Annotated in this window: 198 protein-coding genes, 13 pseudogenes and 1 riboswitch (1 of these 212 cut by a window edge); of the genes and pseudogenes, 106 read left to right on the plus strand and 105 right to left on the minus strand. The window is 67.2% G+C overall.

Annotated features, from left to right (window positions below; all coding sequences use genetic code 11):
- Positions 1-523: 523 nt before the first annotated feature.
- Positions 524-1,027 carry a peptidoglycan-associated lipoprotein Pal gene (gene pal, locus HWX36_RS19250; protein WP_175953709.1) on the plus strand — a complete coding sequence of 168 codons (504 nt, stop codon included), beginning with the start codon at positions 524-526 and terminating at the stop codon, positions 1,025-1,027.
- A 51-nt stretch (positions 1,028-1,078) separates the two neighbouring features.
- Here pal (HWX36_RS19250) and HWX36_RS19255 read toward each other — a convergent pair whose 3' ends face one another.
- The 6 genes from HWX36_RS19255 to HWX36_RS19280 form a co-directional block, all read right to left on the minus strand.
- On the minus strand, positions 1,079-1,333 hold the full coding sequence (locus tag HWX36_RS19255) for a hypothetical protein (RefSeq protein ID WP_175953711.1): 255 nt from the start codon (positions 1,331-1,333) through the stop codon (positions 1,079-1,081).
- Entirely contained in the window at positions 1,317-3,296 is a 1,980-nt protein-coding gene (locus tag HWX36_RS19260) for a chloride channel protein (RefSeq protein WP_175953713.1), read from the minus strand. Before HWX36_RS19260 ends, HWX36_RS19255 begins: the two co-directional genes overlap by 17 nt.
- Positions 3,297-3,327: 31 nt before the next feature.
- On the minus strand, positions 3,328-5,040 hold the full coding sequence (locus tag HWX36_RS19265; RefSeq protein WP_244136453.1) for an APC family permease: 1,713 nt from the start codon (positions 5,038-5,040) through the stop codon (positions 3,328-3,330).
- Positions 5,041-5,063: 23 nt separating this feature from the next.
- Entirely contained in the window at positions 5,064-5,489 is a 426-nt protein-coding gene (locus HWX36_RS19270) for a MarR family transcriptional regulator (protein ID WP_096506098.1), read from the minus strand.
- 137 nt (positions 5,490-5,626) lie between these two features.
- A complete protein-coding gene (locus HWX36_RS19275) occupies positions 5,627-6,607 on the minus strand; it encodes an AAA family ATPase (protein ID WP_244136454.1) in 981 nt (326 codons plus the stop codon).
- A 293-nt stretch (positions 6,608-6,900) separates the two neighbouring features.
- Positions 6,901-8,733, minus strand: a complete 1,833-nt coding sequence (locus tag HWX36_RS19280) for an SgrR family transcriptional regulator (protein WP_175953715.1) — start codon at positions 8,731-8,733, stop codon at positions 6,901-6,903.
- Between the two features lie 129 nt (positions 8,734-8,862).
- Between HWX36_RS19280 and HWX36_RS19285 the strand changes: the two genes are divergently transcribed.
- The 3 genes from HWX36_RS19285 to HWX36_RS19295 all read left to right on the plus strand — a co-directional run bounded on the left by HWX36_RS19285 (position 8,863) and on the right by HWX36_RS19295 (position 11,094).
- Positions 8,863-9,891, plus strand: coding sequence for an NADP-dependent oxidoreductase (locus HWX36_RS19285; protein ID WP_244136473.1), 1,029 nt, complete (start codon positions 8,863-8,865; stop codon positions 9,889-9,891).
- Between the two features lie 159 nt (positions 9,892-10,050).
- Positions 10,051-10,473 carry a hypothetical protein gene (locus tag HWX36_RS37230; RefSeq protein ID WP_244136455.1) on the plus strand — a complete coding sequence of 141 codons (423 nt, stop codon included), beginning with the start codon at positions 10,051-10,053 and terminating at the stop codon, positions 10,471-10,473.
- 42 nt (positions 10,474-10,515) lie between these two features.
- Complete coding sequence (locus HWX36_RS19295; RefSeq protein WP_175953719.1) at positions 10,516-11,094, plus strand: hypothetical protein; 579 nt, start codon at positions 10,516-10,518, stop codon at positions 11,092-11,094.
- Positions 11,095-11,129: 35 nt separating this feature from the next.
- Here HWX36_RS19295 and HWX36_RS37795 read toward each other — a convergent pair.
- A pseudogene (locus HWX36_RS37795) lies at positions 11,130-11,249 on the minus strand (ABC transporter ATP-binding protein); the annotation flags it as partial.
- Positions 11,250-11,517: 268 nt separating this feature from the next.
- Between HWX36_RS37795 and HWX36_RS19300 the strand changes: the two are divergent.
- Together HWX36_RS19300 and pal (HWX36_RS19305) are read left to right on the plus strand one after the other, a co-directional pair.
- Positions 11,518-12,729, plus strand: coding sequence for a porin (locus HWX36_RS19300; RefSeq protein ID WP_175953721.1), 1,212 nt, complete (start codon positions 11,518-11,520; stop codon positions 12,727-12,729).
- A gap of 403 nt (positions 12,730-13,132) precedes the next feature.
- A complete protein-coding gene (gene pal, locus HWX36_RS19305; protein ID WP_175953723.1) occupies positions 13,133-13,624 on the plus strand; it encodes a peptidoglycan-associated lipoprotein Pal in 492 nt (163 codons plus the stop codon).
- Positions 13,625-13,719: 95 nt separating this feature from the next.
- Here the strand turns inward: pal (HWX36_RS19305) and HWX36_RS19310 are convergent, their stop codons facing one another.
- From HWX36_RS19310 to HWX36_RS37235, 4 genes are all read right to left on the minus strand, one after another.
- Positions 13,720-14,979 (minus strand): cytochrome c, encoded by a 1,260-nt coding sequence (locus HWX36_RS19310; RefSeq protein WP_175953725.1) that lies wholly within the window; start codon positions 14,977-14,979, stop codon positions 13,720-13,722.
- Positions 14,976-15,650 (minus strand): (2Fe-2S)-binding protein, encoded by a 675-nt coding sequence (locus HWX36_RS19315; protein ID WP_175953727.1) that lies wholly within the window; start codon positions 15,648-15,650, stop codon positions 14,976-14,978. Before HWX36_RS19315 ends, HWX36_RS19310 begins: the two co-directional genes overlap by 4 nt.
- Positions 15,647-18,523, minus strand: a complete 2,877-nt coding sequence (locus HWX36_RS19320; RefSeq protein WP_175953729.1) for a molybdopterin cofactor-binding domain-containing protein — start codon at positions 18,521-18,523, stop codon at positions 15,647-15,649. The genes HWX36_RS19315 and HWX36_RS19320 overlap by 4 nt, the downstream gene beginning before the upstream one ends.
- A gap of 91 nt (positions 18,524-18,614) precedes the next feature.
- A complete protein-coding gene (locus HWX36_RS37235; protein WP_244136456.1) occupies positions 18,615-18,785 on the minus strand; it encodes a hypothetical protein in 171 nt (56 codons plus the stop codon).
- A 271-nt stretch (positions 18,786-19,056) separates the two neighbouring features.
- Between HWX36_RS37235 and HWX36_RS19330 the strand changes: the two genes are divergently transcribed.
- The 11 genes from HWX36_RS19330 to HWX36_RS19380 all read left to right on the plus strand — a co-directional run bounded on the left by HWX36_RS19330 (position 19,057) and on the right by HWX36_RS19380 (position 30,391).
- Entirely contained in the window at positions 19,057-20,607 is a 1,551-nt protein-coding gene (locus HWX36_RS19330) for a sensor domain-containing diguanylate cyclase (RefSeq protein WP_175953731.1), read from the plus strand.
- Between the two features lie 256 nt (positions 20,608-20,863).
- Positions 20,864-21,139 carry a hypothetical protein gene (locus HWX36_RS19335; protein WP_175953733.1) on the plus strand — a complete coding sequence of 92 codons (276 nt, stop codon included), beginning with the start codon at positions 20,864-20,866 and terminating at the stop codon, positions 21,137-21,139.
- 248 nt (positions 21,140-21,387) lie between these two features.
- Entirely contained in the window at positions 21,388-22,422 is a 1,035-nt protein-coding gene (locus HWX36_RS19340; protein WP_175953735.1) for a succinylglutamate desuccinylase/aspartoacylase family protein, read from the plus strand.
- Positions 22,423-22,530: 108 nt separating this feature from the next.
- Positions 22,531-22,827: a type II toxin-antitoxin system MqsR family toxin gene (locus HWX36_RS19345; protein ID WP_175953737.1), complete on the plus strand. Its 297-nt coding sequence runs from the start codon at positions 22,531-22,533 to the stop codon at positions 22,825-22,827.
- Between the two features lie 2 nt (positions 22,828-22,829).
- Positions 22,830-23,231, plus strand: a complete 402-nt coding sequence (locus HWX36_RS19350; protein WP_175953739.1) for a type II toxin-antitoxin system MqsA family antitoxin — start codon at positions 22,830-22,832, stop codon at positions 23,229-23,231.
- Positions 23,232-23,541: 310 nt separating this feature from the next.
- Positions 23,542-24,102: a GNAT family N-acetyltransferase gene (locus HWX36_RS19355; RefSeq protein WP_175953741.1), complete on the plus strand. Its 561-nt coding sequence runs from the start codon at positions 23,542-23,544 to the stop codon at positions 24,100-24,102.
- 55 nt (positions 24,103-24,157) lie between these two features.
- Positions 24,158-25,105 carry an ABC transporter substrate-binding protein gene (locus HWX36_RS19360; protein ID WP_175953743.1) on the plus strand — a complete coding sequence of 316 codons (948 nt, stop codon included), beginning with the start codon at positions 24,158-24,160 and terminating at the stop codon, positions 25,103-25,105.
- A gap of 48 nt (positions 25,106-25,153) precedes the next feature.
- Positions 25,154-26,203: an LLM class flavin-dependent oxidoreductase gene (locus HWX36_RS19365; protein ID WP_175953746.1), complete on the plus strand. Its 1,050-nt coding sequence runs from the start codon at positions 25,154-25,156 to the stop codon at positions 26,201-26,203.
- 7 nt (positions 26,204-26,210) lie between these two features.
- Positions 26,211-27,563: an LLM class flavin-dependent oxidoreductase gene (locus tag HWX36_RS19370; protein WP_175953747.1), complete on the plus strand. Its 1,353-nt coding sequence runs from the start codon at positions 26,211-26,213 to the stop codon at positions 27,561-27,563.
- 64 nt (positions 27,564-27,627) lie between these two features.
- Entirely contained in the window at positions 27,628-29,418 is a 1,791-nt protein-coding gene (locus HWX36_RS19375) for an amino acid ABC transporter permease/ATP-binding protein (RefSeq protein WP_175953749.1), read from the plus strand.
- Positions 29,419-29,452: 34 nt separating this feature from the next.
- Positions 29,453-30,391, plus strand: a complete 939-nt coding sequence (locus tag HWX36_RS19380) for an ABC transporter substrate-binding protein (protein ID WP_175953752.1) — start codon at positions 29,453-29,455, stop codon at positions 30,389-30,391.
- A gap of 99 nt (positions 30,392-30,490) precedes the next feature.
- On the opposite strand, the gene HWX36_RS19385 is transcribed toward HWX36_RS19380, so the two are convergent.
- On the minus strand, positions 30,491-31,585 hold the full coding sequence (locus HWX36_RS19385) for an LLM class flavin-dependent oxidoreductase (RefSeq protein WP_175953754.1): 1,095 nt from the start codon (positions 31,583-31,585) through the stop codon (positions 30,491-30,493).
- A 52-nt stretch (positions 31,586-31,637) separates the two neighbouring features.
- Positions 31,638-32,603 (minus strand): ABC transporter substrate-binding protein, encoded by a 966-nt coding sequence (locus HWX36_RS19390; RefSeq protein ID WP_175953756.1) that lies wholly within the window; start codon positions 32,601-32,603, stop codon positions 31,638-31,640.
- Between the two features lie 300 nt (positions 32,604-32,903).
- Here HWX36_RS19390 and HWX36_RS19395 point away from each other — a divergent pair, with 300 nt between their 5' ends.
- Both HWX36_RS19395 and HWX36_RS19400 read left to right on the plus strand, forming a co-directional pair.
- Entirely contained in the window at positions 32,904-33,821 is a 918-nt protein-coding gene (locus tag HWX36_RS19395; protein WP_175953758.1) for an alpha/beta hydrolase, read from the plus strand.
- Positions 33,818-34,249: a MarR family transcriptional regulator gene (locus HWX36_RS19400; RefSeq protein ID WP_175953760.1), complete on the plus strand. Its 432-nt coding sequence runs from the start codon at positions 33,818-33,820 to the stop codon at positions 34,247-34,249. The genes HWX36_RS19395 and HWX36_RS19400 overlap by 4 nt, the downstream gene beginning before the upstream one ends.
- 49 nt (positions 34,250-34,298) lie before the next feature.
- Here HWX36_RS19400 and adhP read toward each other — a convergent pair whose 3' ends face one another.
- Positions 34,299-35,327: an alcohol dehydrogenase AdhP gene (gene adhP, locus HWX36_RS19405; RefSeq protein WP_175953762.1), complete on the minus strand. Its 1,029-nt coding sequence runs from the start codon at positions 35,325-35,327 to the stop codon at positions 34,299-34,301.
- Between the two features lie 508 nt (positions 35,328-35,835).
- Here adhP and HWX36_RS19410 point away from each other — a divergent pair.
- The 3 genes from HWX36_RS19410 to otsA all read left to right on the plus strand — a co-directional run bounded on the left by HWX36_RS19410 (position 35,836) and on the right by otsA (position 42,036).
- Positions 35,836-37,914 carry a TonB-dependent receptor gene (locus HWX36_RS19410; protein ID WP_244136457.1) on the plus strand — a complete coding sequence of 693 codons (2,079 nt, stop codon included), beginning with the start codon at positions 35,836-35,838 and terminating at the stop codon, positions 37,912-37,914.
- A gap of 454 nt (positions 37,915-38,368) precedes the next feature.
- Complete coding sequence (locus HWX36_RS19415; protein WP_175953763.1) at positions 38,369-40,003, plus strand: methyl-accepting chemotaxis protein; 1,635 nt, start codon at positions 38,369-38,371, stop codon at positions 40,001-40,003.
- A gap of 626 nt (positions 40,004-40,629) precedes the next feature.
- Positions 40,630-42,036, plus strand: a complete 1,407-nt coding sequence (gene otsA / locus HWX36_RS19420; RefSeq protein ID WP_175953765.1) for an alpha,alpha-trehalose-phosphate synthase (UDP-forming) — start codon at positions 40,630-40,632, stop codon at positions 42,034-42,036.
- A 15-nt stretch (positions 42,037-42,051) separates the two neighbouring features.
- On the opposite strand, the gene HWX36_RS19425 is transcribed toward otsA, so the two are convergent.
- The gene (locus tag HWX36_RS19425; protein ID WP_175953767.1) at positions 42,052-42,519 is read right to left on the minus strand and encodes an OsmC family protein; all 468 of its coding nucleotides are present in this window, start codon (positions 42,517-42,519) and stop codon (positions 42,052-42,054) included.
- An 83-nt stretch (positions 42,520-42,602) separates the two neighbouring features.
- On the minus strand, positions 42,603-44,579 hold the full coding sequence (ftsH, locus tag HWX36_RS19430) for an ATP-dependent zinc metalloprotease FtsH (RefSeq protein ID WP_175953769.1): 1,977 nt from the start codon (positions 44,577-44,579) through the stop codon (positions 42,603-42,605).
- A 462-nt stretch (positions 44,580-45,041) separates the two neighbouring features.
- Here ftsH and HWX36_RS19435 point away from each other — a divergent pair, with 462 nt between their 5' ends.
- Together HWX36_RS19435 and HWX36_RS19440 are read left to right on the plus strand one after the other, a co-directional pair.
- Entirely contained in the window at positions 45,042-46,706 is a 1,665-nt protein-coding gene (locus HWX36_RS19435) for an acid phosphatase (RefSeq protein WP_175953771.1), read from the plus strand.
- A gap of 27 nt (positions 46,707-46,733) precedes the next feature.
- Positions 46,734-46,925, plus strand: a pseudogene (locus HWX36_RS19440) (nucleoside-diphosphate sugar epimerase); the annotation flags it as partial.
- A 96-nt stretch (positions 46,926-47,021) separates the two neighbouring features.
- Here the strand turns inward: HWX36_RS19440 and HWX36_RS19445 are convergent.
- On the minus strand, positions 47,022-48,887 hold the full coding sequence (locus HWX36_RS19445) for a phosphoenolpyruvate carboxykinase (GTP) (protein WP_175953774.1): 1,866 nt from the start codon (positions 48,885-48,887) through the stop codon (positions 47,022-47,024).
- A gap of 524 nt (positions 48,888-49,411) precedes the next feature.
- Positions 49,412-50,188 carry a glucose 1-dehydrogenase gene (locus HWX36_RS19450; RefSeq protein ID WP_175953776.1) on the minus strand — a complete coding sequence of 259 codons (777 nt, stop codon included), beginning with the start codon at positions 50,186-50,188 and terminating at the stop codon, positions 49,412-49,414.
- 179 nt (positions 50,189-50,367) lie between these two features.
- Between HWX36_RS19450 and HWX36_RS37800 the strand changes: the two are divergent.
- Positions 50,368-50,568, plus strand: a pseudogene (locus HWX36_RS37800) (hypothetical protein); the annotation flags it as partial.
- Here HWX36_RS37800 and HWX36_RS19460 read toward each other — a convergent pair.
- From HWX36_RS19460 to HWX36_RS19470, 3 genes are all read right to left on the minus strand, one after another.
- Positions 50,501-50,962: a hypothetical protein gene (locus HWX36_RS19460; protein WP_244136459.1), complete on the minus strand. Its 462-nt coding sequence runs from the start codon at positions 50,960-50,962 to the stop codon at positions 50,501-50,503. The pseudogene HWX36_RS37800 and the gene HWX36_RS19460 sit on opposite strands and share 68 nt — an antisense overlap.
- Positions 50,963-51,104: 142 nt before the next feature.
- Positions 51,105-52,052 (minus strand): alpha/beta fold hydrolase, encoded by a 948-nt coding sequence (locus HWX36_RS19465; protein ID WP_175953777.1) that lies wholly within the window; start codon positions 52,050-52,052, stop codon positions 51,105-51,107.
- 91 nt (positions 52,053-52,143) lie between these two features.
- Positions 52,144-53,016, minus strand: a complete 873-nt coding sequence (locus HWX36_RS19470) for a hypothetical protein (RefSeq protein WP_175953779.1) — start codon at positions 53,014-53,016, stop codon at positions 52,144-52,146.
- 244 nt (positions 53,017-53,260) lie between these two features.
- Between HWX36_RS19470 and HWX36_RS19475 the strand changes: the two genes are divergently transcribed.
- The 4 genes from HWX36_RS19475 (at position 53,261) to HWX36_RS19490 (ending at position 55,867) form a co-directional block, all read left to right on the plus strand.
- Complete coding sequence (locus HWX36_RS19475) at positions 53,261-53,764, plus strand: YbaK/prolyl-tRNA synthetase associated domain-containing protein (RefSeq protein WP_175953781.1); 504 nt, start codon at positions 53,261-53,263, stop codon at positions 53,762-53,764.
- 62 nt (positions 53,765-53,826) lie between these two features.
- Entirely contained in the window at positions 53,827-54,465 is a 639-nt protein-coding gene (locus tag HWX36_RS19480; protein WP_175953783.1) for a helix-turn-helix transcriptional regulator, read from the plus strand.
- A 61-nt stretch (positions 54,466-54,526) separates the two neighbouring features.
- Positions 54,527-55,501 carry a threo-3-hydroxy-L-aspartate ammonia-lyase gene (locus tag HWX36_RS19485; protein WP_175953785.1) on the plus strand — a complete coding sequence of 325 codons (975 nt, stop codon included), beginning with the start codon at positions 54,527-54,529 and terminating at the stop codon, positions 55,499-55,501.
- 117 nt (positions 55,502-55,618) lie between these two features.
- The gene (locus HWX36_RS19490; RefSeq protein WP_175953787.1) at positions 55,619-55,867 is read left to right on the plus strand and encodes a hypothetical protein; all 249 of its coding nucleotides are present in this window, start codon (positions 55,619-55,621) and stop codon (positions 55,865-55,867) included.
- Positions 55,868-55,902: 35 nt separating this feature from the next.
- Here the strand turns inward: HWX36_RS19490 and HWX36_RS19495 are convergent, their stop codons facing one another.
- Entirely contained in the window at positions 55,903-56,574 is a 672-nt protein-coding gene (locus HWX36_RS19495; RefSeq protein ID WP_244136460.1) for an SDR family NAD(P)-dependent oxidoreductase, read from the minus strand.
- A 21-nt stretch (positions 56,575-56,595) separates the two neighbouring features.
- Complete coding sequence (locus tag HWX36_RS19500; RefSeq protein WP_175953789.1) at positions 56,596-57,756, minus strand: alpha/beta fold hydrolase; 1,161 nt, start codon at positions 57,754-57,756, stop codon at positions 56,596-56,598.
- Between the two features lie 168 nt (positions 57,757-57,924).
- Here HWX36_RS19500 and HWX36_RS19505 point away from each other — a divergent pair, with 168 nt between their 5' ends.
- From HWX36_RS19505 to HWX36_RS19515, 3 genes are all read left to right on the plus strand, one after another.
- On the plus strand, positions 57,925-58,863 hold the full coding sequence (locus tag HWX36_RS19505; protein WP_175953791.1) for a LysR family transcriptional regulator: 939 nt from the start codon (positions 57,925-57,927) through the stop codon (positions 58,861-58,863).
- A gap of 143 nt (positions 58,864-59,006) precedes the next feature.
- Positions 59,007-59,200: riboswitch (cobalamin riboswitch) on the plus strand.
- Between the two features lie 88 nt (positions 59,201-59,288).
- Positions 59,289-59,456, plus strand: coding sequence for a hypothetical protein (locus HWX36_RS19510; protein WP_175953793.1), 168 nt, complete (start codon positions 59,289-59,291; stop codon positions 59,454-59,456).
- 83 nt (positions 59,457-59,539) lie between these two features.
- Positions 59,540-61,468: a TonB-dependent receptor gene (locus HWX36_RS19515; RefSeq protein ID WP_175953795.1), complete on the plus strand. Its 1,929-nt coding sequence runs from the start codon at positions 59,540-59,542 to the stop codon at positions 61,466-61,468.
- A gap of 233 nt (positions 61,469-61,701) precedes the next feature.
- On the opposite strand, the gene HWX36_RS19520 is transcribed toward HWX36_RS19515, so the two are convergent.
- The 3 genes and pseudogenes from HWX36_RS19520 to HWX36_RS19530 all read right to left on the minus strand — a co-directional run bounded on the left by HWX36_RS19520 (position 61,702) and on the right by HWX36_RS19530 (position 63,482).
- Entirely contained in the window at positions 61,702-62,418 is a 717-nt protein-coding gene (locus HWX36_RS19520) for a hypothetical protein (protein ID WP_244136461.1), read from the minus strand.
- A 153-nt stretch (positions 62,419-62,571) separates the two neighbouring features.
- A pseudogene (locus HWX36_RS19525) lies at positions 62,572-62,957 on the minus strand (helix-turn-helix domain-containing protein); the annotation flags it as partial.
- Positions 62,958-63,047: 90 nt separating this feature from the next.
- Positions 63,048-63,482, minus strand: coding sequence for a lysozyme inhibitor LprI family protein (locus HWX36_RS19530; RefSeq protein WP_244136462.1), 435 nt, complete (start codon positions 63,480-63,482; stop codon positions 63,048-63,050).
- Positions 63,483-63,930: 448 nt separating this feature from the next.
- Between HWX36_RS19530 and HWX36_RS19535 the strand changes: the two genes are divergently transcribed.
- Both HWX36_RS19535 and HWX36_RS19540 read left to right on the plus strand, forming a co-directional pair.
- Positions 63,931-64,776: a GNAT family N-acetyltransferase gene (locus tag HWX36_RS19535; RefSeq protein ID WP_175954118.1), complete on the plus strand. Its 846-nt coding sequence runs from the start codon at positions 63,931-63,933 to the stop codon at positions 64,774-64,776.
- Between the two features lie 96 nt (positions 64,777-64,872).
- Entirely contained in the window at positions 64,873-65,520 is a 648-nt protein-coding gene (locus HWX36_RS19540; protein WP_175953797.1) for a LysE family translocator, read from the plus strand.
- A 116-nt stretch (positions 65,521-65,636) separates the two neighbouring features.
- Here HWX36_RS19540 and HWX36_RS19545 read toward each other — a convergent pair whose 3' ends face one another.
- Positions 65,637-66,269 (minus strand): LysE family transporter, encoded by a 633-nt coding sequence (locus HWX36_RS19545; protein WP_175953799.1) that lies wholly within the window; start codon positions 66,267-66,269, stop codon positions 65,637-65,639.
- Positions 66,270-66,385: 116 nt separating this feature from the next.
- On the opposite strand from HWX36_RS19545, the gene HWX36_RS19550 reads away from it, so the two are divergent.
- A complete protein-coding gene (locus HWX36_RS19550; protein ID WP_175953801.1) occupies positions 66,386-66,847 on the plus strand; it encodes an Lrp/AsnC family transcriptional regulator in 462 nt (153 codons plus the stop codon).
- A 122-nt stretch (positions 66,848-66,969) separates the two neighbouring features.
- Here the strand turns inward: HWX36_RS19550 and HWX36_RS19555 are convergent, their stop codons facing one another.
- From HWX36_RS19555 to HWX36_RS19570, 4 genes and pseudogenes are all read right to left on the minus strand, one after another.
- The gene (locus HWX36_RS19555) at positions 66,970-68,157 is read right to left on the minus strand and encodes a collagen-like triple helix repeat-containing protein (RefSeq protein ID WP_175953803.1); all 1,188 of its coding nucleotides are present in this window, start codon (positions 68,155-68,157) and stop codon (positions 66,970-66,972) included.
- Positions 68,158-68,560: 403 nt separating this feature from the next.
- A complete protein-coding gene (locus HWX36_RS19560) occupies positions 68,561-68,860 on the minus strand; it encodes a hypothetical protein (protein WP_175953805.1) in 300 nt (99 codons plus the stop codon).
- Between the two features lie 280 nt (positions 68,861-69,140).
- Positions 69,141-69,389: a hypothetical protein gene (locus tag HWX36_RS19565; RefSeq protein ID WP_175953807.1), complete on the minus strand. Its 249-nt coding sequence runs from the start codon at positions 69,387-69,389 to the stop codon at positions 69,141-69,143.
- A 98-nt stretch (positions 69,390-69,487) separates the two neighbouring features.
- Positions 69,488-69,691 (minus strand): annotated as a pseudogene (locus tag HWX36_RS19570) (phenylacetic acid degradation protein PaaY); the annotation flags it as partial.
- Between the two features lie 189 nt (positions 69,692-69,880).
- On the opposite strand from HWX36_RS19570, the gene HWX36_RS19575 reads away from it, so the two are divergent.
- On the plus strand, positions 69,881-70,678 hold the full coding sequence (locus HWX36_RS19575) for an alpha/beta hydrolase (protein WP_175953809.1): 798 nt from the start codon (positions 69,881-69,883) through the stop codon (positions 70,676-70,678).
- Between the two features lie 174 nt (positions 70,679-70,852).
- On the opposite strand, the gene infA is transcribed toward HWX36_RS19575, so the two are convergent.
- From infA to HWX36_RS19595, 4 genes and pseudogenes are all read right to left on the minus strand, one after another.
- On the minus strand, positions 70,853-71,116 hold the full coding sequence (infA, locus tag HWX36_RS19580; protein WP_006751842.1) for a translation initiation factor IF-1: 264 nt from the start codon (positions 71,114-71,116) through the stop codon (positions 70,853-70,855).
- A gap of 469 nt (positions 71,117-71,585) precedes the next feature.
- A complete protein-coding gene (locus HWX36_RS37805; RefSeq protein WP_006483056.1) occupies positions 71,586-71,789 on the minus strand; it encodes a cold-shock protein in 204 nt (67 codons plus the stop codon).
- A 290-nt stretch (positions 71,790-72,079) separates the two neighbouring features.
- Positions 72,080-73,159: a Rieske 2Fe-2S domain-containing protein gene (locus HWX36_RS19590; RefSeq protein ID WP_175953811.1), complete on the minus strand. Its 1,080-nt coding sequence runs from the start codon at positions 73,157-73,159 to the stop codon at positions 72,080-72,082.
- A gap of 67 nt (positions 73,160-73,226) precedes the next feature.
- A pseudogene (locus tag HWX36_RS19595) lies at positions 73,227-73,728 on the minus strand (MMPL family transporter); the annotation flags it as partial.
- Positions 73,729-74,247: 519 nt separating this feature from the next.
- Here HWX36_RS19595 and HWX36_RS19600 point away from each other — a divergent pair.
- On the plus strand, positions 74,248-75,471 hold the full coding sequence (locus HWX36_RS19600) for a trypsin-like serine protease (protein WP_175953813.1): 1,224 nt from the start codon (positions 74,248-74,250) through the stop codon (positions 75,469-75,471).
- Positions 75,472-75,604: 133 nt separating this feature from the next.
- On the opposite strand, the gene HWX36_RS19605 is transcribed toward HWX36_RS19600, so the two are convergent.
- A complete protein-coding gene (locus HWX36_RS19605) occupies positions 75,605-76,036 on the minus strand; it encodes a type II toxin-antitoxin system VapC family toxin (RefSeq protein WP_175954120.1) in 432 nt (143 codons plus the stop codon).
- A gap of 198 nt (positions 76,037-76,234) precedes the next feature.
- On the opposite strand from HWX36_RS19605, the gene HWX36_RS19610 reads away from it, so the two are divergent.
- The 3 genes from HWX36_RS19610 to HWX36_RS19620 are packed head-to-tail and all read left to right on the plus strand — an operon-like array spanning position 76,235 to position 77,180.
- Positions 76,235-76,531, plus strand: coding sequence for a type II toxin-antitoxin system RelE/ParE family toxin (locus HWX36_RS19610; RefSeq protein WP_175953815.1), 297 nt, complete (start codon positions 76,235-76,237; stop codon positions 76,529-76,531).
- Between the two features lie 3 nt (positions 76,532-76,534).
- The gene (locus tag HWX36_RS19615) at positions 76,535-76,819 is read left to right on the plus strand and encodes an addiction module antidote protein (RefSeq protein ID WP_175953817.1); all 285 of its coding nucleotides are present in this window, start codon (positions 76,535-76,537) and stop codon (positions 76,817-76,819) included.
- A 13-nt stretch (positions 76,820-76,832) separates the two neighbouring features.
- Positions 76,833-77,180 (plus strand): hypothetical protein, encoded by a 348-nt coding sequence (locus HWX36_RS19620; RefSeq protein WP_175953819.1) that lies wholly within the window; start codon positions 76,833-76,835, stop codon positions 77,178-77,180.
- A 138-nt stretch (positions 77,181-77,318) separates the two neighbouring features.
- Here the strand turns inward: HWX36_RS19620 and HWX36_RS19625 are convergent, their stop codons facing one another.
- Together HWX36_RS19625 and HWX36_RS19630 are read right to left on the minus strand one after the other, a co-directional pair.
- Positions 77,319-77,555, minus strand: a complete 237-nt coding sequence (locus HWX36_RS19625) for a DNA-binding protein (protein ID WP_014899176.1) — start codon at positions 77,553-77,555, stop codon at positions 77,319-77,321.
- Positions 77,556-77,975: 420 nt separating this feature from the next.
- A pseudogene (locus HWX36_RS19630) lies at positions 77,976-78,221 on the minus strand (fatty acid--CoA ligase); the annotation flags it as partial.
- Between the two features lie 55 nt (positions 78,222-78,276).
- Here HWX36_RS19630 and HWX36_RS37810 point away from each other — a divergent pair.
- A complete protein-coding gene (locus HWX36_RS37810) occupies positions 78,277-78,441 on the plus strand; it encodes a hypothetical protein (protein WP_347879224.1) in 165 nt (54 codons plus the stop codon).
- Positions 78,442-78,492: 51 nt separating this feature from the next.
- On the opposite strand, the gene HWX36_RS19640 is transcribed toward HWX36_RS37810, so the two are convergent.
- Positions 78,493-79,353, minus strand: a complete 861-nt coding sequence (locus tag HWX36_RS19640; RefSeq protein ID WP_175953821.1) for a LysR substrate-binding domain-containing protein — start codon at positions 79,351-79,353, stop codon at positions 78,493-78,495.
- Positions 79,354-79,511: 158 nt separating this feature from the next.
- Here HWX36_RS19640 and HWX36_RS19645 point away from each other — a divergent pair, with 158 nt between their 5' ends.
- Entirely contained in the window at positions 79,512-80,942 is a 1,431-nt protein-coding gene (locus tag HWX36_RS19645) for a DHA2 family efflux MFS transporter permease subunit (protein WP_175953823.1), read from the plus strand.
- Here the strand turns inward: HWX36_RS19645 and HWX36_RS19650 are convergent.
- Positions 80,908-81,288 (minus strand): DUF4377 domain-containing protein, encoded by a 381-nt coding sequence (locus tag HWX36_RS19650; protein WP_175953825.1) that lies wholly within the window; start codon positions 81,286-81,288, stop codon positions 80,908-80,910. The two genes, HWX36_RS19645 and HWX36_RS19650, sit on opposite strands and share 35 nt — an antisense overlap.
- Positions 81,289-81,461: 173 nt before the next feature.
- Here HWX36_RS19650 and HWX36_RS19655 point away from each other — a divergent pair.
- Positions 81,462-81,861: pseudogene (locus HWX36_RS19655) on the plus strand (helix-turn-helix transcriptional regulator); the annotation flags it as partial.
- A 93-nt stretch (positions 81,862-81,954) separates the two neighbouring features.
- On the plus strand, positions 81,955-83,148 hold the full coding sequence (locus HWX36_RS19660) for a tyrosine-type recombinase/integrase (protein WP_175953827.1): 1,194 nt from the start codon (positions 81,955-81,957) through the stop codon (positions 83,146-83,148).
- 52 nt (positions 83,149-83,200) lie between these two features.
- Here HWX36_RS19660 and HWX36_RS19665 read toward each other — a convergent pair whose 3' ends face one another.
- From HWX36_RS19665 to HWX36_RS19700, 8 genes are all read right to left on the minus strand, one after another.
- Entirely contained in the window at positions 83,201-83,599 is a 399-nt protein-coding gene (locus tag HWX36_RS19665; protein WP_175953829.1) for a lysozyme inhibitor LprI family protein, read from the minus strand.
- 163 nt (positions 83,600-83,762) lie between these two features.
- Positions 83,763-83,981: a YXWGXW repeat-containing protein gene (locus HWX36_RS19670; RefSeq protein WP_175954122.1), complete on the minus strand. Its 219-nt coding sequence runs from the start codon at positions 83,979-83,981 to the stop codon at positions 83,763-83,765.
- 62 nt (positions 83,982-84,043) lie between these two features.
- Positions 84,044-85,207 carry a DUF1501 domain-containing protein gene (locus tag HWX36_RS19675; RefSeq protein ID WP_175953831.1) on the minus strand — a complete coding sequence of 388 codons (1,164 nt, stop codon included), beginning with the start codon at positions 85,205-85,207 and terminating at the stop codon, positions 84,044-84,046.
- Complete coding sequence (locus tag HWX36_RS19680) at positions 85,204-86,598, minus strand: DUF1800 domain-containing protein (RefSeq protein WP_175953834.1); 1,395 nt, start codon at positions 86,596-86,598, stop codon at positions 85,204-85,206. Before HWX36_RS19680 ends, HWX36_RS19675 begins: the two co-directional genes overlap by 4 nt.
- A 423-nt stretch (positions 86,599-87,021) precedes the next feature.
- A complete protein-coding gene (locus tag HWX36_RS19685) occupies positions 87,022-87,525 on the minus strand; it encodes a periplasmic heavy metal sensor (RefSeq protein ID WP_175953836.1) in 504 nt (167 codons plus the stop codon).
- The gene (locus HWX36_RS19690; protein WP_175953838.1) at positions 87,522-87,938 is read right to left on the minus strand and encodes a hypothetical protein; all 417 of its coding nucleotides are present in this window, start codon (positions 87,936-87,938) and stop codon (positions 87,522-87,524) included. Before HWX36_RS19690 ends, HWX36_RS19685 begins: the two co-directional genes overlap by 4 nt.
- Complete coding sequence (locus tag HWX36_RS19695; RefSeq protein WP_175953840.1) at positions 87,935-88,699, minus strand: RNA polymerase sigma factor; 765 nt, start codon at positions 88,697-88,699, stop codon at positions 87,935-87,937. The genes HWX36_RS19690 and HWX36_RS19695 overlap by 4 nt, the downstream gene beginning before the upstream one ends.
- A gap of 241 nt (positions 88,700-88,940) precedes the next feature.
- On the minus strand, positions 88,941-89,240 hold the full coding sequence (locus HWX36_RS19700; RefSeq protein ID WP_175953842.1) for a YXWGXW repeat-containing protein: 300 nt from the start codon (positions 89,238-89,240) through the stop codon (positions 88,941-88,943).
- Positions 89,241-89,563: 323 nt separating this feature from the next.
- Between HWX36_RS19700 and HWX36_RS19705 the strand changes: the two genes are divergently transcribed.
- Complete coding sequence (locus HWX36_RS19705) at positions 89,564-91,249, plus strand: metallophosphoesterase family protein (RefSeq protein WP_175953844.1); 1,686 nt, start codon at positions 89,564-89,566, stop codon at positions 91,247-91,249.
- Between the two features lie 66 nt (positions 91,250-91,315).
- On the opposite strand, the gene HWX36_RS19710 is transcribed toward HWX36_RS19705, so the two are convergent.
- A complete protein-coding gene (locus tag HWX36_RS19710; RefSeq protein WP_175953846.1) occupies positions 91,316-91,771 on the minus strand; it encodes a hypothetical protein in 456 nt (151 codons plus the stop codon).
- Positions 91,772-91,893: 122 nt separating this feature from the next.
- On the opposite strand from HWX36_RS19710, the gene yddG reads away from it, so the two are divergent.
- Complete coding sequence (gene yddG, locus HWX36_RS19715) at positions 91,894-92,838, plus strand: aromatic amino acid DMT transporter YddG (RefSeq protein WP_175953848.1); 945 nt, start codon at positions 91,894-91,896, stop codon at positions 92,836-92,838.
- Positions 92,839-92,910: 72 nt separating this feature from the next.
- Here yddG and HWX36_RS19720 read toward each other — a convergent pair whose 3' ends face one another.
- Together HWX36_RS19720 and HWX36_RS19725 are read right to left on the minus strand one after the other, a co-directional pair.
- On the minus strand, positions 92,911-93,543 hold the full coding sequence (locus tag HWX36_RS19720) for a LysE family translocator (RefSeq protein WP_175953850.1): 633 nt from the start codon (positions 93,541-93,543) through the stop codon (positions 92,911-92,913).
- A gap of 123 nt (positions 93,544-93,666) precedes the next feature.
- Positions 93,667-94,563: a LysR family transcriptional regulator gene (locus HWX36_RS19725; protein ID WP_175953852.1), complete on the minus strand. Its 897-nt coding sequence runs from the start codon at positions 94,561-94,563 to the stop codon at positions 93,667-93,669.
- Between the two features lie 325 nt (positions 94,564-94,888).
- Between HWX36_RS19725 and HWX36_RS19730 the strand changes: the two genes are divergently transcribed.
- The gene (locus tag HWX36_RS19730) at positions 94,889-95,734 is read left to right on the plus strand and encodes a sulfite exporter TauE/SafE family protein (protein ID WP_175953854.1); all 846 of its coding nucleotides are present in this window, start codon (positions 94,889-94,891) and stop codon (positions 95,732-95,734) included.
- 348 nt (positions 95,735-96,082) lie between these two features.
- Here HWX36_RS19730 and HWX36_RS19735 read toward each other — a convergent pair whose 3' ends face one another.
- Positions 96,083-97,054, minus strand: coding sequence for a LysR substrate-binding domain-containing protein (locus tag HWX36_RS19735; RefSeq protein ID WP_175953857.1), 972 nt, complete (start codon positions 97,052-97,054; stop codon positions 96,083-96,085).
- A 109-nt stretch (positions 97,055-97,163) separates the two neighbouring features.
- Here HWX36_RS19735 and HWX36_RS19740 point away from each other — a divergent pair, with 109 nt between their 5' ends.
- The 3 genes from HWX36_RS19740 (at position 97,164) to HWX36_RS19750 (ending at position 99,339) form a co-directional block, all read left to right on the plus strand.
- The gene (locus tag HWX36_RS19740) at positions 97,164-98,489 is read left to right on the plus strand and encodes a D-serine ammonia-lyase (RefSeq protein WP_244136464.1); all 1,326 of its coding nucleotides are present in this window, start codon (positions 97,164-97,166) and stop codon (positions 98,487-98,489) included.
- 53 nt (positions 98,490-98,542) lie between these two features.
- A complete protein-coding gene (locus HWX36_RS19745) occupies positions 98,543-98,797 on the plus strand; it encodes a hypothetical protein (protein ID WP_027791787.1) in 255 nt (84 codons plus the stop codon).
- Between the two features lie 242 nt (positions 98,798-99,039).
- Positions 99,040-99,339, plus strand: a complete 300-nt coding sequence (locus HWX36_RS19750; protein WP_175953861.1) for a DUF4148 domain-containing protein — start codon at positions 99,040-99,042, stop codon at positions 99,337-99,339.
- 86 nt (positions 99,340-99,425) lie between these two features.
- Here the strand turns inward: HWX36_RS19750 and HWX36_RS19755 are convergent, their stop codons facing one another.
- The 3 genes from HWX36_RS19755 to HWX36_RS19765 all read right to left on the minus strand — a co-directional run bounded on the left by HWX36_RS19755 (position 99,426) and on the right by HWX36_RS19765 (position 103,223).
- Positions 99,426-101,216: a GGDEF domain-containing protein gene (locus HWX36_RS19755; protein WP_175953863.1), complete on the minus strand. Its 1,791-nt coding sequence runs from the start codon at positions 101,214-101,216 to the stop codon at positions 99,426-99,428.
- Positions 101,213-102,343, minus strand: a complete 1,131-nt coding sequence (locus HWX36_RS19760) for an extracellular solute-binding protein (protein ID WP_175953865.1) — start codon at positions 102,341-102,343, stop codon at positions 101,213-101,215. Before HWX36_RS19760 ends, HWX36_RS19755 begins: the two co-directional genes overlap by 4 nt.
- 157 nt (positions 102,344-102,500) lie before the next feature.
- A complete protein-coding gene (locus tag HWX36_RS19765) occupies positions 102,501-103,223 on the minus strand; it encodes a FadR/GntR family transcriptional regulator (protein ID WP_175953867.1) in 723 nt (240 codons plus the stop codon).
- 268 nt (positions 103,224-103,491) lie between these two features.
- On the opposite strand from HWX36_RS19765, the gene uxuA reads away from it, so the two are divergent.
- The 6 genes from uxuA to HWX36_RS19795 all read left to right on the plus strand — a co-directional run bounded on the left by uxuA (position 103,492) and on the right by HWX36_RS19795 (position 110,399).
- Positions 103,492-104,556, plus strand: a complete 1,065-nt coding sequence (gene uxuA / locus HWX36_RS19770; protein ID WP_175953869.1) for a mannonate dehydratase — start codon at positions 103,492-103,494, stop codon at positions 104,554-104,556.
- A gap of 71 nt (positions 104,557-104,627) precedes the next feature.
- Positions 104,628-105,938, plus strand: a complete 1,311-nt coding sequence (locus HWX36_RS19775; protein ID WP_175953871.1) for an MFS transporter — start codon at positions 104,628-104,630, stop codon at positions 105,936-105,938.
- A 129-nt stretch (positions 105,939-106,067) separates the two neighbouring features.
- The gene (locus HWX36_RS19780) at positions 106,068-107,501 is read left to right on the plus strand and encodes a PLP-dependent aminotransferase family protein (RefSeq protein WP_175953873.1); all 1,434 of its coding nucleotides are present in this window, start codon (positions 106,068-106,070) and stop codon (positions 107,499-107,501) included.
- A 92-nt stretch (positions 107,502-107,593) separates the two neighbouring features.
- Positions 107,594-107,989, plus strand: coding sequence for a hypothetical protein (locus HWX36_RS19785; RefSeq protein ID WP_175953875.1), 396 nt, complete (start codon positions 107,594-107,596; stop codon positions 107,987-107,989).
- A 197-nt stretch (positions 107,990-108,186) separates the two neighbouring features.
- Positions 108,187-109,971, plus strand: coding sequence for a nitrite/sulfite reductase (locus HWX36_RS19790; protein ID WP_175953877.1), 1,785 nt, complete (start codon positions 108,187-108,189; stop codon positions 109,969-109,971).
- A complete protein-coding gene (locus HWX36_RS19795) occupies positions 109,968-110,399 on the plus strand; it encodes a DUF934 domain-containing protein (protein ID WP_175953879.1) in 432 nt (143 codons plus the stop codon). Before HWX36_RS19790 ends, HWX36_RS19795 begins: the two co-directional genes overlap by 4 nt.
- Positions 110,400-110,477: 78 nt before the next feature.
- Here HWX36_RS19795 and HWX36_RS19800 read toward each other — a convergent pair whose 3' ends face one another.
- From HWX36_RS19800 to HWX36_RS19830, 7 genes are all read right to left on the minus strand, one after another.
- Positions 110,478-111,758 carry a virulence factor family protein gene (locus HWX36_RS19800; protein ID WP_175953881.1) on the minus strand — a complete coding sequence of 427 codons (1,281 nt, stop codon included), beginning with the start codon at positions 111,756-111,758 and terminating at the stop codon, positions 110,478-110,480.
- Positions 111,755-114,349 carry a bifunctional lysylphosphatidylglycerol flippase/synthetase MprF gene (mprF, locus tag HWX36_RS19805; protein ID WP_175953883.1) on the minus strand — a complete coding sequence of 865 codons (2,595 nt, stop codon included), beginning with the start codon at positions 114,347-114,349 and terminating at the stop codon, positions 111,755-111,757. Before mprF ends, HWX36_RS19800 begins: the two co-directional genes overlap by 4 nt.
- 645 nt (positions 114,350-114,994) lie before the next feature.
- Complete coding sequence (locus tag HWX36_RS19810) at positions 114,995-115,333, minus strand: small multidrug resistance protein (RefSeq protein WP_175953886.1); 339 nt, start codon at positions 115,331-115,333, stop codon at positions 114,995-114,997.
- Complete coding sequence (locus HWX36_RS19815) at positions 115,330-116,544, minus strand: hypothetical protein (RefSeq protein ID WP_244136465.1); 1,215 nt, start codon at positions 116,542-116,544, stop codon at positions 115,330-115,332. Before HWX36_RS19815 ends, HWX36_RS19810 begins: the two co-directional genes overlap by 4 nt.
- Positions 116,545-116,558: 14 nt before the next feature.
- On the minus strand, positions 116,559-117,998 hold the full coding sequence (locus HWX36_RS19820) for a UbiA family prenyltransferase (RefSeq protein ID WP_175954124.1): 1,440 nt from the start codon (positions 117,996-117,998) through the stop codon (positions 116,559-116,561).
- 503 nt (positions 117,999-118,501) lie between these two features.
- Entirely contained in the window at positions 118,502-118,936 is a 435-nt protein-coding gene (locus HWX36_RS19825; RefSeq protein ID WP_175953888.1) for a hypothetical protein, read from the minus strand.
- A gap of 80 nt (positions 118,937-119,016) precedes the next feature.
- Positions 119,017-119,931 carry a LysR family transcriptional regulator gene (locus HWX36_RS19830; RefSeq protein WP_175954126.1) on the minus strand — a complete coding sequence of 305 codons (915 nt, stop codon included), beginning with the start codon at positions 119,929-119,931 and terminating at the stop codon, positions 119,017-119,019.
- A 98-nt stretch (positions 119,932-120,029) separates the two neighbouring features.
- Here HWX36_RS19830 and HWX36_RS19835 point away from each other — a divergent pair, with 98 nt between their 5' ends.
- On the plus strand, positions 120,030-120,467 hold the full coding sequence (locus tag HWX36_RS19835; protein ID WP_175953890.1) for a heme-binding protein: 438 nt from the start codon (positions 120,030-120,032) through the stop codon (positions 120,465-120,467).
- A 4-nt stretch (positions 120,468-120,471) separates the two neighbouring features.
- Positions 120,472-121,248 (plus strand): SDR family oxidoreductase, encoded by a 777-nt coding sequence (locus HWX36_RS19840; protein WP_175953891.1) that lies wholly within the window; start codon positions 120,472-120,474, stop codon positions 121,246-121,248.
- Positions 121,249-121,291: 43 nt separating this feature from the next.
- Here HWX36_RS19840 and HWX36_RS19845 read toward each other — a convergent pair whose 3' ends face one another.
- The 4 genes from HWX36_RS19845 to HWX36_RS19860 are packed head-to-tail and all read right to left on the minus strand — an operon-like array spanning position 121,292 to position 129,823.
- On the minus strand, positions 121,292-125,476 hold the full coding sequence (locus HWX36_RS19845; protein WP_175953893.1) for a bifunctional nitrate reductase/sulfite reductase flavoprotein subunit alpha: 4,185 nt from the start codon (positions 125,474-125,476) through the stop codon (positions 121,292-121,294).
- A gap of 16 nt (positions 125,477-125,492) precedes the next feature.
- Positions 125,493-125,840, minus strand: a complete 348-nt coding sequence (gene nirD, locus HWX36_RS19850) for a nitrite reductase small subunit NirD (RefSeq protein ID WP_175953895.1) — start codon at positions 125,838-125,840, stop codon at positions 125,493-125,495.
- Between the two features lie 38 nt (positions 125,841-125,878).
- Positions 125,879-128,476, minus strand: a complete 2,598-nt coding sequence (gene nirB / locus HWX36_RS19855; RefSeq protein ID WP_175953897.1) for a nitrite reductase large subunit NirB — start codon at positions 128,474-128,476, stop codon at positions 125,879-125,881.
- Positions 128,477-128,497: 21 nt separating this feature from the next.
- Positions 128,498-129,823: an MFS transporter gene (locus tag HWX36_RS19860; protein WP_175953899.1), complete on the minus strand. Its 1,326-nt coding sequence runs from the start codon at positions 129,821-129,823 to the stop codon at positions 128,498-128,500.
- 662 nt (positions 129,824-130,485) lie between these two features.
- Here HWX36_RS19860 and cobA point away from each other — a divergent pair.
- The 8 genes from cobA (at position 130,486) to HWX36_RS19900 (ending at position 137,654) form a co-directional block, all read left to right on the plus strand.
- Positions 130,486-131,256, plus strand: a complete 771-nt coding sequence (cobA, locus tag HWX36_RS19865) for a uroporphyrinogen-III C-methyltransferase (RefSeq protein ID WP_175953901.1) — start codon at positions 130,486-130,488, stop codon at positions 131,254-131,256.
- 156 nt (positions 131,257-131,412) lie between these two features.
- Positions 131,413-132,009, plus strand: coding sequence for an ANTAR domain-containing protein (locus HWX36_RS19870; protein WP_175953903.1), 597 nt, complete (start codon positions 131,413-131,415; stop codon positions 132,007-132,009).
- Positions 132,010-132,014: 5 nt separating this feature from the next.
- A complete protein-coding gene (locus HWX36_RS19875) occupies positions 132,015-133,067 on the plus strand; it encodes a CmpA/NrtA family ABC transporter substrate-binding protein (protein ID WP_175953905.1) in 1,053 nt (350 codons plus the stop codon).
- 121 nt (positions 133,068-133,188) lie between these two features.
- On the plus strand, positions 133,189-133,851 hold the full coding sequence (locus tag HWX36_RS19880; RefSeq protein ID WP_244136466.1) for a uracil-DNA glycosylase family protein: 663 nt from the start codon (positions 133,189-133,191) through the stop codon (positions 133,849-133,851).
- A complete protein-coding gene (locus tag HWX36_RS19885) occupies positions 133,848-134,633 on the plus strand; it encodes a YkgJ family cysteine cluster protein (RefSeq protein ID WP_175953907.1) in 786 nt (261 codons plus the stop codon). Before HWX36_RS19880 ends, HWX36_RS19885 begins: the two co-directional genes overlap by 4 nt.
- Positions 134,634-134,930: 297 nt before the next feature.
- Positions 134,931-135,674 (plus strand): glucose 1-dehydrogenase, encoded by a 744-nt coding sequence (locus HWX36_RS19890; RefSeq protein ID WP_208457807.1) that lies wholly within the window; start codon positions 134,931-134,933, stop codon positions 135,672-135,674.
- Positions 135,675-135,888: 214 nt separating this feature from the next.
- Positions 135,889-136,830, plus strand: a complete 942-nt coding sequence (locus HWX36_RS19895) for a helix-turn-helix transcriptional regulator (RefSeq protein WP_175953909.1) — start codon at positions 135,889-135,891, stop codon at positions 136,828-136,830.
- A 125-nt stretch (positions 136,831-136,955) separates the two neighbouring features.
- Entirely contained in the window at positions 136,956-137,654 is a 699-nt protein-coding gene (locus tag HWX36_RS19900; RefSeq protein WP_175953911.1) for a fumarylacetoacetate hydrolase family protein, read from the plus strand.
- A gap of 70 nt (positions 137,655-137,724) precedes the next feature.
- On the opposite strand, the gene HWX36_RS19905 is transcribed toward HWX36_RS19900, so the two are convergent.
- The 4 genes from HWX36_RS19905 to HWX36_RS19920 form a co-directional block, all read right to left on the minus strand.
- Positions 137,725-138,264 carry a DUF4303 domain-containing protein gene (locus HWX36_RS19905; RefSeq protein ID WP_175953912.1) on the minus strand — a complete coding sequence of 180 codons (540 nt, stop codon included), beginning with the start codon at positions 138,262-138,264 and terminating at the stop codon, positions 137,725-137,727.
- A 147-nt stretch (positions 138,265-138,411) separates the two neighbouring features.
- On the minus strand, positions 138,412-139,623 hold the full coding sequence (locus HWX36_RS19910) for an MFS transporter (RefSeq protein WP_175953914.1): 1,212 nt from the start codon (positions 139,621-139,623) through the stop codon (positions 138,412-138,414).
- A gap of 226 nt (positions 139,624-139,849) precedes the next feature.
- On the minus strand, positions 139,850-141,433 hold the full coding sequence (locus HWX36_RS19915) for a trypsin-like peptidase domain-containing protein (protein ID WP_175953916.1): 1,584 nt from the start codon (positions 141,431-141,433) through the stop codon (positions 139,850-139,852).
- 354 nt (positions 141,434-141,787) lie between these two features.
- The gene (locus HWX36_RS19920; protein WP_175953917.1) at positions 141,788-143,260 is read right to left on the minus strand and encodes a PLP-dependent aminotransferase family protein; all 1,473 of its coding nucleotides are present in this window, start codon (positions 143,258-143,260) and stop codon (positions 141,788-141,790) included.
- Positions 143,261-143,477: 217 nt separating this feature from the next.
- On the opposite strand from HWX36_RS19920, the gene HWX36_RS19925 reads away from it, so the two are divergent.
- On the plus strand, positions 143,478-144,680 hold the full coding sequence (locus HWX36_RS19925) for a GNAT family N-acetyltransferase (protein ID WP_175953919.1): 1,203 nt from the start codon (positions 143,478-143,480) through the stop codon (positions 144,678-144,680).
- A gap of 24 nt (positions 144,681-144,704) precedes the next feature.
- Here HWX36_RS19925 and HWX36_RS19930 read toward each other — a convergent pair whose 3' ends face one another.
- From HWX36_RS19930 to HWX36_RS19940, 3 genes and pseudogenes are all read right to left on the minus strand, one after another.
- Positions 144,705-145,184: a DUF3331 domain-containing protein gene (locus HWX36_RS19930; protein ID WP_175953921.1), complete on the minus strand. Its 480-nt coding sequence runs from the start codon at positions 145,182-145,184 to the stop codon at positions 144,705-144,707.
- 38 nt (positions 145,185-145,222) lie between these two features.
- Positions 145,223-145,360: a hypothetical protein gene (locus HWX36_RS19935; RefSeq protein ID WP_175953923.1), complete on the minus strand. Its 138-nt coding sequence runs from the start codon at positions 145,358-145,360 to the stop codon at positions 145,223-145,225.
- Positions 145,361-145,407: 47 nt separating this feature from the next.
- Positions 145,408-145,653 (minus strand): annotated as a pseudogene (locus HWX36_RS19940) (MFS transporter); the annotation flags it as partial.
- Between the two features lie 213 nt (positions 145,654-145,866).
- On the opposite strand from HWX36_RS19940, the gene HWX36_RS37245 reads away from it, so the two are divergent.
- From HWX36_RS37245 to HWX36_RS19960, 4 genes are all read left to right on the plus strand, one after another.
- Positions 145,867-146,430 carry a hypothetical protein gene (locus tag HWX36_RS37245; RefSeq protein ID WP_244136468.1) on the plus strand — a complete coding sequence of 188 codons (564 nt, stop codon included), beginning with the start codon at positions 145,867-145,869 and terminating at the stop codon, positions 146,428-146,430.
- 29 nt (positions 146,431-146,459) lie between these two features.
- Positions 146,460-147,524 (plus strand): 2,3-butanediol dehydrogenase, encoded by a 1,065-nt coding sequence (locus HWX36_RS19950; RefSeq protein WP_175953925.1) that lies wholly within the window; start codon positions 146,460-146,462, stop codon positions 147,522-147,524.
- A 356-nt stretch (positions 147,525-147,880) separates the two neighbouring features.
- Positions 147,881-148,537 carry a VC0807 family protein gene (locus tag HWX36_RS19955; protein WP_175953926.1) on the plus strand — a complete coding sequence of 219 codons (657 nt, stop codon included), beginning with the start codon at positions 147,881-147,883 and terminating at the stop codon, positions 148,535-148,537.
- Between the two features lie 80 nt (positions 148,538-148,617).
- On the plus strand, positions 148,618-149,484 hold the full coding sequence (locus HWX36_RS19960) for a CPBP family intramembrane glutamic endopeptidase (protein ID WP_175953929.1): 867 nt from the start codon (positions 148,618-148,620) through the stop codon (positions 149,482-149,484).
- A gap of 20 nt (positions 149,485-149,504) precedes the next feature.
- Here the strand turns inward: HWX36_RS19960 and HWX36_RS19965 are convergent, their stop codons facing one another.
- The 5 genes from HWX36_RS19965 to HWX36_RS19985 all read right to left on the minus strand — a co-directional run bounded on the left by HWX36_RS19965 (position 149,505) and on the right by HWX36_RS19985 (position 155,270).
- Complete coding sequence (locus tag HWX36_RS19965; RefSeq protein WP_175953931.1) at positions 149,505-150,485, minus strand: aldo/keto reductase; 981 nt, start codon at positions 150,483-150,485, stop codon at positions 149,505-149,507.
- 205 nt (positions 150,486-150,690) lie between these two features.
- Positions 150,691-151,362 (minus strand): MarC family protein, encoded by a 672-nt coding sequence (locus tag HWX36_RS19970; protein ID WP_175953933.1) that lies wholly within the window; start codon positions 151,360-151,362, stop codon positions 150,691-150,693.
- Between the two features lie 131 nt (positions 151,363-151,493).
- Positions 151,494-152,294: an enoyl-CoA hydratase-related protein gene (locus HWX36_RS19975; RefSeq protein ID WP_175953935.1), complete on the minus strand. Its 801-nt coding sequence runs from the start codon at positions 152,292-152,294 to the stop codon at positions 151,494-151,496.
- A gap of 38 nt (positions 152,295-152,332) precedes the next feature.
- A complete protein-coding gene (gene paaK / locus HWX36_RS19980) occupies positions 152,333-153,655 on the minus strand; it encodes a phenylacetate--CoA ligase PaaK (RefSeq protein WP_175953937.1) in 1,323 nt (440 codons plus the stop codon).
- 58 nt (positions 153,656-153,713) lie between these two features.
- Complete coding sequence (locus tag HWX36_RS19985) at positions 153,714-155,270, minus strand: 3-hydroxyacyl-CoA dehydrogenase (RefSeq protein ID WP_175953938.1); 1,557 nt, start codon at positions 155,268-155,270, stop codon at positions 153,714-153,716.
- Between the two features lie 542 nt (positions 155,271-155,812).
- Between HWX36_RS19985 and HWX36_RS19990 the strand changes: the two genes are divergently transcribed.
- A complete protein-coding gene (locus HWX36_RS19990) occupies positions 155,813-156,901 on the plus strand; it encodes an ionic transporter y4hA (protein ID WP_175953940.1) in 1,089 nt (362 codons plus the stop codon).
- 94 nt (positions 156,902-156,995) lie between these two features.
- On the opposite strand, the gene HWX36_RS19995 is transcribed toward HWX36_RS19990, so the two are convergent.
- From HWX36_RS19995 to HWX36_RS20005, 3 genes and pseudogenes are all read right to left on the minus strand, one after another.
- Entirely contained in the window at positions 156,996-158,129 is a 1,134-nt protein-coding gene (locus HWX36_RS19995) for a transporter substrate-binding domain-containing protein (RefSeq protein ID WP_175953943.1), read from the minus strand.
- Between the two features lie 20 nt (positions 158,130-158,149).
- Complete coding sequence (locus HWX36_RS20000) at positions 158,150-158,923, minus strand: hypothetical protein (RefSeq protein WP_175953945.1); 774 nt, start codon at positions 158,921-158,923, stop codon at positions 158,150-158,152.
- A gap of 663 nt (positions 158,924-159,586) precedes the next feature.
- A pseudogene (locus HWX36_RS20005) lies at positions 159,587-160,153 on the minus strand (LysR substrate-binding domain-containing protein); the annotation flags it as partial.
- On the opposite strand from HWX36_RS20005, the pseudogene HWX36_RS20010 reads away from it, so the two are divergent.
- Positions 160,151-160,444, plus strand: a pseudogene (locus tag HWX36_RS20010) (MFS transporter); the annotation flags it as partial. The pseudogenes HWX36_RS20005 and HWX36_RS20010 overlap by 3 nt on opposite strands.
- Positions 160,445-160,493: 49 nt before the next feature.
- On the opposite strand, the gene HWX36_RS20015 reads toward HWX36_RS20010, so the two are convergent.
- The gene (locus tag HWX36_RS20015) at positions 160,494-161,462 is read right to left on the minus strand and encodes a LysR family transcriptional regulator (protein WP_175953947.1); all 969 of its coding nucleotides are present in this window, start codon (positions 161,460-161,462) and stop codon (positions 160,494-160,496) included.
- A gap of 363 nt (positions 161,463-161,825) precedes the next feature.
- Between HWX36_RS20015 and HWX36_RS20020 the strand changes: the two genes are divergently transcribed.
- The 4 genes and pseudogenes from HWX36_RS20020 to HWX36_RS20035 all read left to right on the plus strand — a co-directional run bounded on the left by HWX36_RS20020 (position 161,826) and on the right by HWX36_RS20035 (position 164,742).
- Entirely contained in the window at positions 161,826-163,001 is a 1,176-nt protein-coding gene (locus tag HWX36_RS20020; RefSeq protein ID WP_175953949.1) for an HPP family protein, read from the plus strand.
- 131 nt (positions 163,002-163,132) lie between these two features.
- Complete coding sequence (locus HWX36_RS20025) at positions 163,133-163,546, plus strand: helix-turn-helix domain-containing protein (RefSeq protein ID WP_175953951.1); 414 nt, start codon at positions 163,133-163,135, stop codon at positions 163,544-163,546.
- Positions 163,547-163,685: 139 nt separating this feature from the next.
- Positions 163,686-163,925, plus strand: a pseudogene (locus HWX36_RS20030) (CBS domain-containing protein); the annotation flags it as partial.
- A 481-nt stretch (positions 163,926-164,406) separates the two neighbouring features.
- The gene (locus tag HWX36_RS20035) at positions 164,407-164,742 is read left to right on the plus strand and encodes a hypothetical protein (protein ID WP_081436670.1); all 336 of its coding nucleotides are present in this window, start codon (positions 164,407-164,409) and stop codon (positions 164,740-164,742) included.
- A gap of 89 nt (positions 164,743-164,831) precedes the next feature.
- Here HWX36_RS20035 and HWX36_RS20040 read toward each other — a convergent pair whose 3' ends face one another.
- Both HWX36_RS20040 and HWX36_RS20045 read right to left on the minus strand, forming a co-directional pair.
- Complete coding sequence (locus HWX36_RS20040) at positions 164,832-165,152, minus strand: pyrimidine/purine nucleoside phosphorylase (protein ID WP_014899073.1); 321 nt, start codon at positions 165,150-165,152, stop codon at positions 164,832-164,834.
- 209 nt (positions 165,153-165,361) lie between these two features.
- Positions 165,362-166,264 carry a LysR substrate-binding domain-containing protein gene (locus HWX36_RS20045; protein WP_174918575.1) on the minus strand — a complete coding sequence of 301 codons (903 nt, stop codon included), beginning with the start codon at positions 166,262-166,264 and terminating at the stop codon, positions 165,362-165,364.
- A gap of 182 nt (positions 166,265-166,446) precedes the next feature.
- Between HWX36_RS20045 and HWX36_RS20050 the strand changes: the two genes are divergently transcribed.
- The 3 genes from HWX36_RS20050 to HWX36_RS20060 all read left to right on the plus strand — a co-directional run bounded on the left by HWX36_RS20050 (position 166,447) and on the right by HWX36_RS20060 (position 169,767).
- The gene (locus HWX36_RS20050) at positions 166,447-167,631 is read left to right on the plus strand and encodes a M20 aminoacylase family protein (protein WP_175953953.1); all 1,185 of its coding nucleotides are present in this window, start codon (positions 166,447-166,449) and stop codon (positions 167,629-167,631) included.
- A 44-nt stretch (positions 167,632-167,675) separates the two neighbouring features.
- Positions 167,676-168,995, plus strand: coding sequence for an MFS transporter (locus HWX36_RS20055; RefSeq protein ID WP_175953955.1), 1,320 nt, complete (start codon positions 167,676-167,678; stop codon positions 168,993-168,995).
- A 229-nt stretch (positions 168,996-169,224) separates the two neighbouring features.
- Positions 169,225-169,767, plus strand: a complete 543-nt coding sequence (locus HWX36_RS20060; protein ID WP_175953956.1) for a cysteine hydrolase family protein — start codon at positions 169,225-169,227, stop codon at positions 169,765-169,767.
- Between the two features lie 85 nt (positions 169,768-169,852).
- Here the strand turns inward: HWX36_RS20060 and HWX36_RS20065 are convergent, their stop codons facing one another.
- The 5 genes from HWX36_RS20065 to HWX36_RS20085 all read right to left on the minus strand — a co-directional run bounded on the left by HWX36_RS20065 (position 169,853) and on the right by HWX36_RS20085 (position 175,033).
- Positions 169,853-170,959: a porin gene (locus HWX36_RS20065; protein WP_175953958.1), complete on the minus strand. Its 1,107-nt coding sequence runs from the start codon at positions 170,957-170,959 to the stop codon at positions 169,853-169,855.
- A gap of 63 nt (positions 170,960-171,022) precedes the next feature.
- Positions 171,023-171,442, minus strand: coding sequence for a DoxX family protein (locus HWX36_RS20070; RefSeq protein WP_175953959.1), 420 nt, complete (start codon positions 171,440-171,442; stop codon positions 171,023-171,025).
- A gap of 185 nt (positions 171,443-171,627) precedes the next feature.
- A complete protein-coding gene (locus HWX36_RS20075; protein ID WP_175953961.1) occupies positions 171,628-172,905 on the minus strand; it encodes a cytochrome c in 1,278 nt (425 codons plus the stop codon).
- A gap of 2 nt (positions 172,906-172,907) precedes the next feature.
- Positions 172,908-174,527, minus strand: a complete 1,620-nt coding sequence (locus HWX36_RS20080; protein ID WP_175953963.1) for a GMC family oxidoreductase — start codon at positions 174,525-174,527, stop codon at positions 172,908-172,910.
- Positions 174,527-175,033: a sugar dehydrogenase complex small subunit gene (locus HWX36_RS20085; RefSeq protein ID WP_175953965.1), complete on the minus strand. Its 507-nt coding sequence runs from the start codon at positions 175,031-175,033 to the stop codon at positions 174,527-174,529. The genes HWX36_RS20080 and HWX36_RS20085 overlap by 1 nt, the downstream gene beginning before the upstream one ends.
- A 304-nt stretch (positions 175,034-175,337) precedes the next feature.
- Between HWX36_RS20085 and HWX36_RS20090 the strand changes: the two genes are divergently transcribed.
- On the plus strand, positions 175,338-181,385 hold the full coding sequence (locus HWX36_RS20090; RefSeq protein ID WP_175953967.1) for an MG2 domain-containing protein: 6,048 nt from the start codon (positions 175,338-175,340) through the stop codon (positions 181,383-181,385).
- Positions 181,386-181,395: 10 nt separating this feature from the next.
- Positions 181,396-183,639: a penicillin-binding protein 1C gene (gene pbpC / locus HWX36_RS20095; protein WP_175953969.1), complete on the plus strand. Its 2,244-nt coding sequence runs from the start codon at positions 181,396-181,398 to the stop codon at positions 183,637-183,639.
- Between the two features lie 23 nt (positions 183,640-183,662).
- Here pbpC and HWX36_RS20100 read toward each other — a convergent pair whose 3' ends face one another.
- Entirely contained in the window at positions 183,663-184,289 is a 627-nt protein-coding gene (locus tag HWX36_RS20100) for a LemA family protein (protein WP_175953971.1), read from the minus strand.
- 82 nt (positions 184,290-184,371) lie between these two features.
- Positions 184,372-185,790, minus strand: a complete 1,419-nt coding sequence (locus HWX36_RS37250; RefSeq protein ID WP_175953973.1) for a TPM domain-containing protein — start codon at positions 185,788-185,790, stop codon at positions 184,372-184,374.
- A gap of 211 nt (positions 185,791-186,001) precedes the next feature.
- On the opposite strand from HWX36_RS37250, the gene HWX36_RS20110 reads away from it, so the two are divergent.
- On the plus strand, positions 186,002-186,691 hold the full coding sequence (locus HWX36_RS20110; RefSeq protein ID WP_175953975.1) for a hypothetical protein: 690 nt from the start codon (positions 186,002-186,004) through the stop codon (positions 186,689-186,691).
- A 39-nt stretch (positions 186,692-186,730) separates the two neighbouring features.
- Here the strand turns inward: HWX36_RS20110 and HWX36_RS20115 are convergent, their stop codons facing one another.
- Positions 186,731-187,252: a GNAT family protein gene (locus HWX36_RS20115; RefSeq protein WP_175953977.1), complete on the minus strand. Its 522-nt coding sequence runs from the start codon at positions 187,250-187,252 to the stop codon at positions 186,731-186,733.
- A 21-nt stretch (positions 187,253-187,273) separates the two neighbouring features.
- Positions 187,274-188,527, minus strand: a complete 1,254-nt coding sequence (locus HWX36_RS20120) for a multidrug effflux MFS transporter (protein ID WP_175953979.1) — start codon at positions 188,525-188,527, stop codon at positions 187,274-187,276.
- A 302-nt stretch (positions 188,528-188,829) separates the two neighbouring features.
- On the opposite strand from HWX36_RS20120, the gene HWX36_RS20125 reads away from it, so the two are divergent.
- The 3 genes from HWX36_RS20125 (at position 188,830) to HWX36_RS20135 (ending at position 191,354) form a co-directional block, all read left to right on the plus strand.
- Complete coding sequence (locus HWX36_RS20125) at positions 188,830-189,372, plus strand: hypothetical protein (RefSeq protein ID WP_175953981.1); 543 nt, start codon at positions 188,830-188,832, stop codon at positions 189,370-189,372.
- A gap of 362 nt (positions 189,373-189,734) precedes the next feature.
- The gene (locus HWX36_RS20130; protein ID WP_175953983.1) at positions 189,735-190,595 is read left to right on the plus strand and encodes a DUF1989 domain-containing protein; all 861 of its coding nucleotides are present in this window, start codon (positions 189,735-189,737) and stop codon (positions 190,593-190,595) included.
- An 84-nt stretch (positions 190,596-190,679) separates the two neighbouring features.
- A complete protein-coding gene (locus HWX36_RS20135; protein WP_069260171.1) occupies positions 190,680-191,354 on the plus strand; it encodes a GntR family transcriptional regulator in 675 nt (224 codons plus the stop codon).
- 14 nt (positions 191,355-191,368) lie between these two features.
- Here the strand turns inward: HWX36_RS20135 and HWX36_RS20140 are convergent, their stop codons facing one another.
- The 5 genes from HWX36_RS20140 to HWX36_RS20160 form a co-directional block, all read right to left on the minus strand.
- Positions 191,369-191,767, minus strand: coding sequence for an ectoine synthase (locus tag HWX36_RS20140; RefSeq protein ID WP_175953985.1), 399 nt, complete (start codon positions 191,765-191,767; stop codon positions 191,369-191,371).
- Between the two features lie 61 nt (positions 191,768-191,828).
- A complete protein-coding gene (locus HWX36_RS20145) occupies positions 191,829-193,175 on the minus strand; it encodes an amidase family protein (RefSeq protein WP_175953987.1) in 1,347 nt (448 codons plus the stop codon).
- Between the two features lie 23 nt (positions 193,176-193,198).
- Positions 193,199-194,701: an amino acid ABC transporter permease/ATP-binding protein gene (locus tag HWX36_RS20150; RefSeq protein WP_175953989.1), complete on the minus strand. Its 1,503-nt coding sequence runs from the start codon at positions 194,699-194,701 to the stop codon at positions 193,199-193,201.
- A gap of 125 nt (positions 194,702-194,826) precedes the next feature.
- Positions 194,827-195,669, minus strand: a complete 843-nt coding sequence (locus HWX36_RS20155; protein ID WP_175953991.1) for an ABC transporter substrate-binding protein — start codon at positions 195,667-195,669, stop codon at positions 194,827-194,829.
- 470 nt (positions 195,670-196,139) lie between these two features.
- Positions 196,140-197,036 carry a glutamate/aspartate ABC transporter substrate-binding protein gene (locus tag HWX36_RS20160; protein WP_175953993.1) on the minus strand — a complete coding sequence of 299 codons (897 nt, stop codon included), beginning with the start codon at positions 197,034-197,036 and terminating at the stop codon, positions 196,140-196,142.
- A 421-nt stretch (positions 197,037-197,457) separates the two neighbouring features.
- Between HWX36_RS20160 and HWX36_RS20165 the strand changes: the two genes are divergently transcribed.
- The 3 genes from HWX36_RS20165 to HWX36_RS20175 all read left to right on the plus strand — a co-directional run bounded on the left by HWX36_RS20165 (position 197,458) and on the right by HWX36_RS20175 (position 203,401).
- On the plus strand, positions 197,458-199,098 hold the full coding sequence (locus HWX36_RS20165) for a S8 family peptidase (protein WP_175953995.1): 1,641 nt from the start codon (positions 197,458-197,460) through the stop codon (positions 199,096-199,098).
- Between the two features lie 716 nt (positions 199,099-199,814).
- Positions 199,815-202,580 (plus strand): magnesium-translocating P-type ATPase, encoded by a 2,766-nt coding sequence (gene mgtA / locus HWX36_RS20170; RefSeq protein ID WP_175953997.1) that lies wholly within the window; start codon positions 199,815-199,817, stop codon positions 202,578-202,580.
- A gap of 77 nt (positions 202,581-202,657) precedes the next feature.
- Entirely contained in the window at positions 202,658-203,401 is a 744-nt protein-coding gene (locus HWX36_RS20175) for a transporter (RefSeq protein WP_175953999.1), read from the plus strand.
- Between the two features lie 71 nt (positions 203,402-203,472).
- Here the strand turns inward: HWX36_RS20175 and HWX36_RS20180 are convergent, their stop codons facing one another.
- Positions 203,473-203,757, minus strand: a complete 285-nt coding sequence (locus tag HWX36_RS20180) for a transcriptional regulator (protein WP_175954001.1) — start codon at positions 203,755-203,757, stop codon at positions 203,473-203,475.
- A gap of 98 nt (positions 203,758-203,855) precedes the next feature.
- Entirely contained in the window at positions 203,856-204,731 is an 876-nt protein-coding gene (locus tag HWX36_RS20185; RefSeq protein WP_175954003.1) for a LysR substrate-binding domain-containing protein, read from the minus strand.
- A gap of 51 nt (positions 204,732-204,782) precedes the next feature.
- On the opposite strand from HWX36_RS20185, the gene HWX36_RS20190 reads away from it, so the two are divergent.
- From HWX36_RS20190 to HWX36_RS20220, 7 genes are all read left to right on the plus strand, one after another.
- The gene (locus HWX36_RS20190) at positions 204,783-205,100 is read left to right on the plus strand and encodes a hypothetical protein (RefSeq protein ID WP_175954005.1); all 318 of its coding nucleotides are present in this window, start codon (positions 204,783-204,785) and stop codon (positions 205,098-205,100) included.
- Between the two features lie 20 nt (positions 205,101-205,120).
- Positions 205,121-205,627: a hypothetical protein gene (locus HWX36_RS20195; protein WP_175954008.1), complete on the plus strand. Its 507-nt coding sequence runs from the start codon at positions 205,121-205,123 to the stop codon at positions 205,625-205,627.
- Between the two features lie 15 nt (positions 205,628-205,642).
- Complete coding sequence (locus tag HWX36_RS20200; RefSeq protein WP_175954009.1) at positions 205,643-206,737, plus strand: serine hydrolase; 1,095 nt, start codon at positions 205,643-205,645, stop codon at positions 206,735-206,737.
- A 44-nt stretch (positions 206,738-206,781) separates the two neighbouring features.
- Positions 206,782-207,015: a hypothetical protein gene (locus HWX36_RS20205; protein WP_175954011.1), complete on the plus strand. Its 234-nt coding sequence runs from the start codon at positions 206,782-206,784 to the stop codon at positions 207,013-207,015.
- A 72-nt stretch (positions 207,016-207,087) separates the two neighbouring features.
- Positions 207,088-207,543, plus strand: coding sequence for a MarR family transcriptional regulator (locus HWX36_RS20210; RefSeq protein ID WP_175030829.1), 456 nt, complete (start codon positions 207,088-207,090; stop codon positions 207,541-207,543).
- A gap of 67 nt (positions 207,544-207,610) precedes the next feature.
- On the plus strand, positions 207,611-208,174 hold the full coding sequence (locus tag HWX36_RS20215; RefSeq protein ID WP_175954013.1) for an isochorismatase family protein: 564 nt from the start codon (positions 207,611-207,613) through the stop codon (positions 208,172-208,174).
- Positions 208,171-209,625 (plus strand): DHA2 family efflux MFS transporter permease subunit, encoded by a 1,455-nt coding sequence (locus HWX36_RS20220; RefSeq protein WP_175954015.1) that lies wholly within the window; start codon positions 208,171-208,173, stop codon positions 209,623-209,625. Before HWX36_RS20215 ends, HWX36_RS20220 begins: the two co-directional genes overlap by 4 nt.
- A gap of 224 nt (positions 209,626-209,849) precedes the next feature.
- Here the strand turns inward: HWX36_RS20220 and HWX36_RS20225 are convergent, their stop codons facing one another.
- Positions 209,850-211,568, minus strand: coding sequence for a SulP family inorganic anion transporter (locus HWX36_RS20225; protein ID WP_175954017.1), 1,719 nt, complete (start codon positions 211,566-211,568; stop codon positions 209,850-209,852).
- 493 nt (positions 211,569-212,061) lie between these two features.
- Between HWX36_RS20225 and HWX36_RS20230 the strand changes: the two genes are divergently transcribed.
- Positions 212,062-213,303, plus strand: coding sequence for a mechanosensitive ion channel family protein (locus HWX36_RS20230; protein ID WP_175954019.1), 1,242 nt, complete (start codon positions 212,062-212,064; stop codon positions 213,301-213,303).
- Between the two features lie 54 nt (positions 213,304-213,357).
- On the opposite strand, the gene HWX36_RS20235 is transcribed toward HWX36_RS20230, so the two are convergent.
- Complete coding sequence (locus HWX36_RS20235) at positions 213,358-214,779, minus strand: PLP-dependent aminotransferase family protein (protein ID WP_175954022.1); 1,422 nt, start codon at positions 214,777-214,779, stop codon at positions 213,358-213,360.
- 152 nt (positions 214,780-214,931) lie between these two features.
- Here HWX36_RS20235 and HWX36_RS20240 point away from each other — a divergent pair, with 152 nt between their 5' ends.
- Together HWX36_RS20240 and HWX36_RS20245 are read left to right on the plus strand one after the other, a co-directional pair.
- Positions 214,932-217,256, plus strand: coding sequence for an FdhF/YdeP family oxidoreductase (locus HWX36_RS20240; protein ID WP_175954024.1), 2,325 nt, complete (start codon positions 214,932-214,934; stop codon positions 217,254-217,256).
- Between the two features lie 12 nt (positions 217,257-217,268).
- Positions 217,269-218,105, plus strand: a pseudogene (locus tag HWX36_RS20245) (bestrophin family ion channel); the annotation flags it as partial.
- Between the two features lie 94 nt (positions 218,106-218,199).
- Here HWX36_RS20245 and HWX36_RS20250 read toward each other — a convergent pair.
- Both HWX36_RS20250 and HWX36_RS20255 read right to left on the minus strand, forming a co-directional pair.
- Positions 218,200-218,583 (minus strand): type II toxin-antitoxin system death-on-curing family toxin, encoded by a 384-nt coding sequence (locus HWX36_RS20250; RefSeq protein ID WP_124463763.1) that lies wholly within the window; start codon positions 218,581-218,583, stop codon positions 218,200-218,202.
- The gene (locus tag HWX36_RS20255; RefSeq protein ID WP_009889671.1) at positions 218,580-218,807 is read right to left on the minus strand and encodes a transcriptional regulator; all 228 of its coding nucleotides are present in this window, start codon (positions 218,805-218,807) and stop codon (positions 218,580-218,582) included. The genes HWX36_RS20250 and HWX36_RS20255 overlap by 4 nt, the downstream gene beginning before the upstream one ends.
- A 56-nt stretch (positions 218,808-218,863) precedes the next feature.
- On the opposite strand from HWX36_RS20255, the gene HWX36_RS20260 reads away from it, so the two are divergent.
- Both HWX36_RS20260 and HWX36_RS20265 read left to right on the plus strand, forming a co-directional pair.
- Positions 218,864-221,296: a DEAD/DEAH box helicase family protein gene (locus HWX36_RS20260; protein WP_347879223.1), complete on the plus strand. Its 2,433-nt coding sequence runs from the start codon at positions 218,864-218,866 to the stop codon at positions 221,294-221,296.
- Between the two features lie 78 nt (positions 221,297-221,374).
- Positions 221,375-222,574: a hypothetical protein gene (locus HWX36_RS20265; RefSeq protein ID WP_244136469.1), complete on the plus strand. Its 1,200-nt coding sequence runs from the start codon at positions 221,375-221,377 to the stop codon at positions 222,572-222,574.
- Between the two features lie 303 nt (positions 222,575-222,877).
- Here the strand turns inward: HWX36_RS20265 and HWX36_RS20270 are convergent, their stop codons facing one another.
- Complete coding sequence (locus tag HWX36_RS20270; protein WP_175954028.1) at positions 222,878-224,908, minus strand: FUSC family protein; 2,031 nt, start codon at positions 224,906-224,908, stop codon at positions 222,878-222,880.
- A gap of 145 nt (positions 224,909-225,053) precedes the next feature.
- Here HWX36_RS20270 and HWX36_RS20275 point away from each other — a divergent pair, with 145 nt between their 5' ends.
- The 5 genes from HWX36_RS20275 to HWX36_RS20295 form a co-directional block, all read left to right on the plus strand.
- Positions 225,054-225,956, plus strand: coding sequence for a LysR family transcriptional regulator (locus HWX36_RS20275; RefSeq protein ID WP_175954031.1), 903 nt, complete (start codon positions 225,054-225,056; stop codon positions 225,954-225,956).
- 397 nt (positions 225,957-226,353) lie between these two features.
- Positions 226,354-227,913, plus strand: coding sequence for a DHA2 family efflux MFS transporter permease subunit (locus HWX36_RS20280; RefSeq protein WP_175954034.1), 1,560 nt, complete (start codon positions 226,354-226,356; stop codon positions 227,911-227,913).
- A 174-nt stretch (positions 227,914-228,087) separates the two neighbouring features.
- A complete protein-coding gene (locus tag HWX36_RS20285) occupies positions 228,088-228,417 on the plus strand; it encodes a hypothetical protein (RefSeq protein ID WP_175954036.1) in 330 nt (109 codons plus the stop codon).
- 242 nt (positions 228,418-228,659) lie between these two features.
- Positions 228,660-228,995 carry a sugar ABC transporter ATPase gene (locus HWX36_RS20290; protein ID WP_175954038.1) on the plus strand — a complete coding sequence of 112 codons (336 nt, stop codon included), beginning with the start codon at positions 228,660-228,662 and terminating at the stop codon, positions 228,993-228,995.
- A gap of 136 nt (positions 228,996-229,131) precedes the next feature.
- Positions 229,132-230,686, plus strand: partial view of an ABC transporter substrate-binding protein gene (locus tag HWX36_RS20295; RefSeq protein WP_175954039.1) — the 5' portion only. The gene runs 35 nt beyond the window's last position; 1,555 of the gene's 1,590 nt are visible here — the first part of the coding sequence; it begins with the start codon at positions 229,132-229,134; its stop codon lies beyond the right edge, outside the window.

Below are 230,686 nucleotides of genomic sequence, written 5' to 3' on the forward strand. Positions count from 1 at the left end.
CACCGGCATGATCATGAACAGGCCGAGCATGCGCAGCGCGAAGATCGCCGCGAGCGACGCGGTCGCGCGCAATTCGGGCGCAGTCATGCGGGAAGACACGGTGGGCGACTGGGACATCGTTGACGCGATTTACCGAACAGATCCAACAACAGACAAAAAAAACCCAGCTGGGCAGCCGGGTTCAAGAGGCTCGCCCCGGCCTTTCGTACCGGGACGGCCGGACGTCGAGTGACGTGAGCTGAGGAAGCACATCTGAATTCACAATTTCGCAGAATTTCCGCATCGTAACATGGCAACTAGTCACGATGTGACATTTCTCCTACTCTAGTAAAGAGTGGTCATCTTCCCGATCCGCGTGAACCGGAAAATCTTTCGATTCGCCCTTCAGTTCATTTACAAAACTCCGTCGCCCGTCAAAAAGGAACCGCTCGGTTCACTGCGCTTCCCGCAGCGATGCCGCGCCCCGTTCCGTTGATCCGCGACCCATTCCGTTCGATCGAACGCCCTCTTCGGGAGACCCGTGATGAAAGGCTTGATGCGATATGCGGTGGTGTTGGCCCTGGTCCTGTTCGGCGGGTGCCATTCCGCGACGAAGACGTCCAGCACTGCCGGCATGATGAATCAGGAGGCCGCAAATGGTCAGGCGATCGGGACGCCGTCGGCCATGGCCGACGAATTGAACAACCCCAACAGCCCGCTCGCGAAACGCAGTATCTATTTCGATTTCGACAGCTATGAAGTGAAGCCTGAATACCAGTCGCTGCTGCAGGCGCATGCCGATTATCTGCGTCTTCATCCGGCGCGACACGTCCTGATCCAGGGGAATACCGACGAACGCGGCACCAGCGAGTACAACCTCGCGTTGGGCGAGCGCCGGTCGCAGGCCGTGCTTCGCACGCTTGAAACGCTCGGCGTGCCCGATTCGCAGATCGAGGCAGTCAGCTTCGGCAAGGAGAAGCCGGTTGCATTGGGCCACGACGAAGCATCGTGGGCACAGAATCGTCGCGCGGACATCGTTTATCGATGACGCTCCCGCCACGCATTGACCGGCGGAAACGGCTCGGCACCGATATCGCGGTCACAAGCCTATGAAGTACGTCCGGACGTCCATCTCGGCGGACCATGACTGCACATCGGAGCGTTCATCGAACTCGACCGGCTTCCCCCGGTAAAGGCAACAATATCCATTCGCCGTTCTGTAGACGATGACCCACTCGCGATCGTCGCTCGCCTCGTCTTCCAGATTGCCGGCCAGCACTTCCCTCCATTCATCAAGATGCAGGGCCACCGCAAGGCGCCGACGCAGAACGGCCAGCTCAACGCTGAGTTTCATGCTGCCCCTCCTTGCCGGCAGGCGTTTCGGCCCGCGTCGGCGCGTGGCCGTCACGATGCCGTGCCCCTGACCGCCGGCTGCGCTCCGTTTCGCGCCGGTTCTCGGGAAAGATCCTGATGCTGCTCGCCACTGCATCCGCGATGTGCTCCTTGGCAATGACCCCGACCACTTCCATTGCGCCTTCTTCTTCAGGCCGGGTCACGACCACCGCCATGGTCGCGTGCTTCTGTCGCAGCTTGCTGATCACATCGAACGCCGCTTCACCCGGCGCGACCACGATGAAATTGCGTTGAGCGAGCGCACCGAGGGTCACCGAAAGATGATCGTGCGAGATGGCCCGGCGCAATCCGGTGTTGATGCGAAGCACGCCATCGATCCGGCCCGATCGCGTGACAACCACGTGGCGGAACGGGGGGCCGTCCAGATTGCCCAGAATGTCACGGAACAGTACCTCGGCGTCCTGCACGAGCACGTCCGTCTCCATCACTTGCGCCGCGCTCTGGACGAGGAACATGTTGGCATGCAAAGCGTTCGGAATCACGTGACCGCGACGCGCGAGCTTGAGCGTATAGATGCTTTCGCGGCAAAGCAGGCGCCGGGTCGCAAGGCTGACCGCCACGGCGATGATCATGGGCAGCACGATGTCGTAGTCGCGGGTCATCTCGAAGATCATCGCGACCGCCGTCATCGCCGCGCCGGTTCCGCCGCCCACCATCGCCCCCATTCCGACCATCGCGAACGCAGGCGCGCTGACGGGTGCCGCGGGCAGTACCGCCTGGACGAATGCGGCAAACGCCGCCCCCAATGCCGCACCGATGAACAGCGACGGCGAGAACACGCCGCCCGAGGATCCCGAGCCGAGGCTGATCGATGTCGCGAGGGTCTTGCAGAGCGCCAGTGTGATCAGGAACAGGCAGCCGCCGAGTTGTCCGTAAAGCAGCGCCTGAATCGTTGCATATCCCACACCTTCGACGTAGTAATGCCCGGCGAAACGCATCAGCAGGTAGATCGTCACCCCGACGAGCGACATCCCCAGCGCGTGACGCGCATAGCGGCCCGGAATACGCTCGAAGACATCCTCGGCAAAATGCAGTCCATGGGTCAGCAGTGCGGCACCGGTACCCGTGACAATGCCGAGCGCCGCATACAGCAGGAGTGTCAGCACACTGCCCGGACGATCGGGAATCGCGCCCAGCTGGGCCGGCACCAGAAACGCCGGCGCACTGCCGAAGAACAACCGTCCGACGAACGTCGCCGTGCCGGTTGCCAGCGCGACGGGAAGGAACGTGTTCACGCTGATTTCGGGCATCATCAGTTCGGTCGCGAACAGGACACCGCCGATCGGCGTATTGAACGTGGCGGCGATCCCGGCACCCGCGCCCGCGGCCACGAGCGTGATGCGCTGGCCGGCAGTCATCCTGACGGCTTGTCCCAGCGTCGAGCCGAGCGCCGAACCGATCTGGATGATCGGCCCCTCTCTACCGACCGCCGCGCCGGTGCCGATGGCGAACGCGGACGCCAGCGATTTCACGATCGCGACCACCGGGCGAATCACCCCGCGCTTGAAGTAGATCGCGTCCATCACCTCGGGCACGCCGTGCCCCTTCGCCTCCGGCGCAAAGGTGCAGACGAGCCACGTCACGACGAGGCCACCGACCACCGGCACCAGTATGACGAACGCCCCCCATACGGAAGGCGGCGTGAACTCGCTCGCGTTGTACGAGGCAGACAATCGGCCGAGGAAAAAGGCGTTGTGCACGAAGCCGATCAAGCCGCGAAATGCCACGGCGCCGATTCCGGTGACGACGCCGACCACGATCCCCAGGCAACTCAGGCGATACATGCCGATCGGCGACGCGTCGTCTTCCGTTTGTGACGAACGCTGGACGCGACCGGTTTCCACGCGAAGCGATGCGAGTTCGCCCGCCGCGCTGTCCTCTCCTCCTGTCGATCCCGATGTCATGACGCCCGCCTGTGTCGAGTGCGTCGATCCGTCAACTGGTCTCGTTCATGCGCACCATCATCTCCGACGTCTCGCCGGCATCGAGCGCACTGCGCAAGGCCAGCGCAAGCACCACCACGCTCCAGGCGGCGACCAGCAGAATGTCCCAGCCGAATCCGATGACGCCCAGGCCGCCGCCGATACCGCCCAGCCACGACAACAGCCACAGCCCGCCGAACCACGGGAGCAACCACGCGATGTGCTGCCAGCCGAAGTCACGCGCGCTACGGCGCAACACGACGTGATGGTGAAGCGCGTAGAGGACGAAGCCGATCGCCACCAGCGAAAACAGGAAGTTGTTGGTCTTGAAGCCGGTCCAGTAGATGACGAGGTTGCTGCACACGAATGCGAGCGGCGCGATCAACCCGGCCCCGCTCATGCGGAACGGCCGCCGCAGTTCCGGCACGTTGCGTCGCAGGACGAGCAGCGCGACCGGCCCCAGCCCGTACGTGAGCACGGTGATCGACGTGATATAGCTCACCATCTGCTGCCACGCCGGGAACGGCATCAGGAACAGCACGCCGACCGCCCACATGATCAGTACGGCCACCCAGGGAATCTTGTTGGCATTCAACCGCGTCAGCATGCGCGGGCCTGCGTCCAGCTCTCCTGACGCGAAGAGGATGCGCGAGCCGCCGGTGACGTACATCAGGCCGGTGCCCCCTGGCGAGACGTAGGCGTCGATGTAAAGCAGCGTGGCCATCCATCCCATGCCGAGGGTCGTTGCGAGCCCCGCGAACGGTCCCATTTCGCCCTTGAAGCTGAGGTTGTTCCAACCGGCGGCAAGATCGGCCGGCGCAAGCGCGTAGATGAACGCGACCTGCAGCAGGATGTAGATGACGGCGGCCAGCAGTACCGCGCCGATCACGGCCAGCGGGATGTTTCGATGCGGATTGGCGCTTTCGCCGCCCAGGTCGATCGCGGTTCGAAAGCCCAGATAGCTGAAGACGATGCCGGCGGCCGGCAGCGCGGTGAACATGCCGGACACATGGTAGCTGCCAGGCGCCGCCTGCATGACGCCCCAATGCGTACTCGCACCCAGCAGGCCTGCAATCGTCAGAAGCGGCACGAGTATCTTCCACCACGTGATGGCCGAGTTCACGCCCAGCAGCCAGCGGATCACCATCAGGTTCAGCAATGCCATGACGCCGAGCAGGCCCGCGCATGCGACGAAGCCGACGGCCGTCAGCAAGCCTGCGCTTCCGGGCTGGATGAACCAGGGAAGATAGTTGTTCGCGTACGTGACGATCGCTTCCGCCTCGACCGCCGGAACCGGCACGTACGCAAGGAACAGGAGGCCGCACCAGATGCGGCCCAGTCCAACGCCATGACTCGCATGGCTCATGTGCACCAGCGCTCCGCTGCGCGGAAACATCGCCGCGAGCTCGGCGAAACACAGTGCGATCAGCATGATGATGACCGCGCCGAGTACCCAGCTGCCGATGCTCAGCGGGCCGGCGATGCGCGATGCGTGATAGGCGCCGAACAACCAGCCGGAACCGACCATGCTGGTCGTGCTGGCGAACAACAGCCCGATGATTCCGGCGTCACGCCGGAGCTTGCCTTCCAGATCGAGGCTCGAGGTCGTGCTCATGTGCCACTCCTTGCAAACGACCTCCCCCTGCTGCGTGTGTGTTCGTTCTCCCGCCCTGCCCGTTATCGCGGCAACCGACCGGTATGACCGGTATCGGCCGTCCCGGGCCATCCGCGCATGTCGACGCCGCGCGCTCAGTTGATATCGGTGACGTCCTGGAAAGCCCAGCCAAACGACTGGATTTCCGACTTGTGCAAAGCCGCAACCTTGCGCAAGCAATCCGCCCCTTTTTCTGTCAGATGGATCTCCACTTGCCTTCGATCCTGCTCGCTCGTCTGGCGCCGGACGAGCCCGGCTGCTTCACAGCGGGTAACGAGCGCCACCGTGCCATGCGAGGACGCCTGCAACCGCTCGGCAATCTCGCCGACTGTCGCCCACGAGCGGTCCGGGAACGCGCAGGTGTGCAACATCAGCATGTATTGCAACGGCGTCAGCCCCTCGGCACGCAGGATTTCCTCCGAGAAACGCAGAAAACGCCGCAGCCGGTAGCGGAATTCGGATAGCTGTTCGAGGTCGTGTTTCGTGGCGCTTGCGCCGGCCTTTCGATTGCTTGCTGCCATCACGAACTCCTGGAACACCGGGAGTTTTCTGGAATCATGTCATCACGTGACCTAAAATATAGGCGCGCGTGAGGGGTAGTGCAAAGTGCTTTCATCGATCGCTACTCTAGTCCTGGTCGCTGCGTGGATTGACCCCATCAACCTGAATCAGTGAGGAGAAGTGGACGGCATTTCGATACCGCTGCTGGTAGCCCTGGCCGTCGTTCCGCCCGGACTATCGATAAGCTCGCATGCGGGAACGGCCAGCCGCGCCGTTGCTCCGGCGCGGAATAGACTGCACGCGAGCCAACCGCTGGCGTCACCCGGTTTCGTACTGAACGCACGCCACCCGGCGGCAACCGATTCGACGCCCGTGCCGGTCTACATTCCCAGCGTAACGTATCACCCCGACGGCTGGGGCGCGCGCTCCAGGTTGGCCGGGGATCGATTCCGGTGGTGACCAGCAGTTCCAGCACCGGCTGCGGCACCGCCGCCGGAATGCCGCTGCCGGCCAGCAGGCGCGCGCTGGCTTCGCGCACGAGCGCGAGTTCGCTGTCGAAATCGAGAATCGGGAACACGGTTTCGAAATCGAAGCGCCGCTTGAGCGCAGCGCTCATCTCGTTCACGCCACGGTCGCGCGTGTTCGCGGTCGCGATGATGTTGAAGCCCTCGCGCGCATACAGCATCCCGTGTTCGCCGTGCAGTTCGGGCACCGCCATCACGCGGTCCGACAGCATGCCGAGCAGGCAGTCCAGCACCGCCAGCGGCGCACGCGTGATTTCCTCGAAACGAACGATCTTGCCGTCGTGCATGCCCTGGTACAGCGGCGCGGGCACGAGCGCGCGCGGGCTCGGCCCTTCGTTGATCAGCAACGCGTAGTTCCGGCCGTACTTGATCGGGTCTTCGGTGATCGATGCACCGCCCTGGATCGTCAGCGTCGACGTGCCGCCGATCGCGGCCGCCAGCAGCTCGGACAGCATCGATTTCGCGGTACCCGGCTCGCCGACCAGCATCAGCCCGCGGCCGGTGGCAAGCGTGACGAGCATGCGCTCGATGCTCGCAATCAGCGCGACGATCTTCGGCGCAATGCCGAGCGCACGATCGCCGGCAATGAATGCGCGGGCGGCTGTCAGGCTCAACTGCCAGCCCGGCGGACGTGGTTGGCCGCCATCCTGCGCCTTCAACTCGGCGAGCTGGCGGCATACAGGACTTCAGCGGGCGGACGCTGCAATGCATGCGGTTGAGACTGAGCCATGTCTGCTTCTTCTTGTCTTGTATTCGCCGCCGGGCTCGAATGCCCTCGGAGCGCGAATTATATCGCCGCGCGCGAGGCCGCGATTCGGTGAATCGGCTTTTGTCATCTCGCGGCCGGGTCGCGGGAGCAGGCGCCCTTGCAGTATTTGCAGAGCCTGCGCATCGCCCGGCGCACGAATCACCGCACCCACAGCTCGGCGAACGACACGAACCCCAGCGGCGCGGCCTCGGCGCCGGCAACGTGCGATGCCAGCTCGATATGCTGGTGCTCGTGCGAGATCGGAATCAGCCACGCCGCATCGACCAGTTCCTGGCCGATGGCCTCGAACTCCGCCATCCGCGCGCGCGGATCGGCTTGCGCCTGGACCGCATGCAGCCGGCGGTCCAGGTCGAGCGCGGCAGCCTCCGGCATCCATTGCCGGAACGTACTGTCGGCCCCAAACCATTCGAAGCATCCGAAATCCTCGTCGTCGTGCAGGATCTCGCTGCCCAGTACCAGGTCGGCCGAATCCAGCCAGTCGCGCCGGATCAACGCCGCATAGGGCAGCGTCAACACACGCAGCCTGATCCCCGCGTCGCGCAGTCTGGCCTCGATCGCACGGGCCAGGACGCGTTCGTCGTGGGTCTGCCCCGTGACCAGCGTGAGTTCGGTGTATTTCGGCACGAAGGGTTCGGCGGATGGCGTCGCGACGCGATGCCGCCAGGCCGGTAGCAACCCGGCCGCGGGCCGCCTCGCGGGATCGTCGTGACCGAACAAACTGGCGGGCGCGAGCCAATCAGCCAGCGCCAGCCGGTCGGCACGCTCGCGGAACGCTTCGCGCGTGGCATTGCAGACCACGTAGGTGCAGCCCGCCTGCACGCGCACGATGCCCTTGTTCTCCGGTGCATGAGACGCGGAGTAGCCGAATCGGAGATCGAATCCGTCCGCCTGCTCGGTCGATGGAAGGAACCAGAGATCCAGTTCGTCAAGCAGCGCGCGTTCGCGATAGTAATCGCCGAATGCCGACAACGTGATCCGGTAGTCGCTGTGGCGCGTCAGCTTGAACGGCCCCGTGCCGATCGGCATGCGCGCAAAATCGGCGTTCCTGTGACGTGGCACGATCGACGCGTTGGCGGCCGCGAGGCGCTGCGGCCAGAGATGATCAACGTCGCCGAGACGACATACGATCCGCCTGCCCTCACCGATTTCCACGTCGAGCAGATGCCGGTACAGGCGCTGGAAATAGCTCGGCTCGTCGCGCATGCGCAGCAAGGTGTACCGCACATCTTCCGGCTCCAGAAGCCTGCCATCGTGGAAACCGACGTTCGGCCTGAGCCAGAAATGCCAGACCCGCCCAGCCTCTTCCTGCTCCCAGTGATGCGCCAGCGCCGGCACGACGCGCTGCGTGTGCCGGTCGAATTCGGTCAGTCGTGAAAAGATCTGCCGCACCAGATGGGCCTCCAGCCGGCTGATCACCCGGTAGGGATCGAGCTCGTCCACCGCCCGATAGAGGGGAATGCGCAGGCGATGGCCGTGCGAGCCGGCAGGATGGATTCCGAGAAAATCCGGAAGCCGCCTCAACAGTTGCTGGCGCTGCTCGTCCCCGAGGCTCGCAAACACCTGCTCCAGCTCACCGTCCGCCAGCAGGCAGGAAAGGCGATCGAGCACCGCGTGCTGCGGGGCAACCAGCATCGTCAGCCTCGAGAAATGGCCACGGCCACGCGCCACCTCCCACCGCAACCACCCTTGCGCCTCCATCTTGCGCAGCAGGCCTCGCACGTTGCGCTCGGTGCAGTTCAACGCCCGCGCCAGTGCCGGCAACCCGGGCTGGCTGCCCTGCTCGTCGAGAAACTCGCCAAGCCGACGAAACTGGTCGATCAGTCGCATAAAAGAGGAAGCAAAAATTTCTGAATTTGCCGTTTTTATTGTGCTTGCCGTTATGCAGAATGTCCACACAAATAAAGCAAATCGATTCAAATTAACCCGCTCAATGCGGGCATGCATCGTTTTGGTGAATTCATGGATTTGCAAACAATGATCTGACTGACAACGAATTTAATTCCCCGCACTTTCGATTCGATCGCCACCGCATAAATATCGCCGCTTCAACACGGCGCCGCCCCGGACGTTATCAATCATTCTGGATAGTTAATGAGCGAAATGAATTTCGGATATCAACCGTCCCACAATACGCTGGTTCATCAGGTCGAACGGCCGCATGGAGAACCACGCCGAGAGCATTTCCGTTTCGTCCGGCAGCCGCTGGCGCCGTTGGCGCCCGGCGAAGTCCTGGTGAGAAACGTGCATTTCTCGGTCGACCCGTATATGCGCGAATGCATGGACGGCGACTGGGCGCTGCATGCGCCGCTGGAAGGACGAACCATCGGCCAGGTGCTGCACAGCGCCGACACATCGATTCGCCCCGGCGACTGGGTATTCCATCGTCAGGGGTGGCGCACCTACGCCCAGGTGGCGGCGCAAGCGCTGCGGGTAATCCGGCCCGCTGACGGGGTGCCGCTCACCGCCTGGTTGAGCATTCTGGGCGGCACCGGATTGACCGCGTGGGTCGCGCTGACCCGCATCGTCCGCCTGCAACCCGGCGAATCCCTGTATGTGTCGGCCGCCGCTGGCGGCGTCGGCACCGCGGCCGGCCAGTTCGCGCACCTGCTCGGCGCGAGCCGGATCGTCGGAAGCACCGGCAACGAGCGCAAGGCGCGGCAATTGACGAGCGGCCTCGGTTATTCCGATGCGTTCGTTTATCGGCCAGGGCATGTCGGCGCGCAATTGCGCGAACGGATTCCCGAAGGTATCGACGTCTATCTGGACAACGTGGGCGGCGAGCAGCTCGAAGCGGCTATCGCCGTCCTGAAAGACCACGGGCGCGCAGCCCTGATCGGCGCGGTCGCGCAATACAGCGCGCTGCAGCCGCCTGCCGCGCCACGCAATCTGTTCGACGTGGTCGGCAAGAGCCTGACGCTGCAGGGCTTCCTCGTGAAGGACTACGCCAATCTGCAGCAGGAACTCGAAGCATTCGCCATTCCTCACCTCCAGCGCGGCGACATCGTCGCCCCGGAGACGATCACGAAGGGCTTCGACAATATCGTCGAGGCATTTCTCGCGATGCTTTCCGGCGGCAATCTCGGCAAGGCCATCGTCAGTGTCGATACCGACGATGCCGGTGCGTTCTGATTTTTGTGTCCGGGTCGACTGCGGATAATCAGCAAATCAAATAAGAACGATTGCCAACTCCGGTCGAGGCATCTTGATTCGGTCAATTAATGATTTTCCGTTCCGGCAACCAAGCGCCGGCCATATCTTTCGTACTGGATGCAACCAAGGGTGGGAATAATGTCTACGGTTGAAGCGAAACTCAACTACGCCCAAGTGTTCGGCGATGTGCTGGATCAACTCAAATCGACGGATGCCTATCGCCATTTTCTGACTTTCTCACGCAGCGCCGGTCATTTCCCGTTGGCGAATTACCAGGGAAAGACGATCGAAGTGTGGTGCAGCAATGACTACCTGGGCATGGGGCAGCACGAAAAGGTGATTGCGTCGTTCCGGCATGCGCTGGAGCAGTTCGGGGCGGGCTCGGGCGACGCGCAGCCGACACGCGCGATCCAGGACCAGTTCTACGGCGAGCGCTCGGGCAAGATTCGCGACCCGTTCGGTTACGATTGGCTGATCGGGCATGCGATCGAAACGGTCGCCCCCGATGAAATGCAGCGGCGTTATACGGCGCTGCTGTCCGGCGACCCGCAGAAAACCTGACCGGCGCACCGCGCGCGCCGGTCGAGCACCCCGACATTCGCGATGCACTATCACCCCGATGACATCTACCGGCTCTACCGGAGCGTGCCGACGCTGCTGCTCAACCGTCCCGCGCCGGCCGAACGATTCCTGGCCGCCGCCGTCGCGACCGGCGCCGAACTCGGGCACGTGCTGCGCGACTACCCGCAGGTCCGCTATCAGCCGCTCGACTTCCACTACCTGTGCCAGCAAAGCCTGTCCGTGCTGGACGACGCGCTGCTGGCCGACCTCACGTGCGACATGCCCGTTGGCTGGCGTGGCGCGCAATGGGCCGCGCTGTTGATCGCGTTATCGGGCGACGCACGCCATTTGCCGCGCCTCGACGAAGCCAGGCGCCATCGCGGCGTCGAGTGGACGGCCGAGCTTGCCGACGCCGCCGTTCACCCGGAAGCCGCGTCCGCCGGTTCTCGTTGCTGCCGGCTCATCGTCGACCTCCGGACCCAGCTCGCATCGCTGCCGCGCGTCGCCGTGCGCCTGAGAAAGCCGTCGCCGCCGGAAATCGCCGCGGCTACGGCGGCGGCCGTCCGAGCCGCGTATCGCCGCGGCGATGTCGCGACGGCGCTGGCGATCGCCCGCGACTAGACACGCAGCGACCGTCCAGCCGCTTTCATCACGGCTTACTCGACGTTGTCCGACACATCCGTCATGCGGATCATGTACGGCCTCACGCCGTCGTCCATTGTCACCGCCTCCTTCGGATGAATCAGCGCCTCGAGCCGCGCCTTCGTCGCGACGAACGGCCCGAAACGGGACTAACAGGGCTACCAGAGCGGTATCGCGCGATCGGCCGCGAACATCGCGTGCCCGTCGCGGCCAAAGCGTGCCCGAGTACGTCGACGGCCGCCGCGCCCGCCGCCTGAACATCGCCCCCTCCGCCTCGCCGCGATTCCGCGCGATTTCGCAGAGGACCTTTCCTGTGCAACGTCTTAATCGACCCGCGCACGATCTCCAATAATGGCCGCTCGATCCGCCGGCCGCCAGGCCGGGAAAACGATAAAAACTCCTATGCATTCCTACAAGATGAACAAGCACACCAGCACGCGACTCGCGGGGACCGCCATTGCCACCTGCCTGACCGCCCTCGTGTCGGGCGGCGTACACGCACAGAGCAGCGTGACACTGTACGGCCTGATCGACACGTCGATCACCTACGCGACCAATCAGCGCACGCACGGCGCCGGCTCGCCGGGCAGCGGCGCCGTCGCGATGACGAGCGGCGCATTGAACGCGGCGCGCTGGGGGCTGCGCGGCCGCGAGGATCTGGGCGGCGGGACGGCCGCGGTCTTCACGCTCGAAAACGGCTTTTCGGGCACTACCGGCGCGCTGTCGCAGAAAGGCGTCGACATGTTCGGCCGCCAGGCATGGATCGGCCTGAGCTCGAAGACTGCCGGCGCGCTCACGTTCGGCCGCCAGTACGACCTGATCCTCGATTTCGTGACACCGCTCGGCGCGTCCGGCCCCGGCTGGGGCGGCAACCTCGCGGTGCACCCGTACGACAACGACGATTCGAACCGCAACCTGCGCATCAACCACGCGGTGAAGTACACGAGCCCGACGTACCGCGGGCTGAGGTTCGGCGCGATGTACGGGTTCTCGAACACGGCCGGCCAGTTCTCCAACAACGCGGCGTGGAGCGCGGGCGTGTCGTATGAGAACGAGCCGCTGAAGCTCGGCGCCGGCTACCTGAAGATCAGCCGCGACCGCAATGCGCCGAACCCGAATGGCGCACTCGGCACGGCCGACGGCTCGGCGACGATCACCGGCGGCAACCAGCAGATCTGGGCCGCGGCCGGCCGTTATGCATTCGGGCCGCATTCGGTCGGCGTCGCGTGGTCGCACTCGACCACCGACGGCGTGACGGGCGTGCTCCAGGGCGGCAGCATCGCACCGCTGAAGGGTGAATCGCTGGTGTTCGACAACTTCGCGGTCGACGGGCGCTTCTCCGTCACTCGCGCATTGAGCCTCTCGGCCGCATACACGTACACGATGGGCCGCTTCGACACGCGCACCGGCCAGACGCGCCCGAAATGGAACCAGGTCGTGGCGCAAGCCGACTATGTGCTGTCGAAGCGCACCGATGCGTATCTCGAAGGCGTCTACCAGAGCGTGAGCGGCGGCAACGGCAATCCCGCGTTCAACGCGACCGTCTGGACGCTGACGCCGTCGGCGAACAGCAACCAGGTCGTCGTCGCACTGGGGCTGCGGCACAAGTTCTGACGACGCGACGTGGAGCGGCGCAGCACAACGCTGCTGCGCCGACCGCGCAAGGCATGCATTCCCGTACCGCCCGATCGTCGTGCCCCGAGCCGGAAAGGCCGCGCCCGTGCGCGGCCTTTTCGCCGTGGCATCGCCCGCACGGCGGCAAGAATGCCGCCCGGCCTGTCGCGTCGGCGCAAAAAAATGCGGAGAAACTGGTCACGCTGTGACATTTTTCCTAATCTGTTTGCAGCGACGCCGAGATTTGGCGTTTCGGCCGCGACACTCTTTCATATGGCGCACCACCGGCTTACGAACATGATTCACGTCATGGCGCCGGACCTTTCGCGCTGTTGCGGCCGGATACGGACGTGCCGATCGCACGCCCCACGCGTTCAACGCAGTCAACCGCAGGAGACGAACGATGAGCAAAACGAACCGATTTGCGGTCCTGGCAACCGTGGTACTGCTGGCCGGTTGCCACCACGCGGCCAAGACGCCCGAGAATGCCGGCATGGCGCCGACGCCCTCGAGCGAAGCCGTCGCAACGGTGACGGCCGACGAGCTCAACAATCCGAACAGCCCGCTCGCGAAGCGCAGCATCTACTTCGATTTCGACCAGTATTCCGTCAAGCCCGAATACCAGTCGCTACTGCAGGCGCATGCCGACTACCTGCGCAGCCATCCGGCGCGGCACGTGCTGATCCAGGGCAATACCGACGAACGTGGCACGTCCGAATACAACCTCGCGCTCGGCGAACGCCGTTCGCAGGCCGTGATGAGCGCGCTCGAAACGCTCGGCGTGCAAGCCTCGCAACTCGAGGCGGTCAGCCTCGGCAAGGAAAAGCCGGTCGCGCTCGGTCACGACGAGGATTCGTGGGCGCAGAACCGCCGCGCCGATCTCGTCTATCGTTGATCGCGGGCCGCCGCGACGGCGGCCTCCGCTTCAGTATCCGCGCGCGCACCGGAAACCGGCTGAATCGCGCGCGACGCCCCGCCCCGCGGCACGACTTAACGCATGGCCTTCACGTCGGCCGGCGTGACGCTCGCGGGCTGGCCGCCCCACGTCGCACGCAGGTAGTTCGCGAGCTGCGCGAGTTCATCGTCGCTCAGCGTAGGCGCGAACCCGGGCATCGGCTGCAGGTTCTCGAACCCGGCAAACTTCTGCTCGCCGATGCCGTCGAGCATCGCGACCAGCAGGTTGCGCGGGTCACCCTGGCGCACCGTCGAATTGCCGTTCATCGGTACCGCCACGTGCGGCTTGCCTTCTCCGTTGAAGCCGTGGCAGCCCGCGCAGACCGCGAGATACACCGAGCGGCCGGCCGCGAGTTGCGCGGCGTCGGCCGACACCGGCTTCACCGGCTGCGGCGCAGGCGGCGTATCGCCCAGCAGGTACACGGACAGCGCGCGCAGGTCGTCCTTCGTCAGGTACTGCGTGCTCAGGTGCACGACCGGGTACATTTCGCCGAATGCCGAGCCTTGCGGTGCGATGCCGACGCCGAAGAACGTCTGCAGGTCGGCGCCCGTCCAGCCGCGCGCAGCCAGGCCGGCCGGCGTGATGTCGGGCGCGGCCACGCGGCCGAGCGCGGCGCCGGCGAACGGCTTCGCGCTGTCGAGCTGCCCCGTGAACGCGCGCGGCGTATGGCATTCCGCGCAGTGGCCGAGCGCACCCGCCAGATAGCGGCCGCGCTGCCAGTCGGCGGACTGGCCGGCCGAGGCATCGGGCAGGCTGTCCTTCAGGAACACCTTGTCCCAGAAGACCATCCCGAAACGCAGGTTGTACGGGAACTTCAGCTCGTGCTCGCGGTTTTCCTGCGCGACCGGCCTGACGGTCTTCAGGTACGCGTACATCGCGTCGGAATCGGCGCGCGTGAGCTGACGGTACGACGTGTACGGCATCGACGGATACAGGCGCTTGGCCCGAGCCTTGCCGTCATGCAGCGCGGCGTAGAAATCGTCCGCGCTCCAGCTGCCGATCCCGTGATCCTTGTCGGGCGTGATGTTCGAGCCGTAGAACGTGCCGAACGGCGATTCGAGGGGCGCGCCGCCGGCGAACGGTGCGCCGTCCTTCGCGGTGTGGCACGCCGCGCAATCGGCGGCCTTGACGAGATAGCGGCCGCGTGCGATCGGGTCGGCGCCAGGCGCGCCGGACGCCGCGTTCGACGCCGGTGCGTCATGGCCGCCGCACGCGGCGAGCAGCAGCGCGCAAGCCGCGGCGAGCACGGGGCGGCCCGCTGCCCGCGCTGCACGATGAGCGAATGTGCGTTTCATGCGGCGTCCTTCACGAGTCCCGGCGTTGTCAGCACCACGTCCTTGACGGCTTCGTAGTAGCGGACATAGCCCGTGCAGCGGCAGAGGTGCGCGTCGAGCGCCTCGGTGATGGTGTGCTCGACGTCGGCCTTCGCAATCGGCTCGCGCTTCAGGCGTTCGATCAGCACGGTTGCCGCATTGACGAAGCCCGGCGTGCAGTAGCCGCACTGGAAGCTGAAATGCTCGAGGAACTTCTGCTGGATCGGCGACAGCTCGACCACTTCGCCCGCTTCGTTGCGCTTCGCGTGGCCTTCGATCGTGCGGATCGAGCGGCCGTGGAAGAAGTGCGCGCCGGTGATGCAGGTGCGCATTTCCTCGCTCGTGCCGTCCGGCTTGTCGACGATCACGACACACGCGTGGCAGATGCCCTGCCCGCAGCCAAGCCGCGAACCGGTGAGGCCCGCGTATTCGTGCAGGAACTCGATCATCATCAGCCCTTCCGGCACCTGCATCGGGCCGACGGACTTGCCGTTGATATTGATCGACAGCGGCTTCGACTGGAACCGGACGAGCGGACGCTCGACAGCGGCCGGAGCCGATGCCGGTGCGGCCGAAGCCGCGCTCGGCGCCGAAGCGCCGGTCGCGGCGGCGCTGGCGCTCGCGGCCGAAGCCGCGGGTTGGGCGGTCGTCATGCGAGCACCTCCTGGATCTTTTGCGGGGTCACCGGCAGGTCGGTGAAACGATGGCCGATCGCGTGCGCGATGCCGTTCACGATCGCGCCGACGACGGGAATCATCACCACTTCGGCGACGCCCTTCGGCGGATCGGTCTCGGACAGCGGCGGCAACACGTCGCCCGTCTGCGTCCAGACGGCGACGTCGGACGCGCGCGGCAGCTGGTAACGGTTGAAGTTCCACGTGCCGTTGCCGGGGCCGTCTTCATACAGCGGCAGGTATTCGTGCAGCGCATGGCCGATACCCATCGCGAGACCACCCTGCAACTGGCCCGACACGAGCTGCGGCGAAATCTGGTTGCCGCATTCCATGATCGAGTGGTGCGTGAGCAGCTCGACCTTGCCGGTCGCTTCGTGCACGGCCAGTTCGACCAGCGTGCCGACTGCCGTGTAGTACGTGACGGCCGCGTTGTTGCGGCTCGTCGGCGGAATGAACACGCGCTTGCGGTCCAGCACGCGGTAGCCGTTCGCGGTCGGCGCCAGCGTGCCGTGCATCGCGGTCGCGCCGGCCGGTGCGGCGGTGCCGGGCACCGGGCCGTCGTCACCCGTCTTCGGCGCGCCGACGCGCAGCGACAGCCCGTCGATCGGCAAACGCTCGACCGCGCCGCCCACTTCGAACTCGGCGTCGGTCCACTGCCAGCGGTTGAACACGTGCACGACGGCGCCGGTCGGCAAGCCGAGCGCATGCGCCTGCTTCGCGAGCTGCTCGAACGACAGCGGCTCGAGGCCGTCGGCGGTCAGCTTGCCGTCGACCCAGCGCGCGTCCTCGATGCGGATCGTGTACGGCGCCGCCTGCCCGCCGCCGAGGCCGCGCGTCCAGATCGACATCGCGGCCGGCCACAGGCCGTAGCGGAACACCGCGCGCGCGGCTTCGCGCGTGCTGTGCGTGAAGTAATACGCGGAGTTCGTCGCGCTCGACGGCGACGCATAGCTTGGCGACCAGCGCGGGTTCGCGCTCAGGCGATCCTGGTCGGCCTGCGACATGAGGTACGGATCGCCGCTGGTCTCGACCGGCAGGTCCGGCCATTCGGTCAGGGCCACGCGCACGTCCGTTGCCGGGCGGCCCAGCCATTTCGCGACCGCGACGGCCTGCGACGTCGACATCCCGGTGCCGATCTCGGCCGCCGTGTGCTGCAGCGACACCTTGCCGTTCTCGTCGAATTCGACCTTCGCGAACGACGCTTCCGCCCCCGTGCCGAAATCCTTCTGCACGCAGGCGAAGCCGACGCCGTAGCGCTTGCCCGGATTCGCGGCCTCGTAGTCGGCCTTGCGTGCGGCGCGGTGCGTCCACAGCGGATGCTGTTTCGAGCGTTCCAGCACCTCGTCGACGCGCAGCGCGCCGGCGGGAATCGCGCCCTGCGTGTTCTTCATCCCCGATCGCAGCGCGTTGCGCAGGCGGAAATCGATCGGGTCGATGTTCAGTTGCGCGGCGATCTCGTCGACCGCCATCTCGGTCGCCGCCATGCTCTGCAGCGTGCCGTAGCCGCGTGCGGAGCCGGCATCGATCGCGCGCGACGCGATCGCGACCGCGGCCAGGTCGCTTTTCGGGAAGTAATAGATCGATTGCGCGGCCGTCGCGCCCACCATCGCGACCGACGGCGAGAAGTTGCAGCGGCCGCCGCCGTTCGCCTCGAAGTCGCCCTTGAACGACTGCAGCAGGCCCGTGTTGCGGTCCACCGCGATCCGGTAATGCATCTTGAACGCGTGACGCTTCAGCGACGTCTGGAACTGCTCGTAGCGGTCGTTCGCGAAGCGCACCGGGCGGCCGTCCGCGTACAGCGCGCAGACGAGGCCGTAGAACGGCACGTTGAAGTGATCCTTGGAGCCGTAGCCGACCGTGTAGCACGGATGCACGAACAGCTTCTTCACCGGGAAGCGGCACTTCGCGACCATCTCGGCCGCGCTCTGCGCCACTTCGAGCGGCGACTGGGTCGGCACGACGAGGTGCAGCGACTGCGTCTCGGCGTCATACCAGCAGTTCGCGTTGTCCGGCTCGAGCGCGGACGTATCGACCGACTGCGTGCTGTACTCGCGGTCGAACACGAGCCAGTCGGCCGGCGGATGGTCGAGCTCGCCGGCGATCTGCCCGGCCAGGAACATGCCCTGCTCGTCGAGCTTGCCGTGCTCCTTGCCGTCCGGCCATACCGGCAGGTGCTTGCGCATCATGCTCGGGAAGATCGGTGCGTCCTTCAGGCTCGAATAGACGTCGTCGTCATAGGCCGTCTTGCCGCCCACCCGAACGTAGCGGAAGGTGCCCCACGGATCGCGCTCGAGCGGGCCCGTGACCGCGCCGTAGCGGATCACGTCGTCGCGGAACTTGAGCGCGTTCTTCGCAAAGCGGAAGCGCGCGAAGTCGTGGTAGATGAGGATCGCCACCGCATGGCCGAGATACGCGGGCGTCTTGCCGGCCGGCAGCAACATGTCGTCGCCGTAGAACGCCGGGAACGCGACGCCGTCGCGCACGAGATCGTCGGCCGTGACCACGCGGTCCGGCGTCAGGTCGTCGCCGAGCAGCGACAGGTCGAAGCCTTCGTACGTGCGGTCGGCCTGCGTGACGCGCAGGATCAGCGCATGCGACTGCTGCTGCGGCCAGTGCGGCATGTCGGCTGCGCGCACGTCACGGGCGAACACTTTCGAGCCCGTGACCTTCGCGATGCCGTCGATGCGGAACTGGGGGATGCCGGTGACGCTATCCCATTTGACCGGGGTGAGGAGTTTTTCTTCGAAGAGCGCCGCGAATGCGCGGCTGCCAAGGGGCGCGACATACACCGCGACGCCCGCCAGCACGCTGGCTTTCAGAAAACCCCGCCGTGACAGGCCGTGGTTTTTCATTGGGGGGAACCTCCTGAGGCGGCTCGGACGGCGATCGGGTGTCGCGACGTTCGGAGCGGCGCGCATTCTGGCATTGTTTTTGATATATCGCCTATAGTATTTCCCGCATGAAATACTTATTGAATTTCTTATAACGGGATTCATACGGGCTGCGGCGGACGGTCGCGGCGCGCAATGCGTCGGCGATTTGCGCGCGTTTGCCTCCGGTCGCACCGGCTTCGGCCGGCATCGACATCTGCCGACGGGCAAGCGCGCCACGCATCGCGGCCGGTCTCCGGTCGGCCACCGTACATCGTTCCGCTCGCAACGATCCTGCGTCCGCTCCTTCGAATGCGCAACAATTTCGCAGGCGCGGTTGACGACCAGCGGCCGGGTGCTGTCCCGTGTCGATGAGCTGCTCCTGCCATGCTCCCGGGCACCCCGCGCGGCCCGTGTTTCATGGTAATGTCGCGCGTATCCGGCTTGCCGGCGCTTCCGCTACGTGCCGTGCGGGCGCCGCCGGCCATCGCGACATCGTGCCGAGGTCAAAAGCCATGGCAGTCAGGGCATCTCTCCTGCACTCCGTTCTCGCCACTCCTTCCTCCGGCAACCACCGTGTCACGGCGGCGTTGCGCCCGTCGATGCTGGTCACGCTGTTCGAGGATATCCGCCCGATGGCGATGTCCGGGCTCGCGAGCGGCTTCGTCGCGGCCGTCGCGCTGATCCGGCTGCAGCAACTCTGGTGTCTCGTCTGGCTGATCGTCGACATCGGCCTGCTCGCCGCCCGGCTCGCGATCGTGCGCGCCTACACCGTGCGCCGCGACGCCGGCGACGATCGTGCCGAATACTGGGCGAGGCGCTATGCGCCCGTGTCGCTCGCCGCGTGCTACGTGCTCGGCCTCGGCGTGATGGGCTGCGTGGACGCCGTCGACGTCGAGCTCGGCACGCTGTCGGTGATGGTCGCGGGCGGCGTATTCGGCGGGATCGCTTCGCGCAATTCGGCGCTGCCGCGGCTCGCGATGACGCAGGTCGCACTCGGCGTGCTGCCGATCGGCCTCGGCGCCGTGCTGGCGGACCGGCCGGGCGCGTGGCTGCTGCTGCCGCCGCTCGCGATCTATCTTGCGGCCATGCGTACGGTCGTCCAGCGCCATTACCGCGTGCTCGTCGCGCTGATCGCCGCGCGCCAGCGCAACGCCGAACTCGTCGCACACTTCGACGCCGCCCTCACCTACATGCCGCACGGCCTGTGCATGATCGACAGCGAGACGCGCGTGATCGTCGCGAACCGCCGCACCGCGCAGCTGTTTGGCTCGCCGCGCGAGATCATGCTCGATACGCCGCTGGCCGACGTCGTCGCCGCGCTCGGCACGAACGCCATGTGCGATCCCGGCGGCGCCGGTCTCGCCGCGCAGTGCGATGTCTGGCTGACCCGCGACGAACCGGAGCCGTTCGACATCGTGCTCGCCGACGGCCGCCAGCTCGAACTGACGCGCCACCGCGTGCCGGACGGCAACGCGGTGATCATCGTCGAGGACGTCACCGCGCGCCGCCGGACCGAGCAGCACATCCGGCATCTCGCGCGGCACGATTCGCTGACGGGTTTGCCGAACCGCCACGAGCTGCATGCCGAGCTCCAGCGGAGGCTCGCGCGCCGGCCGCGCATGCCGGGCCCCGCGCTCGCCGTCATGTATCTCGACCTCGACGGCTTCAAGGCGATCAACGACCGGTTCGGTCACCAGGCCGGCGACGACGTGCTGACGCAGGTCGCCGAGCGGCTCGGCAAGACGCTGCCGCCCGGCGAGCTGGCCGCGCGAATCGGCGGCGACGAATTCGTCGTCGCGATCGACGACACGACGATGCACGCTTGCTCGCTTCTCGCCGCCCGCATCATCCGGCAGATCTCGGCGCCGTACACGCTGTCGATCGGCGCGACGGTGAGCCTCGGGATCAGCATCGGCATCGCGCTCGACGACGGGCACGGCTCTCCCGACGAGCTGATCCGGCAGGCCGACAGCGCGCTGTACGACGCGAAGTCGGCCGGCAAGGGCATCTACCGCTTCTATTCGAGCGGCAGCAGCCGGGTCACGCCCGTCACCGCGAGCTGACCTGCCGGCGCGCGCCGGCTGCATCTCCCGCTTTCACCCGCCTCCGCATCCTCCCGGCGATTCAATTCCGAAACGCTTTGCGTCGCCGCACGTGGCGTCGCACGTTCGCGTGTCACGTGACGTGTTCCGTAACATCGCCGCTCACCGCCCATCACGTTGGCCGCAGAAGCCGGCACGATCGATGCAGTCCAGGTTTTTTCAACCTGGCACTCTTATTGCTCCCTGTCAGGGAAACAGGTGGTCAGGGAGACCCAACATGAATACCGTCGAAGTCCTCAGCCGCAGCGAAACCATCGACGAACTGGATGTGATCGACGGCGCGTCGCTGATCCGCCGGCTCGTCTCCGAACGCCGCATGCCGGCCGTGCGCGAAGCCCGATGCGTCGACAATCCGCCGCTGACGCTGTACGGCGCATTTCGCCAGGGCATCGCCGATCACGGCGCGCGCCGCGCGAATCCGTATCGCGCCGGCAGCCGTCTCTGGGCACTGTGGGAAGAAGGACGTCTCGAAGCTGAAACATCGGGCCGCTAAGCCGGCTGCACGCGCCGGCCCTGTCGCAGCAAAGGGCCGGCGCGAAACATCAGGCCCGCATGCCGCCGGCCGACCGGCATGCCGTTCATCGCTGCAACATCGCACGGGGTTTCGCGCATCGGCTTTGCAACTCGCCGGTACGCATCGATGCGCTTGCCGGTTGACGGCGTTCGGCGTTCGGCGCGGTGCGCCGCGCAGCGGTCGTTTCCCGATAAGATGGCAGATTCCGTTCCTCGAACGATGCCGCCATGACCGCCTCTTCCTCACACCGCAATCCCATCCACTGCGAAATCGATCTCGACGCACCGGGCAAGCACGCAGGCTACCTGCGGCTGCCGCATTCCGTGCACCGCTCGGCGTACGGCTGGCTGCCGATCCCGATCGCGTCGATCCGCAACGGCGACGGCCCGGTCGCGCTCGTGATGGCCGGTAATCACGGCGACGAGTACGAAGGCCAGATCATCGTGTCGCAACTGATGCGCGAGATCGAGCCCGAGATGATCAGCGGGCAGTTGATCCTGCTGCCGATGGCGAATTTCCCCGCGGCGGATGCTGGCCTGCGCGTGTCGCCGCTCGACGAAGGCAACCTGAACCGCAGTTTCCCCGGCGACCCGACCGGCACGCCGACGCAGATGATCGCCCACTACATCGAGCATGCGCTGCTGTCGCGCGCGCAGTATCTGGTCGACCTGCATTCGGGCGGCAGTTCGCTGCTGTACCAGGGCGGCAACATGCTCGCGATCGATCCGCTCGACGCCGACGAAGCCGCGAAGCTCAACGGGCTGCTGGTCGCGTTCGGGTTGCAGAACGCGCTGCTGCACGCGCCGAATCCTGTCCATTCGGCATCGGCCGCGCGCCGGCAGGGCGCGATCTCGATCGTGACCGAACTCGGCGGCGCGGGCATGGCCGATCCGTCGCTGATCAAGATGGGCCGCCACGGGCTGCTGCACTACCTCGGCTATATCGGGCTGCTGCGCGGCGCGCTCGTGCCCGACGCGCCGCCGACCGTCCCGCGCTTCATGCGCGTCGATGGCGAGCGCCATTTCGTCTACGCATACGAGCGCGGGCTGTACGAGCCGCTCGTCGAACTCGGCGACCAGGTGAAGGCCGGGCAGCCGGCCGCGTGGGTGCATTTCCCCGATACGCCGCTGCGCGAGCCGGTGCTGCACCGGTTCAAGGGCGACGGCGAAGTGGTGTGCAAGCGCGTGCCCGCGCAGGTGCGGCGCGGCGATTGCCTGTTTCAGCTGGCGGAGCCGTCCGCGGCGCCGACCATCGGCCAATAGGCCAATTCCGGATTCATCTCTTTCCCGTGCTGTCTGCCATTCATGGCGGACGGCACGCGTGCGCCATTAACCAACTTGACAAATTAACCCTTTTGGTTATGATCGCAGATGGAAAAGAGCACACCTCACTGCAAGCTGTCTCGAGTCAGAACACTCATCGAGAACGGCAACGTGCGTTTGACCGCGAGTGCGGTATCGGGCGCCCGGCAACTCGGTTTTACGGAAAGGGAGGCGGTCGGTATCGTCATGTCGCTGACCGCCGACGATTTCTACAAGAGCATGACGACATATGCCGACCATACGATCTGGCAAGACGTATATAAGCCTCGTACCGTGCGTGGCGACGTGTATCTGAAGCTGACTGTGGTCGACGACGTCCTGGTCGTGTCTTTCAAGGAGCGGTGAAAATGAAATGCCCTGCCTGCGGTGCCGCCAAGCTGGTCCGCGATACACGAGACATTCCCTATACGTACAAGGGTCGATCGACGGTCGTCCGCGATATCACCGGTGATTTCTGCCCGGCCTGCGGAGAGTCGGTTCTCGACCTCGACGAGGCGACCCGTCTCGGCGACGCGATAACCGAATTCAACAAGCAGGTGAACGCGACCATCGTCGACCCGAAGTACATTGCGAAGGTACGCAAGAAGCTGATGCTGGATCAGCGCGAGGCGGCCGAGATATTCGGTGGCGGTGTCAACGCGTTCTCGCGCTACGAAACCGGCAAGACGAACCCGCCGCTCGCCCTCGTGAAGCTGCTCAGGATACTGGATCGTCATCCGGATCTGCTCGCCGAAGTGCGGGCCGCGTAGGCTCGCGTCATTCGGCGTGGCGCATGCGTGAAGCACGGCCTTCGACGCACGCGCGTTCCGCCCCACCCCGCTCCCGCTGCAAGCCTTCTGACGCCTGCCGCGAAATCCTTATCGAAATTGCTTCGTTCGCCTTTGCCGGCCGCGCCGCTAACGTGTTCAAAACGGCGGCGGCCCGCCATCTGCATCGCAGCAGGAAACGCACCGGCCGCCGCCATCACGACAACCGCGCCGCGATAACGGAACAGACCGGACGGGCCGCGTGCCCGCACCCCGCCAGGAACGTCCGCATCGCGCGCCCTTCGCGATGCCCATGGCCACGACCGACCGCCTCATCGACACGACGCCGCTCGACGTCCGCGCGCAGCCGCTGATCGACGCGCTGATCGACGAGTATTCGACCCGCTACCACGCGTATCGCCCCGACAGCCGCGCGTCCGCACGCGACGAGCTCGCACGCTACCCGGCCGAACGGTTCGCCCCACCCGAAGGCGCCTTCGTGCTGCTGCTGCGCGACGGCGAAACGATCGGCGGCGGCGCGTTCAAGCGCTACGACGCGCAGACCGCCGAGCTCAAGCGCATCTGGACCCGCTCGGACCTGCGCCGCCAGGGCCTCGCGCGCCTCATCGTCGAGGCGCTCGAACTGCGCGCCGTGCTGCAAGGCTATCGCCGCGTCTACCTGACCACCGGTTTTCGCCAGCCCGAAGCATGGGCGCTGTACGACCGCACCGGCTATACGCGGCTGTTCGATTCGTCGATCGCGCCCGAGGCGTATGACCACCTGCGGTTCGGCAAGGATCTCGCCGATCCGTCGCGCACGTCGACGCTGGCCGACCTGTGGGCGCCCGTGCCCGAACCGGTGCTGTCGCGCTGAGCGCGACCGCCCCCTGCCTCCCTCCGATCTCCGCTTGCCACCACAGGACGCTTTCATGCAACGAGCCGTACCGCTTTCTTCCCGTGCCGCGCGCACGCTCGCCACCGCGCTGATCGGCCTGACCGTGTTCGCCGCAGCCGCGGCCGCCGCGACGTTCGACCTGAGCCCCGAACAGCGCGGCCGCCCGCGCGGCGTGGCCGATGCGGCCGTCGAGCGCGCGGTGCCCGCGTCGTTCAAGTTCGCCGAGCCCGGCACGCTGACGATCGGCATCGCGCCGAGCCTGCCGCCGATCAGCTCGTATGCGACCGATGCACGCACGGTGATCGGCTTCGACGCCGACGTCGGCCAGCTCGTGTCCGACAGCCTCGGCCGCAAGCTGAAGATCGTTGCGCTCGCGTGGGCCGACTGGCCGCTCGCGCTCGAATCGGGGAAGGTCGACGCGGTGATCTCGAACGTCACCGTCACCGAGGAGCGCAAGCAGAAGTTCGATTTCTCGTCGTACCGCCACGACCTGGTCGGCTTCTACGTGCGCAACGACAGCAAGATCCAGGCGATCCGCGAGCCGAAGGACGTCGCGGGGCTGCGTGTCGTGACCGACGCCGGCACCAACCAGGAAAAGATCCTGCTCGCCTGGGATCGCGAGAACGTCGCGCACGGGCTGAAACCCGTGCAGATCCAGTATTACGACGACCAGGCGATGCGCATCGTCGCCGTGCAGTCGGGCCGCGCCGATGCCGTGTTCAGCGTGAACTCGGTGCTCGCGTACCAGAGCGCGCAGCAAGGCAAGACGCGCCTCGTCGGCGCGATCAGCGGGGGCTGGCCGCGCACGGCCGACATCGCGATCGCGACGCGCCGCGGCAGCGGTCTCGCCGATCCGCTCACCGCCGCACTGAACGGGCTGATCAAGAACGGCCGCTACCAGCAGGTGCTCGACCGCTGGAACCTCACGTCGGAAGCGATCGACCAGTCGCGCACGAATCCGCCGGGGCTGCCGAAAATCTGAGCGCCGCGCGCCCCATCCATCCACGCTCACGCAGGAACGTCGCCCACCATGTCTTATTCGCTTTCGCTGCTGGACAAGAGTCCGATCGCCGACGGCGCGAACGCCGCCGACGCGCTGCGCTTCACCACGACGCTCGCGCAACGCGCCGAGCAGCTCGGCTACGCGCGCTTCTGGGTCGCCGAGCATCACGGCACGCCGGCTTTCGCAAGCTCGGCGCCGGAGATCGTCGTCGCGCACCTGCTCGCGCACACGTCGCGCATCCGCGTCGGCTCGGGCGGCGTGATGCTGCAGCACTACAGCCCGTTCAAGGTCGCCGAAACCTTCAAGGTGCTGGCCGCGCTCGCGCCGGGCCGCGTCGATCTCGGCATCGGCAAGGCGCCCGGCGGGTTGCCGCTGACCACCCGCGCGCTGCAGTGGTTCCATGACAAGGCGCGCAAGCCGGACTTCGCGGGCCAGCTCGCGGAGCTCGACGCGTTTCTCGGCTGGGGCGTCGCCGAGGATCACCCGCTCGCCGGCGCCGTCGCGATGCCGGTGCCGCCGCAGCCGCCCGAACGCGTCCTGCTCGGCGGCTCGCCGGACAGCGGCGCGCTCGCCGCGCGCAACGGCTGGCGCTTCTGCTACGCGGGGCATTTCAACGGCGACGACGCGAACCTCGAACGCTCGCTGGACGCGTACCGCAGCGCGGGCGGCACGAAACCGCTGGTCGCGCTGTACGCGGTGGCCGCGCCGACCCGCGACGAGGCCGAGCAGCTGATCGGGCCGCTGAAGATCTTCAAGCTGCAGTTCGCGGGCGGCCAGAGCTTCAATCTCGCTAGCGCGCAGGCGGCCGCCGAATTCGCGCGGCAGAGCGGCGCGTCCGACTACCGGATCGACGAGCTGCGCCCGACGGTGCTGGCCGATACGCCCGAGCGCATCCACCGCGCGCTCGATGCGCTGAGCCGGCGGCTCGACGTCGACGCGTTCGTGATCGACTCGCCGGTGACCGACTACGCGGCGCGGCTCGCATCGGCCGAATGGCTCGGCGGCGCGCTGTCGGCCACGCCGTTGCAGGCGGCCCTCGCGGCCGGCCGCGCCCTTTCCCCCGACCAGAACGCGTGACGCTCCCATGACGACCCGACGATCGATCCCCTTCGGCCTGATGCTGCAAGGCGCAGGCAGCCACATGAACGCATGGCGGCACCCGAGCAACCCGCCGGACGCGAGCATCAACCTCGATTTCGCGATCGGCATCGCGCGCCAGGCGGAAGCCGCCGGCATCGCGTTCGCGTTCGTCGCGGACGGCCTCTACATCAACGAGAAGTCGATCCCGCACTTCCTGAACCGCTTCGAGCCGCTGACCGTGCTGTCGGCGCTCGCCGTCGCGACGAAGAAGATCGGGCTCGCGGGCACGATCTCGACGTCGTACAGCGAGCCGTTCACGGTCGCGCGCCAGCTCGCGTCGCTCGATGCGATCAGCGGCGGGCGCGCGGGCTGGAACGTCGTGACGACGCCGCTCGAAGGCACCGCGAAGAATTTCGGCAAGACGCATCCCGATCACGAGCTGCGCTACGAGATCGCCGACGAATACCTCGACGTCGTGCAGGGCCTGTGGGACAGCTGGGACGACGACGCATTCGTGCGCGACCGCGCGAGCGGCCGCTTCTTCGACCGCGACAAGCTCCACACGCTCGATCACCACGGCCGCTTCTTCCAGGTCGCGGGCCCGCTCAACATCCAGCGCTCGCCGCAGGGGCAGCCTGTGATCTTCCAGGCCGGTTCGTCCGACACCGGCATCGGGCTCGCAGGCAAGTATGCGGATGCCGTGTTCACGCACTCGCCGTCGCTCGACGAAACCACCGCGTTCACGCGGCGCGTGAAGCAGAGCGCGATCGAGCACGGCCGGCAAGGCAGCGACGTGAAGATCTTCCCCGGCATCGGGCCTATCGTCGGCCGCACGGCGGCCGAGGCCGAGGACAAATACCAGGCGATCCGCAACCTGCTGACGATCGACGAGGCGCTCGCGTACCTGGGCCGCTATTTCGATCACCACGATTTCACGCAGTACGCGCTCGATGCACCCTTCCCGGAACTCGGCGAGCTCGGCCGCAACAGCTTCCGCTCGACCACCGACCGGATCAAGGCCGACGCGAAGCGCAAAGGCCTGTCGCTGCGCGAGACGGCGCTCGCGGTCGCCACGCCGCGCCCGAACTTCATCGGCACGGCCGAGCATGTCGCCGACGAGCTGATCCGCTGGCACGACGCGGGCGCGGGCGACGGTTTCATCCTCGGCTTCGCGGTGCAGGCGCAGGGCGTCGAGGATTTCGTCGAACTCGTGATTCCGGCGCTCGAGGCGCGGGGCCGCTACAGCCGCGACCTGCCCGGTGCAACGCTGCGCGACCACCTCGGGCTGCCGCGCAAGGCCAGTCGCCACGCGGCGCCCGATGCGTCGCGCGAAACGGCGGCCGAAGCGCACGCCTGATGCCCACTGCCGCGCCGCCCGTGCGCGGCGCGCCCGCCCGACCGATTCGAGGATTTCCACCGACATGAGCGACACGACCCACCTCGGCGGCGCGCTGCCGCCGCTCTCTTCCCCCGGCGCGCGCGACGCCGGCACGCGTTTCCGGATCGTGCCCGCGCGCCACCGGTCGCGCACGGCCGGCTCCGTGCTCGCCGTCGCGCTGATCGCGATCGTCCTGCATTCGATCCTCGGCAACCCGCAATGGGGCTGGCCGGTGTTCGCCGAATGGTTCCTGTCGCCGCCGGTGCTGTCGGGGCTCGCGCGCACGCTGGTGCTGACACTGCTCGGCGCGGTATTCGGCCTCGTGCTCGGCGCGTTCGTCGCGCTGGCCCGGCTGTCGCGTTCGCGGCTGCTGTCGGCGAGCGCATGGACCTTCGTGTGGCTGTTCCGCTCGATTCCGCTGATCGTGCTGCTGCTGATCCTGAACAACCTCGGCTACCTGTACGAGCATGTGCGGCTCGGCGTGCCGTTCACCGACATCGTGTGGTTCGACACGCCGACGACCGACCTGATCAGCCCGTTCCTCGCGGCCGTGCTCGGCCTCACGCTGAACCACGCGGCGTTCTCCGCGGAGGTGATTCGCGGCGGTATTCTCGCGGTCGACCAGGGGCAGCTCGAAGCGGCCGCCGCGCTCGGGCTGCCGCGCGGCCGCCAGACCACGCGGATCGTTTTGCCGCAGGCGATGCGCGCGATCCTGCCCACCGCGTTCAACGACCTGATCTCGCTCGCGAAAGGCACGTCGATGGTGTACGTGCTCGCGATGCCGGAGCTGTTCTATACGGTGCAGGTGATCTATCGCCGCAATCTCGAAGTGATTCCGCTGCTGATGGTCGCCACCGTCTGGTACCTGATCATCCTGACCGTGCTGTCGGCCATCCAGGTGCAGGTCGAGCGGCACTATGCGCGCGGCGCGCTGCGCAACCCGCCGCCGTCGGTACTCACGTTCGCGCTCGCGCGCCTCGGCGTGCTGTGGCGGCGTGTCACGTCCCGTCACGCGGCATCGGTCGCGCAGGCCCGGGACGACAACGACGCCGCGACCGCCGTCGCTCCGCGCGCCGGCGGCGAAGTGGCCGTGCATGGCGTCTCGAAGCAGTTCGGCATGCAGCGCGTGCTCGACAACGTGTCGTTCGTCGCCCCGCGAGGCAGCGTGACCGTGATCGTCGGGCCGTCGGGCTCGGGCAAGTCGACGCTGCTGCGCACGATCAACCATCTCGAACGCGTCGACGACGGCTTCATCGACATCGACGGCGAACTGATCGGCTATCGCCGCGACGGCGACGTGCTCCACGAGCTGAAGGAACGCGACGTGCTGATACGGCGCACCGCCGTCGGGATGGTGTTCCAGAACTTCAACCTGTTCCCGCACCTGACAGTGCTCGAAAACCTGGTCGAGGCGCCGGTCGTCGTGGGCGGCATCTCGCGCGACGCCGCCGAGCGCATCGCCCGCACGCTGCTCGCGCGTGTCGGTCTCGCGGATAAAGCCGATGCGTACCCGCGCCAGTTGTCGGGCGGCCAGCAACAGCGCGTCGCGATCGCGCGGGCGCTCGCGCTGCGCCCGAAGGTGCTGCTGTTCGACGAGCCGACGTCGGCGCTCGATCCCGAGCTCGTCAACGAGGTGCTCGACGTGATCAAGGAACTCGCGCGTTCGGGCACGACGCTCGTGATCGTCACGCACGAGATCGGCTTCGCGCGCGAAGTCGCGGACAACGTGCTGTTCATGGAGCGCGGGCGCATCGTCGAAGCCGGGCCGCCGGCCGTCGTGCTCGACGCGCCGTCGCATCCGCGTACGCGTGCGTTCCTGTCGAGGGTGCTGTGATGCGCGCCGCTTCCGATCCACGAGGTGCCGCACGATGACCAACCGACGCCGGTTCATGACCGCCGCGCTGGTCGCGACAGCGGGCTTGCCGTGGCACGCGGCGGACGCGGCCGCGGCCGCCGCCACGGCCGACCTCGACCCGCGCCAGGCCGGCCGCCTGCGCGCGCCACCCGACGATGCGGCGATCCGCGCGGCGGCCGGCTACCGCTGGGTCCGCGACGGCGCGTTCACGGTCGCGATTTCACCGCACGCGCCGCCCGTGTCGACCTACGCGACCGATGCGCGCACCGTGGTCGGCGCCGATCCCGACTATGCGCAGCTCGTCGCGGACGCACTCGGCCGCACGCTCGTGCTGCTGCCGATCGCGTGGGCCGACTGGCCGCTCGGGCTGACGTCCGGCAAGTACGACGCGGTGATCTCGAACGTCGGCGTGACCGAGAAGCGCAAGGAGAAATACGATTTCACGACCTACCGGCTCGGGCTGCACGGCTTCTATGTACGCACCGGCAGCCCGATTTCGAAGATCGCCGAGCCGAAGGATATCGCCGGCCTGCGCATCATCACCGGCGCGGGGACGAGCCAGGAGCGCATCCTGCTCGAATGGAACAAGCGCAACGTCGCGCAGGGGTTGAAGCCGGCCGAGCTGCTCTATTTCGACGACGATGCGACCGCGCGTGTCGCGCTGCTGTCGGGCCGCGCCGATGCGGAGCTGAACCCGAATGCGTCGCTCGCGTACGAGGCCGCGCGCACGGGCAAGATCCGCCGCGTCGGTGTAGTCAATGCGGGCTGGCCGGCCAATGCCGACGTGGCGATCGCGACGCGGCGCGGCAGCGGGCTCGCGCCCGCGCTGACGCTGGCGACGAACGCGCTGATCGGCAACGGGCGCTATGGGCAGGCGCTCGCGCGCTGGGGCTTGCAGAGCGAGGCGATCGCGCGCGCCGAAACCAATCCGCCGGGGTTGCCGTCGTTCTGAGCGCGTTAACAGGACGATGCCCGACGTGACATCGCCCCGGCATTCCATGCCGGCCATGCCGGGGCGCGCGACACAACGCCGTTGGGTGGAGCGCCGAGCCTACGCCGTCACCGCCGCGTGAGACCGGTCAAGCTCCGCGACCTGCGCATGAATCGCCGGAATCAGGTCGCGCCCGTAGGCCAGCGCATCGTCGAGCGGATCGAACCCGCGAATCAGGAACGTCGACACGCCCAACCGGTAATACGTGCCGAGCGAGCGCGCAACCTGTTCCGGCGTGCCGACCAGTGCGGTCGAATTCCAGCGCGCGCCGGTCAGGTTCGCGACGCCCATCCACAGCCGCTCGTCGAGCACGTCGCCCTGCGCGGCGGCCGCCATCAGCCGTTGCGAACCCGCATTCTGCGGCGCATGGCCGGCGATCGGCTGGCCGTTCGCGAGCCGTGCCGCGCGTACGCGCGCGCGGATCGCCTCGGCCTTCTCCCAAGCGGCAGCCTCGGTGTCGGCGACGATCGGCCGGAACGACACGCTGATGCGCGGCGCACGCCCGAATGGTGCGGCGGCCTCACGCACGCGTGCGATCTGCTCGCGCACCGACGCGAGCGGCTCGCCCCACGTCATGTAGACATCGGCGTGCTCGCCCGCGACCGCCAGCGCGGCCGGCGACGACCCGCCGAAATAGATCGGCACGTGCGGCCGCTGCACGCCCTTCACGAGCGGCGACGCGCCGCGCAGCCGGTAGAACGCGCCGTCGTGGTCGACCGGTGCGTCGGCCTGCCAGATCCGCTTCAGCACGTCGAGATATTCGCCGGTGCGGCGGTAGCGCGCATCGTGCGGCACGAAATCGCCGTCGCGCTGCAGGTCCGTATCGTCGCCGCCCGACACGACGTTCAGCGCGAGCCGGCCGCCGCTGAATACGTCGAGCGTCGCGACCTGCCGCGCGGCGGCCGACGGCACGATCACGCCCGGCCGATGCGCGAGCAGGATGCGGATGCGCTCGGTCGCGGCGGCCGCGAACGACGCGACGATGAAACCGTCCGCCGCGTTGCTGAAATGGCCGACCAGGATCTGGTCGAAGCCGGCGGCCTCGTGCGCCTGCGCGAAACGGCGCACGTAGTCGGGCTGGACGGCCGCGCCGCCCGGTACGTCGACCTCCGCGCCGGGCGTCGCGGTGATCATGCCGATGATGTCGACTGGCATGTCGGGATGTCCTCGTGGTTCTCGATCGGAAATCGTGGCCGGGATGGTCCGCTTACTGCGCGGCGGCCGCTTTCTGCCCAGGCGCCGCGAACGCGCCCGCATACGAGCGGTCGAGCAGCTTCGACGTGTCGTACGCGGCCGGAATCACGCCGGCCTTGTGCAGGAAGTCGGCCGTGTTCTGCGCGTCCCTCGCGGCTGTCTCGTCGACCGGGCCGACGCGCTGCTTCGCGTTGTCGAGCCAGCGGTACGCAACGTCGGGCTCAAGCTTCGCGCGCTTCGCCCACAGGTCCGCATACTCGCGCGGGTGGCTGTCGACCCACTGGCGTGCGGCCACGACGCGTCGCAGGAAATCGGTGATCTCGGCGCGCTTGCCGGAGGCGGCCTGCTCGTTCGCGGCCACGAAGCTCAGCGCCGGCATCAGCCCCTGCGCGGTCGTCACGGGCCGCGCACCCTGCCGCAACGCGAGCGTGCTGACGAACGGCTCCCACAGCGACACGGCGTCGACCGAGCCGTTCGCGAACGCGTTGGTCGCATCGATCGGCATCAGGTACGCATACTTGACCGAATCCGCGCGCAAGCCCGCGCGTTCGAGCGCGCGCAGCACGAGCTGCTGGCTCCACGCACCGCGCCACACGGCGATGGTCTTGCCTTGCAGGTCGGCCACGGTGCGCACCGGCGAGTTCTTCGGTACGAGAATCGCGACGCCGTCGAGGCTCTGCCTCGACACGGCGACGACCTTCACCGGCGCGCCGCGCGCGGCCAGCGTCAGCAGCGCGGAATCGCCGAGAAAGCCGACGTCGATCGCATTGCCGTTCAGCGATTCGGCAACGGGCGCGGCGGCCTGGAAATGCTTCCACTCGATCGTGTAAGGCAGGTCCTTCAGCACGCCGGACGCCTCCATCGACGCCTGGATGTTGAAGTAGTTCTGTTCACCGACGCGCAGCGTGACGGTGTCTTTGGCAATGCCCGGCTGCGCGGCAAGCGCCAGCATGAGCGCCGTGACGATTCGGCTCAACAACGTGATCTCCCGGAGGGTTGGCAAACGGCCGCGCGACGGCGGCGCCTCGCGATCCGCCGTGCGCGGCGGCCGGCGGAACGGATGGAACCGGTGACGATACGTCGATCTTCATCATGAAACAAACGCAATATTCTTCTATGTAAAGATGCAAATGTTTTATGACGCGAGCGGCGTCGCCGGATCCCGCCCGTCGCGCTCGCGGGAACCCGGTTCGAATGAATCCTCGACAGATATTTCGTGCGCGAAATAAATCACGGACTATATTTCGCATACGAAATAACTCCCCGAACGAGGACCGCCGTGACCGCCCAACCCATCGAGTTTTCCGCCGCCGACGGCTACGCGCTGCGCGGCACGCTGTGGTCGCCGGACGCCGAGCCGCGCGCGCTGGTGCTGATCCATCCGGCGACGGCCGTGCCCGAGCGGCTGTATGCGGGCTTCGCCCGCTTCCTGACCGAACGCGGCTTTGCGGCGCTCACCTACAACTATCGCGGCATCGGCGCGTCGCGGCCCGCGCGCCTGGGCGCGCTGAAGGCCCGCATGCGCGACTGGATGGAACTCGACGTGGGCGGCGCGACCGCGTGGGCGCGGCAGGCGTACGCAGGTTTGCCGCTGCTGGCGGTCGGGCATAGCGTCGGCGGGCATGCGATCGGGCTGTCCGCCGCCACGCCGCACCTGCGCGCGGCCGTGCTGGTCGCCGCGCATGCGGGCAGCACGCGGCTGATCGCGCAGGCGGCCGAACGCCTGAAGGTGCGGCTGATCCTGCGCGTGCTCGGCCCGCTGATGTCCGCGCTGCTCGGCTACGTGCCCGGCAAGCGGCTCGGGCTCGGCGAGGACATGCCGGCCGGCGTGTTCCGCGAATGGAGCCGCTGGACGACGCTGCCGCACTATTTCTTCGACGATCCGACACTCGGCGCGGCCGAGCGTTACGCGAAACAGCAGTTGCCGATCCTCGTGCTCGGCTTCGACGACGACCCGTGGGCGAACCAGGCTGCGATCGGGCTGCTGGTAAGCTATCTGACCCGCGCGGCGGTCGAACGCCGCCAGATCGATCCGCACGTGGCGGGCAGCGGCCCGGTCGGGCACATGGGCTTCTTCCGCAGCCGCCCCGGCACCGTGCTGTGGCCCAGCGTGGCCGACTGGCTCGCGCAGGCACTGGACACGCCGCGCGCCGCGGGCCGTCCCTCCCTTTCCATTGCAGCCGGGAACCCAGCTTGAGCGAAGACCGACGACTGTTTTTCATGTTGAACATCGGCCAGCGGCGCGTGCAGCGCTGGATCGACCGCAAGGCGGAGACGGAGACGCGCGCGAGCGCCGCGCAGGCCGGCGCGCTGTTCTGCCTCGCGAAACAGGATGGCGCGCTGATCGGCGAAGTCGGCGCCGCGCTGCAGCTTGCGCCGTCCGCGATGACGGGGCTCGCCGACCGGATGGCGAAAGCCAGCCTGATCACGCGTCATGCCGATTCGGACGACGGCCGTGCGACGCGCCTGTACCTGACCGACGAAGGCCACGCGACACTCAAGCGTGCACGCGTGCTGCTGCGCGAACTCAACGGCAAGCTGTGCGACGGGTTTTCCGACGACGAACTCGATGTCGTCGCGCGCTGGCTGCATGCGCTGCAGGAGCGGTTTCCGGCGGAACGATGAGCAGCGCGGCGCCGTCGCGCCATCGACGTCACGCGCTGCGTGCAGCGCATCAATGCATGTCGGTCAGCACGACGCGCCCGTCGACCTTGCCTGCGCGCAGTTTCGCGAACACGTCGTTGATGTTGCCGAGCCGGTCGCGATGGATGTGCGCGCGCACCAGGCCGTCGGCCGCGAAATCGAGCGATTCCTGCAGGTCGCGCCGCGTACCGACGATCGACCCGCGCACGGTGATGCCGTTCAGCACGGTCGAGAAGATCGGCAACGGGAAATCGCCGGGTGGCAAGCCGTTGAGCGCCACCGTGCCGCCGCGCCGCACCATCCCGAGCGCCTGCGCGAACGCGCTGCGGGACACGGCCGTGACGAGCACGCCGTGCGCACCGCCGATCTCCTTCTGGATGACCTTGGCCGGATCGTCGATCGACGCGTCGATCGTCAGTTGTGCGCCGAGCTGCCGCGCCAGCGCGAGCTTGTCGGGTGAAATGTCGATGGCCGCGACGTGCAGGCCCATCGCGCGCGCGTACTGCACGGCCACGTGCCCGAGGCCGCCGATACCGGAAATCGCGAGCCACTGGCCCGGGCGCGTATCGGTGACGCGAATGCCCTTGTAGACGGTGACGCCCGCGCACAGGATCGGCGCGATCTCGTCGAACGCAACCTGCGCGGGCAAATGGCCGACGTAGTCGGGATCGGCCAGCACGTATTCCGCGTAGCTGCCGTTCACCGAATAGCCGGTGTTCTGCTGGTCATGGCACAGCGTTTCCCAGCCCGTGTAGCAGTACTCGCAATGGCCGCAGGCCGTATAGAGCCAGGGCACGCCCACGCGATCGCCTTCGCGCACATGCGTGACGCCCGCGCCGACCGCCGCGACGATGCCCACGCCTTCATGGCCCGGAATGAACGGCAACGACGGCTTGACCGGCCAGTCGCCGTCGGCCGCGTGCAGATCGGTATGGCACACGCCCGATGCCTGGATGTTGACGAGGATCTGGCCGCGCCCCGGCGTCGGCACGGGCACCTCCTCGATGCGTAGCGGTTCGCCGAATGCGTGCACGACGGCCGCTTTCATGGTTTGGGTCATGGATCGCTCCTGCCTGGTCGGTAGGCGATCCAGTATCCGGATTCGGACTCGAAGGACGTTGATACGTATCAACGCACGGGACGATGCACGGCGATGGCCACGGCTTCAAGGCGCCGCACCGGGGCGCGACGCCGGATCGCACCCTGTCAGGCCCGCGCACCGAATGCGGGCGGCGACCTCAGCGTGGTCAACGGACAAGCGTTCCACCCAGGTTCACGACCTGGACGTCCGGACAGCCCCCCGCGCGGGCGCGCCCCGCCGCTCCTGCTGCCATTTCACCCATCCGACAGAAACCCGACAGAATCCTGTCATCTTGCTTGGAATTTGAAATGATATAACATATCATTTCAAGTGCTCGCCCGCCTGACGCCGTTCTCCTGCGGGTGGCCGAGCCTCGCCGAGCCATGTTCCAACGGGTCACAGCGCGTCATCGACGCAACAATATATCGTATCCAGCGGTGGCCCGCATCGCTCGTTATCCGATCCGATTCCAACCGATTCACCGACCATGCGTGACCTCCCTCGTCTACCGCTTCGCCCGCTCTCGTCCCTTTCGCTGATGCTGTTCGCCGCCGTCGCGCACGCGCAGACCGATACGCCCGCCGCGTCCGGCACGCCACCGGCCACCGCGCTCGCCCCGATCTTCGTGACCGCGAACCCGCTCGGCGACAACGAACTGATCGCGCCGACCGTCCAGCTTTCCGGCGATGCGCTGACACGCCGCCAGGCCGATTCGCTCGGCGAAACGCTCAACGGGCTGCCCGGCGTATCGACCACCACCTACGGGCCGATGGTCGGCCGCCCGATCATCCGCGGGATGGATGGCGACCGGATCCGGCTGCTGCAGAATGGCGTCGCGGCCTACGACGCGTCGTCGCTGTCGTACGACCATGCGGTGCCGCAGGATCCGCTGTCGATCGAACGCGTCGAGATCGTGCGCGGCCCGGCCGCGCTGCTGTACGGCGGCAACGCGGTGGGCGGCGTCGTCAACACGATCGACAACCGGATTCCGCGCGAAGCGATCGAGGGCGTGACGGGTGCGCTCGACGCGCGCTACGGCGGCGCAAACTCGGTGCGCGCGGGCGCCGCGCAAGTCGAAGGCGGCAATGGCCGCTTCGCGTTCCACGTCGATGCGTTCGACCGCGAAACGAGCAAGCTGCGGATTCCCGGCTACGCGCGCAGCAGCGCGCAACGCGCGATCGACGGCCCCGACACGCCGCAGCCGTATGGCAACGTTCCGAACAGCGACGGCCGCGTGCACGGCGGCTCGGCCGGCGCGTCGTACACGTGGGCGGACGGCTTCGCGGGCCTGTCCTACAGCGGCTACGAATCGAACTACGGCTCCGTCGCGGAGAGCGACGTGCGGCTGCGCATGCGCCAGGAGCGCCTTGCGCTCGCGTCCGAGGTGCGCAACCTGAGCGGGCCGTTCACGAAGCTGAAATTCGACTTCGCGTACACCGACTACCGTCACAAGGAAGTCGACAACGGCGAGACCGCGACCACCTTCCGCAATCGCGGCTACGAGGCGCGCATCGAGGCAACGCATCGCAAGATCGGCCCGCTCGAAGGCGCGATCGGCGTGCAGTTCGGCCAGAACACGTTCTCCGCGCTGGGCGACGAGATGCTCGTGCCGTCCACGCGCACGAACAGCGTCGCGCTGTTCGGCCTCGAGGAATGGCAGGTCGTCCCGGCGCTCAAGCTGAGCCTCGGCGGCCGCTTCGAGCACGTGAAGGTCGATCCCGATCCGGCCGGCGTCGAGAAATTCGCGGGGGCGCAGCCGCGCGAATTCAACGCGGGCAGCCTGTCGGCCGGCGCGCTGTTCTCGCTGACGCCCGTATGGTCGGTGGCGGCCAACGTCGCGTACACCGAACGCGCGCCGACCTTCTACGAACTGTATTCGAACGGCCCGCACGATGCGACCGGCCAGTTCCTGATCGGCAACCCGAACGCGTCGAAGGAAAAGGCCGTGTCGACCGACCTGTCGCTGCGCTACGCGAGCGGCCCGAATCGCGGCAGCGTCGGCGTGTTCTACAACCGCTTCTCGAACTACCTGACCGAGTACAACACGGGCCGCGTGGTGAACGACGACGGCGAGCCGGTCGCGCCCGGTACCGACGACTCGCTCAACGAGGCGATCTACCGAGGCGTGCGTGCCGAGTTCTACGGCATCGAGCTGGACGGCAAGTGGCGCGCCTTCGCGCGGCGCGGCCATACGGTCGACCTGGAACTGACGGCCGACTACACGCATGCACGCAACGTCGACACGGGCCAGCCGCTGCCGCGCATCGCGCCGCTGCGCGCGACGCTCGCGGCCGACTACGGCTACGGCCCGTTCGGCGCGCGCGCGCAAGTCACGCATGCGTGGTCGCAGCATCGCGTGCCCGAGAACGACTTTTCGACGGACGGCTACACGTCGCTCGGCGTGATGCTCACCTACAAGTTCCGCGTCGGCCCGACGCACTGGCTCGCTTACCTGCGCGGCGACAACCTGACGAACCAGGAAATCCGCTATTCGACCTCGGTCGTACGCGGCTTCGCACCGGAAGGCGGCCGCAACGTGATGGCCGGGTTGCGCACCACGTTCTGACCCTATCACGGTCCGCGGCGCCCGCCGCGGGCCGCTTTCCGGCGCCCTCCTGCCCGCCGCGAAATTCCGTTTATCCGCCATTACCGGCAATCGCGCGGCACTCGCCGACGACGCGAACCGGTTCCCTACCCGATTCAGCCGAAACCCAATTCCGGCATTCATCCATAAATCGAAAAAATATTCATCATACTATTATTAGCAAAATAACCTACTTCGTTTCGCCAAAGAAAACCGGTTTCAAATTCCGCGTATAAACCTTTTAATCACGGGCACTCCGCCGATTCTTGATAGAAATCAAGAACGCCCGCCTGATAACGATTTCAACGCTAAAAAAACTAATATCAGGGTTTTCGAAGGGTAAAGAATCATCCGCCATACCCGTTAATGCCGGCACGAGCCCGTATCTGGTCGAACAATAATTTCAATTCGCCAACCACACGCACAGAGGCACACTGTGAAAATCGCCAGAATAAGCATCAAAACAAAACTCCTTGGCGGCTTCGGCCTGCTCGCCGCGATCGTCGTGATCGTGTCGGGCATGGCACTCAAGGCGCTATCCGATACGAACGCCGAGTTTTCCCGCTACATGAACGGCATCAATGCGCGGGCGACCCTTTCCGCGCAAATCCGCACCGCCGTCGACCGGCGCGCGATCGCCGCGCGCAACCTCGTACTCGTGACCAAACCGTCCGACCGCGAGCTCGAACTGGCCGAGGTGAACCAGGCGCACAAGGACGTGCAGGACCATCTCGCGAAGCTCAAGGACATGATGGCGAACGCGACCGACACCTCCGATCGCGCGCGCGAACTGGTGGCCGACATCGTGCGCATCGAAGGCAGCTACGGGCCGGTCGCGCTGCGCATCGTCGAGCTCGCGCAGGCCGGCAAGAAAGACGAGGCGATCGCCGACATCGACGACAACTGCCGGCCGTTGCTCGCGCAACTGGTGCACGCAACCGATGCCTACGCGACCTATACGCATGAACGCGAACTCGCGATCGCGCAGCAATTCGCGGATCGCTATGCGACGGAGCGCAACCTGCTGGCCGGGATCTGCCTGATCGCCGTCGCGGCCGCGGTATGCGGCGGCCTGTGGCTGACGCGCAAGATCACGGCGCCAATCGGCTCGGCCGTGGACGTCGCACGCACGGTCGCGAACGGCGATCTCGGCAGCCGCATCGACGTGAGCGGCAACGACGAGACGCGCGATCTGCTCGAAGCATTGCGAACGATGAACGAGCGATTGATCGGCATCGTCGGCCGCGTGCGCGATTCGTCGAACAGCATCGCGCATGCGGTCGGCGAGATCGCATCGGGCAACCTCGACCTGAGCCAGCGCACCGAGGAACAGGCCGCATCGCTGCAGGAAACCGCCGCGACGATGGAGGAATTCACGTCGACGGTGCGATTGAACGCGGAGAACGCGCAACAGGCCAGCTCGCTCGCCGCGAACGCATCGGACGTCGCGCAGCGCGGCAGTTCGGTGGTCGGCCGCGTGGTCGAGACGATGACGGAGATCGGCCACAGCTCGTCGAAGATCGCCGACATCACCGGCATCATCGAAGGCATCGCGTTCCAGACCAACATCCTCGCGCTGAACGCGGCCGTCGAAGCCGCGCGCGCCGGCGAACAGGGGCGCGGTTTCGCGGTCGTCGCGAGCGAGGTGCGCAGCCTCGCGCAACGTTCGTCCACGGCGGCGAAGGAGATCAAGGAACTGATCTCCGCGTCGGTGCAGACGATCCGCGACGGTTCCGAACTCGCGGGCGAAGCCGGCAAGACGATGTCCGACGTCACGCAGGCCGTTGCGCGCGTGACGGACATCATGGGCGAGATCGCGGCCGCGTCGGCCGAGCAGAGCCGCGGCATCGACCAGGTGAACCTGACGATCACGCAGATGGACGAGACGACACAGCAGAACGCGGCGCTCGTCGAACAGGCCGCGGCCGCATCGAAGTCGCTCGAGGCGCAAGGCCGCGAGCTGTCCGAAACGGTTGCCGCGTTCCGGATGCCGTCCGGCACGCGCGTGACGTCGCCGGGCGCGTACGCGCAAGCGCCCGCCGCGCATCGCTGGCAACCGGCCACCGCGTAATCGATACCGCAACGAGGCGACGATGCGCACGCCGTGCCGCCGCACTGCCTGCGTCACGCTTGTGCGCACCGCGCGATGCGCGGCCGCACGCGGCATGCGGGGCTGCTGCGCATCGTCACCGTCCGGCGCAGCGGGTTCACGTGCACGACGTCGCGCTTCGCCGATCCACGTCCCGCGCTCGCGGCACGCATACGTGTAGCTCGGCGGAGCCGCAGCGTCGACGATTGTTTTCGTCGACCGGCGCGGCGTCGTACGCGCGTCCTGACCTGCCCATCGCCACGCACGATCGCGCGTGATAGGCCCTCTTGCGCCTCGCATGGCGCACGTTGCGCTTGCAGCGTGGCGCAAGTTTCGATCCTGCCCGTGTAACGTGCGTTGCCACACCGGCGACATGGAGATCGCGCTGCATTCGCCCGCACATCGCTGGCCGAGGCAGACTTTTAAAACGCACGAATGGCGAGTATGCTAAAAAAAGCACTCCCCGTTCGGACGGCGAATCGCATGCCCTGACTCCCGTCCGATCGCATTGCGGCCCCATCGCTGCGCGCACCGCGCGTCGATGGCGGCGTCTGTTTCCCGCGCCACGGCCGCACGAACCTTTCCCCCAACAATCGTCAGGAGAGCTGGTGAGCCGACTCGTCGTCGTATCCAATCGCATTGCAGATCCTCGTAAAGCCGCGGCCGGCGGGCTCGCCGTCGCCGTGAAAGACAGCCTGCAGGAATCCGGCGGCGTCTGGTTCGGCTGGAGCGGGAGGCTACGCGGCGGCGACGATCAGCCGACGCACAGCGATGAGGTGCAGATCCAGAACGTCGGCGGCATCCAGCTCGCGACGATCGATCTCGACCCGCAGGATTACGACGCGTACTACCTCGGTTATTCGAACAACGTGCTATGGCCGGTGTTTCACTACCGGCTCGATCTCGCGCAATTCGACCGCCGCTTCGCCGACGGCTACCGGCGCGTCAACCAGTTGTTCGCGCGCAAGCTGCGCACGCTGCTGCGGCCTGACGACACCATCTGGGTCCACGACTACCAGCTGATTCCGCTCGCCGCCGAATTGCGCGCGATGGGCTGTACGAATCCGATCGGTTTCTTCCTGCACATCCCGATGCCGCCGCCGCCGATCATGGCCGCGATCCCGGAACACGAATGGCTGATGCGCTCGCTGTTCGCATACGATCTCGTCGGCTTCCAGACCGAATCGGACCTGCTCCACTTCGAGCATTACGTCGAAGCGGAAGCCGGCGCCGCGCGGCTGCCGGACGGCCGCCTGCGCGCGTTCGGCCGCACGCTGTCGGCCGGCGCCTTCCCGATCGGCATCAATGTCGACGAGTTCGAATCGCTCGCGCGCGATCGCGACGGGCTCGACATGTTCGCGCGGATGCGCGACGAGTATTCGCGCCGCCAGTTGCTGGTCGGCGTCGACCGGCTCGACTACACGAAGGGGCTGCCGCAGCGCGTGCATGCGTTCCGCCAGTTGCTCGAGCAGTATCCGGAGAACCGCAACCGCGCGACGCTGATCCAGATCGCCGCGCCAAGCCGCGAGGATCTCGGCGCGTACGACGACCTGCGGCGCGAGATGGACAGCCTGTGCGGCGCGATCAACGGCGACTACGGCGAACTCGAGTGGATGCCGATGCGCTACATTCACCGCACCGTCGCGCGCAAGCGCCTGCCGGGCCTCTATCGCGCAAGCCGCGTCGCACTCGTCACGCCGCTGCGCGACGGGATGAACCTCGTCGCGAAGGAATTTCTCGCCGCGCAGGACGCAGCCGACCCGGGCGTGCTCGTGCTGTCGCGTTTCGCCGGCGCGGCCGAGCAGTTGAAATCGGCGCTGCTCGTCAATCCGTACGACACGCAAGGCACCGCGCAGGCGATCCAGCGCGCGCTCGCGATGCCGCTCGAGGAACGCCGCCAGCGTCACGCGGCGTTGATGGCGCTCGTGCGCAAGACCGACGTGCACTGGTGGCGCACGCGCTTTCTCGACGCGCTCGCCGAAGCGGCCGAAGTCGCGGCCGCAACCCCATCCTGACGCGCTGACGCGCGCTCACGCGTCCGTCGCCACGTATTCGAGCGCCGCGCCGTTCACGTCGCACAGGTCGACCGAAACCGGAATGCCTTCGCGCAGGCTCGCCGTCAGTACGCAGTACGCATCGAATTGATCGAGCACGCGCGTCGCTGCCGCGAGATCGGCCCACGTCTTGCCGATCGACAGCCGTACCGACATCGCGCCCACCCGCACCCTGCCTGCTTCGTTCTGCACCATGTCGACGTCGATATGCGCGGCAATCGGCTGCGGATCGACACGCTGCTTTTCCAGCGCGAACAGCAGGCTCGCCGCGAGGCAGGTCGCGACGGCCGCGGCCAATAACCGGATCGGGTTCGGCCCGCGTCCGTCGCCGAGCGGCGGCGGCTCGTCGGTCAGCACCGGCGCCAGCGTCGTGCCGGCAAACGCCACTTCGAAACAGAAACGCGCCTGCTGCGCGACATCGACCGATACGTGCGCCTCGCTCATGGCGACTCCGTGGAGATCAACGGGGAAAGGAATGCCGGCGCGCAGTCGCTGCGACGCGCGCCGCGCGCGGGTTCGCGGCACCTTCAGCGATCGGGTTCGCGTGGCGGCCCGTACGCGACGAAATCGCGCTCGACCGCGGACGCATGCTCCGTTTCGATCGCGCCGCCGCGTGTGCCGGCTTCGTCGTCCGGCGCTGCCGTCGTTGCGGACGGTGAATCGACGCGCCCGTCGATCAGCGCCTGCAGCGCGTCGCGTTCGAGCACCTCGCATTGCAGCAGCCGGCGTGCGATGCGTTCGAGCGCATCGCGGCGTTCGCCGAGCGTCATCGCAACCCGCGCATGCGCATCGGTCAGCAACGTGTGCACCTCGTCGTCGATCATGCGCGCGGTGTGCTCGCTGCAGCGCATCTCGCCCGCATGCCATGCGCCTGGTATGCCCTGGCGCGCCTCGCCATCGTCGAACGTCGCGAGCCCGATCTTCTCGCTCATCCCGTACTGCATGACCATGTGGCGCGCCATCGCGGTCGCGCGTTCGAGATCGTTCTGCGCGCCCGTCGACACGTCGCCGAACACGAGTTCTTCGGCAACGCGGCCGCCGAGCAGGGCGTCGATCCGGTCGAGCAGCTCGCTTCGGCGCAGCACGTAGCGATCCTCGGTCGGCACCTGCTGCGTATAGCCAAGCGCCGCGACACCGCGCGGAATGATCGACACTTTCTTCACCGGATCGCAATGCGTGCGGCTTTCCGCGACGAGCGCGTGACCGGCCTCGTGATACGCGATGGTCAGCTTCTCCTGTGCGTTCATCACGCGGCTCTTGCGCTCGAGGCCCGTCAGCGCGCGGTCGATCGCCTCGTCGAAATCGGCCATGCCGATCGCCGGCTTGCCGAGTTCGGCCGCATGCAGCGCGGCCTCGTTGACGACGTTCGCGAGATCCGCGCCGACGAAGCCCGGCGTGCGCGACGCGAGTTCGCCGAGATCGACGTCGGCCGCGAGCTTCACGCGCTTCACGTGCACGCCGAGGATCTGCCGCCGGCCGTTCACGTCGGGCCGGTCGATCGCGATGTGGCGATCGAAGCGCCCGGGCCGCAGCAGCGCGGGATCGAGGATCTCGGGCCGGTTGGTCGCGGCCATGATGATCACGCCGGAGCCGGCCTGGAAGCCGTCCATCTCGACGAGCAACTGATTGAGCGTCTGCTCGCGTTCGTCGTTGCCCGACATCGGCCCCACGCCGCGCACCTTGCCGAGCGCATCGAGCTCGTCGACGAACACGATGCACGGCGCCTTCTGCTGCGCCTGCTCGAACAGGTCGCGCACGCGCGCCGCGCCGACCCCGACGAACATCTCGACGAACGCCGAGCCGCTGATCGAGAAAAACGGCACGGCCGCCTCGCCGGCCACCGCACGCGCGAGCAGCGTCTTGCCGGTGCCAGGCGCGCCGACCACCAGCACACCCTTCGGGATCTTGCCGCCGAGCCGCTGGTAACGGTCGGGGTTGCGCAGGAATGCGACGAGTTGCTGCAGCTCGGCCTTCGCTTCGTCGATGCCCGCGATATCGTCGAACGTGATGCCGGTTTCCTGCTGCACGTACACCCGCGCGCGGCTCTTGCCCATCCCGGTGAAATCCTGCAGCCCGCCGCGCTTGCGCAGCATCATGTTCCAGATGAACACGAACAGCACGAGCGGCAGCAGCCACGACGCAAGCGACGCGATCCAGCTCGTGTCCGGTGCGCCGTGATAGCGGATGCCGGCGGCGGTCAGCGTGTCGGTCAGGTGCTCGTCGGTCACGCGGTTGGTCGTGAAGCGCCACGGCGCGCCGGCCTGCTGCACGGCCGCGACTTCGGACGCCGGCAGCATCGTGCCGGCCTGCGGCATCTTCAGCGTGCCCGTGATCGATGCCGGGCCGACTTCGAGATCGTCGACGAGCCGTGCGGCGACGAGCCGGTGGAAATCGCTGTACGCGATCGACGCCGACGACGGATGCAGCATCAGCAACTGCGCGGCGAACAGCACGAAGAAGCCCGCCGCGATCAGCAATCCCGGGTAGTCGAATTTCCTGTCCATGGCATCGGGCCGGACGTGCGCGCTACGCTAGGCGGCGCGGCACGGCGGACGGCGGACACGCGCGCAGCCGGCGCGCGGCATCGGCGGCCATGCGGAAGCGGCATTCATGCGGGCCATCGTCGCCTCGCTTCATCGCCTCGTTCGTCGCATCAATGGCGCCGCGACGACGCCTTGGGCCGGCGCCGCCGGGCAATCCTCGCCCGGGCGGCACGCTGCGACGCGCCGCCCCTGAATCAAGTCTAGTTCGCGCGCAGGCGTCGCGCATCGCCCGCGGCGCGGCTCGAATCGTCCGACCAACACCTTTCATCTGCCCCCGTTGCCGCGTTATAGTCGCGCTCATGACATTTTTGTGACAGATGCATCGCGCCGGCCCATCCGCAACGCGGGCTGTTGCTTTCCATCCCGCGGCGCGGCAGCCTGTGCGACGCCGCCGCCCACCCGCCCACTCGAGGAACCCACGACGTGAACGACACCCCCGATCGCCCCGACGACCTGCCCGCCGATCCCGACCGCCGCCGCCTGCTCGGCGGCCTCGCCGCGCTCGGCGCGGGTGTCGCGCTCAGCGGCTGCGAAACCACGGCAGGCAGCGCGCCGCGCGCCGCCGCCGACCTGCGCATCGACGAAGCGTTGCGCCAGCGCGTGCGCCACATCGTCGTGATCTATGCGGAAAATCGCAGCTTCGCGAACCTGTACGGCGATTTCCCGGGCGTGCGCCATCCGCTGAGCGAGGTGCGCCCCGAACACGCGCAGCAGCTCGATCGCGACGGCAAGACGCCGCTGCCCGTGCTGCCGAAGATCTGGGGCGGTCTCGTGCCGCAGGCGCAGGAAGTGGACGGCAAGCGCTACGCGATCGCCGAGCGCGACATCGACAAGCTGCCGAACGCGCCGTTCCTGATTACGGACGCACAGGGCAAGGCGCTGCCGAACGGCGTGATCACGCGCGACCTGTGGCACCGCTTCTACCAGAACCAGATGCAGATCGCGGGCGGCCGCAACAACCAGTTCGCCGCGTGGGCCGATTCGGGCGGCCTGGTGATGGGCCACTACCGCAATTCGGCCGACACGCTGCGGCTGTGGAATCTCGCACGGCAATACACGCTGTGCGACAACTTCTTCATGGCCGCTTTCGGCGGGTCGTGGCTGAACCACATGTACCTGATTTCCGCGCAGCCGCCGCTGTATCCGGACGCGCACAAGCATCCGCACGCAGCCAAGCTGCTGTCGAAAGTCGAAGGCGACGATCCGGCCGGCACGCGCCTGAAGCTCGCCGACGATTCGCCGGCGTCCGCGCTCGACGGCCCGCCCAAGTTCGCGGGCGACGGCCCGCTGACGCCCGACGGCTACGGCGTGAACACGATGGCGCCGCCGTACCAGCCGAGCTACGTGCCGCCGGCCGACCCGGGCAATGCCGCGTATGCGGATCCGGCCGATCATCGCGTGATGCCGCCGCAGGGCCATGCGACGATCGGTGACCGCCTGTCGGAAAAGAACGTCGACTGGGCGTGGTACAGCGGCGCGTGGCAGTACGCGCTCGAGCATCGCGACACGGGCAACGTGCCCGATTTCCAGTACCACCACCAGCCGTTCAACTATTTCGCGAACTACGCGCCCGGCACCGACGCGCGCAGCAGGCACCTGCGCGACGCCGGGCTCGGCGACGAGCCGTCGACCAACCACTTCATCGCCGACATCGACGCAGGCCGCCTGCCGGCCGTCACGTTCTACAAGCCGCAGGGCAACCTGAACATGCATGCAGGCTACGCGGACATCGAATCGGGCGACCGTCACATCGCGACCGTGATCGACCATATCCGGCGCGGGCCGCAATGGGACAACACCGTGATCGTGATGACGCACGACGAGAACGGCGGCTGGTGGGATCACGTCGCGCCGCCGGTCGGCGACCGCTGGGGGCCAGGCTCGCGGATTCCGGCGCTCGTGATCTCGCCGTTCGCGAAGAAGGGTTTCGTCGATCACACGCTGTACGACACGAACTCGATCCTGCGCTTCATCAGCCGCGTGCACGGGCTCGCGCCGCTCGACGGGGTGGTCGCGCGCAACCAGGCGTTCGCCGCGCGCGGCGCGACCCCGCCGGGCGATCTGACGAATGCGCTCGATCTCGGCTGACGGCAGGCCGGCCTGATTGCTCGGCCGGCAGGCAATCCGCAGGACGTGCCGTCGCTCGACCAGGAGCATCCGCTGCTGCCCGACCTCGCGATCTACACGGGGCGCGGCAACGTCATGTCGTACGAGCCCGATCCGGCCGACAGCGCGCTGCTGTGCTACCGGCGCGGCGACATGCAGCGCGCGGTGGACGAAGTCGTCGCGCATTGCCGCGCGCAATGAGCGAACGGCGCGCGTGCGCGGCGGATGCAAAAACGTCCCGCCGCCGGCGATGCATGCCGGCGGCGGGACGTCAGGGTACGACGTCGATGCGAACCGTCAGGCGCCGAGGCGCTGCTCGATCTTCTTCATCGTATCGGTCATTTCGGCCGGCAGCCGCAGCTTCAGCGTATCGAACAGCGCCGCATGGAGCTTCAGTTCCTCGCGCCATTCGTCGGCGTTCATCGACGTCACCGCCTCGAACTGCTCGCGCGTGAAATCGAGGCCGTCCCAGTGCAGGTCCTCATACGCCGGCGACACGCCGAACGCATGCTCGCCGCCGCCGCCCGTGTCTTCGAGGCGATCGAGCATCCACTTCAGCACGCGCATGTTCTCGCCGAAGCCCGGCCACACGAACTTGCCGTTCGCATCCTTGCGGAACCAGTTCACGCAGTAGATCTTCGGCAGTTTCGCGCCCGCGCCTTCGAGCTGCTTGCCGAGTTTCAGCCAGTGGGCGAAATAATCGCTGACGTTGTAGCCGCAGAACGGCAGCATCGCGAACGGATCGCGACGCACGACGCCCTGCTGTCCGACCGCCGCGGCGGTCGTCTCCGAGCCCATCGTCGCGGCCATGTACACGCCTTCGACCCAGTCGCGCGCCTCGGTCACCAGCGGCACGGTCGTCGAACGGCGGCCGCCGAAGATGAACGCGTCGATCGGCACGCCGGCCGGGTTCTCCCAGTCACCGTCGATCGACGGGCACTGCGCGGCCGGCGCCGTGAAGCGCGAATTCGGATGCGCAGCCTTGCGGCCCGTTTCCTTGCCAATTTCCGGCGTCCACGGGTTGCCCTGCCAGTCGGTCAGCTTCGCGGGCGGCGTGTCGGTCAGCCCTTCCCACCACACGTCGCCGTCTTCCGTCAGCGCGACGTTCGTGAAGATCACGTTTTCGGTGAGTGTCGAAATCGCGTTCGGGTTGGTCTTCACGCCGGTGCCCGGCGCGACGCCGAAGAAGCCGGCTTCCGGGTTGATCGCATACAGTCGGCCGTCGCGGCCCGGCTTCAGCCACGCGATGTCGTCGCCGATCGTCGTGACCTTCCAGCCATCGAAGCCCCGCGGCGGAATCAGCATCGCGAAGTTGGTCTTGCCGCACGCGGACGGGAACGCAGCCGCGACGTGATATTTCTTGCCCGCCGGCGACGTCACGCCGAGGATCAGCATGTGTTCGGCGAGCCAGCCCTGGTCGCGGCCCATCGTCGAAGCGATACGCAGCGCGAAACACTTCTTGCCGAGCAGCGCGTTGCCGCCGTAGCCCGAGCCGAAGCTCCAGATCTCGCGCGTTTCGGGGAAATGCACGATGTACTTGACCGGGTTGCACGGCCACGGCACGTCCTGCTGGCCGGCTTCGAGCGGATGGCCGACGCTGTGCACGCACGGCACGAACTCGCCGTCCTCGCCCAGCACGTCGTACACCTCACGGCCCATGCGCGTCATGATCCGCATGTTCACGACGACGTACGGGCTGTCGGACAGTTCGACACCGACGTGCGCGATCGGCGAGCCGAGCGGGCCCATCGAAAACGGCACGACGTACAGCGTGCGGCCACGCATCGAGCCGCGGAACAGGCCGTTGAGCGTCTCGCGCATTTCGGCGGGTTCGATCCAGTTGTTGGTCGGGCCGACGTCGTCGCGCGATGCCGCGCAGATGAACGTGCGATCCTCGACGCGCGCGACGTCGGACGGATCGGACTGCGCGAGATACGAGTTCGGGCGCTTCGCCGGGTTCAGGCGCGTGAGCGTGCCCTGGTCGACCATCGCCTGGCACAGCGCGTCGTTTTCTTCCTGCGAACCGTCACACCACACGACGCGCTCGGGCTCCGTGAGCGCTGCGATACGCGACACCCAGTCGATCAGCTTGCGATGTTTGACGAAAGCCGGCGGAGCGACGAGCGGGCCGTGCGTGGCTGCGGCCAAAGTGTTTTGCGACATGAGGATGTCTCCAGATTATTGGGCGGGGATGGGGTTGCGGGGCGAGCCCGCGAGATGGGGAATGCGATTGGAGCGCAGGGTGCGGCGGCGCGCAGGACGGGACGCGCGAGCGGAGCGCGCGTCGATACCGCGATGCATGCGAGAGAAGGTGATGTCTCTTTAGTAATTGCGAACGCGAGTTTCGCCATACAAGCAACCTGCCGTACAACGTCATGACGGCCAGCATACCATCGCCGTTATTCGGCAGACGTTGCGTTGCAACAAGAAACAACGCTGCTGGCGAGCGGGCACGCCGGTTGCCTGTGTGTTCTTTTTACAGCGCCGTTGCACGCGCTTTGGGGACGAAACGGCCAGGACGGCCGTCCGTCAACGGTTTCGCGGGACCGGCAAATCTGGCGCGCCGCTCCCGCGCGAGGCCAACGCGAACACGGGCCGTGCGAATTCACGTTTTCGCTACTCAGGCAAACCCTGAATTAGGTTGCGTACACAAACATCTGACGTGAAGGTTCGGCAAGCACCCCCGCTCAAAACGGCGCGCCGGGCAATCCGGGGTAATACGCGCCTGCCGCCATCCCGCCGTCGACGGCCAGCTCGGCGCCGTTGCAGTACGACGCTTCGTCGCTCGCGAGGAACAGCGTCGCGCGCGCGATTTCGTCGGGCAGGCCGACGCGCTGCAGCGGCGCGTTCGCATAGTGCTTGTTGATGTCCTCGAGCGGCGCGCCGGTCGGGTTCGACATCGCGGTGTTCACGCCGCCCGGATGGATCGAATTCACGCGCACGCCCTGATGGCCGAGTTCGAGCGCCGCGACCTTCGTCGGCCCGCGCACGCCCCACTTGCTCGACACGTACGCGGCCAGTGCGTTCACGCCGCGCAACCCGTCCACCGACGAGATGTTGACGATCGCCCCGCTCTTCTGCGCGATCATGCGCGGCGCGATGGTTCGGATTCCGACGAATGTCCCGACGAGGTTGATCGACACAGCGCGCTCGAAATCGTGTTTCGACAGTTCGGTGATGCCGCCGAACGTCAGCACGGCTGCATTGATGACCCATACGTCGATACGGCCGAACTGCTGGACCGTTGCTCCGGTCACGCGCACCCCGCTCGCTTCGTCGGCGACGTCGAGCCGCATGAAGCGCGCCGCGTCGCCGAGTTTGCGCGCGAGCGCTTCGCCCTGCGCGTCGAGCACGTCGCCGATCACGACGCGTGCGCCCTCCGCGACGAACAGCCTGCACGTCGCCGCGCCCATGCCACGCGCACCGCCCGTGACGATCGCTACCTTTCCTTCCAGTCGACCCATGTCGTCCGCGCTTCGAATCCGGATTGCCGGCTGCGACCTACGCGTATGCGTGAGCGTGCTTGCCGGATCATGGTTGGCACGCGGCCAGCGCCGCGCGCCTGTCGGCCTCAGCCGTCAGCCCCAGTAAGCCTGCCCGCCGTCGAGCGGCAGCGTCGCGCCCGTCTGGTATGCGGCGTCGCGGCTACGACGCGATCGTCGAGGAAGGCTTTCCGGCCGCGGCGATGACCGATCCGCATGCGTTCTTCGACGCGGTCGGCGATGACGGGAAATTCCAGCGGAATGTGGCGGAGATGATGGACAGCTGCGGGCGCTTCATCGATTTCGACAAGATCGACGTGGTGCCGACAAGTCAGTATGTGGTGAAGGCGGTTCGAGGGTAGGTTCGGGCGATCGCGTGGTGCGGCCGGCTCGCGCGAACTTGCCGAAATCCACGTATTCCTTGACGAACTTTCCCGTCGACAGAAGTGCGCGCTCGATGTCCGCGACGATCGAAACATTGTCGCGCGTCGCGGTCACGAACAGCCCCCAGAGATCTTCGTCTATTTCGTACGCGCCCCGTGCATAGGTCCAATAGCTGAAAAATTGGTCGTGAGACAAGGTGACTGCGGGTTCGTCGAGGCCGTGCGGATGCGGAACCCTGACGGCATGCATGGCATCCTGCAGGATCGCCGCGACGTCTGGAAAATCGGCAACGCGATGGTCATCCAGGACCTCGACCAGAAGATCGCTGCCGTGGAAGACTGGCCGGATCCGGAATCGAATCAGGTTGGTCATGCTCGTTCTCCTGTTTTCATCCACGGCCGAACGATCGCCCATGGCCCGCCACCGCCGATTCGGTCGGCCGTCATCGCCCGAGGTTGACTCATGCATCCACCCACCGTTACGGACGCTGGACGTTCGACATCATCCGGCCATGTCAGGCCGCCTCACCGGACAAACCGGATTCGCACGAATCCTGGCGCCGACTCACGGTCGATCCGGTCACAAACTTTGAAACCGCTTCCACCACGCCATCCGCGAGCGGCAGATCCGGGTTCGAGTACGCAGCGAGGTTTTCGTGCAGATCCGCCGTGCGGACCGTCTTGAGGGCGTGATTGGCGTCGGCGATCAGCGCCATTCCGGCTCGTGGATTGGCACGCTGCAGAAGCTCCGCGTCCTCTATGGCAACCTGGATATCCCGCGTGCCCTGCACGATGAGCACCGGCTTCGTGTAACCCGCCAGCACGGCCGCCGGATCGACGGTCAATTCGCTCATCAGGAAACGCTGGACTTGCGGCCTGAACAACGGCATGAGTGCTGGATCGATGCGGGTCGCGTCTACGCGTTTCCCGGCTTCGAGGGATGCGAGGATCGATAGTGCATTTTCCAGGACCGGGGCGTTGGCCGGGTTCGATTGCAGTTGTTGCCGCAGTACGTGCACGAGCGGGCGCCCCGCCGTGGAAACCAGGATCAGGCCGGCGATGTCGGCCGATTGCCGAGCAGCCAGCATTGCCACCAGCCCGCCCTCGCTATGCCCCAACACCCATACGCCGGGCGCCCCCGTCCGCGCCCGGATGGCCGCTACCCACGCATGGACGTCGGCCGCGTAGTCGTCGATCGTGACGTCATCGGCATCCGGTACCGCCGACGCGCTGCCGTACATGCCGCGCTTGTCGATTCGAACCGACGCGATGCTTTCATCGAGCAATCCTTCCGCGAGCAACCGGTAGGTCGACGCCTGGAGCCAGTTCGGCGCGTTGCCGTTCCTGTCGGTCGGGCCCGAGCCCGGCACGATCAGCACCACCGGGGCGTCGCCGGTATCCGGCGACAACAGCGTGCCTTTCAGCGGGCCGACGGGGCCCGGCGCTTCGATTTCCGTCTGCATGGTTTGTAGGGAATCTCGCTGATGAAAAACCATAGCCAACAGCTGCAATATGCATGAGACCGTCGATACCGGGCCCACACGCAGCCGACCTTCAGTGCCAGTCGCCGGTGAATCGACGCGGCCGATACGTCTTCTCGTTCCAGGTAAACCGCGCAGCCTTGCCCGACGCGGCCTTGCCCTTCGGACGCACAACGAGGTCGTAATGCCCGTTGGTCAGGTGAGGGCTGAACGACAGCACGTAATGAACCTGCTGCGTGTTTTCCGCATCGCACGCATCCTGCGCTGCGTCGCCCTGATCGTTGCCTTTCCCGGCCTTCGCCGCGACGCATTCCGCCGCCCCGTCCTTGTCATAGGTCGACCAGTCGGTCAATGCAGTGAAGATGGGCGTCACGCGAGCATCGGCATAGCGATACAGGCTCAGTATCTCGTTCGTATCGCTATGCGAGGTCGACGTGTAGTTATTGCTGAACCGAACGCCAAACGCGGTTTCCTGCGCGCTGATTCTGTAGGGGATCACGTCCATGGTCAGGAACGCGTTCCACAACATCGGTGACGTATCGACGCGCTCGCTTCGATCGCTCGCGAGCAGGTGGAACCCTTGCCCGTCGCGGGTCAGGACACCGGTCCACAGCGCCGCGTCGACGTCATCGGTCAAGCGCTGGACCAATGCGGCCACGACCCATAGCGGCCCTGAAGCCGCCGGCCCATGCGCCCATGGCGACAGCGCGACACCCTTGATGCTGTCGGCCGGCGCGGGATCGTTGCCCATCAGGACACGCAACGCAGCTTGCTGGTCCAGGTCGCTCACATCGCCCGCGGCAAATGTGCAATTGGCAACCCATGCCAGTACGAGCGCCAGCATCGCCTGTCCGTACCAGTGACGTTTCTTCCTGTTTCTGTCGCCTGGATATCGCTGCCGCGAGAATGAATCGTCTCGGCAATTTTCCTGCATGTCGGTCAACATTGTTCGTGTATTCCTCGTCGATCCACCTTCCAACCGGTTTCAAGCAAGCCTCGTCCGGGCCGCGGATCTGGCCGACCGCCATTGTCGACGACTTGCGCAGCGACGTCGACTGACCGTCGCTCCCCGCCTCTCACTTTGCCGCGCCATGACAAAACGTCTATACTTGGACATTCCATCGACCGACGCGCCGAAGCACCCGCCCCGGCGCGTCGCGCCCCCCCCGGCCCCACCTGCCCGGAGCGACATGAGCGACTACTCCGTTTTCGACACGCTTTGCGATCTGCTGAACACGTCCGGCGCGCGGTTCCGCGTGCTGGAGCATCCGGCCGAAGGGAAGTCCGACGCGATCGCCGCACTGCGCGGCACACGCCCCGAACAGGGCGCGAAGGCGATGCTGTGCGCATTCAAGGATGGCGGCGACGCCACCGCGCTCGCGGTCATTCCGGGTCACCTGAAGATCGATTTCCGCAAGGTCGCCGATGCGCTCGGCCGCCGCAAGGCAACACTCGCGTCGCCGGACCTCGCGGCCGCCGTCACGCGCTGCGTGATGGGCGCCGTGCCGCCGTTCGTGTTCGCCCCCGGCGTGACGCTCGTCGTCGATCCCGCCCTGGTCGAACGCAACACCGAGATCGCTTTCAACGCCGGCCGCCTCGACCGCTCCGTCGTGCTCGACGCGGCCGACTATGTGCGGATCGCGCAGCCGCTGCTCGCCGACATCACGCGGCCGGAAGCCGCGGACGGCGAATAGCATGCCGCTTGCCCCTTTCCCGAAGCCGTCGCATCGATCCGAAACCTGACCGCGAAACCATCATGACCCCCACCCGGAAACGCGCGCTGTCCGAGCAGGCATCGCTGATCGAACAGGTGCAGCGCATTGCCGAAGGGCTCGGCGCGATGTTCGCGCCGTTCACCGAGGTCGTGGTTCACGACCTGCGCACGCCGAAGCATGCGATCCTCGCGATCCACAACAACCTGTCGGGGCGCGCAGTCGGCGATCCCGCGACCGAGCTCGGCCTCGCCCGCATCGCGGACGAAGATTTCCCGCCGGTGCTCGCGAACTACCCGAACCGCTTCGCCGACGGCCGCACCGCGAAAAGCACGTCGATCGGCATCAAGGATTCGACCGGCCGTTATGTGGCCGCGCTGTGCCTGAATGCCGACGTCACGCTGTTCCGCGGTTTCCAGGGCATGCTGAACCAGTTCTGCAGCACGGACGGCGAAGCGGTTGCGGAAACGCTGGACCCCGCCGGCGCGGATGCGATCCGGCAACGCATCGACGCATTCGCGATGCGCCTCGCGACGACGCCGCGCGAACTGAAGACCGACCAGCGCCGCGAACTGATGCAGACACTGAAGGCCGACGGTTTCCTCGAAGTACGCCGCGCGATGGAGATCGTGTCGCAGCATCTCGGCGTCTCGCGCGCGACCGTCTACAACGATGCGAAATGACCCACGCGCGATACCCGCGCGGCTTTCCTGCTGACCGATTCTTACGACCACCGGGCATCCCATGAACTCTCCGACTCTCCCCACCTACGACGACGTTGCCGCCGCCGCGGCCCGACTCGAGGGCCATGCGCACCGCACGCCGGTGATGACGTCGCGGACGATCGACGAAGCGCTCGGCGCGCAAGTGTTCTTCAAGTGCGAGAACCTGCAGCGCATGGGCGCATTCAAGTTCCGCGGCGCGTTCAACGCGCTGTCGCGTTTCGACGCGGAGCAGCGCCGCAACGGCGTCGTCGCCTTCTCTTCCGGCAACCATGCGCAGGCGATCGCGCTGTCCGCGCGCATGCTCGGCATTCCCGCGACGATCGTGATGCCACAGGATGCGCCGGCCGCGAAGATGACCGCGACGCGCGGCTACGGCGGCAACGTCGTGACCTACGACCGCTACACCGAGGATCGCGAACAGATCGGGCGCGATCTCGCCGCGCGGCACGGACTCACGCTGATCCCGCCCTACGACCACCCGGACGTGATCGCCGGCCAGGGCACGGCGGCCAAGGAGCTGTTCGACGAAGTCGGCCCGCTCGATGCGGTATTCGTGCCGCTCGGCGGCGGCGGGCTGCTGTCGGGCACCGCGCTCGCCACGCGCGCGCTGTCGCCGCACGCGGCACTGTACGGCGTCGAGCCGGAAGCCGGCAACGACGGCCAGCAATCGTTCCGGTCCGGCACGATCGTGCATATCGACACGCCGCGCACGATCGCCGACGGCGCGCAGACGCAGCATCTCGGCAACCTGACGTTCCCGATCATCCGGCGCGACGTCGACGACATCCTGACCGCGACGGATGCGGAACTGGTCGACTGCATGCGCTTCCTTGCCACTCGTATGAAGATTGTGGTCGAGCCGACCGGCTGCCTGTCGTTCGCCGCGGTGCGACGGATGAAGGACGCGCTGCAGGGCAAGCGCGTGGGCGTGGTGGTCAGCGGCGGCAACGTCGATCTCGAGAACTTCTGCGCATTGGTGTCGGCGCCGGCATGAGCGTCGCGGCGCGCATGAACATTCCGTCATGCGCGCCGCATCACGCCTTCGCGTCGCGTTAAGTTTCGCGCCCTAGACTGATTAGGTTGTCCCGTAGTCAGTCGTGAAGGAGCCACCATGAAATCGCACGCGATCGTCGCCGCCGCCCTGGCGGCCGCTTCCCTTTCGGCGTTCGCTCAACCGGGCGCGACGTCATCCGGTTTCTCCGCCGCGTCGCCGCACGACGCCGTTGCGCAGGCGACGCACCGCTCGCCCGCCGCGTTGCCGCACGCCGGCTTCGTGCTCGCGAAAATCGATCAGAACAATACGCCCCCCGATCGCGGCGGCGACCCGAGCGGCCGCACGCACTCCGGCATGCACATGTGACGGCGTGCGCCGGGCGCGGCTGCCGCGCCCGGCCCTCACAACGACGGCAGCGACGGATCGCGTGAAGCGAGAATGGCGTCGGTGCGCCGCTGCAGCGCGCCGACGATCGTCTCCGGTTGCGGAATCAGCCAGTAGCGCCCTTCACGAATACCGTCGAACACCCGCTCGGCGAACGCGTCGGGCGTGAGCCCGTGCGCGTTCAGCATCGCGCGCATCGTATCGACGAAACCGCGCACTTCGGGCCGGTCGTGCGCCGCGCCGAACGGGTCGTTGAAGATGCCCGACTGCACGGGGCCCGGCGCGAGCAACGACACGACGACCGGCGCACCCAACATCTTCCGTTCTCCATAGAGCGATTCCGTCAGCGCGACCACCGCGAATTTCGTCGCCGAGTAAGGCGACATCAGCGGGCTCGGCAGGAACCCGCCGACCGACGCGGTATTCACGACCCGCGCCGGCACGTTGCGCTCGAGCATCCCTGGCAAGAAGCTGCGGATCCCGTTCAGCACGCCGTGCACGTTGATCGCGAAGCTGCGCTCGAAGCGTTCCGGCGTGATTTCCCAGGTGAAACCGGTCGCCATCACGCCAGCGTTGTTGAACAGCAGGTCGACACCGCCGAAGCGCCGCCTGGCGGCCTGCGCCAACGCGTCGACGGCTTCCGGCCGGCTGACGTCGGTCGGCACGCGCACGACCGAGTCGTGGCGCACGGCCACGTGTTCCGCTCCCGTTCAGCCGAGCCCCAGCGGATTCGAAATGCGCAGCGTCCAGCCGCCGCCCGCGCTTCGCGCCATCACCTGCGTCGCCGTACCGGTTTCGGTCCGCGTCATGCCGTCCGGACGCGCGATCGTGAGCGTCCAGTCGAGCAGCACCAGCGCGACGTCCCCGCTGACGAGCGTGCGGCGCACCCGATTGACGATCCGCGGACGCATGGCCAGCAGCGCGGCGAATTGCGACCGCAATGCCTCGCGATCGCCGGCGACGATCTCGCCGTTCGTCATCCGCATCGTCGCGTCGTCGCTGAACAGCGCGACGACCGCGTCGGCGTCGCCGGCGTTGAACGCCGTGTCGAATGCAGCCGGCACCTGCTCCGGCGTACGCGCTGCGTGAGCCAACCCGTCGGCGAAACGGCGGATCAGCCCCGCGACCGCGGCCGGCGCTTCCAGCGGCGACAGGTGGCCGACACCCGGCAGGATCTCGAAACGCGCTCGCGGAATTCTCGGCAGCAGTTCGGCCTGCAGCGTGTCGACGCGATCCACCTGATCGCGCTCGCCGGCGATCACGAGTACCGGCACGTCGATCGACGCAACCTCGGCGGTGATGTCTTCCCGCATCGCGATGTTCGGCCACGCGAATTTCGCTTGCGGCGCCCCGCGCAGACTGTCCTCGATCACCTGCTCGCGGCGGGCCGGTTCGAGCGGGCTGCCGGCAAGCACATGATCGACCAGCTGGCCAATCGACTCGCGCGTATCGTATGCGCCGGCCATGCCCGCGCGCTGCGCGTCGGGAAGTTGCATGGGCGACGGCGGCGACGGCGCGACCAGCACGACGCCTTCGAGCCCGCGCGGCCGGCGCGACGCCAGCAACTGCGCGGCCTTGCCGCCCATCGAATGGCCGACGAGCACGTAGCGCTTCAGGCCGAGCGCGGCGATCACGCCCTGCGCGTCGTCGGCCAGGTCGGCGATCGTGTAGCCGGCTTCAGGCGCCTCCGAATGCCCCCAGCCGCGATGATCGGTCGCGACGGTCCGGTATGCGTCGGACAGTTCGTCCGCGACGAATCGCCAGGTGCGGGACGAGCCGCCCCAGTAATGCAGAAAAACCAGCGCCACTTCGCCGTGCCCCTGTTCGCTGACGCGAATCCGGATGCCGTTTGCGTGAATGTCCGTTGCCATGATCGCTCCGTCAAAACCTGATGAAGAAAGGTGGAACGCGGCCTTCGCCCGGCCGGGCCCGGCCCGCGTTCGACCGTGACGTCATCGTAGAGTCGGGCACCGGATTTGATAATTGGCGATTCGCGACGTGCAGTCGATAATCGGGCTATCGAATCGAGGAGAGGGTTCATGGACCGCTTCACCTGCATCGGCGTGTTCGTGGCGGCCGTCGACGAGGGCAGCCTCGCGGCGGCGGCGCGGCGTTACGGGCTGTCCCCGGCGATGGCCGGCAAGTACGTGAGCGCGCTCGAAGCCGAGCTGAACGCGCGGCTGCTGCAACGCACGACGCGCCGCCTCAGCCTGACGGAGGTCGGCCATACGTACTATGACCGCTGCAAGCGGATACTCGAGGCGTTCGACGAAGCGAATCGCGAGGCGAGCGACTCGCAGGGCGTCGCGCGCGGCGTGTTGCGCGTCGCCGCGCCCGTGACGTTCGGCTCGATGCACCTGGGGGACGTGGTCGCGCGCTACCTGGACGCGCATCCGGGCGTCGACGTCGAGGTGCTGCTCGACGATCGCTATGCCGACCTGCTGAGCATCGGCGCGGATCTCGCGATCCGGATCGGGCGCTTGCCCGACTCGGGGCTCGTCGCGCGGCGCATCGCGCCGTGCCGCATGACGGTGTGCGCGTCGCCCGCGTATCTCGCGCGCCACGGCACGCCGCACACGCCCGACGACCTGCGGCGCGCGCACCGGCTCGCGTTCAGCGAAGCCGTGTCGGCCGGCGACTGGACGCTCGTCGATGCGGACAACCGTGCGCATGCGATCGACGGCGCCTGCCGGCTGTCCGCCAACAACATGCAGATGCTGCTGGCGGCCGCGCTGGCCGGCGCGGGCGTCGCCTACGGGCCGACCTTCGTGTTCGGCGGCCATCTGGCGCGCGGCGAACTCGTCGCGCTGCTGCCCGACTATCACGCGACGGCGCTGACGATTCAGGCCGTGTACCCGAGTGCGCGCCACGTGTCGCTCAAGATGCGCCGGTTCGTCGACTATCTGGTCGAGGCGTTCGGCGAGTCGCCGCCGTGGGACGGCCCGTGGCCCGCGCAACCGGCGCCTCCGTCCGCGTAATCCCGCCGCCATTCATCAGACTTGAACGCATTTCAATACACGTTTCGGCACCGGCTGGAAAGGAGATGGAAAGGAACCGTTGCCATTCGCGCGCATTCCGGGCAGCACGCACACGAACGATTGACGCGCCGCCGACGTGCCCATTACCCTTGCGCGCTGATGGTTCCCGGGAACGGGATCAAAAGGGAACGCAGGAGAGGCCGCGCCTCGAATCTGCGGCTGCCCCCGCAACTGTGAGCGGCGAATCCGTGCCACCGCATGCCACTGGGAAACCGGGAAGGCTGGCACGAATCAGGACCCGCGAGCCAGGAGACCTGCCATCGACCCGAGGTCCAAGCAGCCGCACCGGGCGGGGTGTCCCGATGCGCCAACACCGCCTTTGGCGGTGCCCGTTGCATGGACGGCCCGACCTCAGGATCCGCCCGATGTCCACCGTTACCGCATCCGCTTCTGCACCGGAAGCCTCGCGCCGGCACGCCGCCGGCATGCACGGCCCGCCCGCACGCGCGCGCCGCTCGCTCTCGATCGCGTCAGCCGGCATGCGCCGCGCCGACGCCCGCGACAACGGCCTGCCCGGCCCGGTCGCGCGATAACCCGATCACCGATAACAAAACCGGTGCTGCCCGCCGCCCGCCCACGATCGACGCATGCGCAGCCCGACAACAGCGACAGCCAGATGAAGATTCGACACCTCCTTGCCACGTCCGCCGCGACCGCGCTCCTCTCGCCTCTCGCCCACGCAGCCGGCGACACCGCGGTTTCGCAACCGGCCCCGGCCGCCGAAAGCGCCGACCTGCCGACAATCAACGTGACCGACACGCGTCGGCTGCCCGAGTCGTTCGACCAGCGCTATGCGACGACCCAGGTGCTCACGCGCACCGATCTCGACCGGCTGTCGCCGAGCGACCCGAGCATCACGCAGGCGCTTGCAACGCTGCCCGGCGTGACGGTCTCGCAGAACGGCGGGCCCGGTTCATCCGCGTCGGTCAGCATCCGCGGCTCGTCGGCCAGCCAGGTCGCCGTGTTCATCGACGGCATCCGGATCGGCTCGTCGACCACCGGCATCGCGCCGTGGGCGGATCTGCCGACCGAAGCGTTCGAACGCGTGGAAGTGATCTCGGGGCCGGCCGCCGCGTCGTTCGGCGCCAATGCCATGGGCGGTGTCGTGCAGCTCTTCACCCGCCGCGCGGCCAACCAGCCGAACCAGACCACCGTGTCGTTCGGCGGCGGGTCGAACAAGACATTCGACACGCAGCTGCGCACGTCGGGCACGGTGCCGTCGACCGGGCCGCTCGCCGCGCTCGGCGGGCTCACGTACTCGCTCGGCCTGCACTCGTACAACACGGCCGGCATCGACTCGACGCGGCCTTTCGCGTACGGGCATGAGGACGGCCGCAACCCGTACCACGCGCAGGATCTCGATGCGCGCCTCGGCTACGCGCGCGACAACTGGTCGATCTCGACGTTCGCGCTGTATCACCGGTCCGATCTGTCGTTCGATAATCTCGGCGGTGGCGACCGCCAGCTCGATCATCAGTTGACGACCGGTATCGCGTTCCATCTCGACATCACGCCGGACACGCAGTTCGACCAGTCGTTCGGGTATTCGAACGATCGCGAGTTCATCTACGCGAACGATCCGACCATCCCGACCGACCAGATCAATTCGCAGCGCATCAGCACGTCGACGTCGCTGACGCATCAGGAGCGCGGGTTCCATCTGTTCGGGCTGCCGCTGTCGGGCGAAACCAAGCTCGCGTACGACTTCACGCGTGAGCAGGCATTCCTGCCGATCGATATTCCAAACGGCGTGCCGACGCGCAACGATTCGGCGTTCTCGCTGCATCAGTCGGCGACGCTCGGCAGCGTGACGATGTTCCTCGCGGGGCGTCATGAAATCATCGCCGGGCAGTCGGTGAATACGGGCAACGCGGCGCTGTCGTGGGCGATCACGCCGGTGTACACGGCGCGCGTGTCGTACGGCAATGCGTTCCGGCTGCCGACGTTCAACGACCTGTACTACCCCGGCTACGGCAATCCGAATCTCAGCCCCGAGCGCAGCAATTCGGTCGAGGCCGCGATCGACGCGAACACGTCGTACGGCACGTTCACGGCCGCGATCTACGACACGCGCGTCAGCAACCTGATCGCGTACAACCCGGCGACGTTCTCGCCGATCAACATCGGCCGCGCGCATATTCGCGGGATCGACCTGTCGTACAAGGGGACGATCGGCCGCTCGACGCCGGTAAGCCTCGCGGTCGGGATCCTGAATCCGCAGGACGAGACCAACGACTCGTGGCTCAACCGCCGGCCGCGCCAGACGGTCAGCCTCAACATCGATCACACGTGGGACGAACTGCACCTGCATGCGTTGAGCACCGGGGCGTCGCTGCTTTACGGCGGCACGACGTTCGACGATCCGGCGAACTCGACCTATCTGCCTTCGTATCTGACGGTCGGGCTGCGTGCGTCATACCGGATCAATTCGCACCTGACCGTGTCGGCGACGGTGTCGAATCTGTTCGATCGGCAGTATATGACCGCGTACGGGTACAACACGCTTGGGCGGACGGCGTTCGGGAAGATCAGCTACACGTTCTGACACGTTGACGGGGAGGCCTTGGCGCGGTGTGCGGCAGGGCCTGGGGGGCAATGCGGCATTCGGGGCTTGGGGTATCGGGGCGGTGGAACGGGTGATTTCGACCCGAAGCAGCCCCTCAGATTTGCCCAAAACCGCCATTCAAAGGATGAGTCGAAGCATTTGGCCCCTGTAAGATCAGCGGGCAACGCTCAAATAGTTGACGCGCAGCGGGTGTCCCCTCAAACCAACGTTGATCATCGGCATAGCGCCGCATTGTGCAGAATTGTCCTGGCTGTCGACTGATAGTCAATCACATTGGCAGGTGGCAGCCCGAAAGTGTCGTCATCGTCGAGGTTCTGCATTGCTCTCGTCGGCGCAAGTGTCTCGAGGCATTTCGTCTTGTCGCCCAGATGGTAATGGGTCACAGCAAGTTCGCTGCGCACCCGATCGACTTCGATCCAATTCATGTAGATCGAACATTGGTCGATCAACGACGTGAAAACCGTAGCCGCTGCATCATAGCTCTTCCTCGTGTACGCTGCCCGCGCCTCTTTGATGCGTCCCGTGCGCGCACGATCGGTACATGCCGCGGGCGGCTTTCGATACAGCCCGTCGAACCATGCTCGCGCACCACAATACGATCGGCAAGCTTCGGTGTCGCTCGAGGTGACTTGCAAAGCCCTCTGTTTTTCCGAGAAAGCAAGGCGGCATGTTTCGCCGCCATCACTCACTACGCCCGTATTCTCTTTGATCGAGCCTGTTAGCGAGCATGTATGGTCGTTTGCACCAATCGTGTCAATTGTAAAGTTACCGTCTTTAACAACCAGCCTTCCGTGCTCGTGACCACCTTCAACATAAAAATATTCACCGGGCTCCATAGCCAGCACATTTGCTGCGCTAAAGGTGCCTGCAACACAAGTGAAGCTGATGAACCGCAGGATGAGATGAATCCTTCTTCGGTGCGATGCCATCGTGGTCCTTAGAAAATAGTTGGCTTTGGTTTGCGATCCATCAGACACCCCGCAAACCGAGGCATCATCAATGGGGTCTCATGGCAAGAGATAGTCGACGTTCCATATCCGTCTGTTGAAGGTCCGTTCATAGCCGAAACGATTCAATTCAAGCCAGATTCGCGACACTGCCGTCTGCGAAAGGCTCATCTCCCGGGCCACCGTGCGCGTACTCCAGTGTGTCGCGCCCTTGGGTATGGACTCCAACTTCTTTTCGCAATCACGGCATCGACTCGTGCGTCGTCGATCGATCTGGGTGCACCCGGACGCGGCGCGTCGAGCAGACCGTCCAACCGATGCATCACGTAACGCCCACGCCACTTCGAGACGGTCTGTTGAGTGATCCGCAGTTTCGCCGCGACCGTCTTGTTGTCAATGCCGTCGGTACAGGCCCGCACGATCCGCGCTCGCAATACCAACGCCTGTGCCGCCTTACGTCGCATCGTCAGGGCCGTGAGTCGATCGCGCTCCGATTCACTCACCTTCGGTCGTCCGCCCATCGCCGCCTCGTCGTGTTCGTGCATTCACCAAACACTACGACAGGTGGCAATTTATTCACCGAATTTCTAACTCACAACACTAGCGCTACGCTAACCGTGACTCACTTGCCTAAACCACGCGTTTAATTCACGCGTACGATCACGCGTTCTGTCGATTTCGCAAGTCAGTAGATCAAGATTGCGATCTTCGCCCGCCTCGTTTATCAGATACCAAGCGGTACACTCGTTGCCCAGAAAACGAACCCATTGCCGCTGAGCCTCGACAAATTTCACCTTGAGTACCGGATAGTTGACGTACTCGTCACGTGGCCGAGACATCAACTTCAAAACCTTTTGGTAAGTGCGGTTCAATTCGTCGTCTGCTTGCTGAAATTCATCTTGACTACGCTGCAGCAAGCACTCGCGCGCCACGCTATCCGGTGCGCAGCTCTGCGCTTGCGCAGCGGTGAACCACGACAATGTCAGTGCCATGGCGACGCCGAACACTACGCGACGGGCGCTGGACGCCGATGTGCCAATATGCATTCTTGCTCCTGTTCCGGCTTTTCTCATCCGCATGGCGATCGGAGTAATTCTGGTGCCGATCGCTGTCGATAGCGCCGACTGAAACACATACCGTTGACTTGTTTTTAACAAGCGCGACCAACTTCGGAAAAGCTGATTGTCAACGAACTATACGACCATGTCGAGTGACTGAAAATGGCCGATACGAGCCAATTCCAGCGCACCACGGATCCAAACAATCTCGACGCCGGCTCCACAGCTGATTCCGAACATTCGCCGGGCGCCGCCACAAGCATCCCCTTCGACCAACACCAGGCATCCCGCGACGACATGGCGTCACCTTTCCGCTCTCGGGAGGATTATGATGACTCGTTCGGCAGCCACGGGTTCGCCTGCCGGCGCCTCCCCGATGCCCAGCCCATCCCGTAACGCGACGCGGCAATCCTCTACGCCGCGACTGGGGCGAACCATGGATCAACGCGAAGACTTCATCGTGCGCACCATGTCGGCCGACGAGGTCGCCATGGCGGTCGAATGGGCGGCTGCGGAAGGCTGGAACCCCGGCCTGCACGATCCGTCGTGTTTCAGGGAAGCGGATCCTGCCGGTTTTTTCGTCGGCGTCTGGCGCGGCGAGCCGGTCGCGTGCCTTTCCGCCGTCGCCTACGACGAACGCTTCGGCTTCATCGGCCTCTACATCGTCAAACCCGGGCTTCGGGGCAAAGGCTTCGGCATGCGAATCTGGCAGCACGGCATGCATTACCTTGGAGACCGCAACATCGGGCTCGACGGGGTCGTCGCCCAGCAGGCGAACTACCGGAAGTCCGGGTTCCGGCTCGCGTACCGCAACATCCGCTACCAGGGGCGCGTGGACGGCATCGGGTGCGCGCATGTGGCGGCAGCGGCCGACGTGCCGTTCGAGCCATTGCTCGCTTACGATCGCCAGTGTTTTCCCGCAGCGCGCGAGCGTTTCGTTTCCGCGTGGATCGCGCAGCCGGATGCGTTTGCGCTCGCGACAGTCGACGCCGGCCGTATCGCCGGTTACGGTGTCGTGCGCCGTTGCAAGGCCGGCTGCAAGATCGGCCCGCTCTTCGCCGATGACGCCGGCGTCGCCACCGGGATATTTCGTGCGCTGGCGGCGCGCGTGCCCGGCGAGGTCATCGTGCTCGACGTACCGGAAACGAACCCTGCGGCCGTCGCGCTGGCGGAACGGCACGGCATGACGAGCGTCTTCGAAACCGCCCGGATGTACACGAAAGACGCGCCGGCGATTGCAATCGATCGCGTCTTCGGGGTGACGTCGTTCGAGTTGGGGTGATCGTCACGAACATGGCGACTGAACGCGCATCGAGCGGGATCGCGGGGCCGCTTTCGCCGTTGTAAACTGCGGCAAACAACCACGAAAATTCACGACATGTCATTGCATACCTACCTGCTGTTTCTGCCGGCCTGCTTTGCGCTCAATATGGCCTTCGGACCGAACAACGTCCTTTCGCTGTCCAACGGGGCACGCAACGGCGTGCTGCATTCCGTGACCGCGTCGTTCGGGCGTCTCGCGGCGTTTGCCATCATGATCGCGATAACCGGGTTCGGCCTCGGCGCATTGCTGCTCGCTTCCGAAACCTTGTTTTCGGTATTGAAGTTCGGCGGTGCAGCCTATCTCGTCTGGCTAGGTATCAAGTTGCTGCGTTCGAAGCCTGCCGAACAGCCTGTCGTCGAGACGGAGCCGGCGGTGGCCCGGAAGGACCGGGCGGACTTGCTGGTGAAGCACTGCAAACAGGAATTCTATGTGGCGGCCGGCAATCCGAAGGCCATTCTGATTTTTACGGCATTCTTTCCCCAGTTCGTCGACCGAACGCACTACACCCTCAGCTTCACCGCCCTCGGCGCGACGTTCCTGATGCTGGAACTCGTGGCCATCGTGACCTACGCCGTGATCGGCGCACGGCTGCGCTCGCTGGCGACGAACCCCAAGGGCTTCACGTGGCTGAACCGGGCCAGTGGTTCGCTGATGATCGGGTTCGGCGTGTTGCTGGCAATGCTGCGTCGGCCTGCCGCGTAATCTCTCCCTCCGGGGATGGCCGCGTGCTGTCCTCGATGTCGGGACGCTCGATGACCTGATTCGACGCATCCGGTCACGACGCGATACGCGATACGCGATACGCGCGACGCATCGACCTAAACGACACCACGCACGCCCGCGACGACCTGAATCACGCCGAATACCGCGATGACCGCGGCCGACACGCGCGACAGCCCGTGCATGAACGCGAACGACATCTTCGTGCGCAGCGCGGCGGTCGTACCGCTCAGGCACAGCCACCACGTCGCGGAACCGATGAACACGCCGGCGACCATCAACGCCACGGCCGGCCACATCGCCCCCTCCCGCGCCCCGGACAGCGGGCCGAGCGCCGCGAAGATCCCGACGAACGACAGGATCGTCATCGGGTTCGACAGCGTCAGGCCGAACGTCGTCACGAAATCGCGCAGGACGGTCGTGCGCGGCAGGTCGCGTTGCACGGTCGACGCGGCCGGCGCCTGGCGCGCGATGGTCCACGCGAGCCATACGAGAAACGCGCCGCCGCCGATTTTCAGGCCGACGGTCAGCATCGGTAATGCCGTGGCGATGCCCGCGATGCCGAGCGCACCGAGCAGGCCGTAGATCGCATCGGCGCACGCGGCGCCGACGCCCGTCGCGAATCCCGCCTGAAAACCGCGGCTCAGGCTGCGCTGGATGCACAGCATGCCGATCGGCCCGACCGGCACCGCGATCGACAGCCCCATCACGACGGATTTGATGAACAGCATCGCCTGCTCCTTGCGAGATGCAACGGGTTGAACAGGCATCGTAGGGAAAGTCCCGTCATCGCTGAATGCGGTTTTTAAGGAAAAATGGTCACTCCGCCTTAAAAAATCCCGCCGCGATGGACGATCTGGACTGGAAGGTACTGACGCTGTTGCAGGCCAACGGTCGCATCAGCTACACGGAGCTGGCGCGCCAGGTGCACCTGTCGGTGCCGGCGGTGACGGAGCGCGTGAAGCGGCTTGAAGCGGCCGGGGTCGTCGAGGGCTATACGGCCCGGATCAATCCTGCCGCGGCCGGCTATCCGGTCGGCGCGCTGATCGGCATCACCGTGCCGCAGCCGGCGAAAGCGAAATTCCTCCGGTTGCTGGAGACCATTCCCGAAGTGGTCGAATGCCATCACGTGACGGGCGCGGACTCGTACATGATGCGGCTCGCCGCGATCAGCATGACCCATCTCGAACAACTGATCGAACGCATCAACCTGTACGGCGAAACACGCACGTCGATCGTGATGTCGACGCCGCTGCCCGCACGCGGGCTGGCGCGACCGCCATCGCAGCGCGATGTCGTTCGCGATTGACGCATAGAGCAGCCCCGTCCGATCCGCTTCCCGCACGGGATCATCCAGCAATCCTGGCCGGCGGTAACCGGAGGCCAAAGTTCACTTGGCCGGTTGCCGCCGTGACGATCGGAACCGATCGCCTACTTGCCGGCCAGGCCGCCAAGCAGGCCGCCCACCAGCCCCGTCACGGGCGCGAGCGGATTGGTGAGACCACCCAGCGGCAAGCCGCCGCCCGTGCCGGTCGCGGAACCGTCGTGGACGGTCGCCGGCATGCCGCCGACCACGCTCGTCACCAGGCCGGCGACCGGCACCGCGCCGTTCGCACCGCTCGGGTTCACAAGGCCGCCCACATTGGTCACGGTGTTGCCGACCGCGCGAACGAGTCCGCCGACGCCACCGACCAGCGGCTGGGGCGACGTGGACGTCACCTTCCATCCCGCCGACGTGATCGCGCCGCCGATCTGCCCGAGCAGGCCGGCGACCGGCTGTCCGAGGCCGGTTGCCGTGCCGACCTGCTGCGTGACCTGGCCGACGGTCGTGACGAGCGGCGTGATCGCCGTGCTGATCGCCTGCGTCGTCTGCTGGACCGGGCCCGACGAAAGCGCCGAGCCGAGCGTGGTGCCGCCCGTCGTGATGCCACCGGCCACGGTGTCGAGCAGGCCGCCGACCGGCGTCGTGAGCGGCGCCAACGGCGACAGCGGGCCGGTGCCGAGCGCCTTCACCGTTTCGCCGAGGCCGGTGACCGGGTTGCTGACCGAGCCGACGATGGTGCCAAGCCCGGCGACCGTCGTGCCGACGGGGTTCGCCGTGAAGCCGATCTGGCCGATGCCGTTGCTCACGGCGTTCGTCGTGTCGCGGATGATCGTGCCGGCGCCCGTGACCGTATCGCCGAGGCCGGTGGTCACGCCCTTGCCCACAGGCGGGCTCACGCCGCTGATCGTGACGCCCGCGTCAATGACGGCCGCGCCGACGGAGCTGATGATGCCGTTGGTGCCTGGGGTGCCGCTGGTTCCGCTCGTACCGCCGGTTCCGCTTGTGCCACTGGTTCCGCTCGTGCCACTGGTTCCGCTCGTGCCACTGGTTCCGCTCGTGCCACTGGTTCCACTCGTGCCGCTGGTTCCGCTCGTGCCACTGGTTCCACTCGTGCCGCTGGTTCCACTCGTGCCGCTGGTCCCACTCGTGCCGCTGGTCCCGCTCGTACTTGTCGTTCCGACGTTGTTACCGCCCGGCGTCGGCGATGTGACATCGCTGCCGCCGCACGCAGCCAATGCGCAAGCCGCGGCAATGGCGGCGACCGCAGCATTCGCCTTGATGAAATGATTTTGCATGGAAGCCCCGTTCGCTTTTCAGCTCGATCATCCTGACAAGCATCTATCGTGCCATTGCGATCGGCATCAACGACGGCTTCACACACACCGGACTACCGCACTCCAACGAACATCCGGGCCGCGACGCATGAGATCCGCACTCGGCCCCACCCCTGCGATCAAGCCCCGCGTCCCGGGTAACACGGGCGTAACGCGGGCCGTGCGTTACGTAGCATCGTGTGACGAAAGACGCAGTCCCGCCCCTGGCGCCATCGCGTCGTGCGATGCACGGGGAAATCGAAACCGTCACGACGCTCCGAGTTGACGCTTGAAACCCGTGTGTCAAGAACACACGCAAGACGTTTCGACACGCTCACGCGGGGCCGCACCGGCGAGCGCCGGCTCACCCACTCCCGCATGAATCTCACACGAACAGCGACGCGACGATCGCGCACCACACCGCACCCACGCCGCACAGAAACACGCGCCGCGCGACGAACATCCACGCCTCGTCGTCGGGTGCTTTCATCGGCGATGTCGCGAGAAACGGCACGCTGGCGAGGCACGCGAAGCCGGCCAGCGCGGGCAGGATCACGACGTAGTCGCCGAACCGCCACGGCAGCGGCTCGTGCAACCCCCAGTAGCCGAGAAACAGCATCCCCATCGAAAACATCGTCGCGGCGGCCGAACTGAGCGCGACCACCGACCCCGTCGGAAATTGCATGGGAACCTCCCCTCGCGCGGCGTGCGCGACGCCGGATCATTATCCGGGCACGGAAGGAATTAGCACAACGACCGCCGATGGCGGCGCATGGCGATCGAGGCCCGCAGCGGCGTCTGCGCCGACCAATGCATCGACGATCGAAAGCATCCCGAACCTGTTGGCCGGTTGCGCCTGCGGCGCGAGGATCCGCATGCAGCACGGACTATCGCGGCGATGCTTCACCGATGCGCGTTGTCACGGATTGACAGCAATCGCTATCGCGCGGAAGAAGCGCCATCCTTCAACCCGGCTTCTTCGCGGCCTGTACGACGGAAATCCAGCCCACCGCAGCCGCCGCGACCCAGCAGCAGGCGATCATCAGGTCGAGATCCATCCAGCCTTCGAAATTCGCGCCGTTTTCGAAACTGCAGCGCTGATGGCCCCTGACCCACACGCAGCCACTGATGAACTGCTGGATGTGCATATAGACGCTGTAGACGGCAAAAGCCGACGCAATGACTGTGAACCTCAAACGGACGTTCTTTTTCATGTCACGCGGATGCCGGTGGGAAAGCCTGTGCCGATCTTACGGCAACGGCAACCTGCCCGGCAATCCGTCGCATCCTGGGTCGCCCGGATGCCCGCCACTCACCCGTCGATCCGCCTGATCGTCCTCAGGCAGTCCGCCGCCAGTTGCTGATAGATCCGCGCGCCGTTCGCCTTCGCGTCGATCTCCGCATCGCTCAGCCGCCGCACGACGCGCCCCGGCATGCCCGCGAGCAACACGCCGCCTGGCACCTCGTAACCGTCCTTCACGAACGCGCACGCGGCGACGATCGTCGTGGCGCCGATCGCGGCGCTACGGTCGGACGACAACCACCGGGTCAATGCGCAGCGCATCGACGTTTCGGGCAGGATGGAGCGCCGAACGTTGACTTTCGCCGTTCGGCTCGATACGATCAAGCCACTTTCAAGACGCCCTCCCGGTCCGCCGGGAGGGCGTTTCGTTTTGGTTCCTCCAACCAAAAGGAAACGCTTGAAATGAACCGTATCGACACCCTCGCCTCCAGCCCCGCCAGCGGCCTCGGCTACCTGCGGCACGGCACCGGCCCCGAATGCGTGATGGTCCTGCACGACTGGCTCGGCGACCATACGAACTACACGGCGCTGCTGCCGTATCTCGACGAAGCGGCGTTCACGTACGTGTTCGTCGACCTGCGCGGCTACGGCGAATCCATCCATCTGACCGGCGCCTGCACCGTCGACGAAATCTCGGCCGACTGTCTGGCGCTCGCGGATCGTCTCGGCTGGCAGCGCTTTCACGTGATCGGCCATTCGATGACCGGCATGGCGACACAACGGCTCGCCGCCGACGCGCCGTCGCGCATCAAGCGCGCGATCGCCGTGTGCCCGGTGTCGGCGGCCGGCAATCGCCTGAACGACGACGCACGCGCATTCTTCGCGAGCACCGCCGAAAACGACGACGCGTTTCGCCGGCTCGTGCGATTCGTGACGGGAGGATTGTCGGCGCGCTGGGCCGACGTGAAACTGCGGCAGAACCGCGAGCGCGTGGCGCCGGATTGCCGGCTCGCGTATCTCGACATGCTGACGGGAACGGATTCCGTCGACGACATCCGCGGGCTCGCCACACGCTTCCTGGTGATCGTCGGCGACAAGGATCCGGGGCTCGACGCAGCGGCGATGCACGCGACGTTCCTGGCCAGGCACCCGAACGCGCGACTCGTGACGATCCCGAACTGCGGGCATTACCCGATGCAGGAATGTCCGCCGTACTTCGCGATGATCGTCGAGGATTTCCTGCGGGACGCGGCCGCTTGAGCGTTGCGCACGTGCGTCGGCCGGTAAAGGCGGTGTGGCCGCCCCGGCATGACGATGCCGGCGGTGGCCGGTGAACGGCACGCGATGTGCGTCCACCCGGTTCGTCAAGCCTTGTCGGCCGGACGGGAGTCGATCGGCGAGGCGGTGCTGCGGGCCCGCGCCGATCGTTGCCGCTTAACGGCGCGGCTGGCCGCTGCGCGGCGGACGCGTCGAATTCGCGTCCTTGTGACGGAAGTTGATGCGGCCCTTGGTCAGGTCGTACATCGACAGTTCCAGCGTCACGCGGTCACCCGCGAGAATGCGGATGTGGTTCTTGCGCATGCGGCCCGACGCATACGCGCCGACCACGACGCCGTTTTCCAGCGTGACACGGTATTTGCTGTCCGGCAGCACTTCGTCGACGATTCCGTCCAGTTCCAGCAGTTCTTCTTTTGCCAAACCAATTCCTCCAGACAAGGTAATTGACCGCAGCCGCGGCGATCTGTCCGGCGCCGTACCCGCAAAGGGATGGCGGCCGGCAGGCTGCCGGGGATCGGTTCGTTCAGACCGGCCCAGGGCCTGTCTTGCGATCGGAGCCCGGCGCGTTGCGGCGTTCGGGCGGTCAGTGGCGGCGGCGCAATGAGCGCCGCGCAAGTCGGGACCGCGCCGGCTACTACGGCATGGCGGCGGTCTGCTCGGGTTGATGCTTGAAGCGGTGATGCGCTCGCGAAACGGCAGGCGCTTCGCGAAGGCGTTGCGTCGCACGCGGACACGCATGCGATGAGGGAGGCGTCACGACCGATGCATCGTGGATGCCGCGATGCATCGGTCGTGCGCATCGGAAACGCGCCGGCTGCCGCCGAAGCGGCGCCCTGCGCGCCAATCCGTTCGGCGGCGGCCACCGCGTGGCGGCCGCTGCCGATGCGGCTTACTGCGGCGTGATGTTCGACGCTTGCAGACCCTTCGGGCCGCGCTTCACTTCGAAGCTGACCTTCTGGCCTTCGGCCAGGGTCTTGAAGCCCGTGCCGCGAATTTCAGAGAAATGGGCGAACAGATCGTCGCCGCCGTTGTCCGGGGAAATGAAACCAAAGCCCTTGGTTTCGTTGAACCACTTGACGGTACCGGTATCCACAAATACTTCCTTAATACAAATGACGAATAATTGAACATGCGCCCGCAACGGGCACAGAAAGAATCGAAAGAGGGAGAGACCAACGACCGCCGCACGGAGTGCGGCCAATGATGAGCAATCGAACTTCTTGGACACTTCGGTCATGGACACTACGCGGTAGCGGCCGTTTCGTCAAGACATTTTGACGCGACGCACAAGCGCGCCCGCCCCGTGCGCCTTGCGCGGCGTGCATTGCCGGCCAACAGCACGCATTTCCATACGCGCCCCTTTTTCGGCCGGCGCGCCGGTTTTCACTGCGGCTCGAACACGTGATGCAGCGCCGGCGGCTCGGCGCCTTCGCGAATCCGCATCTCGAACGCCTTGCGCGCGACGCTCGTCGGCCGCACGTCCGTCACGTCCAGATAGAACTGCGAATACCAGTCGCGCATCTGGTACGGCGGCCCGTCGCCTTCGCACAGCAGCGGGTTGTCGATCCGCGTCTTGCTGTGCCAGATGTCGACGTCCTCGTAGAACGCGCGCTGCGCCTCCTTCACGTACGCGTTCGCGATCTCCATGTTCTGCGCGTCGGTCAGCCCGGCCACCTTCTTCACGATCACGCCGTAACGCAGCTCGAAGCTGTTCATGTCGATCGGCACATGGCAGTTCAGCGGCACCGAGTGGATCGGCTGCCCGCCGCTCTGCCCCGTCATCTGCGTGATGTGCACGGCCGGCCCGAAATACGTCGACAGCGCGGTCGGGGCGTCGCCGCCGAGTTTTTCGCTGCGCCCGACCATCAGTTGCGTCGCCTTGTGATCCTCGAACAGGTTCGCGAAGTAGTCGATCGGCGCGCGGTGCACGGTCGCGAAGTGCGCGACGTCCGAGATGTTGTCGACCCGCTCGCGGCAATTGGCCTGGATCACCATCTTGTCGACGACCCAGTCCGACCATTCGTCGGAGAAACACACGTCGAGACGCGGAATCGCAACGTCCTCCGGCGGCGCGTTGCCTTCCGGGTCGTTCCACACGAACAGCAGGTTGTTTTCCTCGCAGGTCGGCCACGCGCCGATGCGCGCCTTCGGCGGGATCCGCTTGCAGTACGGGATCGACGCGCACTGCCCTTCGCCGTTCCAGGCCCAGCCGTGGAACGGGCACACGAGATTGTCGCCGTCGACCGTGCCGAGGCTCAGGTTCGCGCCCATGTGCGAGCAGTACGCGTCGACGATGTTGACCTTGCCGGTCGAATCGGCGAACGCGGCGAGCTTGCGGCCGAAGACGTTCAGCGTATGCGGCTTGCCGTCCTTGTAGTCGCGGGCGAGCCCGAGGCAGTGCCAGCCGCGCGCGTAGCGCTGCACGAGCGGCTGGGCTTCGATCTTGTAGGGGCGTGCGGACATGGTGTGTCGTCTCCGGGTGGACGCGCGCGGCGGCCCGCCGCGCGCTCGGGGTCATGAGTGGCGGCGCTCAGCGCACCGGATTGCCGGATTCGAATGCGTGCGCCGGCTTCGGCGGCGGCGCGGCCGCCGGCGCCTGCCGGGGCTGCGCCGCCGGCACGCGGCGCTCGGCGCGCTCCACGCCAAGCCATGCGGCCAGCGCCGGCAGCAGGAACACCGCGCCGAACAGGTTCACGAGGAACATGAACGCGAGCAGCACGCCCATGTCGACCTGGAACTTCAGCGCGGAGAACGCCCACGTGCCGACGCCGATGAACATGGTGACGGCCGTGAACAACGCCGCCGTGCCGCGCTGGCGCATCGCGTCGGCGAATGCGTCGGGCAGCGTCGCGCCGTGGCGGAGGTCGTGCTGCAGGCGTTCGTATAGATAGATCCCGTAGTCGACGCCGACCCCGACGCCAAGCGTGATCACCGGCAGCGTCGCAACCTTCAGCCCGATGCCGAGCCGCGCCATCCCCGCGTTGCACTGGATCGACACCAGCGTGAGCTGGCACGACGATGCACAGCACAGCGCCGGCTTCGCGCCACCATTCCGGTGAGTTCCCGTGCGATTTTCGAACCGATTCCCGCGATTGAATCGAGCGGTGTGTATTTGAAACGATGCAAATTTTAATTCGATTAATTATCCACCACTTATTCAAAAAACATTCCACCCCGCCGACAACCGCCCCATTAAATCAATCTAATATCACTTAAATTACAAAAAATAATAACGCAAATTAAATAATATTATGCTTTACGGAATATTAATACGGAGTAGATTTGATGTGTCAGCCATTTCGTCCAGACAAAACCAGAATTACAAAGATTGCATTTTTGCCGATTTACAACGAATTCTCAGAATACGACCCCAAGCAATTAAATTGGCGAACGAACTGCATTCCGACCGGCGAAAATCATTAAACGATCAATAAAAACAAGACCCCATCCACTCCACCCGTTCGATTGTTCGGCAACAACAAAGAGCGTTCATTGGAAGCATTTCCACGCAACGTCCTCACAATGCATTTAATTCGCCCGGCATAATTTTCATGCAATCTGAGGGGCGTCTCAATGTTCGACAGATATTTCGAATCTCAGAGAACGACTCGCAAGTTCGAAAGGAGATTCAAATGAGCAAATTGATCGATAAAATCGCTGTTGTTGCGTTCGGTTCGTTGATCGCAACCAGCGCGCTGGCCCAGCAGGTCAGAACGCAGGGAAGCGTGACGCAGATCACATTACCCGAGCGCGGTCTGCAAATTGCCGCACTCGATTTCAAGCATGCTCTGCCGATGCCGATGCCAAGGCCGCTCGTTGCGCCGCCTACCATGCTGGATTCACTGATGTACAACGCCAGGCCAGTGCTGGGCGTGCCGGGCCATGCGCCAGGCGGCGCTGGAGACGGCATGCAAAGGCCGGTGCAGCTGGTCGCGCCGGTCGATTTGAGTCCGTCCGGGGTCCAACCGCAGGAATACGGATCGTCGAATCAGCCGTATACCACTAGCCAGGTGAATGCATACGGCGACAATACGCAGTATTACTATCCGTTCCGTCCAACCGGCAAGCTGTTCTTCAACATCGGCACCGCGACCTATCTGTGCTCTGCCTCCCTGATCGAACCGGGCGTGGTCGTCACGGCCGCGCACTGCGTCGCGAATTTCGGTCAGCGGCAGTTCTATTCGAACTGGGTATTCGTTCCGGACTACAGTAACGGAACCGCGCCCTATGGTACGTGGAACGGGGCATCCGCCACCGTCATGACGTCCTATTACGACGGCACCGATCCATGCGCTGAGGCCGGCGTGATCTGCCAGGACGACGTGGCCGTGATCGTGCTGTCGCCGCAAGCCGGATCGTATGCGGGCAATCGCACCGGATGGTATGGCTATGGATGGAACGGCTATAGCTACACACCGTCAGGACTCGTGCTGATCGACCAGCTCGGCTACCCGGTGGCCTTGGATAACGGCGCCTACATGGAGCGAGACGAATCGCAAGGTTTCGTGTCCGCCAGCAACTCGAACAACACGATCATCGCATCGCTGATGACCGGGGGGTCGAGCGGCGGCCCGTGGCTCGTCAATCTTGGCATGCCGCCGACACTCACCGGCACGACCTTCGGCAATGCAGCCTCGCACAATGTTGTGGTCGGCGTGACGGGCTGGGGTTATACGGACCCCGGGGTGAAGCAGCAAGGCGCGTCGCCGTTCACGAGCAGCAACATCGTGACGCTCGTGAATACCGTATGCGGCAGCACGCCGGCAGCGTGTTGAGGGCAGCCTGACGTTACGCGTCGCGCGTGGCATTGCGCTCGTCGTGCCGATTCGGCACCGACGGCAGACGCTGCACGCGACGCACCCTCTGCGCTGCCCGGGGCCAACCTGCGCTCCGATCGAACGCGCGACGCTAGTCGAACGGATTCACCAGCCGGACGCCCGTCTTCGCGAAATCGCCGACGTTGCGGGTGACGACCGTCAGGTCGTTGATCAGCGCCGTTGCGGCAATCAGCTTGTCCAGCGCGTGCTCCGGATGCGGAACACGCAGGTGGCCCCACAACTGGCCGACATCGATGTCGATCGGCAGGATGTTGGGCGCATAGTCGGACATGAGCGCGGCCAGCCAGGCATCGAGTGTCGACGCCTGCTGCATATCGCCGCGGCGGCGGATCATCTCGACACCGCGGCGTAGTTCGGAAACCGTCACGACGGACAGGTAAAGGCTGCTGCCGTCGTTTCCGGCTTCACGGAAGAACGCGCGCACCCCGCCGTTCGCGCGCTTTCCCTTTCTGATTTCGCTGATGACGTTCGTATCAATCAAGTAGCCCGATCCGCTCGGCATATTCCCTTTTTTCAATCTGTCGAGAATGAAATTCTGGCAAAAATCACCCGGCCGAAGTCTGTGCCTTGCGGCCAGCAAAATCAAGGGGTTACCAAAGGATTCTGAACGGTCCGCTCCATGCTTCCGGCGCGTGCACAGGCGGTCGGAGAACCAACCATCCGATTTGCCGTCGTGTACCCAATTGGGTACAATTCCGGCATGCTCACTTTGCAACGATCCGACGAATTCGACGACTGGCTTGCCAACCTGCGCGATCAGCGCGGCAAGGCCCGAATCGCCGCCCGCCTGATCAGCGCGCAGCTCGGCAACTTCGGTGAGTACCGCGTGCTCGACGAAGGGGTCTGCGAACTGAAGATTGATTTCGGGCCGGGCTACCGCGTGTACTACGTCCGTCGCGGCGAAGTGGTCTATCTCCTTCTGTGCGGCGGCGACAAGTCGACGCAGAAGAAGGACATCAAGCGCGCGGTGCAGATGGCGCGCGAACTGAAGGAGTAACCAATGACCAACTACACCGAGTTCGATGCCGCCGACTACCTCGACAACGACGAGGCTGTCGCGGAATTCCTCGCCGTTGCGGCAGAAGACCCAAATCCTGACGTGTTTCTCGCGGCCGTCGCAGCGGTCGCACGGGCGCGCGGCATGACGAAGGTTGCGGCGGCCGCCGGCGTCGGCCGCGTCGCGCTTCACAAGGCGCTGACGCCCGGCGCGCACCCGCGCTACGAAACCATGCAGAAAATCATCCGGTCGCTCGGCCTGCGCATAAGCTTCACGGTTGCACACTGAAACAGGGGAAATAATGGGAGACTTTGACGTAGCTCCTTGGGACGAAGTACAGCGGCCCTCACAGCACCTCTACGAAATCGCAGTTAAAAATGACGTGCCCGGCAAGAAAGCAGTTGCAGTACGCCGTGCCGCGAATCAATACATCGAGAAATACTACGAACGGCCGGAAATTACGAACGGCCGGAACAAATTCGGCGGCATGCAGTCGGGCGCATCTGAGAGTTCATCAAGGCTCACGAGCGTAATCCCGACCAGCCGATACCGCCGATTGAACCCGCTCAACCGACCATTGCCCCGTTCGATGATTGGATCAACGTCGCAGTGCTCCTTCCTATTTTTCCGGATGGCGCTCCCGAAGTGATCCTACGGAACGCTGCCAGCGCGCGAGGAAATGATCCGCGGGATTGTGGGCGTCGCAACCATCACCGGCTGAAGGTGGGTTCTTAACGAATTCTGAACACACCCTTATGCGACAAGGGTTTCCGGACGATCGAATGTTTCAATCAAATACACGCCTGACCTCGCCGGAATCCTGAACACGTTGGAAATCCGCGTCTTCGCCAACATCGGGCATGCTCATCAGCACTTGCGCAAACGTCCTTCGCTTCGGCCGGCCGAGTGCATCGGCCAGAATGGCGCGATGTTCGGCCTCGGCACTCCTGCCATTTGCCGCAGCCTGCTCGCGCAGGCTCTGAACGATACTGTCATCCACGTTACGCACCAGAAGATTTGCCATCGGTCCCTCCATCCAGGTTGCTATCAATGATAGCGCCATGACGGTGAATTGCAAGCATTGCTATCACCCTCATGAATGGATGGAAGACAGTGGTTGGCATCGGCCAACGGCAGCAGCCAGCATGAATCCCCCAGCTTCCGCCGCTCTCCCGACACGTCGAACTGCTGTCCTTAAAGTAAGGCGGATCGGAACGACGGAAAAGATGGCCGAACGGCTATTCGCCGACGGGCGGCACGCGTGGACCCGCGCAGGGTGGCGTCATTCACCGCCTCCGGGTCGATCGCGCAACGCAGCCCCTATCCGTCGAGGCATTCGGGATCGCAGGCGACCGTTGCCGATCCCGCCGCTGCCGCCGAACACCCGCACCGCCCCCCGCGCAAACCCGTTGCCGTTCATCCCGTTCGTGTGCCGAGGCGCCGCTCAGGCCGCCGCCTCGGTCCCCGCCCGCAGGCGGTACTTCAGCACCTTGCCGGCCGCGCTCGTCGGCAGTTGCCCGACGAACGTGAAACGCCGCGGCACCTTGTAGTTCGCCATGTTGCGGCGTGCCCAGTCGTTCAGTTCGTCGGCGTCCGCATGCGCGCCCGGCCGCAGCACGACATACGCGTGGCCGACTTCACCGAGCCGCGTATCGGGTACGCCGACCAGCGCAACCTGCGCGATCGCCGGGTCAGCCGGCCATGCTCAGACTCGATCGCCGGTCGTCGAGCGCGCGGCGCTCGCGCTGCGCGTCGACGAGGACGACGACCTGTATGCGGCGATGGCGCGGGTCGTGAAGGCCGGTGCGTCGGTGCGCGCGCCCGTGCAGGCCGGGCCGCACGAATACCGTGCGGTGCTGGAGGACAAGAACGGCGCGCTGCTCGTGATTTCGCAGAAACGCGCCGCATGACGGCACGCGGCGCGGGCGCCGGATGCGAGCGCCGCGCGCGTGGCAGAGCCGTTACGCATCCGCGCCCGGCGTGCTCAGGTCGCTCGCTTCGAGCAACTCGAGCAGCGTGCGCGCCGGCTGGCTGAGCCGCTTCGCGGCCAGCGCGATGAATTCGATGTCGGGCAGCACGGGCAGCGCGTCGCCGTTGACCAGCGGCGCGAGCCCACGCGTCGACAAATAATGCGACGTCGCGGTCAGGCCGAGCCCCGCGCGGGCGGCCGCGATGCAGCCCGGCTGGCTGCTGCTCGAACACACGACTTCCCAGCCGATTCCCTTCTCCGCCAGCGCGTTCAGGACGATCGCGCGCGTCACGCTCGGCTCGGCGACCAGCACGAGCGGCAGCGGCCGCTCCGGATCGACGACGGTGCCGGGCCGCGCGACCCATTCGAGCCGCGTGCGCAGCAGCGGCGTGCCGCGCCGCTCGCCGAGCCGCCGCTTGCCGATCATCAGGTCGAGCGCGCCCGCGTCCAGCCCTTCATAGAGCCGGCTCGTCATGCCGGTGGTGATCTCCAGCGCGACGTCCGGGTGCGCGGCGCGAAACCCGGCGAGCACATCCGGCAACGCGACGAGCGCGAGGTCGTCCGGCGCGCCGAGCCGCACCCGCCCCTGCAGCCTCGGCTTGCGGAACTGCGATTCCGCGCGGTTCAGCGCCTGCAGGATCACGTTCGCATGCACGAGCAGCGCCTCGCCGTCGGCCGTCATCGCGATCGAATGCGTGTCGCGCACGAACAGCCGTCGGCCGACGCTCTCTTCGAGACGACGGATGTGTTCGCTGACGCTCGACTGGTTGAGCCCGAGCTGCCGGCCCGCTTCGGTGAAGCTGCGGCAATTCGTGACAGTCGCGAACGTGTTGAGCCAGACGGGATTGAGCATGGCGCATTGTCATTGGCATTACCGATGACAGTCAACGCCTCCAGGCGGCTTCCCGATGACCATCGGAATCGGTACCATCGTGCGCTTGAAGACCGGCAGGCGCCGCGCAACCGCGTAAAGGCGCCACCCGCACCGGCCTTTGCGCCACCGATTTCGCCATGTCCCGGGAACCCACACACTCCGCGCTGCTCTGGATCGTCGCCGCTGCGTTCTTCATGCAGTCGCTCGACACGACGATCGTCAACACCGCCCTGCCTTCGATCGCACAAAGCCTGCACGCGTCGCCGCTCGCGATGCAGCCCGTCGTGGTCGTCTATACGCTGACGATGGCGATGCTCACGCCGGCGTCCGGCTGGCTGGCCGACCGGTTCGGCACGCGCCGGGTGTTCTCGCTCGCGATTCTCGTGTTCGTGCTGGCATCGATCGGCTGCGCGGCGTCGCATACGCTCGGCCAGCTCGTCGCCGCGCGCGCGCTGCAGGGCATCGGCGGGTCGATGCTGCTGCCGATCGGGCGACTCGCCGTGCTGCGCCGCGTGCCGGGCGAACAGTACGTCGCGGCGATCGCATTCGTGTCGATCGCCGGCCAGCTCGGGCCGATCGTCGGGCCGACGCTCGGCGGCTGGCTGACGCAGGCGATTTCGTGGCACTGGGTGTTCATCGTCAACGTGCCGGTCGGCGTGGTCGGCTTCCTCGCCGTGCAGCGCTACCTGCCGCACGACCAGGCGCAACAGCCGCCGCCGTTCGACTTCGTCGGCTGTGCGCTGCTGTCGGCCGCGATGATCGCGCTGTCGCTCGCGATCGACCCGCCGATGCCCGCGCATCGCGCCGCGTGGGCGGCCGGGCTCGCCGTGCTCGGCCTGGCAAGCGCGCTCGCCTACCTGCCGCACGCACGGCGGCGCGCGCAGCCGCTGTTCCGGCTCGGGCTGTTCCGCGAGCCGAACTTCGGTTCGGGGCTGCTCGGGAATCTGCTGTGCCGGATCGGCACGAGCTCGGTGCCGTTCATGCTGCCGCTGCTGATGCAGGTGCAGCTCGGCTATACGCCGCTGCAGTCGGGGCTGATGATGCTGCCGGCCGCGATCGCGGGCGTCATCGCGAAACGCTGGATCGCGCCGCTCGTGAAGCGTTTCGGCTACGCAGCGTTCCTGGTCGTGAATACGGGGATCGTCGGGTGCGCGATCGCGGGGTTCGCGCTGGTGTCGGCGCGGCCCGCGCCGCTACTGGAAGGCGCGCTGCTGATCGTGTTCGGCGCGGCGAACTCGATGCAGTTCGCGGCGATGAACGGCGTGACGTTGAAGGGGCTGTCGCATGCCGACGCCGGCAGCGGCAACAGCCTGTTCACGATGATGCAGATGCTGGCGATGGGGCTCGGCGTATCGATCGGCGGCGGCCTCGTCAACCTGTTCGCCGCCTATCGGGGCTCGATGGCGCACGGGTTCATGCTGTCGTTCATGTGCATGGGCGTGGTGACGCTGCTGTCGTCCGTCGTGTTCCGGCGAATCGATGCGGCCGCACCGCCGGCCAGCGCCGCCGCGCCCGTCGGCGTGAGCGCGGCCGTCAGTTCGCCTGGCGGCGCTCGACGACGCGCTTGAGCACCCAGCGGATCGACGATCCGTCGGCCGGCGGCTGCGCGACGCGGTATTCGTCGATTTCGAGCGTGTACAGGTAGCCGGGCTGGTACGCGAAGCCTTCGATACCGGCATACCACCGGCTCCATGGCTCGTTCGGGCTGCTACGCACCTGCAGGCACTCCATCGGCGCGACGCCCGTGCAGCGCGCGGATTGCGGCGCAACTTGGACGGTCTTGGTCACCGGCTTGCTGTCGGCCGCGCGCACCGCGTTCGGCGCGGTTGCGACTGCGTCGGTCTGGCATCCGGCGAGGAGCGTGCTGCCGGCGATGACGGCCGCGCCGAGCAGCGTTCTGGACTGGCGAATCATCTGATGTTCCTCAGGAAGCGTTGAAGGGCCGATTAGAGGCTCCCCACGGCAAGAAAGTTCACAAATAGCTTACAGAAGGCAATCCGCCACGTTCATTCGTGGGATGTCGCACGCGAACCGATACGTTACGGTGACCCGGTTCAGCCGTGCGCATCGCCGCCGGCGGCTCGCCCGTGCCGCGCCCGTTCGGCAAGCCGCCGCTCGGCGTGCCGATCCGCGCGGTGCCGCTCAGCGAATGGTCGAACGACAATCCGCGCCCGCCTGCGTGCGCGATCGTCATCCGCGATGCCGAACGCAAGTCGCAGGCGTCGCACGGCATCGTGCGCAAGCGGTTCGACCTTACGCCGGCCGAAACCGCGCTGGCGCTCGCGCTCGTCGACAGGCAGACACTCGAGAAAGCGGCCGACGCGCTCGCGATCAGCAAGCACACCGCGCGCTCGCACCCGCGCGCGATTTTTTTCGAAGACGGGCGTCACGCGGCAGGCGACGCTCGTCAGGACGTTGCTGGACAGCGTGCCGCGCTGGGGTGAGGCGCGTTGCCGTCGTCACGACGGCGGATTCACCGTGGGGTGATCGTGTACCATCGACGCTTCCCGATATGCCTGATCGCACTGCGTTCGTCCGCCCGGCCCCGCGCGAACGATCCGCACAGCGCCCCCACTTCGCATGACCTCGCCCGTTCCGTCCGACACCGCGCTGCGCCCGCTGCCGATCGATGCGCTGACCGTGCCGGCCGCGCTCGACGGACGCACGGGCACCAACCGCTCGAACTGCGCGCATCCGCAGATTGCCGCGACCAACGACCTCGACGCGGTGCGCGCCTGGCTCGCCCGCTTCGTCGATACGCCGACCACGTTCCAGAACTACCGCAAGGAAGCGGAACGCCTGCTGCTGTGGGCCGTGATCGCGTGCGAGAAGCCGCTGTCGTCGCTCACGCACGAAGATCTGGTCGTCTACCGGCAGTTCCTGCTCGCCCCCGAGCCGGCCGAGCTGTGGTGCGCGAACGGCGGGCGCAAGCATCCGCGCGACGATCCGCGCTGGCGGCCGTTCTACGGGCCGCTGTCGGCGGCCAGCCAGCGGCAGGCGTTAGTGATCCTGAACGTGATGTTCTCGTGGCTCGTGCAGGCCGGCTATCTGGCCGGCAATCCGCTCGCGTTGTCGCGGCAGCGGCAGCGCCGGCCCGCGCCGCGCGTCACGCGCCATCTCGGGCAGCCGCTGTGGCAGTCGGTCAAGGACGCCATCGCCGCGATGCCGCGCGACGATGCGCGGGCGAGCTTCCATGCGGATCGCGCGCGCTGGCTGTTCACGCTGCTGTATCTCGGCGGGCTGCGCATCACCGAAGCGGCCAATACGACGATGGGCCAGTTCTTCTGCCGGCGCGATGCGGACGGGCGCGACCGCTGGTGGCTCGATGTCGCGGGCAAAGGCGGCCGGCATCGGCTCGTGCCGGCCACCGACGAAATGATGGCCGAGCTGGCGCGTTACCGGCGCGCGCATGGCCTGCCCGCCTTGCCGTCCGACGGCGAGCCCACGCCGCTCGTGCTGCCGGTCGGCCAGGCGCGCCAGCCGCTCACGCGCGCAGCGCTGCACCGGATCGTGAAGCAGGTGTTCCGGCACGCGGCCGACCGGCTGCGCGCGAACGGCGAAGCCGGCGAACAACAGGCGCACGTGCTCGAACAGGCGTCCGCACACTGGCTGCGCCACAGCGCGGGCTCGCATATGGCCGACGGCCGCGTCGACCTGCGGCTCGTGCGCGACAACCTCGGCCACGTGTCGCTCACGACGACGAGCCAGTACCTGCACGCGGACGACGACTGGCGGCATCGCGAGACGGAGGAGAAGCACCGGATCGGGTGGTAGGTGTGCACCGACCTGATGGGTCGCGGCTCGCGGGTCGCGCAACGCGCCGCGCTCAGTGATCGAGTTCGAGCCCGCCGAGGCCACCGTTGCCGCGGCATTTCGCGCGGTCGCTTTTCACCTGCCAGTCGATCTGCCCGCACATCGCGTCGATGCGCTTGCGGTAACTGTCGACCAGGCACTGCGTCGTCGTGCAGCGGTTACGCGCCTTCAGCCACGCCCTCTGCGTCGCCATGAACTGCTCGTACTCGGGCGGATCCTCGACCGGATAGTTGCTGAAATCGTAGAGCATGCGCTGGTAATCCGCGTTGAGCGCATCGTCGAGATGCGACAACGTCGGATTGGCGCAGATTTCGCGCTCCACGAACGTGGACGCCTTCGCGCAGTTGAACGACGCGGCGTGCGCGCCGGTCATGCCGGCCGCGACGGCCAGCGCAACGAGCCATGCTTTCATGTGGGTGCCGTAACGAAGAAGGCGGCGGCCGCGGATCGGCTCGCCCTGACGTGCGAACGGGCCTGCCCGTCGCCGCGACCCGCGAGCTTAGGTCAACGCGCGTCGCATTTCAATACGCGGCTCGCCTTCCCGGCACCTGCGCCACACGGCGCGTCACACTCGATCAGTACACGCCCACCCAATGCCCGGGCACCCATGCCCAGTGGTTGCCGGCCCACCGGTAATGCCCCTTCTCCCAGCGATAGCCCGGCGCAGGCATCGGAGGCGGCACCTCGGCGACGGGCGCCGGCTGTGGCGGCCGCACGGGTTCGACCACGCATGCGGACATCAGCGCCGCACTGGCCGTCACCAGCATGGCGAGCGAAACGGATCGGATCTTGATCATCCTGGATTCTCCCTTTTTGTTTAGCAGATGGTTGAGTGCCGAAGCGGCAACACCGCGCGTCACGCGGATCCCCGAATCAGCCCGCTCATCGGCCGCGTCGCACCGCTTTCCGCGAACAGCGCAGACGCGGTGCGGCGCGGATCGAGCCGCAGGCTTTCGGCGGCGGCGCCCGAGATCAGCGCGTCGAGCGACGCGGTCGGTTTCAGGTCGCGCCCTTCGTACAGGTCGCCCGGCCGCAACCCCGGCCAGTCGGCGATCACGCGGCCGCCGGCCACCGCGCCGCCCGCGAGCATCGCGACCGATGCCTGCCCGTGATCGGTGCCGCCCGTGCCGTTCGCGGCCGCCGTGCGGCCGAACTCCGTTGCGACCAGCACCGTGGTCTGCTGCCACGCGGGCCCGAGGCCGTCGCGCAGCGCGGCGAGCATCGTATCGAGCGCCTTCAACTGATTCGCGAGCCGCGCGTTCTGCGCGCTGTGCGTGTCCCAGCCCCCCGTCTCGATCATCGCGATGCGCGGGCCGTCGTCGCGTGCGAGAAACGTCGCGGCGAGCTTGCCGACCCCGGCCGGATCCTGCCGCGCATGCGCATCGCCGGCGAGGCCGCGCGCGTCCATCGCCGACTGCCACAACGGGCCGAGCTGCGCATCGGCCTCGTAGAGCGCCGACACGCGTGCGAGCAGGTCGTCCGGCGCGGCCGGCAAGCCGGACGGCGCGTACGACGCGGCCTGCACGGCGCCGCGCAACGCGAGCGGCACGGTCGGCGCGAAAGCGATCGCGTTTTCGCGCGTGGCCGGCAGCAGCGCGGCGAGCCGGTTCAGCCATCCGTCCTTGACCTGGTACGGCGCGCGGCCGCCCGTCTCGAGCACGTTCTGGCCGTCGAAATGCGAACGGTCGCGATACGGCGATGCAATCGCATGAACGAACAACGCCTGCCCGTCGCGGTACAACTGCGCGGTCTGTACGAGCGACGGATGCAGCGCGAACGTGCCGTCGAGCCGCGTCGCGGACGACGTGTCGATCGCCAGCGGGCCGCGCAGCGACGCATACGCGGGCTCCGCATACGGGACGACGATGTTCAGGCCGTCGGCCGCGCCGCGCTGGATCACGAACACGAAGCGCCGATCGGTCTCGACGTTCGCGAACACGATCCGCGGTGCGACGAGGATCGCGCCTGCGCCGGCGGCGGCCACGCTCAGGAATTGTCGGCGGGACAGTGCCATGGTCATCTCCGTTGGAAATCGGGCGATACGAGCAGCAGTGCGAGCGACGTGGTCGCGCTTTCGGCGCGCGACAGCGCGGTCGCCGTCGGCGCGCTCAACGACCCGGCAAGCAGCGTGTTGCCGAGCGTGCGCGGGTCGAGCCGGTCGCCCGTGCGCGCGGCCAGCCGCTGCGCGAGTTCGACGCGGCGCACGAGCGCGTCGGGCGCGGCCCAGCTCGCGGCAACATCGTCGTAACCGGCCGGCGAGCCGGGCCGCCACACCGGCTGGCCGAGCTGCGTGAGCAGCGGCGCGGCCTTCAGGTCGCCCGTGTCGCGCCAGCCGAGCCCGCGCAGCGACGACACGGCCCACTCCCACGGCGTCTTGAACTTGCGGTTGACCGGCGCCCACGCCTCGGGCGCATCGACGAGCGCGCGATAGACGGTCGGCAGATCGCCGCCGCTCGCATCGAACGCGCGGGCGAGCCGATCGGTCAGCGCGGGTGGCGGATTGTCGGCGACGAAATGACGGGCAAGCTGGAACGCGATATGCCGGCCGGTCGCCTCCGAATGCGCGAGGTCGTGCAGGATCGCGCGCGCCTGCGCTTCGCCGGGCTGGTCGTAGCTGCGCCCCATCACGCTACGCACGCCGGGCTCGTGCAGCTTCGGGCGAAACACGAACGCGCCGGGCGCCGCATCGCCGGGCTGCGGGCCACGCCCGCCGGCGATGCTCCAGCCGGTCAGCGCGCGTGCGAATTCCGTCACGTCGGCTTGCGTGTAACCCGTGCGTACGCCGAGCGTGTGCAGTTCCATGATTTCGCGCGCGAGATTCTCGTTGAGCCCCCGTTTAGCCGACGGATTGCGTGCTTCGGCACGCAGCGCGGCCGGGCTGTCGGGGCCGACCGAGCGCGCCTGGTCGAGGAAAAGCTGCATCGCGGGATGCTGTTCGACGGCGACCAGCATGTCCTCGAAACGGCCGAGCACGTGCGGGCGGATCGCGTCGCGTTCGAACGCGCCCGCGTAGGCCGCCACCGGCCCCTTGTCGACCGACACCGCGAAATGGTTCGCCCAGAAATGCACGAGACGCTCGACGAACGGCGCGGGCGTATTCAGCGCGCTGTTCAGCCGCGCGGCGACGGCGCTGCGATACGTGTCGCGACCGTCGCGCCGGATCGACTGCTCGGTCGCGCGCTTCGTCGCCGGATCGTTGCCGGTCATCGCGTTGCGCGCGTTCGCGAAGCGCGTCGCGAGCGCCACCGCGTCCGGCTCGCCGGCCCACGCGGCCGGCCGCGCGTCGTAACGGTCGAACTGCGCGACGAGCGCCGCCTTCGGGTCGGCAGGCGGCGCTTCGTCGGCGCGCGCGCCGAGACCGAAGCGGTTCAGCGCGATGGCGGCCGGTGTGATGTCGTTCGGGTGGTCCATGAAAGGGCTCTCGCGATGCGTACCCGTGTTTAACGTTGGCCGGCGGGAAATCCGTCGCGCGGAACGCAAATATTTCGGGTTTGTCTCGCGGCTTTGAATGCGTGCGTGTTGCCGCTCGATTTTCAATCACGGATTCGACTGGCGGTTGCAGCGAATCGGGGGCGCTCGGCCGCCGCATTGCCGTATCGCTGCATCGCCGTTCCGTGCGTTGCCGGAGGCCGTAGAGAGCGGCGTGGTCGACGCGGTCTCCGCGTGGATGCTTGCACGTTGAACGTGCGCGCAGCGTCGCGCTATCGCAGTTGCCTCGCGACGCTTCGCTGAAGCGTGCCTGCAAGCGTTGTCGATCAACACGCCGCGTACGCGTTGCGCATTACTGAAAAGGCACGCCGCCGCACGTCGCCCGCGCGGCGTTTGCTGACCGACTTATCGACTCGCCGCGTCGCCCTGCTGCTTCTGCCACTTCGGCGGCAGCCGCCAGTTACCGCTACGCCGCAACCCGTCGACGAACTTCGCACGCTCGTCCGGCGTCAGCGTCGCCGCGAAATCGACGACGCTGCGCTCGACCTGCGCACGCAGCGCGGTATCGGCCGCACGCGTACGTTCGAGCGCGGCGTCGATCGCCGTGCGATCGAGTTGCGGCGCGGCGAGCAGATCCAGCACGGTGATCCGGTCGTCGCGCCCTTCCCGCGCGAAATCGCGGCCGTCCTTGCGCGCCGCCTTCAGGGCCGCAACGAACGCCTGCTGGCGCGCATCAGGCAATTCGTCCGCGGCGAAACGCAAGGCGGTGCGCGACGCAGGTGCGCCCGCGGCCCGCAGGTCGCGATGCGTCGAAAACCACTGATACGCACCGCCGCCGATCGCGCCGAGCATGAACACGTTCAGCACGACCGAACCGACGAGGACGAATTTCCAGCCACGCTCACTCATTCATCACTCCAGTCCACGCTCGGCCCACCGAACGTCGTTGTCAGATAGCCCGGCTCATGCGAAGGCGGCACACTGCCGAGCATCAGCATCGACACGGCCACCGCGCCCGCGAGCGCGCCGGCCAGGCCCACGCCCGCGAATGCCGCGCCCGACCACCACACGGCGCTGCGCCGCCGCGCGCGCCGCGGTGCGGGCGCCGTCGCGACGATGCGTTCGACGAACGCCGGCGCGGGCGGTGCGACCGTATCGTTGGCGAGCCACGCATCGAGTTCGGCCGCATCGTCCAGCGCCGCCAATGCGTCGCCCGGATGCGCGCGCGCCCATGCCTCGGCGGCCGCGCGCTCGCCGTCCGGCCAGCGCCGCGCATCCGAGCCGTACGCGGCGACGATGGTGCGAAATCGTTCGGGTGTCATCGGATGTCCTCGCTAGGTGAATCGCCCGCCAGTTGCGCGCGCAAGTTTCGCCGCGCACGCGCGAGCAGGCTTTCCAGCGCGTCAACGGTAATGCCCATCAGGTTGGCGGCCTCCACGTTCGACATTTCCTGATAGTACTGGAGCACGAGCGCTTCGCGCTGCCTCGCCGGCAACGCCGCGAGCGCCTGCCGCACACGCGCGTCGCGCGAGCGGATCTCCGCCCGCATGGCCGGCTCCGGCTGCGGATCAGGCACGTCGGGCAACACGTCGACCGGCTCTTCACGGCGGCCGCGCAAGCGGTCGTAGCACAGATTCAGCACGACGCGATGCAGCCACGTGTCGAACCGTGCCTCGCCTTCGCGCCAGCCCGGCGCCTGTTTCCAGATCCGCAAGAACGTCTCCTGTGCGACGTCCTCGGCTTCCGTGCGGTCACCGAGCATACGCGTCGCGAGTGCGAGCAGCCGCGGCAGCTTGCGCGCGACGAGCATGCGCACGGCCGACGCGTCGCGCGCGCCGACCCGTGCGACCAGGGCCGCGTCCGGATCGCCGTCGCTCAACGCGGGGCGCTCCAGCGCATCGCGCGTCTGTGCCGCGGCGCGATCGTCGGTGCGTCCGCCGGCAGACTGAAGCTCATCGTCGTGCTCTCCTTGCATGCGCCGCGCCATTACCCGGCCCCGCCATACTGGCGGTTCGGGCTCGCCGCACGCATCGCGCACGGCCTCGGCAAGGTCCGTTTCATCGGCATCCGTTTCAGGCTGCATGGCGATCGGGTCGATCGGGTGCCGGCCGCCCGGTCGCGCGAGCGGCGGCCGGCGTGCTCAATATACGACGACCGGCGCGGGCCGGTAATAGGCCGGGCGCGCGGGCACCACGACACAGCCGGCCAGCACGATGGCTGCGGCCGCCAGTATCACCATGGTTCGAAAAGGCATGGCTGCGCCTCATGACGTTGCGGGAAACAGCCGCCGCGCCGGCACCGCGTACCGTGCGGCGGCATGCGCATCAGGCCCAGTGGCCCGGAACCCAGCGCCACGCCGGGCCGCGCGCGACCCAGTGGCCCGGCACCCAGTGATGACCGACGCGAACCACTTGCCAGTGGCCCGGAATCCACACGTAGCGGCCCTGCCGCCAGTGCCAGTGGCCTTGGTCCCACACGTAGCCCGCGCGCGGCGCGGGCATCACTTCGACGCGAGGCGGCGGCGGTGCGTAAGGCGCGACGATGACGGCCTGCGCGAAGGCCGCCGACGCGGCCAGCGCGGCCACGCATGCCGTGGCAAACCGCAATGACGTGGAAAGCTTCATGAAAGACTCCGAAGTAGCGAGTATCGACCGGTAGCGGCCGTTCATGCGTTAAACGGCGCGGGCGAACAGAATCCGTCGCGGTGGCGGCAAATAAATTTCGGCCGGGCCGGATGCACGTCGGCGCAGGCCCGATGCCGCGATCCGCACGCCCGGGCATGAGCCAACGCTTGCGCGGGCTTGCCCTGCTGTCACAACCCGGCAAAACTGCCCTGCGACAATGTCTGGCACCGGGATCCCGCTCGTTTCCGGCTCACGCCCTGGCCGCGCTCGCGCACGGCCAGGCGGTTCCACATCTCGCGTCTCCACCAACGAAAACACCGACCATGTCGAACCAGGACAACTCCCCGATCCAGCCGAACGAGCCGGCCGCGTCCGTGTCGCGTCGCGGCTTCCTGAAACTCGCCGGCGTATCCGGCCTCGCCACCGCCGCCGGCGGCCTCGCGGCAGCCAGGGCCGCCGCGTCGAACCCGGACGGCACGCCCGAACAGGTTCACCTCACGTGGGGCAACGACCCGACGTCGGAAGTCGTGATCTCGTGGGCATCGCTCGCGTCGGCCGTCAATCCGCGCGCGCGCATCGTCGCCGACGGCGAGCCCGCGCGCACCGTGCACGGCGTCCAGCGCCTGTACACCGACGGCCTGAACGGCGAGACGGTATTCACGTACCACGCACGCGTGCACGGGCTGAAGCCGAATACGCGCTACCGCTACGAGATCACGGCCGACAACGACAGCAACGCCGCGCAGCCGTTCTCCGCGACTTTCTCGACGGCGCCGCGCGGCCGCGCGCCGTTCCGCTTCACGAGCTACGGCGATCTCGCCACGCCGAACGGCGCGTGGGTGCTGTCGTCGCCGCAGAGCCGCTTCGCGGTGCAGGCCGTCGAGCAGTTCCAGCCGCTGTTCCACCTGCTGAACGGCGACCTCTGCTACGCGAACCTGAACCCCGCGCACCAGCCCGAGGTGTGGCGCGATTTCGGCAACAACAACCAGACGTCGGCCGCGAATCGTCCGTGGATGCCGTGCCCCGGCAATCACGAGATCGAGTTCAACAACGGCCCGCAGGGGCTCGACTCGTATCTCGCGCGCTATACGCTGCCGGAGAACGGCACGCGCTTCCCGGGCCGCTGGTACAGCTTCCGTGTGAGCTCGGTGCTGTTCGTATCGCTCGATGCGGACGACGTCGTGTACCAGGACGCCGCCGCGTTCGTCGGCGGCCCCGCGCCGCTCGTGCCGGCCGCGAGCACGGGCCGCCCGCCGATCGAGCCCGGCACGTCGTTCTACGTGCGCGGCTACAGCAACGGCGAGCAGACGCGCTGGCTCGAACACACGCTGCGTCATGCCGCGCATGACGACGATATCGACTGGATCGTCGTGCAGATGCACCAGGACGCGCTCAGTTCGTCGAAGACGGGCAACGGTTCCGACAAGGGCATTCGCGAAGCGTGGCTGCCGCTGTTCGACCGTTACGGCGTCGACCTCGTGCTGTGCGGCCACGATCACGACTACGAGCGCAGCTACCCGGTGCGCGGCTGCAATCACCGCGCGGGCGTCGATGCGACGACCGGCGAAGTCGTCGAGACGCTGCAGCCGCGTCCGGTCGGCTCGAACGACCCGGACCGCACAAAGTTCGACACGAGCCACGGCACGATCCACCTGATCCTCGGCGGCGGCGGCACCAGCGCGCCGCTCGACGTGTATGGCGAGAACCCGGCGACCGGCTTTGCGCGGGCGAAGGTGTTCACGAAGCCGAACCGGCCGGTGCCGGGCACGGCGCCGAACACGTTCGTGCGCGAGCCGGCCGATGCGCTCGAGGACGCGATCTGGTCCGCGCGCCGCGATACGGGCACCGGCTACGGGATCGCCGTGTTCGATCACGACCCGGGCAAGCCGGGCGGTCACACGACGATCACGATGCGCTACTACCACGCGCCGGGCGCCGATCAGCACCCGACCGCCGACTACGAGCTGTTCGAGACGATCGAGCTGAGCAAGAAGCGCAACGAACGCTGACCGGGCGGGCGCCCGTTGCGACGGGCGCCCGATGCTTCGCTTGTCCTGTTCGTTGCGTACGCAACGTTATGGGGCGATCAGGATGCCGCGGTTCGCGAAATAGCGGTCGAAGGTCGCGCGCGGCATCGCCACGCCCTGCTGCGTGCGCGCGTCGAACCCGGACGGATTGTGGTCCACACGACGCCGTCGGCCGACGCATTCGATGCAATCGCGAATGCGTTGCGGCAGGCGCATGACGACATCGACCTCGATCCCGTCCGGCAACAGCTTGAAATCCGTGGCGACGCCGGCGGATGGCCACTGATCGCCTTGTCGACGGACGAAGACGGTTGCTTCGTTGTCACGACCCTTGGACCGACGCGGAACGCGATGCTCGACTCGATCGGCAACGCGTTGTCGGCAATCGGTGCGGCATGGCGCATCGACGACGCGTGACCGGTTGCCGCGTGACGCACGTTCCCCCCGCGTCGCCCGCAAGCGCCGGGCCGATCGCCGCCCACGCCGCTGCTCGATCTCCCTCACCTCGTTAAACTACGCGTTTCCGTCGGCGATGGTGCGTCTCGCACGCCGAAAGCGTGCGTGATTCATGCCGGCGGCCCCGCATCATCCGAAATCAAATTTGAATGTTGAAACAGGCAGGACGCATGAAGCGCAAGAATAAGGCAACGCTCACCGGGCTCGGCGCGGTGTTCTTGTGGGCCTCCGTGGTCGCCCTCGTTCGTGGCGTGAGCGAAAGCCTCGGCGCGACCGGCGGCGCCGCGATGATCTATACGGTGGCATCCGTGCTTCTGCTGTTGACGATCGGCTTCCCCGATCTGAGCAAATTCCCGAAAAGCTATCTGCTCTGGGGCGGGCTGCTGTTCGTCACGTACGAGCTGTGCCTGTCGCTGTCGATCGGCTATGCAAGCAACGGCCAGCAGGCGATCGAAGTCGCGATGGTCAACTATCTGTGGCCGAGCTTCACGCTGGTCGCCGCGATCGTGTTCAACAAGCAGCGCGCCAACCTGCTGGTCGTGCCCGGCGTCCTGCTGTCGATGCTCGGAATCTGCCGGGTGCTCGGCGGCGACCAGGGCCTCGACCCGGCCGGCATGCTGCACAACGTCGCGAACAACCCGCTGAGCTACGGGCTCGCGTTCTTCGGCGCGCTGATCTGGGCCGGCTACTGCACGGTAACGGCGCGCCTCGCCGACGGCAAGAACGGCGTCACGCCGTTCTTCATGCTGGTCGCGCTGGCGCTCTGGATCAAGTTCGCGATCGAAGGCGGCGGCGGCATGACGTTCAGCCTGCATGCGGTCCTCTACATCGTGCTGGCGGCATCGGCGCTGGGGTTCGGCTACGCGGCCTGGAACACCGGCATCATGCACGGCAACGTGACGATCATCGTCGGCGCGTCGTACTTCACTCCGGTGCTCGCCGCCATGCTCGCCGCGACGCTGCTGCATGCGCCGCTGTCGATCGAGTTCTGGCAAGGCGCATCGATGGTCTGCGGCGGGTCGATCCTGTGCTGGCTCGCGACGCGCGGCCGGCGCAGTGCAAAGGCCGCGCCCGTTCGGAGCGGCAACGAAGCGCAGGGCAACTGCCAGGGCTGACGATGCCGGGCGCTTGCATTGCGATGCCGCTCGACAGCACCCGGTGATCCTGCCAACCGTCGGCCACGCGCGCTAGCTGCGCGACGCCAGTGCGATACGCACGGCGAGCCCGGCCAGCACCGTGCCCATCAGCCAGCGCTGCGCCGACGCCCAGACCGGCCGCCCGGCCAAGAAACCCGCGATGCCGCCTGCCATGCAGGCAATCAGTCCATTCACGCTGACGCTCACCGCAATCTGCACGCAGCCGAGCGCCAGTGATTGCGCGAGCACGCTGCCGTGCCCCGGCGAAATGAACTGCGGCAGAAGCGACAGGTACATCACCGCGATCTTCGGATTCGCGAGGTTCGTGACGAAGCCCATCGCGAACAGCCTGCCCCGGCTGTCGTGCGGCAACTGCCTGACCTGGAATGCCGAGCGACCGCCCGGCTTCAGCGCCTGCCACGCCAGGTACGCCAGATAAAGCGCACCGGCGAAACGCAACACGTCGTACGCATACGGCACGGCCATCACCAGCGCGGTGATGCCCAGCGCCGCGCACACCATGTAGAAAACAAACCCCAGCGCGACGCCGCCGAGCGACACCAGCCCCGCACGGCGGCCTTGGCAGATCGAGCGCGACACCAGGTAGATCATGTTCGGCCCGGGCGTCAGCACCATGCCGAGCGACACGAGTCCGAAAGCAAGCAAGGTAGAGGCGGCCGGCACGGAAATCTCCTTCGGGGCGAAGCGGTCAGGGGCGAGTTCGAACAATGTATTGCATCTCGACCGCCATCTGCATGAATAAACTTCAAGCCGCCCATGAGCGCTGTTCATCGCACCGGCCGTTCGTTACCGGCTCTTTGTCGCGCGCGTGCGGATCGCCTTCGCCGCCTTCGCGCGCTGCGCGTCGACGAGCCGCACGAACTCATCCGCGACCGCGTTGCCGGCCGTATTCCACGACAACCGCACCGAGCGATGCAGCCTGGGCGACAGTGCCAGCACGCGGCCACCGAATGGCGTGTACGTGAGCGTGATGCGCGGCACGATCGACACGCCCATGCCGGCTTCCGCCATCGACAGAATGGTCCGCATCTCGACCACGTTGAACGCGGCCCGTAGCGGCGCCCCGCCGCGCGCGAAGTAATCCGCGATCACCGGCCCGCATCCGGCCTTCGAGAAAATGAACGGCGCCGAGGACAACTGCTTCGCCGACACGCTCTTGCGGCCAGCGAACATGCCGTCCGCCGCCACTGCGACAAAATCCTCGTCGAGCAGCGGCAGATTGTGCGCAAACGTCTTCGTGCCGGCCACCACGCCGACATCGGCCGTTCCGTCGTCGATCCACCCTTCGACTTCGCTGTCGGTGCCTTCGAGCAGCACCGCCGACACGCCCTGGTGCCTCTCCTTCAACGCCTCGAGCGCCGGTACGACGAACGCCAGCGACACGCTCGGCAGCGACGCGACCACCAGCTTCCCTTCGAGCTTGCCGCGCGACAGGCTGAACTGCTGGCGCAATAGCTGCGCTTCCCGCACCACGTTCTGGACGTAAGGCCACAGGCGTTCACCCGCCGCCGTCAGGACGACCGGCTGCCGGTCGCGCCAGAGCAGCTTGACCTCCGTGATGTCCTCCAGCTCGGTCAATGCGTGGCTGATCGCGGACTGACTGCGGCTCAACCGGTCGGCCGCGGCCGTGAGCGAGCCGAGTTCGACCACGGCCGCCAGGGCCTGCAACTGGGCGAGCGTCATCGACGCCTCCTTGTTCAATGGTATGTATATCGTGCATGAGATGGGCAATCATCATGAATTATATTGAACCGAGGAAACGATCACGTCGATCGCTACCCGTGGCGTACCGCGGCCGATGCCGAATGTCCTTCACAACGCTCGGGTAAGATGCATCCTCGAACCGCCTATCGATTGCCTGCAGCCCCGGCCGCACAACGGCGCGGCGTCCTGCAATCGACTTCCGGTTCTAGCCGATCCAGAACAAGTGCGTGCAACACGCACGCGACCGCAACGGGCTCCGTCGACAGCGCTCGCTGCCGGAAATGCCGCGACATGCCATTCCATCATGCATTTCAATCTGACTGAAGGTGTGCTGGTCTCCAGCCTGCAGGGGCTCAGCGCGTTCGATCTGGCCGGTATCGCCGTTGCGCTGCTGCTGGGCGGCATGGCCAAGGGGATCACGGGCATCGGCGTGCCGCTGATCGCGATGCCGATACTCAGCCAGTTCCTGCCGATCCGGCAGGCGGTGCTGCTGCTGTCGATGCCGATCATCCTCGGCAACATTCCGCAGGCGCTGGAAGGCGGCCAGTTGCTGGCGACGGCACGCAGGATCGCCGCGCCGATCGCGGGCACCGTGATCGGCAATATCGTCGGCGTGGCGATCCTGCTGTCGCTCAATCCGGGTCATGCGCAGGCGGCGTCCGGCGCGCTGCTGATCGTGGCCGCGGCGCTGATGCTCGCCGCGCCGAAACTCAGCCTGCCGGATGCGTGGCAAAAGCCTGTCGGCTTCGCGCTCGGTTTCGGCGCAGCGCTGATGGAGAGCATCGCGTCGGTGCCCGGCCCGCTGCTCGCCACCTACCTGATTTCGTCCGGCGCGACCGGGCGCGTCTTCACGAAGCAGATCGCGATCATCCTCGTGGTGTCCATCGTCACGCTGATCACGACGTTCAGCGGCGCCGCGCACGCGAGCGGCGCCGACCTCGCGATCTCGGCAGCGGCCAGCCTCCCGGCCATTGCCGGCATGTGGCTCGTTCGCCCGCTGCGGGACAAGATGTCGCCGCGCCTCTTCAGGATGGTCGTGCTGCTGTTCGTGCTCGTCGCGGCGTCGCAGATGATCTGGAAATCGGGCGTGTTGCGGCACGGCGGATCGCACGTGACCCAGATGGGCAACGCGCACGCAGGCAAGAATTAGCAGGCGGCGCACCGCCATCGATGACGCATGCGTTCTGAAAGCTGCCCGGCGTAGTATTCGCGGACCCGGCGTATCGCCCCGCCCGACGGTGCGGACGACGCGTCACCGACTTTGCTGCTCGCCCGCCGATGCCCGCATCGGCGCCGCCACGCTTTTAAAGGCATGAAATGGAAACCTACGTGTTGCTCGGCTGCGGATTCGGCCTTGGCCTGCTGATCGCCATCTGGGGCATCTGGCAACTCAAGTAACGCTTGCCAGCCCGCTCCGCGCGCAAGCAATCCGTATGGAGACGGACGGGAAATTGTAGTTTGCATCTGTATTCGTCACCCATCTGTTTCGCACTCCGATTCAGCTATCCGACAGCATCGGTGACCGGCGTTTGCTTCCGTTGGAAAGCAAATGCGATCGCGCTGCATCGAAACGCGCGCACTCGGCCTTGAGCCAGTCCGAAAACACCACGGTACGCGGATCGCCGGGATTGCGTGACAACAGCAGGTAGCGCGCCGGCGCACGCACATGCCTGCCGAAGACATCCACGAGCCGTCCACTCGCGATCTCGTCATGCACCAGCGCGGCGCGCCCCATCGCGACGCCCTGATGGTTCAGCGCGGCCGTGATTGCCAGGCTGGAAAAATTGAACTGCGGCCCGTCAAGATGGGCCGTCCACGCCGGACGAACCGCCTCCAGCCACGTGCGCCATTCGACGAATTCGGGTGCGCCGCCCCATGGAGCCGCGTCGTGCAGCAGGACGACGCCGTCCAGCGATGCCCCGCTGGCAAAGGCCGGATGCTGCGCCAGATACGCCGGCGTGGCGACCGGAAACAGGATTTCGTCGAGCACGGGCTCGGCATGCAACCGATCGTAATGCACCGGGTCGTAACGCACAGCCACATCGATGTCGTCGGCCTCCATGGCCTGACGATCCAGCACCTGAAACTCGGCCTTCACGCGAACCGGCACGTTCGGCTGTTGCCGGTGAAATTCGGACAGGCGCGGCATTAGCCACTGCAGCGCGAGCGACGGCAGGCAACTGACCTGCAGCGGGGCATCCGACAGGCCAAGCGCTTGAAGCGTGCGATTGATGTCGACGAACGCGCCAGACACCGTCCCGAGCAGGATCGCGCCCTTCTCGGTCAGCTTCAGTCCGCGCGCCTGGCGCACGAACAGCGGATAACCGAGCCGGTCCTCCAGGTTCCTGATCTGCTGGCTCACGGCGCTTTGCGTCAGGTTGAACGCCTGTGCCGTCTTCGTGAAGCTCAGCAGCCGGCCGGCCGTTTCAAAACAGTGCAACGCACCCAGGATCGAACCGTCGAGTCGCATAGATATCAGTCAGGCTAATGCATTCATTAGAAATCGGCGCTTTTGCGCAGCCGTCCCGAATCGTAGCATTCCGGCCAGATGCTCCGTTTATCCGATGCAAGACCGATCCATGACCATTACGCTCCAGCCCGCCGATCTATTAGCCAAACTGCAATCGTGCCGCCCGCTGCTGTGGCTGAATCCCCATGCCGGCGGCCCGCTGCCGCACGACGCACCGTCGCCTGGGGCCATTGCGATGGCCGAAGCGCGGCTGGCGCGCTGCGAGCCGCTGATGGCCGAGCTGTTTCCCGAACTCGCGGCAAGCGCCGGAAAAATCGAATCGCCGCTGATGCCGGCCGACCGCCTGCAGCGCACGCTGTCGCTCCCGGCGGACACTCACGGCGCGTGGTTCATCAAGCGCGACGACGCGTTGCCGGTCGCCGGTTCGATCAAGGCGCGCGGCGGCTTTCATGAAGTGCTCGCGCTCGCGGAGTCGATCGCGATCGAACATGGGCTGCTCGAACCCGCGGGCGACCGGCGGATCCTCGCATCGGCCGCCGCACGCGAACGGTTTGCCGCAAACACCGTCATCGTGGGCAGCACCGGCAATCTCGGCCTGAGCATCGGCGTGATGGCCGCCGCGCTGGGGTTCGAGTCGGTCGTTCACATGTCGACCGACGCGAAGCCGTGGAAGAAAGCGCGCCTGAGACAACGCGGCGTTCGCGTCGTCGAACACGACGGCGACTACGCACAGGCCGTCGCGGCCGGACGCGCGCAGGCACGCAATCAGCCGCGCAGCCACTTCGTCGACGACGAAGGCTCGCTGATGCTGTTCCTGGGCTACGCGGCCAGCGCCCGGCATCTCGCCGCGCAGCTCGCCGAAGCGGGCCGCCGCGTGGACGCGACGCATCCGCTCTTCGTCCATCTCCCGTGCGGCGTCGGCGGCGCACCGGGCGGCATCGCGTATGGCCTCAAGGCGCTGTTCGGCGAGCACGTGCATTGCTTTTTCGCCGAACCCGTCGCGTCGCCGTGCATGCTGGTCCAGCTGGCCGCCGGCCCCGGGAAGCCCGTGTCCGTCTACGACGCGGGGCTCGACAACCGGACCGAGGCCGATGGCCTGGCCGTCGCGCAGGCCTCGCACCTCGTCAGTCCGCTGATGGCGTCGCTGCTGTCGGGCGTGTTCACCGTCAGCGACGCGCAGCTCTACACCCAGTTGCTCGCGGTTCAGCGGTCGACGGGCGTGGCGCTTGAGCCGTCGGCCGCCGCTGCCGTCGGCGGCCCCGGCTGGCTGTCGCAGTCCCCGGCCGGCCGCGACTACGTGCAGCGCCACGCGATCGACCTGCGCCGGTCGACCCACGTCATCTGGGCGACGGGCGGCTCGCTCGTGCCGCCGGAAGAACATCGCCGCTTCCAGTCTCATGCGAAAGCGCTCGCCGGTGCCGCGGCCAATGCGTGACGCGTCGGGGCCGGCGCCCAGCCTCGTTCCCGAAGACGCGTTAGACTGTCCCGATGGAACAATGCCGTTATTGCCAGAGAATCCGCGATGAATGGGATTGCCACGGTGACGAATGCCGCCGGGCAATCGCCAAGGCGCTGCGCCGGCAGCGCGCGGGCCTGCCCATGGTGCCCGATCGCATCCGCAACGAACTGCCGTCCGGCGCGCCGACCCAGCAGGTCATCGCCGTGCTGTCGCGCCAGCGCCTGCGCGCGCGGCGCGGCAACGAGGAACGCCGGGAGCGCAAGGAAATCGACGACGACGTCTGATCCGGCAGCGTCGCAGCCCGTTCGCATCCTCTCCGCCCGCGCCACGCGCATCCGCCCCTCTCCCTTGCAAATCCGGCAACATGGATGAGGGACAGAAGGCGTTTATCTCGAAATTATTGTCCCGGCTGCAACGATCTTTCGCCAAAACTCACGTTTACCCTAGATCGACCGGCGCCTACGATGTAATCAACCGCTTACGACATGGTGTCGAACGCGGAAAGCCAAAAACATCGGAGGTCATCATGAAATCGCTCGTTTCCGCAGTCGTTGCCGCTGTCGCCCTGTCCGCCTCGTTCGGCGCATTCGCCCAAAGCACCGTGACCCGTGCTCAAGTGCGCAATGAGCTGGTCCAGCTCGAAAGCGCCGGCTACAAGCCGAGCCAGGCGAGCCCGTACTACCCGGCCGACATCCAGGCCGCGCAAGCCCGCGTGCACGCCGCCGACAACAGCGGCTACGGTGCGCAACCGGCCGCGACCGTCCAGGGTGGCGCGCCGGCGGTTAAGGCGCAAAACCCGCGCGACTCGGTCTACTTCGGCCACTAAGCCTGCCCGCTGCGCGCCTTCGCGCGCAGTCCGCGCGAGCCACGCGCCCGTCTTGCGACGGGCTCGTGGCGTTTGCATCGCGCGCTTCACCGGCCGCCGCCCGACGCGGCCCGGCCGGCCGCTTCGTCCGTCCCGCAGCCGGCGCCGCTCCCGTTGCCGACCAGATCCTGGTAGCGCACGAACGCGCGCTGCGCGGACGCCTTCGCCGCGTACATCGCCGCGTCGGCCTTGACGAGCAGTTCCTCGGCCGACGCGCCGTCAGCCGGAAACTCGCTGACGCCGATGCTCGCGCCGACCGCCACGCGCCGGTCGCCAAACTCCAGTTCCTCGGCCATCACGAGCTGGATGCGCGACGCGACGTCGCCGATCACCGCCGGTGAGCGCACGTCCGCAATCAGCACGATGAATTCGTCGCCGCCGAGCCGCGCGACCATGTCGCCGCTGCGCAGCACGAGGCTCAGCCGCTGGGCGACCGCGACGAGCGTGCGGTCGCCGGCCGAGTGCCCGTGCTGGTCGTTGATCTGCTTGAAGCGGTCGAGGTCGACGAACATCACGGCCAGCCCTTCGTGCATCGCGGCCGCACGCCGGATCGCAGCGTCGAGACGCTCCATGAACAGCAGGCGATTCGGCAGCTCGGTCAGCGCATCGTGCCCGGCGAGGTGCGTGAGCTCCAGCTGCTTCGCCCGCAGCATCGCGACCTGCGTGCGGATCTCGACGCGCATGCTCTCGAAACAGCGCGCGAGCACGCCGATCTCGTCGGCACGCCCGACCGGCAGCTGCTCGGCGGCCGGATCGTCGAACACGTGCGTCGCGGCGCGCGCGAGCGTCTGCAGCGGCCGCGTGATCGCACGCGCGAACAGGATCGCGAGGATCACCGCCATCAAGCTCGACACGAGCACCATCCGGACGATCCGTTCGCCGAGCATGCCGGCCGGCGCCAGCACATCCGCCAGTGGGCGCCCCATCCCGAGCACGACGAAGCGGTTGCCCTCGTCGTGTCCGAACGGCGTGCGCGCGAACGCGAACATCTGCCCCGGCGCTGCGGCGGGATCGGTCAGGCCATTGAGGGTAACGTTTGTGCGCGCGCTGTCGAACAGCGCGCGTGTGACGGCGAAGCGGTCCTGCATCAGCACGCGCCTGCCGCGATCGAAGCCGAACGTCTGCGACGGATCGGGGTGCACGAGAAAATCGCCCCACTCGTTCGCGAGATACACCTCATAGTCTTCCGGCAAATCGCGTTCGAGCCGCTCGAACACGCGCGACAGCTCGACATCGACGACGAGCGCGCCAACCGTCTGGCCCGACGTGTCGACGACCGGCGTGCCCACGCGCAGGATCGGCAGCCCTTCGGCTGCGTGCGACCCCGTCTCGTGGTTGATCACGATCGGCGACAGGTAGATATGGCCGGGCGCCGTCGCGAGCGTATCGAATACGTAGGAGAACTGTCCTTTCTCCTGGAACGCACTGTCCGGCAATACGACGATGCCGTGCGCATCGCGATCGACGCGGATGCGTTCGAGCCCGAAATCGCCGCGCGCGATCAGGCGGATCTGCAGGTACTCCGGGTGATTTCTCATGAAGCTGTAGAACACCTGCTCGAGCCGCACGCGTGGCGCGCCCTCCCGGTTGTCGCCGCCCGCGACCAGCGCGCACGACGGCAATTGCGCGAGCACGAGCGCATCGTCCGCGACGTCGGACAGCACCGTGGCGAAGCGCTGTCCGAGCAGCTGCGTCGACATCAACAGGCTGTGCTGCGCTTCCTGCACGAGCATCGCGCGGTTCGCGCGATACGTGTAATAGCCGGTCGCGCCCGACGCGATCACCCCGATGCACGCGAACAGCACCGACAGTTTCGACGTGAGCCCGAGCCGGATCATTTTCCGAACCGCTCAGGCCGGTCGCCCGACACGATGCGGCTCCACAGCGATTCGCGCCGCGCGATGTCCTCGACAGGCTGGAGCCAGACGAGATGCTGGTGCCCGGTGTCGAGACCTGGCGGCGGCGCGAGCGTGTTCGCGAGGCCCTGGCGTTCGGTCAGCAGCGCGCCGATCGCCGGTTCGAGCATGTAATTGATCCATGCGAACGCGAGCTCCGGATGCTGCGCGCCGCGCGTGACGGCCCAGCAGTCGAGCCACGCGAGCGCGCCCTCGTCCGGGATCACGTAACCGACGTCGGCGCCGGCACGTCGCAGCAGTTCGACCTGTTGCGTGCCGTAGTTGCCGAACATCAGGGCCGCACGATGCTGGACGAACAACGCGGTCGCCTCTTCGGGAAGCGTGTAGTACGTCAGCAGGTTGCGGCGCAGGGCGATCAGCTTGTGCGCGACGGCGAGCGTCTGCGCGCTCGACAGGCGAAACGGATCGGGATAGCCGAGCGCCAGCGCCGTAAACGAAAAATTGTGCTGCGCGCTGTTGAAGTCGAGCACCTTGCCGCGGTAGCGCGGATTCCACAGCTCCCGCATCGAGCGCGGCGCGGCCGACACCTGCTTGCGATCGTAGATCAGCCCCATCGACGAATACGTGAACGGGATCGCATAGATGGCGCCATCCTCCACGAGCCCGTCGATCGTCGCGAGTTGCTGGAAGTTCGGCAACTGCCGCCGCCGGTTCGGGATGCGCGACAGGTCGATCGGCGCGAGCAAACGTTCGTGCGCATAGCGCTGGATCTCGGCCGTGTTCGCGGCCAGCACGTCATACGGCGGTGGCGCCGCGCTGTGCATGCGCGTCCATAGTGCTTCATCGGAGTCGACGAAACTCACTTCGACACGTACGTGAAATTGCGCTTCGAACGCGCTGACGACGTCGCTGTCCGCATAGCCGGGCCATGCGAGCACGCGCAGCACGTTGTCGTTGACGGCTTCGGGAGACGCGGCGAACGCCGCAAGCGCAGAGGCAAGTAAGCTCGTCGTCAAAATGATAAGCAGCCTGCGCACGGCGACACGTGCGCGCGTACGTGCGCCGATTCCCCTGATCAATCGGACTCCGCGTGAATCGCCCGGCTGCATTCGACTGTCCTTTTTCGAGTCGATGCGATATCCCGCAACGAGACCATAAAACCTACGGTCGCGCAATTGGAAGAAGCCGGATAAGGCGCGTGCCCCCATCGACGACGCGCGTGCGGATGCCGTTACACCGGCCCGTTTCCGCTTGCCGGAACGAACGTCAGCGCCACGCCTGCGTGAACTCCGCGATCACACGCGACAGGTGTGCACGCATCGCTTCGCGTGCGGCAGTTGCGTCGCGCGCCATGATCGCCGCGAAGATCCGCTGGTGATCTTCCTGCGACGCCTCGCGCAGCGCGGTCGAGTGAAAATGTTCCTCGATCTTGTCCCACAGCGGATCGCTGCGCGCGCAGTCCCACATCGCGGTGACCATGTGCAGCAGCACCGTGTTGCCGGTCGATTCCGCGATACGCAGGTGGAACTGGCGATCGGCCGCGTCGTACGCGACCTTGTCGTTCATCTGCTCGCGCATCGTCGTCAGCGAGAAGAACAGCCGGTCGAGATCCGCATCCTTGCGTTCGGTCGCCGCGAGCGCCGCGACTTCCGCCTCGATCAGCCCGCGTGCGCGCAACGTCTCGATCGGCCCCGGGCCGCGCGGCACCTCGAACGTCACCGGCCGCGCGGCGTCGGCCGCCGATACGTAGATGCCCGAACCGATTCGCACTTCGACGATCCCCTGCACCTCGAGCGCGACGATCGCCTCGCGCACCTGCGTGCGGCTCACGCCGAACTGGTCGGCCAGGCTGCGCTCGGACGGCAACCGCGCGCCGGCCTCGAACGCGCCGGCAGCCACCATCGCGTGAATCTGCCGCGCAAGGCCGATATAGGAGCGGTCCGCGGCATCGGTATCGCGGCTGGCCGGCAGGCTGGAAAGATCGGTCATCGAAAGGCTCGCAACAGGCTGGCCGGCGCCGTCGCGGCGCCGGATCGCCAAAATGGTACACCAATTCCGGGCAGCATCCGGTTCCGCGTCTTCGCCGGTGCGCTGGGCGCGTCGTGAAATGTCATGTCAGCCGGCTTTTATCCCGGCAACTGGTAAACCACTATCCAGCATAACTGGCATACCAATCATAATCCGCACACCGGGGACGGGGCCGGCACGCTGCCGCCCGTCCGCCCGATGCATCAACCGCCAGCCAGGAGCCGCTCCAGTGAAGATGTCTTTCCGTTGGTACGGCGAGTCCGATCCGGTCTCGCTGCAATACATCCGCCAGATCCCGGGCGTCACGCATATCGTGTCCGCGATCTACGACGAACCGGTGGGAGAAGTCTGGCCCGCGCACAAGATCGACGCGCTGAAGGCGACGATCGAGCGCGCCGGCCTGCGGTTCGAAGTCGTCGAGTCGGTGCCCGTCCACGAGGACATCAAGCTCGGCAAGCCGGGCCGCGACCGCCTGATCGACAACTACCGTCAGACGATTCGCCATCTCGGCGCGGCCGGCGTGCGCGTGATCTGCTACAACTTCATGCCCGTGTTCGACTGGACGCGCACCGAGCTGTCGAAGACGCTCGACGACGGCTCGACCTGCCTCGCGTTCAGCACCGACGCGGTCGACCGGATCGATCCGGATGACGGCATCGCACTGCCGGGCTGGGATTCGAGCTACCAGCCCGAACAGTTGAAGGCCCTGCTCGCCGAGTATCGCGACATCGACGAGCACGCGCTGTGGGCGAACCTCGAATACTTCCTGAAGGCGATCATTCCGGTCGCGGAAGAAGCCGGCGTGAAGATGGCGATCCACCCCGACGATCCGCCGCGCCCGATCTTCGGACTGCCGCGCATCGTGAAGAACCGCGACGATCTCGCGCGAATCGTGCGCATCGTCGACACGCCCGCGAACGGGCTGACGCTGTGCTCGGGCTCGCTCGGCGCGGGCCCGCAGAACGATGTCGAAGCGCTCGTGCGCGAATTCGGCGCGATGGGCCGCATTCACTTCGCGCACATCCGCAACGTGAAGGTCGACGCGAACGGCGATTTCGAGGAAACCGCCCACCTGTCGAGCTGCGGCTCGCTCGACATCGCCGCGATCGTGAAGGCGTACCACGACACCGGCTTCACCGGCTACGTGCGCCCCGACCACGGCCGCATGATCTGGGGCGAGACGGGCAAGCCCGGCTACGGCCTCTACGACCGCGCGCTCGGCGCGGTCTACCTGAACGGCCTGTGGGAAGCGCTCGCGAAGTTCGACCGCACGCCGTCGCAAGCCACGCAATAACCCGCCCATCGAGGCCGCCGGCGCTGCGGATCGCCGGCGGCCCGTCACGACATTCCGCGCGGAGACACCGCATGCCACGCATCCGATGGGCCATGATCCTCATGTGCTTCCTGGCCAACGTCATCAACTTCATCGACCGCGCGAACCTTGCGATCGCGGCGCCCAGCATCCGCGCCGACCTCGGCCTCGACGCGGTCGGCATGGGGCTCGTGCTGAGCGCGTTCTTCTGGACCTACGCGTTCCTGCAACTGCCGGCAGGCTGGTTCATCGACAAGGTCGGCGTGCGCGTGAGCCTTGCGCTGGCCGTGGGCTGGTGGTCGGTGTTCACCGTCGCGACGGGGGCCGCGCGCGGCCTCGCGCAACTCGTCGGCGTGCGGCTGATGCTCGGCGTCGGCGAAGCCGCGGCGATCCCGTCGTTCGCAAAGGTTGCGTTCAACTGGTTCCCGCGCAGCGAACGCGGGCTCGCGAGCAGCATTTTCGACAGCGGTTCGCGCGTCGGCTCCGCGCTGTCGCTGCCGCTCGTCGCATGGCTGATCTCGATCGTCGGCTGGCGCGGGTCGTTCGTGATCACCGGCGGCATCGGCATCGTGTGGGCACTGGCATGGTGGTTCATCTATCGCGACCCGGAACGCTATCGCGCGGTCGCGCCCGATGCCGTCGATGCACTGCTCGCGCAGCGCGGCGCGCCAACCGTTGCGGCCGCAACCGACGGCCCGAAGGTATCGTGGCTCGACCTGTTCCGCTACCGCACCGTGTGGGGCATGATGATCGGCCTGTTCTGCCTGAACTTCGCGATCTACTTCTTCATCACGTGGTTCCCGAGCTACCTGCTGCAGTCGCGCGGCTTCTCGCTCGCGTCGCTCGGTACCTGGGGCATGCTGCCCGCGCTGCTCGCGATTCCGGGCGGCTGGCTCGGCGGCTATGTGTCGGACAGCCTGTTCCGCCGCGGCTGGAGCGCGACTGCCGCCCGCAAGACCTGCCTCGTGCTCGGCATGCTGCTGTCTTCGTCGATCGCACTGTCGGCCTTCGTCGAGAACGTGTGGGCCTGCCTCGGCCTGTTCGCCCTCGCGTACGCAAGCCTGTCGTTCGCCGGCGCCAATGTGTGGACGCTCGTCGGCGAAGTCGCGCCGACGCCGGCGCATGTCGCATCGCTCGGCGGCATCCAGAATTTCGCGGGCAATCTCGCGGGGATCTTCATCACGACGTTCACGGGCGTGATGCTGTCGATCACGAAGGGCTCGTTCGTCGTACCGCTCGCGGTGGCCGGTGCGTTGTGCGTGGTCGGCGCGCTGTCGTACCTGTTCATCGTCGGCAAGGTCGAGCCGTTGCCGCCGCTGCGCGGCGGTGCGAGCCCGCAGAGCGTCGAGCCGAACGCGGCCTGACGCGGCAGGAAAGCGCGTCCGCCGGGCCCGCACTTTCCTTTTCGGGCCGCGCATCGGACAATGAGCCGCGCCCGCCGGCGCGGCGCCACTCCGGCCCGCGCGTGGCGACGGCGCGCCCCACCCTCGCCGATGAAACGCTACGAAACCCTCGCCCACACGATCGCCGACGACATCCGCAACGGCAACCTCGCCGTCGGCACGCGCCTGCCGTCGCTGCGGCAGATCATCGCGCAGCACGGCGTGAGCCAGTCGACGGTGTTTCGTGCGTACTACCTGCTCGAACAGTGGGGGCTGATCCGCGCGCGCGAACGCTCGGGCTACTACGTCGCGCCGGGCGCCACGCCGGCAGCAAGCCCCGCCGCCAAGCGCCGCGCCAGCCGTGCCGGCGCCACGCGCAAGGTGGATATCAGCAGCCTCGTGTTCTCCGTCCTCGACGCGGCCACGCAACCCGGCATCGTGCCGCTCGGCTCCGCCTTCCCGTCGCCGCAACTGTTTCCGCTGCCGCGCCTCGCGAAATCGCTCGCGCAGGCCACGCGGCTCGTCAGCCCGTGGAGCACGGTCGTCGACCTGCCGCCCGGCAACGAGGCGCTGCGCCAGCAGATCGCACGGCGCTATCTCGCGACAGGCATCTCGCAACCCATCGACGAGATCGTCGTCACGAACGGCGCGCTCGAAGCGCTGAACCTGTGCCTGATGGCCGTCACGCGGCCCGGCGATGTCGTGGCCGTCGAAGCGCCGGGTTTCTATGCGGCGCTGCAGGCGATCGAGCGGCTGGACCTGCGCGCGGTCGAGATTCCCGTCGATCCGCACACGGGCCTCGATCTCGATGCGCTCGCGAACGCGCTCGACCGGCACGACATCCGCGCGTGCTGGTTCATGACCAATTTCCAGAATCCGACCGGCGTCACGCTGTCCGCCGAGAAAAAGCGCGCGCTCGTCGAGTTGCTCGCCGCGCGCGACGTGCCGCTGATCGAGGACGACGTATACGGCGAGCTGCACTTCGGCCCCGACTATCCGCTGCCCGCGCGTGCGTTCGATCGACACGGCCTCGTGATGCACTGCAGTTCGTTCTCGAAGACGCTCGCGCCCGGCTACCGGATCGGCTGGGCCGCCGCCGGCCGGTTCGCGGAGAAGGTGCAGCGGCTGAAGCTGATGACGACACTGTCGGCCAGCATTCCCGCGCAGGCCGGCATCGCGAACTATCTCGAGCATGGCGGCTACGATCGGCACCTGCGCAAGCTGCGCGGCGCGCTGCACGCGCAGCTTGACCGGATGGACGACGCGCTGCGGCGCTGGCTGCCGGCCGGCGTCGAATGGGTACGGCCCGAAGGCGGCTATTTTCTGTGGCTCGCGTTTCCCGACGCGATCGACGCGATGGAGCTGCATCGCCAGGCGATCGCACGCGGGATCAGCTTCGCGCCGGGGCCGCTGTTTTCGGCCGCGCACGGTTTCGAGCGTTGCGTGCGCGTGAACTTCGGCCACCCGTGGAGCCGCGACATCGAGCACGCGATTCGTGTGCTGGGCGAGCTCGTCGCGCAGCCGTCGGTCCGCAAGGGCGCTTGAATCTCACCCGGTGCACCCTGCCTGCGTCATGGTGATGCACGCGACCCGCACGCGGGTTACAGTGCCGATCCCGCCGCTCCTCACGATTGCCCATGAGTCAACTGCCCTACCTCGATCACGACGCGCTGTTGAAACTGGCCGCTGAAGCCGCGCACGTCACGCAGTCGTGCGCCTGCACGAAAACGCCGCTCGCCGGATGGACGACCCTGCCGCTGTCGCTGCAGGACGCGCAACTGACCGAAGTCGCCACGCTCGCGCCGCCGGGCGAGACGGAGCCGACCTACGCCGAACATCACCCGGCCGGCACGCGCTACACGTCGGACGACGCGCCGATCGCACTGCGCCATTTCCCGTACAACCGCTGCACCGTCAACCGCTGCCGCTCGTGCGGCCGCCTGTTCCTGCGCTACCAGGAAGGCGGCGGCTACTTCATCGACCAGCGCATCCGCGCGCTCGACCCGGCGCTCGTCGTCGACGCCGCCGCCTAAACACCCGCCACGGGCACGCACGCAGGCCCGGCCCGCGCCGGCGTCACGCCGGCCATCTGCTGCGCCCTTTTCGTCCCCATCTGCTGCTTGTCCCGCCTCGCCGCGTTCCCTACGCTGTCTGCGGTTGCCCGACACCCGTCGCAACCTCTCTCCCGAGCCACGCGCGTCACGCCGCGGCTCCTCTCGCGTATCACGTCATGTATCGATATACCGTTTTCGACCGGGCGCTCGTGCACAGCCGCGCCGCCCAGTTTCGCGACCAGCTCGAACGCTGGCAGCACGGCACGCTGAGCGAAGACGCGTTCCGGCCGCTGCGCCTGCAGAACGGCTGGTACGTGCAGCGCCACGCGCCGATGCTGCGCGTGGCCGTCCCGTACGGCGAACTGTCGAGCGCGCAGCTGCGCGTGCTCGCGCGGATCGCGCGCGACTACGACGTGCCGGACGACGCCACTTACCGCGCCGCATCCGACGCGCAGGCCCTGCTCGGCACGCTGCGCCTGCCGACCCGCAGCGCGCACTTCACGACCCGCACCAACGTGCAGTTCAACTGGATTCCGCTCGACAAGGCCGCCGACGTGATGGACCTGCTCGCGACCGTCGACATGCACGGCATCCAGACGAGCGGCAACTGCATCCGCAATATCTCGTGCGACGAGCGCGCCGGCGTCGCACCGGACGAGATCGCCGATCCGCGCCCGTTCGCCGAGGTGATGCGCCAGTGGACGACGCTGCACCCCGAGTTCGCGTTCCTGCCGCGCAAGTTCAAGATCGCGATCACCGGCGCAACCGAAGACCGCGCAGCCACCGACTGGCACGATGTCGGGCTGAAGCTCGTGCGCGACGACGCGGGCGAACTCGGCTTTCGTGTGAGCGTCGGCGGCAGGATGGGCCGCACGCCGATGATCGCGACGCTGCTGCGCGCGTTCCTGCCGTGGCGGCACGTGATGAACTACATCGAGGCGATCGTCCGCGTGTACAACCGCTATGGACGGCGCGACAACAAGTACAAGGCGCGCATCAAGATCCTCGTGAAGACGGAGGGGCAGCGCTACATCGACGAGGTCGAGGAGGAGTTCCGCCAGATCGTCGATCACGACGGCGGGCTGCACACGATTGCGCAGGTCGAGTTCGACCGCGTCGCCGCATCGTTCGTCCCGCCGCGGCTCAAGCCGCGCACGGTCAGCCTGCGCGACGCGAACCTGCGCCTGTCCGCCCAGGCGGCACGCCACCCGGCCTTCGCGCGCTGGCTCACGCGCAACGTGGCCGACCACCGCGATCCGGCGCTTCGCATCGTCACGCTGTCGTTCAAGCGCCGCCTGCAGGCGCCGGGCGACGCGTCGCCGGACCAGCTCGACGCGCTCGCCGATCTCGCCGACCGTTTCTCGGCCGGCGAGGCGCGCGTCACGCACACGCAGAACGTCGTGCTGCCGTGGGTGCATGTCGACGACCTGTTCCTGCTGTGGGAAAACGCGCGCGCGATCGGGCTCGCCAGCGCGAACGTCGGACTCCTGACGGACATGATCGCGTGCCCGGGCGGTGACTTCTGCGCGCTCGCGAATGCACGCTCGATCCCGATCGCCGATGCGATCGCCGAGCGCTTCCAGGATCTCGACATGCTGCACGACGTCGGCGACATCGACCTGCACATCAGCGGCTGCATCAACTCGTGCGGCCATCACCACAGCGGCCACCTCGGCATCCTCGGCGTCGACAAGGACGGCGCCGAGTGGTACCAGGTCACGCTCGGCGGCTCGGACGGCTCGAGCGCGAGCGGCCCCGCACGGCCGGGCAAGGTGATCGGCCCGTCGTTTTCGGCGGACGAGATCGTCGATGTCGTCGATGCGATCGTCAACGCGTATCTCGACGCGCGAAACGACGACGACGGTCGCAGCGAACGATTCATCGACACCGTCCGCCGCGTCGGCACGGAACCCTTCAAGGCCGCCGCGAACGCTGCGCGCCATCAGGAGGAGCACGCATGAAGCAGGCGCACCCTACCGCACGCATCCGGCTGTTGACGCCGGCCGAACATGCCGGCGACACGCCGCGGCACGACGACGCGACGCTGACGATCGGCAACGACGAGGAACTGCCGCCGCTCGCCGGACACATCGCGCGGGCTGCGCGCATCGACCTGGCGTTTCCGTCGTTCACCGATGGGCGCGCGTACAGCCAGGCGTACCTGCTGCGCAAGCGCTACGGCTTCGCCGGCGACCTGCGCGCGACCGGCGACGTGCTGGTCGACCAGTTGCTGCTGATGGAACGCACGGGGTTTTCGAGCGCGGTGCTCGGCGACGGCACGGACATCGCGGCCGCGCGGCGCCAGCTCGACCGGTTTCCCGGCTTCTACCAGCACGACGCGCGAGCGGCGATGCCGCAGCAGAACGCGGCAACGCCAGCCGGAAAATGAAACGGGCGGCCCGCAGGCCGCCCGTACGATGAACCGGAAGCTACCGGCCGGCGCTCGCCGCGAAGCGGGCGCCCGCGTTCAGCGCGCCGCGACCGGCTTGCCGAACGCGCCGAGGATCTTCTTCTCGAGCGCGATATAGTCGCGGCCGAAGTGGTGATCGCCCTGCGTCTTGATCACGTCGGCGCCCGTGTTCACGAGCGCCGGACACATCGTGTCCTTCTCTTCCGCGCCATAGAAGCACTGCACGAGCTGCGGCGGCACCTTCGCGATTTCCGGCGCGACCTTCAGCGCCTTGTCGCTCGCGGGCATGCCGAGCCAGCCCGTCACGCGGATCTGGAAATCGGCGGCCGGCGCGAAGCCGAGCAGCGACATCACGGCGACCTTGTCGCGCAGGTCGGCCGGCAGCCGGTTGTACGCGAACGGCATCACGTCGGCGCCGAACGAATAGCCGACCAGCGCCACGCGGTTCGCATGCCAGCGCGCCATGTAGGTGCGCATCACGCGCGCGAGATCGCGGCTCACCTGCGCCGGCGGCTTCTCGCTCCAGAAATAGCGCAGGCTGTCGATGCCGACCACCGACACGCCGTCGCGCTGCAGCGCCTCGGCAATCGTCTTGTCGAGATCGCGCCAGCCGCCGTCACCCGAGATCACGATCGCGAGCTGGCCGTTGCCCCCCTTGGCCGGCAGTTCGACGAGCGGCAGGTCCGACACGTCGAGTTCGTCGCCGCTCGTGGTATCCCGCAGATGCGACGTGACGAGCGACACGAGCTTCGCGGAATCGCCCGTGGCCGCCGTTTCGACGAAGCCAGGCATCGCGCGGCGCACGATCGTCGGATCGGGCGGGCACGGCTTGAAGCGCGGATCGAGCTTGGCGGCCGGATCGACCGATACGACACCGGCGATCGTGTTCTCCGGCGCCATCGACAGGATCTGCTTCGCGATCGCGCCGCCCTGACCCACGCCCGCGACGATCGGCGTGAAATAGCGCGACGATTGCGCGAGGCGTTCGAGCTGGTGGCTGACCGCTTCGGCGTCGCCGTCGAGGTGGTGGCAGGTCTCCGGCTTCGCGGCGAGATTCATCGCATAACGCTCCGAATCGACGCCGACCGTCATCGCACCGGCCTTCGCGAGTGCATCGGCGGCCTGCTGGTCGGCCGCATTCCACCCGGCCTCGCGCGAAAACAGCACGACGAAGCCGCGCAGCGGCCCGCTGGGTTTGGTCACGGTCACAGGCCCGTAGCGGCCGCCCGACACGGTTTCGGCCTTCACGGCGGCCGGTTGCGTGGCGCACGCGGCGCCGGCCAGCATCATTGCCGCGCAGGCGGCTGCCGCCCGCGCGATTCCCTTCTTCGACATCATGAACGCCGACCTCCCGCCAGCAATGACAGATCCGCCAGCGTGACAAACACGCCGACCGTGCCCGAGGCCGCGAGGTAACGCGGCTCCCAGTGCGGTTCGAACTTGCTCTTGAATGCGCGCAAGCCGCGGAAATTGTAGAAGCGGCCGCCGAAGCGCCAGACCATCAGGCCGATCCGGTGCAACGGCGACGGCATCTTCGCCGCCCCCATCCCCGAGAACGGCGCGATACCCAGGCTCAGCTTGCGGAAGCCCGCTTCCTTCAGATGCAGCGCGAGCTGCGTAAACAGATATTCCATCGCGTACGGCGACGCCTCCGGCAGATGGCGCATCACGCCGACCGTCGCCTCGGTGTTGAGGTCGGTCGTCATGAACGTGACGAACGCGATCGGCTTGTCGGCCTGCCGCACGAGCATCACCGACTGCGTCGCCAGATAGCCGTCGTGGAACGCGGCGACCGAGAAGCTCTTCTCGCGCGCGTCGCGGCTGTCGAGCCAGCCGTCCGAGATGTCGCGCAACGCCGGCAGCGCGGCCGGCACGTCGCCTGGCGCGATCACCTCGACCGTCAGCGCGTCCTTTTCGCCGCGGCGCAGCGCGTAGCGCAGGTGCGAGCGGTTCGAACCTTTCAGGTCGAACTGGTCGAGCGCGATATGCGCTTCCTCGCCGAGCTTCATCAGCGTGAGCCCCGCATCGAGATACAGCGGCAGTGCGTTCGCGCGCACCTGGTAGAACGCCGCCCGGCCGCTATGCGCGTGTGCGAGCGCGATGAACTTGCTGATCAATGCCGGCCATTCCTCGCGCGGCCCGACCGGGTCGTGCAGCGCGGCCCACGTGCGGCCGTTCTTCGCATACATCAGGAACGCCCGGCGGGACTCCGAGAACAGGAACGACTTGTCGCCCATCAGCGCGAGGCCTGCATCGCTGCATTCCTGCGCGCGGATGATTCGTTCGGCATCCGACAGATCCTGCTCCGCGGGCTTCACGAAACGGCCCGGCGCCGGGCGCAGCAATTGCCACAGCGCGAACAGCGCGACGAACACGCCGGCCGCGAGCGTTGCGCGCAGCGCACGCGGCGCACGCGCGTCGAACGAGAAATGCGACCACAGCTCGCGTGTGTACGGCACGTCGCGGAACGCGAAGAACAGCACCCATACGGCCAGCATCAGCACCATCGCCACCGACACGAACCAGCTCACCGTGAAGCGCTCGGCCAGCAGCGACGAATGGCGGTTGAAGCGGCGGCGGCTGACGAGCAGCAGCACCAGCAGCGTGCCGAGCACGCCGGCTTCGACGAACGCGAGGCCCTTCGCCAGCGACAGCGCGAGGCTCGCGAGCGTCAGCGCGAAGGTCATCCACCACGCGCCGTCGAGGCGGCGCAGCAGCCCGCGTGCGACGAACAGCAGCGCGACACCGAGCACGCTGCAGATCACCTGCGAGCCTTCGAGCACCCACAGCGGCACGAGGTGGCGCAGGATCGCGATCCGGTGCCAGAACGCGGGCGTCGCGCTCGAGATCACCAGCATCCCGCCGACCGCGAACGTCACGAGGCTCAGGAACACCGGCGCGAGCTGCGACACGCGCACGGCCTGCCGCGTCACGAGCCGGCGCCGCAGCGCGCGGCCTTCGAAACCGGCCAGCAGGCCGGCCGACAGCACGAGCGGCACGCCGAAATAGATCGCGCGATACGCGATCAGCGCGGCGACCATCGCGTGCGGCGGCACTTCGCGACCGAGCGTGAAGACCATCGCGGCTTCGAACACGCCGATCCCGCCCGGCGTATGGCCGATCATCCCGAGCAGCAACGCCGCGGCGTAAACAGTAATGAAGGTCGGGAAGCCGACCGGCGCGGCCGGCAGCAGCACCCACAGCGTCAGGCCCGCCGCGACGACGTCGAGTACCGCATACACGACCTGCGCGACGAGATCGCGTCGCGCCGGCACGTCGAACGACAGCCACTTGAAGCGCGTGACGACCGGGCGGGCGGCGTTGCCGCACATCACGACCAGCGCGGCCAGCACCACCAGCAGCGCCGCGCCGGTCCACGTCAGCACGCCGGGCGCGACGTGCAGCATCGCGGCGAGCGCTTCCGGCACGCAGACCATGCCGACCGCCGTCATCAACACCATCGCGAGCGCCAGCGTGCCGCTCGTGAACACCGTCATCCGGCCGATCTGCGCGGGCGTGACGCCCGACACGCCGTACACGCGTGCGCGCACCGCACCGCCCGTCAGCGCGCCGAAACCGGTCGCATTACCGAGCGCGGACCCGGCGATCGCGCCGATCCACAACGCGACGCGCGGCACCTTCGCGGCGACGTAGCGCAGGCCGACCGCGTCGCGGGCGACGAGCGCGAGATAGCTGAGGGCCGTCGCGGCCAGCGACGCACCCCACTCGCCGGCGGACATGTGACGCAGCTGGCGGATCACCGACCGGTAGTCGACGGATTCCGACAGGTGCTGGAAAACCACGATCAGCAGCAGGCCGATGCCGAGCGCGAGCAGCGGCGACAGCACACGCTCGTTGCGGATCAGCGCCCGGAAACGGGCGATCACCGCCGCGGCGCGGCCGGGCGAACCAGAGTGGCGGGAAGACATAGGTTGTTCAGTGGTGGTGCATAGCGTGTCGCGGCGCAAGACGGCCAGGCGGCGACGTATCTGGTTGTTCTGCTTGGGCGGCCGGCCGACGGAAATGGTGGGCGGCGCCTGGATCAGAACTTACGAGTATACGGAATTTATATTACAGAATCTTTCACGTCCGGATTGTGCGGATTTGTGGTGCCGCGTGCGTAAAAATCGCATCAAAAATTGTGCGTCCGATCAACGCAAGGTGCGCATCATACCGGGAACCGGAGGGGTTTTTTCATCGGATGAATGACTTGTGATGTATTTCGGAGAAAACTGCCGGGCGGCGGGTGGCGAGCGAGGATAAAACCGCGAGGCTGGAGGGCTGTTCGGGAATGGAGACGGATTGATCGGGGGCGTGTTTCTACAGGCCTCCTCCCCGAGCCCCTGCGAGGCAGAAACGCGGCAGAAACCGCGGGCACGCATGAACCTGGCCGCGCCGGCGAGACGAATTCGCACACGGGCATGGCGCCTCGCGAGCGCGGGCGATCCGGATCAAATATCGCCGGCTTCCGGAGAAGCCGCCGGACCGGCGCTGACGACGAACCGGTGCGGCAGCAGGCGCCGGCCGGCCCCCAACAACCGCGGTACCGCGCACCGGCTGCAGGCCATGCCGGATCAGGCGAACCGCGTGACCATCCAGACCCCGATCAGGATGACCGCCGCGCCGAGCGCCTGCATCGGCCGCAACAGGTGCTCGTGCAGCGCCGTGAATGCCAACACCACGAGCATGGAGGTCGCGACCATGACCGGATACGCAATGCCGAGCGAAGTCTTGCGCAGCGCGACTGCGTACAGCACGAAGCCGATCCCGTAAGCGCCGACGGCCGCACCGCGCACGATCCACGGCAATAGGCTCGACTCGCCGAGCGCCACGCCCTTGAGGGCCGCCACCCGGAGCAACAGGCTGGCGAGCCCGCCGAACGCGCCGCTCGCAATCACGATCAGCCAGTTCATCGCACCGACTCCGTCGCCAGGGCGGCATCAGGCAAACGACCGGCCCCGGCGTGAACGCCAGCCTGCACGCCGGCGCTGTCGCTGTCGCTGTCGCTGTCGCTGTCGCCGAAGATCGCACTGAACCGGGTCGCGCCATGCAGCGCGATCAGCACGATCGCGGGAAAGGCGACCGAGAAGTTTCGCGCCTCGTCCCGGTAGCCGAAGAAGCAGAACAGCACCAGCACCGGCAGGAACGCAGCAAGGAAGTACGCCCGGTAGCGTGCGGGCGTCGTACGCCATGCCGCCCGGAAGAACACCGCGAGCGGCACGAGCATCAGCGGGTTCTGCAGGCTCGGGGTAAAGATGCCCCTGCCGACGAGGTTGTAGAACGACAGATAGGATTTGGGATTCAGCCAGAACTTCAGGTTCTCCCACGCGTGGTATTCGACGAAACCACCCCCGTTCCCGCCATATCCGCTCATGATGAACTGCCGGGTTGCCGCGCAGACGGCCAGTTGCACGACGAGCCAGCCGACGCGCTTCGACAACGCGACGTCGCGCTCGTGCAGGAAGAACAGCGCGAGCGGCACCAGGAAGAACGTTTCCTTGTTCAGCGAAAACACCGCGATCGTCAGCGTGCACACCAGCAATCGCTTCGTCAGCACGAAGTAGCACGCGCCGAGCACGCCGAGCAGTTCGAAGAAATCGTAGTAATAACCGCCCTGCTGGAACGTCAGCGGGTAGATGAAACTGAACGCCGCCATGAACCCGATCGAATGCCCGAAGTTCAGGCCGTGCAGCCGGGCAAGCTTGTAGACCAGCCACAGCGCAAGCAGCGTCGACAATACGACGGCGATATACGTCCAGTGGTAGACGAGCGCCACGACCGGTGTCCAGTATTCGCCCGGCAGGCTCGTGAAATAGCTGGTATGCAGCGAATCGCGCCGCATGATCGATTTGAACAACTTGTCCCGCACGGCCGGGTCGATGCGTTCGGCGATCCATTTCCCGGCTTTCGGGAACGACGAGCGATAGACGAAGGGCTTCGGCGCGTCACCGTTCATCATCCCGACGAGGCTGTAGCTCGTCGCGAAATCGCCCCGCTCGTGGTCGCGGAACCCCCACTTCAACAGCACGCTGTTGGTGATGTTTCCAGCGCACACGAACAGCAGCACGTACACGATCGCAAAGCGGCAGAATGCCCGCACACGGTTTTGGTTCTTTTCAGTCATCGGTTTTGCGCCGTTCAGGGTGCAGGCAGGAAGTGAGCAGCCAGCACAAGCGCCACCATGACGCAGAGCATGCCGAAACTACCGCGGTTTTCGAGAATATGGACGATCGGATCGTCGTGCATCGCGCCGCGCACCGTCGCAATCCACAGGCGTCCGAACAGATAGATCAGCCCGATCTGCACGAGCCAGAGCAGATGCGGAACCGTGTAGCGCTCCGCCGTTTCGGGCGCGCTGATGAACAAACCGAACACGACCACCGCCGCCAGCGACGCACCGATCCCGAACGGCCACAGCACTTCGAGATCGCTCACCCGGTAATCGCGGCCTGCCGACGTGCGCTTGTCACTCTGACGCAGGGAGACGAGCTCGGAGCAGCGCTTCACGAGCGCAAGGCTCAGGAAAGCAAGCACGGAGAAGGCAAGGAGCCAGCGACTGACCATGATTTCCGCGGCAATGGCCCCGGCGACGATCCGGTGCGTATACAGCAGCGACAGCACGACGACGTCGAGGAGCACGACCGACTTCAGGCGCCAGCTGTAGGCGGTCGTGAGCGCCAGATAGAATGCAAACATGCCGGCGAACTCGGACGACACGGCGAATGCCAGTGCAAATGCCACCGCGAGCAACAGCGCGGCGCCGCCGAGCCCTTGCGCAATCGACAACGCTCCGCTCGCGAACGCGCGATTGCGCTTGCGCGGATGACGCCGATCGTTGTCGAGGTCCCAGAGGTCGTTGCAGATGTAGGTCGCCGATGCCCCGAGCGACATCGCAAGAAACGCGAGCACCAGCGTGGCAACCTTGTCGACGTCGAAGAACGCGAAGGCCGTCAGCAGCGGAACGAACAGCAGCAGGTTCTTCAGCCACTGGTGCACGCGCAGCGCCTTGCACCATATCGCGAGGCCGGCGCGCTCGTTCGCGAACTCCTGTTCGACGGGAATCCTGCTCCGGACATCGGTGGCGACACCGGGCGCCACACCGGCCAGAATGGCTCCCCGGGCACCCGCCCAGATCGGCATGTCTGCCTTGCTGTCGCCCGCGTAGACGAAATCATCGCCGATCTGCTGGCGAATGCCGGCGAGTTTGGCTGCGCCTTTCATGTTCGTGTCGTCGCTGGTGGCGATGACGAGATCGAACAGCCCGAGATGCGCATCCACCTGTTCGGCGATCGAGCGATGTGCAGCCGTCGCCAGCACGATGCAGCGGCCGCTTTCGCGCTCACGAACGAGGTAATCGACAAGCGGCGCGCGGTACGGAAGCGTCTCCGGCCGGAAATCGGCCTGCTCCGCGACCTTGCCCTTGAATGCTGCACGCCCGCCGGCGAGCCAGAACGGCAGCCGCAGCAGGTTCGCAGGTTGATGCTTGACGACACGGATCACGGATTCCACCAGGGTATCCGACGTCGTCAGCGTGCCGTCGAGATCGACGACAAGCGGAAATTTTCTGGTCTCTCGCATTTTGTGTAATGCATTTCCGTTCGACATCGATGTCAAACTGGACAATCTATTATGCGCACCGCTTATATCGAAAAGCCAGGATATCGGTGCCTTCCTGACTTCCACTACCCCGTTCACGACTCAGGCCTCATTGCCACGCCGGCGAAATATCGCGCGTATCCTACCAGAAAAATGGCGGAAAAAGACGGATCTCGGCCAACAGCATTGCCTCCCGGATTCGATTCCGCCGTTCGGCACGTCGCTGATAGTCGCTTCACGCATCATTTTTTTCAAAAGCTGCCCACGACACGAATAGCCCTAAAATCACTCATTTCGCTGAATTAATATTTTTAATTAGATATCCATTAAAATAACTCCACACCCAATTGTAAATCTCCAATTAAATTTACAAAAAAAAAATAACGCCAGCCATTTCCTGTTCATTTTCCGGCCTCTTCCTGGCTGAATTCCGGCAATTCCAATGCCGCACGGCATTTCGACACTGCCACGCGCCGGGTTGCAGCTCACTTTTCCCGCGCATGCTCCCCCAACCCGATCGCCTTGTAGTCGTAAGTCGGATAGAACTCCGTCCGATACGCGCCCCACGCCGTATCCTCGAGCACGCGATTGACCTCGCGCAGCCGCGACGCCGGCAACCGCAGCACGACGATCTGCCCGATCCCCATCGTCACGGTCCAGCTCACCACCTCCACGCCCGGCGGCGGAAACGCCTTGTAGAACCCCTGCTTCGCGAGCTGCGCATTCAGCTCGGCAAGCGGGCGCGACTGGTCGTGTTTCAGGAATACCGTGAGCAGTACCGCGTTGTCGGGCGTCGCGGCAGCCGATCTGGCCGGCACGGTCGACGTCTGGCCGATGGCCGGTGCGCCACCGATCGCGGCGCCGGCCAGCACTGCAGCGATTGCAAGGGTTCGAATCGGGAAATACGGGAATGCCGTCATGACGCGTCTCCATGGCTTCGTGGGCGGAGCCGCCATCATGCGCCGACGGCCGTATCGCCGCAGCCGTCCGGCCGATACGGCTACGCGCCGTCCGCGCCGTTGCGTTCGCGCAGCACGTCGATGAACGCACGCAGCTTGGCCGGCACGTGCTTGCGATTGACGTAGTACAGCCACATCGGCGGCAGCGTGCGGCATGCGCCGGGCAGCACCTCGACGAGCGTGCCGGCGCGCAAGTCCTGCTCGATCCGCTCGCGCATGAACGCGAACGCGATGCCGACACCCTCGCGCGCCGCATCGATCACCGCGTCGGCGTCGTTCGTCACGAACACGCCGTCCGGATCGAGATCGACGTCGCGCTGCCCGTCGCGCAACAGCCATTTGTGCAGGCGTCCGCTCTCCGAGAACCGGAATCGGATGCACGCATGCCGCTCGAGCCCGGCAATCGACGCCGGCGCGCCATACCGCGCCAGATACCCGGGCGACGCAACCAGCGCACACGTCAACGCCGGCGCGATCCGCACGCCGATCATGCCCGGTTGCAACCGGTCGGCCAGGCGAATCCCCGCATCGAACCCGTCCTTCGCGATATCGACCAGTTCGTTCTCGTAGCGGATCTCGAGCCGGACTTTCGGGTAGCGTTCGTGGAACCTGGCGAGCACCGGCGCGATCACGAGCGTACGCGCGAGCGGCAGCGCGGTCACGCGCAACACCCCGTTCGGCTCGCTGCGCGCATCCTTCAGCTCGTCGCGGGCCTGCATGACCTGCCGGTACGCCGGCTCCGTCTGCCGCCAGTAGCGCTGGCCGGCTTCCGTCAGGCTCACGCCGCGCGTGCTGCGATTGAACAGCTTCACGTTCAGCTCGCCCTCGAGCTGCCCGATCGCGAGGCTGACAGCCGCCGGCGTCAGGCCCAGTGCGGCGGCGGCACGCGTGAAGTTGCCGGCCGTCGCGACGGTCATGAACACGTGCAGCCCGGCCATCGGATCGCGTCTGCTCATCATTAAAAAAACTTGAAACGCCTTCGAGCGGAATGCGAATTCTCCCATATACCGCAACTGCCTACACTAGCCCTGTCGTCCCATCATCGGAGCCTCGCATGAACCCGCTCACCGCCGCGCTGCCGCTCGCGGCCGCTCGCCGCACGATCGACGCGGCACTGGCGCATGCCGCATCGCTGCAGGTCGCCGGCATCGCCATCGCCGTCGTCGATGCCGGCGCGAACCTGCTCGCGTTCGCCCGCACCGACGACTGCTTGCTCGGCGCGATCGATCTCGCGCAACGCAAGGCGCTGACGGCGGTCCGCTTCCGCGCATCGACCGGCGCGCTGGGTGCGATGTCGGGTGACGGTCCGCTGCGCGGCATCGAACACAGCCACGGCGGGCTCGTCACGTTCGGCGGCGGCGAACCGCTCGTCGACAGCGACGGGCGCTGCGTTGGCGCGATTGGCATCTCGGGCGGCAGCGTCGACGAAGACACCGCGATCGCGCAGCACTGCCGCGACCGCTTTCCGGCAACGTTCCACTCCACAAGGTAAGCACATGGCACCGAAACGCATCCTCATCACCGGCGCGGGCACCGGCTTCGGCCGCGAAGTCGCGCTGCGCCTCGCCGCACGCGGTCACGACGTGACGGCCGGCGTACGCATCACCGCCGAAATCGACGCACTGGCGGACGTCGCCACGCAGCGCGGCACCGCGCTGCGCGCGATCAAGCTCGACGTCACGTCGCCTCACGATCGCGCCCGCGCGGCCGAGCTCGACGTCGACGTGCTCGTGAACAACGCGGGCGTCGGCGAAGCCGGCGCGCTGGTGGACCTGCCGGTCGAGATCGTCCGCGAACTGTTCGACGTGAACGTGTTCGGGCCGCTCGAACTCACGCAGCAGATCGCGCGCGGCATGCTTGCGCGCCGGCACGGCAAGATCGTGTTCGTTTCATCGATCGCGGGCCTGATCACGGGGCCGTTCACGGGCGCCTATTGCGCGTCGAAGCACGCGGTCGAATCGGTGGCCGAGGCGATGCACGCGGAACTCGCGCCGCACGGGATCAAGGTCGCGGTCGTGAATCCCGGCCCGTACAGCACGGGCTTCAACGACCGGATGATGGAAACGACGCGACGCTGGCGCAATCCGGCCGTGCATACCGTGACGCCCGAGCGGCTGACGTTCCCGCTCGAACAGCACGACCCGGAGGAAATGATCGCGAAGATGGTCGACGTGATCGACCGCGACGGCGGCGCGTTCCGCAATCTGCTGCCGGCATCGTCGGAAGCGTTCGTGCGCGCCGAACAGGCGCGCGCGTGGGAGCGGCAGCAGTAAACCGCCGGCGCAGCGGCGGACGGCATGCCGCCGCTGCGCGCGTTCAGTACACGTCCCGCATGTAGCGCCGTGCCTTCGAAAGCCGCGCGACGTAGTCGTTCGCGGCTTCGTCCGACATGCCGCCGTGCTCGGCGACCACCGCCTTCAGCGCCGTGTCGACGTCCTTCGCCATCCGCGCGGCATCGCCGCACACGTAGAAGTGCGCGCCTTCCTCCAGCCACGCGAACAGCTCGGCGCCCTGCTCGCGCATCCGGTCCTGCACGTAGATCTTGTCGGCCTGGTCGCGCGAGAACGCCAGGTCGAGCCGTGTCAGGAAGCCGCTGTCGCGCATCGCGCCCAGCTCGTCGCCATAGTAGAAGTCGGTCTGCGCGTGCTGCTCGCCGAAGAACAGCCAGTTGCGCCCGCGCGCGCCACGTGCCCGCCGCTCGTGCAGGAAACCGCGGAACGGCGCGACGCCGGTCCCGGGGCCGACCATCACGATCGGCACGTCGCCGTTCACCGGCGGCCGGAAATGCGCGGACTTCTGCACGAATACGGGTACGCGGCCGTCATCCGCGCGATCGGCGAGGAACGTCGATGCGACACCTTTGCGCGCACGGCGGCCGTTGTGATAACGCACGGCCGACACGGTCAGGTGGATCTCGCCCCGGTGCGCGCTCGGGCTCGACGCGATCGAATAGAGGCGCGGCTGCATGCGCTTGAGCATCCCGACCAGTTCGGCGCCCGACAGCTCGACCGGGAACTCGTGCAGCACGTCCGCAAGCTGTTGCCCCCACAACCATTGCTTCAGGTCGCGCTTTCGGTCGTCGCCGAGCAGCGACTTCAGCGCGCCGTTCGCGCTGCGCGACGCGATGAAGGCAAGCGTGTCCGGATGCGGGCGCGTGATGTCGAAGTGGCGCGCGAGCGCGTCGCCGAGGCGCATGTCGCCGACGCCCGCTACCGATACGGGCGCATCGGCCTTCAGCGCGGTGACGGACAGCAGTTCGTCGACCAGTTCCGGGCAGTTGGTCGGCCATACGCCGAGTGCGTCGCCGGCTTCGTATTCGAGGTTCGCGCCTTCGGTCGACAGCGACACATAGCGCGTGTCCTTCGCGGCGCCCGGACGATTGAGCCGCAAGTTCGCAACGAGTCTCGACGGCGCCGGATGCGCCTTCGTCGGCAGCAGCCCCTGCGGGCTCGTCCCGCCGGTCGGCACCGCGTGCAGCGCCGCATCGGCCGCCTTGATCCGCGCGACGACGCGTTCGAGCCACTGGTCGGCGTCGCGCTGGAACTCGACGTCGCAATCGACGCGTGCGCAGAGCCGCGCCGCGCCGAGTTCCGCGAGCCGCGCGTCGAGGCGGCGGCCGTGGCCGCAGAACTGGTCGTAGTTGCGATCCCCGAACGCGAGCACCGCGTAGTGCACGCCGTCGAGGCGCGCGGCGCTGCCGGACTGCAGCGCTTCCCAGAATTCGCTGCCGTTGTCGGGCGCATCGCCATCGCCAAACGTGCTCGTCATCAGCAGCACGTATTGCGCACTGGCGAGCGACGCCGCCGGATAGTCGGACATGCACGCGGTGCGGATCTCGAAGCCCGCACTCATCAGTTGCGTCGCGTAATCCTCGGTCAACGATTCGATGTTTCCGGTCTGCGATGCCCACAGCAGCACGACCTTCGGCCGCGCGCGCGCGATCCGCACGCCGCCGGACGCGCCGGCATCGGCCGGCCGCGCAGGCGTCGCCGCAGGCACACCCGCCGGCAGCGAGCGGCTGAACAGCCCGGCCAGCATGCCGTCGAGCCAGACCCGCACCGGCGGCGTGAGCGGCGCGCCAGCCGGCAGGACGGGCACGCCGCCCTCGCGCCGGCCGGCGCTCGCCTTCAGCCCGCTGACGAGGCCGGCCACATACAGCCGTTCGGTGTCCGTCAACGGCGGAGGCGCGAGGTCGGCCACGCCGAGCGCGGCCGCGAAAGTGTCGATGTCTGCCATGTCGGATTCCTGTGAAGCGGTCGCCTGCGCCATCGCCGGCGCGGGCAGCGCGTCGTCGGCGCGTGCGCCGGGTTGCGCCGTCTCGTCGGCGGCGGACGCGAACGCATCCGTCTCGACGCGCCGCAGCGCGACCGCGCAGTATTTCAGTTCGGGCTGCTGCGATTCCGGATCGATCGCGTCGTTCGTCACCGCGTTGATGCACAGGTCGTCGCCGTACACGTCGTTCCAGTGCATCGGCGCGAAGCAGTTGCCGCGCCGCACGCGCCCGGTCACGACGGCCGGCAGCACCGCGCGGCCACGCGCCGAGCGGATCTCGACGCTGTCCTTCGCGGCGATGCCGAGCGCGCTCGCATCGTCCGGGTGCAGTTCGACGAACGGGCGCGGGTTGAGCTTGTTCAGCATCGCGACCTTGCCCGTCTTGGTCATCGTGTGCCATTGATGCTGCAGCCGCCCGGTGTTCAGCACGATCGGGAACGTGTCGTCGGGCAGCTCGGCCGGATCGACGTGCGGCCGGGCGAAGAAGCGCGCCTTGCCCGACGGTGTCGGGAATGCGACGCGCGGCGCATCGTTGCCGTCGGCTGAAGGGCGCAGCGTCTGGCTCACGCCGTCGTTCAGGTAGCGGATCGGGTGCCGCTCGCGCGCGGTGCCCGGCGCAACCGGCCACTGCACGGGCCCGTCGCGCAGCGCCGCATGGCTCGCGCCGCGCAGGTCGTAGCCGGTCGCCGGATTCGAGAAGCGGACGATCTCGTCGAACACGTCGGCCGCCGACGCATAGTCGAACGCATCGCCGAAGCCCATCGCGCGCGCGACTTCCGCGACGATGCGCCAGTCGGGCAGCGCGTCGCCCGGCGGCGCGATCGCGGCGCGCATCAGCGTCATGTTGCGCTCGGAGTTGACCATCACGCCGTCGCCTTCGGCCCACAGCGCGCCGGGCAGCAGGATGTCCGCATAGCGGTTGGTCTCGGTGTCGAGGAATGCATCCTGCGCGATCACGAGCTCGGCGGCCTGCAACCCGGCGATCACGTTTCGCCGGTTCGGCACCGTGGCGACCGGGTTCGTGCAGATGATCCAGCATGCCTTGACGTCGCCGGCCGCCATCCGCGAAAACAGGTCGACCGTGCCTTGCCCCGTCTCCTTGCGCAGCGTGCCGGCTGGCACACGCCACAGGTGCTCGACGAAGCGCCGGTCTTCGTCGGACGACACCGAACGCTGCCCCGGCAGCCCCGGCCCCATGTAGCCCATCTCGCGGCCGCCCATCGCGTTCGGCTGGCCCGTCAGCGAGAACGGCCCGCTGCCGGGGCGGCAGATGCGGCCGGTGGCAAGATGCAGGTTGCAGATCGCATTGGTATTCCACACGCCGTGCGTGCTCTGGTTGAGCCCCATCGTCCAGCAGCTCATCCACGCCTGCGCGTCGCCGATCCATTGCGCGGCCGTGCGCAGGTCGGCTTGCGCGAGCCCCGTGATCGCCGCGACGCGCTCGGGCGTGTAGTCGGCGAGGAACGCGGGCATCGCGTCCCACCCTTCGGTGTACGCATCGATGAACGCGGCATCGGTGCGGCCGTTCGCATGCAGCAGGTGCAGCAGCCCGTTGGTCAGCGCGAGATCGGTGCCCGGCCGGATCTGCAGGAACAGGTCGGCCTTGTCGGCCGTGCCGGTGCAGCGCGGATCGACGACGATCAGCTTCGCGCCGGCCTTCACGCGATCCATCATCCGCAGGAACAGGATCGGGTGGCAATCGGCCATGTTCGCGCCGATCACGAAGAACAGGTTCGCGCGATCGAAGTCCTGGTACGACCCGGGCGGGCCGTCCGCGCCGAGCGACTGCTTGTAGCCGGTGCTCGCGCTCGCCATGCAGAGGCGCGAGTTCGACTCGATGTTGTGGGTGCCGACGAAGCCCTTCGCGAGCTTGTTGACGAGGTATTGCGCCTCGATCGACATCTGCCCCGACACGTAGAACGACAGCGCGTCGGGCCCGTGCGCATCGAGCACCGCGCGCAGGCGGCGCGCGGTTTCGGCGATCGCGTCGCGCGCCGGCAGCGGCACCAGGTCGTCCTCGCGCGCCCGGCGCACGAACGCGCGGTCGAGCCGCCCCGAACGGCGCAGCGCGACGTGCGCCGAAGAACCCTTCGTGCACAGCCGCCCGAAGTTGGCCGGATGGTCGGCGTCGCCGGACACCTTGACGACTTCGCCTGCCTCGACGTGCAGCACCATCCCGCAGCCGACACCGCAGTACGGGCACACGCTCTTGACGGAAGTGGCGCTCATGCGTGCTCCGGGGCAGTCAGGCCGCGACCCACACGAAGCCGTCCTCGACCCGCGACGGATACGCGCGCACCGACTGCTCGGGCGCCTCGAGGCATTCGCCGGTGCGCAGGTCGAAATGCTGCTTGTACAGCGGCGACGCGACGACGACGCGCTCGCCGAGGCTGCCGATCAGCCCGCGCGACATCACGGCCGCCCGCGACACGGGATCGACGTTGTCGATCGCGAACACGCCGCCTGCTTCGGCATGCGCGACGCGAAACACCGCGACCTGCTCGCCGTTGACGCGTGCACACACGCCGGTGTTCGGCACGATCTCGTCGAGCGGGCACACGCGGGTCCAGGACAGCGGAAGACGATCGTTCATGATGGACTCCTTGGAAAAGACGCGGGTGTCGGTCGGGATCAAACGGTTGCGGATTCGGTCACGGCCTGCGTCGCGCTCGCGGCGACGACGGGAATCGTCACGGCCTTGCCGCGCACGCGCTCGTCGGGCGTCGCGGGGCGAATCTGGCCGCGCGTCTCGACGAACGCGATGTTCTCGTCCGGCGCGTCGCTGTTCACGAAGTGGCGGAAGCGCCTGCGCGTGTCGGGGTCGGTGACGGCCTTCTTCCATTCGCATTCGTAGGTGTCGACCACGTGCTGCATGTCGGCTTCGAGTTCGGCGCCGATCCCGAGCTTGTCGTGCACGACCACGTCGACCAGGTAGTCGAGGCCGCCTTCGAGGTTGTCGCGCCACACGCTGGTGCGTTGCAAGCGGTCGGCGGTGCGCACGTAGAACATCAGGAAACGGTCGATATAGCGGATCAGCGTGGCGCGGTCGAGGTCGGACGCGAGCAGTTCCGCGTGGCGCGGCTTCATCCCGCCGTTGCCGCACACGTACAGGTTCCAGCCCTTCTCGGTCGCGATGACGCCGACGTCCTTGCCCTGCGCCTCCGCGCACTCGCGCGTGCAGCCGGACACGCCGAACTTGATCTTGTGCGGCGCGCGCAGCCCCTTGTAGCGGTTCTCCAGGTCGATCGCGAGGCCGACCGAATCGCCGACGCCGTAGCGGCACCACGTCGACCCGACGCACGACTTCACGGTGCGCAGCGCCTTGCCGTATGCATGGCCCGATTCGAACCCGGCCGCGATCAGCTCCTCCCAGATCGACGGCAGCTGCTCGACGCGTGCGCCGAACAGGTCGACACGCTGGCCGCCGGTGATCTTCGTGTAGAGCCCGTACTTCCGTGCGACCTGGCCCACCGCGATCAGCCCTTCCGGCGTGACTTCGCCGCCCGGCATGCGCGGCACGACCGAGTACGCGCCGTCGCGCTGGATGTTCGCGAGGTAGTAGTCGTTCGAATCCTGCAGCCCGGCGTGCGCCTTCTTCAGCACGAATTCGTTGAAACACGACGCGAGAATGCCCGCCACCGCCGGCTTGCACACGTCGCAGCCGAGGCCGTGGCCGTGCTTCGCGAGCAGTTCGTCGAAGGTCGTGATGCGCTCGACGCGGATCAGGTGGAACAGTTCCTGGCGCGAATGCGGGAAGTGCTCGCAGATATGGTTGTTCACCGCGAGGCCCTGCTTCTTCATCTCGGCCTTCATGATCTGCGTGACGAGCGGCACGCAGCCGCCGCACGACGTGCCGGCGCCCGTGCACGACTTCAGCGCGCCGAGGCTCGTTGCGCCGTCCGCGACCGCCGTGCAGATTTGCGACTTCGACACGTTGTTGCACGAGCAGATCTGGGCGGCCGCAGGCAGCGCGTCGACACCGATCGCCGGCTTCGCAGCGCCATCCGACGACGGCAGGATCAGGAATTCCGGCGACTCGGGCAGCTCGATGCGGTTCAGCATCATCTGCAGCAGCGTGCCGTATTCGGCCGCGTCGCCGACCATCACCGCGCCGTGCAGGAACTTGCCGCAGCCGGACACCACGAGCTTCTTGTAAACCTGGCGGCGCTCGTCCGCGTACTGATAGGTGCGGCTGCCGGCGGTCGTGCCGTGCGCGTCGCCGATGCTCGCGACGTCCACGCCCATCAGCTTCAGCTTCGTGCTCATGTCGGCGCCCGCGAATACGGCCGCCGCTGCACCGTTCGCATCGCCGCCGAGCTGCTTCGCGACCACGCGCGCCATGTCGTAGCCGGGCGCGACGAGGCCGTACACCATGCCGTTCCAGGCCGCGCATTCGCCGATCGCATAGATGTCGGCGTCGCTCGTGCGGCACGCGTCGTCGATCGCGACGCCGCCGCGCGGGCCGATGTCGAGCCCGCATGCGCGGGCCAGTTCGTCGCGTGCGCGGATGCCGGCCGAGAACACGATCATGTCGGCGTCGAGGTGCGAACCATCGGCAAACGCCATCCGGTGCGTGCCTGCTTCGCCATCGACGATCTCGAGCGTGTTCTTGCCCGTATGCACGGTCACGCCGAGCGCCTCGATCTTCGCGCGCAGCATCCGGCCGCCGCCGTCGTCGACCTGCACGGCCATCAGCCGCGGCGCGAATTCGACGACGTGCGTGTCGAGCCCCATGTCGCGCAGCGCTTTCGCGCATTCGAGGCCGAGCAGCCCGCCGCCGATCACCACGCCGCGCTTCGCGTGCGCGCCGCACGCCTGCATCGCTTCGAGATCCTCGATCGTCCGGTACACGAAGCAGCCGTCGCGATCGCGCCCCGGCATCGGCGGCACGAACGGGCGCGAACCCGTCGCGAGCACCAGCTTGTCGTACGCGAGCGTTTCGCCGGACGCGAGCGTGACCGTATGCGCGGCGCGGTCGATCGACGCGACTTGCGCGTTCAGGCGCAGGTCGAACGCCGGATGACGCTCGAAGAAGCCGGGTTCGACGAGCGACAGGTCGTCCGCCGACTTGCCCGCGAAGAATTCGGACAGGTGCACGCGGTCGTATGCCGGACGCGGTTCCTCGCCGAGCACGGTGACCTGCAGCGCGCCCGTGGCGCCCGCTTCCGCCGCGATGCATTCGAGGAGCTTGTGGCCGACCATGCCGTGGCCGATGACGATGAGTTTCATGGTGACGTTTCCTTCGGTCGATCAGTTCGCGGCGCTGCCGGCAGCCAGCGCGCGGTCGCGCAGCTCGGCTTCGCGCGCCTTGTGTTCCTCGCTGAAGCGCACGGCCATCGCGCACAGCGCGGTCGCGGTGACGGCGAGGCCGAGCAGGCCCAGCGTGTGCTGTACGTCGCCGACGCCCTTCAGCAGGAAGCTCGCCGCCACCGCGCCGACGTTGCCGCCCGCGCCGACGATCCCCGCCACGCCGCCGAGCGCCTTGCGGTCGATGAACGGCACCAGCGCGTAGGTCGCGCCGCACGCCATGTGCGTGAAGAGGCCGAAGCCGAGCATCGCGACGAGTGCGATGCCGACGCTTTGCGCATGCGAGAACCAGGTCAGCCCGAGCCCTTCGCCGACGATCAGCGCGCACAGCAGCGTCGCGCGCACGTCGAGGCTGCGGCGCGCGGCGATCTTGTCGGACAGCCAGCCGCCGAGCGCACGGGCAAACAAGGCGAGCAGCCCGAACAGGCCGACCGCGAACCCTGCATCCTTCAGCGACAGGCTGAAGTGATCGACGTAGTACAGCGCGGCGATGTTGTGGATGAACACCTCGACGCCGAAGCACGCGCCATACGTGACGAACAGCATCCACACGCGATAATTGCCGCAGGCCGCGAGGAAGCTCGCCCAGCCGCCCTTCTTGCCGCTGTCGACCGTCACGCCTGCGTTGCGCAGCGCGATAATGTCGCCTTGCGGGCAATCCTGTGTGAAGCGCCAGTAAGCCCAGGCCATCACGAGCATCGCAACGCCCGGCACGACCAGCGCGATACGCCACGACGCATCCTCGCCGAAGCCGAGCATCAGGCCGGCGGCGACGAGCAGCGGCATCAGCGCCTGCGTCGCGCCGGCGCCGGCGTTGCCCCAGCCGGCCGTCGTCGCGTTCGCGGTGCCGACCACGTTCGGCGCGAACATCACCGACGTGTGGTACTGCGTGATCACGAAGCCCGCGCCGATCGCGCCGATGCCGAGCCGGCAGATCAGGAACGACAGGTAGTCGTGCGTGAACGACACCGCGAACACGGGGATCGCGCCGAGCAGCAGCAGCCCGACGTACACGCGACGCGGGCCGAAGCGGTCGCACAGCGGGCCGACCAGCAGCCGCACGGCGATCGTCGCGGCCACCGCGGCGATGTTGATGTTGGCGACCTGTGCCGCCGTCAGGTGGAATTCGCGTGCGATCAACGGCATCAGCGGCGCGCAGGCGAACCACGCGAAGAAGCACACGAAGAACGCCATCCACGTCAGATGAAACGCGCGCATCGGCGCGGTGCGGAGGCTGAAGAGATCGATACGGGTAGCTTTGTCGGTCATGTCATCCGCCAAACGAAAAACGGCGTCCTGCGCACCCGGTCTCGTCGAGACCCGATGCGTAGGACGCCGTTGCCCATGAAGCCCGTTGCCGGGCGCGTCGGTAATCGATACTGCCGGACGAACCGCCATTGATTCGCCCGAGCCCGCTGACGCAAACGCCGTGCCATGTCGTCGCGAATCGGGCCCGCAGCCCCGCCGCGCAAGGCGTGCCGGGTGTCATGCGACGCACGACGCCACGCGGCACACGATGCGCCGTGATGCAGCGAGGCACAGATGTGGTGCGCTGCAGCACTGTCGCCGTGCGATATCGCGGTGCGCGCTGACGGGGCGCGATGCACGCCGATGCGGTGTTGCGGCTGCCCGCGCGCGGCAGCCGCCTGCATGAATGGCGCCATCGCGCGGCGCGGTGCGCGCGGTTCCCGCCGCGCCAGCGTGACGTGTCATGCCGGTTGGCCCGGATATTGCTGAATCCGGTGCATGACACCGGCAACGGCGCCGGTGGGCAGTCCCAGCAAACCATGTCCGTCGTTCAGGCGGGCCGATCAGGACAACGGTGTCCTCCCGTGCGCGGCACGGCTGGATACCGGTGCGTTTCGACCGCCCGCCGCCGCCCGCAACGACACCCTCTCGACCGCCGGATGCAGGCGGCACAGGAACACGACATGACGACAGGCAAAGTCACGCTGCTGGGCGCCGGGCCCGGCGATCCCGATCTCCTCACGCTGAAGGCCGTGAAGGCACTGGCGGCTGCCGACGTGCTGCTGCTCGACGATCTCGTCGCGCCCGGCATCGTCGAACTCGCGCCGCAGGCACGCGTGATCCGCGTCGGCAAACGCGGCGGCTGCCGCTCCACGCCGCAGGCGTTCATCGAGAAGCTGATGCGCCGCTACGCGCTGCGCGGCGCGCACGTGGTGCGCGTGAAAGGCGGCGATGCCCTGCTGTTCGGGCGCGCCGGCGAAGAACTCGCGACCCTGCGCGCCGCCGCGATTCCGGTCGAGATCGTCAACGGCATCTCGTCGGGATTCGCGGCCGCCGCGAGCCTCGGTATCTCGCTCACGCACCGCGGGCATTGCCACGGCGTCACGTTCGTCACCGCGCACCGTCAGGACCACGGCGAACCCGACTGGGCGCAGCTCGCGGCGACCGGCACCACACTTGCGATCTACATGGGAATGAGCCGCGTCGACAGCATTGCCGCCGGCCTGCTCGCCGTGCTGCCGCCATCGACACCGGCCGCGGCCGTGCAATGGGCCGGCACGCGCGACGAACGCCGCTGGACCGGCACGCTCGGCGGTCTCGCGCGCGGCATCGACGAAGCACGGCTCGGCAGCCCGGCGGTGATCCTCGTCGGCGGCGCGATCGGCGAAGCGGCCGTGCAGCACGTGACGGACGCGGGCGCCGCGATCGAGGCGGCCTTGTCCCGGGCCGCGTAGCATGCGCGACACCACGCGGCACCGGCCGCCCACCTATCACGAAGACAGCGGCGCCGGCCGCCGGGCTGCCATGCGCGGCGCCGACACGATGTCTGCGCGGGGCCGTTGCCCCCGCACCGCGCATCGCGCCACGATTTCGCCGCCGCCGGTCGCGTCATGAGTGCGTCTGCTTCTTCCGCCCGCCTGCGCGTGCTGCTCGTCACCGATACCGACAAGCCGATCGGCGAACTCGGCGATGCGCTTGCGCACCTCGGCTACGAGATGCTGAACGACGTCGCGACGCCCGCGCGCCTGCCGGCCGCCGTCGAGGAGCAGCGTCCCGACGTCGTGATCATCGATACCGATTCGCCGTCGCGCGACACGCTCGAGCAGCTTGCCGTGATGCATGCCACCGCGCCGCGCCCCGTGCTGATGTTCAGCCACGACGCCAACCAGTCGCTGATCCGCGCGGCGGTCGGCGCAGGCGTCAGCGCGTATCTCGTCGAAGGGCTGTCGGCCGAGCGCCTCGCACCGATTCTCGAAGTCGCGCTCGCCCGTTTCTCGCATGACGACGCGCTGCGCCGGCGGCTCGCCGACGTCGAGCGCGAACTCGCGGAGCGCAAACTGATCGACCGCGCGAAGCGCCTGCTAATGGACCAGCGCAGGCTGTCCGAACACGACGCGTACGCGGCGCTGCGCAAGCGTGCGATGGATCAGGGCCTGCGCATCGTCGACGTCGCGCGGCAACTGCTCGACGCGTCACCCCAGTCATGACCGCCATGGATACCTCCTCCCCCGTCGCGCCGGAACGCGCGCATCTTCGCCTCGGGTTCGTCGCGCTGAGCGACGCGGCCCCGCTGATCGTCGCGCACCGCCTGAACCTCGGCGCGCGACACGGCCTCACGCTCGAACTCAGCCGCCAGCCGTCGTGGGCCGCCGTCCGCGACAAGCTGCTGAGCGGCGAGCTCGACGCCGCCCATGCGCTGTACGGGCTCGTCTGCGGGCTGCAGCTCGGGATCGGCGGCCCGCAGGCCGACATGGCCGCGCTGATGGTGCTGAACCGCAATGGCCAGGCGATCTCGCTGTCGCGCGGCCTCGCCGACGCGTATCGCAACAGCGGCAGCGTGCGCGACGCGTTTGCGACGCTCGGCCGCAAGCCGCTCCTCGCCCAGACGTTCCCGACCGGCACGCACGCGATGTGGCTGAACCACTGGCTCGCGTCGCACGGCGTCGATCCGCTGCGCGACGTGCGCAGCGTCGTGATCCCGCCGCCCGAGATGGTGGCCGCGCTCGCCAGCGGCGAACTCGACGGCTTCTGCGCCGGCGAGCCGTGGCATGCGGTGGCCGAGGCCTGCGGCGCGGGACGGACCGTTGCCGTCACGAGCGAGATCTGGCCCGATCACCCGGAGAAGGTGCTCGCGACCCGGCGCGATTTCGTCGCGCTGTACCCGGCCGCTGCCCGCGCGCTGATCCGCACGCTCGTCGATGCCTGCGCATGGCTCGACAGCGCCGCGCACCGTCGCGAGGCGGCCGACTGGCTCGCGTCGCCCGATGCGCTCGGCGTACCGGCCCGGCTGATCGCGCCGCGGCTGCTCGGCGACTACGGATCAGGGCCGTTCGCCGTGCCGCCGCTGCCGATCCGCTTTCACGACGGCGGCGCGGTGAACCGCCCCGATCCGCGCGAAGGCGAGTGGTTCCTGTCCCAATACCGGCGCTGGGGCATGCTCGACGGTTCGCACGACGACGCGGAAATCGCCCGCGCGATCGCGCAAACCGCGTTGTATGATGCTGCCGTCGCCGAAAGCGGCGCACCGGGCCTGCCGCAGGCGTGATGCGCGCCGCGTGATGCAGGCGGCGCGCGCTCCCGCGCCACGCCTGTCCGGGCCGCCTGCCGGCGCCCGGCATGCGCCCCCGGGTGACGCCGCATGACCACTCCGTCCCCGCTCAGATTCGATGCCGAAACCCACGCGCGCGCCGCTCGACGTGCTGCTCACCGAAATCCGCGCGTGCCGTGCCTGCGAAGCCGGCCTGCCGCTCGGCCCGCGCCCCGTCGTGCGTGCCCATCGCGACGCGCGCATCCTGATCGTCGGGCAGGCGCCGGGGGCGCGCGTCCATGCGAGCGGCATCCCGTGGGACGATGCGAGCGGCCGGCGGCTGCGCGGCTGGCTCGACGTCGACGCCGACACGTTCTACGACGAGAGGCGCTTCGCGATCGTGCCGATGGGTTTCTGTTACCCGGGCCGCGGCGCAAGCGGCGACAACCCGCCGCGCCCCGAATGCGCGCCACTGTGGATCGACCGGTTGCTCGCCGAGCTGCCGTCGATCCGGCTCACGCTGCTGGTCGGCCAGTACGCGCAGCGACATTTCCTGCGCGATACGCGCAAGGCCACGCTGACCGACACCGTACACGCGTGGCGCGACTACGGCCCCGACGTGTTGCCGTTGCCGCATCCGTCGCCGCGCAACCAGGCGTGGTTCAAGCACCACCCGTGGTTCGACGCCGAGGTCGTGCCCGAGTTGCGGCGCCGGGTCGCGCCGCTGATCGATGTAAACACAACCGCCCCCCTGTCGCGACGCTTCGCGACCTCCCCGTTATCCGTAGCGAATCCAGAATGAACGACACCCCCACCGACCTCGACTTTGCCTGCAACGGCTGCGGCGGATGCTGCCACGACCTGCGCATTCCGCTGACGATCGACGAGGCCACCGCGTGGCTGCAGCGCGGCGGCCACGTGGAGCTGCTGTGCGACGCGATGCCATGGCTCATCGAACCCGAGCCCGACAATGCGTTCGCCACCTACAAGCGCGTGCGCTCGACCGCCGCGCTCAGCGGCTCGCTGCCCGTCCGCGTCACGGTCATGCTCACCGCGACCCATGCCGGGCCGTGCCCGAACCTGCTCGACGACCTGCGCTGCGCGATCTACGACGAGCGCCCGCTCGTGTGCCGGATCTATCCGGCCGAAGTGAATCCGTTCGTGCCGCTGGTGCCGGCCGGCAAGCAATGCACGCCCGACGCGTGGCAGCAGGCGCCGTTCGTCCGCGGCGGCACGATCGTCGACGCGGCCACGCGGGAGAACATCGCGCGCTCGCGTGCGGCGAGCGAAGCCGAGACGCCGCTGCGGGCGCGGCTGTGTACGGTGCTGGGGATCGATACGGCGGCCGTGGCCAACGAAGGGTTCGTGATCCATGCGCCGCCGGCCGGCGAGTTGCTCGCCGCGTTGACCGATCTACACGCGGCAGCGGTCGCCAACGACACCGTCGCACCGGCAACCTGGACGCTACTGACAAACCGTACCGCGACGGCCGAAGCGCTCGCATCCGTCGGCGCCTCCAGCCGGCTTGCGGCACGCGATACCGATCCGCGCACCCGCTACCTCGGCTTTCACCCCGGCGAGTAACCGCAGCGGCGACGGCAGTGTCATGGGGCCGTTTGCGCGCGGCACGGCCCCGGGTCTGCGTCGCATCGCGGTACATCGCGATGTCATCCCGGCCGGCATCGCGTCCGGGGAAATCGGTTTTTACGATTTCCCCTATTTTCGCCATCACCGCTCAACATAAAATCCATCAAATCGCGACTCTCTCGAAATAAACACGCAATTTAAATCGAGATAATCTCGCCTCACTATTCGCCCGCATTCATTGTGCTAGCCTCATTGCCTTCCCAGTGAATAACGAGCATGAGCTCAAGGAGTGCAATGATGCGTTTCGATAACAAGGTTGCGATCGTCACCGGTGGTGCAAGCGGTATTGGTGAAGCCACGGTTCGCGCGTTTGCCCGCGAAGGCGCCAGTGTCGTGATTGCCGACCTGACGGACCAGGGTGCGCGGCTCGCCGGCGAGATCGTCGAAAATGGCGGACACGCTACGTATATTCATACGGATGTAACGGATAGCGAAGCGGTTCAGAAACTGATATCTGAAACCGTACGAATTTACGGGCGCGTCGACATCATGTTCGCCAATGCCGGCATCGCAGCCGACGATTGCATCGAACATCTCGACGAATCCTCGTGGCAAAAGACGATCGATATCAATCTGACCGGTGTTTATCTTTGCGATAAATATGCGATTCAGCAAATGCGCAAGCAAGGCAGCGGTGTCGTCGTCAATTGCGGCTCGATCCACAGTCACGTCGGGAAATCGGGCGTGACGGCCTATGCCGCCGCGAAAGGCGGCGTGAAGCTCCTGACGCAGACGCTCGCGATCGACTATGGTCAGCACAACATTCGCGTGAATGCCGTGTGTCCCGGGTATATCGACACGCCGCTGCTGAAAGACGCGCCGGTCGCGCAAAAACAGGCGCTGATCGCGCTGCATCCGATGGGGCGCCTCGGGAAAGCGGCGGAAGTGGCGAGCGCCGTGCTGTTTCTCGCCAGCGACGACGCGTCGTTCGTCAATGGATCGTCGTTGATGGTCGACGGCGGCTATACGGCTCAGTAACCGGCTCAATCGCCGCTTCGAGCTCCGCCGGCCGGCGTCGCACCTGGCGACGCCGCAGTTCGGCGCGTGGCCCTGCCATTCGATGTCAGGGCCATTCCCGGCCAGGGGCACGATCCCGCCGCGGCAGCGGCTCCGGATTCTCCCTGCTGCCCGGCACAGGCCGGTTTCGCTGTACCATCGCGGCTCAACCGCGTCACGACCAGCAGAATCCTTCATGCCCTCCACCGCCCCGCCGCGCCTGTACGGGATGCCCGAACGCAGCGACCGGCTCGACTTCTACATCCGCGACCAGGCGTCGCGCCAGGCGATCACCGAGCCGCACCGGCACGCGTATTTCCAGATCCAGTTCAATCTCGGCGGCGACACCGAGCAGCGGATCGGCGGCGTCACGCGGCCGTTTCCGCGCGGCGCGCTCGCGTTCGTGCTGCCGCACCGCGAGCACCTGATCCCGCATCCGGAAGGCGCGCACTTCATCGTGATCAACTTCAGCCAGGCGTTCCTGCGCGCCGATCTCGACGTCGACCCGCTCGATCTCGAGGACGTGCCCGCGCACCGCTTTCCCGAGCTGACGCCGTTCCGCTTCCAGGAACACCTCGACTTCATCCTGACCGGCGATACGTACGACGAAGCGCGCCGCCTCGCGCTGTGCATGCTCGACACCGATCGCGTGCGCACATTCGGCTCGACCACGTTGCTGCGCGGCTACCTGCTGCAGTTGATCGGCCTCGTCTGCACGCAGTACGCGGGTGCGCTCGACAAGCTCGCGCAGCGCGGCGCCCAGCGCGCGGGCCGGCGCGACGCGCTCGCGCGCGTGATGCGGCACGTGCGCGCCAACCTGACCCGCGAGGACCTGACGCTCGCCGCAACCGCCGAGGCGGCGTTCCTGTCGCCCAACTACCTCGCGCACCTGGTCCGCAAGGAAACCGGCAGCACCTTCACCGATCTCGTGACCGAGCGCCGGATCGCGCTCGCGCAGTCGCTGCTGGCCCACACGAGCCGGCGCATCGCGGACATCGCACGCTCGGTCGGTTTCCGCGACGAAGGGTATTTCGCGCGGCGCTTCCGCGCGCGGGTCGGCGTGTCGCCGAAGGCGTACCGCGACGCGAATGCCGCGCGGCCGGGCGGCGACGACACACCGGCGGCCACCGACGCGTAGTTTTGTCCCGGTAAAACGCAGTTGCGTCGCATCCGGCCGCGCGGGCGTCGGGTATCGTTGCATGCATGCCGGCCCGTGCGCCGCACGGGCGCGGCATCCGTCTTCCCACCGAACGAGGCCATCCGATGTCCGCTTATGTCATCGACGCTGCCGAGCGTCCTTCCGTCAAAGTCGACCAGTCGTCCGCGCGCTTTCCGGTGCGCCGCGTCTTCTGCGTCGGCCGCAACTACGCCGACCACGCGCGCGAAATGGGCGCCGATCCCGACCGCGAACCGCCGTTCTTCTTCACGAAGCCGGCCGACGCGATCGTCCCGGCCAGCGGCACCGTCGCCTATCCGCCGCTGACGAACGACCTCCATCATGAAATCGAGCTGGTCGTCGCGATCGGCAAGGACGGCCGGTCGATCGACCCGGCCGACGCGCTGTCGCACGTGTGGGGCTATGGCGTCGGCGTCGACCTCACGCGCCGCGACCTGCAGGCCGAAGCGAAGAAGCTGAGCCGCCCGTGGGACTGGGCCAAGGGCTTCGACGCATCGGGCCCCGTGACCGCGCTGCGCGCGGCATCGGCCACCGGCCACCCGACGACGGGCCGCATCTGGCTCGCGGTGAACGGCGACACACGCCAGCAAGGCGACCTGGCCGACATGATCTGGGCCGTGCCCGACGTCATCGCCTATGTGTCGCGCTCGGTCGAACTGAAGGCCGGCGACCTGATCTTCACCGGCACGCCGGCCGGCGTTGGCGCGCTGCAGCCCGGTGACCGCGTCACGGGCGGCGTCGACGGCGTCGCGACGTTCGAATTCGTCGTGGGCGCGAAGCCGTAAGCCGTAGTCCGTCACGCGGCACGCATGGCGGCCGCCTGCCCGGGGCCGCCGTGCGATATCCCGATGCCGGTCAGTCGTAGCGGCGCAGGAAGGCGTCGGCGACGGCCGGCGGATTCAGCACCTTCGCCGATTCGTTTTCCAGCGCTTCGGCAGCGTCGTCGTCGCTGATCGACACGAACAGCGTGATCGCCGCCCTTTCGTCGCCCGTGCCGAACAGGCCCTCGCGGTCGAGCAGGCGCAACGCTCCGATCATCTCGGCATGCAGTTGCCGCGCAAATTCCGGGAATCTCGACCGGACGAACCGCGGGCTCAGCACGTCATCGGCGAGCTTGCCGCAGATCGCATTGAACGGCGACGCTTCCGCCGCCGCGTACGCCCATTCGGAAAAGCCCCACACATACCACGGGTCGTCGTCCGGCATCGCCTGCTGCGCGCGGATCCGGCGCAGCCCCTCGACCGAATTGGCCGCCGGCACCACCGTCATCGCGCCGCTGTCGGTATACAGCGCGAACGCATAGAAATGCTCGTCCGGGTGCTGCGCCCGCAGCGCCCGGAATGTCGCTCTCGCGGCATCGGCAATGTCTCGCTGGAAATCAGAAAAGTCGCTCATCACATCCTCGTCCAGTCGCCCTTCTCGCGTCGGCGCGTGCTCAGCGTGCGGCGGGCGCGTCGTCTCCCGATATTTGATCGATTCTCCGCCAATCGCCGGCGGCGCGGTAGCGTGCCCTCACCGGCCCCCGGTTCCGCGCGCCGTCGTTCAGCGCCCGGCCTCCCTGGCATCGAACACCCGCACACAGACGGCCGCCGCCAGCGCGATCGCGGCCGACAACAGCATCATCACGAGCGGCGCATAGCCCGCGTTGCCGGCCGTCAACACCGCCCCCGTCAGCGACGAAAGCGCGGCGCCGCCGGCGATCGTCATCGCGCCCGCCAGCCCCGACGCGCTGCCTGCCAGTTCCGGGCGCACCGACACCGCGCCGGCATGCGCCCCGGGATTGGTCAGCCCGTTGCCGATGCCGACCAGCACGCACGGCCCGAACCATGCAATCGCCTGCGTCGCGCCGCCGAACATCAGCGCGAGGCCGATCAGCGGCCCCGCGCATGCGACGACGCGCCCGCACAGGATCGTCGTGGCCAGCGCGTAGCCGCGCGCGTAACGCGCGGCCAGGAAGCTGCCGCACACGAAACCGGCCGTGATGGCGCCCATGTAGACGCCGATCTCCGCGGGCGCGATGCCGAACACCGTTTGCGCGGCGAGCGGCGCACCGGCCAGGAACGCGTAGAACGAGCCGGTCGAGAACGCCATGCAGAGCGCATAGGCCCAGAAACGGCGCGCACGGAGCAGCGCCGGATACGCGCGAAGCTGCTGCGCGAGGCTCGACGACCGGTTCGCATGGGTTTCGACGAGATCGAACGCACACCAGACGAACAGCGCGACGCCGGCCGCGCCGAGCAGCCAGAAACTCGCGCGCCAGCCCATCGTCTGGTCGATCGCGCCGCCGAGCGTCGGGCCGAGCATCGGCGCGAACGCGGCCGCCATCGCCGCATAGCCGATCCGGCTCACCACGCGGGCACCGCCGCCGGTATCCCGGATCGTCGCCATCGACACCGGATAGACCGACGTGATCGCCGCCTGCATCAGCCGACAGGCGAGGAATGCACGAATATCGGTCGCCATCGCGCAGCCGAGCGAGCCGAGCGCGAACACGCCGACGCTCGCCAGCACGACCGGCCGCCGCCCGAACCGGTCCGACAGCGGCCCCATCACGAACTCGAGCGACGCGGCCACGGCCGCGTAACCGCCGAGCGACAGCGCGACGAGCGCATAGTCGGCGCGCAGGTCGCGCGCGATGGCCGGCAGCGACGGCAGGAACAGGCTCAGCGGCAGCACCGAGCACGCGCACAGCAGGATCAGCGTCGCGTATCTCGGCGACGCCCGGTCGGAAGCGATCGGCAGGTTCGATTGCAAGCGAATGCCCTCCACGCACGTGCCGCACGGCCGTGCGCAACGAAAAAAAAGCCCCCGAACGAGTCGGGGGCGCATGGGTGCCGGCGCGGTGCCGCTACCGGACCCTGCGCCTGTGGACGACTACGATGAAGATGGCTGCTTTCATGCCGGATGGCTCCTGGTTGCCTGGCTGACTGCGTGCGATATCGGACGATGGTAGGGGGACGACACCGTCCGCGTCAACGCCCTAACGCGCGTGCACCGACACGAACCTCCGCGCGTTGTTGCGCTGGATCAGCACCGCGATCACGCTGCCGCCGCTCGCTTCGAGCGACTGGATGTCGTCCGGCGTCTCCAGCAGCGTGTCGTTGAGCTCCAGCACGACATCGCCCGGCTGGATGCCGGCCCTGGCCGCCGGGCCGTGCACCGCGTCCACCATCATCCCGACCGCGAGTCCCGTCGAACGGCGCTCGTCGTCGTTCAGCGCGTGCATCGTCAGCCCGAGACGGTCGCCGCCGTCTCCCGCCCCGGCTCCCGGCCCCGTTCGTGCAGCCCCCTTCGGCGCGGCCATGCCGACGGCCGCGCCCGCGTTGCCGGCGGCCTCGTCGGCGCCCGTGATCGTCAGCATCACCGGCGCGCGGTTGCGGATCAGCCGCAGCGGCGCTTTCTGGCCGGGCGGCAGCGCGGCGGCCAGGTCGTTCAGCTCGGCCGAGCGGCCGATCGTCTTGTCACCCAGCTTCACGATCACGTCGCCGGGCCGCACGCCGGCCGCGGCAGCCGGCGAGCCGGGCGCGACGCCGTTGACGAGCGCGCCCGCCGGACGCGGCAGCCCGAACGCCGCGGCAAGCCCGATGCCGACATCCTGCACGTCGACGCCGAGCGCATTGCCGGACGACGCGTCCGGCGCCTGGGACGGTTGCGCCTGAGCCTGCATCTGCTTCTGCAGTTGCGCACGCACCTTTGCCGCAAACGCGATCGGGATCGCGAACGTCGTGCTCGCGTAGCGGTCGGTGCCCGTATAAACCTGCACGGCGATACCGATCACGTCGCCCGCCCGATTGAACACGGGGCCGCCCGAGTTGTCGGGATTCGGCGCGATGTCGGTTTCGAAGAACGGAAACGCGCTGCCGTCCGGCAGCCGGTGCGATGTCGCGCTGACGATGCCGGCCGTGACCGTGTTGCCCGATCCGTCCGGCGCACCGATCGTCATCACCGGTTCGCCCGCGCGCACTTTCGACGAATCGCCGACGCGCACGAACGGCAGCTTCGTCGCGTCGACGCGCAGCACGGCGACATCGCTTTGCGGATCGACGGCCAGCACGGTCGCCTTGAATTCGCGGCGGTCGGTGAGCCGCACCGTCACGTCGGTCGCGTCGTCCACGACGTGGGCCGAAGTCAGAACCAGGCCATCGGCGCTGACGATGAAACCCGAGCCGCTGCCCGATACCGCACGTGGCGCCGTGTCGGGGGCCGGCGCTTGCGCTTGCGCCTGCGCCTGCGGGCCCTGTGCGGGCGGCGGCGTGTCATGCCGGAAGAACGCGGCGAGCGGATCGTCGGGATCGAGGATCGCGAAAGACGGACCGCTCGCCTGCTGGTCGGGTGCGGCGGTCATGATGGTCACGACCGCCGGGCCGTAGCGGTCGACGATTGCCGGAAAGTCGACCGGCATCGCGTAAGGCGCGGCAGCCGGGCGCTGCTTCATGGGGTGGGGCGTAACGGGCGGCGAGAGGGTTCCGGCAAGGGCGGCCGGCGAGGCCAGCCAACAGCCGGCAAACACGCCCCCGATCAACGCGGTGCGAAGCACGGCGCGAGCAAGCGTCTGGCGAACCACGGTGCACCTCCCCCGGGCGTCGCGGCGCCGACATGCGCGAGACGCGCAGGCACCCGACAAGCACCGGTACACGCATCCATTTATAGTCCACGCGGCCTGTTCGAACATACGAATCGAAACCCGAATGCCGGGTGGCACGGCAGGCGTGGAGCCGCCACGGCATTCGTTTCGAACAAAGTGCGCGGTTCGTCAATCCGCACATCCACCACGCGACCATTTCTGACGATCAAGACCGCGGCATGTTCAGCTCGGGGAGCGAGACCAAAAATCGACGAACATCAACCTTGATTTTAAAAATCCAAGATTTATAAGGTTGGCAAAATAAATTGCCGTGATTGAACGGCGAGTCTCGCCTCACGCCCCACCCACCCGCTCCGCGATCGCCGACAGCATCCTCAACATCGGCTCGAACGCGTCGGCCGACGTATTGCCGAAACCGAGCACGAGCCCGTTGCCCGCCGACGCCGCATCGATCGAAAAGCCCGACAGCGGGAACGGCCCGATGCCGTGCGCTCGCGCCGCGTCGACGATCGCGCGATCGCGGTAGCGCGCCGGCAGCCGCAGTGCGAGATGCAGCCCGCACGGCCCGCCCTCGATCTGATGCGGCACGCTCAGGGTGCGGTCGAGCGCGACGAGCAGCAATCGCCGCCGGTCGCGGTACAGACGGCGCATGCGGCCGAGATGGCGCCCGTACTCGCCCGTCTCGATGAAATCGGCCAGCGCGAGCTGCACGTGGCGCGTCCCGCCGCGCAGCATCTCCGGCAACACCGGCCGCACCGCCGCCAGCAATGCGTCGGGCAGCACGAGAAAACCGATCCGCAGCGCCGGAAACATCGTCTTGCTGAACGAGCCGAGATAGACGACGGGCGAATCGGGCGCGAGCCCGTGCATCGCGCCGATCGGCTCGCCGGTATGACGGAATTCGCTGTCGTAGTCGTCCTCGATGATCCACGCGCGATGCCGGCGCGCGGCATCGATCAGCGCGAGCCGGCGCGAGATCGACAGCACGGCGCCGGTCGGGAACTGGTTCGACGGCGTCGTATAGACGAGGCGCGGCGTCCGCTCGCGCCAGTCGTCTGCTTCCGTGCGCAGCCCTTCCGCGTCGACCGGCATCGGCACGACGTCGAGGTCGGCCGCCTGCATCGCGGTGCGCGCGCCGCGATAGCCGGGCTCCTCGACCCACACCGTATCGCCCGGGTTCGTCAGCAACTGCGCGCACAGCGCGATCGCGCCCTGTGCGCCTTCCGTGATCACGATCTGCTCGGGATCGCAGCGCACGCCGCGTGTCACGGCCAGGTGGCGCGCGATCGATTCGCGCAGCGCGCGCTCGCCGAGCGGATCGCCATAGCCGAGCAGGTCGCGGCCGGCGCGGCGCAGCGCGCGGTCGATCGCGTGGCGCCATGCGTCCGCCGGGAAATGCGCCAGCGCGGGCACACCCGGCCGGAAGCCCTCCGATTCGCCGGTGCCGATGCGGCTCGGGCGAATCCGGCCGAGCCGCTGCGCAACGGCCGGCGGCGCGGCACGCCGGCGCGGCGGCGTCGGCCGTGAAAGCCCGACCACGCGCGTGCCGCGGCGATCGGATTGCAGGAAGCCTTCCGCGACGAGCTGCTCGTAGACGGCGGCTGTCGTGTTGCGCGACACGCCGAGCGTTTCGGCCAGCGCGCGCGTGCCGGGCAGCCGCGTGCCGGCCGGCATCGCACCGCCGAGAATCGCGTCGCGCACGCGGCGCAGCAACTGGCGCTGCAGCGAAGGCGCGCCCGGCGTGCGCGCCAGCGGCGCGTCGAGCGGCAGCAGCGGTGCATCGCCGGAAGGAAGGGCGGTCGTCATCGGAACATCGCAGCGTGAAAATGTTGGAACGGGGCGCACGGCTAGTGGCGCACGGCTAGTGGCGCACCGCCAGTGAAGGACGGGCTCGCGGTTCGCACCCCGAAGCTCGTGGCACCATAAATTTGCCAATCTGTGGCGCTTCTCATGGTACCTCGTCGCGACTACGATCGTCTGCATGCCGGCATGTCGCCGGCCGCCAACCGAAGCGAGATCGACCTTGTCCACGCTCACCAACGCTTTCCAGCAACCCATCGGCCACCCCGTTCCCGACTGGTCCGCGCGCCCGCGCCCGGAACGCATCGTGCTCGAAGGCCGCTACTGCCGGCTCGAACCGCTCGACGCCGAGCGCCATGCGGCCGACCTGCACGCCGCCTACGCGCAGGCGCCGGACGGCAGCGACTGGACCTATCTTGCACACGGCCCGTACGCCGACGAATCGAGCTACCGCGACTACGCGCGGAGCGCGCAGGCGAGCCCGGATCCGCTGCACTACACGGTGATCGACCGTGCCACGGGCCGCGCGGTCGGCACGCTCGCGCTGATGCGCATCGATCCGGCCAACGGCGTGATCGAGGTCGGCTCCGTCACGTTCTCGCCGCTGCTCAAGCGCACGCCCATTTCGACCGAAGCGCAGTTCCTGCTGATGAAGTACGCGTTCGACACGCTCGGCTACCGGCGCTACGAATGGAAGTGCGACGACCTGAACATCCCGTCGCGCAAGGCCGCCGCACGGCTCGGCTTCCGCTACGAAGGCACGTTCCGGCAGGCGATCATCTATCGCGGCCGCAATCGCGACACCGCGTGGTTCTCGATCATCGACAGCGAATGGCCGGACGTCCGCGCCGCGTTCGACGCGTGGCTCGCTCCGGAGAACTTCGACGCGCAAGGCGAGCAGCGCCAGTCGCTTGCCGCCATCCGCCACGCGCAGGCGAACGCGCGCGATGCGGCCAGCCGCGCGAACGACGCGACGCGCGTCACGGTGCGCCCGCTCGTCGCCGCCGACGAAGCCGCGTGGCGCCCGCTGTGGCAGGGTTATCAGAAGTTCTACGACACCGCGCTGAGCGAGGCGGTGTTCGCGACGACGTGGGCGCGCCTGATGGATCCCGCCGAGCCGATGTTCGTGCTCGGCGCATTCGACGCATCAGGTGTGCTGGTCGGGATCGTGCATTCGATCTACCACCGCTCGTGCTGGACCGAAGGGCCGTACTGCTACCTGCAGGACCTGTACACCGCGCCCGACGCACGCGGGCAAGGCGCGGGCGGCGCGCTGATCGAGGCCGTGTACGAACATGCCCGCGAAGCCGGCGCGAGCCGCGTGTACTGGCTCACGCACGAAACCAACACGACGGCGCGCGCGCTGTACGACAAGCTCGCGAACCACGCCGGGTTCATCCAGTACCGGCACGACCTGAAGAAGTAACGCGGCGTCGCAGCCGGCCGGCATTCAGCCGAAAACGTCGGCCGGCGCGTGTGCATCGTCGCCGTCCGGCGCAACGTCGCACGCCACGCCGGCGGCCCCCGGCACCGACGCCGGGCAGATCATCTCGTCGCCATTGGCCGGCACGGGCCGCCGCACCGGCCGGAACACCGGATCGCCCGGCTCGATCGGCTGCCCCGAGATCGCACAGCGGCCCGGCTGCAACGCGACGCGCAAGCGCCAGCGCTGCTCGCCGTAATGGCACCGGCCGCTCTCGACCCAGCGAATCAGCAGCGCGCTGTCGTCGGCCTCCAGCACCGTGACGAACAGTTGCGGGCGCAACGGCGAGACGGCCGCTGCGGCGTGCTCGGGAACCGGCGCTCGACCGATCGCCGCGAGCGGATGCGCGACGCCGCCACGCGGCGGCATCGCATCGTCTTCGCCCCCTGCCGGCGCATCGCACGGCACGTCTTCTTCGCAAATCAGGCTTTCCATGGTGTTGAGCATGCTTGACGGATTTCCGTGCAGGTTGAACGGCGCCGCGCTCAGCGCCGGGCCATCGGTTCGCGCAGCAGCGACAGGCCAATCGCCGCGCCGGTAACGGCGGCCGCGAGCATCAGCCCGATGCCGCCCGACCAGCCCAATGCATCGACGATCGCGCCGATCGCCAGCGGCCCGATCACCTGTCCGAGATCGTTGCCCTGCACGACCCAGCCGATGCCGAGCGGCGCCAGCGACGCACCAGCAGGCCGGACGCGATGCCGCCGAACACGCCGACGAACGGAAACACCGGCATGATCCCGCTCAGCGACGCGAGCGAGCCGCCGAACTCGTGCTGAAGCGACGGCAATACGATCGTCGCCTTGCCGACGTGCAGCGCCGACACGATGCTCGCGAGCACGACGTTCGCGACTGCGGCCCGGTCGCTGCGCGACGGCAGCGTGGCGGCATCGGCCGCGACAGGTGTTTCGGGCATTTCCCCCTCCGTTGAAACGGCCGCGTGCAACGGGATGCGTCACGCGTCCGAGATCGGACTGGTGCACATGATACAAATTGAAGTTCACTTCAAGTAAAGGGGTAATGTGCGCAACGATCCGTTCCGCCAATCGCGGCAATGAGCCGGCATGGCAGCGTGCGCCTGCCTGATCCAAGCTGTCGGCTTCGCCCCGACGACGCTGCATACGACCGCATGCCGACCGCCTCTCCCGCTCCCGACGCCCCGCTTCCGCTCGACGCAGCCTGGTCGACCTTCTCCGGCCGCAAGGCCGCCGTGCGCATCTTCGTCGCCGGATACTGCGCCGCACGCGACCGGCGCGATGCGCCGCTGCACGACGGCCCGGACGGCCAGGTCGTGCAATTCGACGCCGGCATGGGGCGGCCATTCGAGCACTTCGTGATCGAGGGCGCGCCGGCGGATGGCGACGGCCCGTTCCGCGTCGGCGCGTGGATCACGCGCTTCGGCGCCGCGCGTCTCACGATTCGTCTCATGGCGCTGAGACGAACGTCCCAGCGTCTCACCGGCGTGTCGTTCAGCTTTCGCAGCAAACTTCACGCCGCGCCCCCGTCAAACCTTTTGCTGTCACCGAACCGGGAAATACCGCATCGCACCACGCTCATCCCGTCCGATCGCCGCCCGGCGCACCCCTCGAGCTGGCCCCGTTCCTGCATACCGGTCGATCGCGCAATCGCGCGACGGGCGCACCGGCAGCCACGCCTCGCGCCCGACGACAACCCGATGGAGACAGCAACGTGAGTACACCGGCATCGACCACAGCTCCCAGCATGAAAGCCGCCGTCTGGCACGGCCGCCACGACATCCGCGTCGAACAGGTTCCCGTTCCGGAGCGCCCGCCGGCAGGCTGGGTCACGATACGCGTGCACTGGTGCGGGATCTGCGGCTCCGACCTGCACGAATACGTCGCGGGCCCCGTCTTCATCCCGGTCGATGCGCCGCATCCACTGACGGGCCTGAAGGGCCAGTGCATCCTCGGCCACGAGTTCAGCGGCGAGATCGCCGAACTCGGCGCGGGCGTGACGGGCTTCGCGGTCGGCGACCGCGTGACGGCCGACGCATGCCAGCATTGCGGCACCTGCTGGTATTGCTGGCATGGGCTGTACAACATCTGCGAGAACCTCGCGTTCACCGGGCTGATGAACAACGGCGCATTCGCCGAATACGTGAACGTACCGGCGGAGTTGCTGTACAAGCTGCCCGACGATTTCCCGACCGAGGCCGGCGCGCTGATCGAGCCGCTCGCGGTCGGGCTGCATGCGGTGAAGAAGGCCGGCAACATCGTCGGGCAGACCGTCGTCGTGGTCGGCGCGGGCACGATCGGCCTGTGCACGATCATGTGTGCGAAGGCCGCAGGCGCCGGGCGCGTGATCGCGCTGGAAATGTCGGCCGCGCGCAAGCAGAAGGCGCTGGAAGTCGGCGCGAGCGTCGTCATCGATCCGAAGACGTCCGACGCGATCGCGGAAGTCAACGCGCTGACCGGCGGCTACGGCGCCGACGTGTCGTTCGAGTGCATCGGGCACACAACCACGGCGAAGCTCGCGATCGACGTGATCCGCAAGGCCGGCAAGTCGGTGATGGTCGGCATCTTCGAGGAGCCGGCGCCGTTCAACTTCTTCGACATCGTGTCGACCGAGAAGGAAGTAATCGGCTCGCTCGCGTACAACGGCGAATTCGCGGACGTGATCCGCTTCATCGCCGACGGCCGCATCGACGTGCAGCCGCTTATCACCGGGCGCATCACGCTCGGCGACATCGTCTCGCACGGCTTCGAGGAACTGGTCAACCACAAGGACCGGAACGTGAAGATCATCGTTCAGCCCGGCATCGCCTGACCGCACGCGCGGCCGCGGCAGCGATTCGCGCCGTGGCACGCGTGCTGGCGAGTGTCACCCTGAAGCGCCGCCCGTGCACGGGCGGCGCGCCTGCCTGCCGTTTCCCCTCCCTGCCGCCGTCGTCGAGCGGCACGAAGGCGCCATCCACGTGCTCAGCGTCGTGCGGCAGGGCACCACGGTCACGATCACGCTGCCGGCCGCGGCGCTTCCGTGACGGCGGCGCCGGCGGCAGGCGGCCGTGGCGGCACCGCATCCCCGCCCGATTCTTCGATATACTGGACCGAACCCTTTTCGGGGCAACCGCGGGCCACCACGCCCGTTGCACGTTCGCCCCAACCTGCGTGGAATTGCTCACCGTGAAACCGCGAGCCGGACTGATCCTCGAACTCTTCGTCAACCTGGTGCTGCCCTGGGTGGCCTACCGGGCCGCTCTGCCCTATTTCGGCGAAACCGGCGCGCTGTATGCGTCGGCGATCCCGCCGATCATCTGGTCGATCGTCGAATTCATCCGCTCGCGCCGCGTCGATGCGGTGGCGGCCATCGTGCTGCTCGGCATCTCGCTGTCGATCATCGGGATGGCGCTCGGCGGCAGCCCGCGCACGCTGCTGATGCGCGAATCGCTCGCGTCGGGCACGATCGGCGTCGTGTTCCTGCTGTCGCTGTTCCGCGCACGCCCGCTGATCTTCTATCTCGCCCGCGCCACCGTGGCCCGCGAGATGGATGGCGGCGCCGCGCATTTCGAAGCCGTCTGGAACGCACAGCCGGGGCTGCGTCAAATGCTCCAGCGAATGACCTTCGTCTGGGGCGCGTTCATGACCCTGGAAATGCTGCTGCGCCTCTGGATGGTCGTGACCTGGCCGGTCGAACGCGTGCTGGTCGTGTCGCCGGTCATGGGCTACACCGTGTTCGGCTGCCTGCTGCTGTGGACGTTCTGGTACCGGCGGCGGATGCGCGAGCGCAACAGCGTCCACATCCCGGGCCGCGACGGCGTCACGGAAACCGCCGGCCGCTGACCGCCGACGATTCCGGCCAGCATGGCAAGACGGCTGCGGTATGATGCGCGGCGTCTCGTCCGACGAATGCCGCTCCTGTCATGTCCCTTTCGCTCCTTCCGTCCGCCACGATCTGGCTCGCCCTGTTCGCGGCCGCCGCGTTCGTGTGGCATCGCCCGCAGCACGGCCTGAGCGTCGGCCTTGCCGCGCTCGGCTATGCGTGCGCGCTGGCGTTCGGCAAGCTCGCGCCGCTCGCGCTGGCGCCCCTCGCGTTGCTGGCCGCGGCCGCCTGGGGCGCGATGCCCGAGCGAGCGCGCGCGGTGCGCATCGCCGCGCACGTCGTCTTTGCCGCGCTCGCGATCGCGCTCAGCCTGCACCTGATTCCCGGCTTCCACAATCCGGGCGTGATCGGCCCGACGCGCTTCACGCCGGATGCCGTGCCGTTCACGATGTACCTGAATCTCGACAAACCGCTCGTCGGCCTGTGGCTGGTGTGGGTGCTGCCGTGGGTCGCCCCCGACGTCCCGCTGTCGCGCGCGCTGCGCACCGGCGCGGTGGCCGCCGTCGCGACGGCGGCCGCGTGCCTGGCCGGCGCGCTCGCTTTCGGGATGGTCGGCTGGGCGCCCAAGTGGCCGCCGTCGGGCTGGCTGTGGCTCGTGAACAACCTGCTGATCGTGACGCTCGCCGAGGAAGCGCTGTTCCGCGGCTACGTGCAGGGCGGGCTGACGCGCGCGCTGCGCGGATTCGCATGGGGGCCATGGGTCGCGCTGGCGATCGGCGCGGTGCTGTTCGGCGCCGCGCATGCGGCCGGCGGCTGGCAATGGATCGTGCTCGGCACGGTGGCCGGCATCGGCTACGGCCTCGCCTGGCGGCGCGGCGGGCTGCTCGCATCCGCGCTCGCGCATGCGGGACTGAACATCGTCCACTTCGGCCTGTTCACCTACCCGATGCTCGACGCCGCGCGCTGACGGCCGCGCGGCGCGGCCGCTCAGTTGATCCCGGCGACCGCGTGCGGCACGTACGGGCGTTCGAGCGTAGCGATCTCGTCGTCGGTCAGTTTCAACTCGAGCGCGGCCAGTGCGTCGTCCAGCTGCCGCGCCTTCGAAATGCCGACGATCGGCGCGGTCACCCCGCGCTTCTGCGCGACCCAGGCGAGCGCGACCTGCGCACGCGGCACGTTGCGGGCGGCCGCGATCGTCGCAACGGCGTCGACGACCGCCTTGTCCGACTCCGCCGTCGCATCGTAAAGCCGCTGGCCGACCGCGTCGCTCTGCTGCCGCTCGGTCGACTCGTCCCAGTTGCGCGTCAGGCGGCCGCGCGCGAGCGGGCTCCACGGAATCACCGCGATCCCTTCGTCTTCGCACAGCGGCAGCATTTCCCGCTCTTCTTCCCGATACAGCAGGTTCAGGTGGTTCTGCATGCTGACGAAGCGGGTCCAGCCGTGCTGCTTCGACGTGTGCAGCGCCTTCGCGAACTGCCACGCGAACATCGACGACGCGCCGATGTAGCGTGCCTTGCCGGCCTTCACGACATCGTGCAACGCCTCGAGCGTCTCCTCGAGCGGCGTGCCGTCGTCCCAGCGGTGAATCTGGTAGAGATCGACATAGTCGGTGCCGAGCCGCTTCAGGCTCTGGTCGATGTCGGTCATGATCGCCTTGCGCGACAGCCCCGCGCCGTTCGGCCCCGGCCGCATCCGGTAGAACACCTTGGTCGCGATCACGATCTCGTCGCGTTTCGCGAAATCGCGCAGCGCACGGCCGACGATCTCCTCCGACGTGCCGTCGGAATACATGTTCGCGGTATCGAAGAAATTGATGCCGGCTTCGACCGCCCGCTGGATGATCGGGCGGCTCTCCGCTTCCGGCAGCGTCCACGGATGCGTGCCGCGTGACGGTTCGCCGAACGTCATGCAACCCAGCACCAGCCTGGACACGTCCAGCCCTGTCGATCCGAATTTCACGTATTCCATTGCACGCCTCGCCATTGAAGTTGAGCTGACGGCCGGACGCGCGCCGCGCATCCGCCGAACCGTCGCATGGTATCCCGGGCGGCAAGAATGCGTGCGGCGTCGCCACTTGGTACGAAGGCAATGCCCGTCGGCGCGAGATCGCACGGGGCGCCGGCTGCGCGGCGCGAGCGCAGCGGCGCCGGCCGCTTACTTGCTTTTTACTTGCTTACTTGGCCTGGTCGGCGATCGGCTGCAGGAACGCGGAGAAGCCGGTCAGCATGATCTGCACACCGATGCACAGCAGCAGGAAGGCCGACACGCGCTTCGCGACCTTGGTGCCTTCGCTGCCGAGGTAGCGCGACAGCAGCGCCGAGCGGCTGTAGACCTGCCAGATCACGATCGCGACCAGCACGGAGACGGCGATCGACACGATGCTCGACAGCATGAATTCCGACAGCTTGTGCGTGCGGTTCGCATTCAGCGCGATCGCGGTCGCGATCGAGCCGGGGCCGACCGTCAGCGGCATGGTCAACGGGAAGAACGCGCGCGTCATGATCGCGTTCGCGTCGATCGGCTTGACCGGCGTGTCGCCGCCGCCCGGGCCGTCGGGTTCGTTCAGCATCTGCCAGCCCGCGACGGCAACCGCGAAGCCGCCGCCGATCCGCAGCGCTTCCATCGAAATCCCGAAGAAATGCAGCACCGGCGTGCCGGCGAAGAACGCGACCATCAGCACGATGAACGCGTTGAACGCGACCTTCCTCGCGAGCAGATCGCGTTCGTGCTCGGTGAGCGCCTCGGTCCGTTCGAGAAACAGGAACGCGATGCCGATCGGGTTGATGATGCCGATCAGGCCGGTGAAGCCGAACAGGATCTCGGAGATAAGGCGGTTGACGATCATCGGGGAAGAATCGGTCGGGGCTGGGCCGGCAGCGCGCCGGAGGTCACGCATTGTAGAGCAAGCGCCCGCGCCGCCAAACTCGGCCGCGCCCGTCGTGCCGTCGATCGTCGCCGTTTCGCCGTCGTTTCCCCTTACTCGGCGCCCGCCTCCCATGCCGGCGGACGCTTCGCGAAGAACGCGGTGAAGCCCTCCTTTGCTTCCGGCGTTGCCCGCACGCGGGAGATCGTCTGCGCGGTGAACGCCGCACGCTCGTCCGACGGCGGATACTCGCCGATCGCGTCGAAGAAGCGCTTGATCTCCATCAGCGCATTCGGGCCGTTGCGGCCGAGTTCGGCGAGCGTCTTGTCGAGTGCTTCGTCAAGCGAATCGAGCGGCACGGCCTGGTGAATCAGGCCGATCGCGACCGCTTCGCCGGCGGCGAGCTGGGTCGCCGTCAGCGCAAGCCGGCGCGCCTGGCGCTGGCCGACCGCCTCGACCAGATACGGGCCGATCACGGCCGGCAGGATCCCGAAACGGGCTTCGCTGACCGAGAAGCGCGCGTGATCGCTCGCGATCACGATGTCGCACGCCGCGCACAGGCCGACGCCGCCGCCGAACGCATGGCCCTGCACACGCGCCACCGTCGGCTTCGGACATTGCCGGATCGCGCGCATCATCGCGGCGAACCGCTGCGCGTCGCGCAGGTTCGCCGCCGCGTCGTTCGCGCTCGCGCGCTGCATCCATTGCAGGTCGGCGCCCGCGCAGAACGCGCGGCCGTCCGAGCGCAGCACGATCGCGCGCACGTCGTCGCGCCGGCCGAGCGTGGTGAACGCATCGGTCAGTTCGGCGATCATCGTCTCGTCGAATGCGTTGAGCACGTCGCCGCGCTGCAGCGCGACGGTTGCGATGCCGCGTGCATCGACCGTGACGGCCAGGGTCTTCAATTCATCCATCGAACAGGTTTCCTCGGGTTGAACGGCAAACATGGGAATCAGGCGGCCTGGCGGCGGTCGATCACGCGCCGGGCCTTGCCGGTCGCAGTCGCGGGAATGCCGCCCGCCGCCAGCACCGTCACGCCGGACGACACGCCGACCAGCGTCTTGATCCGGTGTTGCAGCTCACGCGCGAGCCCCGCACGATCGCTTTCGCCGACGGACGCGGCCGCTTCGGAGCGCAGTTCGACCGCGAGGTCGAGCCGGTCCATATGACCGTCGCGCGACAGCGTGATCTGGAACTGGCCCGACAACTGCGGCAGCGCGACGACGATCTCCTCGATCTGGCTCGGGAACACGTTGACGCCGCGCACGATCAGCATGTCGTCGGAGCGGCCCGTGATCTTCGCGAGACGGCGCATCGCGCGCGCGGTCGGCGGCAGCAGCGCGGTAAGGTCGCGCGTGCGGTAGCGGATCACCGGCATCGCTTCCTTCGTCAGCGACGTGAACACGAGCTCGCCGTGGCTGCCGTCGGGCAGCACCTCGCCCGTGACCGGGTCGATGATTTCCGGGTAGAAATGGTCTTCCCAGATCACCGGGCCGTCCTTCGTCTCGACGCATTCGCACGCGACGCCCGGGCCCATCACTTCCGACAGGCCGTAGATGTCCAGCGCGTCGATGCCCACGCGCGTCTCGACTTCCTCGCGCAGCGCCTGCGTCCACGGCTCGGCGCCGAAGATGCCGATCTTCAGCGACGACTCGGCCGGGTCCATCCCCTGCCGCACCATCTCGTCGATCAGGTTCAGCATGTACGACGGCGTGACGAGGATGATCTTCGGCTCGAAATCGCGGATCAGCTGCACCTGCTTCTCGGTCTGCCCGCCCGACATCGGCACGACCATGCAGCCGAGCCGCTCCGCGCCGTAATGAATCCCGAGGCCGCCGGTGAAGAGCCCATAGCCGAACGCGTTGTGCAGCGTATCGCCGGGACGGCCGCCCGCCGCGCGGATCGAGCGCGCGGTCACGTTCGCCCAGGTATCGATGTCGCGCGCGGTGTAGCCGACCACCGTCGGCTTGCCCGTCGTGCCGCTCGACGCGTGCACGCGCACGACCTGCTCGCGCGGCACCGCGAACAGCCCGAACGGATAGTTGTCACGCAAGTCGTTCTTGGTCGAGAACGGGAATTTCGCGAGATCGGCGAGCGACGTCAGGTCGTCCGGATGCACGCCCGCCGCCTCGAACGTGCGGCGATAGTGCGGGACGTTGTCGTACGCGTGGCGCAGCGACCACTTGAGGCGCTCGAGCTGCAGCGCCTGCAGTTCGTCGCGACTGGCGGTCTCGATCGGCTCGAGGGTGGCGGCGGGATGCGTCGGGTGAGTCATCGGGGGCTCCTCCAATGGAGTGATGTCGTTATCGTGTTCGAAGCAACGGGGGCGACGGCTACGACCGGAACGTGCGGCCGGCCGCATGCAGCGCGGCAATGCGCGGCGACACGCGATAGCGATCCTCGCCGTAGCTCGCCGCCAGGTTCGACAGCACGCGATGCACGCGGCCAATGCCGATCGCATCGGCCCACGCGAGCGGGCCGCACGGGTAGTTCACGCCCTTCTCCATCGCGAGATCGAGATCGGCGGGCGAACACACGCCCTGGTTCACCGTGTCGGCCGCCTCGTTCGCGAGCATCGCGACGGTGCGCATCGCGACCATGCCCGGCACGTCCGCCACGCCGACGACGCGAAAACCGGCCTGCTGGAACAGGCCGACCGCGTCCGCATAGGCCGCATCGCTGCACTGGAGCGCGCGCGTCAGCGCAACGAGTCCGGCCTGCGCGTAATCGCGCGCAAGGTCGACCAGCACGAGATCGGCGGCGCCCGTCTGCGCGGCGCGCGCGGTCGCGGTGCGGCCGTCGGTCAGCGCGATCGATGCGCGGCCGGCCGTCGCGAGCAGGTCGTCGGCGGTCGCGGCGGCCTGCCGGGCGCCGGCGATGCGTTCGGCAAAGCGCGCGTGCAGCGCGGCGGCCGGGCCGTCCTGCGCGAACAGCACGACTTCGGCCGGCGCGTCGCGCTGCGGTTCGAGATCGGGCGCGGGCGGCGTCGCGTCGTCCGCATACGCATAGAAGCCGCGACCCGACTTGCGCCCGAGGAAGCCCGCGTTCACGAGTTCCTGCTGGATCAGCGACGGCGTGTAGCGCGGATCGTTGAAGTACGCGCGGAATACCGACTCGGTCACCGCGAAGTTCACGTCGTGGCCGATCAGGTCCATCAACTCGAACGGCCCCATCCGGAAGCCGCCGGCCTCGCGCATTACCGCGTCGATCGACGCCGGCGCGCCGCCCTGCTCGTTCAGCACGCGCAGCGCCTCCGCGTAATACGGCCGCGCGACACGATTGACGATGAAGCCCGGCGTCGATTTCGCCATCACGGGCTGCTTGCCCCACGCGGCGGCGGTCGCAACCAGCACCTGTGCGACCTCGGGCGCGGTCGCGAGCCCGCTGACCACCTCGACGAGCGCCATCAGCGGCGCCGGGTTGAAGAAATGCAGGCCGGCGACGCGCTGCGGCACGCGCAGCCCGGCCGCGATCGACGTGATCGAGATCGACGACGTGTTGGTGGCCAGCAGGCACGCGTCGTCGACATGGCGCTCGAGCGTCGCGAAGATCTCGCGCTTCACGTCGAGCCGCTCGGCCGCCGCCTCGACGATCAATGCCGCGCCCGCGAAGTCGGCCAGTTCGCGCACCGCACGAATCCGGGCGCCGGCCGCGTCGGCCTGGGCGGGTTCGAGCCGGCCCTTCTCCGCGAGCCGCGCGAACTGCGCGCGGATGCCGGCCAGCGCCTTGTCGCAGGCGGCGGCGTTCAGGTCGTACAGCAGCACCGTATGACCGGCCGCCGCCGCGACCTGCGCAATACCCGCGCCCATCGCGCCGGCACCGATCACGCCGACGACGGCCGACGGCGCCAGCGCGCCCGAGTTCACCGAATGTGCAGAAGAAACAGCCATCGCTTGCGATCCGTCAAGAAGTGGAGGTGCGAGCAATTATAAACCGACCGGTCGGTAGATTTATGTCAGGGCGAGCCCGAATTTGTCGTGCAAGAGACCGTTACGGAAACTGCAAAGACAAAAAAATTGAAAGGTCGGGGCACTTTTTGCGGACAGAAAGGTCAATGAAAGCATTCGAATATGAGATAGTGCCCCCCCGAACGCCTGATAAAATTCGACAAATCGCCGGATTTCAGGGGGAACCCGCGTGTCACGCTGCGACCGTCGTCCGCCCTTCCGGGGTCGGAACCGAGCCTCCGGCCCGGGCCGCGTCTCATGTGCTCGCGTCGCCACGTGCGGCCAGCCGCATCGAACCGTTTCATCCAGCGACGGGCTTCGGCCCGCCCGCGCCCCTCGCTGCCTCACGGCGGCGAACCCAGGGCAGCACCGTTGCGTGCCGCCACCTTTCGGTTTCATCGTCCTCGTTCGGCGGATAGTACGGCCGGGCTTCGTCAACCCGTGACGGCGCGTCGCGCGCCGCCACTCGCATAAGGAAACCCTTCATGCCGCTCTCGTCCAACCAGCTCCCGCGCTGGACCCTCGTGGCCCCGCTTGCCGCATGGCTGGTCCTCGCGCTGTCGCGCGTCGTGCCGGCCGAAGGCCTCGTCATCGCGGTGTTCGCCGCCGCACTCGCCGGCGCCGTGTTCGCCGCTGTCCACCATGCGGAAGTCGTCGCGCACCGCGTCGGCGAGCCGTTCGGCACGCTCGTGCTCGCGGTCGCCGTGACCGTCATCGAAGTCGCGCTGATCGTGTCGGTGATGCTTGGCGCGGGCCCCGAGAAATCGGGCCTCGCCCGCGACACCGTGTTCGCCGCCGTGATGATCATCTGCAACGGCATCGTCGGCATCTGCCTGCTGGTCGGCGCGTGGCGGCACGGCGAACAGGACTTCCAGGGGCGCGGCGCAAGCAAGGCGCTCGCGGTGCTGGCGTCGCTGTCGGTGCTGTCGCTCGTGATGCCGAACTACCTGAACGCCGCACCCGGCCCGTTCTTCTCGAAATCGCAGCTCGCGTTCGCCGGCGTGTCGTCGCTCGTGCTGTACGGCGCATTCGTGTTCGTGCAGACGGTTCGGCACCGCGACTACTTCCTCACCACGCACGACAGCGCGAACGAATCGGTGCACGCGGCACCGCCGAGCAACCGCACCGCCGTGATCAGCATGCTGCTGCTGTTCGCGAGCCTCGTCGCGGTCGTGCTGCTCGCAAAGCTGCTGTCGCCGGCCGTCGAGCACGCCGTAATGAAGCTCGGCGCGCCCGAAGCCGCGGTCGGCATCGTGATCGCCGCGCTCGTGCTGCTGCCGGAAGGGCTCGCGGCCGTCACCGCCGCGCGTGCGAACCGCCTGCAGACCAGCATGAACCTTGCGCTCGGTTCGGCGCTCGCGAGTATCGGGCTCACGATCCCGACCGTCGCGGCCGTGTTCATCTGGGTCGGCCAGCCGCTCACGCTCGGCATCGGCCCGATGGAAACCGTACTGCTGGCGCTGACCCTGCTGGTCAGCACGCTGACGCTCAGCCAGGGGCGCACGACGGTGCTGCACGGCGTCGTGCACCTGTCGCTGTTCGCCGCGTACCTGTTCCTGTCGATCACTCACTGACGCAAAAAAGCGCGCGGCCCGGCGGATCTCCTCCGCCGGGCCGCGCGCAGTCTTTCACGTCCCTTCAGCTTCCTTCGTTCACGTCACGCCGCCGTTACCGCACCGGAATCACGAGGTGCTGGCCCGCCAGGATCAGGTTCGGGTTGGCAAGGTTGTTGCGGCGTTGAATCTCGCGATAGCGCTGGCCGCTGCCGAGCTTGCTCGCCGCGATCATGTTCAGCGTGTCGCCCGCCTTCACCACGTACGTGTGCTCGCCCGACGCGGCCGCGGTCGTCACCGCCTGGTCGCTGACGAAGTACTTGCGCAGCAGGTCGAGATACTGCGGCGACTGCTTGAGCTTCGCGATCGCGGCGTTCAGGTAGATCAGCAGATCCTGGTCGTCGGCGCGCACGCCGATCTTGTACGCGATGTTCGAGCCGTCGAGCTTGGTCACCGCGAACTTCAGGTCGGTGTCCTTGATCGAGCTGACCGCGAACGGATAGTCGTAGATGAACGCGTCGACCGTATGGCCGTCGATGCTCTTCGCGATGAACGCCGGATCGGAATCGTCGACTTCAACGAACTTCACGTTCGGATACTGGCGCGTGACGAATGCGCGCACGTCCGGGTCGCCCTTCAGGATGCCGACCGTCTTGCCCGCGAGATCGTCGGTCGAGCGGATCGCGGAGCCCTGCCGCACGATCAGCGAATAGCCGAAATCGTCGACGTACGGCACCGAATAGACCACGCCCGGCGGCGTGTTGTCCGGGAACGTCAGCCCGTCCATCGCCACGTCGACCACGTGGTTCCCCTTCGCATCCGTATCGAGCAGCTGCTTCGGCACGCCCGGATACGTGTCGACCTCGTGACGCGTATCGACGACGACCGGCTTGCCGCCGTGCGAGAACGACGGATCCGCGAACAGCAGCCGCGCGAATTCGACGTTGAAGCCGTGCGGCGTGCCCTTGTCCTCGCCGAAGAACGGTTCGCTCGGGTTCTGCACGGAGATCCGCACGATGCCGTTTTCGGCAATCGATTTCAGCGCGCTGGCCTGCGGCGTGAAGCCCGCCGGCAGCACGCTGGACGACGGCGACGTCTGCGCGGACTGCCCGGTGTCGCCACTTTGCGCGGACGTCGAGGCCGGGGCCGCGTCATGCGCGGGAATCAGTGTCGACAGGCCGCCCTGATGCACGATCCATACGCCGACGAGCACGACCAGGAATGCGATGGCGCCAAGAAGTTTTTTCATGGTTGCGAGCCTGCAGGAAGTTATTGTTGTTTCGACGGCAGTTGCGCGGGGTTCGCCGCATCGAGCCCGGGCGTGTGCGGCGCATTCATCACCGCCTGCTGCTGCGCCTGCTTGACCTCGGGGTTGTCCATCAGCGACGTCTCCATTTCGGAGAACGCCTTGTTGACCGAGCGCATCACCGAATCGACGGCCACGTCGGTCTTGATCTGCTCGAACGTGTCGGACGCCTGCCGGCCCGCGAGCTTGTTCATCTGCTGCGCGGCCTGCGACATGTCCCACATCGCCTTCGCGCGGTCGATCGCCGACGCGAAATTCTTCAGTTCGGCCTGCACCTGCTTGTAGCGCCCCTCGCGGAACGCGAGCAGCTGCTTCATCGTGTCGAGCTGCTGCCGGAAGCGTGGCGCATCGTCCGGATACTGCTTCTCGAACAACTCCGTCTTGCTCTCGAAGTTCTTCACCTCGGTGCGGAACGCCGTGATGCTGTCCGCGAATTTCTGGGCCGCCTGGCGCTTTTCCGCGAGCTGGTTGATCAGCGTCTCGATCGGATTGGCCTGCGCCTCCTCGACGATCATCTTCACTTTCTGGTTCGCGAACTTCATCGCGACGACTGGCGCGAAATAAATCGCGCCGAGGCCGATCACGCCCGCCGTGACCAGCGCGACCACCCCCTTCAGGATGAACAACGCGGCCGGTGCCGCGATTGCGACGCCGGCGACGATGATCGCCCACTTGATCAGCTTGACCTTGCCACTCCCCGCACTGCCGTTTGCTTCTTCATTCGAAAGCTGCGACATGAGTTTTTCTCCTTGAACCTCGAACCGAACTGCTTGCGTTTGCTTTTTCAAGCTCAATTGAAATGCTTCGGACTGCGGTGCCGCCGGGCAATCAGGCAAGCCGGCGGCGCAATGCAAGGATGGGCGCGACGGACGTCACGAGACGCCGGTATAGGCGCTGTTCAGGATGCGGTGATGAGGAGCGGCAGACGGCGCTGCGATGCGGCGCGCCGGACGGGCGCCGTTCGTCGCCGCGGCGCTCGCGCGGACGGGAAAGTGTACCGATGCACGGTACGCAACGGGATGACGGATAGGTGACGCGCCGGGCGTCGGGAGAAGCGTTGTTCCGGCGGGCCGACAAACGCGGGGCCGGTATTCCGGTACGAGTGCGTAAAGGCTCATCGTTGTTCTTTTGTGTATCGCGGGTGCGGGAACCGCGCGGCCGGCGCGTCCCGCTCCAAATGCACGGACGTATCGTGCGCCGACCGGCATGCAGCGTCAAGCAGTTGTCGCAGTGCAGCGAACTGCTGCGTTCCTCCTTTGGAACACCGGTAGCGAAGCAGCTTTCAACGCGGTAAGGATTCGCAGGACTGCGACTGGTCGTGCTCGGTCAGGATTGCTTGGCATCGCTTGCGCAAGCTTCCGGGTTGAAAGCTTGTCACATCGCACCGACGGATTCCGCGCTTATGCCGTTACCGCGCCGCCCTGCTCCTGCGCCAGAAACCGCTCGACCATCGCGTTGAACACCGGCAGCGCCGGATTGTCGTTGTCCGCTCGCCACGCGAGATACCGCTCGGCCGCCACGTCGGCGCCCGCCAGCGGCCGGAACATCACGCCGTCGACATGCAGTTCGCGCGCCGACGCCGGCACGCGCGCGGCACCGAGCCCCGCGCGCACGAGGCCGAGGACCGTATGCGTCTGCCCGACGGAGTGCAGGGAGTTCGGCAGCCGCCCCGCGTTCGCGAACAGGCCCGAGATCAGGTCGTGGAAGTATTTCCCTTCGTTCGGCGAATACGCGATGAACGGCTGCCGCTCGAGATCGTCGGGGCCGATGCGCTCGTACGAGGCAAGCGACGCGCCTTGCGCGACCGCAACGAGCATCGGCTCGCGCGGCACGAGCCGGTATTCGAGCGGCTGGCGCGCGGCACGCTGGCGCACGAAGCCCGCGTCGAGCATCCGCGACGCCAGCGCATCGATCTGCACGGTCGACACCCTCTCGCGCAATTCGATGTCGACGTCCGGCAGCGCGTGATCGCGCCGATGACGATCGCATTCTTCGGCAAGGGGCTCGCGGCGGTCGGCTGGGCCGTGCTCGCCGACACGGCGCCGGAAGGGATGGTCGGACTGAGCCGCGGCGTGTTCAACGGCCTCGGCAACATCGCCGGGATCGTCACGCCGCTCGTGATCGGCTACTTCGTCGCCAGCACGGGCTCGTTCGCCGGCGCATTATGGTTCGTCGCCGCGCACGGGCTGCTCGGCATTGCCGCCTACGGATGGCTCGCGGGTCGCTTCGAACGGATTCGCATCGCGCCGCGCGCATGAACCTCGCCGCGGCACGTGCGGTTCGCGCGAAGCATGCCCGCGCGAATCGTCACGCGCGCTTGCGGCCGCCCCGCGTCTGTTCGGTCGTCAGCCGGTCGAGTTCGCGCAGGTCGCTCTCCAGCGCGGGCGTGAGCGTCGTGCGCAGGTGGTCGAGGAACGTGCGGATCTTCGCGTCGAGATAACGGCGCGTCGCGTAGACGGCATACACGCTCACCGTCTGCAGCCGATACTCGGGCAGCACGCGGATCAGCCGCCCTTCGCGGATGTCATCGAGCACCGTATACAGCGCGACGCACGCGATCCCGCGCCCGGCGCGCACCGCGACGCACAGCGCGTCCGGCACGTTGACCTGGAACGGCGCGGGCTGCAGCTCGTAGACGGCCTCCTCGCCATCGCTGCGCTCGAGCCGCCATTCGCCGGCCGGCGATGCGGGCGTATCGAGGCGCAGGCACACGTGGTTCGGCAATTCGTCGGGCGACTGCGGCGTGCCGTGGCGCGCCAGGTATTCGCGCGACGCGACGAGCACGCTGCAACTCGTGCCGCAGGTCTGCGCGACATAGCCCGAATCGGGCAGTTGCGACGCCGTCACGATCGATACGTCATAGCCCTCTTCGACGAGATTCGGCATCCGCTGCGCGAGCGTCAGCTCGACCGACACGTCGGGGTTGTCCTCCTGGTAGCGCACGATCGACGACACGACATGGCTCTGCCCGAGCCCCGTCATCGCATGGATGCGCATCTTGCCGCTCGGCCGCAGCAGCGCGTTGCGCGCCTCCGCGTTCGCGTAGTCGATTTCCGCGAGGATCGATTTCGCGCGCTCGAAATAGCGTTCGCCGCTTTCGGTAAGGCCGAGATGGCGCGTCGTGCGATGCAGCAGCCGCGTCTGCACGTGCGCTTCGAGGTTCGATACCGCGCGCGACACCTGCGCGGTGGTCGCGTCGATTTCCTTCGCGACCGCAGTAAAACTGCCGGCTTCGACAACGCGCACGAACAGGCGCATGTTTTCGAGCATGTCCATTGAATTGGCTTGGGGAAAGTCAGTGGGGAGGCGTCGGCAGCGCTCGCGTCAGGTGAGGAACGGAACGCAGCCGCGAACCACGTCGAATCGATCACCGTGCCGGGAGAAAGGCGGGAGAGCGGGCATCGCGTACGTGGTTCTGGCATGACGGGGGATTCAGTGGCCCGAATTGTACGCCGCCGCAGACAAATTTGCGCGGCTCCCCGGCCCGCAAGCTCTCATCCCGCGAAAGGTTTTTGCAAGCAACGCGCGTCGCTCACGGACAACCGCTTGATGCAGCGCGGCAATTTATATCACAACGCGATATAATTCGCCGCTCGTCGCTGCGCGCATCCGCGCCGTCACTTTTTCCGCTTACCGTCCATGTCGTCAGGCTCCCCTCCGTCGCGCCGCACGTTGCGGCAATGGCTGCATAGCTTCGTTCCCCATCCGATGTCGCTGGGCTGGCGTGAGCGCCTGCGCTCGTGCACGGGCGCGCTCGTCGGCATCGCGGCGGTCGGCGTGACGATGCGGCGGCTGCCCGGCGTGCCGGGCCTCGTGCCGCTGCTCGTCGCGCCAATGGGCGCGTCGGCCGTGCTGCTGTTCGCCGTGCCGGCAAGCCCGCTCGCGCAGCCGTGGCCGATCATCGGCGGCAATCTCGTCGCCGCGACGGTCGGTGTCGCGTGCGCCCAATGGATCGCGGATCCGGTCACGGCTGCCGCGGTCGCGATCGCGTGCGCGATCGGCGGCATGTTCGTGCTGCGCTGCGTGCACCCGCCGTCGGGCGCCGTCGCGCTCACGGCCGTGGTCGGCGGCCCGGCGATCCATGCGCTCGGATTCAGCTTCGTGCTGGAGCCGATCGCGCTGCAATCGGCCATCCTGCTGTCGGCCGCGCTTGCGTATCACGCACTGACCGGGCACCGCTACCCGCACGGCGGCGTGCGTCCTGAAGCGAAACTGCAAGCAGGCGGCGCCACACCCACGCGAGGCGGTTTCACGCGCGGCGACCTCGACGCGGTGCTGAAGCGCCGCAGCGAATGGCTCGACGTCGATCCGGACGATCTCGAAGCCCTGCTGCGCGAAACCGAGATGCAGGCGTATACGCGCACGTTCGGCCAGCTCTCGTGCGCCGACCTGATGACGAAGAACGCCATCGAAGTCGCGCCGTCGACGTCGGTGACGGCCGCGCTCACGCTGCTCGACCGCCACCGCGTGAAGGCGCTGCCCGTCGTCGACGGCGAAGGCCGCCTGACCGGCATCGTCACGCGCGCCGACCTCACGCGCCAGCTGCGCCGTCCGACCCCGCTGTGGCAACGCCTGTCCGCGCGGCTGCCGCAAGCGTTCGGCGGCCAGCCGGCGAGCGTCGCGGCCGTGATGACGCGCGACGTCGCGTGCGCGCCGGAAACGATGCCGATCACCGCGCTCGTCGCGCTGTTGACGCATTCGGGCCACCACCACCTTCCAGTCGTCGATGCATCGCACCGGCTCGTCGGGATCATTACCCAGACGGATCTCGTCACGGGCCTTTATCGGCAGACGCAAATGCTCGAGGCGGCGTAGCGCAGGCCGCGCACGTAACGCCACGCACGGCCTGCGCGACGCAGAATGGATCGAATCCGCCAAGATTCGGCCATTTATATCATCTTGTGATATATTTACCGCTACCGAAACTGACTGTCCGACCGCCCTCGATGAACGATACCCGACGCGCGCTGGCGAAAAGCGATTTCCAGCAACTGTCCGAATTCCGCTACCAGATGCGCCGCTTCGAGCGCTTCTCCGAGCGCGCCGCGCAAAGCGAAGGCGTGACGCCGCTGCAATACCTGCTGCTGCTGCACATCAAGGGTTATCCGCATCGCGAATGGGCAACCATCGGCGAACTCGCGGAACGCCTGCAGGCGCAGCATCACGGCGTCGTTGCGCTGGTCACGCGCTGCGAAGGGCTTGGCCTCGTGAAGCGCAAGACGAGCGAAGCGGATCGCCGGCAGGTCGAGGTCCACCTCGAGCCGGCCGGCGAGACGCTGCTCGCCCGCCTCGCGGCCATGCATCGCGCCGAGCTGAAGTCGCTCAAGGACGCGTTCCAGGTTCCCCAGATCGACTACTGACCCTCGCATTTTCCACGCCGATGAACGGATCACACAAACGCGATTTCGCGACCAACGACCGCCTGCCCAGGATCGCGTTGCTTGCCGCCGGGATCGGCCTGCTCGGCACGCTGGCCGCATTCGTGCTGTCGAGTGCGCGCCCGCAGTCGCCCACGCGCACGAAACGTGCCGCGTCGTCGCGTCGCGGCTCGCGATGCTCGGACTCGAGCGCCTGCCCGTCGTCGCCGACGAGCAATCGATGCGCATCACCGGCATCGTATCGCGCAGCGACCTGATCAAGCCGGCGCGCCAGCACTTCGACGACGAACAGAAGCGCGAGCGCTTCCGCCCGATCGTTCCGGCCAACCTGCGCGACATCGGCACGCGCAAGGCCGGCTGATCCACCGCGCAGCGCGCCACCCTCGCTGCGCACACCCCGCTCGCGCCACCTCTTCCGCGCGAAGCGGCACACCACTCACGTGCGGCATCGCATTCCGCCGCTTCCCGCGTTTAAAGTTGGTTAACAATTCGGCGGACGAAAGTTTGTCATCATGGTGCTCATGCGACGGGGCCATCAATCAGCCATTCCACTTCGCGATCCAATAAAGAGTCGCGGCACGGCATGCAGACACATGCCGCTCGCCGCGGCCGTCACGTCACCACACGACAGGGCAGCGCGCCGGCCACGCGGCGCATGACGTCGTGCCGCACACGATGCATGCCGTGCCGCAGCAAAGTGCACTGCATCGGAGCCTTCGTTTGGCAAGCGCGTTAACAACTTGTTTCGGAATAGCCGGAACCGTGCTCGTCCGATGCAATCTCACTGTTACGCAGTCCTGCTGCGCATCCCACTCAATCAATCACGACTCGAGGGAGATAACGTGAACGCGAAATACTTACCGCTCATCGCATTGACCGTGGCATTTTCTGCTCATGCAGCCGATTCTGCCCTCCAAAACGTGGGGCAAAGCCAGAAACCCGCCGACCAGGTTGCGCAGTGCATCGCCAAGACCTGGGCCGACAAGTCGCAGCAACAAGTGACATCGCAGTACGAACTCGCGAACGGCCTCGCGATGGCCGTCTATGCGCCGGGCCAGCAGCCGCCGAATGGCGCCGCGGCCATCGTGCGCCCGGCCAACGCCGCCAATGCGAAAACCTGGGTGGGTTTCCGCGGTGGCGATGCATCGTCGGCCGGCGACATCAACGCCTGCCTGTAACGAGAACAGGCGCTCCGGATGGCCTTGGCGCCATCCGCTTGCGACAAGCCCCGCTTCGGCGGGGCTTTTCTTTTGCTGCGCGGAGCGTGTTACAGGTAGCTGCAGACGTAATCGAGCGTCTCGAGCACTTCGATGTCGAAGCGGCTCTTGCCCGGCACCGAGAACGATTCGCCGGCGCCGTAGGTCTGCCATTCGCTGCTGCCGTCGAGCTTCACGCGGCACTGGCCGGCCTGCACTTCCATCAATTCGGGGGCGTCCGTACCGAAGTTGAGCGCGCACGGCAGGATCACGCCGAGCGTCTTGCGCGTGCCGTCCGGGAAGAGCACGGTATGCGACACGCACTTGCCGTCGAAATAGACGTTCGCGCGCTTGACGACCGATACGTTGTCGAATTGGGTTGCACTGGTCATGAAATGCCTCTGATTGCTGGATGCCGGATGGCGATGTTGTTGGAGGCCGGCCGGAGCGGCGGGCCGGCCGCTATGATACCGGCTCGCGCGGCATGCGCCGGAATGGCGTGGCCGCCGCGCAAGCCGCATGCCCGCCAGACGACGGCACCGCCGCACGCCCAATCCTCAGGATACCGATGCAATGACAGTCGCCAACCGCAGGCACCGGTTCATCGCAGCCCCTTGCGTCGCGCGGAATCGCGCAGGCAATCGAGCAGCATCGCCGCGGCCGGCGTCAGCGGGCTGTCGCGACGCGTGATGACCTGCACGGAGACGCCCGGCAGGCGCTCGCGGATCGGCAGCACCGCGAGCTGGTCGCGCGCCCATTCGCCCTGCAGCAGTTGCTCGGGCATCGACGCGATCAGGTCGCAACCGGTCATCAGGCTGTGCGCGAGCCCGAAGCTCGGGCATTCGACGACGCGCGCCGGCACCGGCAGCCCGTAGGCGACGAACGAATTGAACAGCACCTGCGTCGAGCTTTCCGGCGACGGGTTCATCAGCCAGTCGGCCTCGACGAGATCGGCGAGCGACGTGGCCGACGCGAGCGGATGCCCCTTGCGGGCGACGATCAGCGAACGGCTCGCATAGAGTTCCGCGTGATCGAATTCGGCGGCCAGCAGTTCGGGCACGACGACGGCCACCGCGAAATCGAGCGAGCCGTCGTGCAGACGCGGCAGCGCGACGCCCGGAAACCCTTCGATCAGGTTGACGCGCGCCACCGGGAAGCGGCGCCGGAACGCGCGAAACGCATCGGGCAGGATCGTCACCGCGGCGGCCGGCGTGATCGCCGCCGCGACGGAGCCCGTCATCGCGCCCTGTGCCTGCTCGATGTCGTCGCGGGCGCGCTGCATTTCCGCGACGATCAGCCGCGCGCGCACCTGCAACTGCTGGCCGAACGCGGTGAGTTGCACGCCGCGCGCGGTGCGCACGACGAGCGATACGCCGAGCGCGATCTCCAGCTCCTTGACCGCTTTCGTCAGCGCTGCCGGCGACACGTTCAGGCGCCGCGCGGCCGCGCGAATGCTCCCCTCTTCCGCGACGGTGACGAACGCTTTCAGCTGATGGTATTTCATGGCGGCGAGACGTGATCCGTGGAAACCCTGTGCTGCGCGGCATAAGGCGGCTCAGGGTATTCCCGAGCGGCAACCTGTGGTGAGCACCAAAGCAATTTATCAGCTTCTGGTAGACAAAAGAAATTTATATCCTTGCTCGTCATATGTGCGCCAAACGCTCCACCTGCCCCACAGGAGACACCATGCTGCAAGCCGTGAACCCCGTCATCCCCGGTATCGCCGCGATCGCACCCGAGCTGGTCGAAGTGCGCCGCCGCATCCACGCTCACCCCGAGCTCGCGTTCGAGGAAACGCTCACGAGCGATCTGGTCGCCGAGTTGCTCACCGGCTGGGGGTATGAAGTGCATCGCGGCATCGGCAAGACGGGCGTGGTCGGCGTGCTGCGCGAAGGGCAAGGTACGCGTACGGTCGGGCTGCGCGCCGACATGGATGCCTTGCCGCTCGCGGAAGCCACGGGCCTGCCCTACGCGAGCCGCCATGCGAACAAGATGCATGCGTGCGGCCACGACGGCCACACCGCGATGCTGCTGTGCGCGGCGCGCCACCTCGCGGCCACGCGCCAGTTCTCCGGCACGCTGAACCTGATCTTCCAGCCGGCCGAGGAAAACTTCGGCGGCGCGAAGGCGATGATGGACGACGGCCTGTTCGACCGCTTTCCGTGCGACGCGATCTTCGCGATCCACAACATGCCGGGCCGCGCCGCCGGCGACATGGCCTTTCGCACCGGCGCCGCGATGGCGTCGGCCGACCGCGTGACGATCACGCTGCGCGGCGTCGGCGGCCACGGCGCGATGCCGCATTTCGCGCGCGATCCGATGTCGGCCGCGGGCAGCATCATGGTTGCACTGCAGACGATCGTCGCGCGCGAGGTCGATGCGCAGCATGCGGCCGTCATCACGGTCGGCAGCGTGCAGGCCGGCGAGACGTTCAACATCATTCCCGAAACCGTCACGATGAAACTGTCGGTGCGCGCGCTCAACGCCGACGTGCGCGCGCTGCTCGCGCGCCGCATCGAAGCGCTCGCGAAAGGCCAGGCGGAAAGCTTCGGCGTCACGGCGGAAGTCGACTACGACTACGGCTACCCGGTGCTCGTCAATCATGCGGAGCCGACTGAATTCGCGGCCGACATCGCGCGCCGGATGCTCGGCGCCGAACGCGTCGAAACCGACGCCGCGCCGTTGATGGGCAGCGAGGATTTCGCGTTCATGCTCGAAGCGCGCCCCGGCTGCTACGCGTTCATCGGCAATGGGATCGGCAGCAAGGGCGGCTGCATGGTGCACAACCCCGGCTACGACTTCAACGATGACATCCTTGCGATCGGCGCAAGCTACTGGGTTCGCATCGCCGAAGCCTGGCTCGCGGCCTGACGGCCCTTCATCCCATCGTTTCGCGCCCACCCGGGGAGTCCCACATGGAAACGTCCGCCCTTTCGCTCGCCGGCACGCCGGTCGATGCACGCGCCGCCGCGAAGAAACGCCGGCTGATCGCGGCCGCCGCCGTCGGCAACGCGCTCGAGTTCTACGACTTCACGGTCTACAGCTTTTTCGCGATCCTCATCGGCAAGCTGTTCTTTCCCGTGCATTCGTCGTTCGGGCAATTGATGCTCGCGGTTGCGAGCTTCGGCGTCGGCTTCGTCACGCGCCCGCTCGGCGGGCTCGTGATCGGCATGTATGCCGACCGCGCCGGCCGCAAGAAGGCGATGATTCTCACGCTGCTGCTGATGGCGCTCGGCACCGCGACGATCGCGGTGGCACCGACCTTCGCACAGATCGGCCTCGCCGCGCCGCTGCTGCTCGTGCTCGCGCGCCTGCTGCAAGGGTTCGCGTCGGGCGGTGAAGTCGGCGCATCGACGACGTTGCTGCTCGAACAGGCGCCGCAGCATCGTCGCGGCTTCTACGCATCGTTCCAGTTCTCGAGCCAGGGGCTCGCCGCGCTCGCCGGTGCGCTGACCGGCGTCGCGCTGACGTCGACGCTGAATGCCGCGCAGCTCGAAAGCTGGGGCTGGCGCGTACCGTTCATCATCGGCACGCTGTTCGTGCCGATCGGCTATTGGCTGCGCAAGACCGTCGAGGAAGTGCCGGCCGCCGCACCCGCTGCCGCGCACGATGAACCCGTCGCGTCGCTGCCGCTCGCGGACGTGCTTCGCCATCACGGCAAGGCCGTGTTCGCGGGTCTCGGCGTGACGATCGGCGGCACGTCGATCCACTACATCATCGTGTTCTACATGGCGATCTACGGCGTGCAGGTGCTGCACCTGCCGACCTGGCTGTCGATGACGGCCGGCTGCGTCGCCGGCGCGATCCTGATGCTCGTGACGCCGATCGGCGGCCACCTGTCCGACATGTACGGGCGCAACCGGATCGTCTGGTGGACGCGCATCGTGCTGATGGCCGCGATCTACCCGGCGTTCATTGCGCTGAACCGCTGGCCCGGCGCCGCGTCGCTGCTGTCGATCATCGCCGCGTTGTCGATCGTGCATGCGATCAACATCGGCGCGACGGGCGCGATGCTCGGCGAACTGTTCCCGCGCGCGGTGCGCGCGACCGGCGGCGCGCTCGTGTACAGCGTCGGCGTTGCGATCTTCGGCGGCTTCGCGCAGTTCTTCGTCACGTGGCTGATCGCGGCGACCGGCAATCCGAATGCGCCTGCATGGTATGCGATCGGTTGCGGCGCGATGACGCTGCTCGCCGTGCGCTGCATGGATGAGAAGGCCGGGAAGGCACTTGACTGACCGGTGGCCGATACACGATGCGCGATTGACGTGATGCGTGCGCATCGTGCATGATCGCTCCATGCGCTATGTCACGACCACCACCTCGACCACGACGCGCACGACCGCCTTCGGCGGGCTCGTGCGGCGAGTGCGCGCAAGGTCGTAGCGCCATCCCTCACAGGCCCCGCCGGTTCCGGACGGGGTCTTGTCGTTTCTCCGTCCGCATCGGTCACTCAGGAGAAACGCCATGCCCGAAGTCTCTTCCCCGAAACGCGCCCTGCTCGTCGTCGACATGCAGGTCGGCCTGTTTCACGGCCCCGAGCGTCCGTACGACGGCGAACGCGTGCTCGCGAACATCAACCGGTTGATCGGTCGAGCGCATGAATCCGGTGCACCGGTTTTCGCCGTGCGTCACACCGGGCCCGCCGGTTCGCCGATTGCGCCCGGTTCTCCGTTGACCGCATTGGTGCCCGAACTCGCGATCGATACCACGCGCGACATCGTGTTCGACAAGGCCCAGTCGAGCAGCTTCGCGGGCACGCGGCTCGCCGAATGGTTGCGCGAGGCCGGCATCGGCGAGATCGTCATCGCGGGAATGAAGACCCAGTACTGTATCGACACGGTGTGCCGCGCGGCTGCCGAGCATGGTTTTCGCGCGGTACTCGTGACCGACGCGCACACCTGCATGGACACGCCGGCACTGCCGGCCGAGCGGATCGTCGCGCATCACAATGCGACGCTTGGTGGGCCGTTTGCAACGCTGACGACGACCGATACCTGCATGTTCTGATCGATACCGATCACACGCCGTAAACGCAACAACGCACGGGTGGTCACTGCCCGTGCGTTGGGTGCAAGTCGCGTCGCCGCGTTACTCAGAACGTATGCATCATCCCCACATACGCCCCCGTCTGCGACTCGCCCGTCATCGGGCTCGTGCCCGACGTCGCATCACGCGGCGTCGCGAGCAGCGAGAAGTTCGAATTCCCGCCGTTGCGCACATACGCGACCGTGCCATACAGGAACGTGCGCTTCGACAGGTTGTACGTCGTGCCGAGCACATACATGATCGCGTGCCCCGACGGATCGTGCGACGCATCGCCGCCGCCGTCGCCCACCTTCACGTAATACCCGCCGCCCGTCACGGCCCACTGCGGCGTCGCGGTGTAGGTCGCGCCGAGCCAGTAGTGATCGGCACGATCGGCCACGCCGGCCGGGCTGTCCGGCGCCTGGTAATGCGTATACGCGCCCTGGATCTTGAACTTCGACACCTTCACGTTCGCGCCGACGAAATATTCGCGCGACGCGGTGAAGATGTTGCTGAACTTGCCGTTGTTGTCGCGCAGTTCGTCGTAGATGCCACGCACGTCGAGCAGCGGCGAGTGGTACGAGATCATGATCCCGTCCGAGCGGCCGAAATCGTCGGCCGCACCGTAGTTGAAGCCGCGTGACTGGTTGCCGAACGCGTATTGCGCCTGCACGTCGAAACCACCGATCACCGGGCTGTGATACTCGATGTTGTTGCTGGTCTGCTGCCAGTTGCGGCCGCGCACGAGCGAGGCCGACGAAAACGCCTGCTGCACGAACGGGTCGAATTCCCACACGCCGTCGCTGTCGATGAACAGGTTGCGGCCGGCCTGCAGCTGGCCCCACGTGTTGCTCTTCAGCCCGACATACGCGCGCCGCGACCACATGCGCCCGCCGCCCGTCTGGCCGTTCATCACCTGGAACGCGGTTTCCAGGTCGAAGACCGTCGACAGCCCGCCGCCGAGATCCTCGATGCCCTTCAGCCCGAACATGCTGGTGCCCCAGTCGCCGCTTTCGGCGCTCCAGCGGCTCGCGCTGCCGCCGTTCGGCTTCGCGATGTGGTTCAGGTATTCGATGCCGCCGTCGACGCGGCCGTACAGCGTCACGCTCGTCTGTGCAAAACCGGCCGCCGGCGTGGCGGCCGCGATCAGCCATGCGAAATGTTTGAGTCGCAAAATGAAGCCCCCTCGGAGTCTCGACCTACCAGCGCGTGCCCCATGCGCGCGCCGCGGGTCCGTTTATCCGCGATCGATCGAAAAACGCCCGGGGCCTGCCGCGCAAAGCGCGAGCAGGCCGCCGGCGATCGCGATGTTCTTGTAGAAATGAATCATGTTGTTGATCTGCTCACCGCCCGTCATATTCCAGAAGTGGTGGCCGATGATGCCGGTGCCGATCGTATAGAGCGCCAGCAGCAGCGCGAGCGCGCGCGTCTGGAAGCCGACCAGGATCGCGATCCCGACGAACAGCTCCATCACGACGGAGATCGCGGCGGACATGATCGGCGCGGGCGCGCCTTCCGAACCCATGAACGCGATGGTACCGGGGAAGTCGACGATCTTCTTCCAGCCGAACATGATGAACAGGATCACGAGCAGGATCCGGGCAAGCAGCAGCAGCACATCGCGCTGGGACGCGAGAAACGGTTGATTCGGTGTCATGGTGTCGATCAACGAAAGCGATGCGCGCAGCGGGAACCCGCCCCGCGCACCGGATTGCGAATGAACCAGGACGGGCGGCCGCCTGCGCCGCCCGCCCCGCTCTGCAACAACCGGCATCGGGCAACGACCCGATGTGCTGTGCTCCTCCTCTTGTCAGTTATTGCCCTGCTTCGTCACGCGCCGCGTCAACGCAGCTTCGCGACGTCCTGCTCGGTCACCTTCGCGGCCGGATTGCCGAACTGCCCGGTCACGTAGTTCGTCAGCGCGGCGATCTGCGCATCCGACAGCTCGTGGCGGAACGCGGGCATCCCGACGTCCTCGCTACCGGCCTTGCGCTGCACGCCGTTCAGGATCACCTGCACGAGGTTGACCGGATTCGGCGCGCCGACCGTCGAGTTGTGGAACAGCGGCGGGTAATAGCCGTCCGGCGTGCCCTTGCCCTGCATCTGGTGGCAGGTCGCGCAGTTGCCGAGATAGAGCCGCGCCGGATCGATGCCCGACGACGCGAGCGCGACGCCGCGCAGCGTCAGCCCGTCCTCGGCCGGCTTGCCCCACGACGAGCGGGACTGCTTCGCATCGCCGCTGGCGACTGCCGGCACCGTGCGAATGTACGTCGAGATCGCGCCGATATCGGCTTCCGTCATCTTCGAGAAGCTGTGCTCGATCGCCTCGGCCATCGGGCCGGCCGCCTGCGCGAGACCCGGCACGCTGCCGGTGCGCAGGTACTGGACGAGCTGCTGCTGCGTCCAGCCGCCGATCCCCGCGTTGGCGTCGGACGTGATGTTGTAGCCGTCCCAGCCCGCGAGCACCGAGCCCGACAGGAAGCTGCCGCCCGTCTCGTCGAGCGACTTCTCCTGCATCGCGATGCCGCGCGGCGTGTGGCACGTGCTGCAGTGAGCAAGCCCCTGGACGAGATACGCGCCGCGGTTCCACTCGGCGCTCTGCGCCGGCTTCGGCTCGTACGCGCCGTCCTTCAGGAACAGCCAGTTCCAGATCTTCAGCGGCCAGCGCATGCTCAGCAGCGCGGGGATCTCGTTCTTCGGCGGCGCCTGCTTGACCGGCTCGACGCCGTGCATGAAGTACGCGTACAGCGCCTGTACGTCGTCGTCGTTGATCTTCGCGTACGACACATACGGCATCGCCGGATACAGGTTGTCGCCGTTCTTCGACACCCCGTGGCGCACCGCGCGCTCGAAGTCCTCGGCCGACCAGTTGCCGATGCCCGTCTCGGGATCGGGCGTGATGTTGCTCGTGTAGATCTTGCCGAGCATCGGGATCGGCATGCCGAGACCGCCCGCGAACGGCTTGCCGCCCTTCGCGGTGTGGCACGCCATGCAGTCGCCCGCGACCGCGAGATATTCGCCGCGCTTGACCAGCGCCGGATCGGCGGCGTCGGCCGCGCGTGCGAGACCCGGCAGCGCGAGGCAGCCGGCGAGGAGGAAGGTGAGAGTAGATTTCCGCACGGTCAGACTTCCTTCTTCAGCGTGTCCGACATCCGCAGCGCAAGCGCCGCGATCGTCAGCGTCACGTTCACCGTGCCGACGGTCGGCATCGTCGAGCTGCTCGAGATGAACAGGTTCGGATGGTCGAACGTGCGGCAGTCCTTGTCGACGACCGAGTCGCGTGCGTCCGCGCCCATGATCGTCGCGCCCGTGATGTGGTTGTTCGGCGCGAACTCGTCGTTGAAGACGACTTCGGTGCCGCCCAGCACCTTCGCGGCCGTCGCGTAGACCTCGCGCGTATGCACGGCGCCGCGCTTCACGTAGTCGTCGATCGCATACGTGATCTCGGGGCGCGGGATGCCGATCGCGTCGGTGGCCGTCTTGCTCGGCACGATGCGGTTCTCGGGTTGCGGCAGGATTTCGTGGAAGCAGTCGAACTGCACGTAGCGCGCGGAACGGTCGCGGATCTGCGCGTCGAGCTCCTCGGGCTTCATCAGCTTGCCGCCCTTGAAGATCTTCTGCGTTTCCTGGTTGATGCGCGACATGTTCGACAGGTGGATCTTCTTCGCGGCTTCGGTCGCGCGGAACGGGCCGTCGCGGAAACCGATCAGCGACGTCATCTCCTGCGGGCCGCGACCCGGCCACAGCTTCTCGTTCGCGTAGAACGACACGCCGGTGCCCGGGTGGTCCATCAAATTGCGGCCGACCATGTCCGAGCTGTTCGCGACGCCGTTCGGGAAATCGCGGTTCGCGGACATCAGCAGGATCTTCGGCGTCTCGATGCCGTTCGCGGCCACCACGAAGTACTTGCCTTCGACGCGATGGTCGGCGCCCGTCTTGTCCTTGTAGACCGCGGCGGTGATGCGCTTGTCCGGCCCGGTCTCGAGCTTGTAGACGACCGCGTTCTCGATCAGCTTCGCACCGGCCTGCTCGGCCTTCTCGACGTGCACGATGCCGTTGTACATCGCGCCGATCGGGCAGATCGGCATGCAATTGTTGTTTCCGCAACAAGTCGGCCGCCCGTCGTACGGGCGGCTGTTGCGCGCGACCGGCTCGGTCACCACGTGGAACTTCGGGTCATAGCCGTTGAGCGCGCTCTTGATCGTCTGCTCGTTGAACGACAACGGCAGCGGCGGCATCGGGTACGGCTCCTTGCGCGGCGAGTAAAGATCTTCCTCGGGGCCCGGGCCCCACACGCCGAGTTCTTCCTCGGCGCGCTGATAGTAATGCTCGAGGTCGTCGTACTGGATCGGCCAGTCGCGGCCGACACCGTACACGGTCTTCATCTTGAAGTCGTTCGGGATGAAGCGCCATGCCGACGCGGCCCAGTGCCACGTCGTGCCGCCCACCGCGCGGATGTACTGCGAGTTGAACTTGTGCTCGCCCTTCAGGATCAGGTAGTCGTTCGGCGGGCCGTATTCCGGATGCGGGGCCCATGCGCTCGACGGATACGGCGCCATGAAATCGGTCTTGTCGACCTGGTTGCGGAAGCGCTCGACGATCTCCCAGCGCGGCATGCGCGGACCGGCTTCCAGCAGGATCACGGACTTGCCCGCCATCGCGAGCTGGTGTGCAACGATCGCGCCCGCGACACCCGACCCGACGACGACGACGTCGGCCTTTTGCGTATCGGTATCGGCCATCAGGCTTGCCTCTCGATCGGTTTTTCGGCCCAGAAGCCGGGTTTGTTGGGGCAATACGACGGGATCACGAGCGTATCGGATACGACGCTGAACATTAATGCTTCTTCGTAGGTAATCACGGCGTTGTCGACGATGCCGAGATACCACGCTTCAAGAATCTTCAGCGCGAGTGCTTCCTGGTCGGGATTCAGCGAACCGGACGCGAGTGCGCCGGCGAGTTGCGGCAGGCTGTCGGCCGTCTTGAACGAGCCCTTCTGCAAGGCCTGCAGGAAGCGCTGGCCGAGCACGCGGCTCAGCCCCTTCTTGCCTGTCAATGCTTCGGAGAGCGTCATGAACGTATCGAGCGGCGCGGTGCCGGGATTGTCGGCCAGGGCCCGCAACGCCAGCGAGCCGGTGAGGCCCGCCGCCGTCAGCGCCAGTGCGCCCTGCAGCCATTGACGCCGTGTGATGCCTGTTACGGCTGCGTCGCCAGTGCGACGCGAATGGGGAGTGTTGTCGTTGTGCATGTTTCCTTCTCTCGAACACCGGATTCGGGAAAACCACGCTTGATATTTCTCAAACATTGGCGCGGACCTGAAATGTACGCGCACAAAGCGGATCGAACAATCTTTTTATAGTCCATTAAATGTTCCGCAATCCGAGACAATCGACATTTCGCTGCATTTTTGTGTCGTCGACGCGACAAATCTGCGGCACGCCTGCCAATGTCGCACACTGACGCCACACCGTGCGGCGCGATGCGGGCGCATGTCGGTCGGTTAGAATCGCGTGCAATCAAACAGAAAGCTTCCCTCCGAGGGCAATCGAGCGATGAAGCAGCACGACAAACAGAACAAGGCAACGCGAACCGACCACACCGCCCGGCTGCTCTGGCGCATTGGCGCCGTCGCGGCGCTCGGCGGCGCCACGGCGCTGTCGCTGCATGCGGGCGCGGCGCGCACGGTGAGCGTGTCGCCGCAAGGCACCGTCACCGAAGTCAGGCAAGCCGTCGTCAAGTTCGACGAACCGATGGTCGCGTTCGGCTCGGCTTCCGCGCCGAATCCCGCGCGTGTCACCTGCAACGATTCCACGGCCGCGCGCGGCCAGGGTCACTGGCTCGACGACAAGACCTGGGTCTACGATTTCGAAAACGACCTGCCTCCTGGCGTGCGCTGCTCGGTTGCACTCAACGACACGCTGCGCTCGGTCGCCGGCAATGCGGCCAGCGGCCCGCGCCGCTTCACGTTCCAGACGGGCGGCCCGTTCCCGGTGAACGTCCGTCCCGGCTCGCGCGAGATCGAGGAACGGCAGATGTTCGTGCTGAAGCTGAACGGCCCGGCCGAACCGCGCTCGGCGCTCGCAAACATCTGGTGCGAAGCAGCCGGCATCGGCAACCGCATTCCCGTCACGGCCGCCGACGACGATGCGCGCAACGCACTGCTCGATCACTTCGGCCTGAAGAAGGATGCCGCGCGCGTGCTGACGCTGTCGTGCGCACAGGCGCTGCCGGCCAGCGCAAAGATGCAGCTCGTCTACGGCAAGGGCGTCACGAGCCCGAGCGGGATCCCGAACGAAACGGAACGGCGCTTCGATTTCACCGTGCGCGCACCGTTCGCCGCGAGCTTCTCGTGCGAACGCGAGAATGCGAAGGCGCCCTGCACGCCGCTGCGCCCGCTCACGCTGTCGTTCAACGCACCGATCTCGCGCAAGAACGCCGAGGCGATCAAGCTGCGCGGCCCCGACGGTTCGCTGTCGCCGACCTTCGCGGCCGACGACAAGAGCGAGGAAGTCACCACCGTCACGTTCAACCCGCCGCTGCCCGAACAGGCCGGCCTGACGATCGAATTGCCGTCGGGCCTGCGCGACGTGACCGATCGCTCGCTGTCCAACGCCGACCTGTTCCCGCTCGCGACGCGCACCGCGCCGATGCCGCCGCTCGCGAAATTCTCGTCGGGCACCTTCGGGATCGTCGAGCGCTTCGCCGAACCCGATTCGCCCGCGCTCGTGCCCGTCACGCTGCGCAACGTCGAGGCCGACCTGCATATCGACGGCTTCAACACCCGGGGCGCGCAGTTCTCGAACCTGAAGGTCGACGACGACACCGCGATTCGCCAGTGGATGCGCACGGTCGACCGCTTCGACAACTGGTCGATGACGGCCGGTTCGATCGACAGCCAGATTCCCGGCCTGCTCGAACGCAAGGGCCAGCACCCCGTCTACGTGCCGCGCGAAGCCGGCGAAAAAGCGCCCGCGCCGCAGGATCGCCGCATCGACGTGCGCTCGCTGACGCTGCTCAAGGGCCAGCCCGGCGTGCAGGCGCTGACGCTGCCGAAGGCGGACCCGAAGGCACTGCGCCCGTTCGAAGTCGTCGGCGTGCCGATCGACAAGCCCGGCTTCTACGTGCTCGAACTCGCGTCGCCCGCGCTCGGCCGCTCGCTGCTCGCGAAGCCGTCGAGCATGTACGTGCGCACCACGGTGCTCGTCACCAACCTCGCCGTGCACCTGAAACAGGGCCGCGAAAACAACCTCGTGTGGGTCACGACGCTCGACAAGGGCAAGCCCGTGCCGAACGCGCAGATCCGCGTGTCGGACTGCAATGGCGACGAGATCGCGTCCGGCAAGACCGACGCACAGGGCCTGCTGAAGATCGACGGCGCGTTCGAATCGAAGCGTGCATGCAGCTCGTCCGATTCGGAGCAACGCTTCGACGACTACTTCGTGTCGGCCCGCGTGAACGATCCGAAGACGGGCCCCGACATGGCGTTCGTCAGCTCGGGCTGGAACCGCGGGATCGAATCGTGGCGCTTCAACGTGCCGACGGACACCGACAGCGCCCAGACCGTGCGCGCGCATACGGTCTTCGACCGCACGCTGCTGCGCGCGGGCGAAACCGTGTCGATGAAGCATTTCATCCGCACCGAAACGCTGCAGAGCCTCGCGTTCCCTTCGCAATACCCGACGCGCGTGACGATCCGCCATCTCGGCACGGGTCAGACCTACAAGCTGCCGCTCACATGGGCGGCCGACCACAGCGCGGACACGCAGTTCACGCTGCCTGCCGCCGCCAAGCTCGGCGAATACAGCGTCGAACTCGAAGGCGGCCCGGAGGACGCGCCGACCGCCACCTATTACAGCGGCAGCTTCCGCGTCGAGGCATTCCGCCTGCCGGTGCTGAAGGGGTCGATCGGCGCACGCGACGCGCAGAAAAGCCCGCTCGTCGCCGTGAAGGAAGCGCCGCTCGCGGTGCAGATCGACTACGTGTCGGGCGGCGGCGCGTCGAACCTGCCGGTGCAGGTGTCGGCGCTGATGAAGTGGGCGTCGCCGCCGTTCGCGGATCGCTTCGAGGATTTCAGCTTCACGCCGTATCGCCCCGACACGAGCGACGGCAATGCCGACGACGATTCGCAGGACGGCGACAATGCGTCGGCCTCGAACAACGACCCCGACGCAACGAAGCTGATCGCCGACAAGCTGCCGCTGACGCTCGACCGCAACGGTGCGGGCTCGGTCACGCTCAAGGGCCTGCCCGACGTCGACGCACCGAAGCGCATCGCGCTCGAAGCGACGTTCGCCGACCCGAACGGCGAAGTGCAGACGATTCGCGGCGACACGATCCTGTGGCCGGCCGCGGTCGTGGCCGGCATCAAGGCGGGCCGCTGGGTATCGGTCGGCCAGCGCGTGCCCGTGCAGGCACTGGCGGTCGACCTGCAAGGCAAGCCGCGCGCATCCGTGCCGATCGAGATCAAGGGCGTCGCGCACATCACGACGTCGTCGCGCAAGCGGATGGTCGGCGGCTTCTATGCATACGACAACAAGAGCGACACGCGCGACCTCGGCGTGCTGTGCTCGGGCAAGACCGACGACAAGGGCCGCATGGCCTGCGACGCGACGCTCGAACAGGCCGGCAACGTGCAGCTGATCGCGGTCGCCAAGGATGGCGACGGCCGCACGTCGAATGCATCGACGTCGGTGTGGGTCACGCGCGAAGACGAACTCTGGTTCGGCGGCGACAACACCGACCGGATCGACGTGATCCCGGAGAAAACCTCGTACGAACCGGGCGAAACCGCCCGCTTCCAGGTGCGCATGCCGTTCCGCTACGCGACCGCGCTGGTCGCCGTCGAGCGCGGCGGCGTGATGGAAACGCACATCGTCGAGCTGAACGGCAAGAATCCGACGGTCGACCTGAAGGTTGGCGAATCGTGGGGGCCGAACGTCTACGTGTCGGTGCTCGCGCTGCGCGGCCGGATTCGCGAAGTGCCGTGGTACTCGTTCTTCACGTGGGGCTGGAAGGCGCCGGTCGAATGGGCGCGCGCGTTCTGGCGCGAAGGCCGTCACTATGAAGCGCCGACCGCGTTCGTCGACCTGTCGAAGCCGGCGTTCCGCTACGGTCTCGGCGAAATCAAGGTCGGCACGGGCGTGCACCGCCTCGGCGTGACCGTGACGACCGACGCGACGCGCTACACGGTGCGCAGCAAGGCGCAGGCGCACGTGAAGGTCACGCTGCCGAACGGCCAGCCCGCGCCGGCCGGCACGCAGATCGCGGTCGCGGCCGTCGACGAGGCGCTGCTCGAACTGATGCCGAACAACAGCTGGGACCTGCTCGACGCGATGCTGCGGCGGCGCGCGTACGGCGTCGAGACGGCCACCGCGCAGATGGAGATCGTGGGCCGCCGCCACTTCGGCCGCAAGGCCGTGCCGGCAGGCGGCGGTGGCGGCAGCGCGCCGACGCGCGAGCTGTTCGACACGCTGCTGCTGTGGAATCCGCGCGTGGCGCTGGATGCGAACGGCAGCGCGACCGTCGAGGTGCCGTTGAACGACGCGCTCACGCGCTTCCGGATCGTCGCGATCGCGGCGGTCGGCCCCGACCGCTTCGGCACCGGCAGCACGTCGATCCGCAGCACGCAGGATCTGCAGTTGATCTCCGGCCTGCCGCCGCTCGTGCGCGAAGGCGACGCGTTCCGCGCGCAGGTCACGCTGCGCAACACGACCGACCGCGCGATGCAGGTCGTCGTGACGCCGCGCGTGACGGGCCTCGATGTCGCGCCGCAGACCGTATCGCTCGCGGCCAATACGGCAACCGAGGTCGCGTGGACGATCACCGTGCCCGAGCAGGCGCTCGACGCAGCCGGCGCGCTGAACTGGCGAATCGAAGCGGCCGAGCAAGGCGGCAAGCGCGCATCCGACGCGCTGGCAGTCGCGCAGAAGGTCGTGCCCGCACTGCCGGTCACCGTGCAGCAGGCGACGCTCGCGCAAGTCGACGGCACGCTGACGGTGCCGGTAGCCTCCCCTGCCGGCGCCGCGAACAACGCGCAAGGCCTGCCGCGCGGCGGCATCGCGGTATCGCTGCAGTCGAAGCTTGCCGACGGGCTGCCCGGCGTGAAACGCTGGTTCGAGCGCTATCCGTACCGCTGCCTCGAACAGCAGACCTCGCGCGCGATCGGCCTGCGCGACCCCGCGCAATGGCAGGCGCTGATCGCACGCATGCCCGTCTATCTCGACAGCGACGGGCTCGCGAGCTACTTCCCGCCGTCGTCCGACGATTCGCATGCCGGCAGCGCGACGCTGTCGTCGTACCTGCTCGTGGTGTCCGACGAGGCAAGCCGTCTCGACCCGCGCTTCGCGCTGCCGGAAGACCTGCGAACCCAGCTCGAGGCCGGGCTCGCGCGCTTCGTCGACGGCCGCCTCGAACGCAACACGTGGGCGCCGCGCCAGGATCGCGACCTGCGCAAGCTGGCCGCGATCGAGGCGCTGTCGCGCTACGGCGCCGCGCAGGGCCGCATGCTCGGCTCGATCGAGATCGCGCCGAACCAGTGGCCGACGTCGGCGGTGATCGACTATCACGCGATCCTGACACGCGTGAAGGACATCCCGCAACGCGACGAGAAGCGCGCACAGGTCGAACAGATCCTGCGGGCACGCCTCACGTACCAGGGCACGCAGCTCGTGTTCTCGACCGCACGCGACGACGACCTGTGGTGGCTGATGACCAGCAACGAGACCAACGCGGCGCGTCTCGCGCTGGAATTCGCGGGCGACCCGGCGTGGAAGGACGAGATGCCGCGCGTGACGGCCGGCCTGCTCGCGCTGCAGCGCCAGGGCGCATGGCAGACCACGACGTCGAACGCGCTCGGCCTGCTCGCGGTCGAGCGCTTCTCGCGCACCTACGAGAGCACGCCGGTTGCCGGCGCGACGAAGGTCGCGCTCGGCGGCGACGCGCGCACGATCTCGTGGTCGCAGGCATCCGCACCCGCGCCCGCCGACACGCCGGCGTCGGCCACGCCCGCCACCCGCGCCGCCGCGGCCCGCAGCGTGATGCTGCCGTGGCCGCGCGCGTCGCAGGCGCCGGCCACGCTGTCCGTCACACAGGACGGCACGGGCCGCCCGTGGGCCACGATCGAAAGCCTCGCGGCGGTGCCGCTGCGTTCGCCGTTCGCGGCCGGCTACCGGATCACGAAGACCGTCACGCCCGTATCGCCCGCCGTCAAGGGCGTGCTGACGCGCGGCGACGTCGTGCGCGTGCATCTCGACATCGATGCGCAGAGCGACATGACGTGGGTCGTCGTCAACGATCCGGTTCCGGCCGGTTCGACGATCCTCGGTTCGGGCCTCGGCCGCGACTCCGAAGCCGCGACGCAAGGCGAGAAGACGCCGGACGGCGCATGGCCGGCGTTCATCGAGCGCGACTTCGACGGCTACCGCGCGTACTACGACTATCTGCCGAAGGGCAAATTCTCGGTCGAGTACACGGTGCGGCTGAACAACGTCGGCACGTTCGGGCTGCCGCCGACGCGCGTCGAGGCGCTCTACGCGCCGTCCGTGTACGGCTTGTGGCCGAACCCGCCGATGACCGTGAAGCCGGCCGAACCGGGCAAGTAACGAGACATTGATGATCGATCCGGTATTGCCGCGGCCGGCGCGTTTCGCCGGCCGCGTATTCGTCGCCATCGTGCTGGCCGCGCCGCTCGTCGCGCATGCGCTGCCGAGCTACGACACGGTGCGCCGCAACTGGCGCAGCTCCGACTGGGTGCTGCTCGCGCGCGACGGCACGCCGCTGCAGCGCACCCGCGTCGACCTCGCCGAACGGCGCGGCGACTGGGTGTCGCTCGCCGATGTGTCGCCCGCGTTTCGCGAGGCGATCGTCGTGTCGGAAGACAAGCGCTTTTATGAACACAGCGGCGTCGACTGGCGCGGCATCGCCGGCGCCGCATGGGGCAACCTGTGGAACGAGCGCACGCGCGGCGCATCGACCGTCACGATGCAGCTCGCAGGACTGCTCAGCGATTCGCCGCGCCGGTCGGGCCAGCGCTCGCTGCCGCAGAAGGCGACGCAGGCGGTCAACGCGCTGCTGCTCGAACGCGGCTGGCGCAAGGACCAGGTGCTCGAGGCGTACCTGAACCTCGTGCCGTTCCGCGGCGAGACGATCGGCCTCGCCGCGCTGTCGCAGGTGCTGTTCGGCAAGGCGCCGTCGGGCCTCGACGCCCGCGAAGCCGCGATCGCGGCCGCGCTCGTGCGCGCGCCCAATGCGACGCTCGCGAAAGTCGCCGAGCGCGCATGCCGGATCCTGCGCGACATGCATGCCGAGCAGGCCTGCGCGTCGCTCGACGGTTACGTGCAGCTCGTCACCGCGCGTCCGGCCAGCGCCGCGCGCGACGACGGCGCCGCCCTCGCCCCGCACTTCGCGCGACGCATCGCGGCCGAGGTGCGGCCAACGGCCGGCGCACAGGTGCGCACGACGCTCGATGCGCCGCTGCAGCGCTTCGCGCGCGACACGCTGATGCGCGCGCTGACCGAACTCAACGCGCCCGCGCACCGGCGCAACGTGCAGGACGGCGCGGTCGTCGTGATCGACAACGCGACCGGCGAGATTCGCGCGTGGGTCGGATCGTCGGGCGCGCTGTCGAGTGCGCGCGACGTCGATGCCGTGCTCGCGCCGCGCCAGGCCGGCTCGACGCTCAAGCCGTTCCTCTATGCGCAGGCGATCGACGAGAAACGGCTGACAGCCGCGTCGCTGCTCGACGATGCGCCGATCAACCTCGCCGCCGGCGGCGGCCTGTACATTCCGCAGAACTACGACAAGGATTTCAAGGGCTGGGTGAGCGTGCGCAGCGCGCTCGGCGGCTCGCTGAACGTGCCGGCCGTGCGTACGCTCGTGCTCGTCACGCCGCACCGCTTCGCACGCACGCTGACCGCGCTCGGCCTGCCGCTCGCGCAGGAAGGCGACTACTATGGCTTCAGCCTCGCGCTCGGCAGTGCGGACGTCACGCTGCTGTCGCTCACCAACGCGTACCGCGCGCTCGCGAACGGCGGTGTTGCCCGCAAGGTCGTCGACATGCCCGTGCCCGTGCCCGCGCCGGCGTCCGGCGCGTCGGCCGCCGCGCAAGCCACCGACGGAACGCGCGTGTTCAGCGAGGCGGCCAGCTTCGTCGTGGCCGACATCCTCTCCGACAACAACGCGCGCGTGCGCACGTTCGGCTTCGACAATCCGCTCGCGACGCGCTTCTTCTCGGCGGTCAAGACCGGCACGAGCAAGGACATGCGCGACAACTGGACCGTCGGCTTCACGTCGCGCTATACGGTCGGCGTGTGGGTCGGCAATGCGGACGGTTCGCCGATGTGGGACGTGTCGGGCGTCACGGGTGCGTCGCCGGTATGGTCGGCTGTCGTCGGCTACCTGCACCGCGACCAGCCGAGCCGCGCACCGCGCGCGCCGGCCGGCGTCGAGACGCGCCGCATCACGTTCGAAGGCGATATCGAACCGTCACGCAACGAGTGGTTCATCGCGGGAACGGCGCTCGACACGATCCGGCTCGCCGCCCCCGTCACGCCAGGCAAGGACGGCGCACGCGCGCCGCTGACGATCGGCGCGCCGACCGACGGTACGATCTTCGCGATCGACCCGGACATTCCGCCGAAGAACCAGCGGATCTGGTTCGAGCGCTCGGCCGGGCGCGCCTCGAAATTCGCGTGGCGGCTCGACGACAAGGTGATCGGGCATGCCGATCGCGTCGCGTGGATGCCGTGGCCGGGCCGGCACCGGCTCGAACTCGTCGATACGCGCGGCAATGTGGCCGATGCGATCGGCTTCGAGGTGCGCGGCGCTTTCGCGAAGGCGGCCGAGCGCAAGCCCTGAGCGCGTGAGACCGTGAGCCGGCGTTACTCGCCGGCCACGTTTGCCTTTGGCGGCTGCGGCTGTGCGGAGAAATCGAGCGTCGGCGCGACCGAGATCGCCGCTGCGTTCGCCACGCCGAAATTCGGCCGTGGCTGGTAGCCGAAGATCCTCGCGATCACGACGCCCGGGAACTGGCGGATCTGCACGTTGTAGTGCTGCACCGTCTTGATGTAGCGGCCGCGCGCGACCGCGATGCGGTTTTCCGTGCCCTCGAGCTGCGTCTGCAGATCACGAAACGCTTCGTTCGCCTTCAGCTCCGGGTAGCGCTCGGACACCACCATCAACCGGCTCAGCGCCGCCGACAGCTCGCCCTGCCGCTGGTCGAACGCCGCGAGCGCGGCCGGATCCTTCGCCATTTCCGGCGTCATCTGCACGCTGCCCACGCGCGCACGGGCCGACGCCACCTCGGTCAGCACGCGCGCCTCGTGCAACGCGTAGCCCTTCACCGACGCCGCGAGGTTCGGCACGAGATCGGCGCGGCGCTGGTACTGGTTCAGCACTTCGGACCACGCGGCATTGATGTCCTCGTCGGACGACTGGATCGCGTTGTAGCCGCACCCCGCGAGCGGAGCCAGCACGCAGCACACGAGCAGGATTCGAAACCATTTCATCGTGGATTGTTTCCGGTTGAACGCTCCGGGTGGAGCGGTAGGTGAAAGGAATCGGGTGCGCGGGCAAGCCGCGCGCAGGGGGCTACCAGCGGCCCGACGCGCCGCCGCCGCCGCTCGAACCGCCGTCGCCGCGGAACGTATCGGAGCTCGAGCGTGACCGGGAACCGGACGAGGAAGACGACGAAGACGAACCGATGCCCATCAGCTTCGCCCAGATCACGGCGAGCACGCACAGCACGCCGAAGATGCCGGACAGCACTTCCTCGACCGAATAATCCATCTCGCGCCCGATCGCGATGATCATGAACAGCGTCCCGCCCACGATCGCCGTGTATATGCGCACGCGCGCCGACAGAAACAGTTTGATGCCGAGCAGGCACGGCGCGATACCGGCCGCCGCCGGGACGAACAGCGCGGCGCCCAGCATCGCTTCGAGACTGCCGTTGAAGATCGCGCCGACCGGCAGCATCACGATCGGCACGACGGCCGCCACGAGCCAGGCGGCCAGCAGCGTCACCCTGCGGCGCAGCCGGCGCCACTGCGCGACCACGCCGAGCACGACGTTGGCGAGCGCGAGCAGGAACCAGAAGCGCACGCCTCCCGTGTTCGTGCGTTTCCTCTCGGGCAGGCCGTTCGGCTGGTACTTTTCGCCGCCGGTCCGTGCGTCGCGGGGCGATGCGTTCGTGGCGCCGGTCGTGGCCGCCGCTTCCGTTTCGTATGCGTCGTCGCGCCCTCCGGGCGCTGCCGTGGGTGCCGCGTGCTCCGGCGTGGCGACGTCCGCCGGCAACATTTGGCGCGTCAACGCATCCACCGCATCGCTGATGCCGGCTTCAATACGGTTCTCGCGGAATGCCGGCACGATCCGCTCGCGGATGATCCGGCCCGCGACGATGTCCGGAATCGTGCCTTCGAGCCCGTAGCCGACTTCGATCCGCACGGTATGGTCGTTGAGCGCGGCGACGAGCAGCAGCCCGTTATCGACTTCGGCCTTGCCGAGCTTCCAATGGTCGAATACGGTGGTCGCGAACTGTTCGATCGTCGCTTGCCCGGTCGACCCGACCAGCAGGATCGCGACCTGTACGCCGAGTTGTCGTTCGAGCGCAGCGAGGCGGTCGGTCAGTTCGGATGCGCAGGCGGTGCCGAGCACGCCCGTCGTGTCCGTCACGCGGCCTTTCAGCGGTGGCGCGGCTTCGGGTTTTGCGGCGACCGGATAGGCCGCTGCGGCGGCCACATGCGTGCAGGCCGACTGGGCCGGGGTGAAAAGCGTGGCGGCCGACGAAGCCGCGACGGCGGTGCTGCCGTCGTCGGCGGTCGCCGCCGTGGCCGCGCCGCCGAACAGTACGACCGCGCTTGCCAGCAAGGCCGTGGCCTGCCAGAAGCCGGGCCTGCCAGCCGCACCCTTCATGCTGCGCGTGCGCCGAACGCCGTTTCGGGTCGTGCCTGCCCGCGATGCCGGATCGCCCTCACCGCCCGGCCGGCCCGCCTGTCGTTTCAAGTTCATGTCGGAAACGGCGCGCCGACTCCATCGGGAACGGCGCGTTCTCTCGTCGTTTTTAATCGTCCCGCAGCATAACCAATTGCGAAAGGAACCGAAAGGCTTCCGGAAGGAACGACAAACCCGCAAGCAACCCGCGAATCCGGAATCTAGAATGTGAAAAGCGCCGCCTCTTGGGCTCGCACCGGCTGCCCCTTTCTCCCGGACACCCGCCACCATGAACACTCCCCCCAGGCGTTTCATCCGCCCCGCGCTGGGCACGCTCTGCCTCGCCACCCTCGCGACGCTTCAGGCTTGCAACGGCGATGCCTGCTTCGGCGTGGATGCCTGCTTCAACAACACCACGCAGACCGTCGCGATCTCGGGCACGGCCGCGACGGGCGACGCACTCGCCAGCGCGCAGGTGACGGTCAGTTGCGTGACGGGTTCGGCGACAACGCTGACGGATGGCGGCGGCAACTACAGCGTAACGGTCAATGCCGCGCTGCCGTGCGCGATCACCGTGACGTCGGGCGGCACGAGCCTGCATTCGCTCGCGTATGCGGGCGGCACGTTCAATACAACCCCCGAGACCGAACTGATGCTGGTCTATCTCGCCGCCCAGCTCGGCACGGACACGGCCACATTGATCGGCAATTTCCAGGGTAATCCGCGCTATCAGCAGGCGATGAACAGCTCGAGCACCGTGCAGGCCGCGCAATCGGCCGTGGTCACGAACCTGCAGCAGCGCTATTCGGTCACGCTCGCGGCACCCGCATTCCTGACCACACCGTTCACGGTCGGGCAGCCGGGTGTCGACGGCGATCTCGTCGCGCTCGCGAAAGCCGGCGCGATCGACTCGAACGGGATGCCGGATCCGGCTGCCGTGTCGCTGCTGACGCAGGCCGGCGCGGCGCATCCGCTGTAAGCGGCCGGCGGCGGGAAGAAGATCGCCCGGTAACGGGCGTCAGGTGCGCGTTTCGTGCTCGCCGTCGGCCAGCAGCGCCCACCGTTCGTGGTCGCGCCATTCGCCGCCGATGCGCAGATAGCGCGGCGAAAACCCCTCTTTCGTGAAACCGAGCCGCCGAACCAGCGCAATCGACGCGTGGTTGCCGGGCTGGATGTTCGCTTCGAGCCGATGCAGCCCGAGTTCGCCGAACGCGACGCCGATCGCCGCGCGCATGGCCTCGGTCATCAGCCCCTTGCGGCTGAACGCCGCCATGCCGTAGTACCCGAGGTACGCGCTCTGGAACACGCCGCCCACGATCTCGTTGAGGTTCACCACGCCGACCACCGCCCCTGACGTACGCTCGCGCGCAACGAGGCCGACGTTCGGCCCCGTCAGGCAGCGGGCGAACCACTGGTCGAAACCCGCCTGGTCGGTGAACGCGTCGACCCACGGCAGATGGTGAGTCCGGCTCGCGCGATTGGCGGCGATCAGGTCGGCGGCGTCGGTTCGGGCGACGCGGTTCAGCAGGATCGGGTTCATGGGTCGGTCGACAGGCGGCACTTACGCGGCCTCTTCGCGCCCGCACACGACGGGCGCGGCCTGGGCCTGCTGCTGCGACAGGTACCGCAGCAGCTTGGTGACCATCCACACGACGATGCACGACAGCGCGACGAAGAACACCGCGAGCGGCGTCAGCACATGAATCGACACGAAACCGGCCAGCCCCATCATCGCGGACGACACCAGCAGCAGCGCGCATCCGAGGATCGCGCTCGTCAGGCCGGCGATATGCGGAAACAGCGAGTTGCCCTTGGCCATCAGCGTCGGGTACATCGCGCCCGCGCAGAAGCCCATCACGAGCACCGGCATCGCCAGCGTCCAGACGCGCAGCCCGACGGTCAGCGCCAGCACCAGCATTGCGACCGACGCGCCTGCCATCACGCGCGCGCCGATGCGCAGCCGTTGCTCGGCGCTCGGCAGCCCGGGCCCGTGAATCCGGTTCGACAGGCCGCCGAGGAAATACATCAGCCCGATCCCGAGCGCGAGATAGCCGAAGAAAGTCGGCGGCTTGTGCAGCGTGGTCTGCACCATGAACGGCCCGACGATGTTGAACACGAGCAGGATGCTGTAGCACAGCCCTTGTGCCAGGAAGCAGCTCTGGAACACCGGGCTCGCCAGCACCTTGCCCGCGTTCGTCATCAGCGTGCGCGGCTCGAGATGCACCGGTTTCGGCAAGGTTTCGCGGTAACGCCACAGCAGCGCCCACATCACCAGCGAGTACACCAGCAGGAACACGAGGCACGCGCGCCAGCCGAACCATTCCTGCAGGTGCGCGCCGATCACCGGCGCAACGATCGGCGCGAGCCCCCACGCGATCGACATGTACGTAAACGCGTGCATCAGCGCCTGGCCGGAAAACGAATCGGTGATGATCGCCTTCGCGAGCAGGTTGGTGGTCGCGATCCCGAAGCCCTGCAGACAGCGCGCCAGCACGAACGTCTCCAGGTTCTGCGCGCCGAGCGACAGCAGGCAGCCGATCGTGTAGATCACGAGCCCGAACGCGAGCACGCGCTTGCGCCCGTATGCATCGGCGATTGGCCCGAAGATGAGCTGGCCGAGCGCATAGGCCGCCATGTAGCCGGACACGCTCGACTGGATCGCCTGCGGCGTGGTCGCGAACGAGCGTGCCATGTCGGGTAGCGCGGGCACGTAGATGTCGATCGCGAGCTGGCCGGCGGACGCGAACAGGCAGATCAGGAACAACAGGAAACGCGGCGAATTCGACTCGCGCGCGGGAGTGAGCGTGGCGTTCATGACGACCGGGAAGGATTCAGGCGGCGGCGACGCAGCCGCGTGATGTTCGAATGGCGAACGTGCGTGCGATCGCGGCGAATCACGTATTGTGCCTGCAGTTGCGCCGGACGGCCGGATTCCCCTGGCACGGGCGAGGTTGAATGCCGATCGAAGGCTGCGCTGCAATGTGCGGGCCGGGCTGCTCGGCCGGGGTTTTAATGCTGATTTAAGCCAGCACCGCCACAGTGACGGTGGCTCTTTCCGTGAGCCGTACGATTCGTTCATTGTTGATTCGATCAGTATCGTTTGATGGAGATACGAAGATGCGATTCCGTTCGTATATGACAGCGGGTGCGCTGGCGCTGATGCCGGTACTCGCGATGGCCGGGCAGGCAGGCACCGCTGCGGCCGCGCAACCGATGTTCGTCAACGTCAACGGGCAGGCCGTGCCCGTGAAAGCCGAAACACACGTGGTACAGACGGCCGTCGGCCCGATGAAGGTCAGCACGTGGAGCTGGCACAGCCCGCAAGGCGGCGCGAGTTTCGAGATGCAGACGTCGTCGGGCGGCATGCCGCCGGCCGCGGCGCTTCGGCAGATGCAGGCCGCGCAGTACCAGATGCAGGCGGCCCAGGCGCAGATGGTCGCCATGCAGCAGCAAATGATGGCGCTCCAGCACGTCGCGCTCGCCAACGCATTCGGGATGTCGGCGCCGCAGCCGGTCGGGTTCGCGATGCCGCTCTGGGCGATGCCCGAGCCGGTGCTCGTCATCGTGCCGGCGCAGCCGTCCGCGCGGTCGGTGGCGCCTGCGCCCGCAACGGACACGCCGGCCCGGCCGGCCGCGCGTGGACCTGAAATCAAGGCCTGACGCAACGCTGCGTCGCGCGCGCGAGCAAGCGAGCAAGCGAGCAAGCGAGCAAGCGAGCAAGCGACTGACAGCGATACCGAAACCGCCGGCACACGCCGGCGGTTTTTTATTGCCGGTCGCGCGCCTCCCGCGCGTTTCCCGTCCCGGCGAACGCGCGCTGCCGGCCCGCTCCAGAGCGGATCGAAACGCCGGCCCCTCCGTACTTTCCACCCATTGACACACCTCCCCGCCTTCCCTCTATACTCCCCGAAGCGTCGATAAATTGTTGAACAATCTATCGTTGGAATCGACGCCTGACCGGCCAGCACAAAGGATTCCAGCCGGATCGTCGCACCTGCCCACTTCCCCGAGAGTACCGCGTCATGTCGAACTATCCCGCTGCCTACCAGGTCACCAAGGGCTCCGTCCTGAACGTCGACACTGCCTTTTATTCCGCGATCGCCCGACGCCAGGACGCGCGCGAACGCATCGAGTCGCATGTCGTGCCGATCCGCAGCGGCTTCGCATGGACGGTGCCGGCCGGCCACGTGTTCCGCATCGTCACCCTGGAAGGTCCGCAGGTCGCCGACTTCAACATGTGGAACCTGCACAATCCGCGCGAACGCATGTGGGCGTCGCGCACCCGGCAATTGCAGGCCGCGCACGTGAGCACGTTCGACCGGCTCTGGTCGACACTGCCGTACCTGCGCCCGATGGCGACGATCACCGACGACACGCTGGCCGACTATGGCGTCGACAGCGACGGCGGCCGCGTCCACGACCTGCTCGGCACACGCTGCGACCCGTACGTGAACAAGCTGCTGACCGGCGAGGATTTTCATTTCCACTGCCACTCGAACCTCGTCCGCGCCGTCGCGCCCTACGGGCTGACCGAATTCGACGTGCACGACGTGCTCAACGTGTTCCAGTGCACGGGCCTGAACCGCGACGACAAATACTTCATGAAGGCATGCCCCGCGAAACCGGGCGACTATCTCGAATTCTTCGCGGAAATCGACCTGCTGTGCGCGATGTCCACCTGCCCCGGCGGCGACCTGTCGGTGCCGATGTGGGGCCCCGACGCGCGCGACCCGATCGACGTGTGCCGGCCGCTCGGCGTCGAGGTCTACCGGCTCGCCCCGAGCCTGCTCGAAGGTTGGTCGTCGCCGTCGGTCGCGCCGTATCGCGGCCAGCACGGGATGCAGCCGCCGCAGGCCGACTGGCAGCGCGACAAGACGGCGTAACGCGCGCCGCAGCCCGTAGAATGGCGAAACACCGCCGGCCGCCACGCCGGCGGCGCACGATCAGGAGAGGAGCGAACGAACGGCATGGCAAGCGAAAAAGCGAGAGGACAGTCGGTCGCTGACCGAATCAGCCATCAACTACGCGAGCACATCATCAGCGGCAAGTTGCCGCCCGGCACTGCACTGATCGAAATGGACCTTGCCGCCGAATACGACACGTCGCGCAATTCGCTGCGCGAAGTGCTGCACCAGCTCGGCCGTGAAGGGCTCGTCACGTTCGTGCGGCACAAGGGCGTCGTCGTGCGCACGCTCAACCGCCAGGACGTGCGCGATCTCTACGTCGCGCGCCGCACGCTCGAACTGCATGCGCTGAACACCGCCGAACTCGCGCAACCGGCGCTGCTCGAGAAAATGCAGGCCGCGATCCGTGCGGCCGAGCGCGAACTCGACAAGCAGAACTGGCAGGCCGTCGGCACGCACAGCTTGCGGTTTCATCAGCATATTGTCGCGCTGCAGAAATCGGCGCTGCTCGACGAGTTCTTCCGAACCATCTCGGCCCAGCTGCGCCTCGTCTTTGCCGCCGACCCCGACGAGCGGCGCGTACAGACGCCCGACTGGATCCAGCGCGAGTACCAGATCTACGACCTGCTCACGCAGAACCGTCGCAGCGAGGCCGTCACCACGCTGGCACGCTATCTCGACGATTCCGAGCGGATGCTCGTCGAAGCGATCAAGCGCAGCCAGCGCGAGGCCGCGTAAGCATCGCGCGGCCGTCAGGCGCGCTCGTCCTCCGGCAGCGCGTAACTGCCGTCTTCCCGGTGCGTTTCGAGCCCCGTGAGCGGCGGGTTGAACACGCACACGAGATGCAGATCGCCCCGCGTCGCGCGCAGGATATGCGGATCGTTCAGGTTCAGTGCGTAGATCGTTCCGGGCGCGATCCGGTGTACGTCGCCCGTCGCCGTATCGACGACTTCCCCCTCTCCCGCCACGCAATAGTTGGTTTCGAAATGGTTCTTGTAGTGCAGATGCAGCTCCGCGCCTTCGTGAACACACGTCTCGTGAACCGAGTAGCCGACGCCGTCCTGTTTGACGATCATGCGCTTGCTGTCCCAGCCCGGACCGCGTGCGTGGCGTTCTGTATTGGCGATATCGCCCGATCTTACGACAATCATGAGTTTTCCTTAATAGTGTCGATGAACAATGACAAGGCAAGCCTTGTCGCCGGAAAGCAGGTCATGCGGAATCGGCAAGCGCGCGCTCGACCGCCGCGGCGATATCGAGCAGCCGCGCGTCCATACCGCGGCGCCCGGTGATCAGCAGGCCGACCGGCAGTCGATCGTGCAGGTCGCCGGGCAGGCTGATGCTCGGCAGGTCGAGCCGATTCGCGAATTCGGTCAACCGGAACGCACGCCCGTTCTGCTCGAGGTACGCGGCTTCGTCGGCGAGATCGGTCATGCGCGGCGGCAGCATCGGCACCGTTGGCGTCAGCACCGCATCCGCATCGCCGAGTTCGGCATCGTAGGTGTCCGCCATTGCGGCGAGACGCAGCAGCGCGGCCGCATAATCGTGTGCGCGCACCTGCTCGCCCGCGGCAATGCGCGGTCCGACCAGCGGATCGTAGCGGTTCGCTGCCGTCGCGAGCCGCGCACGGTGCAGCATGAACGCTTCGGCCGCGATGATGCCGCCCGCACGGGCGACGGCACCGGCCTCGGCCACACAGTCGAGCCGCTTGCGCCGGATCCGCGCGCCGTGTGCGGAAAGCCGCGACAGCCGCGCGTCGAATGCCCGCGCAACGACGGGATCGAGACCGTCGGTCGCGAACGGCTCGGGCACGATGAAATCCAGATCACGAACCAACACCGGCGTGCGCGCCGGCCGCCGTTCGTCATGACCGCACAGCACCGCGTCCGCGCGACGGCACAGGTCGACCGTCGCGGCCAGCAGGCCCGGTACATCGAAGCTGGTCGACAGAAACTGCATGCCGCCGTCCGGATAACGTCCGCGCGACGGCTTGAATCCGGTCACGCCGCAGAATGCCGCCGGAATGCGTGCGGAGCCGCTCGTATCGGAACCCAGCGACAGATCGGCCGCGCCAAGCGCGACCGACACGGCCGCGCCCGAACTCGATCCGCCGGCAACGCGCTCGCGCCGCGCATCGAGCGGTGTCGTCGGCGTCCCGTACGCGCGGTTCACGCCGAGCGCACCGTACGCGAACTCGGTCATCGCCGTCTGCGCGACCAGCACCGCTCCTGCACCACGCAATGCCGACACCGCCGTCGCGTCGACGGCGGCCGGCGGCGCGTCGGCAAGCACGCGCGAACCGGCATGCGTAATCCAGCCCGCGCAATCGAAGCATGCCTTCACCGTCAGCACGACACCGGCCAGCGGCAAGCCGGCCGCACCGGCGCGCCGCGGCGCATCGCATGCGTGCGCATCGGCCATCGCTGCGGCGTCGCGACGCGCCAGCCACGCCGCGTCGATGTCGTCGGGATACGCGTCGGCATGCGCGAGACATGCGCGCAGCCGGTCGACGCACGCCTGTTCGATCGCAGCGCCGTGATGCAAATCCGCCGAATTCATTTCCGCTTCTCCCGGATCATTCGTCATGCGAAGTGAACGTGCTTCAGGAAGTCCTGCACGCGCTCATCGGCGCTGCCGCGAATCCGTTCAGGCGGCACGTCGTACAGGATCCGGCCGTTTTCCATGAATACGATGCGATCGGATACCTTGAACGCGAAGTTCATCTCGTGCGTGACGATGATCATCGTCATCCCCTCCTTCGCGAGCGTTTCGACGACCTTCAGCACTTCGCCGACGAGTTCGGGGTCCAGCGCCGACGTCGGTTCGTCGAACAGCATGATCGACGGCCGCGTCGCGAGCGCGCGCGCAATGGCGACGCGCTGCTGCTGGCCGCCCGACAACTGATGCGGGTACTTGTTCGCATGCTCCAGCATCCCGACCTTCGACAACAGCGACAGCGCCTGCAGCCGGATCGCCGCCTCGTCGGCCTGGCGGTGATAGCACGGCGCCATCATCACGTTCTGCAGCGCGGTGCGATGCGGAAACAGGTTGAAGCTCTGGAACACCATGCCGATATCGAGAATGCGCTCGTTCGAGACGCGCGGCGGATGCGAACCCGACGCCCGGACGAACGGCTCGCCGTACAGGTCTATCTCGCCCGCGTTCACCGGCGCAAGGCCGTTGACGGTGCGAATCAGCGAAGTCTTGCCCGAGCCGGACGGGCCGATGATCGACACCACCTGCCCCGGCACGACGTCGAGATGGATGTCCTTCAACACCTCGTGTCGCCCGTAGCGCTGCTGCACGCCCTTCAGGCGCAGCGCGAATTCGGCGTTCGCGCGCGGTCTCGGCGCGACGGCCGGCGCCGACAGCGGCAATTCGACGTGCGTGTGGCCGGCCGGCGCGGGTGCGCGGCGGCTGACGTCGAGGTGCCGCTCGAGATAGCCGAGCAGTCGGCTGAACACCGTGACGATCAACACGTAGTAGAACGCGACGGCCAGCATCGTTTCGAACACGAGGAAATTCTGCGTGTACAGCCGCTGCCCGACGAGCAGGATCTCGGCGAGCGAGATCACCGACACCAGCGACGTCAGCTTCACGATCGTGATGAACTCGTTCGCGAGCGCCGGTAACGCGATGCGGATCGCCTGCGGCATCACGATCATTCGCTGGATGCCGGTAAACCGAATGCCGAGCGCACGCCCCGCTTCGAGCTGCCCGCGCGGCACCGACAGGATCCCGCCGCGATGGATCTCCGCGAAATACGCGGTCTCGCTCAGCACCATCGCGATCAGGCCGGCCGTAAACGGATCGGACAGGACCGCGCTGGTCGCCGGAAAGACCTGCGGCAGGTTGTAGATGAAGACCAGCAGCACGAGCAGCGGCAGGCTGCGGAAAAACCAGATGTAGACGGCCGCCACCCGCTTCAACAGCGGCCGGTGCGATTGCCGCGCGAGTGCCAGCGGGAAGCCGAGCAGCACACCGAGCACCCACGCCGCGACGCTGAGTTCGACGACCACGACGCAGGCGCGCCAGAAATCCTTGTCCCCCAACAACTGAAACGCATAGTGCCAATCGAACTGCATCGAAGACTCCTCGACCCCGCAGGGTGATGCCGCGCCCGGCGTGCAGCGTGCACGCCGGTGCGGAGATGCGCGCCGGCTCGGCACGCGATGATCGGGTCACGCGTACTTCGGGCCCTGCGGCGCGCCTACTTCGCGGTGCCGAGCGCGGCGGCGACGTCGGCGGGCGTCGGCTCCTGCAGCCCGTATTTCTTCACGAGCCTGCCGTACTCGCCGCTGCGCCTTGCGTCGCTCAGCGCGCCCTCGAGCGCGCCCAGCAGGCCGCTGTCGCCCTTCGTCACCCCGAGGCCGATCACGATCGGATACAGCAGCGTCGCCGAGCCGATCTCGACACGCCCGCCCGTCTGCCGCGGGATCCCCTGCGCAACGGCTGCGTCCTCGATCTGGACGTCGACTGCCTTCGACATCAGCGCGGACGTCGCTTCGGGCGACGTCGGGAACTCGAGAATGGCGATCTCGCCGCGTCCGCTCGCCTTGCACGCATCCTGCGACAGCGCACGCAGTTTCGGCGTCCACGATGCGCCCTTGATCGAGCCGACCCGCTTGCCGCACAGGTCCTGCGGCGTCCTGGGCAGGAACGTGCTGCCCTTCGCGACCAGCAGCGAGGCCCCCGTCTTCAGGTACGGGACGAAATCGACCTGCTTCACGCGGTCGGGCGTCACGTACAGCGCGGACGCAACGATGTCGAAGCGGCGCGCCTTCATCCCGAGGATCAGGTCCGGGAACCGCGTGTCCAGAAACACCGGCTCGAGATTCAGGTGGCGCGCCAGCATCCGCGAGAACTCGGCGTCGAAGCCGGCCGGCTTGCCGGCCTCCAGATACGCATAAGGCGGATACGTGAGATCGGAGCCCACCAGCAAGGTGCCGGGCCGGACGGTCTGCAGCGGAGCCGCCGCCGCGAACGAGCACGCGAGGGCCAGCGGCACGAGCGCGCCGCGAAGGAAATGGCGAAGCGGAAAACGAGCGGACATCGCAAGACTCCTGGGTTGTTCGGCTCCCGCGCTGAAATTCCGCAACGCCTCCCAGACGCCGCCGCATGGGGCTTCCCGGGATTTTTCGCCGAAAATTGTTGAACAATTTTGGCCGATTCTGACCAGTTCAAATTGAAATCTGAATCCGGGTATACGCGATAACCGGCGCGACCGGACAGGCATCGCATGCGTGTGCACACGCGGCCTGTCGGCGCGGAGCACCGGCGCGGGCAAAGTGGAAAAAGAAGCGGGGGAACGCGATCCGGACGGATGTCCGCGAGGTACGGCGCCGGCAACGCGGCGCGCGCAGCGAAGGATCAAGAGGCGGCTTTCATCGTCCGACTTGAACAGCGCGAAGCCCGCTCACGCCGCCGGATGCGAGCCGCATCACCGGTTGCCGGGCCGGTGGCGTTCGAACGCACGGCCGGCATGTTCGTCATGCCGGCCTGCACTCGATTGAAACGATTCCGTCAATACTGCGCCTGATCCGTCGGATTCCTGAACAACTGATTCATCTCCGCCGACAGCGGATAGTTGAGGCTCACGCCCTTCGGCGGAATGGGTTTCATGAACCATTGGTCGTACAGCTTCTCGGCCGCACCCGACGTCTGCATCTTCGCAATCACGCCGTCGACGACATGCTTGAACGCCGGATCGTCCCTGCGCATCATGCACGCATAGTTTTCATGGACGAGCGGCGTGCCCGTCACCGTATACGCGCCCGGGTTGCGATCCTTCGCAATCTCGCCGTACAGCAGCGGCTCGTCCATCACGAATGCCACCGCGCGCCCGGTCGTGACGTTCATGAACGCTTCGGCGTGATCCTTCGCGCTGATGATCGTCATGTTCATCGCCTTCTCTTCATTGAGCTTGCGCAGCAGGCGCTCGTCCGACGTGCCGGCCGTCGTCGCAACCGTCTTGCCGGCCAGGTCGGGAAAGTCCTTCACGCCCGAATCCTTGCGCGTGCTGAAGCGGATGCCGTACAAAAAGATGCTGTTGGAAAACGCGGCCTGCTTCTGCCGTTCGAGCGTATTCGTCGTCGATCCGCATTCGAAATCGATCGTCCCGTTCTGCAGCAGCGGAATCCGGTTCTGCGACGTGATCGGGATTTCCTTCACCGCGAGATTCGGCAGGTTCAGTTCCGTCTTGAGTTGGTCGATGATGCGCGACGCGATGTCGCGCGAATAACCGATGTTCTTCTGCTGGTTGTCCGAATACGAGAACGGCACCGACGATTCGCGAATGCCCAGCGACACGACGCCCGTGTCCTTGATCTTCTTCAGCGTGCCGGTGAGGGCCTGCGCGTGCGCGCTCCCCGCCAGCGCACAGGACAGCGCGACGGCCAGCCAGCGGAAACGGCGATCCATGCTTTTCTCCTGACGAAACGTTGATCGAATGACGATCGTACGCCCGACAAAATTCGCGCCGCATCAGGGAAAGCGTAATCAACCTTCCACCGCAGCCAGGGCGTGAAAGATGTTTTCCGTACCGCGCAAACCGCCCCGCGCCGCACATTTCGCCCGATCGGCCGCGCAAGGGTTCACCCCCTCTTCTGTGGCATACGTTCCAAACACGCGTTCATGCTGCAACGCAGCAACGTAATCGTTTGCGCGCGCCCCGTTTTTTCTCGTGAAACGCACTCAAGAAGCCGCCACGCCGGCCGTTACCCAGTGCATGGCGCGTCGCAGCAACCTTGCTGCAACCGTCAGACAAAAAAGACAAGGTCCGGGTCAGCCGGATCAGCGCCACCGCCGGCACGACGGTTATCTACGAGGATCGAGTTTCAACATGAGAGCCAAACGATTCAATTTTGCGCTGGCGCGCTCCGCACATGCGCGCATGCTAGCCGGCATGCTGTCTGCCGCCGCCCTCCTGCCCCTCGCCGGTTGCGGCGGCGGTGGCGGCGGCGACGGCAGCAATCCGTCTTCCTCCAACGCGGCGCCGGCTCCGACGCCTGCCCCGACCGCCCCGACGCCCGCTCCCACCACGACCGGCACCAATGCATGCGCGACGCAGCAGGCCGCCGTGCAGATGGCGGCGCAGACGGCGCCGGCCGAAGCGCCGATCGATCACCTGATCGTCAAGCTGAAGACGCTGACGGCCACGCGTGCGATGGCGGCCGTCGACAACGGGACGCGGCTCGACGCGGTGATCCAGCGCTCGATGACACGCTGGACGGCACCGGTCACCGGCAGCGCACGCGCCTATGCGAGCGCGGTCGGGCAAATGCCGGTAAACGTCCAGGTCGAACGGACGATCTCGAACGGCGCTGCCGTACTGTCGCTCGGGCAGCGCATGGCCGCCTCCGACGCAGCCGCGCTCGCGCAAGCATTCGCAGCCGATTCGGACGTCGACTACGCGGAACCGGATCACCCGATGCAGATCCGCGACACGCCGAGCGATCCGCTCTACAGCCAGCAGTGGTACCTGTCCGACCCGACCGCCGGCATCGACATGCCGCCCGCATGGAGCGTGACGAAGGGTTCGCCGACCGTCGTCACGGCCGTGCTCGACACCGGCTACCGGCCGCATGCCGACCTCGTCGGCAACCTTCTGCCCGGCTACAGCTTCATCAGCAACGTCAATACCAGCAACAATGGCCAGACGCGCGGCCCTGACGCAACCGATCCGGGCGACTGGGTCACGCAGCAGGAACTCAGCAATGCGAGCGGCCCGTACTATAACTGCGCGCCCCAGCCGAGCAACAGCAGCTGGCACGGCACCCGCGTGATGGGTGTGATCGGCGCGACCGCGAACAACGGCGCCGGCATCGCCGGCGTCTCGTGGCTCGGCCAAATCCTGCCGGTGCGCGTGCTCGGCAAGTGCGGCGGCACGACGAGCGACATCGCGGACGGGATGCGCTGGGCGGCCGGCATTCCGGTCAACGGCGTACCGAACAACCCGACGCCCGCGAAGGTCATCAACCTGAGCCTCGGCGGGGTCGGCGCGTGCAGCACGACGTTCCAGCAGGCGATCGACGACGTGACCGCGAAGGGCGTAACCGTCGTCGTCGCCGCCGGCAACGACGGCCTGTCGACCGGTCTCGACCAGCCCGCGAACTGCCGTGGCGTGATCAGCGTCGGCGCAACCGACACGACGGGCCTCCGCGCGTCGTTCAGCAACTTCGGCGCCGATGTCGCGCTGAGCGCGCCGGGCGTCAACATCCTGTCGACGTCGAATACCGGCACCACGACGCCGGGCTCGGACACCTATGGCCTCGCGAGCGGCACCAGCCTCGCGACGCCGCAGGTGACGGGGGTCGCCGCGCTGATGTTGTCGGTGAACGGCAATCTCACGCCGGCGCAGATCCAGCAGAAGCTGCAGGGTGGCACGCGCACGACCAAGCTGGCGGCCGGCACGTCGTGCACCGCGATGCCGGCGGGCTCGGGCATCCTCGATGCAGGGGCCGCCGTCGCGTCAGCCAACTAAGCGGCGCCACCCTGCTTCGACGCGGCCGCGCGCATGCCGATATCGCATGCGCGCGGCCGTTTCATCGAGGGCGATCCGGCGATTCTCCGGTCACGCATCGCCCCGATTACGTTTCTCGAAATAACGACTGACAAAAGGGTTGACGCTTCGCACAGCGACCCATTACCATCGCTCCCGTCTAATTACATGGAGTGTTCTGTGAACACCGATGCGAGTTGTAGTTGGTCCTTGACCAACTTGACTGCTGCCTGAGGAAAACGCGCAGAGCCTCGTCTTCTGCCGCATCCCGGGAAGCAGGATGCGGCGCCCTTCCGGCCTGACTGGCCCGATCTCCCGCCGAATTTTCATTGTTGTCGAATGCACGCGATGCGCCGTCGCGTGCGTGCATTCGTGTTGCGCGCAGCGTCAGTTGCGTGCGCTTTCCGTTCGCGTGCCGTCCGGCCGCGCGCCTTCGTGCGTGCGTCGCTGTCGATCGTCCGTGCCGATCATTCTCAACCGAAAGGAGTGCAGATGAACTCAGACGACAGTAGTCGATTACCGCTCGCCGGTGCGACGCTGCGCATCGCCCCTCCGGCCGCACCGCACGCGCCGGCGAGCGTTCCCGCCTTCTCCGATCCACAACCGATCGCGCCTGACGCGACGCGGCAGGGAGCGCTCGTGCGTCGATAACGTCACGGTCGCTCCCCGCCCGCCGCCCCGTGCGCAGGGACCGACTCATGACAACACGACACAACACATCGCAAAAGAAACAGCGCGGCTTTATCAAGGCCGGCGCCGGCCCGCAGAACGACCCGCACATCATGCGCGCCGCGCAGGAAGCGGCCCGGCCGCTCGAAGACACGCTGAAGTCGCTGAACGCCAGCACGCGCGGCCTCACCTACGACCAGGCCGCCGATCGCCTGCAGCATTACGGCCCGAACGAAATCGCGCACGACAAGCCGCCGCACTGGACCCGCCAGTTGCTGCTCTCGTTCCACAACCCGTTCGTCTATGTGCTGCTGGTGCTGGCCGCCATCAGCTTCTTCACCGACGTCTACTTCGCGGCACCCGACGACCGCGACTACGTCGGCATGACGATCCTGCTGACGATGGTCACGATCAGCGCGCTGCTGCGCTTCGTGCAGGAATTCCGCTCGCTGCGCGCCGCCGAGAAGCTGAAGGCGATGGTCCGCACGACCGCGACCGTGCAGCGCGCGGTGACCGACACGTCCGAACCGTCGCGCCGCGAGGTGCCGATGCGCGAAGTCGTGGCCGGCGACATCGTGCACCTGTCGGCCGGCGACATGATCCCGGCGGACGTGCGCCTGCTCGCGTCGCGCGACCTGTTCATCAGCCAGGCCGTGCTGACCGGCGAGGCGCTGCCCGTCGAGAAGTACGACACGCTCGGCGCGGTCGCCGGCAAATCCGCCAGCACGCATGCGGCGGATGCTGCGACCGATACGTCCGCATCGCTGCTCGATCTTGAGAACGTCTGCTTCATGGGCACCAATGTCGTCAGCGGCACGGCGACGGCCGTCGTCGTCGCGACCGGCGAGGACACCTACTTCGGCTCGCTCGCGCGCAACGTCGTAAGCCACAAGCGCATCGAGACGAGCTTCGACCGCGGCGTCGCGAGCGTGAGTTGGCTGCTGATCAAGTTCATGTTCGTGATGGTGCCGATCGTGTTCATGATCAACGGCCTCACCAAGGGCGACTGGCTGAGCGCACTCACGTTCGCCCTCGCGGTGGCCGTGGGCCTCACGCCCGAGATGCTGCCGATGATCGTCAGCGCGAACCTCGCGCGCGGCGCGGTCGCGATGGCGCGCCGCAAGGTCGTCGTCAAGCGCCTGAACTCGGTGCAGAACTTCGGCGCGATGGACGTGCTGTGCACCGACAAGACCGGCACGCTCACGCAGGACAAGATCATCCTCGAACATCATCTCGACCTGTCGGGCTACAAGGACGAGGAGATCCTGCGGCTCGGCTGGCTGAACAGCTTCCACCAGAGCGGCCAGAAGAACCTGATCGACATCGCGGTCGTCGCGCGTGCCGACGAAATCGGCGCGCGCGCGAAGCCGCAGGGCTACAAGAAGATCGACGAACTGCCGTTCGACTTCGTCCGCCGGCGCCTGTCGGTCGTCGTCGAGGACACGCGCGGCACGCACCTGCTGATCTGCAAGGGCGCGGTCGAGGAAATGCTGGCCGTCTCCACGCACGTGCAGGATGAGGACGGCGTGCGCCCGCTCGACTTCGTCGCGCGCAAGCGGCTGCTCGAACAGGCCACCGCATACAACGAGGACGGCTTCCGGGTGCTCGTGCTCGCGACGCGCACGATCCCGCGCGGCGACGAGCGCCAGCAGTACCGCACCGCCGACGAACACGACCTCGTCGTGCGCGGCTTCCTCACCTTCCTCGATCCGCCGAAGGAATCGGCGGCGCCGGCGCTCGCCGCACTGCGCGCAAACGGCGTCGCGGTGAAGGTGCTGACGGGCGACAACCCGATCGTCACGATGAAGGTGTGCCGCCAGGTCGGCCTCGAACCCGGCAAGCCGATGCTCGGCACGGAAATCGAAGCGCTCGACGACGCGACGCTCGCGGAAGTCGTCGAACGCACGACCGTGTTCGCGAAGCTCACGCCGCTGCAGAAGGCGCGCATCGTGAAGGCGCTGCAGGCGAACGGCCACACGGTCGGCTTCCTCGGCGACGGCATCAACGACGCGCCTGCGCTGCGCGACGCCGACGTCGGCATTTCGGTCGACAGCGGCGCCGACATCGCGAAGGAAACCGCCGACATCATCCTGCTCGAAAAGAGCCTGATGGTGCTCGAGGAAGGCGTGATCAAGGGCCGCGAGACGTTCGGCAACATCCTGAAGTACCTGAACATGACCGCGAGCTCGAACTTCGGCAACGTGTTCTCGGTGCTGGTCGCCAGCGCCTTCCTGCCGTGGGAGCCGATGCTCGCGACCCAGCTGCTCGTGCTGAACCTGATCTACGACACGTCGCAGATGCTGCTGCCGTGGGACAAGATGGATCCCGAGTTCCTGAAGAAGCCGCGCAAGTGGGAAGCCGGCAACATCAGCCGCTTCATGCTTTGGGTCGGGCCGACGTCGTCGGTGTTCGACATCACGACGTACATCCTGATGTGGACCGTGTTCGGCGCGGGTGCGATGTATCACCTGAACGGCGGCACCGGCGGCCAGATCGTGATGAATTCGGGCTGGTTCATCGAGAGCCTCGTATCGCAGACGCTCGTCGTACACCTGCTGCGCACGCAGAAGATCCCGTTCCTGCAGAGCACGGCCGCGCTGCCGGTGCTGCTGTCGACGTTCACCGCGATCGCGATCGGCTGCTGGCTGCCGTTCTCGCCGTTCGCGGAGTCCCTCGGCTTCATGCACCTGCCGGGCACCTTCTGGCCGTGGCTCGCCGCGACGATGGTCGGCTACATCGTGCTCGCGCAGATCGTCAAGACGATCTACGTGCGCCGCTACAAGCAATGGTTCTGAAGGCCATTTCCTGAAGCCGGCCGGCTCGCGCACCCCTGTGCGGGCCGGCCGGCTCGCCACGCACGACAGGTGATCCAATGAAAAGAATGCTTCCGCTCGCAGCCGCGAGCGCCCTCCTCGCGCCGTTCGACGCCCTCGCCACCCATCCGCTCGTCAGCGACGACACGGGCACGCAGGGCAACGCGAACTGGCAGTTCGAGTTCAACGCCGAGGAAACCTCGAAACAGGAAGAAAACGGCCGTCACCAGCTGTGGAACGCGACGCTCACGCGCGGGTTCGGCGATCACGCCGATCTCTACGTGAACGTGCCGTACACGCATCTGCAGACACGCACCGACGAAAATGGCGCCGGGGTCGGCGATGTCGAGATCGGCATGAAATGGCGGTTCGTCGAACGCGGCCCGCTGTCGATCGCGCTGAAGCCGAAACTGACGACGCCGACCGGCAACGACCGGCGCGGGCTCGGCACCGGCCGCGTGGGTGCCGGCGCAACGCTGCTCGCGCAGCTCGACGTCGCGCGGTTTTCGTTCCTCGCGAATGCGGGCATGACGTACCAGCCGAATCGCCAGGGCGACCTGACGTCGATCTGGGCCGTGTCGGGCGCGGCGATCTACAAGGTGACCGACACGTTGCAGATCGTGGCCGACATCGGCACATCACGCAACACGACAAGCAGCGCCGGTGCGAATCCTGCATTCGTGATCGCGGGCGCGATCTATTCGCCGAAACCGTGGCTCGATCTCGACATCGGCTACCGGCGCGGGCTGAACGACCAGACCTACGATCATTCGGTGATGGGCGGCGTGACGGTGCGGTGGTAACAAACCGATACCCCGTATCGAACCGCATACCCGGCCGCAAGACGACGGGCCGCTTCCCAGCGGCCCGTTTTTCATTGCGCGTCGCTCGCGCCGAACAGTTGCGCGCACACCGCGCGCCCTTCGTCGGTCAGCGCGGCGCTGCCGGTGCCGTCCTCGTTCAGCGTCGTCACGCTCAGGCCCGCGGCGTCGAGCTGCGTCAGCACGCGGCGCAGCGTGCTCATCGGCAGTTGCGTGCGTTTCGCGATCTTGGGCAACGACCAGGTCTTGCCGGCCGGATCGCTCGCGGCGTCGTTCAGCGTCGCGAGCGTCGCGACGAGTGCGGGATCGAGCGGGGAGTCGTCGGATTCCGAAGTCATGGGTTGCGGTCGGTGAGCAAGACGGGGGCTGTCGTTCGGGTGTCCGGCACGCGATCGGGCGACCGCCGCCGGCCGAGGACACTATACCGCTTCGTCCATCATGCATGCTTGATCGCGGCACGCATGAACGACACGAAGCGTGTGGTGACGGGATCGTCGCGGCCCGACAGCCACGCGAGCCCGACGCGCCACTTCGCGTCCTTGCCGTCGAGCGGCAATACCGTCGCGTCACGCAGCAGATATTGCGCACGCGACGGGATGAACGCGACGCCCGCGCCGGCCGCGACCGACGCGAGCACCGACTGCACGTCTTCGGCCTGCTGCGTCACGTGCGGCACGAAGCGGCGTTCGATGCACCACCGGTCGACCTGCGCGGCCAGCCCTTGCCCGCGTGCGCGCTGCAACGCGATGAAGCCGATTTCGTTGAGCGTGCCGAGATCGGCCGGCACGCGCTTCAGGCCGAGATGCGGCGGCACCGCCAGCGCCAGCGCCTCGTCGATCACCTTGAACGACGACAGTCCTTCGTCCGACGGCAGGCGCAAAAAACCTGCGTCGAGTTTGCCCGCGCGCAATCGGCGCGTCTGCTCCGCGGACGACAGGTCGCTCAGCGTGACGGCAATGCCAGGATTCCGGCTGCGAAACTCCGCGACGAGCCGTGGCGCGAGCGTCAGCACCGACAAGCAGATGCCCAGCCGCAAATGACCGCGCTGCCCGCTCGACAGCTCGCGCGCGCGGGCGAGAATCTCGTCCGCATCGCGCACCAGCGCCTGCGCATCGGGCAGGAAACGCTCGCCGAACGCGGTGAGCTCCGCTCCATGCCGGCCGCGCTCGAACAGCTTGCCGCCGAGGCTCGCCTCGAGCGCGCCGATCTGCTTGCTCAGTGCCGGCTGGCTCATGTGCAGCGAATCGGCCGCGCGGCTGAAATGGCAAAGCTCGGTGACGGTCAGGAACGTCCTCAGAAGTTTCAATTCCATTCTTGAAAGGAATATCAACGATCAAAACATTCATTTTACCGATCGAATGCAATGACGTTCAATACGGACATGCCCTTTCAGGAATCGCCCGTCATGTCCGTTGATCTCGTCAGTGAATGTCCGCCCGACGACGCTTCGTGCGCACCGGCCGCCCTCGACGGGCGCGCCGCAACAGCCGATCCGCGCGCGCCGAAACGTCGTGCCGAACGAATCGAGCGTGCCGAACGCGCTGGCGGCCGCGGCCGCGGCTTTCGTTTCGGCGATGCCGTGGACGCGATGAGCGCGATGAACGACGCGCCGCCGCGCCCCGTGACCGGCTCGATCGCGCTCAGCTTCGCGGTGGTGTCGCGGCGAAACTGGCCACGTTGAATGGCGCGCGGCGCCCGTGCATGCTTTTCATGCGTGCCCTCGCCGTTGCGACGTCAAAACGCGCGATGCCCTCACCCGAGCGCCAGGTCGGCGATATCGATGCGATAGCAGTTGCCGTCCGTAGCGACCGCGTGAAGCACGCGGCCGCGGCCAGTCATTCGAGCGATCTCGACCGGTTCGGAACCATCGCGCTGCAAGCGACGTTGCAGGCAACCAGCTCCCCCTTCGCGGACAGGCTGTCGATCGATACGCAAGGCTGCACGGGTAACGCGTGCGGGCGGCTGGACATGGGCGCTCCTGAAAATGATCCCGACATCTTGCCGGCTGTTCCATCGTTTGTCAGGCAGGCGCGGCATATCGACGCAAATCGCCACGCAAAGAGGCGTCACCCCGCCGAACAGGGCCTGCGCCATTCACCGAATCGCGCATCGTTTCCCGCCTTCAATCGTCATCGCCCCGCGATCGACCGTATAATTTTCCGCATCCCGCTGCCCCCCGTACATTCCACGCAGCCTCACCGCGCGTGAAAAGGAGACGTTCGCTTGACCGGCCTCATCGCGCGCCTGCCCTTCGCCCGAGCCACCCTGCTCGTCGCCCTGTCGATGCTGATGCTCGCCTTCTCGACAAACGCGTCGTCCACGCCACGCAACCCGCCGCCGCGCGCCGCGCACGCTCATGCGCCGGCGAAAGCCGTCAAGAAAACCGTCAAGAAGAAGCCGGCCCAGCGCACCAAGAAGGCCGTCAAGCATCGCCGCCCGCATGTGAAGCACCAGGCAGTCAAGCGTCACGCGGCACCGGCCCCGCAGCAGCGTCGCGCCAAGCGCGCGACCGCCGTGCGCCCGCGCCCGGCCGCCAGGCCGCGCCTGATGGCGAGTTGCGGCTACGGCCCGCGCACGGTCAATTCCCTCCATTCACGCGCGGCCTACGTGCTCGACGTCGACTCCGGCACGCCGCTGCTGGCGCGCAACGCACGCGCCGTGCGGCCGATCGCGTCGATCTCGAAGCTGATGACGGCCGTCGTCGCACGCGACGCTGACCGTCCGCTGAACGGCGTGCTGCGCGTCACCGCGCACGACCGCGACACGATCAAGTTCACCGTGTCGCGCCTGCAGGTCGGCTCGGAACTGTCGCGCCGCGAGATGTTCCATATCGCGCTGATGTCGTCGGAAAACCGCGCGGCCGCCGCGCTGAGCCGCGACTATCCGGGCGGACGCGCCGCCTTCGTCAAGGCGATGAATCGCGAAGCGCGCCGGCTCGGCATGCGCCATACGCACTTCCGCGAGCCGACCGGCCTGTCGCCGCACAACGTGTCGACGGCCGAGGATCTCGCGAAGCTCGTCGGCGCGGCGGCGCAGGATCCGCTGATCCGCTATTTCTCGACGGATACGTCGACCACCGTGCGCCCGGGCGACGGCGAGCTGCTGTATGTGAATTCCGACCCGCTCGTCCGCTACCGCCGCCTGCCGATCCGGCTGCAGAAGACCGGCTTCATCAACGAGTCCGGGCACGGCGTCGTGATGCGCATGCGCGTGAAAGGCCGCCGCGAAACGGTCGTGCTGCTCGGCGCGCCCACGCGCGCGGGCGTCTCGAGCGATGCCATCAAGATCCACCGCTGGCTGTCCTGCTCGATCCGGTAAGCGCACACGGGCGGCCGGCGCGTTCACCCTACGGGAGCGATGCCATGCAGGACGAATACCGCTTCAACGCATTCGGACGGCTGCTGGCCGTCGTGCGCATGAATGGCCGCTGGGCCGTGTTCGATCTTGGCACCGAAGGCAAACGGCGCCCGGCCAACCTGCATGTTCCGCCGACGCTCGCCGCCGACGAACTCGCGCAATACCTCGGCGACCTGCTGCACGAGCACGCGACCCCGAGATACAGCGAAGTCGTTCCGGTCCCGGTCCGCGGCGCATGACCGCCCTCCCGCTGCACCTCGATTCGGCGGACAATTAGACAGTTAAACTTGCAAGTTTAACTGTCGTGTCTTATGATCCGCCGCATGAACCCGCCACGCAAACCCGGCGTTTCCGCCGACATCGTCGCCGCTGACCTGACCCTCGCGGTCGGCCAGCTGATCCGCCGGCTCCGCTCCGAGATCGAATCCGGGGGGCTCGGCATGTCCCAGACGAGCGCGCTCGCGCGCCTCGAACGGCACGGGCCGATGACGACCGCCGACCTCGCGCGCGCTGAAGCGATGAAGCCGCAGTCGATGAAGGCGACGCTCGCAAGCCTCGAGGAAGACGGTCTCGTCGAGCGCGAACCGCATCCGACCGACGGCCGCCAGATCCTGTTCCGGCTGACCGCGGCCGGCCTCGATGCACGGCTCAAGCGCAACGCCGCGAAACACAAGTGGCTCGGCGCCGCGATCGAGCAGCTCGATCCGGAAGACATCGACACGCTCGCCGCCGCGATCCCGCTGATCCGCCGCATCGGCGAACAATGAATCCGGCCAGCGCGCCCCACGGCATTCGCGCGCACGGCTTTCCTCGTCCCTTCCACGGAGTCCCATCATGTGCGCAACCCGTCTCGACACGAACACGGCACTCGTCGTCATCGACCTGCAGAAAGGCATCGTCGCCCTCCCCACCGCGCATCCGGTCGAACCGGTGATCGCGCACACCCGCGCACTGCTCGACGCATTCCGCGACCGCGGCCTGCCGGTCGTGCTCGTCAACGTCGCGGGCGGCGCTCCGGGTCGCACCCAGCAGCAGGTGCGCGTGGACCCGCTTCCCGCCGACTGGACCGAACTCGTGCCCGAACTGAACCGGCAGCCGGGCGATCACCTCGTGACGAAAAAGACCTGGGGGGCATTCACCGGCACCGACCTCGACGCGCACCTGAAGGCGGCCGGCGTCACGCAGATCGTGCTGGCCGGCGTCGCGACGAGCATCGGCGTCGAATCGACCGCACGGCAGGCGCACGAACTCGGCTACAACGTGACGCTCGCCGTCGACGCGATGACCGACCTCGACGCGGACAGGCATGCGAACAGCGTCGAGCGTCTGTTCCCGCGCCTCGGCGAGACGGGCACGACGCAGGACATCATCGCGCTGCTCGACCGGCGCGGCGCATGAGCGACCCGCGCGCCCGGACGGCGCGGGGCCACGCGGCCAGCCAGCTCGATCCGTCGATCTGGAAGGTCAGCGCGGTCGCGGTACTCGGCTCGCTGCTGTCGCAGCTCGACGCGACGATCGTCAACGTGTCGCTGTCGAGCCTTGCGACCGATCTGCACGCGAGCCTCGCGACGATCCAGTGGGTGACGAGCGGCTACCTGCTCGCGCTCACGCTGGTGCTGCCGCTGAACGGCTGGCTCGTCGACCGGATCGGCGCCAAGGCGCTGTATCTGTGGTGCTTCTCGGCGTTCACGCTCACGTCGGCGCTGTGCGGGCTCGCGTGGTCCGCGCCGTCGCTGATCGCGTTCCGCGTGCTGCAAGGCGTGAGTGGCGGGCTGCTCGCGCCGATGGCGCAGATGATGATCGCGCGCGTCGCCGGCCAGCAGATGGCGCGCGTGATCGGCTACGCGGCCGTGCCCGTGCTGCTCGCGCCGATCCTCGGCCCGGTCGTCGCCGGCACGATCCTGCAGCACGCGTCGTGGCGCTGGCTGTTTCTCGTGAACCTGCCCGTCGGCATACTGGCGCTCGCGCTGGCCGTGCGGTTCCTGCCCGGCGACCGCGACGACACGCAGCCGCGCAAACTCGACTGGGTCGGCCTGGCGCTGCTGTCGCCGGGGCTCGTGCTGTTCCTGTACGGCATCGAACGGATCAACGAAGCGCTCGGCATCGCGGCGATCGTCGCGGCCGCGCTGTTGCTCGCGGCGTTCCTGCGGGTCGAAACGCGCCAGGGCGACCATGCGCTGATCGACCTGGCGCTGTTGCGCGGCAAGGTGTTCGGCGCGGCCGCGTCAACGCAATTCCTGTCGAACGGCGCGCTGTTCGCGGGCCAGATGTTGATTCCGGTGTTCCTGATCCAGGCCTGCGGCCGCACGCCTGGCGAAATGGGCTGGCTGCTCGCGCCGATGGGCCTCGGCATGCTCGTCACCTACCCGTCGATGGGCGCGCTGACGAGCCGGTTCGGCGTGCGGCGGCTGGCTGCCGCCGGCGCGCTGCTCGCGCTGTTCGCGACGCTGCCGTTCGTGTTCCTCGCGCTGACCGGCTACGATCCGTACTTGCTCGTGCCGGCGCTGTTTCTGCGCGGCATGGGCCAGAGCGCAATCGGCGCGCCGTCGATTTCCGCCGCGTATGCGTCGGTCGAGCGCCGCAACCTGCCGATGGCGACGACCTCGCTCAATATCGTGCAGCGTCTCGGCGGCCCGACGTTCACGACTGTCTGCACGCTGTTCCTCGCGTGGCGGCTGCAGGCCGAAACGGTGGCGAGCGGCGGCACGCAGGCGAACGCGTATGCGTGGGCGTTCGGCCTGCTTTGCGTGCTGCACGCGGCGAGCTTCGTCACGACGCTGCGGCTGCCGTTGGGGGCGGCCGGTGCGGACGGGAAACCCGCCGGCGCCGCGCGCGCCGGTTCGCGCTGACCGCGGATGCCGTGGCTGTGCCGCGCCGCGCGCGCGGCGTCGCTACGGCAGCCACATCGGCACGATCGACACCACGAGCAGCACGCCGAGCCCGGTATTCAGCCAGCGCCACTGCCGCTCCGTGGTTGCAACGCGGCCAGCGCACGCCGGCCGCGACGGAACCCGCCCGCCACCTGCGCAACGGCTTCGCGCGCTTGCGGGCCGCCGCGTAGCGCCGGCTCCCGTTAGACGACGCCCGGCTCCTGCGGCGCCACCGTCGTACCGGCGGCCTCCAGTGCCTGATGCAGTGTCGGGAAGATGCACGACGCGCCGACGATCTCCGTGATCCGGTGACGATCCATGTCCGCGCGCAGATAGCGGCTGACCCGCCCGAACAGCACGCCGATCCCGCGTGCGTGCAGCATCCTGACGAGGTCGGCCAGCGTCCGCGCGGCCGAATAGTCGATGTCGGTGATCGCGCCCGCATCGACGACGAACCAGCGCGTCGGCACCGGCGCCGCATCGACGAGATCGGTCACTTCGGCAGAAAACAGATGATCATTCGCGAAGAACAGGTCGGAGCCGAACCGGTAGACGATCAGCCCCGGCGCCGTCATCGCGCCGTGCCTTGCAGGCACCGGCTGCCACCGTCCGTTGCCTTCGACCGGTTCGAGCACCATCGTGTGCGGCTGGTAGCTGTGGCGCACGTGCCGCATCAGCGACAGCGCGACGGCCAGCAGGATGCCGTGCTCGACGCCGACCGTCACGACGGCCACGGCCGTCACCAGCGCGAGCGTGAATTCGCCGGGGCTTTCCTTGCGGATCGCGGCGAGGCTGCGCAGGTTGATCAGCCCGAGCGCGATCGTGAACACGATGCCGGCCAGCACCGCATGCGGCAGGTACTGCAGATACGTGCTGAAGAACAGCAGGACCACCGCCACCACGGCCGCGAACGCGAGATGCCCGATCTGGCTGCGCACGCCCGCGCCGTCGGCCATCGCCGTCTGGGTCGGGCTGCCGTTGACGACGAACGCGCCGCCCACCGCCGCAGCCGCGTTGGCGGCCGCCAGGCCGAGGATGTCGGCGTTGGTGTCGACCTCCTCGTCATACTGCTGCGCGAACACGCGCGCGGCGGCCGCACTCTGCGCAATGATCATCACGAAACACGACGCGGCGACCGGCACGAGATCGAGGAACTGCTGCCACGTGACGGACGGCCAGCGCAGCGGCGGCAGCCCGCCCGCGACCGGCCCGAGCACCGCGATGCCGTGTGCGGCGAATCCGAACGCGGCGCTTGCCGCGATGCTGCCCGCGACCGCGATCATCGGCATCGGCACGCGCGGCAGAAACCGCTTGCACACGAGAATCGCGACGACGACGAGCGCCGCGAGCGCGAACGTCGGCCGGTTCGCGTGGACGAGATGCGTGACGACGTAGAAGAGCTGCGCCAGGCTGCGCGACGCCGGGTACGGCACGGCCAGCCCGAGCATGTCGCCGAGCATCGCGATCGACACCTGCACGCCGACGCCGGCGAGAAAGCCGACCAGCACCGTGCGCGACAGGAAATCGGCGAGAAAACCGAGCTTGAAGATGCGCGCGAGCAGCAGCATCGCGGCGGTCAGTAGCGCGACCATGCCGGCCAGCGCCACATACTCGGCGCTGCCGGCCGGCGCCATCGACGACAGCCGGCTCGCGAAGATCGTCGCGGTCGCGGAGTCGGCGGCGACCACGAGATGGCGCGACGCGCCGAAGCACGCGAACGCGACGAGCGGCAGGAACACCGTGTAGAGGCCCGTGACGGCCGGCATGCCGGCGATGCGCGCATACCCGAGCACCTGCGGGATGTCCATCGACGCGAGCGAAAGGCCCGCGAATATGTCGCGGAGGGCCCCGCCGCCGCGGATCGGGAGGATGCCTTTCAGCAGCCGCACGCCCGACGGGCGGCTTTCGTTGGAATCTTGCATGCGTGGAATGCGTGAATACGGGGTGACGTGGTTCGCAAAGTCGTTCGCGCATCGTGCCCCGGACAGGCATCGCATGGCAAGTGCGCGAAGGAGGTGCGTGTCGCTCACCGTCGGCGGCGGGCCGCATGCAGCGACGAACGGCGCACCGACGATCCATGCGACGTCCGCATGATTGCATGGATCGCCGTTTTCGCGCATCGAAGCGCGAAGGCCCGCCGCAGCGGGGCCCGGCCGCGCCCCGGCCAGTGCGCAACACAAGCCGCCACACGCACGTGCGGCGGCTTGCGGTGATGCGCTTCCATCCCCCGCCGTCACCCGATTACAGAGGAGACCTGCGCAATGGTGAGGAGGTTCGGGAGCCGCGCACCCGGCATCCACGGCCACCTGCCTGGAACCCGATGGCACAATCACGGTCCCTTTCATGTGCCCTTCACCGGGCGCGCGCCGCGCCGCGGCGCCGATTCAACGCACAAGAAGGCCCCTGTTCGCCCCTATGACCCTGAACGAATCCTGGTTTGCGCCGCTCGTCGGCATCCTCATCCTGCTCGCCGCCGCCGGCGCGATCACCGCCGTCGTCCATTTCCTGCTGTTCCGCGTGGTCGCGCGGCTCGCACGGCTTTCCGCCACGCGCGTCGACGACGCGCTGTTCGAATTCGGCGCGTTCAAGTGGCTGAACCGCATCGTCCCGTTCGTCGTGATCAAGCTCGGGCTCGGCGCGGTGCCCGGCATTCCCGACAGGGCCGCCCAGGTCGCCGACAAAGCGCTGTTCGCGCTGCTCGTGTTCCTCGTGACGATGACGATCAGCGCGACGCTGTCCGCGCTCGAACACACGCATCGCACGCACCATCGCGACCAGCCGCGCCTGTCGCTGAAAGGCGCGATGCAGCTCGTCAAGCTCGTGATGTTCATCACCGCCGCGCTGGTCGTGATCGGCGACGCGACCGGCAAGCAGATCGGCCTGCTGCTGTCCGGCATCGGCGCGATGTCCGCGGTGCTGATGCTGATCTTCAAGGACACGCTGCTCGGCCTCGTCGCAGGCGTGCAGCTGTCGTCGAACGACATGCTGCGGATCGGCGACTGGATCACGATGCCGTCGGCCGGCGCGGACGGCACCGTGATCGACATCACGCTGAACACCGTCAAGGTCGCGAACTTCGATCACACGATCATCACCGTGCCCACCTGGAAGCTGATCACCGAGAGCTACCAGAACTGGCGCGGGATGACCGAAGCGGGCGGACGCCGCATCAAGCGCGCGCTGTTCGTCGACGCGACGAGCGTGCGCTTTCTCTCCAACGCCGAGATCGAGCGGCTCGAACGCCTGACGCTGCTGAAGGACTATCTCGAGGACAAGGTCGACGCGATCGAGCAATGGAACGGCACGCTCGGCGCGGCCGGCGACTGTGCGGCGAACCGCCGCCAGTTGACGAACCTCGGCACGTTCCGCGCGTATGTCGCGAACTACCTGAAAGGCCATCCGCGCATCCGCCGCGACATGACCTGCATGGCGCGGCAACTGCCGCTCACCGCCGAAGGCATTCCGCTCGAACTGTACTGCTTCACCGACACGACGACGTGGGTCGACTATGAGGCCATCCAGGCCGACCTGTTCGATCACCTGATCGCCGTGCTGCCCGAGTTCGGACTGCGCGTGTACCAGCACCCGTCGGGCTTCGACATGCGGCAGATGGCCGGCGCCGCGCAAGCGGGGCTGCCCGCGCCGCACGCGGGTTGATGCACGCGACGGCGGCCGGTCGTCGGCCGCCGCTTGCCGCGCGGCCCCCTGCCCTCAGCGCGCCGCGCACTCCGACGCGAGCCGCCCGAGCACCTTCAACGCGTCCTCGATCTGCCGCGACCACGGATAACTGTAGTTGAGCCGGATGAAATGCCGGTAATCGGTGCCCGCCGAGAACATGTGCCCGGGGCCGACCGTGATCCGCTGCGCGAGGGCCAGCGCATACAGCTTCATCGCATCGACCTGCGGCGGCAGCTCGACCCACAGCACGTACCCGCCCTGCGGCTGCGACAGCCGCGTGCCCTCCGGAAAGAAACGCCGCACCATCGCGCTCATCAGGCTCGCCTGCTGCGCGTACTGCTTGCGCATGCGCCGCAGGTGGAAATCGTAGCCGTCGTGTTTCAGGTACTCGGCGATCGCGAGCTGCTCGATCGCGGGCGTGGCCAGCGTGTTCAGGAATTTCAGCTTCTCGACCTGGTCGCGATAGCGGCCCGGCATCGCCCAACCGATCCGGTAGCGCGGCGACAGGCTCTTCGAGAACGACGCGCAATGCAGCACGAGCCCGTCGCGGTCGAACGACTTCAGCGCGCTCGGCGTCGTGTCGCCGAAGTACAGCTCGTGATAGACATCGCTCTCGATCGCCGGCACGCCGTGCTTCGCCAGCAGTTCGACGAGCGCGCGCTTGCGCGTGTCGGGCATCTGGAAACCGAGCGGATTCTGGAAATTCGGCATCACCATGCACGCGGCGATGCGCTCGCGCTCGAGGATTCGTTCGAGCGCGTCGAGATCGATGCCGTCGCCCGGATGCGTCGCGACTTCCAGCGCGCGCATGCCCATCCGCTCGATCGCGTGCAGCATCGCGTAGAACGTCGGCGATTCGACGGCGATCGTGTCGCCCGGCTTCGCGACGGCCTGCAGGCACAGGTTGATCGCCTCGGTCGCGCCGATCGTCACGACGATCTCGCCGGGTTCGACCGCGATCCCGCGCTCCGCATAACGACGCGCGATCTGCCGGATCAGCTCCTGGTTGCCGGGCGGCAGATCGTCGATCACGCCCCAGCGCGTGCGGCGGCGGCCGATCGTCTGCGCATAGCGCGCGAGACGCTGCACCGGAAACTGCGACGCATCGGGATACGGCGAGCCGAGCGGCACCGCGTCGTCGCGCGCGATCGAGCGCAGCGTCGACAGCACGAGACGGCTCACGTCCACGGCCGACGGCTCGGCGGCCGGCGCCGACATGTGCAGTTCGGCCTCGGCCGGCGCCGCTGCGCGCGCGCGGACGAAATAGCCCGATTGTGGCCGGCTCTCGATCAGGCCGCGGCTTTCCAGCACGAGGTACGCGCGCAGCACGGTCGTGACGCTGAGCTGCTGCTGCCGGCTCGCCTGCCGCACCGACGGAATCCGCTCGCCGGGCCGGTACACGCCGCGCTCGATCTGCGCCTGGAGATCGTCGGCCAGTTGTTCGTAACGCTTCATGCGCCTTCCTTTCAGCTCCCCTTCAACAACACAGTTGCGATCCGCACTGCCTGAATGGCCGCAACTGTACTCTTTTTTGAAGTGAACAGGTGTACACACAGCCGGACGGGGGCCGCGCGTACTCTGCAGCCATCGACCCCGACACCCGCATCATGAAAAAGAAATCCGCCACCGCGCGCATCGAACCGTACACCCACCCGGCCGCCGGCTGGGGCGCGCTGAAAGCCGTCACGATCAACCTGATCAAGGAAAAGGTCGCAGGCGGCAACTACCGTACGCTGCTGCGCCAGAACCAGCCGGACGGCTTCGACTGCCCGGGCTGCGCATGGCCCGACCGCCAGCACGCGTCGACGTTCGAATTCTGCGAAAACGGCGTGAAGGCGGTCGCCGCCGAAGCGACGAGCAAGCGCGTGACGCCCGAATTCTTCGCCGCGCACACGGTCACCGAGCTGCTCGAACAGTCGGACTTCGAACTCGAGCAGCACGGCCGGCTCACCGACCCGATGGTGTACGACGCGCAGACCGACCGCTACGTGCCGATCGCGTGGGACGACGCGTTCGCGCTGATCGCGCGCCACCTGCGCGCGCTGCCCGACCCGAACCAGGCCGCGTTCTACACGTCCGGGCGCGCCAGCAACGAAGCAGCGTTCCTGTACCAGCTGCTCGTGCGGCTGTACGGCACGAACAACTTCCCCGACTGCTCGAACATGTGCCACGAGGCGACGAGCCGCGGGCTGCCTGCGTCGGTCGGCGTCGGCAAGGGCACCGTCACGCTCGACGATTTCGAACAGGCGGACACGCTGCTGATCTTCGGCCAGAACCCGGCCACCAACCACCCGCGGATGATGGGCGAACTGCGCGAGTGCGCAAAGCGCGGCGCAACGATCGTGTCGATCAACCCGCTGAAGGAACGCGGCCTCGAACGCTTCGCCGATCCGCAAAGCCCGCTCGAGATGCTGACGATGTCGGGCACGAAGATCGCGTCGACGTTCATCCAGCCGACGATCGGCGGCGATTTCGCGCTGATCAAGGGGATGGCGAAGCGCGTGCTCGAACTCGACGACGCCGCGCGCGCCGCCGGTGCACCGCGTGTGCTCGACACCGCGTTCATCGGCGAGCATACGGCCGGCTTCGACGCGTTCGCCGACGACCTGCGCAACGAAAGCTGGTCCGCGCTGACGGCCGAAAGCGGCGTGCCGTACGAACAGATCGACAGCCTCGCGCAACTCTATGCACGCAGCGAGCGCGTGATCGCGACATGGGGCATGGGCATCACGCAGCACAAGCATTCGGTCGCGACCGTGCAGATGCTGACGAACCTGATGCTGATGCGCGGCAACATCGGCCGCCCCGGCGCCGGCCTGTGCCCGGTGCGCGGCCACTCGAACGTGCAGGGCAACCGCACGGTCGGCATCGAGGAAAAGCCGTCGCAGGCGTTCCTCGACCGGCTCGGCCGCGTGTTCGACTTCGAGCCGCCGCGCCATCATGGCTATGACGTCGTCGAGACGATCGAAGGGATGCTCGCAGGCCACGTGAAGGTCCTGATCGGCCTCGGCGGCAACTTCGCGATGGCGACGCCCGACACGCCGCGCACGTGGGAAGGCATGCGCCGCTGCGACCTCTCCGTGCACATCACGACGAAGCTGAACCGCAGCCACCTGATCCACGGCCGCGACGCGCTGATCCTCCCGACGCTCGGCCGCACCGAGATCGACCTGCAGGACAACGTCGCGCAAGGCGTGACGGTCGAGGATTCGATGAGCATGGTCCACGTGTCATACGGGATGAACAAGCCGGCGTCGCCGAACCTGATGTCGGAGCCCGCGATCGTCGCGCACATGGGCCACGCGTTGTTCGGCAGCGGCAAGATCGACTGGCTGGCCTACAAGGACGACTACGCGAAGATCCGCGACGCGATCGAGGCGACGCTCGACGGCTTCTACGACTACAACACGCGCATCGCGCGGCCGGGCGGCTTCCACCTGCGGGTGGCGTCGCGCGACCGCGAATGGCTCACGCCGACGGGCAAGGCGAACTTCATCGCGCACGCACTGCCGGCCGACACGCCGATCCAGCGCGCCCGCGCACTGCACGGCGAACGGCTGATGACGCTGATGACGACGCGCTCGCACGACCAGTACAACACGACCGTCTACGGGCTCGACGACCGCTATCGCGGCGTGTTCGGCCAGCGCCGCGTGGTGTTCGCGAACCGCGACGACCTCGCGATGCTCGGCCTGAAGGCCGGCGAATGGGTCGACATGGAAACCGTGTGGCACGACGGCATCGAGCGGCGCGCGGACGGCTTCCTGCTCGTCGAATACGACATCCCGCGCGGCTGCATCGGCGCGTACTACCCGGAAACGAACCCGCTCGTGCCGCTCGACAGCGTCGGCGACGTATGCAACACGCCGACGTCGAAGTCGATTCCGGTGCTGCTGCATCGCGCGGCCGCGCCGGCGTCGATCGCCGCCTGACGGAGCGCGGCGATGATCGTTCGTCCGCGCGAGCACTGGCTGCGGATGCTGCTCGTCTGGAACGGCTCGGTGCTGCCGACCATCCTGCCGCAGCTCGTGCTGACGCTCGCGATCAGCCTCGTCGCGGTATGGGGCGGCGGCCGCGTGCTCGGCGAGAAGGTGCCGCTGAACCCGACGCCGTTCACGCTGATCGGCCTCACGCTCGCGATCTTCGCGGGGTTTCGCAACAACGCGAGCTACGAACGCTACCGCGAAGGCCGGCAACTGTGGGGCGGCGTGCTGACCGCCTCGCGCACGCTGGTGTCGCAGGCGCTCTGCTACGGTGCGATCGACCGTGACGATGCATCGCGGCGCGCCTTCGTGCGGACGGTCGTCGCGTACGTCTATGCGCTCAAGCATCAACTGCGCGGCACCGATCCGGCCGCGGACCTGCGCGGGCTGCTCGACGATGCTGCCTACGCGCGCATCGCCGCGTCGCGCTTTCGCCCGGTCGTCATCGTGCACGCACTGCGCGAAGCGTTCGCCGCACGCGCCAATGCGGGCCACCTCTCCGGCACGCGGCTGTGGATGCTCGACGCGCGTCTCGACGATCTGGTATCGATGGTGAGCGGCTGCGAACGGATCGCGTCGACGCCGATCCCGTTTTCATACGACGTGCTGCTGCACCGGACCATCTACGCGTACTGCGTACTGCTGCCGTTCGGCCTCGTCGACTCGATCGGCGCGGCGACGCCGTTCGTCACCGTGTTCGTCGCCTATACGCTGATCGCGCTCGACGCAATCGCACATGCGATCGCCGAGCCGTTCGGCGACGGGCCGAACCATCTCGCACTCGACGCGATTGCGCGGTACACCGAAAGGATGCCGTCATCGGCATCACTCATGGGCCGCCCGTAACTGGCTAAACCAGCGCGAGTTTCGAGTTTAATCGCCCGCCGCCGACTTACTCGGCGATCCGCTGCCGGAACCACTCCGCCAGCGCAGCTTCGTCGAGCGCGCCGGCAGCAACCATTTCCATGGTCTTAACGGCGTCGGTCGGATCAAACTTCAGCCGATATCCGTTGTCTGCCAGGAAAAGGCGCGCAACCACCCAAGCGGTTCTCTTGTTGCCGTCCGCAAAGCCATGATTTCGCGCAAGCCCATAGGCATATGCAGCGGCGAGCGCCGCCGCGTCCGCCCCCGCATAAACATCGAGATTCTGCGGCCGTGCCAGTGCCGACTCCACCGCTCCTTTGTCGCGCACACCATCGAGCCCCCCGTGCTCGGCAAGCTGGCGATCATGGACGGCATAAGTCAGATCCGCGCGCACCCAGCGCCACGCGGTCATTTGGCCAGCGCCCGCAGAATATCGCGGTCATCGTGCATGATCTCTTCCGCCAGCTTCATCTGGCGTTCAAAATCGGGGTTGTACGGCGTGATCCGATAGCCGCCTTCTGGCGCCTCGGTCAAATACACGGTATCGCCCTTCTGCACCTTGAGCCGTGCCATAGCCTCCTTGGTAAGAATGAAGCCAGCCGAAGCCCCGACCGTTGTGACCTTGAATGTAAGCATGGCGCCCTCCTCACTATATAATCCACATTATATAGCAATCGCTCGAAGGACAAGGATTGAACCGCTCCACCACAGTTGGTGTTCAGGGACAGAAAGGTGGCTATCCCATTCGCAACGCCGACATGACACCCGAGCCTGGCGAACTGGAGCGTTTGCGCGCCGAAAATGGGCGACTGCGCGCCGTGCTCGAAGCGCACGGCATTGACTTCAAACGGTCGTTGGCCGAGCCAGTAGCCCCGCAGTCCGAGGCGTCCCGCCTTAGCACCGACGAGAAAGTCGCTTTGTTTCGCCGGCTGTTTCAGGGTCGTACCGACGTTTATCCGGTTAGATGGCAAAGCAAGGCTGGCAAATCAGGCTACTCACCCGCTTGTGCCAACGAGTGGAGACCGGGTATTTGTGAGAAACCGCGGATCAAATGCTCTGACTGCGGCCACCGCCTCCTGATACCGTTGTCCGACCAGATCATCTATGACCACCTTGCTGGTAGGCACACGATTGGCGCCTACCCCTTGCTGGCTGACGATACCTGCCATTTTCTTGCCGTCGACTTCGATGACGCCGACTGGCGGGAAGATTCCCTGGCTTTCAGGTTGTCATGCGCCGAACTAGGCGTACCGGCCGCGCTGGAAATCTCACGATCCGGCAATGGCGCGCACGTCTGGATTTTCTTCCGGTCAGCCGTACCTGCACGGGATGCGCGACGCCTAGGCACCGCGATCATCAGCCGCACATGCGCACGAACCCGACAACTGAAGCTGGCATCCTACGACCGCCTCTTCCCTAATCAAGACACGATGCCGAGGGGGGGCTTCGGCAATCTGATTGCACTTCCTCTGCAAAAGACGCCGCGCGAGCAGGGTTGCAGTGTTTTCGTCGACGAGAACTTCCAACCCTACATGGACCAGTGGGCCTACCTGGCGTCGATCCAGCCGATGGCGACTGACTCTGTCGAGCAGGCCATCATGGATGCTACGAGCGGTACACATCCTCTCGACGTAACCTTCATTACCGAGGAGGAACAGGCGGAACCGTGGAAAGTGCGCAAGAGCCAGCAAGACACACTGCCAGGTCCGATGCCAGCTTCGCTCTCTGTCATCGCAGCCAATCTCGTCTATTTCGAGAAAGCATGCGTCCCCCAACCTTTGCTAAACCGGCTGATCCGCCTTGCTGCCTTTCCGAATCCCGAATTTTTTAAGGCCCAGGCCATGCGTTTTCCTGTCTGGGACAAACCACGAATTATCGGTTGTGCGGAAAACCACCCTAAGCACATCGCGTTACCGCGTGGATGTCTCGACGCGGCCAGCAAGTTGCTTCGTGACAACAGAATTCGGTGTGAACTTCACGACGAGCGGTTTTCAGGCAAACCAATTGATGTCGCTTTTTCAGGCAGGTTGCGAGCCGATCAGGAAGAGGCTGTCACGGCGATGCTTCGACACGATGCCGGGGTGCTATGTGCTCCAACGGCATTCGGCAAAACGGTGACAGCAGCAGCCCTGATCGCGGAACGCGGCGTCAGCACGCTGGTCCTTGTACACCGCACCGAACTCCTCAGGCAATGGCAGGAGCGGCTGCAGGTTTTTCTTGGTGTAGGCAAAAGCTTTGTCGGCACGATTGGTGGTGGCAAGGCGAAGCCTGGCGGGCAAATCGATATCGCCGTTATGCAGTCGCTTTCGCGCCAGGAGGACCCGGGCGCGTTTATCGGGCAGTACGGGCATGTGATCGTGGACGAATGCCACCATCTTTCAGCCGTCTCATTCGAGGCATTGATGAAGCAGGCCAGAGCAAAGTATGTACCCGGACTAACCGCGCCCCCAATCCGGCGAGACGGTCAGCATCCGATCATATTCATGCAGTGCGGGCCGATCCGCCATACAGCATCACGACCGGCAACGGCCCCACACGACCTTGAAGTCATCCCGCGGATCCAGTCAGCTACGATTGATCTGCCCGCCGAAGCAGCCATTCAAGATGTGTTCCGCCATGTCGCTACCGACCCGCAACGTACAGCGGTTATCGGCAACGATGTAATCAATGCGCTAGCCGTCGGGCGCAAGATTCTTGTTCTGACCGAGCGTACCGAACACGTCACAGCCATTGAAGCAGCCCTGACTGGAAGAGTGGAAAAAATTTTCACGCTGCATGGGCGTATGTCGAAGAAACAACGAAGTCTCGTAATCGCCGAACTCGAAGCGTTGCCCGCAGATGCCCCGCGAGTGATTCTGGCGACCGGCAAGCTTGTGGGCGAAGGCTTCGACCATCCCCCGCTTGATACACTCGTCCTCGCAATGCCCATCTCATGGAAAGGTACGCTTCAGCAATACGCTGGAAGACTGCACCGCGAGCACGCAACAAAAGCCAATGTTCGTATCCTCGACTTCGTCGACACAGGGCATCCGGGCTTGCTTCGGATGTGGGACAAGCGCCAGGCAGGTTATCGGGCAATGGGATATAGGGTAGAGCACCCCAGCCCGACTCATCGGCTTCTGTAGTGGCCGATCAAAGGCAGGAAAGTTCAGCAAGCCACAATCTGGCGCGGCAACTGCCGCCCCCGAAATGAAGATTGAAACGTGAGCGAATACCAATACTACGAATTTGCCGCAGTCGACCGACCGCTTACCGGGCAACAACAGGCTGAGTTGCGAAGCCGCTCCACGCGCGCGACGATCACGGCCTCGAGCTTCGTCAATGAATATCACTGGGGTGACCTCAAAGGCGATCCGCTCGACTGGGTAGAACGCTACTTCGACGCTCATGTCTATTCCGCCAACTGGGGGAGCTGCCGCCTTCTGTTGCGACTGCCGCGGGCAATATTCGATGCTCGGTCGCTGCTCGATTACACTGGTCGCAAGGGGCGCACGGCACGGTCGCAATTTGCGAAGGCGTTCAATGCCGTCGACACAGGCGAACAGTGTCTCCTCGACTGGTGGTTCAACGACGACTCTGGAGAATACCTTCGCTTCTCGGAAGAAGCTGACGGCGCAGGGTGGATGGCTCGGCTGCTACCCATCCGCGATGAACTGCTCCGAGGCGATACACGCCCGCTTTATCTCGGCTGGCTAGCGCGGATAGGTAATGGCGAGTTGCGCGACGATGATCGTGAACCGCCATTGCCGAACGAACTCAAGACACTGACGCCTGCGCAGAACGCCCTCGCTGAATTCCTGATGCTCGATCCGGACTGGCTCGCCGCCGCGGCAGAAACGAGCTCTTCACTGGCTGCCGGATCCAAGGACGCTGACCGGTTCGATCCTTGGCTGCTCGAGTTGACGGAAGATGAAATGCGCACAGCGCTGCGCATGCTGCTCGAAGGACGAAGCCAGGAAGCCGAACGTACTCTTCGGCGCAGGTTCCTCGCGTGGGAGCAAGCGCGGGTGCCCAATCGCGTCGTACACCCAGAACCCCGATGTGTAAGTGAAATTGCGGCCCGGGCCAGCTTTCATCGTGGCGTTCGCGAACAACGGGAACGCGAAGCCTGCAAAGCCGCTGAGGCGCGACGAAAAGCAGAGCGCTCACGCTACCTTACGTCACTTCTTGAAGACGAAGACAGCGCCTGGTCCGCCATCGATTCAAAGCTCCAACGCGGTTCAGGATCGTCCTACGACCAAGCTTTCCGGGCGCTCCAGGAGCTTGCCGAAGCTTATGCAGGAATCAAACGCGAGGCGACATTTCGACGTCGGCTTGTACGACTGATGGCAGAGCACGGAAAACGCGGTGCCTGGGTTACCCGGTTGACGAAAGCTGGATATATGTGGGAGCCAAAACGGTGAGCGACGGGAGTAGTCATCGCCCTCGGTGCAGACCGAGTGAAGCAAGACACCTTGCATCTTGTGAAGCGTCCTGTGGCCTCCATCGCAGTCTCGCCACAATAACGACCAGGCGACTGTATTTCTGACGGTATACACACGCACCGGTAACGCCCTCGCCTTGCAGGACAAGCGGTTGCGGCCAGACTCAACATAATTGCGCGGCAGATCGAGCGCACGCTGCTCGAACTGAACCGCGAGCCGCTGCCGGCGGAAGTGACGCCCTGCAAGGCCTATCGCCTCAGCTGACGCACGCCGGGCGCTCCATCATTCCTGGCGGCCTCGCAGGAAGCCCTCGTGCGCGGCCGCCGTCTCGGCGATCGTGCTGAGCAACACCGCACCGCGCAGCAGCGCGCGGCCGTCGTCGCTGTCGACCTCCGTCACACGCCGCAGCAGCGCACGGGCTGCCGCGTTGCCGGCCCGCGCCAGCCGCGCGAAATCCGCGCACCCTACCCGAGCCTGCACCAACGCGACCGCACGGCGCGCCACCGGCTCGCGTGCCGCCAGTTCTGCCAGCGCCAACAGGCTGTTGCCGATCGTCCAGGCCGCAAGCAGATCGCGCAGGTCGCGCTCGATGAGCGTGGGTGGCAGACGGCCCGCGAAGCCGAGTTCACGCCCGAGACGGTCGGCCGTGCGGCTCAGCCACGCACTCGCCCGCCACGCCCGCGGATTGCGCGCAATGCGCGCCAGGTCGTCGCGCACCGCGCGATGGAGGCGCCGCCGGCTCGTGCCGGGATCGCCGGGAAACACGAGCGCAAACACGAGTGCCCCGAACGCGATGCCAAGCAGCGTGGCGAGCGCCGAATTGAGAAACGCGGCGTCGCCGATGCGCGCCGTATTGTCCGGCGACGTGAAATTCCAGAAGAAGATCGAGAAGCCGCTGCCGATGCCGGCCGTGCGCGGATTGCGCATCGCGATGCCCGTGCCGATCATGAACACGCCGAGGATGTAGGCGAGCATCTCGAAGCCCGACACCGCCGGCAGCAGCACGAAATTGCAGAGGGCGCCCGCGACCGCCGCACAGGCCGCCCCTTTCAGGAAGCCGACGGTGGCGCCCACCGAGTTCGGGCGCGTCGAGAACAGTGCGCAGACCACGCCCGTGATCGCGACGAACCCGGCGCCCGACGGCCACGCGGTCACGATCCAGAGCGCCGAGGCGACCAGCACCGCAATGAACGCGCGAATCCCGTTGTGCCAAGCGAGCACCGGATCGTGGTGGAACGCATAGCGCACGCGCGATGCCGGCGGATTCGGCTGGTCCAACTGCGCCTTGCCCGCGAAGGCGGCGTCGAAACCGGCAAGCAGCGCCGCCAACCGGTCGAGCGTGAGCAGGCGCGACGGGTCCGAGCCGGCCGGCTCGGCGGCCTCGGCGCGCACCGCGGCGTCCACGTGCGCACGCAATGCGGTCAACTCGGCGCCTGCTTCGCCCGACGCGGCCACCCCGTCGAGCACCTGCGCGGCATCGGCGACCAGCGGGTCCGGCGTGCCGCCGCTGCGCGCCGCATGCTCGTGCAGCGCTTGCCCCGCGGCCTGCGCGGACAGCACGCCCACCACCGCCGCGCGCAGATGGCCGATCGCGTTGCGCACCGGCGGCGCGCCGGCAGCCGCATACTCGGCCGCCGTGTCGAGTTCGAGCGCGTCCGCGAACAGCCGGTGCACGGCCGCGCCGTTCGGCTCGCGGCGCAGCGCGCCCGCGCCGACGGCCACTGCGCGGTCGAGATAGCGCGCGAGCCGCGTGCGGACGTCGGCCAGCGGCGAACCGGGCGCGAACACCGTCTCGAACGCCGCGCCGCACAGGATGCCCACCACCACGTACAGAAAGCGCGCGGTCGCGATGTCGAATGCGTGCAGCGGCGCGGCTACGGCGTCCATCGCGATGATGGCCGCCGTATAGCCCGCGAGCACCGCCGCATACGCGCGGAAATTGCGCAGGAAGGTCGCGACGCCCGCACACAGGCCGATCCACGCGGCGAGCGCGGGCAGGAACAGCTCGGGCGTCTGCGCGAACGCGCCGGTCAGCACGAGCGCGACGGCCGCGCCGATCGCGGTGCCGAGAATCCGGTACTGGCTCTTCGACAAACCCATTCCGCGGCTACCCTGCGCGACGATCCACACCGTCGACGCAGCCCATTTCGGGTCGTCGAGATTCATCCGGAAGGCGATGTAGAGCGCGAGCAGCGACGCGGCCGTATTGCGCAATGCGAAGCCGAGGGCGCCGGGCAGCAGCGCGGGCCGGGCGTCGCGCAGCGCGGTGCGCACGGCCGCGAGCGGCGGCAAATGGGGCAAGGCGAATTTCATGCGGCGAGCATACGGGGGCACGCCGCCGCCACTAAGAGGCGCGGACAGGATGCGTTATTGCTCCGGGCAGGATAATCGCCGCCGCACGGAGCGATTCGGCCGGCGAAGGTAAGATGCGCGCAGGTCGAACACTGACGCACCCCGTATGGACTTCGAAAGCATCCGGATATTCCTGCGCGTGGTCGAGCGCGGCAATTTCACCGCCGCCGCCACGCACCTCGACATGCCGCTCAGCCGCGTGAGCCGCAAGGTCAAGCAGCTCGAGGACGATCTCGGCGTCCAGCTGCTGTACCGGACCACGCGCCGCGTCTCCGTCACCGAGGCCGGACGCGACTACTACGAGCGCTGCCTGCGCGCCGAGGACATCCTGCTCGACGCCGACCGTCAGGCCCGCGCGCTGCGCACGGCGCCGGAGGGCATGCTGCGCGTGCTGGTGCCCTACTCGATCGGCCTGTTCGAACTGGAGCCGGCGCTCGCCGAGTTTCGCCGGCGCTACCCGCTGGTCCAGCTCGTGCTGATCTACGACAACAACCCGCTCGATCTCGTCGAGCACGGCTTCGACGTGGCGCTGCGCGCGGGGGTGCTGACCGATTCCAGCTACATTGCGCGCTCGCTCGGCTGGTCGCAGGCGAAGCTTGCCGCGAGCCCGGCCTATCTCGACCGCGCCGGCCGGCCCGCCACGCCGCAGGATCTCGCGCGGCACGACCTGCTGCTCGTCGGCCGCGACGCGCCCGGCCTGACGCTGCGGCTCACCAATGCGGCCGGCGACGTGGCCGACGTGCCGGTGCGGCCGGTGCTGATCACCAACGAATCGGTGACGGTGCTGCGCCAGGCCGCGGGCGGCGGCGGCATCGCGCTGGTCTCGACGCACTACACGGCCCGCCGGCTCGAGCGGAACGAACTCGAAATCGTGCTGCCCGACTGGCACCGGACCGACGACGTCGAGCTGCACGTGCTGTACCCCCGGCGCGCGACCCTCGACAGCAAGGTGCGCGCGTTCGTCGATTTCCTGGCGGACGTGTTCACCGCATGGCGCACCGCGCCGTAACCGGCACGGTTCGCACACCGATTGTTGCGGCAAGCGAAATCGATTGATGAGCCGGCCCGTGTTGATGGCGGCTCGCCACATCGTTAGCCTGTCGCGATGCAAAATCATTCCACACGCGACGGCAGCCGCCTGAGCGCTGCCCGCAGGCGCGTCACGCGCGTCCCGCCTTCCTGACCGGCCGCATCCCGCCTCCCGAAGCCCGCCACGGCTTCGTGCATCCGATCGAGCAGCGCGTCGCACGCATCGGCCCCATCTACCGGGCTGCGCTGCGCGCGCCGTGCCCCCTTCCGTTCAGCAGCCGCGCCTGCGCCGCGTTCGCGCGCATGCGCGGCCGCGCGCGGCGGTGCGTGCCCGCCGCAACGGGCCGCATCCGTTACGCCCCTTACGCAGGCAACCCATGTCCACTCCGTCATCTTCGGCCCCGCTATCGGGCGGCCGCCTCGCGATCGGCACGATCGCGGTATCGCTCGCGATGTTCATGAACGTGCTCGACTCGTCGATCGCGAACGTCGCCATTCCGACGATCTCGGGCGACCTCGGCGTGTCGGTCGACGAAGGCACGTGGGTGATCACGATCTTCGCGGCGGCGAACGCGGTGTCGATTCCGTTGACCGGCTGGCTCACGCAGCGCTTCGGCCAGGTACGCCTGTTCGTCACGTCGATCCTGCTGTTCGTGTTCGCGTCGTGGCTGTGCGGGATCGCGCCGAACCTGCCGACGCTGCTCGCCGCACGGATCCTGCAGGGCGCGGTCGCCGGGCCGCTCGCGCCGCTGTCGCAGGCGCTGCTGCTCGGCGCGTGGCCGCGTCAGAAATCGTCGAGCGCGCTGGCGCTGTGGTCGATGACGGCGCTCGTCGGCCCGATCGCGGGGCCGTCGCTCGGCGGCTGGATCACGTACGACTACAACTGGTCGTGGATCTTCTACATCAACATCCCGGTCGGCTTCTTCGCGGCCGCCGTCACGTGGATCGTGTTCCGCGACCGCGAATCGGCCACGAAACGCATGCCGATCGATACGGTCGGCCTGTTGCTGCTCGTGCTGTGGGTCGCATCGCTGCAGATCATGCTCGACAAGGGCAAGGATCTCGACTGGTTCAACTCGCCCGTCGTCGTCGCGCTTGGCATCGTCGCGCTGATCGGCTTCGCGTTCTTCCTCGTGTGGGAGCTCTACGAAGCCAACCCGATCGTCGATCTGCGGCTCTTCACGCAGCGCAATTTCGCGGGCGGCACGATCGCGATCTCGGTCGCGTACGGGATGTTCTTCGGCACGCTCGTATTGCTGCCGCAGTGGATGCAGGGCTATCTCGGCTACCGCGCGGTCGACTCGGGGCTCGCCACCGCGCCGCTCGGGCTGTTCGCGATCCTGCTCACGCCGGTCATGGGGCGCCTGCTGCCGCGCACCGACCCACGCTACATCGCGACGCTCGCGTTCGTCGGCTTCGCCGTGGTCTTCATGATGCGCACGACCTTCTACACCGACGTGTCGCGCTGGGATCTCGTGCTGCCGACGCTGCTGCAGGGCATCCCGATGGCGATGTTCTTCGTGCCGCTGACGTCGATCATCCTGTCCGGGTTGCCGCCGGAAAAGATCCCCGCCGCCGCCGGCCTGTCGAACTTCGGCCGCACGTTCTGCGGCGCGGTGGGCACGTCGCTGATCAGCAACGCGTGGAACGACCGCACGATCCTGCATCACGTGCGGCTCACCGAACAGGCGAGCGTCACCAACCCGACCTTCGCGCAACACGTCGACACGACGCGTTCGCTGCTGCACCTGGGCCCCGATTCGGCGCTCGCGTTCTTCAACGCATCGGTCGATTCGCAAGCGGCCGTGATGGGGCTGAACGACATCTTCTACGTGTCGGCGATCATCTTCATCGCGATCATTCCGCTGATCTGGATCACGAAACCCACGCGCTCGGGCGGCGGCGACGCCGACGCAGCGGCGGCCGGCGCGCATTGATCCGCATGCGCGACGGCCGGGCCTCGCGCGGCACGCGCGGGGCCCGCGCCGCAACGCCCCGACGTAACAAAGACTTGCAATCGATACAGGCAGAAACGTCAACAGCAGGGGCCCCCTCCGCGTTTTTTGGACAAGCGCCCACGATCCGGACGCACAACGACAGGAGAAAACACCATGCGAGCCCTCACCCGCCATCTCGCGATTGCCGCCACCCTGATGTCGGTGCTGACCGGCACCGCGTTCGCCGACACGCCGTGGCAACAGGCGCATCCGCGCCGCGAAGAGGTCAACCAGCGCCTCGCAAACCAGAATCGCCGGATCCATCACGAAGTGAAGGACGGCGAGATGTCGCACGCCCAGGCCGCGCGCCTGCACCGTGACGACCGCAAGATCCGCCAGGAAGAGCGGGACATGGCTGCGCAGGACCACAGCCACATTACGAAGAGCGAACAGCACGTGCTGAACCAGCAGGAAAATGCGGTCAGCAACAAGATCGGCCAGTAACGCCGGCAAGCGCCCAGTCGCCATCGCCTGAACGCCCGCTGCCGCCGCCCGGCGGCGGGTGCTTGTTGTATCGAATCGTTTCAACGCCCCGATCGTGTCAGACGCTGCGGGTATACTCCGACGTCAGCCGCCCGCCGTATCGACCGTCAAGAACGGCCCGATTCCGGGCGGTTTCGTCGCGAAGCTTCGCGTTTCGCCTACCCCGCGCCCCAGCCTCGATACGAGACACCCGACGACCGACCATGAAACGATTCCTGCTGCTCCTTCCCGCCGCCCTGCTCGCCGCCTGCGGTTCCGCACCCTCGCCCGACTCGGCCGCTTCCTCCGGCGCAGCGCCGATGATCTACGTGTCGTCGCAACGCCCGGCCTACGCGATCGCCAACTGCCTCGACAGCCGCCTGTCGGGCACCGAGCAATCGCAGCACAACGGCGTGACCGACATCTCCGTCGGCTCGAACTCGTACTTCGTCACGCTGACACCGTCGGGCAACGGCTCGGTCATCAAGGTCGTGCGCGGCTCGGGCAACGAGCCGGCCGAGGAAGCGATGCGCTTCGCGATCGCGCGCTGCGCGATCTGATCCGAACCCGCCGATGCCGGGCGTCCGCCCGGCTCGCTCCCGCGCGCCAGCCCGCCGGCGCGCACGCCGAATATTTTCATCCGGGCGGCCGTCGATGAGAGAATCGCAGCCACGATTTCCTTTCAACGGAGCCCGCATGAAGCACCTGCTGTCCCGGCTGTTCGTCAGCGCCGCGCTCGTCGCGCTTGTTCCGGCATGGCCGGCACAGGCGGCCACGCCGCCCGGCATCTTCGTCGTCGCCACGCAGCTCGGCGAATTCACGACCCTCGACCCGAGCGGGATCTACGAGCTGGTGCCGTCCGAGTACGTCGCGAACACCTACGAACGCCTGGTGCGGGTCGACCTGAAGGACCCGACGCGCTTCGACGGGCAGATCGCCCAATCGTGGACGGTCGGCGCCGACGGCGTGACCTACACGTTCAAGCTGCGCCCCGGCCTCACGTTCCATTCCGGCAACCCGGTGACCGCCGACGACGTCGCGTGGTCGCTGCAGCGCACCATCCTGCTCGACAAGGGGCCGGCCGGCGTGCTCGCCGATCTCGGTCTCACGAAGGCGAACGTGATGCAGAAGGTGCGCGTGGTCGATCCGCAGACCGTCGTGCTCGAAACCGACCGCAAGTACGCGCCGAGCTTCGTGCTCAACGTGCTGAGCGCGTGCCCGGCCTCGGTCTTCGACAGGAAGCTGCTGCTGTCGCACCAGCAGGGCAACGATTTCGGCAGCGGCTGGCTCCGGACCAACGACGCGGGCTCGGGCCCGTACCAGCTCGTCAAGTGGACGCCCAACGAGACCATCGTGCTGCAGCGTTTCGACAAGTACCGCACGCCGTACCCGATGAAGCGCGTCGTGCTGCGTCACGTGCCCGAAGCGTCCGCGCAACGGCTGCTGCTGGAGAACGGCGACGCCGACGCCGCACGCAACCTGAGCCCCGACAGCCTCGCCGCGCTGACGAAGGCCGGCAAGATCAAGGTCGCGTCGTGGCCGGTGTCCGCGCTGTTGTACCTGAGCCTGAACACGAAGAACCCGAACCTCGCGAAACCCGAGGTGCAGCAGGCGATGAAATGGCTCGTGGACTACGACGGCATCCAGCGCAACATCGTCAGCACGACCTACAAGGTGCATCAGACCTTCCTGCCCGAAGGCTTCCTCGGCGCGTCGAACGCGCGGCCGTACAAGCAGGACGTCGCAAAGGCGAAGGCGCTGCTCGCCAAGGCCGGCTTGCCGAACGGCTTCGACGTGACGATGGACATGCCGAACGACTATCCGTACCTCGAGATCGCGCAGGCGCTGCAGGCGAACTTCGCGCAGGGCGGCATCCGCGTGAAGCTGATTCCGGGCGATGCGAAGCAGGCGATCGGCAAGTATCGCGCGCGCCAGCACGACATCTTCATCGGCGAATGGTCGCCCGACTACATGGACCCGAACAGCAACGCGCGCGGCTTCGCGTGGAATCCCGACAACTCCGACCAGTCGCCGACGAAGATGCTCGCGTGGCGCAACAGCTGGGACATTCCGCAACTGACGAAGGACACCGAGGCCGCACTCGTCGAGCCGTCGCCCGCGAAACGCGCACAGCGCTACGAAGCGCTGCAGAAGGCCGTGCTCGCGAATTCGCCGTTCATCATCATGTTCGAGAAGGTCGTGCAGGTCGCGACGCGCCCCGGCGTGACCGGGCCGGAAATCGGGCCGATCA

This window comes from Burkholderia sp. BCC0405, from assembly GCF_902833075.1.
Classification (GTDB): domain Bacteria; phylum Pseudomonadota; class Gammaproteobacteria; order Burkholderiales; family Burkholderiaceae; genus Burkholderia.

Coding starts and splice junctions, on each gene's coding strand:
- pal (WP_175953709.1), top strand. CDS start 524: ATGAAAGGCTTGATGCGATATGCGGTGGTGTTGGCCCTGGTCCTGTTC.
- HWX36_RS19255 (WP_175953711.1), bottom strand. CDS start 1,333: ATGAAACTCAGCGTTGAGCTGGCCGTTCTGCGTCGGCGCCTTGCGGTG.
- HWX36_RS19260 (WP_175953713.1), bottom strand. CDS start 3,296: ATGACATCGGGATCGACAGGAGGAGAGGACAGCGCGGCGGGCGAACTC.
- HWX36_RS19265 (WP_244136453.1), bottom strand. CDS start 5,040: ATGGCCCGGGACGGCCGATACCGGTCATACCGGTCGGTTGCCGCGATA.
- HWX36_RS19270 (WP_096506098.1), bottom strand. CDS start 5,489: ATGGCAGCAAGCAATCGAAAGGCCGGCGCAAGCGCCACGAAACACGAC.
- HWX36_RS19285 (WP_244136473.1), top strand. CDS start 8,863: ATGAATTTCGGATATCAACCGTCCCACAATACGCTGGTTCATCAGGTC.
- HWX36_RS37230 (WP_244136455.1), top strand. CDS start 10,051: ATGTCTACGGTTGAAGCGAAACTCAACTACGCCCAAGTGTTCGGCGAT.
- HWX36_RS19295 (WP_175953719.1), top strand. CDS start 10,516: ATGCACTATCACCCCGATGACATCTACCGGCTCTACCGGAGCGTGCCG.
- HWX36_RS19300 (WP_175953721.1), top strand. CDS start 11,518: ATGCATTCCTACAAGATGAACAAGCACACCAGCACGCGACTCGCGGGG.
- pal (WP_175953723.1), top strand. CDS start 13,133: ATGAGCAAAACGAACCGATTTGCGGTCCTGGCAACCGTGGTACTGCTG.
- HWX36_RS19310 (WP_175953725.1), bottom strand. CDS start 14,979: ATGAAACGCACATTCGCTCATCGTGCAGCGCGGGCAGCGGGCCGCCCC.
- HWX36_RS19315 (WP_175953727.1), bottom strand. CDS start 15,650: ATGACGACCGCCCAACCCGCGGCTTCGGCCGCGAGCGCCAGCGCCGCC.
- HWX36_RS19320 (WP_175953729.1), bottom strand. CDS start 18,523: ATGAAAAACCACGGCCTGTCACGGCGGGGTTTTCTGAAAGCCAGCGTG.
- HWX36_RS37235 (WP_244136456.1), bottom strand. CDS start 18,785: ATGCGTGGCGCGCTTGCCCGTCGGCAGATGTCGATGCCGGCCGAAGCC.
- HWX36_RS19330 (WP_175953731.1), top strand. CDS start 19,057: ATGGCAGTCAGGGCATCTCTCCTGCACTCCGTTCTCGCCACTCCTTCC.
- HWX36_RS19335 (WP_175953733.1), top strand. CDS start 20,864: ATGAATACCGTCGAAGTCCTCAGCCGCAGCGAAACCATCGACGAACTG.
- HWX36_RS19340 (WP_175953735.1), top strand. CDS start 21,388: ATGACCGCCTCTTCCTCACACCGCAATCCCATCCACTGCGAAATCGAT.
- HWX36_RS19345 (WP_175953737.1), top strand. CDS start 22,531: ATGGAAAAGAGCACACCTCACTGCAAGCTGTCTCGAGTCAGAACACTC.
- HWX36_RS19350 (WP_175953739.1), top strand. CDS start 22,830: ATGAAATGCCCTGCCTGCGGTGCCGCCAAGCTGGTCCGCGATACACGA.
- HWX36_RS19355 (WP_175953741.1), top strand. CDS start 23,542: ATGGCCACGACCGACCGCCTCATCGACACGACGCCGCTCGACGTCCGC.
- HWX36_RS19360 (WP_175953743.1), top strand. CDS start 24,158: ATGCAACGAGCCGTACCGCTTTCTTCCCGTGCCGCGCGCACGCTCGCC.
- HWX36_RS19365 (WP_175953746.1), top strand. CDS start 25,154: ATGTCTTATTCGCTTTCGCTGCTGGACAAGAGTCCGATCGCCGACGGC.
- HWX36_RS19370 (WP_175953747.1), top strand. CDS start 26,211: ATGACGACCCGACGATCGATCCCCTTCGGCCTGATGCTGCAAGGCGCA.
- HWX36_RS19375 (WP_175953749.1), top strand. CDS start 27,628: ATGAGCGACACGACCCACCTCGGCGGCGCGCTGCCGCCGCTCTCTTCC.
- HWX36_RS19380 (WP_175953752.1), top strand. CDS start 29,453: ATGACCAACCGACGCCGGTTCATGACCGCCGCGCTGGTCGCGACAGCG.
- HWX36_RS19385 (WP_175953754.1), bottom strand. CDS start 31,585: ATGCCAGTCGACATCATCGGCATGATCACCGCGACGCCCGGCGCGGAG.
- adhP (WP_175953762.1), bottom strand. CDS start 35,327: ATGACCCAAACCATGAAAGCGGCCGTCGTGCACGCATTCGGCGAACCG.
- HWX36_RS19410 (WP_244136457.1), top strand. CDS start 35,836: ATGCGTGACCTCCCTCGTCTACCGCTTCGCCCGCTCTCGTCCCTTTCG.
- HWX36_RS19425 (WP_175953767.1), bottom strand. CDS start 42,519: ATGAGCGAGGCGCACGTATCGGTCGATGTCGCGCAGCAGGCGCGTTTC.
- ftsH (WP_175953769.1), bottom strand. CDS start 44,579: ATGGACAGGAAATTCGACTACCCGGGATTGCTGATCGCGGCGGGCTTC.
- HWX36_RS19445 (WP_175953774.1), bottom strand. CDS start 48,887: ATGTCGCAAAACACTTTGGCCGCAGCCACGCACGGCCCGCTCGTCGCT.
- HWX36_RS19450 (WP_175953776.1), bottom strand. CDS start 50,188: ATGGGTCGACTGGAAGGAAAGGTAGCGATCGTCACGGGCGGTGCGCGT.
- HWX36_RS19460 (WP_244136459.1), bottom strand. CDS start 50,962: ATGACCAACCTGATTCGATTCCGGATCCGGCCAGTCTTCCACGGCAGC.
- HWX36_RS19465 (WP_175953777.1), bottom strand. CDS start 52,052: ATGCAGACGGAAATCGAAGCGCCGGGCCCCGTCGGCCCGCTGAAAGGC.
- HWX36_RS19470 (WP_175953779.1), bottom strand. CDS start 53,016: ATGTTGACCGACATGCAGGAAAATTGCCGAGACGATTCATTCTCGCGG.
- HWX36_RS19475 (WP_175953781.1), top strand. CDS start 53,261: ATGAGCGACTACTCCGTTTTCGACACGCTTTGCGATCTGCTGAACACG.
- HWX36_RS19480 (WP_175953783.1), top strand. CDS start 53,827: ATGACCCCCACCCGGAAACGCGCGCTGTCCGAGCAGGCATCGCTGATC.
- HWX36_RS19485 (WP_175953785.1), top strand. CDS start 54,527: ATGAACTCTCCGACTCTCCCCACCTACGACGACGTTGCCGCCGCCGCG.
- HWX36_RS19490 (WP_175953787.1), top strand. CDS start 55,619: ATGAAATCGCACGCGATCGTCGCCGCCGCCCTGGCGGCCGCTTCCCTT.
- HWX36_RS19500 (WP_175953789.1), bottom strand. CDS start 57,756: ATGGCAACGGACATTCACGCAAACGGCATCCGGATTCGCGTCAGCGAA.
- HWX36_RS19505 (WP_175953791.1), top strand. CDS start 57,925: ATGGACCGCTTCACCTGCATCGGCGTGTTCGTGGCGGCCGTCGACGAG.
- HWX36_RS19510 (WP_175953793.1), top strand. CDS start 59,289: ATGTCCACCGTTACCGCATCCGCTTCTGCACCGGAAGCCTCGCGCCGG.
- HWX36_RS19515 (WP_175953795.1), top strand. CDS start 59,540: ATGAAGATTCGACACCTCCTTGCCACGTCCGCCGCGACCGCGCTCCTC.
- HWX36_RS19520 (WP_244136461.1), bottom strand. CDS start 62,418: ATGGCATCGCACCGAAGAAGGATTCATCTCATCCTGCGGTTCATCAGC.
- HWX36_RS19530 (WP_244136462.1), bottom strand. CDS start 63,482: ATGCATATTGGCACATCGGCGTCCAGCGCCCGTCGCGTAGTGTTCGGC.
- HWX36_RS19535 (WP_175954118.1), top strand. CDS start 63,931: ATGGATCAACGCGAAGACTTCATCGTGCGCACCATGTCGGCCGACGAG.
- HWX36_RS19540 (WP_175953797.1), top strand. CDS start 64,873: ATGTCATTGCATACCTACCTGCTGTTTCTGCCGGCCTGCTTTGCGCTC.
- HWX36_RS19545 (WP_175953799.1), bottom strand. CDS start 66,269: ATGCTGTTCATCAAATCCGTCGTGATGGGGCTGTCGATCGCGGTGCCG.
- HWX36_RS19550 (WP_175953801.1), top strand. CDS start 66,386: ATGGACGATCTGGACTGGAAGGTACTGACGCTGTTGCAGGCCAACGGT.
- HWX36_RS19555 (WP_175953803.1), bottom strand. CDS start 68,157: ATGCAAAATCATTTCATCAAGGCGAATGCTGCGGTCGCCGCCATTGCC.
- HWX36_RS19560 (WP_175953805.1), bottom strand. CDS start 68,860: ATGCAATTTCCGACGGGGTCGGTGGTCGCGCTCAGTTCGGCCGCCGCG.
- HWX36_RS19565 (WP_175953807.1), bottom strand. CDS start 69,389: ATGAAAAAGAACGTCCGTTTGAGGTTCACAGTCATTGCGTCGGCTTTT.
- HWX36_RS19575 (WP_175953809.1), top strand. CDS start 69,881: ATGAACCGTATCGACACCCTCGCCTCCAGCCCCGCCAGCGGCCTCGGC.
- HWX36_RS19590 (WP_175953811.1), bottom strand. CDS start 73,159: ATGTCCGCACGCCCCTACAAGATCGAAGCCCAGCCGCTCGTGCAGCGC.
- HWX36_RS19600 (WP_175953813.1), top strand. CDS start 74,248: ATGCAATCTGAGGGGCGTCTCAATGTTCGACAGATATTTCGAATCTCA.
- HWX36_RS19605 (WP_175954120.1), bottom strand. CDS start 76,036: ATGCCGAGCGGATCGGGCTACTTGATTGATACGAACGTCATCAGCGAA.
- HWX36_RS19610 (WP_175953815.1), top strand. CDS start 76,235: ATGCTCACTTTGCAACGATCCGACGAATTCGACGACTGGCTTGCCAAC.
- HWX36_RS19615 (WP_175953817.1), top strand. CDS start 76,535: ATGACCAACTACACCGAGTTCGATGCCGCCGACTACCTCGACAACGAC.
- HWX36_RS19620 (WP_175953819.1), top strand. CDS start 76,833: ATGGGAGACTTTGACGTAGCTCCTTGGGACGAAGTACAGCGGCCCTCA.
- HWX36_RS19625 (WP_014899176.1), bottom strand. CDS start 77,555: ATGGCAAATCTTCTGGTGCGTAACGTGGATGACAGTATCGTTCAGAGC.
- HWX36_RS19640 (WP_175953821.1), bottom strand. CDS start 79,353: ATGCTCAATCCCGTCTGGCTCAACACGTTCGCGACTGTCACGAATTGC.
- HWX36_RS19645 (WP_175953823.1), top strand. CDS start 79,512: ATGTCCCGGGAACCCACACACTCCGCGCTGCTCTGGATCGTCGCCGCT.
- HWX36_RS19650 (WP_175953825.1), bottom strand. CDS start 81,288: ATGATTCGCCAGTCCAGAACGCTGCTCGGCGCGGCCGTCATCGCCGGC.
- HWX36_RS19660 (WP_175953827.1), top strand. CDS start 81,955: ATGACCTCGCCCGTTCCGTCCGACACCGCGCTGCGCCCGCTGCCGATC.
- HWX36_RS19665 (WP_175953829.1), bottom strand. CDS start 83,599: ATGAAAGCATGGCTCGTTGCGCTGGCCGTCGCGGCCGGCATGACCGGC.
- HWX36_RS19675 (WP_175953831.1), bottom strand. CDS start 85,207: ATGACCATGGCACTGTCCCGCCGACAATTCCTGAGCGTGGCCGCCGCC.
- HWX36_RS19680 (WP_175953834.1), bottom strand. CDS start 86,598: ATGGACCACCCGAACGACATCACACCGGCCGCCATCGCGCTGAACCGC.
- HWX36_RS19685 (WP_175953836.1), bottom strand. CDS start 87,525: ATGAGTGAGCGTGGCTGGAAATTCGTCCTCGTCGGTTCGGTCGTGCTG.
- HWX36_RS19690 (WP_175953838.1), bottom strand. CDS start 87,938: ATGACACCCGAACGATTTCGCACCATCGTCGCCGCGTACGGCTCGGAT.
- HWX36_RS19695 (WP_175953840.1), bottom strand. CDS start 88,699: ATGCAGCCTGAAACGGATGCCGATGAAACGGACCTTGCCGAGGCCGTG.
- HWX36_RS19700 (WP_175953842.1), bottom strand. CDS start 89,240: ATGAAGCTTTCCACGTCATTGCGGTTTGCCACGGCATGCGTGGCCGCG.
- HWX36_RS19705 (WP_175953844.1), top strand. CDS start 89,564: ATGTCGAACCAGGACAACTCCCCGATCCAGCCGAACGAGCCGGCCGCG.
- yddG (WP_175953848.1), top strand. CDS start 91,894: ATGAAGCGCAAGAATAAGGCAACGCTCACCGGGCTCGGCGCGGTGTTC.
- HWX36_RS19725 (WP_175953852.1), bottom strand. CDS start 94,563: ATGACGCTCGCCCAGTTGCAGGCCCTGGCGGCCGTGGTCGAACTCGGC.
- HWX36_RS19730 (WP_175953854.1), top strand. CDS start 94,889: ATGCATTTCAATCTGACTGAAGGTGTGCTGGTCTCCAGCCTGCAGGGG.
- HWX36_RS19735 (WP_175953857.1), bottom strand. CDS start 97,054: ATGCGACTCGACGGTTCGATCCTGGGTGCGTTGCACTGTTTTGAAACG.
- HWX36_RS19740 (WP_244136464.1), top strand. CDS start 97,164: ATGACCATTACGCTCCAGCCCGCCGATCTATTAGCCAAACTGCAATCG.
- HWX36_RS19745 (WP_027791787.1), top strand. CDS start 98,543: ATGGAACAATGCCGTTATTGCCAGAGAATCCGCGATGAATGGGATTGC.
- HWX36_RS19750 (WP_175953861.1), top strand. CDS start 99,040: ATGAAATCGCTCGTTTCCGCAGTCGTTGCCGCTGTCGCCCTGTCCGCC.
- HWX36_RS19755 (WP_175953863.1), bottom strand. CDS start 101,216: ATGATCCGGCTCGGGCTCACGTCGAAACTGTCGGTGCTGTTCGCGTGC.
- HWX36_RS19760 (WP_175953865.1), bottom strand. CDS start 102,343: ATGCAGCCGGGCGATTCACGCGGAGTCCGATTGATCAGGGGAATCGGC.
- HWX36_RS19765 (WP_175953867.1), bottom strand. CDS start 103,223: ATGACCGATCTTTCCAGCCTGCCGGCCAGCCGCGATACCGATGCCGCG.
- HWX36_RS19775 (WP_175953871.1), top strand. CDS start 104,628: ATGCCACGCATCCGATGGGCCATGATCCTCATGTGCTTCCTGGCCAAC.
- HWX36_RS19780 (WP_175953873.1), top strand. CDS start 106,068: ATGAAACGCTACGAAACCCTCGCCCACACGATCGCCGACGACATCCGC.
- HWX36_RS19785 (WP_175953875.1), top strand. CDS start 107,594: ATGAGTCAACTGCCCTACCTCGATCACGACGCGCTGTTGAAACTGGCC.
- HWX36_RS19790 (WP_175953877.1), top strand. CDS start 108,187: ATGTATCGATATACCGTTTTCGACCGGGCGCTCGTGCACAGCCGCGCC.
- HWX36_RS19795 (WP_175953879.1), top strand. CDS start 109,968: ATGAAGCAGGCGCACCCTACCGCACGCATCCGGCTGTTGACGCCGGCC.
- HWX36_RS19800 (WP_175953881.1), bottom strand. CDS start 111,758: ATGATGTCGAAGAAGGGAATCGCGCGGGCGGCAGCCGCCTGCGCGGCA.
- mprF (WP_175953883.1), bottom strand. CDS start 114,349: ATGTCTTCCCGCCACTCTGGTTCGCCCGGCCGCGCCGCGGCGGTGATC.
- HWX36_RS19810 (WP_175953886.1), bottom strand. CDS start 115,333: ATGAACTGGCTGATCGTGATTGCGAGCGGCGCGTTCGGCGGGCTCGCC.
- HWX36_RS19815 (WP_244136465.1), bottom strand. CDS start 116,544: ATGACTGAAAAGAACCAAAACCGTGTGCGGGCATTCTGCCGCTTTGCG.
- HWX36_RS19820 (WP_175954124.1), bottom strand. CDS start 117,998: ATGCGAGAGACCAGAAAATTTCCGCTTGTCGTCGATCTCGACGGCACG.
- HWX36_RS19825 (WP_175953888.1), bottom strand. CDS start 118,936: ATGACGGCATTCCCGTATTTCCCGATTCGAACCCTTGCAATCGCTGCA.
- HWX36_RS19830 (WP_175954126.1), bottom strand. CDS start 119,931: ATGAGCAGACGCGATCCGATGGCCGGGCTGCACGTGTTCATGACCGTC.
- HWX36_RS19835 (WP_175953890.1), top strand. CDS start 120,030: ATGAACCCGCTCACCGCCGCGCTGCCGCTCGCGGCCGCTCGCCGCACG.
- HWX36_RS19840 (WP_175953891.1), top strand. CDS start 120,472: ATGGCACCGAAACGCATCCTCATCACCGGCGCGGGCACCGGCTTCGGC.
- HWX36_RS19845 (WP_175953893.1), bottom strand. CDS start 125,476: ATGAGCGCCACTTCCGTCAAGAGCGTGTGCCCGTACTGCGGTGTCGGC.
- nirD (WP_175953895.1), bottom strand. CDS start 125,840: ATGAACGATCGTCTTCCGCTGTCCTGGACCCGCGTGTGCCCGCTCGAC.
- nirB (WP_175953897.1), bottom strand. CDS start 128,476: ATGAAACTCATCGTCATCGGCCACGGCATGGTCGGCCACAAGCTCCTC.
- HWX36_RS19860 (WP_175953899.1), bottom strand. CDS start 129,823: ATGACCGACAAAGCTACCCGTATCGATCTCTTCAGCCTCCGCACCGCG.
- cobA (WP_175953901.1), top strand. CDS start 130,486: ATGACGACAGGCAAAGTCACGCTGCTGGGCGCCGGGCCCGGCGATCCC.
- HWX36_RS19870 (WP_175953903.1), top strand. CDS start 131,413: ATGAGTGCGTCTGCTTCTTCCGCCCGCCTGCGCGTGCTGCTCGTCACC.
- HWX36_RS19875 (WP_175953905.1), top strand. CDS start 132,015: ATGGATACCTCCTCCCCCGTCGCGCCGGAACGCGCGCATCTTCGCCTC.
- HWX36_RS19880 (WP_244136466.1), top strand. CDS start 133,189: ATGCCGAAACCCACGCGCGCGCCGCTCGACGTGCTGCTCACCGAAATC.
- HWX36_RS19885 (WP_175953907.1), top strand. CDS start 133,848: ATGAACGACACCCCCACCGACCTCGACTTTGCCTGCAACGGCTGCGGC.
- HWX36_RS19890 (WP_208457807.1), top strand. CDS start 134,931: ATGATGCGTTTCGATAACAAGGTTGCGATCGTCACCGGTGGTGCAAGC.
- HWX36_RS19895 (WP_175953909.1), top strand. CDS start 135,889: ATGCCCTCCACCGCCCCGCCGCGCCTGTACGGGATGCCCGAACGCAGC.
- HWX36_RS19900 (WP_175953911.1), top strand. CDS start 136,956: ATGTCCGCTTATGTCATCGACGCTGCCGAGCGTCCTTCCGTCAAAGTC.
- HWX36_RS19905 (WP_175953912.1), bottom strand. CDS start 138,264: ATGAGCGACTTTTCTGATTTCCAGCGAGACATTGCCGATGCCGCGAGA.
- HWX36_RS19920 (WP_175953917.1), bottom strand. CDS start 143,260: ATGACGACCGCCCTTCCTTCCGGCGATGCACCGCTGCTGCCGCTCGAC.
- HWX36_RS19930 (WP_175953921.1), bottom strand. CDS start 145,184: ATGCTCAACACCATGGAAAGCCTGATTTGCGAAGAAGACGTGCCGTGC.
- HWX36_RS37245 (WP_244136468.1), top strand. CDS start 145,867: ATGCCGACCGCCTCTCCCGCTCCCGACGCCCCGCTTCCGCTCGACGCA.
- HWX36_RS19950 (WP_175953925.1), top strand. CDS start 146,460: ATGAAAGCCGCCGTCTGGCACGGCCGCCACGACATCCGCGTCGAACAG.
- HWX36_RS19960 (WP_175953929.1), top strand. CDS start 148,618: ATGTCCCTTTCGCTCCTTCCGTCCGCCACGATCTGGCTCGCCCTGTTC.
- HWX36_RS19965 (WP_175953931.1), bottom strand. CDS start 150,485: ATGGAATACGTGAAATTCGGATCGACAGGGCTGGACGTGTCCAGGCTG.
- HWX36_RS19970 (WP_175953933.1), bottom strand. CDS start 151,362: ATGATCGTCAACCGCCTTATCTCCGAGATCCTGTTCGGCTTCACCGGC.
- HWX36_RS19975 (WP_175953935.1), bottom strand. CDS start 152,294: ATGGATGAATTGAAGACCCTGGCCGTCACGGTCGATGCACGCGGCATC.
- paaK (WP_175953937.1), bottom strand. CDS start 153,655: ATGACTCACCCGACGCATCCCGCCGCCACCCTCGAGCCGATCGAGACC.
- HWX36_RS19985 (WP_175953938.1), bottom strand. CDS start 155,270: ATGGCTGTTTCTTCTGCACATTCGGTGAACTCGGGCGCGCTGGCGCCG.
- HWX36_RS19990 (WP_175953940.1), top strand. CDS start 155,813: ATGCCGCTCTCGTCCAACCAGCTCCCGCGCTGGACCCTCGTGGCCCCG.
- HWX36_RS19995 (WP_175953943.1), bottom strand. CDS start 158,129: ATGAAAAAACTTCTTGGCGCCATCGCATTCCTGGTCGTGCTCGTCGGC.
- HWX36_RS20000 (WP_175953945.1), bottom strand. CDS start 158,923: ATGTCGCAGCTTTCGAATGAAGAAGCAAACGGCAGTGCGGGGAGTGGC.
- HWX36_RS20015 (WP_175953947.1), bottom strand. CDS start 161,462: ATGGACATGCTCGAAAACATGCGCCTGTTCGTGCGCGTTGTCGAAGCC.
- HWX36_RS20020 (WP_175953949.1), top strand. CDS start 161,826: ATGTCGTCAGGCTCCCCTCCGTCGCGCCGCACGTTGCGGCAATGGCTG.
- HWX36_RS20025 (WP_175953951.1), top strand. CDS start 163,133: ATGAACGATACCCGACGCGCGCTGGCGAAAAGCGATTTCCAGCAACTG.
- HWX36_RS20040 (WP_014899073.1), bottom strand. CDS start 165,152: ATGACCAGTGCAACCCAATTCGACAACGTATCGGTCGTCAAGCGCGCG.
- HWX36_RS20045 (WP_174918575.1), bottom strand. CDS start 166,264: ATGAAATACCATCAGCTGAAAGCGTTCGTCACCGTCGCGGAAGAGGGG.
- HWX36_RS20050 (WP_175953953.1), top strand. CDS start 166,447: ATGCTGCAAGCCGTGAACCCCGTCATCCCCGGTATCGCCGCGATCGCA.
- HWX36_RS20055 (WP_175953955.1), top strand. CDS start 167,676: ATGGAAACGTCCGCCCTTTCGCTCGCCGGCACGCCGGTCGATGCACGC.
- HWX36_RS20060 (WP_175953956.1), top strand. CDS start 169,225: ATGCCCGAAGTCTCTTCCCCGAAACGCGCCCTGCTCGTCGTCGACATG.
- HWX36_RS20070 (WP_175953959.1), bottom strand. CDS start 171,442: ATGACACCGAATCAACCGTTTCTCGCGTCCCAGCGCGATGTGCTGCTG.
- HWX36_RS20080 (WP_175953963.1), bottom strand. CDS start 174,527: ATGGCCGATACCGATACGCAAAAGGCCGACGTCGTCGTCGTCGGGTCG.
- HWX36_RS20085 (WP_175953965.1), bottom strand. CDS start 175,033: ATGCACAACGACAACACTCCCCATTCGCGTCGCACTGGCGACGCAGCC.
- HWX36_RS20090 (WP_175953967.1), top strand. CDS start 175,338: ATGAAGCAGCACGACAAACAGAACAAGGCAACGCGAACCGACCACACC.
- pbpC (WP_175953969.1), top strand. CDS start 181,396: ATGATCGATCCGGTATTGCCGCGGCCGGCGCGTTTCGCCGGCCGCGTA.
- HWX36_RS20100 (WP_175953971.1), bottom strand. CDS start 184,289: ATGAAATGGTTTCGAATCCTGCTCGTGTGCTGCGTGCTGGCTCCGCTC.
- HWX36_RS37250 (WP_175953973.1), bottom strand. CDS start 185,790: ATGAACTTGAAACGACAGGCGGGCCGGCCGGGCGGTGAGGGCGATCCG.
- HWX36_RS20110 (WP_175953975.1), top strand. CDS start 186,002: ATGAACACTCCCCCCAGGCGTTTCATCCGCCCCGCGCTGGGCACGCTC.
- HWX36_RS20115 (WP_175953977.1), bottom strand. CDS start 187,252: ATGAACCCGATCCTGCTGAACCGCGTCGCCCGAACCGACGCCGCCGAC.
- HWX36_RS20120 (WP_175953979.1), bottom strand. CDS start 188,527: ATGAACGCCACGCTCACTCCCGCGCGCGAGTCGAATTCGCCGCGTTTC.
- HWX36_RS20125 (WP_175953981.1), top strand. CDS start 188,830: ATGCGATTCCGTTCGTATATGACAGCGGGTGCGCTGGCGCTGATGCCG.
- HWX36_RS20130 (WP_175953983.1), top strand. CDS start 189,735: ATGTCGAACTATCCCGCTGCCTACCAGGTCACCAAGGGCTCCGTCCTG.
- HWX36_RS20135 (WP_069260171.1), top strand. CDS start 190,680: ATGGCAAGCGAAAAAGCGAGAGGACAGTCGGTCGCTGACCGAATCAGC.
- HWX36_RS20140 (WP_175953985.1), bottom strand. CDS start 191,767: ATGATTGTCGTAAGATCGGGCGATATCGCCAATACAGAACGCCACGCA.
- HWX36_RS20145 (WP_175953987.1), bottom strand. CDS start 193,175: ATGAATTCGGCGGATTTGCATCACGGCGCTGCGATCGAACAGGCGTGC.
- HWX36_RS20150 (WP_175953989.1), bottom strand. CDS start 194,701: ATGCAGTTCGATTGGCACTATGCGTTTCAGTTGTTGGGGGACAAGGAT.
- HWX36_RS20155 (WP_175953991.1), bottom strand. CDS start 195,669: ATGTCCGCTCGTTTTCCGCTTCGCCATTTCCTTCGCGGCGCGCTCGTG.
- HWX36_RS20160 (WP_175953993.1), bottom strand. CDS start 197,036: ATGGATCGCCGTTTCCGCTGGCTGGCCGTCGCGCTGTCCTGTGCGCTG.
- HWX36_RS20165 (WP_175953995.1), top strand. CDS start 197,458: ATGAGAGCCAAACGATTCAATTTTGCGCTGGCGCGCTCCGCACATGCG.
- mgtA (WP_175953997.1), top strand. CDS start 199,815: ATGACAACACGACACAACACATCGCAAAAGAAACAGCGCGGCTTTATC.
- HWX36_RS20175 (WP_175953999.1), top strand. CDS start 202,658: ATGAAAAGAATGCTTCCGCTCGCAGCCGCGAGCGCCCTCCTCGCGCCG.
- HWX36_RS20180 (WP_175954001.1), bottom strand. CDS start 203,757: ATGACTTCGGAATCCGACGACTCCCCGCTCGATCCCGCACTCGTCGCG.
- HWX36_RS20185 (WP_175954003.1), bottom strand. CDS start 204,731: ATGGAATTGAAACTTCTGAGGACGTTCCTGACCGTCACCGAGCTTTGC.
- HWX36_RS20190 (WP_175954005.1), top strand. CDS start 204,783: ATGACGTTCAATACGGACATGCCCTTTCAGGAATCGCCCGTCATGTCC.
- HWX36_RS20195 (WP_175954008.1), top strand. CDS start 205,121: ATGCTTTTCATGCGTGCCCTCGCCGTTGCGACGTCAAAACGCGCGATG.
- HWX36_RS20205 (WP_175954011.1), top strand. CDS start 206,782: ATGCAGGACGAATACCGCTTCAACGCATTCGGACGGCTGCTGGCCGTC.
- HWX36_RS20210 (WP_175030829.1), top strand. CDS start 207,088: ATGATCCGCCGCATGAACCCGCCACGCAAACCCGGCGTTTCCGCCGAC.
- HWX36_RS20215 (WP_175954013.1), top strand. CDS start 207,611: ATGTGCGCAACCCGTCTCGACACGAACACGGCACTCGTCGTCATCGAC.
- HWX36_RS20220 (WP_175954015.1), top strand. CDS start 208,171: ATGAGCGACCCGCGCGCCCGGACGGCGCGGGGCCACGCGGCCAGCCAG.
- HWX36_RS20225 (WP_175954017.1), bottom strand. CDS start 211,568: ATGCAAGATTCCAACGAAAGCCGCCCGTCGGGCGTGCGGCTGCTGAAA.
- HWX36_RS20230 (WP_175954019.1), top strand. CDS start 212,062: ATGACCCTGAACGAATCCTGGTTTGCGCCGCTCGTCGGCATCCTCATC.
- HWX36_RS20235 (WP_175954022.1), bottom strand. CDS start 214,779: ATGAAGCGTTACGAACAACTGGCCGACGATCTCCAGGCGCAGATCGAG.
- HWX36_RS20240 (WP_175954024.1), top strand. CDS start 214,932: ATGAAAAAGAAATCCGCCACCGCGCGCATCGAACCGTACACCCACCCG.
- HWX36_RS20250 (WP_124463763.1), bottom strand. CDS start 218,583: ATGACCGCGTGGCGCTGGGTGCGCGCGGATCTGACTTATGCCGTCCAT.
- HWX36_RS20255 (WP_009889671.1), bottom strand. CDS start 218,807: ATGCTTACATTCAAGGTCACAACGGTCGGGGCTTCGGCTGGCTTCATT.
- HWX36_RS20270 (WP_175954028.1), bottom strand. CDS start 224,908: ATGAAATTCGCCTTGCCCCATTTGCCGCCGCTCGCGGCCGTGCGCACC.
- HWX36_RS20275 (WP_175954031.1), top strand. CDS start 225,054: ATGGACTTCGAAAGCATCCGGATATTCCTGCGCGTGGTCGAGCGCGGC.
- HWX36_RS20280 (WP_175954034.1), top strand. CDS start 226,354: ATGTCCACTCCGTCATCTTCGGCCCCGCTATCGGGCGGCCGCCTCGCG.
- HWX36_RS20285 (WP_175954036.1), top strand. CDS start 228,088: ATGCGAGCCCTCACCCGCCATCTCGCGATTGCCGCCACCCTGATGTCG.
- HWX36_RS20290 (WP_175954038.1), top strand. CDS start 228,660: ATGAAACGATTCCTGCTGCTCCTTCCCGCCGCCCTGCTCGCCGCCTGC.